Origin of the sequence: Burkholderia sp. AU30280, from assembly GCF_020420125.1 — a bacterium.
Taxonomy (GTDB): Bacteria; Pseudomonadota; Gammaproteobacteria; order Burkholderiales; family Burkholderiaceae; genus Burkholderia.
The window spans coordinates 285,753-512,013 of record NZ_JAIZRY010000002.1; the positions used below are offsets into that span (position 1 = coordinate 285,753).

The 226,261-nt window shown below is 66.6% G+C and carries 205 protein-coding genes, 3 tRNA genes, 3 pseudogenes and 1 riboswitch (1 of these 212 running past the window's edge); of the genes and pseudogenes, 106 read left to right on the forward strand and 105 right to left on the reverse strand.

Features of this window, described 5'->3' with window-relative positions; all coding sequences use genetic code 11:
• The 4 genes from LGN17_RS05355 to LGN17_RS05370 all read left to right on the forward strand — a co-directional run.
• On the forward strand, positions 1-4,094 hold the 3' portion of the coding sequence (locus LGN17_RS05355; protein WP_226195442.1) for a type I polyketide synthase. 3,544 nt of this gene lie to the left of the window's left edge; 4,094 of the gene's 7,638 nt are visible here — the last part of the coding sequence; its start codon lies beyond the left edge, outside the window; it ends in the stop codon at positions 4,092-4,094.
• Positions 4,091-5,008, forward strand: a complete 918-nt coding sequence (locus LGN17_RS05360; RefSeq protein WP_226195443.1) for a UDP-3-O-acyl N-acetylglycosamine deacetylase — start codon at positions 4,091-4,093, stop codon at positions 5,006-5,008. The genes LGN17_RS05355 and LGN17_RS05360 overlap by 4 nt, the downstream gene beginning before the upstream one ends.
• Before the next feature lie 64 nt (positions 5,009-5,072).
• Positions 5,073-6,401 (forward strand): aminotransferase class I/II-fold pyridoxal phosphate-dependent enzyme, encoded by a 1,329-nt coding sequence (locus LGN17_RS05365; protein ID WP_226195444.1) that lies wholly within the window; start codon positions 5,073-5,075, stop codon positions 6,399-6,401.
• Positions 6,398-7,072 (forward strand): GNAT family N-acetyltransferase, encoded by a 675-nt coding sequence (locus LGN17_RS05370; RefSeq protein ID WP_226195445.1) that lies wholly within the window; start codon positions 6,398-6,400, stop codon positions 7,070-7,072. The genes LGN17_RS05365 and LGN17_RS05370 overlap by 4 nt, the downstream gene beginning before the upstream one ends.
• 141 nt (positions 7,073-7,213) lie before the next feature.
• Here LGN17_RS05370 and cysC read toward each other — a convergent pair whose 3' ends face one another.
• From cysC to LGN17_RS05385, 3 genes are all read right to left on the reverse strand, one after another.
• Complete coding sequence (gene cysC, locus LGN17_RS05375; RefSeq protein WP_226195446.1) at positions 7,214-7,810, reverse strand: adenylyl-sulfate kinase; 597 nt, start codon at positions 7,808-7,810, stop codon at positions 7,214-7,216.
• A gap of 169 nt (positions 7,811-7,979) precedes the next feature.
• Positions 7,980-8,813, reverse strand: coding sequence for a class II glutamine amidotransferase (locus LGN17_RS05380; RefSeq protein WP_175957992.1), 834 nt, complete (start codon positions 8,811-8,813; stop codon positions 7,980-7,982).
• A 211-nt stretch (positions 8,814-9,024) separates the two neighbouring features.
• Positions 9,025-9,354, reverse strand: a complete 330-nt coding sequence (locus tag LGN17_RS05385) for a carboxymuconolactone decarboxylase family protein (RefSeq protein ID WP_043189451.1) — start codon at positions 9,352-9,354, stop codon at positions 9,025-9,027.
• A gap of 129 nt (positions 9,355-9,483) precedes the next feature.
• On the opposite strand from LGN17_RS05385, the gene LGN17_RS05390 reads away from it, so the two are divergent.
• The 9 genes from LGN17_RS05390 to LGN17_RS05430 all read left to right on the forward strand — a co-directional run bounded on the left by LGN17_RS05390 (position 9,484) and on the right by LGN17_RS05430 (position 17,190).
• Positions 9,484-10,431 carry a cupin domain-containing protein gene (locus LGN17_RS05390; protein WP_226195447.1) on the forward strand — a complete coding sequence of 316 codons (948 nt, stop codon included), beginning with the start codon at positions 9,484-9,486 and terminating at the stop codon, positions 10,429-10,431.
• Positions 10,432-10,534: 103 nt separating this feature from the next.
• Positions 10,535-10,978, forward strand: a complete 444-nt coding sequence (gene yiaA / locus LGN17_RS05395) for an inner membrane protein YiaA (protein ID WP_226195448.1) — start codon at positions 10,535-10,537, stop codon at positions 10,976-10,978.
• A 141-nt stretch (positions 10,979-11,119) separates the two neighbouring features.
• The gene (locus LGN17_RS05400; protein WP_226195449.1) at positions 11,120-12,184 is read left to right on the forward strand and encodes a glycosyltransferase; all 1,065 of its coding nucleotides are present in this window, start codon (positions 11,120-11,122) and stop codon (positions 12,182-12,184) included.
• A gap of 66 nt (positions 12,185-12,250) precedes the next feature.
• Positions 12,251-13,267, forward strand: a complete 1,017-nt coding sequence (locus LGN17_RS05405) for a hypothetical protein (protein WP_226195450.1) — start codon at positions 12,251-12,253, stop codon at positions 13,265-13,267.
• Positions 13,264-14,001 carry a hypothetical protein gene (locus LGN17_RS05410; protein ID WP_226195451.1) on the forward strand — a complete coding sequence of 246 codons (738 nt, stop codon included), beginning with the start codon at positions 13,264-13,266 and terminating at the stop codon, positions 13,999-14,001. The genes LGN17_RS05405 and LGN17_RS05410 overlap by 4 nt, the downstream gene beginning before the upstream one ends.
• Complete coding sequence (locus LGN17_RS05415) at positions 13,998-15,155, forward strand: hypothetical protein (protein ID WP_226195452.1); 1,158 nt, start codon at positions 13,998-14,000, stop codon at positions 15,153-15,155. Before LGN17_RS05410 ends, LGN17_RS05415 begins: the two co-directional genes overlap by 4 nt.
• A complete protein-coding gene (locus LGN17_RS05420) occupies positions 15,152-15,769 on the forward strand; it encodes a phosphatase PAP2 family protein (protein ID WP_226195453.1) in 618 nt (205 codons plus the stop codon). The genes LGN17_RS05415 and LGN17_RS05420 overlap by 4 nt, the downstream gene beginning before the upstream one ends.
• On the forward strand, positions 15,766-16,713 hold the full coding sequence (locus tag LGN17_RS05425; RefSeq protein ID WP_226195454.1) for a fatty acid desaturase family protein: 948 nt from the start codon (positions 15,766-15,768) through the stop codon (positions 16,711-16,713). The genes LGN17_RS05420 and LGN17_RS05425 overlap by 4 nt, the downstream gene beginning before the upstream one ends.
• A 69-nt stretch (positions 16,714-16,782) precedes the next feature.
• Positions 16,783-17,190 (forward strand): DUF3592 domain-containing protein, encoded by a 408-nt coding sequence (locus LGN17_RS05430; protein WP_226195455.1) that lies wholly within the window; start codon positions 16,783-16,785, stop codon positions 17,188-17,190.
• 101 nt (positions 17,191-17,291) lie between these two features.
• Here LGN17_RS05430 and LGN17_RS05435 read toward each other — a convergent pair.
• The 9 genes from LGN17_RS05435 to LGN17_RS05475 form a co-directional block, all read right to left on the reverse strand.
• Positions 17,292-17,368, reverse strand: a tRNA-Lys gene (locus LGN17_RS05435).
• Positions 17,369-17,476: 108 nt separating this feature from the next.
• A complete protein-coding gene (gene ybgF / locus LGN17_RS05440) occupies positions 17,477-18,226 on the reverse strand; it encodes a tol-pal system protein YbgF (RefSeq protein ID WP_039361280.1) in 750 nt (249 codons plus the stop codon).
• A gap of 19 nt (positions 18,227-18,245) precedes the next feature.
• On the reverse strand, positions 18,246-18,758 hold the full coding sequence (gene pal, locus LGN17_RS05445) for a peptidoglycan-associated lipoprotein Pal (RefSeq protein WP_006484980.1): 513 nt from the start codon (positions 18,756-18,758) through the stop codon (positions 18,246-18,248).
• Between the two features lie 17 nt (positions 18,759-18,775).
• Positions 18,776-20,071, reverse strand: a complete 1,296-nt coding sequence (gene tolB, locus LGN17_RS05450; protein ID WP_226195456.1) for a Tol-Pal system beta propeller repeat protein TolB — start codon at positions 20,069-20,071, stop codon at positions 18,776-18,778.
• Positions 20,072-20,180: 109 nt separating this feature from the next.
• A complete protein-coding gene (gene tolA, locus LGN17_RS05455) occupies positions 20,181-21,233 on the reverse strand; it encodes a cell envelope integrity protein TolA (RefSeq protein ID WP_226195457.1) in 1,053 nt (350 codons plus the stop codon).
• Positions 21,230-21,679, reverse strand: coding sequence for a protein TolR (gene tolR, locus LGN17_RS05460; protein WP_006484943.1), 450 nt, complete (start codon positions 21,677-21,679; stop codon positions 21,230-21,232). Before tolR ends, tolA begins: the two co-directional genes overlap by 4 nt.
• A 10-nt stretch (positions 21,680-21,689) precedes the next feature.
• Positions 21,690-22,367, reverse strand: a complete 678-nt coding sequence (gene tolQ / locus LGN17_RS05465) for a protein TolQ (protein WP_021157170.1) — start codon at positions 22,365-22,367, stop codon at positions 21,690-21,692.
• Between the two features lie 130 nt (positions 22,368-22,497).
• A complete protein-coding gene (ybgC, locus tag LGN17_RS05470) occupies positions 22,498-22,983 on the reverse strand; it encodes a tol-pal system-associated acyl-CoA thioesterase (protein WP_226195458.1) in 486 nt (161 codons plus the stop codon).
• Between the two features lie 108 nt (positions 22,984-23,091).
• Positions 23,092-23,838, reverse strand: coding sequence for an SDR family oxidoreductase (locus tag LGN17_RS05475; RefSeq protein WP_226195459.1), 747 nt, complete (start codon positions 23,836-23,838; stop codon positions 23,092-23,094).
• A gap of 181 nt (positions 23,839-24,019) precedes the next feature.
• A riboswitch (ZMP/ZTP riboswitch) is annotated at positions 24,020-24,120 on the forward strand.
• Positions 24,121-24,257: 137 nt separating this feature from the next.
• Between LGN17_RS05475 and glyA the strand changes: the two genes are divergently transcribed.
• The 7 genes from glyA (at position 24,258) to LGN17_RS05510 (ending at position 29,046) form a co-directional block, all read left to right on the forward strand.
• A complete protein-coding gene (gene glyA, locus LGN17_RS05480) occupies positions 24,258-25,505 on the forward strand; it encodes a serine hydroxymethyltransferase (protein WP_069255884.1) in 1,248 nt (415 codons plus the stop codon).
• Between the two features lie 6 nt (positions 25,506-25,511).
• Complete coding sequence (gene nrdR / locus LGN17_RS05485; RefSeq protein ID WP_006476792.1) at positions 25,512-25,991, forward strand: transcriptional regulator NrdR; 480 nt, start codon at positions 25,512-25,514, stop codon at positions 25,989-25,991.
• A 153-nt stretch (positions 25,992-26,144) separates the two neighbouring features.
• Positions 26,145-26,708: a GspH/FimT family pseudopilin gene (locus LGN17_RS05490; protein WP_226195460.1), complete on the forward strand. Its 564-nt coding sequence runs from the start codon at positions 26,145-26,147 to the stop codon at positions 26,706-26,708.
• Positions 26,709-26,713: 5 nt separating this feature from the next.
• Positions 26,714-27,115 (forward strand): hypothetical protein, encoded by a 402-nt coding sequence (locus LGN17_RS05495; protein WP_226195461.1) that lies wholly within the window; start codon positions 26,714-26,716, stop codon positions 27,113-27,115.
• Positions 27,099-27,938, forward strand: coding sequence for a PilW family protein (locus tag LGN17_RS05500; protein WP_319000807.1), 840 nt, complete (start codon positions 27,099-27,101; stop codon positions 27,936-27,938). Before LGN17_RS05495 ends, LGN17_RS05500 begins: the two co-directional genes overlap by 17 nt.
• 203 nt (positions 27,939-28,141) lie before the next feature.
• A complete protein-coding gene (locus tag LGN17_RS05505) occupies positions 28,142-28,603 on the forward strand; it encodes a pilus assembly protein (RefSeq protein ID WP_226195718.1) in 462 nt (153 codons plus the stop codon).
• Positions 28,600-29,046, forward strand: coding sequence for a type IV pilin protein (locus LGN17_RS05510; protein WP_175957949.1), 447 nt, complete (start codon positions 28,600-28,602; stop codon positions 29,044-29,046). Before LGN17_RS05505 ends, LGN17_RS05510 begins: the two co-directional genes overlap by 4 nt.
• Before the next feature lie 57 nt (positions 29,047-29,103).
• On the opposite strand, the gene LGN17_RS05515 is transcribed toward LGN17_RS05510, so the two are convergent.
• The 3 genes from LGN17_RS05515 to LGN17_RS05525 all read right to left on the reverse strand — a co-directional run bounded on the left by LGN17_RS05515 (position 29,104) and on the right by LGN17_RS05525 (position 30,406).
• Positions 29,104-29,547 (reverse strand): DUF3318 domain-containing protein, encoded by a 444-nt coding sequence (locus LGN17_RS05515; protein WP_226195463.1) that lies wholly within the window; start codon positions 29,545-29,547, stop codon positions 29,104-29,106.
• A 43-nt stretch (positions 29,548-29,590) separates the two neighbouring features.
• The gene (locus LGN17_RS05520) at positions 29,591-29,980 is read right to left on the reverse strand and encodes a phage holin family protein (RefSeq protein ID WP_226195464.1); all 390 of its coding nucleotides are present in this window, start codon (positions 29,978-29,980) and stop codon (positions 29,591-29,593) included.
• A 123-nt stretch (positions 29,981-30,103) separates the two neighbouring features.
• Positions 30,104-30,406, reverse strand: coding sequence for a DUF883 family protein (locus LGN17_RS05525; protein ID WP_006494044.1), 303 nt, complete (start codon positions 30,404-30,406; stop codon positions 30,104-30,106).
• A gap of 318 nt (positions 30,407-30,724) precedes the next feature.
• Here LGN17_RS05525 and LGN17_RS05530 point away from each other — a divergent pair, with 318 nt between their 5' ends.
• Positions 30,725-31,363: a peroxiredoxin gene (locus LGN17_RS05530; RefSeq protein ID WP_034182833.1), complete on the forward strand. Its 639-nt coding sequence runs from the start codon at positions 30,725-30,727 to the stop codon at positions 31,361-31,363.
• Between the two features lie 150 nt (positions 31,364-31,513).
• Here LGN17_RS05530 and LGN17_RS05535 read toward each other — a convergent pair whose 3' ends face one another.
• Positions 31,514-32,701: an acyl-CoA dehydrogenase gene (locus LGN17_RS05535; RefSeq protein ID WP_046545018.1), complete on the reverse strand. Its 1,188-nt coding sequence runs from the start codon at positions 32,699-32,701 to the stop codon at positions 31,514-31,516.
• A gap of 213 nt (positions 32,702-32,914) precedes the next feature.
• Here LGN17_RS05535 and LGN17_RS05540 point away from each other — a divergent pair, with 213 nt between their 5' ends.
• Together LGN17_RS05540 and LGN17_RS05545 are read left to right on the forward strand one after the other, a co-directional pair.
• Positions 32,915-33,706 carry an IclR family transcriptional regulator gene (locus LGN17_RS05540; RefSeq protein ID WP_226195465.1) on the forward strand — a complete coding sequence of 264 codons (792 nt, stop codon included), beginning with the start codon at positions 32,915-32,917 and terminating at the stop codon, positions 33,704-33,706.
• Between the two features lie 147 nt (positions 33,707-33,853).
• Entirely contained in the window at positions 33,854-34,264 is a 411-nt protein-coding gene (locus LGN17_RS05545; RefSeq protein ID WP_226195466.1) for a GFA family protein, read from the forward strand.
• 193 nt (positions 34,265-34,457) lie between these two features.
• On the opposite strand, the gene LGN17_RS05550 is transcribed toward LGN17_RS05545, so the two are convergent.
• Positions 34,458-35,261: an EAL domain-containing protein gene (locus LGN17_RS05550; RefSeq protein WP_226195467.1), complete on the reverse strand. Its 804-nt coding sequence runs from the start codon at positions 35,259-35,261 to the stop codon at positions 34,458-34,460.
• A 364-nt stretch (positions 35,262-35,625) separates the two neighbouring features.
• Here LGN17_RS05550 and LGN17_RS05555 point away from each other — a divergent pair, with 364 nt between their 5' ends.
• Genes LGN17_RS05555 through fahA form a run of 5 tightly spaced genes read left to right on the forward strand, consistent with a single transcriptional unit; the run spans position 35,626 to position 41,555 of the window.
• Positions 35,626-37,287, forward strand: a complete 1,662-nt coding sequence (locus LGN17_RS05555; protein ID WP_226195468.1) for an FAD-dependent oxidoreductase — start codon at positions 35,626-35,628, stop codon at positions 37,285-37,287.
• 28 nt (positions 37,288-37,315) lie between these two features.
• Positions 37,316-37,546 (forward strand): DUF2783 domain-containing protein, encoded by a 231-nt coding sequence (locus LGN17_RS05560; RefSeq protein ID WP_071334001.1) that lies wholly within the window; start codon positions 37,316-37,318, stop codon positions 37,544-37,546.
• Positions 37,543-38,904: an MFS transporter gene (locus LGN17_RS05565; protein WP_226195469.1), complete on the forward strand. Its 1,362-nt coding sequence runs from the start codon at positions 37,543-37,545 to the stop codon at positions 38,902-38,904. The genes LGN17_RS05560 and LGN17_RS05565 overlap by 4 nt, the downstream gene beginning before the upstream one ends.
• A gap of 15 nt (positions 38,905-38,919) precedes the next feature.
• Positions 38,920-40,254, forward strand: a complete 1,335-nt coding sequence (hmgA, locus tag LGN17_RS05570) for a homogentisate 1,2-dioxygenase (RefSeq protein ID WP_226195470.1) — start codon at positions 38,920-38,922, stop codon at positions 40,252-40,254.
• Positions 40,251-41,555, forward strand: coding sequence for a fumarylacetoacetase (gene fahA / locus LGN17_RS05575; protein ID WP_226195471.1), 1,305 nt, complete (start codon positions 40,251-40,253; stop codon positions 41,553-41,555). Before hmgA ends, fahA begins: the two co-directional genes overlap by 4 nt.
• A 151-nt stretch (positions 41,556-41,706) precedes the next feature.
• On the opposite strand, the gene LGN17_RS05580 is transcribed toward fahA, so the two are convergent.
• The 5 genes from LGN17_RS05580 to LGN17_RS05600 all read right to left on the reverse strand — a co-directional run bounded on the left by LGN17_RS05580 (position 41,707) and on the right by LGN17_RS05600 (position 47,333).
• On the reverse strand, positions 41,707-42,867 hold the full coding sequence (locus LGN17_RS05580) for an MFS transporter (RefSeq protein WP_226195472.1): 1,161 nt from the start codon (positions 42,865-42,867) through the stop codon (positions 41,707-41,709).
• Between the two features lie 93 nt (positions 42,868-42,960).
• On the reverse strand, positions 42,961-44,130 hold the full coding sequence (locus tag LGN17_RS05585) for an MFS transporter (protein ID WP_089460489.1): 1,170 nt from the start codon (positions 44,128-44,130) through the stop codon (positions 42,961-42,963).
• A 238-nt stretch (positions 44,131-44,368) separates the two neighbouring features.
• Positions 44,369-45,139, reverse strand: coding sequence for a 5,6-dimethylbenzimidazole synthase (gene bluB, locus LGN17_RS05590; RefSeq protein ID WP_226195473.1), 771 nt, complete (start codon positions 45,137-45,139; stop codon positions 44,369-44,371).
• Between the two features lie 181 nt (positions 45,140-45,320).
• Positions 45,321-46,319 carry a 2-hydroxyacid dehydrogenase gene (locus LGN17_RS05595; RefSeq protein WP_226195474.1) on the reverse strand — a complete coding sequence of 333 codons (999 nt, stop codon included), beginning with the start codon at positions 46,317-46,319 and terminating at the stop codon, positions 45,321-45,323.
• A 30-nt stretch (positions 46,320-46,349) separates the two neighbouring features.
• On the reverse strand, positions 46,350-47,333 hold the full coding sequence (locus LGN17_RS05600) for a LysR family transcriptional regulator (RefSeq protein ID WP_175957962.1): 984 nt from the start codon (positions 47,331-47,333) through the stop codon (positions 46,350-46,352).
• On the opposite strand from LGN17_RS05600, the gene LGN17_RS05605 reads away from it, so the two are divergent.
• On the forward strand, positions 47,332-47,526 hold the full coding sequence (locus tag LGN17_RS05605) for a hypothetical protein (RefSeq protein WP_226195475.1): 195 nt from the start codon (positions 47,332-47,334) through the stop codon (positions 47,524-47,526). The two genes, LGN17_RS05600 and LGN17_RS05605, sit on opposite strands and share 2 nt — an antisense overlap.
• Before the next feature lie 565 nt (positions 47,527-48,091).
• Positions 48,092-49,303 carry a pyridoxal-phosphate-dependent aminotransferase family protein gene (locus LGN17_RS05610; RefSeq protein WP_175966747.1) on the forward strand — a complete coding sequence of 404 codons (1,212 nt, stop codon included), beginning with the start codon at positions 48,092-48,094 and terminating at the stop codon, positions 49,301-49,303.
• Between the two features lie 27 nt (positions 49,304-49,330).
• On the opposite strand, the gene LGN17_RS05615 is transcribed toward LGN17_RS05610, so the two are convergent.
• The gene (locus LGN17_RS05615) at positions 49,331-50,266 is read right to left on the reverse strand and encodes an AraC family transcriptional regulator (RefSeq protein WP_175966749.1); all 936 of its coding nucleotides are present in this window, start codon (positions 50,264-50,266) and stop codon (positions 49,331-49,333) included.
• A gap of 137 nt (positions 50,267-50,403) precedes the next feature.
• Here LGN17_RS05615 and LGN17_RS05620 point away from each other — a divergent pair, with 137 nt between their 5' ends.
• Positions 50,404-51,294: a DMT family transporter gene (locus LGN17_RS05620; RefSeq protein ID WP_226195476.1), complete on the forward strand. Its 891-nt coding sequence runs from the start codon at positions 50,404-50,406 to the stop codon at positions 51,292-51,294.
• 121 nt (positions 51,295-51,415) lie between these two features.
• Here LGN17_RS05620 and LGN17_RS05625 read toward each other — a convergent pair whose 3' ends face one another.
• Positions 51,416-52,630 carry an MFS transporter gene (locus LGN17_RS05625; protein WP_226195477.1) on the reverse strand — a complete coding sequence of 405 codons (1,215 nt, stop codon included), beginning with the start codon at positions 52,628-52,630 and terminating at the stop codon, positions 51,416-51,418.
• Between the two features lie 337 nt (positions 52,631-52,967).
• Here LGN17_RS05625 and xdhA point away from each other — a divergent pair, with 337 nt between their 5' ends.
• The 4 genes from xdhA to LGN17_RS05645 all read left to right on the forward strand — a co-directional run bounded on the left by xdhA (position 52,968) and on the right by LGN17_RS05645 (position 58,216).
• Complete coding sequence (gene xdhA / locus LGN17_RS05630) at positions 52,968-54,518, forward strand: xanthine dehydrogenase small subunit (RefSeq protein ID WP_226195478.1); 1,551 nt, start codon at positions 52,968-52,970, stop codon at positions 54,516-54,518.
• An 18-nt stretch (positions 54,519-54,536) separates the two neighbouring features.
• Entirely contained in the window at positions 54,537-56,900 is a 2,364-nt protein-coding gene (gene xdhB, locus LGN17_RS05635) for a xanthine dehydrogenase molybdopterin binding subunit (RefSeq protein WP_226195479.1), read from the forward strand.
• 132 nt (positions 56,901-57,032) lie between these two features.
• On the forward strand, positions 57,033-57,650 hold the full coding sequence (xdhC, locus tag LGN17_RS05640; protein ID WP_226195480.1) for a xanthine dehydrogenase accessory protein XdhC: 618 nt from the start codon (positions 57,033-57,035) through the stop codon (positions 57,648-57,650).
• Positions 57,651-57,814: 164 nt separating this feature from the next.
• On the forward strand, positions 57,815-58,216 hold the full coding sequence (locus LGN17_RS05645; RefSeq protein ID WP_226195481.1) for a polyketide cyclase: 402 nt from the start codon (positions 57,815-57,817) through the stop codon (positions 58,214-58,216).
• Between the two features lie 28 nt (positions 58,217-58,244).
• Here LGN17_RS05645 and LGN17_RS05650 read toward each other — a convergent pair whose 3' ends face one another.
• The 3 genes from LGN17_RS05650 to LGN17_RS05660 all read right to left on the reverse strand — a co-directional run bounded on the left by LGN17_RS05650 (position 58,245) and on the right by LGN17_RS05660 (position 61,438).
• Positions 58,245-59,192: a LysR family transcriptional regulator gene (locus tag LGN17_RS05650; RefSeq protein WP_226195482.1), complete on the reverse strand. Its 948-nt coding sequence runs from the start codon at positions 59,190-59,192 to the stop codon at positions 58,245-58,247.
• Between the two features lie 67 nt (positions 59,193-59,259).
• Positions 59,260-59,898 (reverse strand): DsbA family protein, encoded by a 639-nt coding sequence (locus LGN17_RS05655; protein ID WP_226195483.1) that lies wholly within the window; start codon positions 59,896-59,898, stop codon positions 59,260-59,262.
• A 94-nt stretch (positions 59,899-59,992) separates the two neighbouring features.
• Complete coding sequence (locus tag LGN17_RS05660; RefSeq protein WP_226195484.1) at positions 59,993-61,438, reverse strand: TAXI family TRAP transporter solute-binding subunit; 1,446 nt, start codon at positions 61,436-61,438, stop codon at positions 59,993-59,995.
• Positions 61,439-61,876: 438 nt separating this feature from the next.
• Between LGN17_RS05660 and LGN17_RS05665 the strand changes: the two genes are divergently transcribed.
• From LGN17_RS05665 to LGN17_RS05675, 3 genes are all read left to right on the forward strand, one after another.
• Positions 61,877-62,242: a BON domain-containing protein gene (locus LGN17_RS05665; RefSeq protein WP_175957974.1), complete on the forward strand. Its 366-nt coding sequence runs from the start codon at positions 61,877-61,879 to the stop codon at positions 62,240-62,242.
• A gap of 136 nt (positions 62,243-62,378) precedes the next feature.
• Positions 62,379-64,469 (forward strand): D-(-)-3-hydroxybutyrate oligomer hydrolase, encoded by a 2,091-nt coding sequence (locus tag LGN17_RS05670; RefSeq protein WP_226195485.1) that lies wholly within the window; start codon positions 62,379-62,381, stop codon positions 64,467-64,469.
• A 614-nt stretch (positions 64,470-65,083) separates the two neighbouring features.
• On the forward strand, positions 65,084-66,919 hold the full coding sequence (locus tag LGN17_RS05675) for a S10 family peptidase (protein WP_226195486.1): 1,836 nt from the start codon (positions 65,084-65,086) through the stop codon (positions 66,917-66,919).
• Between the two features lie 157 nt (positions 66,920-67,076).
• Here LGN17_RS05675 and LGN17_RS05680 read toward each other — a convergent pair whose 3' ends face one another.
• The 5 genes from LGN17_RS05680 to LGN17_RS05700 all read right to left on the reverse strand — a co-directional run bounded on the left by LGN17_RS05680 (position 67,077) and on the right by LGN17_RS05700 (position 72,463).
• The gene (locus LGN17_RS05680) at positions 67,077-67,865 is read right to left on the reverse strand and encodes a sulfite exporter TauE/SafE family protein (RefSeq protein ID WP_226195487.1); all 789 of its coding nucleotides are present in this window, start codon (positions 67,863-67,865) and stop codon (positions 67,077-67,079) included.
• Positions 67,866-68,182: 317 nt separating this feature from the next.
• A complete protein-coding gene (locus LGN17_RS05685) occupies positions 68,183-69,622 on the reverse strand; it encodes a DHA2 family efflux MFS transporter permease subunit (protein ID WP_226195488.1) in 1,440 nt (479 codons plus the stop codon).
• Positions 69,623-69,758: 136 nt separating this feature from the next.
• The gene (locus tag LGN17_RS05690; RefSeq protein ID WP_226195489.1) at positions 69,759-70,490 is read right to left on the reverse strand and encodes a DsbA family oxidoreductase; all 732 of its coding nucleotides are present in this window, start codon (positions 70,488-70,490) and stop codon (positions 69,759-69,761) included.
• Positions 70,491-70,697: 207 nt separating this feature from the next.
• Positions 70,698-71,492: a transcriptional regulator gene (locus LGN17_RS05695; RefSeq protein ID WP_319000808.1), complete on the reverse strand. Its 795-nt coding sequence runs from the start codon at positions 71,490-71,492 to the stop codon at positions 70,698-70,700.
• The gene (locus LGN17_RS05700; RefSeq protein ID WP_226195490.1) at positions 71,489-72,463 is read right to left on the reverse strand and encodes an ornithine cyclodeaminase family protein; all 975 of its coding nucleotides are present in this window, start codon (positions 72,461-72,463) and stop codon (positions 71,489-71,491) included. The genes LGN17_RS05695 and LGN17_RS05700 overlap by 4 nt, the downstream gene beginning before the upstream one ends.
• Before the next feature lie 379 nt (positions 72,464-72,842).
• Here LGN17_RS05700 and LGN17_RS05705 point away from each other — a divergent pair, with 379 nt between their 5' ends.
• From LGN17_RS05705 to LGN17_RS05730, 6 genes are all read left to right on the forward strand, one after another.
• Positions 72,843-73,622 (forward strand): ABC transporter substrate-binding protein, encoded by a 780-nt coding sequence (locus tag LGN17_RS05705; RefSeq protein WP_226195491.1) that lies wholly within the window; start codon positions 72,843-72,845, stop codon positions 73,620-73,622.
• A 67-nt stretch (positions 73,623-73,689) separates the two neighbouring features.
• Positions 73,690-74,934, forward strand: a complete 1,245-nt coding sequence (locus tag LGN17_RS05710; RefSeq protein WP_226195492.1) for an NAD(P)/FAD-dependent oxidoreductase — start codon at positions 73,690-73,692, stop codon at positions 74,932-74,934.
• Positions 74,935-75,419: 485 nt separating this feature from the next.
• Complete coding sequence (locus LGN17_RS05715) at positions 75,420-78,728, forward strand: beta strand repeat-containing protein (RefSeq protein ID WP_226195493.1); 3,309 nt, start codon at positions 75,420-75,422, stop codon at positions 78,726-78,728.
• 85 nt (positions 78,729-78,813) lie between these two features.
• Entirely contained in the window at positions 78,814-79,203 is a 390-nt protein-coding gene (locus LGN17_RS05720) for a quinol oxidase (protein WP_413227004.1), read from the forward strand.
• Positions 79,200-79,832, forward strand: coding sequence for a LolA family protein (locus tag LGN17_RS05725; protein ID WP_226195494.1), 633 nt, complete (start codon positions 79,200-79,202; stop codon positions 79,830-79,832). The genes LGN17_RS05720 and LGN17_RS05725 overlap by 4 nt, the downstream gene beginning before the upstream one ends.
• A 44-nt stretch (positions 79,833-79,876) precedes the next feature.
• A complete protein-coding gene (locus LGN17_RS05730) occupies positions 79,877-80,392 on the forward strand; it encodes an SRPBCC family protein (RefSeq protein ID WP_226195495.1) in 516 nt (171 codons plus the stop codon).
• Between the two features lie 46 nt (positions 80,393-80,438).
• Here LGN17_RS05730 and LGN17_RS05735 read toward each other — a convergent pair whose 3' ends face one another.
• The 6 genes from LGN17_RS05735 to LGN17_RS05760 all read right to left on the reverse strand — a co-directional run bounded on the left by LGN17_RS05735 (position 80,439) and on the right by LGN17_RS05760 (position 88,211).
• On the reverse strand, positions 80,439-81,488 hold the full coding sequence (locus tag LGN17_RS05735) for an ABC transporter ATP-binding protein (protein WP_226195496.1): 1,050 nt from the start codon (positions 81,486-81,488) through the stop codon (positions 80,439-80,441).
• Positions 81,489-81,516: 28 nt separating this feature from the next.
• Positions 81,517-83,115, reverse strand: a complete 1,599-nt coding sequence (locus LGN17_RS05740; protein WP_226195497.1) for an ABC transporter permease — start codon at positions 83,113-83,115, stop codon at positions 81,517-81,519.
• Between the two features lie 2 nt (positions 83,116-83,117).
• On the reverse strand, positions 83,118-84,152 hold the full coding sequence (locus LGN17_RS05745; RefSeq protein ID WP_226195498.1) for an iron ABC transporter substrate-binding protein: 1,035 nt from the start codon (positions 84,150-84,152) through the stop codon (positions 83,118-83,120).
• Between the two features lie 65 nt (positions 84,153-84,217).
• Positions 84,218-85,534 (reverse strand): iron uptake transporter deferrochelatase/peroxidase subunit, encoded by a 1,317-nt coding sequence (gene efeB / locus LGN17_RS05750; RefSeq protein WP_226195499.1) that lies wholly within the window; start codon positions 85,532-85,534, stop codon positions 84,218-84,220.
• Positions 85,535-85,545: 11 nt separating this feature from the next.
• Positions 85,546-86,679 carry a hypothetical protein gene (locus tag LGN17_RS05755; RefSeq protein ID WP_226195500.1) on the reverse strand — a complete coding sequence of 378 codons (1,134 nt, stop codon included), beginning with the start codon at positions 86,677-86,679 and terminating at the stop codon, positions 85,546-85,548.
• A 65-nt stretch (positions 86,680-86,744) separates the two neighbouring features.
• Positions 86,745-88,211 (reverse strand): carbohydrate porin, encoded by a 1,467-nt coding sequence (locus tag LGN17_RS05760; protein WP_226195501.1) that lies wholly within the window; start codon positions 88,209-88,211, stop codon positions 86,745-86,747.
• 1,091 nt (positions 88,212-89,302) lie between these two features.
• Here LGN17_RS05760 and LGN17_RS05765 point away from each other — a divergent pair.
• Positions 89,303-89,440, forward strand: a complete 138-nt coding sequence (locus LGN17_RS05765; protein ID WP_226195502.1) for a hypothetical protein — start codon at positions 89,303-89,305, stop codon at positions 89,438-89,440.
• Positions 89,441-89,755: 315 nt separating this feature from the next.
• A complete protein-coding gene (locus LGN17_RS05770) occupies positions 89,756-89,905 on the forward strand; it encodes a hypothetical protein (RefSeq protein ID WP_226195503.1) in 150 nt (49 codons plus the stop codon).
• 346 nt (positions 89,906-90,251) lie between these two features.
• Here the strand turns inward: LGN17_RS05770 and LGN17_RS05775 are convergent, their stop codons facing one another.
• The gene (locus LGN17_RS05775) at positions 90,252-90,962 is read right to left on the reverse strand and encodes a response regulator transcription factor (protein WP_226195504.1); all 711 of its coding nucleotides are present in this window, start codon (positions 90,960-90,962) and stop codon (positions 90,252-90,254) included.
• 487 nt (positions 90,963-91,449) lie between these two features.
• Here LGN17_RS05775 and LGN17_RS05780 point away from each other — a divergent pair, with 487 nt between their 5' ends.
• The 4 genes and pseudogenes from LGN17_RS05780 (at position 91,450) to LGN17_RS05790 (ending at position 97,738) form a co-directional block, all read left to right on the forward strand.
• Positions 91,450-91,758, forward strand: coding sequence for an H-NS family nucleoid-associated regulatory protein (locus tag LGN17_RS05780; RefSeq protein ID WP_226195505.1), 309 nt, complete (start codon positions 91,450-91,452; stop codon positions 91,756-91,758).
• Between the two features lie 554 nt (positions 91,759-92,312).
• Positions 92,313-92,363, forward strand: a pseudogene (locus LGN17_RS36840) (ESPR-type extended signal peptide-containing protein); the annotation flags it as partial.
• 153 nt (positions 92,364-92,516) lie between these two features.
• A complete protein-coding gene (locus LGN17_RS05785) occupies positions 92,517-96,839 on the forward strand; it encodes a YadA family autotransporter adhesin (protein WP_413227010.1) in 4,323 nt (1,440 codons plus the stop codon).
• Between the two features lie 35 nt (positions 96,840-96,874).
• Positions 96,875-97,738 carry an EAL domain-containing protein gene (locus LGN17_RS05790; protein ID WP_226195506.1) on the forward strand — a complete coding sequence of 288 codons (864 nt, stop codon included), beginning with the start codon at positions 96,875-96,877 and terminating at the stop codon, positions 97,736-97,738.
• Between the two features lie 271 nt (positions 97,739-98,009).
• Here LGN17_RS05790 and LGN17_RS05795 read toward each other — a convergent pair whose 3' ends face one another.
• Positions 98,010-98,693, reverse strand: a complete 684-nt coding sequence (locus LGN17_RS05795) for a GntR family transcriptional regulator (RefSeq protein WP_226195507.1) — start codon at positions 98,691-98,693, stop codon at positions 98,010-98,012.
• A 557-nt stretch (positions 98,694-99,250) separates the two neighbouring features.
• Here LGN17_RS05795 and LGN17_RS05800 point away from each other — a divergent pair.
• The 3 genes from LGN17_RS05800 (at position 99,251) to groL (ending at position 102,490) form a co-directional block, all read left to right on the forward strand.
• The gene (locus LGN17_RS05800; RefSeq protein WP_226195508.1) at positions 99,251-100,021 is read left to right on the forward strand and encodes a response regulator transcription factor; all 771 of its coding nucleotides are present in this window, start codon (positions 99,251-99,253) and stop codon (positions 100,019-100,021) included.
• A 488-nt stretch (positions 100,022-100,509) separates the two neighbouring features.
• Positions 100,510-100,803, forward strand: coding sequence for a co-chaperone GroES (groES, locus tag LGN17_RS05805; protein WP_175951513.1), 294 nt, complete (start codon positions 100,510-100,512; stop codon positions 100,801-100,803).
• A gap of 46 nt (positions 100,804-100,849) precedes the next feature.
• Positions 100,850-102,490: a chaperonin GroEL gene (gene groL / locus LGN17_RS05810; RefSeq protein ID WP_175951514.1), complete on the forward strand. Its 1,641-nt coding sequence runs from the start codon at positions 100,850-100,852 to the stop codon at positions 102,488-102,490.
• A gap of 197 nt (positions 102,491-102,687) precedes the next feature.
• Here the strand turns inward: groL and LGN17_RS05815 are convergent, their stop codons facing one another.
• Entirely contained in the window at positions 102,688-103,554 is an 867-nt protein-coding gene (locus tag LGN17_RS05815) for a hydroxymethylpyrimidine/phosphomethylpyrimidine kinase (protein WP_226195509.1), read from the reverse strand.
• Positions 103,555-103,808: 254 nt separating this feature from the next.
• Here LGN17_RS05815 and LGN17_RS05820 point away from each other — a divergent pair, with 254 nt between their 5' ends.
• From LGN17_RS05820 to LGN17_RS05855, 8 genes are all read left to right on the forward strand, one after another.
• Positions 103,809-103,979, forward strand: a complete 171-nt coding sequence (locus tag LGN17_RS05820) for a rubredoxin (RefSeq protein ID WP_004186709.1) — start codon at positions 103,809-103,811, stop codon at positions 103,977-103,979.
• A 104-nt stretch (positions 103,980-104,083) separates the two neighbouring features.
• On the forward strand, positions 104,084-105,385 hold the full coding sequence (locus LGN17_RS05825) for a hypothetical protein (RefSeq protein ID WP_226195510.1): 1,302 nt from the start codon (positions 104,084-104,086) through the stop codon (positions 105,383-105,385).
• A 182-nt stretch (positions 105,386-105,567) separates the two neighbouring features.
• Positions 105,568-106,146, forward strand: a complete 579-nt coding sequence (locus tag LGN17_RS05830; protein WP_011351143.1) for a YqgE/AlgH family protein — start codon at positions 105,568-105,570, stop codon at positions 106,144-106,146.
• Positions 106,143-106,592 (forward strand): Holliday junction resolvase RuvX, encoded by a 450-nt coding sequence (gene ruvX, locus LGN17_RS05835; RefSeq protein WP_027788201.1) that lies wholly within the window; start codon positions 106,143-106,145, stop codon positions 106,590-106,592. The genes LGN17_RS05830 and ruvX overlap by 4 nt, the downstream gene beginning before the upstream one ends.
• On the forward strand, positions 106,579-107,091 hold the full coding sequence (pyrR, locus tag LGN17_RS05840; protein WP_175966846.1) for a bifunctional pyr operon transcriptional regulator/uracil phosphoribosyltransferase PyrR: 513 nt from the start codon (positions 106,579-106,581) through the stop codon (positions 107,089-107,091). The genes ruvX and pyrR overlap by 14 nt, the downstream gene beginning before the upstream one ends.
• A 73-nt stretch (positions 107,092-107,164) precedes the next feature.
• The gene (locus LGN17_RS05845; RefSeq protein WP_006476735.1) at positions 107,165-108,196 is read left to right on the forward strand and encodes an aspartate carbamoyltransferase catalytic subunit; all 1,032 of its coding nucleotides are present in this window, start codon (positions 107,165-107,167) and stop codon (positions 108,194-108,196) included.
• A 52-nt stretch (positions 108,197-108,248) separates the two neighbouring features.
• On the forward strand, positions 108,249-109,526 hold the full coding sequence (locus LGN17_RS05850; RefSeq protein ID WP_226195511.1) for a dihydroorotase: 1,278 nt from the start codon (positions 108,249-108,251) through the stop codon (positions 109,524-109,526).
• Between the two features lie 19 nt (positions 109,527-109,545).
• On the forward strand, positions 109,546-110,403 hold the full coding sequence (locus LGN17_RS05855) for a lysophospholipid acyltransferase family protein (RefSeq protein ID WP_226195512.1): 858 nt from the start codon (positions 109,546-109,548) through the stop codon (positions 110,401-110,403).
• Positions 110,404-110,435: 32 nt separating this feature from the next.
• On the opposite strand, the gene LGN17_RS05860 is transcribed toward LGN17_RS05855, so the two are convergent.
• A complete protein-coding gene (locus tag LGN17_RS05860) occupies positions 110,436-111,275 on the reverse strand; it encodes a symmetrical bis(5'-nucleosyl)-tetraphosphatase (RefSeq protein ID WP_226195513.1) in 840 nt (279 codons plus the stop codon).
• Positions 111,276-111,616: 341 nt separating this feature from the next.
• Here LGN17_RS05860 and rfbB point away from each other — a divergent pair, with 341 nt between their 5' ends.
• The 4 genes from rfbB to rfbD are packed head-to-tail and all read left to right on the forward strand — an operon-like array spanning position 111,617 to position 115,011.
• Positions 111,617-112,678, forward strand: coding sequence for a dTDP-glucose 4,6-dehydratase (gene rfbB / locus LGN17_RS05865; protein ID WP_226195514.1), 1,062 nt, complete (start codon positions 111,617-111,619; stop codon positions 112,676-112,678).
• Positions 112,679-112,689: 11 nt separating this feature from the next.
• Entirely contained in the window at positions 112,690-113,583 is an 894-nt protein-coding gene (rfbA, locus tag LGN17_RS05870) for a glucose-1-phosphate thymidylyltransferase RfbA (RefSeq protein WP_226195515.1), read from the forward strand.
• Positions 113,568-114,119, forward strand: coding sequence for a dTDP-4-dehydrorhamnose 3,5-epimerase (gene rfbC, locus LGN17_RS05875; protein WP_226195516.1), 552 nt, complete (start codon positions 113,568-113,570; stop codon positions 114,117-114,119). Before rfbA ends, rfbC begins: the two co-directional genes overlap by 16 nt.
• 7 nt (positions 114,120-114,126) lie before the next feature.
• Positions 114,127-115,011: a dTDP-4-dehydrorhamnose reductase gene (gene rfbD / locus LGN17_RS05880; protein ID WP_226195721.1), complete on the forward strand. Its 885-nt coding sequence runs from the start codon at positions 114,127-114,129 to the stop codon at positions 115,009-115,011.
• Between the two features lie 156 nt (positions 115,012-115,167).
• Here rfbD and LGN17_RS05885 read toward each other — a convergent pair whose 3' ends face one another.
• The 8 genes from LGN17_RS05885 to LGN17_RS05920 form a co-directional block, all read right to left on the reverse strand.
• Positions 115,168-116,286: a glycosyl transferase gene (locus LGN17_RS05885; protein WP_226195517.1), complete on the reverse strand. Its 1,119-nt coding sequence runs from the start codon at positions 116,284-116,286 to the stop codon at positions 115,168-115,170.
• Positions 116,277-117,377 (reverse strand): non-hydrolyzing UDP-N-acetylglucosamine 2-epimerase, encoded by a 1,101-nt coding sequence (gene wecB / locus LGN17_RS05890; RefSeq protein WP_226195518.1) that lies wholly within the window; start codon positions 117,375-117,377, stop codon positions 116,277-116,279. Before wecB ends, LGN17_RS05885 begins: the two co-directional genes overlap by 10 nt.
• 14 nt (positions 117,378-117,391) lie before the next feature.
• Positions 117,392-121,066, reverse strand: coding sequence for a polysaccharide pyruvyl transferase family protein (locus LGN17_RS05895; RefSeq protein WP_226195519.1), 3,675 nt, complete (start codon positions 121,064-121,066; stop codon positions 117,392-117,394).
• Positions 121,066-122,373: an ABC transporter ATP-binding protein gene (locus tag LGN17_RS05900; RefSeq protein WP_226195520.1), complete on the reverse strand. Its 1,308-nt coding sequence runs from the start codon at positions 122,371-122,373 to the stop codon at positions 121,066-121,068. Before LGN17_RS05900 ends, LGN17_RS05895 begins: the two co-directional genes overlap by 1 nt.
• 132 nt (positions 122,374-122,505) lie before the next feature.
• Positions 122,506-123,744 carry a glycosyltransferase family 4 protein gene (locus LGN17_RS05905; protein WP_226195521.1) on the reverse strand — a complete coding sequence of 413 codons (1,239 nt, stop codon included), beginning with the start codon at positions 123,742-123,744 and terminating at the stop codon, positions 122,506-122,508.
• A 1-nt stretch (position 123,745) separates the two neighbouring features.
• Positions 123,746-124,354 (reverse strand): acyltransferase, encoded by a 609-nt coding sequence (locus LGN17_RS05910; RefSeq protein ID WP_175829369.1) that lies wholly within the window; start codon positions 124,352-124,354, stop codon positions 123,746-123,748.
• A 116-nt stretch (positions 124,355-124,470) separates the two neighbouring features.
• A complete protein-coding gene (locus LGN17_RS05915) occupies positions 124,471-125,898 on the reverse strand; it encodes a mannose-1-phosphate guanylyltransferase/mannose-6-phosphate isomerase (protein ID WP_059485299.1) in 1,428 nt (475 codons plus the stop codon).
• 117 nt (positions 125,899-126,015) lie between these two features.
• Positions 126,016-126,843, reverse strand: coding sequence for an ABC transporter permease (locus LGN17_RS05920; RefSeq protein ID WP_226195722.1), 828 nt, complete (start codon positions 126,841-126,843; stop codon positions 126,016-126,018).
• 746 nt (positions 126,844-127,589) lie between these two features.
• Here LGN17_RS05920 and LGN17_RS05925 point away from each other — a divergent pair.
• From LGN17_RS05925 to LGN17_RS05940, 4 genes are read left to right on the forward strand one after another with little or no spacing between them, the layout of a single operon-like run.
• A complete protein-coding gene (locus LGN17_RS05925) occupies positions 127,590-128,444 on the forward strand; it encodes a glycosyltransferase (protein ID WP_226195522.1) in 855 nt (284 codons plus the stop codon).
• A complete protein-coding gene (locus LGN17_RS05930; RefSeq protein WP_226195523.1) occupies positions 128,441-129,403 on the forward strand; it encodes a UDP-glucose 4-epimerase family protein in 963 nt (320 codons plus the stop codon). The genes LGN17_RS05925 and LGN17_RS05930 overlap by 4 nt, the downstream gene beginning before the upstream one ends.
• Positions 129,404-129,408: 5 nt before the next feature.
• The gene (locus tag LGN17_RS05935) at positions 129,409-130,425 is read left to right on the forward strand and encodes an MraY family glycosyltransferase (RefSeq protein ID WP_226195524.1); all 1,017 of its coding nucleotides are present in this window, start codon (positions 129,409-129,411) and stop codon (positions 130,423-130,425) included.
• Between the two features lie 10 nt (positions 130,426-130,435).
• Positions 130,436-132,310, forward strand: coding sequence for a polysaccharide biosynthesis protein (locus tag LGN17_RS05940; RefSeq protein ID WP_226195525.1), 1,875 nt, complete (start codon positions 130,436-130,438; stop codon positions 132,308-132,310).
• Positions 132,311-132,402: 92 nt separating this feature from the next.
• On the opposite strand, the gene LGN17_RS05945 is transcribed toward LGN17_RS05940, so the two are convergent.
• Genes LGN17_RS05945 through LGN17_RS05965 form a run of 5 tightly spaced genes read right to left on the reverse strand, consistent with a single transcriptional unit; the run spans position 132,403 to position 137,840 of the window.
• Entirely contained in the window at positions 132,403-133,509 is a 1,107-nt protein-coding gene (locus LGN17_RS05945) for an MraY family glycosyltransferase (RefSeq protein ID WP_226195526.1), read from the reverse strand.
• A 27-nt stretch (positions 133,510-133,536) separates the two neighbouring features.
• Positions 133,537-134,559, reverse strand: coding sequence for a UDP-glucose 4-epimerase GalE (galE, locus tag LGN17_RS05950; protein WP_226195527.1), 1,023 nt, complete (start codon positions 134,557-134,559; stop codon positions 133,537-133,539).
• 15 nt (positions 134,560-134,574) lie between these two features.
• Entirely contained in the window at positions 134,575-135,711 is a 1,137-nt protein-coding gene (locus LGN17_RS05955) for a glycosyltransferase family 4 protein (protein ID WP_226195528.1), read from the reverse strand.
• A gap of 51 nt (positions 135,712-135,762) precedes the next feature.
• On the reverse strand, positions 135,763-136,587 hold the full coding sequence (locus LGN17_RS05960; protein ID WP_226195529.1) for a glycosyltransferase: 825 nt from the start codon (positions 136,585-136,587) through the stop codon (positions 135,763-135,765).
• Positions 136,584-137,840 (reverse strand): lipopolysaccharide biosynthesis protein, encoded by a 1,257-nt coding sequence (locus LGN17_RS05965; protein WP_226195530.1) that lies wholly within the window; start codon positions 137,838-137,840, stop codon positions 136,584-136,586. The genes LGN17_RS05960 and LGN17_RS05965 overlap by 4 nt, the downstream gene beginning before the upstream one ends.
• A 265-nt stretch (positions 137,841-138,105) precedes the next feature.
• On the opposite strand from LGN17_RS05965, the gene LGN17_RS05970 reads away from it, so the two are divergent.
• Entirely contained in the window at positions 138,106-139,500 is a 1,395-nt protein-coding gene (locus LGN17_RS05970) for a phosphomannomutase/phosphoglucomutase (RefSeq protein ID WP_226195531.1), read from the forward strand.
• 209 nt (positions 139,501-139,709) lie between these two features.
• Here the strand turns inward: LGN17_RS05970 and LGN17_RS05975 are convergent, their stop codons facing one another.
• The gene (locus LGN17_RS05975) at positions 139,710-139,865 is read right to left on the reverse strand and encodes a hypothetical protein (RefSeq protein ID WP_226195532.1); all 156 of its coding nucleotides are present in this window, start codon (positions 139,863-139,865) and stop codon (positions 139,710-139,712) included.
• A gap of 307 nt (positions 139,866-140,172) precedes the next feature.
• Between LGN17_RS05975 and LGN17_RS05980 the strand changes: the two genes are divergently transcribed.
• Positions 140,173-141,051: a methyltransferase domain-containing protein gene (locus LGN17_RS05980; RefSeq protein WP_226195533.1), complete on the forward strand. Its 879-nt coding sequence runs from the start codon at positions 140,173-140,175 to the stop codon at positions 141,049-141,051.
• Positions 141,052-141,305: 254 nt separating this feature from the next.
• Complete coding sequence (locus tag LGN17_RS05985) at positions 141,306-142,352, forward strand: acyltransferase family protein (RefSeq protein ID WP_226195534.1); 1,047 nt, start codon at positions 141,306-141,308, stop codon at positions 142,350-142,352.
• A 377-nt stretch (positions 142,353-142,729) separates the two neighbouring features.
• On the opposite strand, the gene LGN17_RS05990 is transcribed toward LGN17_RS05985, so the two are convergent.
• Positions 142,730-144,379, reverse strand: a complete 1,650-nt coding sequence (locus LGN17_RS05990; protein ID WP_226195535.1) for an FAD-dependent oxidoreductase — start codon at positions 144,377-144,379, stop codon at positions 142,730-142,732.
• Between the two features lie 224 nt (positions 144,380-144,603).
• Here LGN17_RS05990 and LGN17_RS05995 point away from each other — a divergent pair.
• The 4 genes and pseudogenes from LGN17_RS05995 to waaA all read left to right on the forward strand — a co-directional run.
• Positions 144,604-145,375 (forward strand): annotated as a pseudogene (locus tag LGN17_RS05995) (IS3 family transposase); the annotation flags it as partial.
• 151 nt (positions 145,376-145,526) lie between these two features.
• Complete coding sequence (gene waaC / locus LGN17_RS06000) at positions 145,527-146,522, forward strand: lipopolysaccharide heptosyltransferase I (RefSeq protein WP_226195536.1); 996 nt, start codon at positions 145,527-145,529, stop codon at positions 146,520-146,522.
• A gap of 34 nt (positions 146,523-146,556) precedes the next feature.
• Positions 146,557-147,441 (forward strand): Kdo hydroxylase family protein, encoded by an 885-nt coding sequence (locus LGN17_RS06005; protein ID WP_089483544.1) that lies wholly within the window; start codon positions 146,557-146,559, stop codon positions 147,439-147,441.
• 37 nt (positions 147,442-147,478) lie between these two features.
• Positions 147,479-148,834 carry a lipid IV(A) 3-deoxy-D-manno-octulosonic acid transferase gene (waaA, locus tag LGN17_RS06010; RefSeq protein ID WP_226195537.1) on the forward strand — a complete coding sequence of 452 codons (1,356 nt, stop codon included), beginning with the start codon at positions 147,479-147,481 and terminating at the stop codon, positions 148,832-148,834.
• Between the two features lie 63 nt (positions 148,835-148,897).
• On the opposite strand, the gene ureG is transcribed toward waaA, so the two are convergent.
• The 16 genes from ureG to hemN all read right to left on the reverse strand — a co-directional run bounded on the left by ureG (position 148,898) and on the right by hemN (position 163,534).
• Entirely contained in the window at positions 148,898-149,545 is a 648-nt protein-coding gene (gene ureG, locus LGN17_RS06015) for an urease accessory protein UreG (RefSeq protein WP_226195538.1), read from the reverse strand.
• An 18-nt stretch (positions 149,546-149,563) separates the two neighbouring features.
• The gene (locus LGN17_RS06020) at positions 149,564-150,244 is read right to left on the reverse strand and encodes an urease accessory protein UreF (RefSeq protein WP_226195539.1); all 681 of its coding nucleotides are present in this window, start codon (positions 150,242-150,244) and stop codon (positions 149,564-149,566) included.
• The gene (gene ureE, locus LGN17_RS06025; protein WP_264165844.1) at positions 150,231-150,842 is read right to left on the reverse strand and encodes an urease accessory protein UreE; all 612 of its coding nucleotides are present in this window, start codon (positions 150,840-150,842) and stop codon (positions 150,231-150,233) included. Before ureE ends, LGN17_RS06020 begins: the two co-directional genes overlap by 14 nt.
• Before the next feature lie 18 nt (positions 150,843-150,860).
• Positions 150,861-152,567 (reverse strand): urease subunit alpha, encoded by a 1,707-nt coding sequence (ureC, locus tag LGN17_RS06030; RefSeq protein WP_226195540.1) that lies wholly within the window; start codon positions 152,565-152,567, stop codon positions 150,861-150,863.
• A 35-nt stretch (positions 152,568-152,602) separates the two neighbouring features.
• Complete coding sequence (locus tag LGN17_RS06035) at positions 152,603-152,908, reverse strand: urease subunit beta (RefSeq protein ID WP_226195541.1); 306 nt, start codon at positions 152,906-152,908, stop codon at positions 152,603-152,605.
• Positions 152,909-152,918: 10 nt separating this feature from the next.
• Positions 152,919-153,221 carry an urease subunit gamma gene (gene ureA, locus LGN17_RS06040; RefSeq protein ID WP_006406310.1) on the reverse strand — a complete coding sequence of 101 codons (303 nt, stop codon included), beginning with the start codon at positions 153,219-153,221 and terminating at the stop codon, positions 152,919-152,921.
• Between the two features lie 235 nt (positions 153,222-153,456).
• Positions 153,457-154,332 (reverse strand): urease accessory protein UreD, encoded by an 876-nt coding sequence (locus LGN17_RS06045; protein WP_226195542.1) that lies wholly within the window; start codon positions 154,330-154,332, stop codon positions 153,457-153,459.
• Between the two features lie 142 nt (positions 154,333-154,474).
• On the reverse strand, positions 154,475-155,167 hold the full coding sequence (urtE, locus tag LGN17_RS06050) for an urea ABC transporter ATP-binding subunit UrtE (protein WP_226195543.1): 693 nt from the start codon (positions 155,165-155,167) through the stop codon (positions 154,475-154,477).
• Between the two features lie 4 nt (positions 155,168-155,171).
• Positions 155,172-156,029: an urea ABC transporter ATP-binding protein UrtD gene (gene urtD / locus LGN17_RS06055; protein ID WP_226195544.1), complete on the reverse strand. Its 858-nt coding sequence runs from the start codon at positions 156,027-156,029 to the stop codon at positions 155,172-155,174.
• A complete protein-coding gene (urtC, locus tag LGN17_RS06060) occupies positions 156,026-157,213 on the reverse strand; it encodes an urea ABC transporter permease subunit UrtC (protein ID WP_226195545.1) in 1,188 nt (395 codons plus the stop codon). Before urtC ends, urtD begins: the two co-directional genes overlap by 4 nt.
• A gap of 1 nt (position 157,214) precedes the next feature.
• Entirely contained in the window at positions 157,215-158,834 is a 1,620-nt protein-coding gene (gene urtB / locus LGN17_RS06065) for an urea ABC transporter permease subunit UrtB (RefSeq protein ID WP_226195546.1), read from the reverse strand.
• A 149-nt stretch (positions 158,835-158,983) separates the two neighbouring features.
• Positions 158,984-160,291: an urea ABC transporter substrate-binding protein gene (gene urtA / locus LGN17_RS06070; RefSeq protein ID WP_226195547.1), complete on the reverse strand. Its 1,308-nt coding sequence runs from the start codon at positions 160,289-160,291 to the stop codon at positions 158,984-158,986.
• 415 nt (positions 160,292-160,706) lie between these two features.
• The gene (locus tag LGN17_RS06075; protein WP_226195548.1) at positions 160,707-161,030 is read right to left on the reverse strand and encodes a rhodanese-like domain-containing protein; all 324 of its coding nucleotides are present in this window, start codon (positions 161,028-161,030) and stop codon (positions 160,707-160,709) included.
• 14 nt (positions 161,031-161,044) lie between these two features.
• Positions 161,045-161,698, reverse strand: a complete 654-nt coding sequence (locus tag LGN17_RS06080) for a protein-L-isoaspartate O-methyltransferase family protein (protein ID WP_226195549.1) — start codon at positions 161,696-161,698, stop codon at positions 161,045-161,047.
• A 104-nt stretch (positions 161,699-161,802) separates the two neighbouring features.
• On the reverse strand, positions 161,803-162,060 hold the full coding sequence (locus LGN17_RS06085; RefSeq protein WP_175951565.1) for a hypothetical protein: 258 nt from the start codon (positions 162,058-162,060) through the stop codon (positions 161,803-161,805).
• 79 nt (positions 162,061-162,139) lie between these two features.
• Complete coding sequence (gene hemN / locus LGN17_RS06090; RefSeq protein WP_226195550.1) at positions 162,140-163,534, reverse strand: oxygen-independent coproporphyrinogen III oxidase; 1,395 nt, start codon at positions 163,532-163,534, stop codon at positions 162,140-162,142.
• Positions 163,535-163,706: 172 nt separating this feature from the next.
• Here hemN and LGN17_RS06095 point away from each other — a divergent pair, with 172 nt between their 5' ends.
• From LGN17_RS06095 to LGN17_RS06105, 3 genes are all read left to right on the forward strand, one after another.
• Positions 163,707-164,024: a YkgJ family cysteine cluster protein gene (locus LGN17_RS06095; protein WP_175951826.1), complete on the forward strand. Its 318-nt coding sequence runs from the start codon at positions 163,707-163,709 to the stop codon at positions 164,022-164,024.
• Positions 164,021-164,602, forward strand: coding sequence for a DUF1439 domain-containing protein (locus LGN17_RS06100; RefSeq protein WP_175951567.1), 582 nt, complete (start codon positions 164,021-164,023; stop codon positions 164,600-164,602). The genes LGN17_RS06095 and LGN17_RS06100 overlap by 4 nt, the downstream gene beginning before the upstream one ends.
• A gap of 80 nt (positions 164,603-164,682) precedes the next feature.
• On the forward strand, positions 164,683-165,513 hold the full coding sequence (locus tag LGN17_RS06105; RefSeq protein ID WP_175951568.1) for an undecaprenyl-diphosphate phosphatase: 831 nt from the start codon (positions 164,683-164,685) through the stop codon (positions 165,511-165,513).
• 114 nt (positions 165,514-165,627) lie between these two features.
• Here LGN17_RS06105 and trmB read toward each other — a convergent pair whose 3' ends face one another.
• On the reverse strand, positions 165,628-166,395 hold the full coding sequence (trmB, locus tag LGN17_RS06110; protein ID WP_226195551.1) for a tRNA (guanosine(46)-N7)-methyltransferase TrmB: 768 nt from the start codon (positions 166,393-166,395) through the stop codon (positions 165,628-165,630).
• 134 nt (positions 166,396-166,529) lie between these two features.
• Positions 166,530-166,604: transfer RNA gene (locus LGN17_RS06115), tRNA-Gly, on the reverse strand.
• Between the two features lie 408 nt (positions 166,605-167,012).
• On the opposite strand from LGN17_RS06115, the pseudogene LGN17_RS06120 reads away from it, so the two are divergent.
• The 4 genes and pseudogenes from LGN17_RS06120 to LGN17_RS06135 all read left to right on the forward strand — a co-directional run.
• Positions 167,013-167,270, forward strand: a pseudogene (locus LGN17_RS06120) (contractile injection system protein, VgrG/Pvc8 family); the annotation flags it as partial.
• 95 nt (positions 167,271-167,365) lie between these two features.
• Positions 167,366-168,271 carry an Imm72 family immunity protein gene (locus tag LGN17_RS06125; RefSeq protein ID WP_226195552.1) on the forward strand — a complete coding sequence of 302 codons (906 nt, stop codon included), beginning with the start codon at positions 167,366-167,368 and terminating at the stop codon, positions 168,269-168,271.
• Between the two features lie 512 nt (positions 168,272-168,783).
• Positions 168,784-169,128: a cupin domain-containing protein gene (locus LGN17_RS06130; RefSeq protein ID WP_226195553.1), complete on the forward strand. Its 345-nt coding sequence runs from the start codon at positions 168,784-168,786 to the stop codon at positions 169,126-169,128.
• 499 nt (positions 169,129-169,627) lie between these two features.
• Complete coding sequence (locus tag LGN17_RS06135) at positions 169,628-170,788, forward strand: enolase C-terminal domain-like protein (RefSeq protein ID WP_226195554.1); 1,161 nt, start codon at positions 169,628-169,630, stop codon at positions 170,786-170,788.
• Here LGN17_RS06135 and LGN17_RS06140 read toward each other — a convergent pair.
• From LGN17_RS06140 to LGN17_RS06150, 3 genes are all read right to left on the reverse strand, one after another.
• Positions 170,774-171,418 (reverse strand): LysE/ArgO family amino acid transporter, encoded by a 645-nt coding sequence (locus LGN17_RS06140; protein WP_226195555.1) that lies wholly within the window; start codon positions 171,416-171,418, stop codon positions 170,774-170,776. The two genes, LGN17_RS06135 and LGN17_RS06140, sit on opposite strands and share 15 nt — an antisense overlap.
• 124 nt (positions 171,419-171,542) lie before the next feature.
• On the reverse strand, positions 171,543-171,884 hold the full coding sequence (locus tag LGN17_RS06145) for a DMT family transporter (RefSeq protein WP_226195556.1): 342 nt from the start codon (positions 171,882-171,884) through the stop codon (positions 171,543-171,545).
• Between the two features lie 130 nt (positions 171,885-172,014).
• A complete protein-coding gene (locus tag LGN17_RS06150; RefSeq protein ID WP_226195557.1) occupies positions 172,015-172,944 on the reverse strand; it encodes a LysR substrate-binding domain-containing protein in 930 nt (309 codons plus the stop codon).
• Between the two features lie 169 nt (positions 172,945-173,113).
• Here LGN17_RS06150 and LGN17_RS06155 point away from each other — a divergent pair, with 169 nt between their 5' ends.
• The 3 genes from LGN17_RS06155 to scpB all read left to right on the forward strand — a co-directional run bounded on the left by LGN17_RS06155 (position 173,114) and on the right by scpB (position 176,527).
• On the forward strand, positions 173,114-174,436 hold the full coding sequence (locus LGN17_RS06155) for an MFS transporter (RefSeq protein WP_226195558.1): 1,323 nt from the start codon (positions 173,114-173,116) through the stop codon (positions 174,434-174,436).
• 61 nt (positions 174,437-174,497) lie between these two features.
• Positions 174,498-175,721 (forward strand): CaiB/BaiF CoA transferase family protein, encoded by a 1,224-nt coding sequence (locus LGN17_RS06160; protein ID WP_226195559.1) that lies wholly within the window; start codon positions 174,498-174,500, stop codon positions 175,719-175,721.
• Positions 175,718-176,527 (forward strand): methylmalonyl-CoA decarboxylase, encoded by an 810-nt coding sequence (gene scpB / locus LGN17_RS06165; RefSeq protein ID WP_226195560.1) that lies wholly within the window; start codon positions 175,718-175,720, stop codon positions 176,525-176,527. Before LGN17_RS06160 ends, scpB begins: the two co-directional genes overlap by 4 nt.
• 118 nt (positions 176,528-176,645) lie before the next feature.
• Here the strand turns inward: scpB and LGN17_RS06170 are convergent, their stop codons facing one another.
• The 3 genes from LGN17_RS06170 to LGN17_RS06180 all read right to left on the reverse strand — a co-directional run bounded on the left by LGN17_RS06170 (position 176,646) and on the right by LGN17_RS06180 (position 178,730).
• A complete protein-coding gene (locus LGN17_RS06170; protein WP_226195561.1) occupies positions 176,646-177,185 on the reverse strand; it encodes a chromate transporter in 540 nt (179 codons plus the stop codon).
• Positions 177,182-177,793, reverse strand: a complete 612-nt coding sequence (locus LGN17_RS06175) for a chromate transporter (RefSeq protein ID WP_226195562.1) — start codon at positions 177,791-177,793, stop codon at positions 177,182-177,184. Before LGN17_RS06175 ends, LGN17_RS06170 begins: the two co-directional genes overlap by 4 nt.
• A 181-nt stretch (positions 177,794-177,974) precedes the next feature.
• Positions 177,975-178,730 (reverse strand): DeoR/GlpR family DNA-binding transcription regulator, encoded by a 756-nt coding sequence (locus LGN17_RS06180; RefSeq protein ID WP_226195563.1) that lies wholly within the window; start codon positions 178,728-178,730, stop codon positions 177,975-177,977.
• 81 nt (positions 178,731-178,811) lie between these two features.
• Here LGN17_RS06180 and LGN17_RS06185 point away from each other — a divergent pair, with 81 nt between their 5' ends.
• The 5 genes from LGN17_RS06185 to LGN17_RS06205 all read left to right on the forward strand — a co-directional run bounded on the left by LGN17_RS06185 (position 178,812) and on the right by LGN17_RS06205 (position 181,792).
• Entirely contained in the window at positions 178,812-179,411 is a 600-nt protein-coding gene (locus LGN17_RS06185) for an NUDIX domain-containing protein (protein ID WP_175951582.1), read from the forward strand.
• On the forward strand, positions 179,408-179,788 hold the full coding sequence (locus LGN17_RS06190; RefSeq protein ID WP_226195564.1) for a DUF4406 domain-containing protein: 381 nt from the start codon (positions 179,408-179,410) through the stop codon (positions 179,786-179,788). Before LGN17_RS06185 ends, LGN17_RS06190 begins: the two co-directional genes overlap by 4 nt.
• A 183-nt stretch (positions 179,789-179,971) precedes the next feature.
• On the forward strand, positions 179,972-180,838 hold the full coding sequence (locus LGN17_RS06195) for an SIR2 family NAD-dependent protein deacylase (protein WP_226195565.1): 867 nt from the start codon (positions 179,972-179,974) through the stop codon (positions 180,836-180,838).
• Between the two features lie 193 nt (positions 180,839-181,031).
• On the forward strand, positions 181,032-181,418 hold the full coding sequence (gene crcB / locus LGN17_RS06200) for a fluoride efflux transporter CrcB (RefSeq protein WP_175966961.1): 387 nt from the start codon (positions 181,032-181,034) through the stop codon (positions 181,416-181,418).
• Between the two features lie 23 nt (positions 181,419-181,441).
• Positions 181,442-181,792 carry a DUF190 domain-containing protein gene (locus tag LGN17_RS06205; protein ID WP_175951586.1) on the forward strand — a complete coding sequence of 117 codons (351 nt, stop codon included), beginning with the start codon at positions 181,442-181,444 and terminating at the stop codon, positions 181,790-181,792.
• Between the two features lie 10 nt (positions 181,793-181,802).
• Here the strand turns inward: LGN17_RS06205 and LGN17_RS06210 are convergent, their stop codons facing one another.
• Positions 181,803-182,366: a YggT family protein gene (locus LGN17_RS06210; RefSeq protein WP_226195566.1), complete on the reverse strand. Its 564-nt coding sequence runs from the start codon at positions 182,364-182,366 to the stop codon at positions 181,803-181,805.
• A 76-nt stretch (positions 182,367-182,442) separates the two neighbouring features.
• Complete coding sequence (locus LGN17_RS06215) at positions 182,443-183,372, reverse strand: Rossmann-like and DUF2520 domain-containing protein (protein WP_226195567.1); 930 nt, start codon at positions 183,370-183,372, stop codon at positions 182,443-182,445.
• Between the two features lie 516 nt (positions 183,373-183,888).
• Between LGN17_RS06215 and LGN17_RS06220 the strand changes: the two genes are divergently transcribed.
• Positions 183,889-184,185 carry a hypothetical protein gene (locus LGN17_RS06220; RefSeq protein WP_006488565.1) on the forward strand — a complete coding sequence of 99 codons (297 nt, stop codon included), beginning with the start codon at positions 183,889-183,891 and terminating at the stop codon, positions 184,183-184,185.
• A gap of 121 nt (positions 184,186-184,306) precedes the next feature.
• Here the strand turns inward: LGN17_RS06220 and LGN17_RS06225 are convergent, their stop codons facing one another.
• Positions 184,307-184,975: a LysE family translocator gene (locus LGN17_RS06225; protein ID WP_226195568.1), complete on the reverse strand. Its 669-nt coding sequence runs from the start codon at positions 184,973-184,975 to the stop codon at positions 184,307-184,309.
• 68 nt (positions 184,976-185,043) lie between these two features.
• Positions 185,044-186,600 carry a UbiD family decarboxylase gene (locus tag LGN17_RS06230; RefSeq protein WP_175966976.1) on the reverse strand — a complete coding sequence of 519 codons (1,557 nt, stop codon included), beginning with the start codon at positions 186,598-186,600 and terminating at the stop codon, positions 185,044-185,046.
• Here LGN17_RS06230 and LGN17_RS06235 point away from each other — a divergent pair.
• Positions 186,572-186,766, forward strand: a complete 195-nt coding sequence (locus LGN17_RS06235; RefSeq protein WP_226195569.1) for a hypothetical protein — start codon at positions 186,572-186,574, stop codon at positions 186,764-186,766. The two genes, LGN17_RS06230 and LGN17_RS06235, sit on opposite strands and share 29 nt — an antisense overlap.
• Positions 186,767-187,196: 430 nt before the next feature.
• On the forward strand, positions 187,197-188,306 hold the full coding sequence (locus tag LGN17_RS06240; protein WP_226195570.1) for a lytic transglycosylase domain-containing protein: 1,110 nt from the start codon (positions 187,197-187,199) through the stop codon (positions 188,304-188,306).
• A 114-nt stretch (positions 188,307-188,420) separates the two neighbouring features.
• On the opposite strand, the gene LGN17_RS06245 is transcribed toward LGN17_RS06240, so the two are convergent.
• The 9 genes from LGN17_RS06245 to LGN17_RS06285 form a co-directional block, all read right to left on the reverse strand.
• Positions 188,421-189,617, reverse strand: a complete 1,197-nt coding sequence (locus tag LGN17_RS06245; RefSeq protein WP_226195571.1) for a pyridoxal phosphate-dependent aminotransferase — start codon at positions 189,615-189,617, stop codon at positions 188,421-188,423.
• A 72-nt stretch (positions 189,618-189,689) separates the two neighbouring features.
• Positions 189,690-190,127, reverse strand: coding sequence for a transcription antitermination factor NusB (gene nusB, locus LGN17_RS06250; protein WP_021157083.1), 438 nt, complete (start codon positions 190,125-190,127; stop codon positions 189,690-189,692).
• Positions 190,124-190,642 carry a 6,7-dimethyl-8-ribityllumazine synthase gene (gene ribH, locus LGN17_RS06255; protein ID WP_226195572.1) on the reverse strand — a complete coding sequence of 173 codons (519 nt, stop codon included), beginning with the start codon at positions 190,640-190,642 and terminating at the stop codon, positions 190,124-190,126. The genes nusB and ribH overlap by 4 nt, the downstream gene beginning before the upstream one ends.
• Positions 190,643-190,695: 53 nt before the next feature.
• Positions 190,696-191,838, reverse strand: coding sequence for a bifunctional 3,4-dihydroxy-2-butanone-4-phosphate synthase/GTP cyclohydrolase II (ribBA, locus tag LGN17_RS06260; protein WP_226195573.1), 1,143 nt, complete (start codon positions 191,836-191,838; stop codon positions 190,696-190,698).
• Between the two features lie 193 nt (positions 191,839-192,031).
• The gene (locus LGN17_RS06265) at positions 192,032-192,550 is read right to left on the reverse strand and encodes a DUF1993 family protein (RefSeq protein ID WP_226195574.1); all 519 of its coding nucleotides are present in this window, start codon (positions 192,548-192,550) and stop codon (positions 192,032-192,034) included.
• A 155-nt stretch (positions 192,551-192,705) separates the two neighbouring features.
• Positions 192,706-195,054, reverse strand: coding sequence for a tetratricopeptide repeat protein (locus LGN17_RS06270; protein ID WP_226195575.1), 2,349 nt, complete (start codon positions 195,052-195,054; stop codon positions 192,706-192,708).
• On the reverse strand, positions 195,051-196,451 hold the full coding sequence (locus LGN17_RS06275) for an ATP-grasp domain-containing protein (protein ID WP_226195576.1): 1,401 nt from the start codon (positions 196,449-196,451) through the stop codon (positions 195,051-195,053). The genes LGN17_RS06270 and LGN17_RS06275 overlap by 4 nt, the downstream gene beginning before the upstream one ends.
• A gap of 29 nt (positions 196,452-196,480) precedes the next feature.
• On the reverse strand, positions 196,481-197,578 hold the full coding sequence (gene serC, locus LGN17_RS06280) for a 3-phosphoserine/phosphohydroxythreonine transaminase (RefSeq protein WP_226195577.1): 1,098 nt from the start codon (positions 197,576-197,578) through the stop codon (positions 196,481-196,483).
• A 16-nt stretch (positions 197,579-197,594) separates the two neighbouring features.
• The gene (locus LGN17_RS06285) at positions 197,595-198,563 is read right to left on the reverse strand and encodes a phosphotransferase family protein (protein ID WP_226195578.1); all 969 of its coding nucleotides are present in this window, start codon (positions 198,561-198,563) and stop codon (positions 197,595-197,597) included.
• 542 nt (positions 198,564-199,105) lie between these two features.
• Here LGN17_RS06285 and LGN17_RS06290 point away from each other — a divergent pair.
• Complete coding sequence (locus tag LGN17_RS06290) at positions 199,106-200,458, forward strand: sulfotransferase family protein (RefSeq protein WP_226195579.1); 1,353 nt, start codon at positions 199,106-199,108, stop codon at positions 200,456-200,458.
• A gap of 79 nt (positions 200,459-200,537) precedes the next feature.
• On the opposite strand, the gene LGN17_RS06295 is transcribed toward LGN17_RS06290, so the two are convergent.
• From LGN17_RS06295 to LGN17_RS06310, 4 genes are all read right to left on the reverse strand, one after another.
• Positions 200,538-201,563 (reverse strand): dienelactone hydrolase family protein, encoded by a 1,026-nt coding sequence (locus tag LGN17_RS06295; RefSeq protein ID WP_226195580.1) that lies wholly within the window; start codon positions 201,561-201,563, stop codon positions 200,538-200,540.
• A 212-nt stretch (positions 201,564-201,775) separates the two neighbouring features.
• Positions 201,776-202,897: a bifunctional diaminohydroxyphosphoribosylaminopyrimidine deaminase/5-amino-6-(5-phosphoribosylamino)uracil reductase RibD gene (gene ribD / locus LGN17_RS06300; RefSeq protein WP_226195581.1), complete on the reverse strand. Its 1,122-nt coding sequence runs from the start codon at positions 202,895-202,897 to the stop codon at positions 201,776-201,778.
• Between the two features lie 15 nt (positions 202,898-202,912).
• Positions 202,913-204,196 carry a glutamate-1-semialdehyde 2,1-aminomutase gene (gene hemL / locus LGN17_RS06305; RefSeq protein ID WP_014897811.1) on the reverse strand — a complete coding sequence of 428 codons (1,284 nt, stop codon included), beginning with the start codon at positions 204,194-204,196 and terminating at the stop codon, positions 202,913-202,915.
• Between the two features lie 177 nt (positions 204,197-204,373).
• Entirely contained in the window at positions 204,374-204,838 is a 465-nt protein-coding gene (locus LGN17_RS06310) for a hypothetical protein (RefSeq protein WP_226195582.1), read from the reverse strand.
• A 246-nt stretch (positions 204,839-205,084) separates the two neighbouring features.
• On the opposite strand from LGN17_RS06310, the gene LGN17_RS06315 reads away from it, so the two are divergent.
• The gene (locus LGN17_RS06315; protein WP_226195583.1) at positions 205,085-206,302 is read left to right on the forward strand and encodes a Bcr/CflA family multidrug efflux MFS transporter; all 1,218 of its coding nucleotides are present in this window, start codon (positions 205,085-205,087) and stop codon (positions 206,300-206,302) included.
• A gap of 95 nt (positions 206,303-206,397) precedes the next feature.
• Here the strand turns inward: LGN17_RS06315 and LGN17_RS06320 are convergent, their stop codons facing one another.
• The 3 genes from LGN17_RS06320 to zwf all read right to left on the reverse strand — a co-directional run bounded on the left by LGN17_RS06320 (position 206,398) and on the right by zwf (position 210,542).
• A complete protein-coding gene (locus LGN17_RS06320; protein WP_226195584.1) occupies positions 206,398-208,326 on the reverse strand; it encodes a bifunctional transcriptional regulator/glucokinase in 1,929 nt (642 codons plus the stop codon).
• A complete protein-coding gene (pgl, locus tag LGN17_RS06325) occupies positions 208,304-208,984 on the reverse strand; it encodes a 6-phosphogluconolactonase (protein WP_174948318.1) in 681 nt (226 codons plus the stop codon). Before pgl ends, LGN17_RS06320 begins: the two co-directional genes overlap by 23 nt.
• A gap of 88 nt (positions 208,985-209,072) precedes the next feature.
• Positions 209,073-210,542 (reverse strand): glucose-6-phosphate dehydrogenase, encoded by a 1,470-nt coding sequence (gene zwf, locus LGN17_RS06330; protein WP_175967003.1) that lies wholly within the window; start codon positions 210,540-210,542, stop codon positions 209,073-209,075.
• Between the two features lie 431 nt (positions 210,543-210,973).
• Between zwf and LGN17_RS06335 the strand changes: the two genes are divergently transcribed.
• From LGN17_RS06335 to LGN17_RS06350, 4 genes are all read left to right on the forward strand, one after another.
• Entirely contained in the window at positions 210,974-212,221 is a 1,248-nt protein-coding gene (locus LGN17_RS06335) for an ABC transporter substrate-binding protein (RefSeq protein WP_175951607.1), read from the forward strand.
• 138 nt (positions 212,222-212,359) lie between these two features.
• Complete coding sequence (locus tag LGN17_RS06340) at positions 212,360-213,298, forward strand: carbohydrate ABC transporter permease (RefSeq protein WP_226195585.1); 939 nt, start codon at positions 212,360-212,362, stop codon at positions 213,296-213,298.
• The gene (locus LGN17_RS06345; RefSeq protein WP_011544828.1) at positions 213,288-214,145 is read left to right on the forward strand and encodes a carbohydrate ABC transporter permease; all 858 of its coding nucleotides are present in this window, start codon (positions 213,288-213,290) and stop codon (positions 214,143-214,145) included. The genes LGN17_RS06340 and LGN17_RS06345 overlap by 11 nt, the downstream gene beginning before the upstream one ends.
• Positions 214,146-214,257: 112 nt before the next feature.
• Positions 214,258-215,376 carry an ABC transporter ATP-binding protein gene (locus tag LGN17_RS06350; protein WP_175951609.1) on the forward strand — a complete coding sequence of 373 codons (1,119 nt, stop codon included), beginning with the start codon at positions 214,258-214,260 and terminating at the stop codon, positions 215,374-215,376.
• 87 nt (positions 215,377-215,463) lie between these two features.
• Here LGN17_RS06350 and LGN17_RS06355 read toward each other — a convergent pair whose 3' ends face one another.
• From LGN17_RS06355 to trxB, 3 genes are all read right to left on the reverse strand, one after another.
• Positions 215,464-216,087 (reverse strand): trimeric intracellular cation channel family protein, encoded by a 624-nt coding sequence (locus tag LGN17_RS06355; protein WP_124613300.1) that lies wholly within the window; start codon positions 216,085-216,087, stop codon positions 215,464-215,466.
• The gene (locus LGN17_RS06360) at positions 216,074-216,853 is read right to left on the reverse strand and encodes a Smr/MutS family protein (RefSeq protein ID WP_226195586.1); all 780 of its coding nucleotides are present in this window, start codon (positions 216,851-216,853) and stop codon (positions 216,074-216,076) included. The genes LGN17_RS06355 and LGN17_RS06360 overlap by 14 nt, the downstream gene beginning before the upstream one ends.
• Positions 216,854-216,990: 137 nt before the next feature.
• Positions 216,991-217,953 carry a thioredoxin-disulfide reductase gene (gene trxB, locus LGN17_RS06365; protein ID WP_175951611.1) on the reverse strand — a complete coding sequence of 321 codons (963 nt, stop codon included), beginning with the start codon at positions 217,951-217,953 and terminating at the stop codon, positions 216,991-216,993.
• A 439-nt stretch (positions 217,954-218,392) separates the two neighbouring features.
• Here trxB and LGN17_RS06370 point away from each other — a divergent pair, with 439 nt between their 5' ends.
• From LGN17_RS06370 to LGN17_RS06380, 3 genes are all read left to right on the forward strand, one after another.
• Complete coding sequence (locus tag LGN17_RS06370; protein WP_175967013.1) at positions 218,393-220,702, forward strand: DNA translocase FtsK; 2,310 nt, start codon at positions 218,393-218,395, stop codon at positions 220,700-220,702.
• A 46-nt stretch (positions 220,703-220,748) separates the two neighbouring features.
• On the forward strand, positions 220,749-221,438 hold the full coding sequence (gene lolA / locus LGN17_RS06375) for an outer membrane lipoprotein chaperone LolA (protein ID WP_226195587.1): 690 nt from the start codon (positions 220,749-220,751) through the stop codon (positions 221,436-221,438).
• Between the two features lie 173 nt (positions 221,439-221,611).
• Positions 221,612-222,922, forward strand: coding sequence for a replication-associated recombination protein A (locus LGN17_RS06380; RefSeq protein WP_089445121.1), 1,311 nt, complete (start codon positions 221,612-221,614; stop codon positions 222,920-222,922).
• A 45-nt stretch (positions 222,923-222,967) separates the two neighbouring features.
• Here the strand turns inward: LGN17_RS06380 and LGN17_RS06385 are convergent, their stop codons facing one another.
• The gene (locus LGN17_RS06385) at positions 222,968-223,234 is read right to left on the reverse strand and encodes a DUF2164 domain-containing protein (RefSeq protein WP_114176381.1); all 267 of its coding nucleotides are present in this window, start codon (positions 223,232-223,234) and stop codon (positions 222,968-222,970) included.
• Positions 223,235-223,497: 263 nt separating this feature from the next.
• Here LGN17_RS06385 and serS point away from each other — a divergent pair, with 263 nt between their 5' ends.
• From serS to LGN17_RS06400, 3 genes are all read left to right on the forward strand, one after another.
• A complete protein-coding gene (gene serS, locus LGN17_RS06390; protein ID WP_226195588.1) occupies positions 223,498-224,799 on the forward strand; it encodes a serine--tRNA ligase in 1,302 nt (433 codons plus the stop codon).
• A 136-nt stretch (positions 224,800-224,935) separates the two neighbouring features.
• Positions 224,936-225,026 (forward strand) — tRNA-Ser (locus LGN17_RS06395).
• Between the two features lie 202 nt (positions 225,027-225,228).
• Positions 225,229-226,182 (forward strand): phosphatase PAP2 family protein, encoded by a 954-nt coding sequence (locus LGN17_RS06400; RefSeq protein ID WP_226195589.1) that lies wholly within the window; start codon positions 225,229-225,231, stop codon positions 226,180-226,182.
• The last annotated feature ends 79 nt before the right edge of the window (positions 226,183-226,261 follow it).

A 226,261-nucleotide genomic window follows, 5' to 3' on the forward strand; every position in this document is an offset into this window, starting at 1 on the left:
GCCGGTTCCGCCGCGTCGATCTCGTCGGCCGTCGGCAGAACCTGCCCGCGCGCTTCGTCTACCGCCTTGAAGAAGTGCCGCTGCCGGGCGACGTCGACGCGGCCGGTTTGCCGGCCCCCGATGCGCTGCTCGCGCAGGCCGTCGCGCGGCTCGAAACGACCGGGCGCGACGGCCGCCGGACGCAGCATCTGAGCGAAATCCTGCCGCTGCTCGATGTGCTGGCGAGCCTCTACGCGCTCCGCGCGTTCGATGCGCTCGGCGCATTCGCCGGCACGTGGCAGCCGGCGGCCGGGCGTGCGGCGTTGGCCACGCGTCTCGCCGACATGCTGGTCGAGGATGGGCTCGCGCATCGTGATGGCGCGCTGCTCGTGCGCGACGACGCGGCGTGCGCGGCGTTGCCGCCGCTCGACGAGCTGTGGCGCGGGCTGCTGGCCGAATCGCCGGGGCACGTGGCCGAGCTGACGCTGCTCGCGCATTGCGGCGCGGCATTGCCGGACGTACTGAACGGCGCGAAGGACGGCACCCGTCTGCTGTCGCCGACCGGGCACAGCCTGGTCGAGCAACTCCTGGCCGCATCGCCGACGTGGCAGCACGTACATGCGTTGCTGACCGCAAGCGTCGAGCAGGCGGTCGACGGATGGCAGTCGGCACGCCGGTTGCGCGTGCTCGAACTGGGCGCGACGGACGGCGACGTGCTGCAGACGCTCGGCATGCATCTCGCGACCGCGCACTGCGATCACACGATCGCCGCGCCAGCCGGCCAACTGGCCGGGTTCGACGCGGATGCGGAAGCGGCGGTGCGCACGGTTGCGCTGCAGTCGGGCGAGCGGCTGTCGCTGGCGGCCGACGAAGCCGGCCCGTACGACCTGATCGTCGCGAACCGCGCGTTGAGCGGCCGTCACGACGTGGCCGATGCGTTGAATGCGATGCGGTCATGGCTGGCGCCGGGCGGGTTGCTGCTGCTGGCCGAGTCGCGGCGCGGCCGTTTCTCCGACATCGTATTCGGCGCGCAGGCTGCGTCGACGGAAGCCGACGCGCCGGTGCCGCTGGCGCCGGCGGATCTCGATGCGGCGCTCGCACGCGCGGGCTACGTCGATGTCGTGCGGCACGTCGAGCAATCGCTCGATCTGGACGGCACGCCGACGTTCGTCATCGCGCGCAACCCCGCAAGCGCCGTGGTTGCGCAACGCGGCGACGATCCGAGCGATCTCGATACGCTGGCACGCAGCGAGCAATGGCTCGTGGTGCACGCACCGGATGCCGCCGGCAGTTTCGGCGGGCGGCTGGCCGATGCGCTGGCGCGCGCGGGCTATCCGGCCGATATCGTCGATACCACGCACGCGGCCGATGCGATTGCGTCGTTGCCGGCCGGGCAGCCGGCGCATGTCGTGTTCTGCGCGCCGGAGACGCCGCTCGCGGAATCGGCGACGGGGGATGGCTTGATGGCCGCGCAGCGTAACGGCGTGATCGCCCTTGCGGCACTCGTTCGCACGCTCGGTGCGCAGCCGAACGCGGCTACGCGGCTGACCGTCGTCACGCGTGGCGGCGCGCCATTCGCAGGGGCCGCGAATGCGCATCCGGAACAGGCCACGCTGTGGGGCCTCGGTCGCGTGCTGGCGAACGAGCATCCCGAACTCGCGTGCCGCCTGATCGACATCGACGTCGATCAGGCGGCGGACCGGATCCCCGACGCGCTGATTCGCGAGCTGACCGGCGCAGCGCTCGAGGAAGAAGTCGTCCTGGGTGCGCACGGGCGGCAGGTGCCGCGCATGCTGACCGCCGCGCAGGCCGCGGCCCGCAACGATGGCGCGATCGCGCGTGCGGCCGTGCTCGCGTTCGATGCGCCGGGCTCGTTGCGCAATCTCGAATGGTTTGCGTTGCCGGAAAGCCCGCTGGGTGACGACGAGGTGGAGATCGAGCCCGTTGCCACCGGCCTCAATTTCCGCGACGTGATGTATGCGATGGGGCTGTTGTCCGATGAGGCGGTCGAGACCGGCTTCGCGGGCGCGACGATCGGCATGGAACTGTCCGGCCGCGTCGTCCGGGTCGGCAAGGCCGTGACGGAATTCGCGCCGGGCGATGCGATGCTCGGCTTCGCGCCGGCTTCGTTCGCGACGCGCGTCAGGACGCGTGCGCAGGCGATCGCACGGAAACCCGAGCGGCTGTCGTTCGAGGAAGCGGCGACCGTGCCGACCACGTTCTTCACCGCGTACTACGCACTGGTCGAACTCGCGCGCCTGCGTCGCGGCGAGCGTGTGCTCGTGCACGGCGGCGCGGGTGGCGTCGGGATCGCCGCGATCCAGCTCGCGCGCCACTTCGGCGCGGAAGTGTTCGCGACGGCCGGCAGCGACGAGAAGCGCGAGTTCGTGCGCCTGCTCGGCGCGGACCACGTGCTCGATTCGCGCAGTCTCGCGTTCGCGGACGAGATTCGCGCGCTGACGGGCGGCCAGGGCGTCGACATCGTGCTGAATTCGCTCGCCGGTGAAGCGATGGTGCGCAGCATCGATACGCTGCGGCCGTTCGGTCGTTTCCTCGAGCTCGGCAAACGCGACTTCTACGAAAACAGCCATATCGGGCTGCGGCCGTTCCGCAACAACATCAGCTATTTCGGTATCGACGCCGACCAGTTGATGGGGGCGCTGCCCGAGCTGACCGCGCGCCTGTTCGGCGAAGTGATGGCGCTGTTCGCGGCCGGCGTGCTGCATCCGCTCCCGTACCGCGCGTTTCCAGCCGAACGGGCGGAAGATGCGTTCCGCTACATGCAGCAGGCGCGCCAGATCGGCAAGGTGCTCGTGACCTATCCGTCCGGCACGCCGGCGCCGACGCGCGGCGTCACGCGCGCGGGCTCGCTCGCGCTCGATCCGCATGGCACGTACCTGGTGGTCGGCGGCACGGGCGGGCTCGGTTTCGCGAGCGCGCGCTGGATGGTCGAGCGCGGCGCACGCCGGCTGACGCTGGCGAGCCGTTCCGGCGAGCTCGCTGCAGCCGCACGCGAGGAAGTCGAGCGCTGGCGCAAGACGCTCGGCGTCACGGTCGACGTCGTGTCGTGCGATGTGACCGACGCAGCGGCGGTCGATGCGATGATCGACGCGATCGGCCGGCGCGGCAGCCCGCTCAAGGGCGTGCTGCATTCGGCGATGTCGATCGACGACGGCCTCGTGCGCAATCTCGACGATGCGCGCATGGCCGCGGTGCTCGCACCGAAGGTGGCCGGCGCGTGGAACCTGCATCGCGCGACGCGCGCGTTGCCGCTCGACCTGTTCGTGGTCTATTCGTCGGCGACGACCTATCTCGGCAATCCGGGGCAGTCGAACTACGTCGCGGCCAACAGCTTCCTCGAGGCGCTCGTCGAACATCGTCGCGCGGCGGGCTTGCCGGGCACGTTCATGGCCTGGGGGCCGCTCGAGGACGTCGGCTTCCTCGCGCGCCACGCGGATACGCGCGAGGCGTTGCAGTCGCGGATCGGTGGTGCATCGATCACGTCCGACGAGGCGATGGTCGCGCTCGAGCGCGCGCTGGTGGCAGGCGCGGCGGGCGAAGCGGTGGTCCGGCTCGACTGGCATGCCGTGGCACGCGGGATGCCTGCCGCGAAGGCGCGCCGGTATTCGCTGCTGCAATCGCACGCGAAGGGCGGCGATGCGCGCGACGGCGGCACGCAGCTGCGGGAAGAAGTGCTGGCGTTGCCGCGCGACGAAGCGATCGCGCTGGTTGCCAGGACGCTGCAGGCACAGATCGCGCGGATCCTGCACATGACGCCCGATCGCATCGCGCTCGACAAGTCGGTGCTCGACATGGGCATGGATTCGCTGATGGGGATGGAACTCGGCCTCGCGGTCGAGGAAGCATTCGAGGTCAAGCTGTCGGTGATGGCGATTGCCGAGGGCGCGTCGGTGACGACGCTGGCCGGACGTATCGTCGATTCGATCGGCGCGTCTGCCGATGCCGACGCGGGCTCGGCGAGCGATGCGGCACAAGAGGCGGTCGCGGCACTCGCCGCGAAGCATGCGATCGAAGGTGAAGCGCGCGCGATGCTCGACAGCCGGCCGGCGCCCGTTGCGGGTCATGCGTCGCCGACGCTGGAGGTCACTCGATGAGCGCGCCGACCGGCTGGGCGACCCGTCAGGGCACGCTGGCGCGTCCGCTGGCGATCGACGGTCACGGGCTGCACACGGGGCGCCGGGTGGGCGTGCGGATCCTGCCCGCGCGTCCGGAAGAGGGCGTGACGGGCATTGTGTTCCGTCGCGTCGCGCAGGGGCGCACGCTCGCGACGCTGCCGGTCGATCCCGCGCTGCGCCGCGCGCAACCGCTGTGCACGATGCTGCGCAATGCCGACGGCGTCGGCGTTCGCACGATCGAGCATCTGCTCGCGTCGCTGCTCGCGTGCGAGATCGATCACGCGGTCGTCGAGATCGATGCCGAGGAAGTGCCGATTCTCGATGGCAGCGCCGCGCCTTGGGTGGATGCCATCCGCGCGTGCGGCCGGGTCGCGCTCGATGCGCCGAAACGCTTCATCCGCGTGCTGCGGCCCGTCGTCGTCACGGACGGCGAGGGGGGCCAGCGGCGCGAAATGCGGATCGAACCGGCGTCGCGTTACGAGCTGAGCGTGCGCAACGACCTGCGCGGTTTCGGCGACATGCACTGGGACGGCGCGCTGACGCCGGCCGCATTTGCGACCGAGATCGCGCCGTCGCGCTCGTACGGGCGCGTGAAGTGGGCGGTGCCGGCGATCGTCGCCGGCTATCTGCGCGGGGTGCCGATCCTGCGCGGCGCGCGGCCGTCGTGCACCGCGTCGATCGTCGGCAATCGCGTGCTGGGCGGGATGCGGCTGCCGGAGGAGTTCGTCCGGCACCGCGTACTCGACCTGATCGGCGATCTCGCGCTGGCCGGTGCGCCGCTGCTGGCGCGCGTGAGCGCGTTGCGGCCGAGCCACGAGATGAATTTCCGGCTGGTGGACGCGCTGCTGGCCGAACCCGATGCGTGGCAGTGGGCCGAGTTTCCCGGCGCGTGACACCACGCTTTTTCATGACGCGCGGCGTAACATAGCGCCTTTTCGAGATAAAGCGAAGGAAGCAATGGCACTGGGAGAGCATCTTCGCCAGCAACTGGCGGCGAAAGCGCTGAAACGACAACTGGAGCGCGCGACCGATGCTGCCGCGGCACCGGGCGTGCCGGGCACGCCGGCCGCGCAGACCGCCTCGGCGCGCAGTCGCTTCGAATCGATGCCGCAGTATCAGCAGGTGCGGATCATGCGCGAGATGGGCGAGAAGCTGCGCGTCGATTCGCCATTCTTTCGCGTGCATGACGGCATCGCCGGTGCGACGACGCAGATCGGCGGCCGCGAGTACCTGAACTTCGCGAACTACAACTACCTCGGCCTTGCCGGCGATCCGGCCGTGTCTTCGCGCGCGAAAGCCGCGATCGACCGCTATGGCACGTCGGCCTCCGCGAGCCGGATGGTCGCGGGCGAGCGCCCGGTGCAGCGCGACCTCGAGCGCGCGCTGGCCGCGTTCTACGAGACCGACGACTGTGTCGCGTTCGTGAGCGGCCATGCGACCAACGTGACCGTGATCGGCGCGCTGTTCGGCCCCGGCGATCTGGTCGTCCACGATGCGCTCGCACACAACAGCATCGTGCAGGGCGCGCAGCTGAGCGGCGCGAAGCGGCTGAGCTTCGCGCACAACGACTGGCAGGCGCTCGACGAACTGCTCGCGCGCGTGCGCCGCGAATACCGGCACGTGCTGATCGCGATCGAAGGGCTGTACAGCATGGACGGCGATTTCCCCGACCTGCAGCGCTTCGTCGACGTGAAGACGCGCCACGGCGCATTCCTGCTGGTCGACGAGGCGCATTCGCTCGGCGTGCTCGGCGCGACCGGCAAGGGCATCCGCGAGCACTGCGGCGTCGCGCCCGACCAGGTCGATATGTGGATGGGCACGATGAGCAAGACGCTGGCGGGCTGCGGCGGCTTCATCGCCGGCTGCCAGCCGCTGGTCGACATGCTGCGCCACCTGGCGCCGGGCTTCCTGTACAGCGTCGGGCTCGCGCCGACGCTTGCCGAAGCGTCGCTGGCCGCGCTCGAGCGCCTGCAGGCCGAGCCGGAGCGCGTCGCGCAACTGCAGGCGCGCGGGCGGCAGTTCCTGACCGAGGCGCGCGCGGCCGGGCTGAACACGGGCACGAGCGCCGGGTTCGCGGTCGTGCCGGTGATCACGGGCAGCTCGCTGAAGGCCGCGCAATGGGCCAATGCGATGTTCGACGAAGGGATCAACGTGCAGCCGATCTTCTATCCGGCCGTCGAGGAAAAGGCCGCGCGCCTGCGCTTCTTCATCTGCTCGACGCACGAGCCGGAGCAGATCAGCCGGACGGTCGCCGTGTTGTCGCGTCTCGCGGGGCGCAGCGCATGACGCTGGCCGGCGCGTTCGCGCAAGCGGTGCCGCGCGCCGGTGAACGCGTGCGGTTTCGTGCGGCCGATGCGGGCGACGCGGCGGCGTGCGCGCCGCTCATGTTTGCGTCCGGCGTGGCCGAATTCGGGTTCTTTCTCGGCGAAAGCGACACGCGCTGCATCGCCTTCCTGCGGCAGGCGTTCCGGTCGCGTCACGGGCGCTTCTCGTGGCGCCGGCATCGCGTCGCGGTCGCCGACGACGGCACCGTGCTCGCCGTGATGGCGATTCACGACGGACAGCAGACGATGTTCGACGACGTGCATGTCGTGTGGGCGCTGGCGCGCTTCTTCGGCGTGCGGCGCACGATTGGCCAATTGTTGCGCGGGCTGATCCTCGAAACGGAAATTCCGGCGCCGAAACGTTCGCAGATCCTCGTCGCGCATTGCGCAACCGACGAGCGGCAGCGCGGCACGGGCATCTTCAGTGCACTGTTTCGCGACGCGCTGGACACCGGTGCATTGCCCGCCGACGGCAGTCGCGACGTCGTGCTCGACGTGCTGACCCGCAACGTGCGGGCCCGCGCGCTGTACGAACGGCTCGGGTTCACCGCGCTGCCGCGGCCACGCGCCCGTTCGCGCCGGCTGCCCGCCGAACTCGATTCGATCCGGATGCGGTTTTCTCGCCGCGCCTGACGGCGTGCATCGTGCCTGCCGCTCTACTTGTGCCGCGGGCTGAACGGCTGGCGGTGTACATTGGCACCTTGTGCGGACGAGGTTGCCGTTCGCGCGAGTAGCGCACCGACGCGCGCGGGATGGCGTTCGGTCGCGACGGCGTCAGCCGTCCAGCGGCAGTTTCCGGATGATCGCGTCCACACACTCCGAGGGACTTGCCTCGGCCGTCCTGACGTGAACGTCGGGGGACTGCGGCGGCTCATAGGCGGAATCGATGCCGGTAAATTGGCGAATCGCGCCTTGCCTTGCCAACGCATAGAGTCCCTTCGGGTCGCGAGCCTCTGCGACTTCGAGTGCAGCGTCGACAAAGACCTCGATGAACGTACCGGCCGCAAAGCGCGCACGCGCCTTGGTGCGCGCCTCCTGGAATGGCGAGATCAACGCAGCGATGACGACGAATCCGGCATCCACCAGCAGCCTGGCCACCTCGGCGGTTCGTCGGATATTTTCATGGCGATCGGCATCGCTGAATCCGAGATCCCGGTTCAGCCCCTCGCGCAGGCGGTCGGCATCCAGCAGATAGGTGCGCAGTCCGCGGGCATCGAGTTGTTCCTGCAGCAGGGTCGCCAGCGTCGATTTGCCTGCGCCGGAGATACCGGTCAGCCACACCACGAAGGCTCGATCCTGTTTAACGCCACGATCGGCGGATTGTCGGTTCGTCAGCGTTGCGGGTGACAAATTCTTGAAATCTTGGGGCATTTCCGATGTGCGGTGCGGGCGAAAGTGCAGTTGCTTTTCTTGGGTTCGTTTACTCCTGGGGCGAATTGTAACGCGACGGAAAGTTTGTAATCCCTTCCTTTTTCAACGAATTATTTCGTGCGCATACGTTTGACATTGCCGTCCCGATGTAGTCAACGATGTCAATGCGCTACTTGTGCCGCGGCCCGAACGGCCGCTGCTGCACATCGGCGCCCTGCGCGACGATCGCCGTGCTCTCGGGCACTTCCTCCCACGCACCCCGCAGGTCGACGAGCGGCTCGGACACGATCATGAACGCGTCGTCGCCGACTTCGGCGATGCGCGGGTTGTGCGGATACAGTTCGTGCAGGTGCTTGAACGACGTGCTGTGGAACAGCGAACGCGATTGCCGTTCGCTCGAATATCGCACCGCGATGATCCGTTCGCCGTCGGTCGCGCAGATCGTCATGTTGAGCGGGTCGGCCACGCGATGCCGCGCGGCGGTTTCCTCGACCACGCCGACCATCCGCTCGAGCGCGGGCAGCGGCGTCTGCTCGAGGCCGTAGGTCAGCGCGAGGCGGAACATCAGCTCGGAGTCGGTCGAGCCTTCGAGCGTTGGGAACAGCGCGGGATCGACCGTCATCGTCAGGTCGCGGCGCAGCTTGTGGAAGTCGCGGATCAGCCCGTTGTGCGCAAACAGCCAGCGGCCGTGGCGGAACGGGTGGCAGTTGGTTTCCTGCACGGGGGTGTCGGTGGCCGAGCGGATGTGCGCGATGAACATCGGCGAGCGGATCGCGCGTGCGGCTTCGCGCAGGTTGCGGTCGTTCCACGCGGGATGCACGGAGCGGTAGCGGAACGGGAGTTCGTCGGGACGCCCGTACCAGCCGATGCCGAAGCCGTCGCCGTTGGTGGTCGTCGCCCCCAGCTCCGAATGCAGGCTCTGGTCGATCAGCGAATGCTTCGCGCGGAACAGTACGGTTTCGAGATGAATCGGATTACCCGTATAGGCGAGCCAGCGGCACATGGAGCGCTCCTTCACGATGGATCGTTCGCGCATGGTAGCCGACTTCGCGGCGCGTCCGTGCTTGTGGGCGGCCCCGCTGGTCATTCGGGCAGGTAGGCTAGCCAATCGTCATACGTCGCCTGCCTTGCCCGGATGCGCGACGCGCAACCGGGCGGCCTTGCAGCCGGGCGCCGCCATATGCCCTACAACGGCAGCGCCGCGGCCGTCGGGCTCAGTCGCCGAGCGCGTCCATCACACGCGCCGAATAGACGAGCGCCGCACCCGCGTTCAGCGCAATCGCGACGCCGAGCGCTTCCGCCACCTCCTCCTTGGTCGCGCCATGCTTGGCCGCTTCCGCTGTGTGCACGGCGATACAGCCGTCGCAGCGCGTCGTGACGGCGACCGCGAGCGCGATCAGTTCGCGCGTCTTCGCGTCGAGATGGCCTGTCTTGGCACCGGCGCCTGACAGCGCCTTGTAGCCGGCCAGCGTATCGGGCGACAGCTTGGCGATCTCGCCGATGCGCGTCGAGAGTTCCTTCCGGTATTCGTTCCAATTCAGCATGATGCGTCCTTTCGAGAAGAGGTGGGGAGGGCGGCGGGCGCCGCGATCTCGGGCGATGCAGGGCTATTCTGATCGTTCGCGCTGAGGGTTTCGATACGCTAGAGTGTCAATTTTTAGCGCGATCGTCTCATGGATGCGTTGAGTCAACTACTGTCGCTGGGCCGCAGCCATGTCGAGCTCGACGTGCGCTGCCTGCTCGACGGGCCGTTCGCGATGCCGCACGACCCGCTGCCGTCCGGCGAGGCGGCGTTTCACCTCGTGCTGGCCGGAACGTGCAGGTTGCGTACCGCGGACGGGCGCGCGCTGCAGCTTGAGGATGGCGATTTCGTGCTGCTGCCCGCAGGCGGCGCGCACGACCTGCTCGACGCAGGGGCCGGCCGGTCGCGGCCGGGTGCGGCGCTGCGCGAACCGGGCGCCGCCGTCGGCGCGGTGCTGCCGGTCAAGTCGAATCTTGATCCGGCCGAACCGGGTAGCGCGAGCGTGGACCTGCTTTGCGGACGGTTCGTCTATGCGCGCGGCGCGGGCGAACTGCTGATGCGCACGCTGCCGCAGGTGCTGCATGTCGGGTTGCGCGAGGCATCGGGGTTCGCGCCGCTGCAACTGCTGACGAGCGTGCTGCGCACCGAGGCGTCGAACGGGCAGCCGGGCGCCGGCGCGATCGTGAACGCACTCGGCCAGGCGCTGCTCGCTTACGCATTGCGCGCTTACGGTCGGGGCGCGCGCGTGCCGTCCGGTTGGCTCGCGCTTGCGGCCGACGCGCGGCTCGGCCCGTCGGTCCAGGCCGTGCTGCAGGCGCCGGAGAAACCGTGGACGGTCGAGTCACTCGGCGACGCAGCCGCGATGTCGCGAGCGACTTATGCGCGGCATTTCCGCGAGCGGGCCGGGATGAGCGTCGGCGCGTTCGTCGCGCAGATCCGGATGATGCATGCGTGCGCGCTGCTGCAGGATACGCAGCGCGGGCAGGCGGAGATCGGGCAGGCGGTCGGTTACCAGTCCGAGGCCGCCTTCGGCAAGGCGTTTCGCGCGGTGCTCGGCACGACGCCGGGGCGCTGGCGGCGGGCTCAGCGCGAATTGTAAGACTGCAAGCTCGGCTGTCTTGCCGCGTGCCGAAGCTGGTACCATGCGCGAAACGCAGTTCAACGAAAACGATTTCGAACAACAAGAAAGAGAGGGCAAAGCAATGAACCAGACCACCATCCAGCAGCCGTCGTTCGCGTTCGTGGCCGCGTCGTGGGCCGCGCTGCTCGCCGGTTTCGCGGCATTCCTGATCGGTCTCTGGAACGCGGGCATGCAGCTCAACGAGAAGGGCTACTACTTCACCGTGCTGGTGTTCGGTCTCTATGCGGCAATCTCGCTGCAGAAAAGCGTCCGCGACCGTGCGGAAGGCATTCCCGTCACCGGCATCTACTACGGCCTCAGCTGGATCGCGCTGCTGCTGTCGATCGCGCTGCTGGTCGTCGGCCTCTTCAACGCGACGCTGCAGTTGAGCGAGAAGGGCTTCTACGCGATGTCGTTCGTGCTCGCGCTGTTCGGTTCGGTGGCCGTGCAGAAGAACACGCGTGACCTGCAGAACGCGAAGCCGCGCTATACCGACGCCGAATCGGCGCCGTCCGCCCAGGAGTGACGGCCCGCGAAGCGGGCGCGCCTTCCAGGCCGCCCGTTTTGCGATGACGGTCGCGGGCGCCCCGCATGCGCCGATGCGCCGCGGGCTCCTCGCCCATTCGTTTCATCCATGCCGGTGCGCATGAGGATGGAGATATTCCGGATGCCAGACTTCACAGAAACCACGCGGCACACCCGTGCGGCTGCCCGCGCCGTGGCGGCGCAGACTGCGCTCGTGCTGGAGACGAATAACCTGCGCGGCGGCGCGGGGCTCGCGCAGGCCGTCGACAGCCTGAAGCGCCTCGTGTCGGCGCTGTCGAAGCAGACCGTACCGCCCGCGGCACTCGCACAATGGATCATCACGCATGACGGCCTGCCGGCCGATGCGTGCGCGGAGATCGCCGCGCTGGCCGGCCGCCCGATCGACTTCGTCGAGATCGGCGCAAGCACCGGCTACTACGATGCGAAGAACGACGGGTTCGACCGTGTCGACGCGGCCCGTTGCGACATCGTCGTGTTCGGCGATGCCGATTGCCGGCCGGCCGACGACTGGCTCGAGCACCTGCTCGCACCGTTCGCGCGTGAAGCCGGCGAGGCGCCCGTCGCGGTGGCGGGGCGCACCAGCTATGCGCCGAACGTGCTCGGCATCGCGCTGACGTCGATCGATTTCATGTATTTCCCGAGCCCGCTGCGCGACGGCGCGACGCGCAACTTCTACGCGAACAACGTCGCGTTCCGGCGCGAGGTGTTCGCGCGATTTCGCTACGAGCCGCTCGACGGCGTTTATCGCGCGCATTGCCAGGTGATGGGGCTGCGGATGCAGGCGGCCGGCGTGGCCGTCGAGTTCGCGCCGGCGGCCCACACCGAGCATCGGCTGCCGGACACGCATCGCGAATCGCTGAAGCTGCGCTGGATGCGCGGCGAGGATAGCGTCGGTCTGACACCGTATCTCGTGAACGCGTACCTGCCGCGCGGCTGGCAGTGGCTTGGCCGCAGCGGCCCGCTCGGCCCGTTCTGCGTGATGGCCATGCGGCTCGGCTACAGCCTGCGCGCGCTGAATCGCCAGCAGTTGCCGCAGCTTGGCGCCGTCCGCTATCTCGCGGCTGTCGGCGTCACGATCGCGGCGTCCGCCGTCGATACGCTCGGTGCGCTCGCGCGCGGTTTCGGTCTCGCGGGACGCGCATCGGCCCGGCGCGATCTCGAAGCGCTGTCCTATCACCGTCATTGAAACGGCGCCGTACATCGCGGCGCTGCCACGACACTCCGACACCTCGCATCCATCCCGACAACGACCATGTTTTCTCTCGCCGCCCGTGTTGCCTGCCTCGCCCTGTTTGCCGCCAGCGCCGGTGCCCATGCCGCGCCGGTCGATCATGCGGGGCGCGGAATCTACCACTTTGCGTCGCAAAGCGGCTGCCCGTTCGCGAACGCAGCCGCGACGGACTGCAATCGCGTCGCGCTCGATGCACCGGACGTTCACGCGAGCATCGATACCGACACGCACGCGATCGTCTTCTCGAGCGATGCGACGCGCCGCACGAAGGACGTGCTCGGCGACGTGCTGCTGCAGGGTACGGGCGTCGACGGCGACGGCCGGCGCGTGCCGTTGAGCGTGCACGTGCTGTTGCGTCGCGACGGCGCGAAATGGGACCGCGACGTGTACGTCCATGCGCCCGTGCACGGCACGTTCACCGATGTCCGGATCGATCCGTATCGCGTGCGCGTGAAGGAGGGCGATGGCGAGCGCGACGTGCTCACGCCGGACGAAACGCTGGCGCTGTTCGCGCATCCTTCGCTTGCATCGCGGCTCGCGCGGCATCTCGTGAAGGTGAGTGCGACCGATCCGAAGCAGCCGTCCGCGGACGACATCACGATCGCGCTTGGCGTGGGCGGCCTGACGAAGTCGGTCGCGCGTGCGAGCTTTACGTCGAACGCGCCGCACGATGCCGACGTCGATCGCGCACTCGCATCCGGCACGTGGACGATTCGTTTCGATGCGCTGAGCAATCACATTCCGGTGTGGGTCGCACAGCGTGAGTTGTTCCTGTTCGGCCTCGACGGCAGCGCGCTCGTGAAGGACATGCGTGCACGCGGTTTCAGGAAAAACGACCGGATCGAATTCGGCGCGCGTGACGGCAACGGCTATCTGCGCGTCAACGGCCGCGAGGAAGCGTTTGCGGGTGCGACCGCATCCGCGCACGCGTTCATGCAGGAAAGCTTCATCGGCCTGATCCTCGGATGGCGTCGCGATCCGGCCGCCGCTGCGGCGCCCGTGGCGAAATCCGCGTCCGTTCGGGGCGTGCCGGCATGACTGAGGCTGGCGAACTGCCGGCGGCGCACGATGCGCGCTTCGACTGTCTCGATGCGCCCGTGCCGCGCGGTGCGGCGCGGGTGCGCGCGTACCTCGTCGATCGCATCAAGCGGGCGGCGATCCGGCAGTTGCATCGCAGCACACATGGCGAACGCTGGGTGCTGCGCATGTACCTGATCGGCGAGGAAGCGACCGAGTGCGCGTTGCACGAGGACTGGACCGGACAGCCGCCGGACTGGCTTGCGCCGCGGATCGAGCAGCATCTCGCGGACGAGCGTCGCCACGCGGCCGCGTTCGCCGATGCGCTGCGCGAGCGTGGCGGTGCGCCGTCGGCTGCACCGCATGAGCCCGACTGGCTGAGCCGGCGCAAGATCATGCGATGGCGCCGGCTCGCGCAGCGCCACGCGTCGCGTTTCTCGCAAAGCGTGCTCGTGCCGGCTTATGCGACGGGTCTGTGCGCGGAACAGATGGCAATGCGCGTGCTCGCCCGCCATTGCGAGACGATCGGCGCCGCGCATCCGCTGTACCCATTGCTCTCGCGCGTGCTTGCCGACGAGACGCGGCATGTCCGGCTTTGCTCGGATACGCTGCGCCGTCTCGTTGCGCCGTCCGAGGCCTCGCATCTCGCCGCGTTGCTGGATGAGATCCGCGCGATCGAAGCCGGTTTCGGCGTGACGGGTGCGCTGGCGATGTTTGCGGCCGGCTGGCTCCAGTCGCTTCGTCCGCGCGCATGATGCCGCGGATCGTCTATCTCGCGACGGCCGACGCACGCGGCCACCTGATGCGCGCGCAACTGCTCGTGCATGCGTTGCGTGCGGCCGGCGCGCGGGTCGACGTGCTGACGACGTCCGATGCGGGGCAGGCGTTCCTGGCTGCGTTCGACATCGACGCGGCCGTGCTGTCCCGTCACTACGCGGTGCAGTTCGACGAACGGCAGAACATGCTGCGCGATGCGACCGATCGCAATGTCGCGCACTACGTGTTCAGGCCGACGCGCATGCTGCGCGACATCGTGCGGCTGCGAGCGATCGTCCGCGATGCCGATCTCGTGATCAACGACTCGTTTCATCCGGCGCTGCTGTTCATGGGCGCGATGCCGGGCTGGCGGCGCCGCATCGTCCATGTCTATGGCGGAAGCCTACGCTGTGCGTTGACCGCGAATTTCGATGCGCGGCTGCCGCGCGCACTGGCGCGTGCCTTTGCACGGATCGTCGACTGGCAGATCGATTCGGCGCGGTGCTGCATCGAGCACGATTTCGCATACGATGCCGCCGATGAAGTCCGGCGATCGTGCACGCATTACCGGCTGCCGACGCCGGTGCCGATCGTCGCCGGGCGGCCGGCGTCGGAACCGGCTGCAGCGGCGATCTATCTGAACCCGCACTTTCGCGATGTCGCGCTTGCCGATGCGTTGTCGGCCGGCATGCGCGACGCAGGAATCGCCACCCACCGTGTGGGCGAAGGCTATGCCGAGCACGACGGCTGGACCGGTGTCGACGCCGATTGGGTGACGCACGCCGCTCATGCACCGCTGATCGTGTCGGCGCCCGGCATGGCTGCGCTGTCGATCGCACGCGTGTATCGCCGCCCGATCCTGCTCGTGCAGTCCGATCAGCCCGAGCAGGCGAGCAACGCCGAGCGCGCCGCACGGTTGCAACTCGTGCATCGGGTCGTCACGTGGCGCGGGGACGCAGCCGCGTTTCGGCGGGAAGTCGGGCAGGCTGCAGCCGAACTGATGCGCAATCCCGGCACGCAGGCGGGGACGATCGCCGGCCGCGAGCATGCGCGTGCTCGCGTGGACGCATGGACGTCGCGCCTCCTGGCGCTGCATCCGCGTGCACAGGTGACCGATGCGCAGACTCGATGCGAGGCGCCGGCGCCACGATGAAATCGCTGTCGTTTCGTGACGATCGCCGGCCCGATATCCGGCAGATGCTGGCCGCGACGTTCGGCATGGCAGCCGGCCTCGCGATCTTCTTTTTGCTGGAGCGCAGCGTCATGCCGCGCTATGTGTTCGCCACGGCGATCGATGCGCGGATTCCGTTCATCGCGTGGTCGTGGTTCGTCTATGTCGGCTTCTTTCCGTTCGTGATTGCGCTTGCCGCGTATGCGCGGCCGCCCGCGTTCGCCGCGTTCAAGGAGGCCGTGCTGATCGCGTTCGTGCTCGGTGTCGTGTGCTTCCTGCTGTTTCCGGAGGCCGTGCCGCGGCCCGACGTCGCGGAGATCGGCAACGCGTTCGTGCGCCACCGTCTCGCGCGCATGTGGCAGCTCGATCTCGCGGCCAACGGTTTTCCGAGCCTGCATGTCGCGGTGACGTGCCTTGCCTGCCGGATGCTGGCGGACCGCCGGCGGCTCGTGACAGTGGCGGTCGGCCTGCTGATCTGCGCGTCGACGCTGACGCTCAAGCAGCATACGGTGGCCGATGTGCTGGGCGGCGTGGCGCTCGCGATGGTCAGTGCGCTGTGGGTCGAGCGGCGTGCGCTGCGCAGGAGGTTCGCATGACGGATGCCCATGTTCACCACGCCGGGCCGAATGTCGAGCTTGCGCGGTTCGTGCCCGATCCCGCGCTGTTTCGCGTGAGCGCGTTGCGAGTCGGCGCGGCGCTGGCGGGCGACTGGCTGATGATTGCCGCTGCGTTCGTGGTTGCGATCGCGTTTGCGCATCCGCTCGCGTACGCGTTGGCCGCGATCGTGATCGCCCGCAGCCAGCTTGCGCTCGCGGTCATGATGCACGAAGGCGCGCACGGGTTGCTGGCGCCGAACCGGCACGTCAATGACGTGCTGGGCCAACTGTTCGCGGCCGGCCCGTTGTGGCTGTCGCTGCGTACGTATCGTGCAGGCCATCTGAAGCACCACCGCGCACCGATGGAGCAGGACGATCCCGTCGCGCTGCTGTTCGGCGTGCACGACTATCCGGTAACGCGCGGGCGACTGATCGGCCGCCTGCTCGCATACGCGTGCGGGATCGGCTACGTGACGAGTGTCGTGAAGCTCGCCCGCGGCGCATTTGCTCATGCGTTGCCGAAGGTCGGGAAATCGCGCGCGTATGCCGCGTGGGAAATCGCATCGATGCTGGCCGGCAACGGTGTGCTGTTCGGCGCGCTCGCATGGGCCGGACATCCGTTGCTGTACGTGACGCTGTGGATCCTGCCGTCCGTCACGCTGTTGCCGCTCGCCGGGCAGGTGCGCGCGATCTTCGAGCATGCGGGGCTGCCGGCCGGTGCCGACCAGAGCCGCAACGCGCGCACCATCGCCCGGCGTTCATGGCAGACGTTCCTGTTCGGCCCGCACGCGATTCATTTTCATATCGAACATCACCTGTTCACGCGGATGCCGTTCCATAACCTGCGGGTCGTGCATCGGCAGCTCGCCGAACAACAGTTGCTGCCGGTCGGCAATCTGTACGCGGGATATGGTGGCGTGCTGCGCGACGTCAGTGTGCGCTGACGCACGGGCGGTGCATTGCCGGCCCCGTCCGGTGTGGGCGCCATGAGCGGATCGATATCGGGAAACAGGATGGCCGACGAGACCGGGAGGTGCAATTACGTGGCGCTGGCCATCGGCGTGATCCTGGCGGTGTGGAGCGCGGCATCGATCGACGAACGGTTCGCTTTCATCGAGGCGTCCGTTGCCGTGCAGGGAACGGTCGTCCGGTTGACTCACGGCGAGCATCACCCACTGATCGAGTTCGTGACGAAAGCTGGCGAGCGCGTATCGTTTCCGGGGAGCTTCGTGACGGTGGAGGTCGGCGACACGATGCCGGTTCGCTATGATCCGGCCAGGCCGCTGGCCAGCGCAAGAGTCGACACGTTCACGAACCTGTGGCTCGAGTCGATCATCTCGATCGTTTTCACGATCGCGTTTCTTTACGCCGGCTTGAAGGGAGAGACGCTTCTGTCGAGGTCGGGGAGCGGGCGTGGATGAGTATGGGACCGGCATCGTCGGGATGCCGGTCTCGATACGGATTCGCCAGACGCAAAAAAGCCTCCACTTGGGAGGCTTTAATTTGCACTATCAAAGATAGTTGGTAGGGTGGGAGGGACTCGAACCCTCGACTCTCTGATTAAAAGTCAGATACTCTAACCAACTGAGTTACCACCCCACGTCCTTGAAACCGGTTGGTTCGTTGCTTCAACAACTTTGCAAGCGACCCAAAGAGCAAAAGATTATAGCGACGGGTTGTCAGGCTGTCAACAACCCGCCGCGATAATTATTTGATCGTCTCGAGCTTGCCCTGCGCGGTCTGCGCAGCGTTCGACCCGGCATACTGCGAAACGACCTGCTCGAACGTCTTCTTCGCGGCCGCCTTCTGGCCTTGCTCGAGCTGGTTCGTGCCGATCGCCACGAGGGCATCGGCCGCGCGCGGGTGCTGCGGGAACTTGCTGACGATCCCTTGCCACGTAGCGGTCGAGCCGCGGTAGTCGCGCAGCGCGTATTGCGCATTGCCGTACCAGTACTGCGCGGTCGGCTGGTAGGGGCTCTGCGGATACTTCGCGATGAACGCGCGGAACGACGCGGCCGCCGCCTTGAAGTTGCCGTTGCGGAACTGCTGCTGCGCCGCATTGAGCGCATCCGTTTCACCCGGCTGCACGGTGCCTTCGACACCATCGATCGTCGCCTGCTGCGGCTCGAACTTCTTGAGCCGCGTGTCGAGATCCTGGTAGTACTCCTTCTGCTGCCGCTCGAGCGTCGTCAGCCGGTTCGTCAGATCCTCGTTCTCGCCGCGCAGCGTCGCGACCTGCTGGTTCAGCTGGTCGAGACGGCCGGATTGATCGAGGATCGTACGCTGGGCGGCCGACAACTGGCTCGCCAGGTTGTCGGTTTTGCTGCGCAGATCGAGCACGGCGCGGCGCGCTTCGTTGTCGTCGAACACGCCGGCGTGCGCCGGCGCGGCCGACCACGCCGCGCCGGCGACGCAGAATGCTGCGGCAACGCGCAGCAGGGATACACGGTGCGTCATACGGCGATTCTTCCGTTACTTACTGTTGGTAGACGAGGTCGGCGCGACGGTTCTGCGCCCACGATGCTTCGTCGTGACCCGTTGCCTGCGGCTTTTCCTTGCCGAGGCTCACGGCTTCCATTTGCGAATCGTTCACGCCGAGCAGTGCCATCGCACGACGGACGGCTTCCGCACGCTTCTGGCCCAGCGCGAGGTTGTACTCGCTCGTGCCGCGTTCGTCGGTGTTGCCCTGGATCAGCACGTGGCGTTGCGGGTGGCTCTTCAGGTACTGAGCGTGCTGCTGCATCAGCGGCTGGTACTCGTCCTTCACCGAATAGCTGTCGAAGTCGAAGTAGATGCTGCGCTTCGCGAGCGGGCTGTTCGGGTCGTTCAGCGGATCGACGTTCACTTGCGCGACGTTGTCGGCGCTCGGTTGCGTGCTGACTGCACCCGCGTTGTTTGCCTTGTCGTCGAGCTTCACGCCCGACTTGCACGCTGCGAGCGCGCTGATCATCATCACGGCCAGGGCCAGACGAGCTTTATTCGACATCATGTTTACTCTCCTTGTGGTCATTGCATGAAGGGCCCCCACGACGGCTCACGAACGGAGCCGCCCTGGACGGACAGGATTTGCGGCGGCGCGCTGCCGTCGGAGGGCACTGCTGCCAGAACATTGCGACCACCCGACTGGGTAGCGTACAGAAGGTACTGGCCGTTTGCCGCGAAGCTCGGCGATTCGTCGCGATTCGTATTCGTGATGGCGTTCGCCGCGCCGGTCTGCAGATCCTGAACGTACAGCTTGAAGCCCCCGCCCGTGCGGGAGATGTAAGCGAGCAGCTTGCCGTCCGGGCTGATGCGCGGACTCGTGTTGTAGCTGCCCGTGAAGGTCACGCGCTGCGCGGCACCGGCGCTTTCGCCCTGTGCGGGCATCCGGTAGATCTGCGGCGCGCCGCCGCGATCGCTCGTGAAGTAGATCCAGCGGCCATCCGGCGAGTAGAACGGCTCGGTGTCGATCGAACTGCTCTGCGTGAGGCGGCGCAGGCCGCCGCCCGTCGAGTTGACCGTATAGATTTGCGTATTGCCCGTCAGCGACAGCGCGACGGCCAGCGTGTTGCCGTCCGGCGACCAGGCCGGTGCGCTGTTGTTGCCCTTCTGGTCGGAGACGATGTAGCGGCGGCCGGTCGGCAGGTCGTGGATGTAGACGATCGGCTTCTTGCGCTCGAACGACACGTACGCGACCTTCGTGCCGCTCGGCGACCACGACGGCGAGATGATCGGCTCGGTGCTCGACAGCGCGATGCGCGGGTTCTGGCCGTCCGAATCCGAGATCTGCAGCTGGTAGCGGTTACCGGTCTTGATCACGTACGACAGGCGCGTGGCGAACACGCCGCGCACGCCGAGCAGCTTCTGGTAGATGTAGTCGGCGATCTTGTGGCCGGCCGTGCGCAGCGTGGTGTCGGTGGCCGTCAACGACAGGCCGCCGAGGCTTTGCTGCTTCACGGTGTCGTACAGGATGAAGTTGACCTTGTACTGGCCGTTCGCCTCGCGGTTCACGCTGCCGGCGACGAACGCATTGGCGCCCTTGGCCTTCCATGCGCCGAGATCAACCGAGGCGGTCTCCGGCACCGGCGTGCTGCCCGCGTCGATGTTGGTGAATTTGCCGCTGCGGGCGAGGTCGGCACGGACGATCGACGTGACCTGCTGCGGCAGGTTCGCCTCGTTCGCGAAATTCGCGGTGGCGATGGGGAACTGGGTCGACCCGACCCCGGTGATCAGCACGTTGACCTGGGCGTTAGCGGTGCTGCCCGCCGTAATCAGACACGAGGCCACGAGTGCCCTGAAACCTAGCTTTGTCATCAAACTCATGCTTCTTGCTTCCCGTATGGCTTGGATCGCTGCGCAACGGCAGAGACAGTAAAAATACCCGATTCGTTCCCGTCCGACAGCGACGCCCGGAGTGTAAGCGCATTTCCTTTCACTCCGCCGCCTTGAAGGTAATCGTAATGTCCGACGGGGTACGACCGTTAGAATCGGGCGGCAACGGGATCGATGCGTGGATCGCATTGACCACGGCTTGATCCCACCCCGAATTCCCGCTGGAGCGGGAAACCGATGCGCTCAATACGTCACCGGACGGCGTGCACCGAATCTTGACGACGGTGGTCAGGCCTGCTCGCTCGCCGCCCCAAACGATGTTCGGTTTGACGCGGCGGCGCACCTTGTCGGCATAGCCGGGCGTTGCGGCATTGCCGCCTGAGCCCGTGCCCGTGCCGCTTTTCGCGAGGCCTTCGCCGCCGCCTTCACCGGCGCCGGACAGGCCCTGCATCTGTGCCAGGCGGGCGCTGCGCTCGCGGTCGAGCTTCGCGTTCGCCGCCGCATTGGCCTTCGCGCGCGCCGCGGCTTCGGCCTTCGCCTTGGCCTGGGCTTCCGCCTTTGCCTTCGCGGCCGCGTCGGCCTTCGCCTTCGCCGCCTGCTGCGCTTCGAGCTGCGCCTGCTTCTGCTGCTGGAGTTTCTGCTGTTCGAGCTTTTGCTGCTCGGCGAGCTGCTGTTGCTTGAGCTTGTCGGCCTGCTTCTGCCTGTCGCGTTCCGCGGCCTTCTGCGCGGCGAGCGCGGCTGCCTGCGCTGCGAGCTGCGCGCGTCGGGCTTCCTCTTCCTGCTGGGCCTTCAGTTGCTGCGCGCGGCGCTGCTGTTCGAGCAGCGCTTCACGTGCGGCGGCTTCCTGCTGCCGCTTCTTCTGCTGCAGCGCGATGTCGGCCTGCTCGTCGCGCACCGGGGGAGCGGGCGGCGCGACCTTCACGGGCGGTGCGGGTGTGACAACGGGCCGCGGCGCGGGGACATCGGGCACCTCGGTCCACAGCTCGGCTTCGGCGCCGGCCGGCGTGCTGTTCTGCCATTGCACGCCGTGATAGAGGAACAGCGCGAGCAGCACGTGCATCAGCGCGGCGAGCGCGAATGCGCGCCAGGTGCCCCGCTCGCGGGGAGGCCGAGGCGGGTAGGCGGAGCTGCGCGTGGATTGCTGCCGGTTCATTGCGATTTGACGAGGAGGCCGACGCGCTTGACGCCGCGCGCCTTCAGATCGGACATCACGGTCATGACTGCATCGTACTGCACGGTCTTGTCGGCCGCGATCACGACCGGCTGGTCGGGATGGTCGGCCTGCCGGGCCGAAATGAAGCTGTCGAGCTCGGCCTTCGTCATCGTGTCTTCCTGGGTTGCGCCCGAGTCGCCCTTGTATTTGACGCTCATCGTGCGATCGGCCTTGATGTTGACGACGACGGGCGGCGTCTGCTCCTGCGGCGCGGCGTTGCCGACGGTCGGCAGATTGATGATCGACGGGGCGACGAGCGGTGCGGTGACCATGAAGATCACGAGCAGCACCAGCATCACGTCGATGTACGGCACGACGTTGATGTCGGCCATTGCGCGGCGCGAGCGGCCGCCGCGCATGCTGGATCGGATGGGACTTCCTGCCATGGCGCGCTCCTTACTGGGCTTGACGCTGCAGGATGTTCGAGAATTCTTCGATGAAGGTCTCGAAACGGATCGCGAGGCGGTCGATGTCGTGCGCGTAGCGGTTGTACGCGACCACCGCCGGAATCGCGGCGAACAGGCCGATCGCGGTGGCGACGAGCGCCTCGGCGATGCCCGGTGCGACGTTCGCGAGCGTGGCCTGCTGCACGTTCGCGAGGCCGCGGAACGAGTTCATGATCCCCCAGACCGTGCCGAACAGACCGATGTACGGGCTGACCGAGCCGACCGATGCGAGGAACGCGAGGTTCGCCTCGAGCACGTCCATTTCACGCTGGAACGACGCGCGCATCGCACGGCGTGCGCCGTCGAGCACGAGGCCCGGATCGCTGATGCGTTTTTCCTTCGCCTTCAGGAACTCGCGCATCCCCGATTCGAAGATCCGCTCGAGCGCGCCGATCGTGTGGCGGTTGTTGGCGGCGCTCTGGTACAGCGCCTGCAGGTCGCCGCCCGACCAGAAATCCTTCTCGAAGCGTTCGGTCTGCGCGCGTGCGCGGCGGATCGCGAACCACTTGCGGAAGATGAAGGTCCACGACATCAGCGACAGCAGCAGCAGCAGCCCCATCACGGCCTGGGCCAGCACGCTCGCGTTGAGGACGAGGGAAATGATCGACAGGTCTTGAGAAGTGTTCATAGAGGTTTGAGTAACGTCCCTTCGGGGCGTCCGGTATGCGTGCGGCGCGGCGCGCCGGCCATGCCTGACGCCGAACCTTGCTTAGTATCGAATCAGAAAGGCAAGTTCATGGGCTTTGTCTAAACGGGGCTCAGGCGAGCTTCGTTGACAATACAGTCTGCCCGGTTTCGATGACGGGCCCGCGCTGCAGCGCGTCGAGCACGACCGGCGGGATGGCCGCGGGCCGGATGCCGGTACGGTCGACGCAGCCGAGACGGATGTGTCCGGCCACGAGCAGCGTGTTCCCGCACCAGGCTTCCTGTGTGAATTCCACCGATGCGCGGCCGATGCGTCCGGGCTGGCTCGTGATCGCCAGTGTGTCGTCGAGTCGCGCCGGTGCGCGGTAGTCGAGCGACGTGCTGCGGACGACGAAGATCGCGTCGGAATCGTCGGCGAGCTGACGCTGGTCGATGCCGCAGGCGCGCAGCCACTCGGTGCGGGCGCGTTCGAAGAACTTCAGGTAGTTGGCATAGAAGACGATGCCGCCTGCGTCGGTATCCTCGTAGTACACGCGCACCGGCCAGATGAAGCCGGAGGGCGCTTCCGGCGAGCGGGTAGGCTGGGTCATGGCGCGCATTCTACCGGAAGGCGGAAGCCGGATTCGTAACGGTTTCGTAACGGAATGTAGTACGGCGTAGCATGCCGCGGGCCGGCCGGAGGCGGGCCCGCGGCTGCATGCGACGGCTCAGCCACGATGAATCGCGAGGCCGGCCGGTGCCTGGGCGACCGGCATCATCTCGATCGTGTTGATATTCACGTGCGCCGGGCGCGTCGCGATCCAGTAGATCGTGTCGGCGATGTCCTCGGCCGTGAGCGGCTGGACGTTCTGGTAGACGTTCGCCGCCTTCGCGTCGTCGCCGCGGAAGCGGACGTTCGAGAATTCTGTGCCGCCGCACAGGCCCGGCTCGATGTCGGTCACGCGCAACGGCGTACCGATCAGGTCGGCGCGCAGGTTCAGGCTGAATTGTCGGACAAAAGCCTTGGTCGCGCCGTATACGTTTCCGCCCGGATACGGATAGGTGCCGGCGACCGAGCCGAGATTGAAGATATGGCCGCGGCCCCGCGCGATCATGCCGGGCAGCAGCGCGTGCGTGACCGTGACGAGGCCCGTGCAGTTCGTGTCGATCATCGTGTGCCATTCGTCGAGGCTGGCCTTTTGGGCCGGCTCGACACCGAGCGCGAGGCCGGCGTTGTTGACAAGCACGTCGAGTGCTGCGAATTCGGCGGGAAGGGCGGCCGGCACGGCCTCGACGGCCGCGCGGTCGCGGACGTCGAGCTCGAGCGGCAGAAGGGCATCGCCGAGTTCGGCGGCGAGCGCATCGAGACGATCCTTGCGGCGCGCGGTCGCGACGACGCGGTGGCCTCCCTTGACGAAGGCACGGGCGATGGCGGCGCCGAAGCCGGCGGACGCGCCTGTGACGAACACGATCATTGCTGCTCCTGGTCGATGACAAAATAGCGGGTAAGTATCCCGCAAGCCTACTGAGATTGCCGCACCGCGGCAAGGCGGCAAAGCGTTCCCGCACGGGCGCGCAGAGTCTGGCCCCAATGGTTTCCGGCGCACCGCCGGGCGGTTGCCTATTCATGACGCATCCAATACACTAACGCGCTCATCACCCCTGCGTGACTGGCGATAGAACCCTTCGGGTTCAAGGTGGAGCATCCCACCGTGAAGCGCGGGGCGCCGTTCTTGCCGTTCGCCTGGGCAGCCGTTGTGCGCCGTCGCGTGCATTGCCGGTGGCTGTCCTGCCTCGCGTCATACGGATTCCTCCGCCACGTCGAGCTGGTCCCGCCAGCAGCGCACCGTACTCGGCCGCTCCGGTCAACCTGTACACACTTAACGGAAACCGTATGTTTGACAGAGCCCAAAGCACCATTGCGAACGTCGATCCCGAAATCTTTGCCGCGATCGAGCAGGAAAACCGCCGCCAGGAAGATCACATCGAGCTGATCGCGTCGGAAAACTACACGAGCCCGGCGGTGATGGCCGCGCAGGGTTCGCAACTCACGAACAAGTACGCGGAAGGGTATCCGGGCAAGCGCTACTACGGCGGCTGCGAATACGTCGATGTGGTCGAGCAACTGGCGATCGATCGCGTGAAGCAGCTGTTCGGCGCGGAAGCCGCGAACGTGCAGCCGAACTCGGGTTCGCAGGCGAACCAGGGCGTGTTCTTCGCGATGCTCAAGCCGGGCGACACGATCATGGGCATGAGCCTCGCGCACGGCGGCCACCTGACGCACGGCTCGCCGGTGAACATGTCGGGCAAGTGGTTCAACGTGGTGAGCTACGGCCTGAACGAAAACGAAGACATCGACTACGAAGCAGCCGAGAAGCTGGCGCAGGAACACAAGCCGAAGCTGATCGTCGCGGGCGCGTCGGCGTTCTCGCTGAAGATCGATTTCGAACGCCTGGCGAAGATCGCGAAGTCGGTCGGCGCGTACCTGATGGTCGACATGGCGCACTACGCCGGCCTGATCGCGGCAGGCGTGTATCCGAACCCGGTGCCGCACGCCGACTTCGTGACGACGACCACGCACAAGAGCCTGCGCGGCCCGCGCGGCGGCGTGATCCTGATGAAGGCGGAGTACGAGAAACCGATCAATTCGGCGATCTTCCCGGGGATCCAGGGCGGCCCGCTGATGCACGTGATCGCGGGGAAGGCGGTGGCGTTCAAGGAAGCGCTGTCGCCGGAGTTCAAGGCGTACCAGGAGAAGGTGGTCGAGAACGCACGGGTGCTGGCGGAAACGCTGGTGAAGCGGGGGCTGCGGATCGTGTCGGGCCGTACGGAAAGCCACGTGATGCTGGTGGACCTGCGCGCGAAGCACATCACGGGCAAGGCAGCGGAAGCGGCACTGGGCGCGGCGCACATCACGGTGAACAAGAACGCGATCCCGAACGATCCGGAAAAGCCGTTCGTGACGAGCGGTATTCGTCTGGGCTCGCCCGCGATGACGACGCGCGGCTTCGGTCCGGCGGAAGCGGAACAGGTGGGCAACCTGATCGCGGACGTGCTGGACAACCCGGAAGACGCAGCGACGATCGAGCGCGTGCGTGCGCAGGTTGCCGAGCTGACCAAGCGTTTCCCGGTCTATCGCTGATCGACGATGCGCTGCCCGTTCTGCCGGCATGACGACACGCAGGTCGTGGATTCCCGCGTGTCCGAAGATGGCGCCGCGATCCGGCGGCGCCGTCGCTGCTCGGCTTGCGACAAGCGCTTCACGACGTACGAGCGGGTCGAGTTGTCCCTGCCGTTCGTCGTGAAGAAGGACGGCAGCCGCACGGAATTCGACCGCCGCAAGATCGTCGCCAGCATGCAACTCGCGCTGCGCAAGCGGCCCGTTGCTGCCGACGCGATCGACGCGGCGGTCGCCCGCATCGAATATCAACTGCTCGCGACAGGCGAGCGCGAAGTGCGTAGCGAGAAGCTCGGCGAACTCGTGATGAACGAGTTGCGCGGCCTCGATACGATCGCTTATGTCCGTTTCGCATCGGTGTATCGCCGGTTCGAGGACGTTTCCGAATTTGCCGACGTGATCGAAGAGTTCCGTCGCGCCTCTCCCGCCAAGACTCCGCGTAAGCGCTGACGCGCTGCGTCCGTTCATCGTCTTCTCCGTTGGGTCAGTTCGCGCCGATTGTGTCGGTCGCGATCGCATGCCGCCAGTCGGCCATTCGGCAAATGGTGCGCGTCCGCACGTGCCGCTACAGTCGTCGCATCACCCTGGCGAAGGACGACTGCGATGGGACTGCACGCTCCCCCCCTGAAAAACCTGTTGCGACGCTCGAGCGGGTTCACGCTCGCCGAGCTGATGGTCGCCATCTCGCTGGCGGCCGGGCTGGTGCTCCATGCGGCGCCCGCATTCGACCAGTGGCGCATGCGTGAGCGTGTGGACGCACGCTCGCGTGCGTTGCTCGGTGCGCTGTCGTTTGCACGTACCGAGGCGACGCGTCTTGGCGTGCGCGTTACGCTGTGCCGGGCCGGGAGCGGCAGCACCTGTCTGCGCGCCGGCGAGCGGTGCGATTCGGCCGAATGGTCGTGCGACTGGATCGTCAGCGGGCAGGTCGACGGGCAGTTGCGCGTGCTGAGGCGCTATCCGCGCGATGCCGAAGTGGCCGTCGCGGGTGCCGCGCACGATCTCGCGTTCGCGCCGCCGGCCGGTCAGGCAATCGGTGGCATCCGGCGCTTCGAATTGCGTCCGCGACGCGACGTGCCGGGCGGTGACGACGCGCATGTATCGCGTTGCGTGCGGATTGCGGCCGGCGGTCGGGCACGGGTTGTCGCCGGCCGCTGCGACGCGGCGTGAGCGCCATGCGCAACGCCATGCGCGGCACGTCGCTGATCGAAGCGATGCTGGCCATTTCGCTGCTCGCGACCGTGATGCTGGCCGTGGCGGGCAGCCAGCTTGCGATGGCGCGAGCGCAGCGCGCGACGATCTGGCGCGAACGCGCGCTGTGGATGGCCGATGCGCGTATCGAGCGCTTGCGCGTGGCCGCGCAGGCCGACGATGGCCTCGCGGCGCGGGCCGCGGCGACGCTGCCCGGCGGCGCGATGTTGCGCGGTGACGGGCCCGGTGGCGTCCGCTACGCGGTTGTCGGCTGGCGCGACGGCCATGCGACTAGCGGGCCGCGATGCGACGCGGCGGGCAGGTCGGTGCAACCGCCATCGTGCGTCCGGATTCCGTATCGGGAGGCTGATGCCGATGCATGCTGATCGCCGCATGCGTGCGCATACGCTGCTTGAAGTGTTGATTGCGATGACCGTTGGTCTGCTCGTGCTTGCGGCGGCCGGTGCGCTGTACCACGCGCAGCGCGTCGCACAGCGGCGCGCGGACGACGGGTTCCGGATGCGCGATGCGGCCGGCACCGCACTGTTGCTGATTGGCCAGGAGATCCAGATGGCAGGATTCCGGCCGCTCGATGCTGAAGCGATGTCGTCGTTGCCGCCGGTGTTCGGCTGTTCGATGGCGCGCGTGAGGGGCGATGGCGCACAGGTCCGGTGCGAGCCCGTGCGCGCTGCGTCGGACGCATTGCTGATCCGCTACGTCGGCGATGCCGTGTCGACGTGGCCCACCGTCAGCGGCCAGGTGTCGGATTGCCTCGGGCAGGGTGTCGGCGTGCCCGGCGAACGTGCGCCGGTGGAGAACCGCTTCGATGTGCACACCAGCCCGTCGACCGGCGAGCCTGAGCTGTATTGCGAAGGAAACGGCCGTCCGGGTACGCCGCAGCCGGCCGTGTCGGGAATCGATCAGTTGCGGTTGCGCTATCTTCGCCACGGCGGCACGCAGTTTGTCGATGCCGATGCACTGCGCGGTGACGACTGGCGCGATGTCGTGGCCGTGCATGTCTGCGTGCGGGCGCGCGGGGAACTGGCGGGCGAGCCGGTGCGGCATGTCGATTGCGACGGCCGCACTGTCGTTGCGCAAGACGGCCGTGCGCGTCTGACGCTCGATCGCATCGTCGCGCTGAGGAATGCCGTGCGCGCATTCGACGGTACATCGCGCGATGCGATCGATGAACGCGAGGGGCTGCGATGAGCGGAGCGGGGCAGTATGCGCGGGAGGGGTCGCGATGCATCGCGACACGCAACAGGCATGAGCGAAGCGAAACAAGCGGTGACGTTCTTCGGCAGGCTGCAGGTGCGAAAGTCCTGATGGCGAGCCGGCAAGCGCCGCACATACGATCGCGGTCAGCCGTCCGCGCTCGGCGTCGCGCAGCGGGCCTTGCATTGCCCGCGGTGATCGCGGTTGGCGCGGCGATAGCGGCATTGACAGGCACATGGTTCGAAGCCGCACTGACGGAATCGCGCCGCACGCGCGCGTTGTCCGACCGGCTGGTCGCATTCCACGCGGCCGATGCCGCGCTTGCGGCGTGTACTGCGCGATTGCGCCGGGGCTCGGCGGCGTACGTAAGCGAAGGCGAGTCGCACGCGGAGCCCGACGCGTGGCGGCGTATGCCGGCGCTGGCGGCCGCCGAAGCGTTCGCACCGTTCGCCGGATGGCCGATGGCTGCGCAACCGCCTAAATGCCTGATCGAAGCGTGGCGCGGAGCAGGGCCGGCCGGCGGCCGCGCTTACGTCGTCACCGCGCGTGGCGTGGGTGCGCATGCATCGAGCGCCGTCTGGCTGCAGCATCAGGTCGCGATCCGCGACGGACACATCGTCGCGTTGCACTGGCGTCGTGTCGCGACGGCGCTTCGATGAGCGGTCGCACGTCCGTGTACCGCTCGGCGGGATTCACGTTGATCGAGCTGATGATCGTGCTCGCGATCGTCGCAGTGCTGGCCGCGTGGGGCATCCCGTCGTATCGCGAGCATGTCGTGCGCGTACATCGCGCGTCGGCGGTCAGCGCGTTGTACCGGGCGGCCCAATATCTCGAAACACTGGACGGTGTGCCGCCTTCGGCATTGCCGATGGCGCTCACGCAAGCGCCGCCGAACGGGCGCGCGATCTATCGATTGGCGCTCAGGCGGCCGGACGGCGGTGATTCGCCGGTGAGTTACGAACTGGAGGCAATCCCGGTCGACACGGGCCCGATGCACGACGATGCGTGCGGTGCATTCACGCTGCGCTCGGACGGGACGAAAGGCAACGTACGGAGCGATGGCGCCGACGGACAGGTCGCGGCGTGCTGGGGTGCGCGTTGAGTTCGGAGGGAAGGTGCGCACACGGCGCTTGGCCGTGTGCGCGCGGGACGCCGACGGTCAGTCGTCGTGCGTGTCGAGCCCGCGCTCGTCGCGCGACTGCTTCCAGATCCGGTAGACCTCCCATGCCGCGAAACCGAGGGTGCCCCACTTCAGCGCGGGCCCCGCGCTCGCGCGCAGCAGCGAGCGAACGGGTTTTGCGAGCACGAGCGATGCGAGCGAGCTCAGCATCGGATACTGGTTGACGAGCTGGCCGAGGCTCGCGTTCAGGTTCTTGGCAGACTGGCTGAACTTGTTGCTGGACAGGCCGGGGATGAACACCTTGAGCCAACTGAAGCGCGTGACGGCCTGGCGCATTTCGCCGGCGGCTTCCACGAGTTCGAGCCGCTCGACTTCGGATCGCAGGATCAGCAGTTCCTTGCGGAGCGCGCGATGCTGCGACGCGCTCCAGTTCGATCGCGACGAATGGGAGCGGGGTGAATTGCCCGTGATGTTCTGGCTCATGGCGCGTCGGCGAAGTAGGTGGGAAGGGTGAGCGCGACTGCGTTCACGGCTTGCCGCGGAACAGTTCGCGGTCTTTCTCGAGTTCGGCGAGCGTCGCCTCGAATACGGTCGGGGCGTCGCGCAGGCCGGCGCGGGCCTTCAGTGCGCACACGATCCCGCCTGCTGCATAAAGCGCGGTGATCGCCGCGAGCGACTGCCAGCGATAGGTATCCCAGAACGCGATCGCGACGAGTACGGTCAGGCTGATGAGTGCCATCGTCGCAAGCATCATCGCGATGAGCCCGAGGAACAGCACGCCCATCAGGCGCTCCTTTTCCTCGGCAAGCTCGATGCCCACCAGTTCGAGGCGCGTTTGCAGAAGTCCGATCGCGGAGCCGACGAGGCGGCGCAGCGGTCCTTGGGCGGACGGCTGCGAGGTGGTGTCTGTCGTCATGGGTGAGGTGCGTACGCGTGCAGTGTGCAGCTAGGACAAAGCCGGCCGGCGGAAACCGCCGGCTGGCTTCGACGCCCGCAGGCCGCGCGACGCGGCCAACGGGACGAAACGGCGCAGAGCGCGTTACTTGCGGTTGATCAGCAGGCCGATCAGCACGCCGACGCCGGCGGCGACGCCGATCGACGTCCACGGATGCTCGTGCACGTAATCGTCGGTCGCGCGTGCGGCCTTCTTGCCTTTCTCGACCACCACGACCTGGACGTCGGCCGCCTTTTCCTTGGCCTGCTTCAGGCGCGACATGGCTTTCTCGCGCAGCTCGGCCGCACGGTCGCCCGTGCTGCTCGCAGCTTGCTTGAGCAGGTCTTCAGCGTCCGAGAGAACGGTTTTGATATCCGACATCAGTTTCTCCTTGTTGATTTCCGACATTGCAACTCCCTTCGTGCTGTCATGCTGCAGGTTCACATCGTAACGAAACGCCTGCCTGCTGGCGAGCCGGGAAGACACACGACGGCAGTGCAAGACCGCATGGTAAACGACTTGTAATCATCAACAGAGCGGCAAACGGGGTGAAAAGTTTCCCGCGTGGCCGTCCGTCCGGCACCGGCACCGGGCAAAAATGACAAAAAAGTATGAATATCAAACGGAATAATCGTTCGCTTGCCCCATTGCTTCCCGTAAGCTGACACACTTTCCCGCGCCGACCCGGGCGCGGTTTCAACCAGCATCGTTCGAGGAGGGAACATCATGAGTCTGCGTCTTGGCGACATCGCACCGGATTTCGAGCAGGAATCGAGCCTGGGCCCGATCAAGTTTCACGAGTGGCTGGGCGACAGCTGGGGTGTCCTGTTCTCCCATCCGGCCGACTACACGCCGGTGTGCACGACCGAACTCGGGCTGACCTCGAAGCTGAAGGGCGAATTCGAGAAGCGCAACGTCAAAGTGATCGCGCTGTCGGTCGACGGTGTCGAGTCGCACAAGGGCTGGATCAACGACATCAACGAAACGCAGTCGACGGTCGTCGGTTTCCCGATCATCGCCGATGCGGACCGCAAGGTTTCGCAGTTGTACGACATGATCCACCCGAACGCGAACGAAACGCTGACGGTGCGTTCGCTGTTCGTGATCGACCCGAACAAGAAGGTGCGGCTCACCATCACGTACCCGGCCAGCACGGGGCGCAACTTCGACGAAGTGCTGCGCGTGATCGACTCGCTGCAGCTGACCGACAACTACAAGGTCGCGACGCCCGGCAACTGGAAGGATGGCGACGACGTCGTGATCGTCCCGTCGCTGCAGGATCCGGAAGAACTGAAGAAGCGCTTCCCGAAGGGCTTCAACGCGGTGCGTCCGTATCTGCGTCTCACGCCGCAGCCGAACAAGTAAGCATCGGCTGCCGATGAACGCGATACCGGGCCGGCGGCCCGGCGCGCGGATCGGATGAAAAACGGCCCGCCCGGCAGTCATGCCGGGCGGGCCGTGTCTTTTGCGCGTGCGGGGCGCGGCGTGGCTGCCGCGCACGCCGTATCCGGACGATCAGAAGAATGCCTGGATGCCCGTCTGCGCGCGGCCGAGGATCAGCGCGTGGATGTCGTGCGTGCCTTCGTACGTGTTGACCACTTCGAGGTTCACGAGGTGGCGCGCGACGCCGAATTCGTCGGAGATACCGTTGCCGCCGAGCATGTCGCGCGCGAGTCGTGCGATGTCGAGTGCCTTGCCGCACGAGTTGCGCTTCATGATCGACGTGATCTCGACGGCCGCCGTGCCTTCGTCCTTCATCCGGCCGAGGCGCAGCACGCCTTGCAGGCCGAGCGTGATTTCGGTCTGCATGTCCGCGAGCTTCTTCTGGATCAGCTGGTTCGCGGCGAGCGGCCGGCCGAACTGCTGGCGGTCGAGCACGTACTGGCGCGCGGTGTGCCAGCAGGACTCGGCGGCGCCGAGTGCGCCCCATGCGATCCCGTAGCGGGCCGAGTTCAGGCACGTGAACGGGCCGCGCAGGCCGCTCACGTTCGGCATCAGGTTCTCTTCCGGCACGAACACCTCGTCGAGGACGATCTCGCCGGTGATCGATGCGCGCAGCCCGACCTTGCCGTGGATCGCGGGCGCCGACAGGCCCTTCCAGCCTTTCTCGAGGATGAAGCCGCGGATCGCGTCCTTGCCGTTCTCTTCCAGCTTCGCCCACACGACGAACACGTCGGCGATCGGCGAGTTCGTGATCCACATCTTCGCGCCGGACAGCGAGTAGCCGCCGGGCACCTTCTTCGCGCGAGTGACCATGCTGCCCGGATCGGAGCCGTGGTTCGGCTCGGTCAGCCCGAAACAGCCGATCCATTCGCCGGTGGCGAGTTTCGGCAGGTATTTCTGCTTCTGCGCGTCGGAGCCGAATTCGTGGATCGGGACCATCACGAGCGACGACTGCACGGACATCATCGACCGGTAGCCCGAGTCGACGCGCTCGACTTCGCGCGCGATCAGCCCGTAGCTCACGTAATTGAGGCCGGGGCCGCCGTATTCCTCGGGAATGGTCGGGCCGAGCAGGCCGACTTCGCCCATCTCGCGGAAGATTTCGGCGTCGGTGCGTTCGTGGCGGAACGCTTCGGTGACGCGCGGTGCGAGCTTGTCCTGCGCGTACGCCTGCGCGGCATCGCGCACCATCCGCTCTTCTTCGGTCAGTTGCTGGTCGAGCAGCAGCGGATCGTCCCAATGAAAAGTAGCAGCACTCATCGTCTCATCTCCTGTCGACCCGAGTTAGCGCTTTAGCGCTTACTCGGGTCCCATGCTTTGCGGTCGACCCGAGTTGGCGCTTTAGCGTTTGCCCGGATCCCATCCTTTGCGGTCAGTCCCTGATTCAGCCGGGTTCCATGCCTGAGAGTTTGCTTGACTGAAGTTCCGCTGTGCGGAACAATGTTTTGCAAATCGACCTCAGTGTAGCACCAGATGACACTTTCAACCATCGACGAAACCACGATTGACGAACGCAAGTTCGTCGTCGCGCTCGCGCGCGGGCTCGACCTGCTGCGTGCATTCCGGCCCGGGGAGACGATGCTCGGCAACCGCGACTTCGCGGAGCGCACCGGGCTGCCGAAGGCGACCGTGAACCGGCTCGCCTATACGCTGACCGTGCTCGGCTACCTGCGCTACGACGAGACGCTCGGAAAGTATGCGCTCGACGCCGGCGTGCTATCGCTCGGCTACGCGCTGCTGTCGGGCTCGGGGACGATCGACCTCGCGCGGCCGCACATGCAGGCGCTCGCACGCGAGATCGGCGCGGCCGTGTCGCTCGGCTGCCGCGACGGGCTCGACATGATCTACCTGGAGACGATCCGCAGCGAGACCGCGCTGACGCTCGGGCTCGCGCCCGGCTCGCGGCTGTCGATGCTGACGAGCTCGATGGGGCGCGCGTACCTGGCCGTGCAACCGGAGGACGTGCGCCGCGCGCTTTATGCGGAGCTGCATCGAGCGGCCTGCTGCGCGGCCGACGCCGATGCGCTCGTCGCCGCCGCGCAGCAGGCGGTGGCCGAGTTCTCGGCGGGCGGCTGTTGCTATTCGTTCCGGGCGTGGCACATGGACGTCAACGCGGCGGCCGTACCGTTTCGCGAGCCGCGCGAGGGGCGCTGGCTGATCCTGAGCTGCAGCGGCCCGGCATCGTCGATGGACGAGGACGTGTTCCGCACGCAGGTCGGGCCGAAGCTGAAGGCGCTCGCGCAGCGGCTCGGGCAGACGGCCTGAGCCACGCGGCGGGCGCTACTGGCTCGGTTGCAGGTAGCAGGGGCGGGCGGTAGCGGACGAGGCGGAGGTGGCACCGCCGCCGCGGGTTGTGCCACGGGCGAACCGCGCGCATGATCGATCGCCAGCTCATTCACGCAGAGGTTGGCCATGTCTCACGCAGAACCGATGGAAGGCGGATGCGCATGTGGGGCGATCCGGTACCGGATCACCCATGTTCCGGCCGACGCCGGTTTTTGCCACTGCCGGCTCTGCCAGCGCACGACCGGCGCGTCGGTCGTCGCGTCGGCATCGGTGCCGATCGACGCGTTCGAATACCTGCAAGGCGAGCCGACGGTCTATGCGTCGAGCGCGTGGGGCGAGCGGCGTTTCTGCAATCGGTGCGGCGCGCAGCTCGAATACCGGCTCAGCGAGGCGCCCAAGACGGTCGAGATCAATTACGCGACGCTCGACGAGCCGTCGCGGCTGCGTCCGGCCTGGCACGTCTGGTATGGGGATCGCTTCCCGGGCATCGAGATCGGCGACGATCTGCCCAAGTACGACGATGACGGAACGGCTTGAGCGGTAACCGCCGGCACTGACTGTGCCGGACACGAGGAGCGCACGCTTCCGTGAAGCAGGTCTTTCGACGAGGCCGGCAACCAATCGCCGGACATCGGATGGCGGGGCCGGCCAGGCGGCCCGATTCCCCGCCACATCACCAGCGTCACCCGCGTCCCGCATTCGGCACGCGGATCACCTCATCCACTCAGGCTCAGGCCGTCACGACCTTCGCAAACACGGGCCCCTGCATGAACCGCACGTCGTGCTGGCGCAGCAGCTCGCACTGCGTTTCGTCGACGACGCCGTCGAAGATCAGCGGAATCCGCACGCGCTGCGCATAGGCGACGAGCGCCTTGACCATCCCGTCGCGCAACGCGATGCCCGCATCCATCTTGATGTAGTCCGGGCGCGCCATCTCCGATTCGACCGCGAGGATGCGGCCCGGGTCCGGCAGCTTGTCCGCGACCTTGAAACCGTGATGCTGGTAGCTGCGCGTCAGGTAGCCGAGGAAGGTCTTGTGCGCGACGGCGACCGCCGGCAGCTCGATCACGATCCGCTCGGCCGGCAGCCCGAAGCGCTGCAGCACCGACGAGAAATGCTTGCCGTGGTCGTACTTCACGCTTTTCAGCAGCCGTTCGTGCACGCGCAGGAACAGCAGCCCATGGCGCTGTGCGCCAAAGAAATTGATCGCATGCAGCGTGCGCGACAGGCGGTCGATCGCGACGAGCGTCTGGTCGTCGACGGCCGAGTCGACCGGATCGTGCGGCGCGCCCGTGACGACCGTGACGGCCTGGAAGCCGAGCTCGTCGCCGTAGCGCTCGATTGCGTCCGCGAACGACGTCGATTGCGGCGCACCGGGCATCGTCACGTCGTAGATCGGTTCGTAGGCGCTGCCGAGCGTGCGCTCGGGCAGGTTCGCGCTGGCGGTGCCGCCATCGGCGAGCGCGAGGTGATCCCGCAGATACGGCAGTTGCCCGGCACGGGCGACCAGCTCGGGAATGGTGGGCGGAATCATCGGCGTAAGAAGGAAAAACGGCGGCCGAACGGGCCGCCTCGTAGCTTGATATTAGCAGTGCCGGCCAAGCTCGGCTCGGCGTTTCGCTCATATGGTTATCCCGTCCTCGACGCGCCGCCTAGGGTTTACGTTTATTTCACTATTCGTAATTGGTTTTACTATTCGTAAATCCAGGATTTGTCGCCGATCAAGAAATGCGGCACGCGGGCGCCGCGAAACGGCGCCGTTCACGAATCAACAGGAAGCAAGGAGCGAGACGTGGCGGTTGACAGGCATTGCACGCGGGAGAGCGGCGCGGCGCGCCGGCTGGCGACGGGCGGGATGACGGGCGTGCCGGCGAGCGCCCGGCGGGGCTGAGGAGCGGATGGCGACCATGAGCATCGATTACCAGACGCTGAAGTTCGAATACCGTCCGCGTGCGCAGGACGCGACCGTTCACCCGGTGATCGTCGTCGGCGCGGGCCCGGTGGGCCTCGCGGCCGCGATCGACCTCGCGCAGCAGGGCGTGCCCGTCGTGCTGCTCGACGACGACGACACGCTGTCGACCGGCTCGCGCGCGATCTGCTTCGCGAAGCGCACGCTCGAGATCTTCGACCGGCTCGGCTGCGGCGAGCGCTTCGTCGACAAGGGCGTGAGCTGGCACGTCGGCAAGGTGTTCCTGCAGGACGAACAGCTGTACGCGTTCGACCTGCTGCCCGAGGAAGGGCATGCGCGCCCTGCGTTCATCAACCTGCAGCAGTACTACGTCGAAGGCTACCTGGCCGACCGTGCGTTCGAGCTGCCGAACATCGACATCCGCTGGAAGCACAAGGTGACGGGCATCGACCAGTCGGCCGAACACGCGGTGCTGACGATCGAAACGCCGGACGGTGTCGCGACGCTGTGCGCGCAGTACGTGATCGCGGCCGACGGCTCGCGCAGCCCGATGCGCACGATGATGGGCCTCGAAAGCCACGGCCGCACGTTCAAGGACCGCTTCCTGATCGCCGATGTGAAGATGAAGGCGGAGTTTCCGACCGAGCGCTGGTTCTGGTTCGACCCGCCGTTCCACCCCAATCAATCGGTGCTGCTGCATCGCCAGCCCGACAACGTATGGCGCATCGACTTCCAGCTCGGCTGGGATGCCGACCCCGTCGCCGAGAAGCAGCCGGAGCGCGTGATCCCGCGCGTGCGCGCGCTGCTCGGGCCGGACGTCGAGTTCGAGCTCGAATGGGTGAGCGTCTATACGTTCCGCTGCCAGCGGATGGAGTCGTTCCGTCATGGCCGCGTGCTGTTCGCGGGCGATTCCGCGCACGGCGTGTCGCCGTTCGGCGCGCGCGGCGCGAACAGCGGCGTGCAGGACGCCGACAACCTCGCATGGAAGCTGAAGCTCGTGCTCGACGGCCGTTCGACCGACCGCCTGCTCGACACGTATGCGAGCGAGCGCGAGTTCGCGGCCGACGAGAACATCCGCAACTCGACGCGCTCGACCGACTTCATCACGCCGAAGAGCCCGGTGTCGCGCGTGTTCCGCGACGCGACGCTGAAGCTTGCGCGCGACTGCGAGTTCGCGCGCAAGCTCGTGAACAGCGGCCGTCTGTCGGTACCGGCGGTGCTGGCCGATTCGCCGCTGAACACGCCGGACCGCGAAGGCGACGCATTTGCGTGCGCGATGCGGCCGGGCGCGGCGGCCGCCGATGCGCCGGTGCGTGTGCAGGGCGTGTCGGGCTGGCTGCTGCAGCACCTGGGCGGCGGCTTCATCGGCGTGCTGTTCGGGTTGCCGGGCGATGCGGCCGCGCTCGCGCAGGCCGTCGACGGCCTCGCGCCGCCGGTGCGGCCCGTGCTCGTCGTGCCGGCCGGGCACGCGCAGCCGGTGGCGGGTGTCGACGTCGTGGAGGACGTCGACGGTTTTGCCGCGCAACGCTATGACGCGAAGCCCGGCACGTTTTACCTGCTGCGTCCCGACCAGCATGTCTGCGCCCGCACGCGCACGCTCGACCGTCAGGCGCTTGCCGACGCACTGGCGCGCGCGACCTGCGAACGCTGAAAACGATCAAGACACCGGAGACACCGTCATGCCCCCACTCGACACCCGTCCGCGCCTGGCTGACCCCGACGCGTTCTACGAAGCGCTGATCGACATGCATCGCGACCTGTCCGACGCCGACAGCCAGCTCGTCAACGCGAAGCTGATCCTGCTGCTCGCGAACCAGATCGGCGACGCCGACGTGCTGCGCGAAGCGATGGCGCTCGCGCGCCAGGGCGTGACGCCGCCCGTGCATCCGGCCGCCGAGGTGGCGCAATGAGCGCGGCGCCGGCAGGCGCGCGCGTGCTCGAAGTCGAGCGCGTGATCGACGAGACCCATCGCCCGGGCTTTCACTGGATGCTACTCGCGTTGTGCGGGCTATGCCTCGTGATCGACGGTTTCGATGCGCAGGCGATGGGCTACGTCGCACCGAGCGTGATCGCCGAATGGGGCGTGCCGAAGCAGGCGCTCGGTCCGGTGTTCAGCGCGAGCCTGTTCGGGATGCTGCTCGGCGCGCTCGGGCTGTCGGTGCTGGCCGACCGGATCGGGCGGCGCCCGGTGCTGATCGGCTCGACGCTGTTCTTCGCGGTGACGATGCTCGCGACGCCGTTCGCAACCTCGATTCCCGTGCTGATGGCGCTGCGCTTCGTCACGGGCCTCGGCCTCGGCTGCATCATGCCGAATGCGATGGCGCTGGTCGGCGAGTTCAGCCCGGCCGCGCATCGCGTGAAGCGGATGATGATGGTGTCGTGCGGCTTCACGCTCGGTGCGGCGCTCGGCGGCTTCATCAGCGCCGCGCTGATTCCGGCGCTCGGCTGGCGGTCGGTGTTCTTCGTCGGCGGCGCGGTGCCGCTCGTGCTGACCGTCGCGATGGTCGCGCGGCTGCCCGAGTCGCTGCAGTTCCTGGTGCTGAAAGGGCGCGTCGCGCAGGCGCGCGACTGGCTCGCGCAGTTCGCGCCGCAGGCGGGCATCGACGCGAACACGCGGCTCGTGGTGCGCGAGCGCGCCGCGACCGGCGCGCCGGTCGCCGAGCTGTTCAGCCACGGCCGCCTGCCGGTCACGCTGCTGCTGTGGGCGATCAGCTTCATGAACCTGATCGATCTGTACTTCCTGTCGAACTGGCTGCCGACCGTGATGCGCGACGCGGGCTATTCGCCGGGCACGGCGGTGATCGTCGGCACGGTGCTGCAGACAGGCGGCGTGATCGGCACGCTGTCGCTCGGCTGGTTCATCGAACGCTACGGCTTCGTGCGCGTGCTGTTCGCCTGCTTCGCGTGCGCGGCCGTGTCGGTGGGGCTGATCGGCTCGGTCGCGCACGCGCTGCCGTGGCTGCTGGTGGTCGTGTTCGCGGGCGGGTTCTGCGTGGTCGGCGGGCAGCCGGCCGTGAACGCGCTCGCGGGCCAGTATTACCCGACGTCGCTGCGCTCGACGGGCATCGGCTGGAGCCTCGGCATCGGCCGGATCGGCTCGGTGCTCGGGCCGCTCGTCGGCGGACAACTGATTGCGCTCAACTGGTCGAACGGTGCGCTGTTCCACGCGGCCGCGGTGCCCGTGCTGTGCTCGGCGCTGTTCGTCCTGGGCTTGGCCGGAGTAACGCGGCGCAACGGCGCGCAGGCGCCGAACGCCGCGATGAATTGAGGGAGAAAGGAAACGATGACGCTTGACCTGTCGAAACCGGCGACCGCCGGCTACCAGAGCGGTTTCGCGAACGAATTCGCGACCGAGGCGCTGCCCGGCGCGCTGCCGCACGGCCGCAACTCGCCGCAGCGCGCGCCGTACGGGCTGTATGCGGAGCAACTGTCGGGTACCGCATTTACCGCGCCGCGCGGCCACAACCGCCGCTCGTGGCTGTACCGCATCCGCCCGGCGGCCGTGCACCGGCCGTTCGAGCCGTATGCGGGCCCGCAGCGCCTCGTGTCGGAATTCGGCGACTCGGTTGACGTGCCGCCGACACCGCCGAACCAGCTGCGCTGGGATCCGTTGCCGATGCCGGTCGAGCCGACCGATTTCGTCGACGGGCTGGTGACGATGGCCGGCAACGGTTCGGCCGCCGCGATGAACGGCTGCGCGATCCACCTGTACGCGGCGAACCGTTCGATGCAGGACCGCTTCTTCTACAGCGCGGACGGCGAACTGCTGATCGTGCCGCAGCAGGGGCGGCTGTTCATCGCGACCGAATTTGGCCGGGTCGACGTCGAGCCGTTCGAGATCGCGGTGATCCCGCGTGGCGTGCGGTTTGCCGTCACGCTGCCGGACGGCGACGCGCGCGGCTACATCTGCGAAAACTTCGGCGCGCAACTGCGCCTGCCGGATCTCGGCCCGATCGGCTCGAACGGACTCGCGAACCCGCGCGATTTCCTGACGCCGCAAGCCGCGTACGAGGATCGCGAAGGCGCGTTCGACCTGATCGCGAAGCTGAACGGCCGCCTGTGGCGCGCGGACATCGGCCATTCGCCGCTCGACGTCGTCGCTTGGCACGGCAACTACGCGCCCTACAAGTACGACCTGCGCCTGTTCAACACGATCGGCTCGATCAGCTACGACCATCCCGATCCGTCGATCTTCCTGGTGCTGCAGTCGCAGAGCGACACGCCGGGCGTCGACACGATCGACTTCGTGATCTTCCCGCCGCGCTGGCTCGCGGCCGAGGATACGTTCCGCCCGCCCTGGTTTCACCGCAACGTCGCGAGCGAATTCATGGGGCTCGTGCACGGCGCGTACGACGCGAAGGCCGAAGGCTTCGTGCCGGGCGGCGCGAGCCTGCACAACTGCATGTCGGGCCACGGGCCCGACGCGGACACGTTCGAGAAGGCGTCGGCGAGCGACACGACGAAGCCGCACAAGGTCGACGCGACGATGGCGTTCATGTTCGAAACCCGCACGCTGATCCGGCCGACGCGCTACGCGCTCGACACCGCGCAGCTGCAGGCGGACTACTTCGAATGCTGGCAAGGCATCAGGAAACACTTCAACCCGGAGCAACGATGAGCGATACCCAAGACTGGCGCGAGACGCTCGACCCGGCCCGCAAGAGCTGGGTCGAGACGGCGAACGATCCCGCCTGCGATTTCCCGATCCAGAACCTCCCGTTCGGGATCTTCAGCGATGCGAAGCAGGCGTCGCGCCGTGCAGGCGTGGCGCTCGGCGACCAGATCGTCGACCTCGCGGCGCTCGCCCGCGCGGGCCTCGTGACGCTGCCGGCCGGCGCCGACGTGTTCGCCGCACCGACGCTGAACGCGTTCATCGCGCTCGGCCGCGACGCATGGCGCGGCGTGCGCGTGCAACTGTCCGATCTGTTCTCGCGCGACAACGCGCGGCTGCGCGACGATGCGGCGCTGCGCGCACAGGTGCTCGTCGCGCAGCGCGACGCGACGCTGCATCTGCCGGTCGAGATTCCCGGCTACACCGATTTCTATTCGTCGAAGGAGCACGCGACCAACGTCGGTTCGATGTTCCGCGATCCGAAGAATGCGCTGCTGCCGAACTGGTCGGAGATGCCGATCGGCTACAACGGCCGCGCGTCGTCGGTGATCGTGAGCGGTACGCCGGTGCGGCGTCCGAACGGGCAACTGAAGCTGCCTGACCAGGAGCGTCCGGTGTTCGGCGCATGCCGCAAGCTCGACATCGAACTGGAGACGGGCTTCATCGTCGGCCGGGGCAACGCGCTCGGCGAGCCGATCGCGTGCGAGGACGCGGAAGCGCACATCTTCGGGATGGTGCTGCTGAACGACTGGAGCGCGCGCGACATCCAGCAATGGGAATACGTGCCGCTCGGCCCGTTCAACGCGAAGACCTTCGCGACGACGATCTCGCCGTGGATCGTCACGCTCGACGCGCTCGAACCGTTCCGCGTCGCGCAGCCGGAGCAGTCGCCGCAGCCGCTCGCGTATCTGCGGCACGCGGGCAAGCATGCGTTCGACATCGCGCTCGAAGTGACGCTGCGCGCGGAAGGGGCGGCCGAAGCAACGTCGATCTGCCGCACGAATTTCAAGTACATGTACTGGACGATGGCGCAGCAGCTCGCGCATCACACGGTCGCGGGCTGCAACACGCGCGTGGGCGACCTGATGGGTTCGGGGACGATCAGCGGGCCGACGAAGGATTCGTTCGGCAGCCTGCTCGAGCTGACGTGGAACGGCAAGGAGCCGGTTGCGCTGAACGGCGGCGGCAGCCGCGCGTTCATCGAGGACGGCGACGAGCTCACGCTCGCCGGATGGGGCCAGGGCGATGGCTATCGCGTCGGCTTCGGCGCGTGTGTCGGCAAGATCCTGCCGGCGTTGCAGGCGTAACGCGCAACGTGGCGCGTCCGTGAGCACGACGGCCCGCATTGCGCGGGCCGTCGTCGTTTTTGCAGTGTGATCGGCGTATCGGTGGCCGGGCGGCGCGTGTTCGCGCCGCCGTCGTTTGGGTGGAGCGCCATGGTGGGCTTGCGCGCCGGCATCAGACCGCGCGCTGCAGCGCAGTGCGGCGCTCCCACAGCGCGGCCGCGACGAACGCCGCGACGCAGACGACCAGCACGCCGATCAGCGCGTTGCTGCCCAGCTGCTCCATCAACGCGCCCGCGACCAGCGGGCCGCCGAAGCTCGCGGCGCTCCACGACGCCGACACGAGCGAACTCGCGGTGACGAGCGCCGCGCCGCGGAAGCGTTCGCCGCACGCGACGAGCGACAGCGTGTAGATGCTGCCGGCCGCCGCGCCGAGCACGAACAGCAGCGGCCAGCACAGCCACGGATTGGCGATCACGAGCGGCAGCAGCGGCAGGCCGGCGAGCACGATCCAGCCCGCGCCGAGGTGCACGCGTTCGCGGCCGAGCTTGTCCGCGAGCCAGCCGATCGGGAACTGCATCGCGGTATCGCCGAACAGCATGATCGACGCGAGCAGCACGGCGGTGGCGCTCGCGACGCCGTGATCCATCGCGTAGAGCGGCAGCAGCGACAGCGCGAGCGTGTCGAACAGCGCGAAGAAGCCGGTGCCGATGATCAGCGCGGGCATGCGCGGCAGTACGTCGAGCCAGCGGCCGTGCGCTTCGTGATGCGCGTCGTCGCCGGCGAGCGGCGCGCGCCGGATCGTCGCGAGCGTCGGCAGCGCGAGCAGGAACAGCGCGCCGCACAGCGCGAAGCGAATGCTCGTCGCACCGGCGATCTGGCTGACGAGCACCGGGCCCGCCATCTGGAACAGCGTGAAATTGGTCGCGTAGATCGCGACGACGCGGCCGCGCGTCGAATCGTCGGCGAGCTGGTTGACCCACGCTTCGCCGATCGTGAACAGCAACATGAGCGCGGCGCCGCACAGCACGCGCAGCGCGCCCCACAGGATCAGGTTCGACGTGAACTGCATCAGCGCGGTGGCTGCGGCAAGCAGCACGACCGACACGACGATCGCGCGGCGCGAGCCGATGTGTCGCGCGAGCGCGGTGACGAACGGGACGATCGCGAGACCGCCGAGGGCCTGCGCGGCCGTCAGCATGCCGACGACGTTGGTGCCGTGTCCGGCCTCGGTCAGCGCGAGCGCGGTGAGCGGCAGTGTGGCGCCGGTGCCGAGACCGACGACCGCGACGCTCAGGATCAGCGCAAGGAAATCACGATTGAGAATGGCTTTCATCGGCGGGGATGCTACACCGCGGACCTTGAAAGGTCCATGAAGGCCATCAGGTCCGCGTGGCGTTGTGCGCGCAACGATTCCGGCAGGGTTGCGTTACACGTACTCGGTCGGCACGGCCACCGGCCGGCGCTCGAGCGACGCCGACCACAGCGTGAGCGCGAGCGCCGCGACGGCCATCGCGACGCCGACCCACGGCAGGTTCACGAGCGACACGCCCGAGCCGATCGCCATCCCGCCGAGCCACGCACCGGTCGCGTTGCCGAGGTTGAACGCGCCCTGGTTCAGCGTCGACGCGAGGTTCGGCGCGTCGCTCGCGCGGTCGACGATCAGGATCTGCAGCGGCGGCACGATCGCGAACGCGAGGATGCCCCACACGAAGATCGTCGCGAGCGCGGCGAACGGCAGGTGCATCGTGCCCGCGAACAGCGCGAGGACGACGCCGATCAGCGCGAGCGTCGCGATCAGCGACGGCATCCGGCGCCAGTCGGCGAGCTTGCCGCCGAGCGTGCCGCCAACCGTGAGCCCGAGGCCGAACAGCAGCAGCACGTAAGTGACCTGGCGCGGCGAGAAGCCCGTGACGTCTTCGAGGATCGGCGTGATGTACGTGAACACGCTGAACAGGCTGGCCGATGCGAGCACGCTGATGCCGAGCACCATCAGCACCTGCGGATGTTTCAGCACGCTGAATTCGCGCGTGATGCTGGTGTCGGGCATCGCGAGGTTCTTCGGCAGGCAGACGGCGAGCGCGGCGGCCGCGGCGATGCCGATGCCGGTGACGGCCCAGAACGTCGCGCGCCAGCCGTACGCCTGGCCGAGCGCGGTGCCGAGCGGCACGCCGAGCACGTTCGCGAGGGTGAGGCCGGTGAACATCAGTGCGATCGCCTGCGCGCGACGGTTCGGTGCGACCAGGTTGCTCGCGACCACCGAGCCGATCCCGAAGAACGCGCCGTGGCAGAACGCGGTGACGACGCGCGCGGCCATCAGCACCGCGTAGCCCGGCGCGATCGCGCAGAACAGGTTGCCCGCGATGAACAGGCCGATCAGGCCCATCAGCGCGCGCTTGCGCGGCATCTTCGCGGTGACGATCGCGAGGATCGGCGCGCCGATCGTCACGCCGAGCGCATAGCCCGACACGAGCATGCCGGCGGCCGGGATCGACACGCCGAGGTCGCGGGCGACATTGGGCAGCAGCCCCATGATCACGAACTCGGTGGTACCGATTCCAAACGCGGCGACGGCGAGGGCGAAAAGAGGTAGGGGCATCGCGGTAGGCTCGGGAAAAGCCGCCGCTCGGGCGGGCGCAGGATGCGCGGGGCGGGCGGACGGTAAGGCGAACGACAGCCGCGATTCTACTTCAGTAAAAACCCCTATGTTTGGGGCCAAAACGGGTGTTGCCGGCGTGCGACGGGGCCGTGCGCGTGAAGCTCACAGTGTGGGATTCGGCGGGGATTGCGGCGCTGGATGGGTTGGAGGCGCAACGGTGGCGGCGGCGAGGTGCGCGTCACGCGATGCGTTCGGGCGAGCCGTCGACGCTTGTGGTCGATGCGCTTGCCGGGTCGGCGCCGGTTGCCATTGCCGTGTCCGTGTCCGCCACGTCCGCGCGCGCCGACGGCGAGCCGGCGGCATCGATCGCGGCCGGATCGTCCCAGCCGTTTTCGAACAGGCACGCGTCGATCGGCATCCGCGCCGCCCAGCGCTCCTGCTCGAGCATCGGCTTCGCGTAGAACGCGTCGACGTGCCCGACGCACAGCACGGCGATCGGCTTCGCGCCGTCGGGCATCCGCAGCAGCGCGCGCAGCGCGTCGACGTCGAACAGCGATACCCAGCCCATCCCGAGCCCTTCGGCGCGGGCCGCGAGCCACATGTTCTGGATCGCGCACGCGGCGGACGCGAGATCCATCTCCGGCAGCGTGCGACGGCCGAACACGTGGCGCTCGCGGCCGTCGGCGAGCGCGACGACCAGCAGCTCGCCGCATTCGCGCACGCCTTCGACCTTCAGCCGCATGAATTCGTCCTGGCGCTCGCCGAGCGCGTCGGCGGTCGCGCGGCGCTCGGCCTCGACCAGCGCATGGATCGCGGTGCGCAGCGCCGGATCGGTGATGCGGATGAAGCGCCACGGCTGCATGAAGCCGACGCTCGGCGCGTGATGCGCCGCGCGCAGCAGGCGTGCCAGCACGGCTGGGTCGACGGGCGCCGGCGTGAAGTGGCGCATGTCGCGCCGTTCGAAAATGGCGCGGTAGACGGCGGAGATGTCGGAGTCGTCGAAACGCATGGGCGGCACAAGCAGGGGATGACGTCGGCGCAACGATATCAGACCGCGCGCGGGCCGCGTTACATCATTCGAAACAAAATGCGGAATTGTTGACGTAAAAGATCGCGTTTTCAGCGTTGATCGAAAGCAAACGATTGCGGTCGCGCCGGCAACCATGAAATGAGCCGGTTTCGTCGATTTCTCAGCGATTCGCCGTCACGACGTTCTGCGGCGTGCCGGCATGCCACGCCTCGATGTTCAGCAGGGTGGTGTGCGCGATCTCGGCGAGCGCCTCGCGCGTGAAGAACGCCTGGTGCGACGTGACGATCACGTTCGGGAACGTCAGCAGGCGGGCGAGCACGTCGTCCTGCAGCGGCAGGTCGGAGTGATCCTCGAAGAAGAGCCCGCTTTCCTCTTCGTACACGTCGAGCCCGAGATGGCCGAGCTGGCCGCTCTTGAGCGCGTCGACCAGCGCCTGCGCATCGACGAGGCCGCCGCGCCCGGTGTTGATCAGCATCGCGCCGTGCTTCATCCGCGCGAGCGTCCGTTCGTTGATCAGATGGTGCGTCGACGGCAGCAGCGGGCAGTGCAGGCTGACGATGTCGGCGTGGTGCAGCAACGCGTCGAGCTCGACATAGCGCGCGCCGAACGCGATCAGCTCGTCGTTGTACGGCGGCACCGAGTGCGCGAGCACGTGCATCCCGAAGCCCATCATGATCTTCGCGAACACGCTGCCGATGATGCCGGTGCCGATCACGCCGACCGTCTTGCCGTGCAGGTCGAAGCCGAGCAGGCCGTTCAGCGAGAAGTCGCCTTCGCGGGTGCGCGCGACGGCGCGCGGCAGGCGGCGGTTGAGTGCGAGGATCAGCGCGACCGCGTGCTCGGCAACCGCGTGCGGCGAATAGGCGGGCACGCGCACGACCGTCATGCCGAGCCGCTCGGCGGCGGCCAGGTCGACATGGTTGAAGCCCGCCGAGCGCAGCGCGATCAGGCGCGTGCCGCCGTCCGCCAGCCGTTCGAGCACGGCCGCATCGACGGTGTCGTTGACGAACGGGCAGACGACGTCATAGCCATGCGCGAGGATCGCGGTTTCCGCGTCGAGGTGCGACGGCTGGAAGTGCAGCCGATAGCCGAACTGCCGGTTGGCGGCGGCAAACGAATCGTCGTCGTACTGCCGGCTGCTGAACAGGATCACGCGCACGCTGCACCTCCGAAGGCTGACGCGCGCAGTTTACTGCAGCCCCGTGACGATGTCGGAGCGGTCGGGCCCGCGCGGCGGCCGCAGGAAGCCGTAGTCGGTGCGTTCGCGGGGCGGCTGCGCGCTGAAGTGATCGAGCGCGTGCTCGACGAAGCTGCGCGTGCGGGCCGGCACGTACTGGCGATTCGGGTAGACGAGCGACAGCTGCGTGTCGGGATCGTCGATCCGGTAGCCGGCCATCAGCCGCACGAGCGTGCCGCTGGCGAGCGCGTTGGCGACGCACGGCTCGGGCAGCACCGCGATGCCCGCGCCGGCCACGGCGGCCGCATGGACGAGCGCGAGCTGGTTGACCGTGCAGGCCGGGCGCACCGTGACGGAATGCGCGACGCCGTCGTGGCCGACCAGTTGCCACGCGGGCGCGTGCTGGTGCGGCGCGAGCGTGACCCAGTCGTGGCCCGGCAGGTCGTCGGGCAGGCGCGGCTCGCCGCGTCGCTCGAGATAGGCCGGCGCCGCGACCGCGACGAACGGGTTCGGTGCGAGCGCGTGGCCGATCAGCGTCGGGTTGCCGTCGAGCCGGTTGCCCGTGACGATGCCGACGTCGTAGCCCGAATCGAGCACGTCGAGCGGCGCCTCGGCGACGGTCAGCTGCACGCGCAACTCCGGGTAGCGGTGCCGGAAGCTGCTGACGAGCGGCGTCAGCGCAAGCGGCGACAGCAGGCCCGACGCGACGACGCGCAGCGTGCCGGCCGGTTCGCGCACGGCATGCGCGACGGACGACTCGAGGTGGTCGAATTCCTCGAGCAGCGCCCGGCACCCGTCGAGGTAGCGCACGCCGGCCTCGGTAAGCGACAGGTTCCGCGTGGTGCGGTGGATCAGCCGGGTGTTCAGGTGGCCCTCGAGCATCGCGATCGAACGCGTGACGAGTGCATTGGACACGCCGAGATGGTGCGCCGCGCGCCGGAAGCTCTGTTGCTCGGCGACGCAGACGAATACACGCATGGTCTGAATCTGGTTCATGGCTTGCGTATTTCTGGCCCGGTTGATTGATTATGGTTGTGGTTTTACGCCGCGCACCTTCGAAAGCGCATCGCGCGGCCCCAAGTTTTTCCGTCGTATCGAAAAATCGTTTTTCTCGATTCCACAGACGATTGTTGAATACAGAAGCGATATCCGTCAACCTGTGAAAATGGGCGGGTTGCGAAAAATCTAAATCAGGGGTAACGCGCTAAACGTTGCGCTGTCTCGCATGCCTGCCGTTCAAAGACGGTGCAGTATTAGAATAAGTTTGGATGATGCGAGTATTTCCAATGGTAATCAATGGGTTGCGAACTATTCGAGCAGGCTTGTTCCGGTATTTAAGGGAAGCGTACCCCAATACATGCTGAAATAATGGATGTTTTTTGGGCGGTGCGGGAATTTTGCGTATCCGATTCCGCGCGGCGATTTTTAGGGCGGATCCGGTCTTTTTCGTTCGATACAGAAGTCGCGCTGAAGCGGCGATGTCGGCGAATCGCGGTGTTATTGACGGAGAAAATCGTGTGCTTGACGCATGAATGGAACCGTTTCACAACCTGGGCGGCAATCCTTTCTCAATCCGGATGACTGGCGTGCGACCCGCGCACGGCTGGCTGGCCCGGTCCGGCGGCCGGGCCACCATCGTGCTGTCCGGCTGCGCGTGCCTCTTGCGCGAGGCGGCGGAACACGGAATGATCGATCAGTTCGCCATGCAGCGCGGCGGGCGTCCGTGCACTTCCTTTCCTCACCTTTTACCAGCCATGTCCATCGATTACTCGCCGATTCCCTGTCCCGTCGTCGTGCCGCTCGACGCGATCCTGCCCGAAGAACCGCTGCTGATGATGGGGGCCGGCCCGGTTCCGATCCCGGCCGCCGTCGCGAAGGCGAACACGATCGTGATCAACCACCTCGGCGCGACGATGGCGAAGATCATCGAGCAGGTGAAGGAGATGGCGCGCTACGTGTTCCAGACCCGCACGAAGTGGGTGCTCGGCGTCGCGGGCCCCGGCTCGGCCGCGATGGAAATGGCCATCTCGAACCTCGCGTGGCGCGGTACGCGCGTGCTGTCGATCCGCAACGGCTTCTTCAGCGCGCGGATGGCCGAGATGGCCACGCGTGTCGGCGCCGACGTCGCGACGCTCGAAGTGGCCGACCGCGCGGTCGCGAGCCTCGACGAGATCGCGGACGCGATCGCGCGCGAGCGGCCCGAGATCGTCACGATCGTGCAGGGCGAGACGTCGAACACCGTGTGGAACCGCGACCTGCGCGACATCGCGGCGCTCGCGAAGGCGGCCGGCGCGCTGGTCGTGGTCGACGCGGTGTGCACGCTGTCGACGATGCCGCTCGAGATGGATGCGTGGGGCATCGACGCGGTGATCACCGGCGGCCAGAAGGGGCTGTCGTCGATTCCGGGCGTGTCGCTGATCGCGTTTTCCGACGCCGCGTGGGATCGCATGAAGCGGCGCCCGGAGCCGAATGCGCACTGGTGCCTCGACATGGCGCTCGCCGAGAACTTCTGGCACAACGCGGGCTATCACTACACGGCGCCCGTGTCGGGCGTGCTCGCGCTGCACGAGGCGCTGCGGCTCGTCTGCGCGGAGACGCTCGAAAGCCGCTTCGCGCGCCACCTGCGCTGCTCGCTCGCGCTGCAGGCGGGCGTCGAGTCGATGGGGCTCAAGCTCTATGCGCCGAAGGACTGCCGGCTGAATTCGGTGGTCGGGATCGAGACGCCGGAAGGACTCACGCCGGGGATGGTCTGCGGCCACATCTCGAAGCACTACCAGGTCGAGATTTCGGGCTCGTTCGGCTTGCCGATCGTACGGATCGGACAGATGGGCGAGCAGTGTCGCGAACACAACCTGTTCCGCACGCTGCACGCGTTCGGCCGCACGATGGTCGACCTGAAGGTGCCGGTCGACCTGCCGGCCGGCGTCGCGGCGCTCGAACAGGAACTGTCGGGGCGCGGCGCGTAAGCAGGAAGACGAGGAAAGGGGCCGCGTTCAGCGGCCCTGCATCGCGCGCCGGTACGTGTTCGGCGTCGTGCCGTGTGCGTCGCGAAAGCGATGGCTGAAATGGCCGGCGTTCGCATAACCGCAGTCGGCCGCGATCTGCGCGAGCGGCAGCGCCGTCGTGCGCAGCAGCTCGCGCGCCCGCGCCAGTCGTTGCTCGGCCACCCACGCGTGCGGCGCGCGGCCGAACGACAGCCGGAACATCCGCGAGAAGTGGTATTCGGACAGCGCGGCGACGTCGGCGAGTTCGCCGAGCGTCAGCGGCTGCGTCAGGTACGTGTCGATGTAGTCGCGCACGCGGCGGCGCACGGCCGGCGCGAGGCCGCCGCGGAACGTCGTGTCGGTGCGGGCCGTGCTCTGCCCGCGCAGCAGCAGGCTCAGCACCTCGTGCGCGGTCTCGTTCACGCGCAGCCGCTCGTCGGCATCGTCCCAGCCATCCAGCGCGAGCGAGCGCAGCAGCGCGGCGACGCGCGCATCCTCGAAATAGGTGCGGTCGGCAAGCTTCAGCTCGCGCGGCTCGCGGTCGAGTTCGCGGATCGCGCGCTGCGTGAAGTGCTCGGGCAGGAAATACAGGTGGATGAAGTGCATCTCGCCGCGCACCCACCAGCGCGATTCATGGTCGCCCGGCAGCGCGCACAGCAGGCTCGGTGCGCCGTAGCGCGGCACGCGCTGGCGTTCCGTCCGGTAGCCGCCGTCGAGGTAGCACGACAGCGTGTGGTGGCCGGGCTGCTCGTAGACCGTCTCGCTTTCGTCGGTGATCCGGGTCCATTCGGCGATCGCCAGATGGTCGCCGAGCCACGCGAAGCGCTCGAGCGTCGCGTTCGCGTCGGCGAGCGTGCGGCAGACCGACTGCAGGCCGAACGGCAGATCGCCGCCAGCCAGGGCGGCGGGGTGGTCGACGGGGGGCGCGGAGAGGGAGAAGCTCATGATGGGCCGAGTATAAGCGGGCGCGCGGCGCCGCGTGCGGCGGCCCGAAAAAGACCGCAATTCCGGACAATCGGCGCGCGCCGGGCGGCGGCATAGTCGGGATCCCGTTTCACCCGTTCTTTCGGATCGTTGCCGCCATGAACCTGTCGCTTTATTTCGTCACCGTGCTGATCTGGGGCACCACCTGGATCGCGATCAAGTGGCAGCTCGGCTCCGTGCCGCCGCCCGTGTCGATCGCATGGCGCTTCTGGCTCGCGGCCGCCGTGCTGTTCGCGCTGCTGCGCGTGATGCGCCGGCCGGTGCGCCCGCCGCGCGAAGCGTGGCGCTTTCTCCTGGCGCAGGGCTTCGCGCTGTTCTGCCTGAACTTCCTGTGCTTCTACTATTCGGAGCAGGTCGTGCCGAGCGGCCTCGTCGCGGTGATCTTCTCGACTGCGCCGCTGTTGAACTCGATCAACGGGCGGCTGTTCATGGGCCGTCCGCTGCGGCCGTCGGCGATCGCCGGTGCGCTGCTCGGGCTGGCCGGCATCGCGTGCCTGTTCTGGCAGCAGATGGCGGGCCACCTCGACGACCACGCGACCTGGATCGGGCTCGCGATCGCGTTCGCGGGCACGATGTGCTTCTCGGCCGGCAACCTGCTGTCGAGCCGGATGCAGTCGATGGGGCTGCACCCGCTCGTCACCAACGGCTGGGCGATGCTGATCGGCGCGACGATCCTGACCGTCGGCAGCGCCGCGGCCGGATTGCCGTTCACGCTCGACACGAGCCCGCGCTATCTCGGCGCGCTCGTCTACCTGGCCGTGCCGGGCTCGGTGATCGGCTTTACCGCGTATCTGACCCTCGTCGGCCGGATCGGGCCGGAGCGCGCCGCGTACTGCACGGTGCTGTTCCCGATCGTCGCGCTGGCCGTGTCGACGGTGTTCGAGGGCTACCAGTGGTCGCCGCTCGCGGTGGTCGGGCTGCTGCTGGTGGTCGCCGGCAACCTGGTTGCGTTCGACCTGACGCGGCGGTTGTTTCTGCGGGCCGCGTGACCGGCTGGCCCGCCGCACCGGCCGCGCCCGGATACAAAAACGCCCGCGCGATGCGGGCGTTTCTTTTGGGTGGCCGGCGGCGTGATGCCTGCGACCGGCTTGCTTGCAACGTGCCGCGCGATCAGGCCGCCGCGCCGCTCCCTGCGACCCGCGCCTGCCGCTGGTACAGCACCATCGACAGCGCGACGCCCGCGGCCGCCGCCACCGCCGCGAACAGGAACACCTGCGGATAGCCGAACGCACCCGCGACATAGCCGGCGAGCGGGCCCGTGATGCCGAGCGACAGGTCGAGGAACACCGAGTACGCGGACAGCGCCGCGCCGCGGCTCGCGGGCGGCACGAGCGCGACAGCCTCGACGCCGAGCGCCGGGAAGATCAGCGCGAAGCCGAAGCCCGTCAGGGCGGCGCCGACGAGCGCGACGTGGGGCACGGGCGCGAGCCACAGCAGCACGAGGCCCGAGCATTCGAACGCGAACGACACGATCGCGACGCGGAAGCCGCCGTAGGTCTTGATCGTGTTCGCGAACAGCAGGCGTGCACCGATGAACAGCGTGCCGAACACGGTCAGCGACAGCGCGGCGTTCGGCCAGTGGCGCGCCGCGTAGTACAGCGTGACGAAGGTCGCGATCGAGCCGAAGCCGGCCGAGCCGAGCGCGAGGCCGAGGCCGTGCGGCAGCACGCGCGTGAACACGCTCGCATACGACATCCGTTCGCCGTGCACGAGCGGCACGGAAGCGATCAGGCGCGCGAGATAGAAGCCGGTTGCGGCGAGCGCGATCACGATCACGCCGATCAGCGCCGGATTCAGCGTATGCGCGATCGCGACGCCGACCGGTGCGCCGATCGCGAGCGCGCCGTAGGTCGCGATGCCGTTCCACGAGATCACCTTCGCGTTGTGCGTGACGCCGACCCGGCCGATGCCCCACAGGATCGCGCCGGTGCCGCACAGACTTTCGCCGACGCCGAGCACGAGCCGGCTCGCGACCAGCAGCACGAGGCTCGCGACCGGCCAGTGCGCGAGCAGCAGCGCGACGAGCAGCAGCACGCCCGACACACCGCAACCGACCAGCCCGCGCAGCACCGTCTGCTTCGGCCCGAGCGTATCGGCCAGGCGCCCGGCGAGCGGACGCGACGCGAGCGTCGCGAAATACTGGACGCTGATCGCGCCGCCCGCGACGATCGCGGAAAAACCGAGGTCGTCGTGGACGAAGCCCGGCAGCACCGCGAGCGGCAGGCCGATGGTCAGGTAGCAGATGAACGTGAAGCAGACGACGGACACGATTTGCAGCGTGACCGCGAACCCGCTGCGCGGCGGTGTGGCGGAATCGGTTGACATGGGGGCGGAACGAGTGAACGAAACGAACGGAAGACGGCGAAAAAGGGAATCGGGATTTTCCCATGGAACCGGTTTTCACGCAGGTACCGTTTAGTTAATCGCGCCCTGTTTTCGACGCCGGCGGACGGTTGCGGCGGCGCAGGGAATGGGCCGGGAGCCCCGTGCGGAAAGGCCGCCGGGCGGCCCCGGCACTCATATCGCGGCAGTTATATGGGCCCCATGCGTGATGGGCTATGGGTTGAGGAATTTGATGGTGATAGCGTGCAAACTGTCAGAAAAACGTCGGTCAAGCGCACTGCGCACGCCGCCTTGCCCCCATTTGAAGAAACATCGAGACATGAGTGAGCCGATCCGCTTCTACCATCGTCACGCGATCCGCGAAGTCAGCGGCGCGGACGTTACCCGCACCGTGCTGCAATACCTGCGCGAGGACGCGCATTGCACCGGCACCAAGGAAGGCTGCGCGGAAGGCGACTGCGGCGCGTGCACGGTCGTCGTCGGCGAGCTGACCGACGCCGGCGCGGTCGAGTTCAAGGCCGTCAACGCATGCATCCAGTTCCTGCCGACGCTCGACGGCAAGGCGCTGCTGACGGTCGAGGACCTGCGTCAGCCGGACGGCGCGCTGCATCCGGTGCAGCAGGCGATGGTCGATTGCCACGGTTCGCAATGCGGGTTCTGCACGCCCGGTTTCGTGATGTCGATGTGGGCGCTGTACGAGAAGCACGGCCACGAAGGCTGCGGCAGCGCCGGCACGTGCGCGAAGGCGAAGGACGTGCCGACGCGTACCGAGATCGCCGATGCGCTGACCGGCAACCTGTGCCGCTGCACTGGCTATCGCCCGATCGTCGATGCCGCTGTGCAGATGTTCGACGCGCCGGCGCCGTCGGCGCCGGTCGACACGGCCGCGCTGGCCCGCACGCTCGCGTCGCTCAAGCGCGACGAGACGTTCGACTACACGACGCCCAACGGCGCGCGCTTTGCGGCGCCGCGCACGCTCGACGCGCTGGCCGCGCTGAAGGTCGAGCGGCCCGATGCACGCATCCTCGCGGGCAGCACCGACATCGGCCTGTGGGTCACCAAGCAGATGCGCCGGCTCGACGACCTGATCTACGTCGGCCAGATCGCCGAACTGCAGCGCATCGTGGAGCGCGGCGACTGGATCGAGATCGGCGCGGGCGTGACGGTCGAGAACGCGTATGCGGCGCTGGCCGTCACGTATCCGGAACTGACCGAGATGTGGAAGCGCTTCGCGTCGCTGCCGATCCGCAACGCGGGCACGCTCGGCGGCAACGTCGCGAACGGCTCGCCGATCGGCGATTCGATGCCGGGCCTGATCGCGCTCGGCGCGCGCGTGGTGCTGCGCGGCGGCGACACGGTGCGCGAGCTGCCGCTCGAGGCGCTGTACACGGGCTACCAGCAGAAGGACATGGCGCCGCACGAATTCGTCGTCGGGCTGAAGGTGCCGACCCGCACCGGCGCGCGCGAGAAGCTGCAGTTCCGCACGTACAAGCTGTCGAAGCGGTTCGACTCCGACATCTCGGCCGTGTGCGCGGCGTTCGCGTTCATCGCGGACGGCGACACGATCCGCGAGCCGCGCGTCGCGTTCGGCGGGATGGCCGCGACGCCGAAGCGTGCAGCGCACACGGAAGCCGTGCTCGACGGCGCGCAGTGGCATGAAGCCACCGCGCAGGCCGCGATGCAGGCGCTCGAGCGCGACTACCAGCCGCTGTCCGACATGCGCGCGACGAGCGCGTACCGCCTCGATACCGCGAAGAACCTGATGGTTCGATTCTGGCTGGAGACGCGCCCGCACGACCCGTTGCCGCCGCAAGCCCTGAATGTGCGTGAAGTGGCTGCCGAACCCGGCACCGACGCGGCGCGCGTCTGAAGACGGAGAACACCGAACATGAACCAGCAAGCAGAACCGTTCCTGAGCACCCTCGACCCGCAAGCCGACGCCGCGCAGGTCCACGTATCGCGCGCGCACGAATCCGCGCATCTGCACGTGAGCGGGCGTGCCACCTACACGGACGACATCCCGATCGTCGCGGGCACGCTGCACGCGGCGCTCGGCCTGTCGGCGAAGCCGCACGCGAAGATCGTGTCGATGAACTTCGACGCGGTGCGCGCGACGCCGGGCGTGGTCGCCGTGTTCACGGCCGACGACATCCCGGGCGTCAACGATTGCGGCCCGATCGTCCACGACGACCCGGTGCTCGCCAAGGGCATCGTGCAGTTCGTCGGCCAGCCGATGTTCATCGTCGTCGCGACGTCGCATGAAACCGCGCGGCTCGCCGCGCGCCGCGCACAGGTCGACTACGAGGAGCTGCCGGCGATCCTCACCGCGCAGGAAGCGCGCGCGGCCGAAACCTACGTGATCCCGCCGTTGAAGCTCGCCCGCGGAGACGCGGCCGCGCGGCTTGCCGTCGCTGCGCACCGCGAGTCGGGCGAAATGCTGCTCGGCGGCCAGGAGCAGTTCTACCTCGAAGGGCAGATCGCGTACGCGGTGCCGAAGGACGACGACGGGATGCACGTGTACTGCTCGACGCAGCACCCGAGCGAGATGCAGCACCTCGTCGCGCACGTGCTCGGCGTCGCGTCGCACAACGTGCTCGTCGAATGCCGCCGGATGGGCGGCGGGTTTGGCGGCAAGGAATCGCAGTCGGGCCTGTTCGCGTGCTGCGCGGCGCTCGCGGCGTGGAAGCTGCTGTGCCCGGTGAAGCTGCGTCCGGACCGTGACGACGACATGATGATCACCGGCAAGCGGCACGACTTCCATTACCGCTTCGACGTCGGCTACGACGACGACGGCCGCATCGACGGCGTGGCGCTCGAGATGACGTCGCGCTGCGGTTTCTCGGCCGACCTGTCGGGCCCGGTGATGACGCGCGCGGTATGCCACTTCGACAACGCGTACTGGCTGGGCGACGTCGATATCGCCGGCTATTGCGGCAAGACCAACACGCAGTCGAACACCGCGTTCCGCGGCTTCGGCGGCCCGCAGGGCGCGTTCGCGATCGAGTACATCCTCGACGACATCGCGCGTTCGCTCGATCGCGATCCGCTCGACGTCCGCTATGCGAACCTGTACGGCAAGACCGAACGCAACGTCACGCCATACGGGCAGACGGTCGAGGACAACGTGCTGCCCGAGCTGCTCGGCGAACTCGAAGCGACGAGCGATTACCGCGCGCGGCGTGCGGGCGTGCGCGCATTCAACGCACGCAACACGGTGCTGAAGAAGGGCATCGCGATCACGCCGGTGAAGTTCGGCATTGCGTTCAACGTCACGCACTTCAACCAGGCCGGCGCGCTGGTGCACATCTACACCGACGGCTCGGTGCTCGTGAACCACGGCGGCACGGAGATGGGGCAGGGGCTCAACACGAAGGTCGCGCAGGTCGTCGCGCACGAGCTCGGCATCCGCTTCGGCCGGATCCGCGTGACGGCGACCGACACCAGCAAGGTCGCGAACACGTCCGCGACCGCCGCGTCGACGGGCTCGGACCTGAACGGCAAGGCCGCGCAGGACGCGGCGCGGCAGTTGCGCGAGCGGCTCGCGGTGTTCGCGGCGAAGCAGTTCGGCGACGGCAAGGTCGATGCGGCCGACGTGAAGTTCGGCAACGACGTCGTGTGGGTCGGTGGCAACGGTATCCCGTTCGGCGAAGTGATCGCGAAGGCGTACCTCGCGCGTGTGCAGCTGTGGTCCGACGGCTTCTACGCGACGCCGAAGCTGTACTGGGACCAGTCGAAGCTGCAAGGCCGGCCGTTCTACTACTACTCGTACGGCGCGGCCGTGTCGGAAGTCGTGATCGACACGCTGACGGGCGAGATGCGCACGCTGCGCGTCGATGCGCTGCACGACGTGGGCGCGTCGCTGAACCCGGCGCTCGACATCGGCCAGGTCGAGGGCGCGTTCATCCAGGGGATGGGCTGGCTCACGACCGAGGAGCTGTGGTGGAACAAGGGCGGCAAGCTGATGACGCATGCGCCGTCCACGTACAAGATCCCGACGGTGAACGACACGCCGCCCGAATTCAACGTGCAACTGTTCAAGAACCGCAACGTCGAGGACAGCATCCACCGCTCGAAGGCGGTCGGCGAGCCGCCGCTGCTGCTGCCGTTCTCGGTGTTCTTCGCGGTGCGCGACGCGATCGCGGCGGTCGGCGACTACCAGGTGAACCCGCCGCTCGACGCGCCGGCCACCGGCGAGTCGATCCTGCGCGCGATCGGCGCGGTGCGAGCGGCACGCGCCGCGCAGGCTGTCTGAGATGAAACGGCCCCCACGTTCGCTTCGTTCGCTGTCGACCGGAATTGGCGCTTCAGCGCGTACTCCGGTCCCGTGCGCGGCTCCCGCCGCGGGGGCGGTCGGCCTCCTTGAGGCGGCCCGGCGGAGGCTGACATGAACGGCCCCGCACGCACGCTCCGCACCGCGTCGCCCCCGGCGTTCGCGCAGGGCACCGGCCAGCGCAACCGCGCGACCGGCACGCCGGCGCCGATGCACATCGTGCTGTTCGGCGCCGGGCACGTCGGTCACGCGCTGGTCACGCTGCTCGGCGCGCTGCCGTGCGTCGTGCAGTGGGTCGACACGCGCGACGAGCTGTTCCCGGACGAATGTCCGCCGAACGTGCAGCCGGAGCCGACCGACACGCCGGAGGCCGTCGTCGACGCCGCGCCGCCCGGCGCGTACTTCCTCGTGATGACGCACAACCACGCGCTCGACTTCTCGCTCGCCGCGCAGATCATGCGGCGGCGCGACTACGCGTACTTCGGGATGATCGGCTCGCGCACCAAGCGCGTGAAGTTCGAGCGCCGGCTTGCCGCGCGCGGCGTCGATCCGGCGCGGCTCGTGGAGATGGTGTGCCCGATCGGCGTCGCGGGCATCGTCGACAAGGCGCCGGGCGCGATCGCGGTGGCCGTGTGCGCGGAGTTGCTGCAGGCGCGCTCGGGCATGCGGGTGACCGATGCGAAGGCCGCCGCATCGGGGCGTGCGCGCGACGACGTGTCCTGCGCGCGGTAACGCGGAGTGGGCAGCGCACGTTCCCCCGTTTGGAGAAAATCATTCGTGGGGTCGGCGCAAGCCCGTGATTAGCTGGACCCGCCCCTGGGGGCACGGCCGCGCGTTTTTGCATACACTGCACGACGACGCGCGGCACCGGGCCGCGCCTTACCGTGCACACCGCCATGTCCGATCACCAGGTTTATCTCGACGCGCTGGATGCCAGCCTCGTCGCCATCGAGCGCTGGCTGTCCGGCGTCGATACCGCGCCCGAGGCGCTCGACGCACTGCTCGCCGCGTTTTCCGCTGAATTCACGATGATCCTGACCGACGGCCGTGTCGTCGATCATGACGGTACGCGCGCGCTGTTCGCGAAGCTCGCCGGCGCGAAGCCGGGACTGCGCATCTCGCTGTCGGACACCCGCGTGCTCGCGAGCGGCGCGTCGCATGCGACGCTCACCTATCTCGAAGCGCAGCACGCGGCTTCGGGCGAGCTGCCCGCGCGCCGTGCAACGGCCGTGTTCGAGCGCGACGCGGCGGGCATCGTGCGCTGGACCCATCTGCAGGAAACCTTCTGCACGGCCTGAGTGGCCGCGCCCCGTTGTGTGCCGCGGCTCAGCGCTTGCGGCTGCGGGGGACCGTCAACTCGTCGGACACGCTCTGCATCAGCGCGCACAGCCACGCGATGTCGGTCGGGCGGTCGGGCTGCGGATGCGTGAGCAGATAGCTCTTGATGCGCGGGAACGGCACGGGCGGCGCGACGACCACGAGCGGCAGCAACTGCGCATAGTGCGTCGCGAAGCGGCGCGTCGTCGTGAAGATCAGGTCCGACTGCAGCAGCACCTGCGGCACGATCCCGAAGTACGGCAGGGTCGTCACGATGCGCCGTGTGAGGCGCGCGCGCGCCAGGCCGATCTCGATCGCATTGCGCTTGTCGCCGGTGTACGGCGTCGGGGCGACGTGCGCGGCCGACGCGTACGCTTCGCGCGTGAGCGGCACGCGTGCGAGCGGGTGCGCATCGCGCATCAGGCACACGATCGTGTCGGAGAACAGGTCCTGGCGCGCGAACTGCGGATCGGGCTTCGGCCAGTTGCCGATCACGAGATCGAGCGCGCCCGATTCGAGCGCGCCCGCGTGATCGAGTGCGGGATTCAGCGAATCGATTTCCAGATGGGCATGCGGCGCCGCGTCGCGAAAGCGCTCGATCAGCGTCGGCATGAAGAAATCGTTCAGGTAATCGGGGGCGGCGACGCGGAACGTGCGCCGTGCGGACGACGGATCGAAGTCGCCGTGCGGCGTCGCGATGAAGTCGACCTCGCGCAGCGCGCGCTGCGCGGCCTCGAGCAGCGACGCGCCGTATTCGGTCGGCACCATTCCGGATTTGCCGCGCACGAGGATCGGGTCGTTCAGCGTCTCGCGCAGCTTGCGCAGCGCCGTGCTGATCGCGGGCTGGGTCTGGTTCAGCCGCAGCGCGGCCTGCGTGACGCTGCGCTCGAGCAGCAGCGTGCGCAACACGCGCACGAGCCAGATATCGAGCGAGGCGGTACGGTCGTCGTCTTCCATCGTCGGGGGGATTCGGGTGAGGCGTAACCTTACCGCAGCCGCGCGCCGGCGTGCGTGATACCGGCCATCACACACGGCCCTTCGGCAGCGTGCTGATCCGCTTGACTTCGCGCGATTCGAGCCAGTTCGGCGTGCGCGCGCAATACAGCACCATCGGCAGCGCGTCTTCGCCCCAGAACAGCTGCTGGTTCATCCAGAACGTCGGCACGCCGAACACACCGAGCGCGATCGCGTCGGCGTTGTTGCGGGCCAGTTGCGCGGTGGTCTCCTCGAATTCGATCAGCTCGTCGCCATGGCCGACGCCGACGCGCTCGCACAGCGCCGCGAAACCTTCCGGCGTCGACGGATCGTTGCCGTCGCGCCAGATGAAGCGGTACATCTCCAGCACCGTCGCGATATCGGCGCGCAGCGCGATCGCGAGGCGCAACACCTTGTCGGAATCGAACGGGTGCGCGGGCGGCATCTTGAAGCGGATGCCGAGCTGCTCCGCGCGAAACAGCGCGTGACGGTACGTGAACACGCGCTTGGCCGGCACGTCCGCGCTAGGGCGTTGCCCCCAGTGGCGCTGCAGGTCGAGCAGCGATACGGCGATGGGCTCGAATGGCACGTCCGGCCACTTGTCGTGCTGTTCGAGGAGCAGATAGGAGAACGGCGACACGAAGTCGAAGAACCAGGCAGGCTGGGCGGTGTCGAGGCCGGTTGTCATGACGATCTCCAGAGGGTGGGGCGTGCGGCGCCTGGCGGCGGCCTTCATGTTACGCGGCGGCGCGCGCATGCGGCAATGATCGCGGATCGTCCGCTCACGCGGAACCGGGAGTCGCCCGGGGGGGATCGCCGGCCGGTGTCGGTGCCGCGTCGGCGCGTGCCTGCGGCTGGCCGCCGGTGCCAGGTGGGGCCGCCGGCGTGTCCTGGTCGTGCGCGGTGAGCCGTTCGCGCACGAAGCCGATGTGCTCGCGCAGCACGTAGAACTGCCCGGCATAGGCCAGCGGCATCTTCATCCGGTTCACGGCTTCCTCGATGTCGTCGAGCTCGTCGAGCAACTGCACGCGTTCCTCGGCCGTGTGCTCGCCGAGCGCGCTGCGCTCGAGCGCGATCAGCGCGCCGTACCAGCGGTAGATGCGCGAACGCACGCGCCAGCCATACAGCGACGGCACGAGCCGCAGCCCGGGGATCAGCACGACGATCAGCGGCACGACCACGACGAGCAGCCGGTCGACGAGGCTCGCGACCCAGAACGGCAGCCGCCGGTACAGGAAGGTCTTGCCTGATTTGTAGTAGCGCGCGGCATCGTCGGACAGCGGGAACCCGCGGGTGACGGACGACGGGAATTCGCCCGCGTGCTGCAGGATCGTCGCGTGGCCGTGCACCTCGCGCGCGGCCTCGATCAGCAGGTCGGACAGCGCGGGGTGCAGCGAATCGCGCGCGACGAGTTCGATGGTCGGTGCAACCGTGTGGATGTCGGCCGGCGGCAGGTTGCGGCCGAGATCGTAGACCCCCATCGGCAGCGTGATCGCGGTCAGGTACGGAAAGCGCCGCGCGTACGCCTCGGCCTGCGTGAACGAATACACGTGCACGCCCGGCGCGCGGAACAGCTTCGCCATCACCGGGATCTGCGTCGAGTCGCCGGACAGGAAGGCCGCGTCGATCTTGCCGTCGAGCAGCGCGGTGGCCGCGTCCTCGCCGGCGGTCGGCAGCAGTTCGGTCGAGCCGCCCGGCACGATGCCGTTCATCTTCAGCAGCGCGAGGCTCAGCTCGCGCGCGCCGCTGCCTTCCGCGCCGAGCGCGAGCCGCTTGCCCTTGAAGTCGGACAGGCGCGCGACGACCGGGCCGCGATACATGATCGCGAGCGGCACGTAGCCGATGCTGCCGAGCGACACGAGGTGTTCGTCGCGCTCCTTCGGGCCGATGCCGCTCTGCACGAAGCCGACGTCGACCGGCGCGTTCGGGTTCGACAGCCGCGCGAGGTTCTGGGCGGACCCTTCGGACGACTGGACGTCGAGCGTGACGCCGTTCTTCGCGAGGATCGTCTTGTATTTCTGCGCGGCGTTCCAGTATGTGCTGCCGGGCGGCCCGGCCGAGATCACGAGCGTGGACGGCGGTGCCGGCTGGATCAGCTTGACCGCGAGCCAGACGGCCGCGACCGCGAGCAGCACGGTGGGGCCGATCGACAGCGCGAGGTCGCGCCACGACACCGCGACGAAGCGGGCGAGGATGCGGCGGGGCGGGCGATGGCGGACTGGCTTCATGGGGGCGGCGGATGACGCTGGCGTGACGTATCGGCGACGGCCGGACGGTTGTCATGGACGATGCCGATGCTCGCGGCGATGGTACCCGGTTTCGCCGTGCGTGCGCGAGTGGGGCGGCCCGGCGCGGCCCTGCGGCGACAGCGGCGGGCGGCCCCGCGTCAAAAACTTTGCGCTTCCGCGGGCGCTGGATTACATTGTGCGACGCAGCCGCGCCCGATTTGCGCGCGACCCGGCACGCAATCAGACCGGGCGCGTCCGGCCGGCGGCTGTCCGGCCCGGCCGGCCCGCTTTCGCGTGCGCCGGCCGCCAGGCCGCCTTGCCTCTCTCGTATCGCCGTGGAAAACACCGGCTGTCCCGCCCGTTCGCGCGCGGGCCGGCTGTTTTTGGGGGTATTCGGCCGTACTGTGCACGGCCGTTCCGGAGTGATAAGGAGATAGCATGAAGTCGATCGTGTTGAGAGCGTTGGGCGTCGCCGCCGTGGCGGCCTGTCTGTCGGGCAGCGTGTATGCGCAGTCGAGCGATGCCGCGGCAATGGAAGCGCCCGCGGCCGCGACCAGCGCGCCGAAGGCCGCCGCGAAAACCGCGAAGAAGGCGAACCGCAAGCTCGGCTACGCGGTGCGCAAGGCGATTTCGAAGGAATCCGGCGTGAACGTGTCGAACCTCGTCGTGCGCTCGAAGGGTGGCGCGATCACGCTGGAAGGCACGATGCCGGCCCAGGATCAGATCGACAAGGCCGAAGCTGCAGCCAAGGGCGTGAAGGGCGTGACGTCGGTCACGAACAAGCTGACGGTTCAGCAGCAGTGATGCCGGGCAGCGGCGCGTGAGCGCCGCATGCGCCCGTTTTCAGGCGGGCCCCGGTACGCCGGGGCCCGTTTGCGCTTGAGAGGCCGCAAGCCGCACGAAGCGGTGGCGGACCGATAACGATATCGAGAGGGCGGCGATGACGAGGCTCGGGTGGGGCAGGCGGATGGTTTTCGGCGCGGCGCTGGCCGCGGTCGCGATACTCGGCGCCTGCAATGGCGACGAGTCGGCCGAGCGCAACCGGTTGCCCGGTTTCGTGTCCGGCAACGTGCGCACGACGGCCTATGACGGCACGAGCGACGACCTGCTGACGGCCGGCCTCGGCAAGACGGGCCTCGGCTCGGCGAGCGCCCCCGGCTTTGCGAATGCCGCCCGGCCGACGAGCGCCGAGCTGCGCCGTCTCGCGATCTGGTCGAACTACCGCGCGCTCGTCGACATGAGCGCGAACGGCGGCTACGGTCGCTTCTGGGGGCCGAACGTCGACCTCGACGGCAACGACACGCTCGGCGAAGGCAAGATCCCCGGCACCGAATATCTCGCGTATTCCGACGATGGCAGCGGCAGCAAGAACGTCACGCTGCTCGTGCAGGTGCCCGCCAGCTTCGATCCCGCGCAGCCGTGCATCGTCACCGCGACGTCGTCCGGCTCGCGCGGCGTGTACGGCGCGATTTCCGCGGCCGGCGAATGGGCGCTCAAGCGCGGCTGCGCGGTCGCATACAACGACAAGGGCGGCGGCAACGGCGCGCACGAACTCATGTCGGACACCATCACGCTGATCGACGGCACGCTCGCCAACGCGGTGCTGGCCGGCACCGCGAGCCTGTTCACCGCGAACGTCACCAGCGGCGATCTCGCCACGTTCAATGCCCGCTTCCCGAACCGCTACGCATTCAAGCACGCGCATTCGCAGCAGAATCCCGAGCAGGACTGGGGGCGCGTGACGCTGCAGTCGGTCGAGTTCGCGTACTGGGCGCTCAACGAGCAGTTCGGACCGCTGATCGACGGCTCGCATCGCGGCGTGCGCTATCACGTGGGCGACATCACGACGATCGCCGCGTCGGTCAGCAACGGCGGCGGCGCGTCGCTCGCGGCGGCCGAGCAGGACAACCGCGGCTGGATCACCGCGGTCGTGGTCGGCGAGCCGCAGATCAACGTGCGGATGGCGCCGAACGCGGTCGTGCGCTCGGGCGGCCAGCCGGTGCCGTCGTTCGGCCGGCCGCTGGCCGACTACGCGACGCTCGCGAACCTGCTGGAGCCGTGCGCGGCGGCATCGGCGTCGCTCGCCGGCGCGCCGTACCTGAGTGCGCTGCCGGCGGCGACCACGCAGTCGATCCGCACCCAGCGCTGCGCGACGCTCGCCGCGGCCGGGCTCGTGTCGGGCGCCGATACGCAAAGCCAGGCCGCCGACGCGCTCGCGCAGCTTCACGCGGCCGGCTACCTCGCCGATTCCGACCTGCTGCAGGCGCCGATGTGGGATTCGCAGGCGATTCCGGCGATCGCGGTGACCTATGCGAACGCGTACACGCGCTCGCGCGTGACCGACAACCTGTGCAATTTCAGCTTCGCGACGACGAACCCGGCGACGGGTGCCGTGGCCGCGCCCGCCACGTCGCCGATGCCGGCCGTGTTCGGCGTCGGCAACGGCGTGCCCCCGACGGCCGGCATCGACCTCGTGTTCAACACGGGCGCGGGTGTCGACCACCGGCTCGCGACGCCCGATGCGAGCTTTGCGGGTGCGCTGTGCCTGCGCCAGCTCTGGACGAACGGGATGCTCGGAATGCCCGCGAACGTCGACGCGGTGCGCGTGAACGCGAACCTGCAGGGCAAGCCGGCGATCATCGTGCAGGGCCGCAGCGACGCGCTCGTGCCCGTGAACCACGCTTCGCGCGCGTACGTCGCGCAGAATGGCATCAGCGAAGGCGGACGCAGCCAGCTCGTGTTCTACGAGGTGACGAACGGCCAGCACTTCGACGCGTTCCTGCCGGTGCCGGGCTTCGACACGCGCTTCGTGCCGGTTCACTACTACAACCTGCAGGCGCTGAACCTGATGTGGAAGCATCTGAAGAACGGCGCGCCGTTGCCGCCGTCGCAGGTGATCCGAACGGTGCCGCGCGGCGGCACGCCGGGCGCCGCGCCCGCGCTGACGAGCGCGAACCTGCCGTCGATCTCGGCCGCGCCGGGCGCGAACGCGATCACCGTCGGCGCCGGCGCGATCGACGTGCCGCTCTGACGGCACCCGCCGCGCCGCGCTCACGAAGCCGGACAGTCGTCCGGCTTTTTCTTTTGGGCGCCGTGGAATCGGTCCCGTGGCGCCTTCTTTCCGAATGGCGAGCGCTGTAACAAATTATTACTTTACGGCGGTAAATCAGGACCCTAATATGCGCCGGTATTTTCACTTAATTTAATAAATTCCAGATACGAGATATTCCTTTCCGTTTAGTTAATCGATCCTTTCGATTTTATTAAATCGGCTCGAGTCGCGATTGATCGTCGTTTTGCGATTAATCGGCATCTCGCCGAGGGGGATTGTTCGTCTGTTCGAAGCGAGGCGCCCTGGTCGGGCGGGCCTGGCGGGGCATGTTTTTGCCGTCGATTTTGTGCATATGCAAATTCGCGCAATGAATTCGTCTGGCTGCGGATTATTGAATTGTCGTTTGCAATGGAATTGATTCCATTGTGCGGTCGCAAAAAAATATGGGTGGGGTAAATCATGCCGATCGGTATTCGCCGATTCGGTAAAAAACTCGGAGTGCGTCGCATAACGAATGCATTCCTGGTGCGGAGCGTCGGCGCAAATGATCCTTTGCGGCCGGCGGAATTTATCGTTCTGTTCGAGAGGCAATAATGACGACACGGAAGTCCTTGAAAGACGGTTTCGCGCTATTCGGAACGACACTGAGCGTGCCGCTCGCTGCAGCCGCGGCTGCAGCGCTGCTCGTCACGGGGTGCGGCGGCGACGACGGGTCGAGCCCCGCCGCTTCGGCCGCAGCCGCGGCCGCGACATCGGCCGGCGCCAGCACGTCGGCCAACACCAGTACCACGGCCGCGGCGGCCGACCAGCCGTACGTCGATACCGACGTGTACGGCACCGGGCCGAACGACGCGGTCACGGATGCCACGGAAGGGGCAGCCGTCGTGCACCGTACGGTCACGATCGGCGGCAAGACCATCAAGTACACGGCCACCACGGGCCACCTGACGACGATCGACCCGACCACGTCGGCGCCGAACGCGAAGATGTTCTACGTCGCGTACACGCAGGACAATCCGGACCCGTCGAAGCCGCGCCCGGTCACGTTCTTCTACAACGGCGGCCCCGGCTCGTCGTCGGTCTACCTGCTGCTCGGCTCGTACGGGCCGAAGCGCCTGCAGTCGTCGTTCCCGAACTTCACGCCGCCCGCGCCGTACAAGCTGCTCGACAACCCGGACAGCCTGCTCGACCGCACCGACCTCGTGTTCATCAACCCGGTCGGCACCGGTTATTCGGCGGCGATCGCCCCGGCGAAGAACAAGGACTTCTGGGGCACCGACCAGGACGCCCGCTCGATCGACCGCTTCATCCAGCGCTACCTGACCAAGTACTCGCGCTGGAATTCGCCGAAGTTCCTGTACGGCGAGTCGTACGGCACCGCGCGCAGCGCGGTCGTGTCGTGGGTGCTGCATGAGGACGGCATCGACCTCAACGGGATCACGCTGCAGTCGTCGATCCTCGACTACGCGAATGCGCTGTCCGCGCCGGGCACGTTCCCGACGCTCGCGGCCGATGCGTTCTACTGGAAGAAGACGACGCTCAACCCGACGCCGACCGATCTCGACGCGTACATGGTCCAGGCCCGCAATTACGCGGACAACACGCTCGCGCCGCTGGCGCAGAAGCCGAACCCGCAGGACGGCGGTTTCGTGAACGTGCGTCTGAACCTGAACCTGCAGACCGCGCAGCAGATGGGTTCGTACATCGGCACGGATCCGACGTCGCTGATCCAGACCTTCGGCAACCCGGCGGCGCTCGGCAACGTGCCGTCGTCGGACGACAACCCGCCGTACACGTTCTTCCTGACGCTCGTGCCGGGTACGCAGATCGGCCAGTATGACGGTCGCGCGAACTTCACGGGCAAGGGCATCGCGCCGTACATCCTGCCGAACTCGGGCAGCAACGATCCGTCGATCACGAACGTCGGCGGCGCGTACACGGTGCTGTGGAACAGCTACATCAACACCGACCTCAAGTACACGTCGACGTCGTCGTTCGTGGACCTGAACGACCAGGTCTTCAACAACTGGGACTTCAGCCACACGGACCCGACCGGCGCGAACAAGGGCGGCGGCAATACGCTGTACACGGCCGGCGACCTGGCGTCGACGATGAGCGTGAACCCGGACCTGAAGGTGTTGTCGGCAAACGGCTATTTCGACGCCGTCACGCCGTTCCACCAGACGGAGCTGACGCTCGCGCAGATGCCGCTCGACCCGACGCTCAAGGCGCAGAACCTGACGATCAAGAACTACCCGTCGGGCCACATGATCTACCTGAACGACGCGTCGCGGACCGCGCTGAAGGGCGATCTCGCCAACTTCTACGACGGCATCCTGGCCAATCGCACTGCGCTGCAGCGCGTGCTGAAGCTGCAGATGCGCACGCAGCAGCTCAAGCAGCAGAAGTTGCAGCAGCAGGGGCAGTAAGCGCCGTGGGCGGCTTGCGCCGCCCCGGATGAACGACAGCCCGATCGGCGCAGGCCGGTCGGGCTGTTTTCATGAGTGGCGGGCGATGCGCCGGCGCGTCATGCGCCGGCAGCGAAATGGCGTCAAACCGTCGAGGACGCGGCGTTCGCGTCGCGTGTTACGCGAGCACGAGCCGGATGCCGACCGCGACGAGCGTCGCGGCGAGCAGGTTGCGCAGCAGCCGCTCGGGCGCGCGCGCCGACAACAGGCTGCCGAGCACGATGCCGGGCAGCGAGCCGAGCAGCAGCGACAGCAGCATCGACCAGTCGACCGAGCCGAGCAGCCAGTGGCCCATGCCCGCGACGAGCGTGAGCGGCACCGCGTGCGCGATGTCGGAGCCGACGATGCGGGTGGTCGCGAGCGCCGGATACAGCAGCAGGAGCACGGTCACGCCGATCGCGCCGGCGCCGACCGACGTCATCGACACGAGCACGCCGAGCACGGCGCCTGTCAGCACGGTCGACCACAGCGTGCGCGCGGGACTCGGTGCGAGCGGGTTGCGCGCGGCGAACGCGGCGAGCTGCGGCCGGAAGATCAGCGCGAGCGACGTGAGCAGCAGCGCGACGCCGAGCACGAGCTGGATCATGCGCGCGGTGCCCGGCGCGTTCATCCCGTGCGTATGCAGCCACCACAGCGTGACGGCCGCGGCCGGGACGCTGCCCGCCGCGAGCCGGCCCGTGATGCGCCAGTCGATCGAACCCTTCAGGCCGTGGACGAGCGTACCGGTGGCCTTGGTCGCGGCCGCGTACAGCAGGTCGGTACCGACCGCCGTTGCGGGGTGGACGCCGAACAGCAGCACGAGGATCGGCGTCATCAACGAACCACCGCCAACGCCCGTCAGGCCGACGAGGATGCCGACGAACAGGCCGGACAACGAGTACAGCAGATCGATATGGGGAAGCGACATCGGAAGCAGGCGGTTATGCGGCGTTCGGCGGCGGCGCGCGGCCGCTGCGCGCGCGTCAAAGTCCGCCATTGTCGCAAATGTGGCGGGTGGATGTACGACTGCGTTAAAAATCGGCCGCGAAGGCCCGTGCGGCCGGCGGCCGGCCTGACGTAAAACAGGCGTTTGAGCGGAGCGGGGCGGGGTAGCAGGCCTCCTCGCGGCGATCGGGCCGACACGCCTGATGGAACGGGCGCGCGTGCCGGCCCGGCACGCGTAAAAAAGGGCGCGACGGTGCGCGCCCCGGTTCGACGGTGGCGGTGGACGCCGCCGGCTGCCCGTCAGTGCATCGCGGGGCCGACGCCTTCAACCGCATCCAGCCGCCGGATGCGCAGCGCAAGGCCGATCAGCGCGGCCGCGGCGGCGAACGCCGCGCCGAACGCGAAGGCCGCATGGTAGCCGCCGTTCAGTGCGTCGAGCGGCGCGGCGCTCGCTGCCGCGAGCGCGTCGGTGCGGGCGGCCGCGAGGCTCGCGAGCACGGCCAGGCCGAGCGCCCCGCCCATCATGAACGCGGTGTTGACGATCCCCGACGCGAGCCCGGAATCGGCCGGATCGACGTCGTTCATCGCGGCGAGCAGCACCGGGTTGAACGCGATACCCGCACCGATGCCGAGCAGCGTCATGCCGGGCAGCACGTGCCAGACGAAGCCGCCGTCCGCCGGGGCACGCGAGAACAGCGCGAGGCCGCAGGCCGCGATCAGCAGGCCGGCCGCGATCGGGCCGCGGATCCCGAAGCGCAGCACGATCCGCGCGGACAGTCCGAGCGAGAACGCGGCCATGATCAGGTTCGCCGGCAGGAACGCGAGGCCAACCTGCAACGGCCCGTAGCCGAGCACACGCTGCATGTACAGCGCGGACAGGAAAAACCACGCGAACATCGCGGCCGCCCACAGCACGGCGATCACGTTCGCGAGCGCGACGTTGCGCGAGGCGAACAGCGAGAGCGGCATCAGCGGGTGCGCGGCGCGCGCCTCGATCGTGATGAACAGCGCGAGCAACGCGACGGCCGCGCCGATCAGCGCGACGGTCTGTGTCGACAGCCAGCCGGCTTCGTTGCCGCCGACGATCCCGTAGACGGCCAGCATCAGCGACGCCGTCACGGTGACCGCGCCCGCGACGTCGAGCCGCGCGGGGCCGGCCGGCGCGCGCACGCGCGGCAGCAGCGCGACGCACATCGCATAGACCGCGATGCCGATCGGCAGGTTGACGAGGAAGATCCAGTGCCACGACAGCGAGCTTGTCAGCAGGCCGCCGAGCAGCACGCCGATGCTGCCGCCGCCCGCGCAGACGAAGCCGTAGACGCCCATCGCACGCGCGCGCTCGCCGGGCTCGGTAAACAGGTTCATGATCAGCGACAGCGAAACGGCCGACACGACCGCACCGCCGAGCCCCTGCACCGCGCGCGCGGCAATCAGCATCGTCTGCGATGGCGCGAGGCCGCACGCGAGCGACGCGAGCGTGAACACGACGAGGCCGGCGAGGAACATGCGGCGCTGGCCGTACAGGTCGCCGAGCCGGCCGCCGAGCAGCAGGCAGCCGCCGAACGTCAGCAGGTACGCATTGACGACCCATACGAGGGCCGTTTCGGTGAAGTGGAGGTCGGTGCTGATCGACGGCAGCGCCACGTTCACGATCGTGCTGTCGAGCACGATCATCAGCACGCCGAGGCAGAGCACGATCAGCGCGTACCAGCGCTTCTCGCCGTGAATCCCGTGGGTCATGGGCTTGCAGCCTTCTGATGGTGATTCGAAGGGATGCATTGTAGACCTCGTCCGCGCGGGTTTCCTGCCGGTTTGTGGCAGTAGCGAAGCGTCGTCGCGCGTACGGTCGGCACGCGCGTGATGGATGCGGCGCGCGTTACGAGCGCGCCGGCAGTTCGCAGCCGTCAGGACCGCAGGCGGCCGCGTCGCTGCCGTCGAGTTCGACGATGCCGTCGCGCCACGCCTGGTCGAGCGCCTGCGCGAACGCGTCGGCCGGTTGCGCGCCCGACACCGCGTAGCGGCCGCCGAACACGAACAGCGGCACGCCACGGCCGCCGATCTGCGCGGCGCGCGCGGCGTCGGCTTCGACTTCGTCGCGGTACAAGTCACTGCGCAGCACGGCTTCGACGGCCGAGCGCTCGAGCCCCGCTTCGACCGCGAATTCGGTCAGCTCGGCGTGATCGAACAGCGAGCCATGCTCGCAGAAATACGCGCGGTACAGCCGCTCGGTCAGTGCGTGCGCGCGGCCGGTCGATTCCGCGAGCTTCACGAGCCGGTGGCCGTCGAGCGTATCGCCGACGAGCGTGCCGGGCAGGTCGTAGCGCAGCCCGACGCTCGCGGCCGCGTCGGTCACCTGGCGCAGCATCTGGTCGACCTGCGCGGGCGACATCCGGTATTTGCCGGCGAGCATCGCCTCGACCGGCTCGACGGGCTGGCCGGGCATCAGCCGGTACGCGCGCAGCGCGACGTCGACGCGGTCGGCGTGCGCGAACGCGGCGAGCGCTTCGTCGAAGCGGCGCTTGCCGATCCAGCACCACGGGCAGATCAGGTCGGACCAGATCTCGACGGCGAGGGTCGGGCGGGCAGTCGGGGCGGGAGCGGTCGTCATGGGCGATTCCGGGCAGCAAAAAGTGTAACCGGGACTATATCACTTTATGCATCGACGCTTGGTCTTGGCCGGACCCTGGCGGAACGGGCCCGCGCCCGATGTATCACGAAGCATAGACACGGACGGCACGGACCGATAGCGATTGCCGATGCCGGACGCGGCGAAAGGGTCCGGCGAACCGGTCCGCGGGGGCACGCCGCTTACCGCTTACGCGTCACCCTGCGTTTCCTTCAGGTGCTTGAGGTGCTTGTAGACGGTCGCGCGTCCCATCCCGAGCACGTTCGCAACGTAGTTCGCCGCGCTCTTGCCACGAAACGCGCCTTCCGCGTAAAGCGCTTCGACGAGCTCGCGCCGGTGCTCGCGCGTGAGCCCGTTCAGCCCGACCTGCCGCTCGCGCAGCCAGCCGTGCAGGAACGTGTTGATGCGCTCCTGCCAGTCGTCGCGGAACAGTTCGTCCGGCTGCGCGACGACGCCCGCGCCCTTGATGAACAGGTCGAGCGTCGCGCGCACCTCGTCGAACACCGCGATGTTGAAGTTGATGCACATCATCCCGGCCGGGCGGCCTTCGTCGTCGAACAGCACGTTACTCACGCAACGCATCCGCCGGCCGTCCCAGTTCAGTTTCTCGTACGGGCCGATCACGCGCTCGCGCGCCGAATGATCGATTTCCTCGAGCGCGGAATCGTCGCCGACCTCGCGCTTCGACAGGTTGTTCGCGAGATACAGCACGGTCTGGTCGTGCAGGTCGTGGATCACGACTTCCGCGTACGGGAAGAACAGTGCGGCGATACCGTCGGCGATCGGCGCATAGCGGGTGAGCAGCAGGTCTTTGACGGGGGATTTCTTCTTGCGCATCGGGTTCGCCATCTCGGGTGGGCGGGGGCCGGGCGGCGCATCGGGCCGGCGCGCCGGCGCACCGGTGGCCGGCATGCCCGTGCGCCCGCGCGCGGCCGCCGCGGCGGTTGCGCCATTGTATCGGCCCCGCGCGCGCGTGACGCTCATACGCGCGTCAGGTGCGTGTACAGCGCGTGCGCGATCGCAATGTCCTCGAGCCCGAGGCCGATCGAACGGAAGAAGGCGTGACGCGCGTACGACGGAGCCGGACAGGTGCCGGCGACGAGCGCGGGCAGGTCGCCGACGATCCGCGCAGGGGCCCAGCCGTGCTCGGCCGCGGCGATCTGCATCTCGCCGGCGCTCGTGGGCGTCGTGTGCCGGTAGTCGCAGTACACGTCCATGTCGGGCAGCCAGGCGGGCGGGATCTCGTGTGCGCGCGCGACGTTCGTGCTGATCGACGTGACGAGCGCGGGGCGCGTGAGTATCCCGTCGCCGAGCACGGGCGTGCCCGACGACGTGCACAGCATCACCACGTCCGCGTCGCGCACGCAGGCTTCGACGCTCGCCGCGGCCCGTGCGCGCGGATCGCGCTGCGCGAGCGTCGCCTGTTGCGCCGCGTCGCCGGCGAGCGCGGGCGAGTACACGCGGATCGTCTCCCAGTCGCGCAATCCCGCCGTGTGCCGCAGGTGCGCGAGGCCGACCGCGCCCGCGCCGACGATCGCGAGACGGCGCGCGTCGCGCGGCGCGAGGCAGTCGACCGCGAGTGCGGTCGTGCCAGCCGTGCGCTCGACGGTCAGCAGGCCCGCGTCGCACCACATCAGCGGTTGCCCCGTGCACATCGACATCAGCGTGGTCCACGCGGTGACGATCGGTCTCCCGTCGGGCTTGCCGCCCGTCACGACATACGGCGACAGCTTCGCGCCGAACACCTGCGCGTCGGCGAGCGCGCCGAGATACGTGATGAAGTCGCCGGCCTGGTCGGGAAACAGCGTGAGCGTTTGCGGCGGCTGCACCGCGCGCGCCTCGGCGAGCGACGCGAACATGCTGCGCAGCGTGCCGAGCACGTCGAGCGACGGCAGGGCCGCGCGCACCGCGGCTTCGTCGACGGTCAGCGGCAGGGTCGGGGCGGTTTGCGTCATGCGGACATCTCCGGTCGGGGCCGGACAGGACAGTCTCGATCGACGGTGCCCGGCAATGTTTGTGATGGACGAAAAGTCTAATATAGACAAACTGAATCGGGATAATTTTTCTTTTCGAGACTTCGTATCGTCGCGGGGTTCGGAAAAAATGCCGGTAAATCAAGGCCATTTCTGGCACGCGGCGAATTTTTTGACGTCGCGTATCGGGCGCGATTCTCGTATCCCCTATAGTCTATAGTAGACTTTGAGTCTATATTTCGCGTGCAGGACACGACGCGTCGCCGCGTGGCGGCCGCCTGCTTCGAATGCCGATCCGGCGCGCGGCCGGGGCCGTCGTGTACCGATCTTCATCGCCTCAATCCGGAACGGAAGGACCGTCATGAACTGGAAGCTCTCCCTTTGCGCCGCTGCGGCGCTTGCCTGCGCGGCCGTCACGGCCCATGCGGAACAGACCACGTTGCGCTTCGGGATCGAAGCCGCCTATCCGCCGTTCGAGAGCAAGACGCCGGCCGGCCAGTTGCAGGGTTTCGACGTCGACATCGGCAACGCGGTGTGCGCGAAGCTGAACATGAAATGCGTGTGGGTCGAGAATGCGTTCGACGGCCTGATCCCGGCGCTGCAGGCGCGCAAGTTCGACGCGATCGACTCGGCGATGAACATCACGTCGAAGCGCCGGCAGAGCATCGATTTCACGCCGGCGATCTACGTGGTGCCGATCGTGATGATCGCGAAGCACGGCTCGCCGCTGCGGCCCGACGTCGCGAGCCTGCGCGGCAAGCACGTCGGCGTGCTGCAGGGCTCGTCGCAGGAGGATTTCCTGAAGGCGCACTGGGCCGATGCGGGCGTGGCCGTCGTGTCGTACCAGGATCAGGACCAGATCTACGCCGATCTCGTCGCGGGGCGCCTCGACGCGGCCGTGCAGGAAGCGCAGACCGCGCAGGACGGTTTCCTCGACAAGCCGGCCGGCCGCGACTATCAGATCGTCGGCGAGCCGCTGAAGGATCCGGCGACGCTCGGCGAGGGCACGGGCTTCGGGATGCGCAAGAACGACAAGGCGCTGCAGGCGAGGATCGTCGGCGCGCTCGACGCGCTGAAGAAGGACGGCACGCTCAGCGCGCTGTCGCGGAAGTACTTCAAGCGCGACATCGTCGCGAAGTAATCACCGCCGCGCGCCGGCCGCCGCGCCGGCGCGTGTCGCATCGAATCTCGACGCAGTACGGGGAACCATGGATTTCGACGTCATCGTTCTGGGGGCCGGCATCGTCGGCGTGTCGTCGGCGCTGCATCTGCAGGATCGCGGGCTGCGCGTCGCGCTCGTCGACCGGCGCGCGCCCGGCGAGGAAACGAGCCACGGCAATGCGGGGCTGATCGAGCGCTCGTCGGTCGTGCCGTACGCGTTTCCGCGCCGGCTCGGCACGCTGCTGCGCTATGCGCGCAACCGCTCGGTCGATCTCTACTGGGACTACCGCGCGCTGCCCGCCTATGCGGGCTGGCTCGCGCGCTTCTGGCGCGAATCGTCGCCGCAGCGGCTCGCGGCCGCCGCGCGCGACCTGCTGCCGCTCGTCGCGGCGAGCGTCGTGGAGCACGACGCGCTGCTCGCGCGCACCGATGCCCAGCCGCTCGTGCACGACGGCGGGTGGATCGAGGCGTTCCGTTCGCCCGCGCTGTTCGATGCGGAAACCCGCGCTCAGCAGCGCGTGGCCGACGCGCACGGGCTGCGAATGACCGTGCTCGACGCCCATGCGTTGCGGGCACGCGAGCCTGGTATCAGTGACGCGTTCTGCGGCGCATTCCACTGGCAGGACCCGAAGACCGTGTCGAGCCCGGGCGGGCTGACCAAGGCCTACGCGCGGCTGTTCGAGCGCGACGGCGGCAGGTTCGCGCTGGGCGATGCCAGGACGCTCGTGCAGGTGGATGGCGGCTGGCAGGTCGGCACCGAACACGGGCCGATTTCGGCGCGCTCGGCCGTGGTTGCGCTCGGGCCGTGGTCCGATCACGTCTTCGCGCCGCTCGGCTACCGGATTCCGCTGCGCGCGAAGCGCGGCTACCACATGCATTACCGGCCGACGCGCGCGCCGTTGAACGTGCCCGTGTGCGATACCGAGGCAGGTTTCGTCGTCGCGCCGATGGAAGGCGGCCGCCTGCGGCTCACGACCGGCGTCGAGATCGCGCTGCGCGGCGCACCGTCGACCGGCGTGCAGCTCGCGCGCGCCGAGCCGCTGGCGCGCGCTGCGTTCGGCATCGGCGAGCGGCTCGATCCCGAGCCGTGGCTCGGGATGCGGCCGTGCACGCCCGACATGCGCCCGGTGATCGGGCCCGCGCCTCGCCATCGCCACCTGTGGTTCGCATTCGGCCATTGTCATCACGGGCTCACGCTCGGCCCCGCGACCGGGCGCCTGCTCGCCGAAATGATGACGGGCGCGCCGACTTATATCGATCCGCATCCGTACCGGCCCGCGCGCTTCAGCTGATCCGGCGGCGCGCGCTGCGTCACGTGCGCCGGTTTTCACAATGTTTCAATCTGCCATCCGAATGACCGGAAATCGCGCGATCGGAAATCATCTGCGTAATCGGCAGGAAAGATAATCGCGAAATAAAGAAAATAAGCAAATCAGCGATTTATCAATGCATTTTCATATTGCTGAAATGCGTAATGGGCGGCCGCTGATGACGGTGCGGCATGCCGTCGTGGCGGGTGTTCCGGTGTTACGCGGAATGTACCGGAACACGTTACCGCGGGGCTCGCAAACGTTACGTTACATCCGCGCTCCGTCGGCGTTTTTTCGTCAGATGATTGCGGTGTCCGGGCCGTGTATTTCGTCTGAAATCGATTAAAAAAGCGTTATTGCCCGCCAATAGGCAGACGAATCAATCCTGTTTTTTGAATTGGCACACTTCGTGCAATCCGTCCCCATGCTTTATCAACGTTGTGCCAACCGAGATGGGGAAAATAAAGATGGGACACAATCTGAAATTGACGGGTGTGGCGCTGTCGGTCGCGACGGTGTTCGGGGTGCTGGCTTCGGGTTCCGCGATGGCGGGGGCACTTGATTCGCTGCCGATTCCGCAAGTGATCGTCAACCCGCCGACGAACAGCGTGTCGGTCGGTTTGGTCGCGACGGGTACGTCGCCGCTGGGCTCGGTCACCGTGGCGGCAGGCGGGGCGGGCGCGATCCAGACGTCGCTTGGCGATCCCGGCCAGGTACTGTCGGGCGCAGTGGGGGCGGTGACGGGCGCACTCGGTGGTGGCGGCGGCACGGTGCAGCCGCTCGCGCCGGTCCAGGGCGTGCTGAATCAGGTGACGGGCGCGCTGAGCGGCGGCAACGCGGCGGGTGCGTTGACCGGTGCGCTGAATACGGCGACGGGGACGCTGAGCAATGCGGTTGGCACGGTAACGGGGGCACTGGGTGGTGTCGGCGGCGGGTCGAGCCCGCTGGCGCCGGTTCAAGGTGTCGTCAATCAAGTAACGGGTGCGTTGGGGGGCGGCAACCCGGCCGGCGCATTGACGGGCGCACTCGGCACGGTGACGGGTGCACTGGGCGGTATCGGCGGCGGCTCGAACCCGCTGGCGCCGGTTCAAGGTGTCGTCAATCAAGTGACGGGTGCGCTCGGTGGCGGCAACCCGGCAGGCGCGTTGACGGGTGCAGTCGGTACGGTGACGGGCGCACTGGGTGGCATCGGCGGTGGCTCGAACCTGCTGGCGCCGGTTCAAGGTGTCGTGAATCAAGTGACGGGCGCGCTCGGTGGCGGCAACCCGGCAGGCGCACTGACCGGCGCACTCGGCACGGTGACGGGCGCACTGGGCGGCATCGGCGGTGGCTCGAACCCGCTGGCGCCGGTTCAAGGCGTCGTCAATCAAGTGACGGGCGCGCTCGGTAGCGGCAACCCGGCAGGCGCGTTGACGGGTGCAGTCGGTACGGTGACGGGCGCACTGGGCGGTATCGGCGGTGGGTCGAACCCGTTGGCGCCGGTACAAGGCGTCGTCAATCAGGTGACTGGCGCGCTTGGTAGTGGCAACCCAGCGGGCGCGTTGACCGGTGCAGTCGGCACGGTGACGGGCGCACTGGGTGGCATCGGCGGTGGTTCGTACCCGCTGGGGGCGGTTCAAGGCGTCGTCAATCAAGTCACGACGGCCCTCAACAACGGCAACCCTGCTAGTGCATTGACGGGCGCACTCGGTACGGTGGCGGGTGAACTCGGTGCGGGCAATCCGGCAGGCACGGTGACCGGTGCGATCGGCAACGTGACGGGGGCACTGGGCGCATTGGGCGCTATCGGTGGCGGCGCGGATCCGCTGGCGCCGGTGCAGGGCGTCGTGAACCAAGTGACGGGCGCCCTGAGCGACGGCAATCCGGCGGGTGCGCTGACTGGTGCGCTGAACACGGCAACCGGGACGCTAAGCAATGCACTCGGTACCGCAACGGGCGCGCTTGGCGGTATCGGCGGCGGTTCGAATCCGCTGGCACCCGTACAAGGTGTCGTGAATCAGGTCACGGGTGCGCTCGGTGGTGGTAACCCGGCTGGCGCGTTGACGGGTGCACTCGGCACGGTGACGGGCGCACTGGGCGGCATCGGTGGTGGCTCGAACCCGTTGGCGCCGGTACAAGGCGTCGTCAATCAAGTGACGGGCGCGCTTGGTGGCGGCAATCCGGCAGGCGCACTGACCGGCGCACTCGGTACGGTGACGGGCGCGTTGGGCGGCATCGGTGGTGGTTCGAACCCGCTGGCGCCGGTCCAAGGCGTCGTGAATCAGGTCACGGGCGCGCTTGGTAGCGGCAACCCGGCAGGCGCACTGACCGGCGCACTCGGTACGGTGACGGGCGCGTTGGGCGGTATCGGCGGCGGTTCGAACCCGCTGGCACCGGTCCAAGGCGTCGTGAATCAGGTCACGGGCGCGCTCGGTGGCGGCAACCCGGCAGGCGCACTGACCGGCGCACTCGGCACGGTGACGGGCGCGCTGGGCGGCATCGGCGGTGGCTCGAACCCGCTGGCGCCGGTCCAAGGCGTCGTGAATCAGGTCACCGGCGCGCTCGGCGGTGGCAACCCGGCTGGCGCGTTGACCGGCGCACTCGGCACGGTGACGGGCGCGCTGGGCGGCATCGGCGGCGGCTCGAACCCGCTGGCGCCGATCCAGAACGTCGTCGACCAAGTCACGGGTACGCTCGGCAGCGGCAACCCGGCCGGCGCGCTGAGCAATGCCGTCAACACGATCACGGGCACGCTCGGCAACGTCGGCGGCGCGGGGAGCCCGCTCGCACCGGTGCAAGGCGTCGTCACGCAACTCGCGGGCACGCTCGGCAACGATCCGGCCGGTGGGCTGACGAACGCGCTGAACTCGGTGACGGGGGCACTCGGCGGCTCGAATCCGCTGGCGCCGGTGCAAGGCGTCGTGAACCAGGTGGTCGGCACGCTGTCCGGCGCCGGTGGCGGCAGCCCGATCACGCCGATCACGAACCTCGTCAACGGCCTGCAGAACGCGCTGCCGACGGGTGGCAACGCAGCCGGCGCGCTGACCGGCGCACTCGGCTCGGTGACGGGCGCACTCGGCAACCTTGGCGGCTCGAACCCGCTGGCGCCGGTGCAAGGCGTCGTGAACCAGGTCGTCGGCACGCTCGGCAACAGCAATGCGGTCGGCACGGCCACGAACGCACTGGGTAATGCGGTCGGCTCCGTCGTGGGCGCACTCGGCAACCTTGGCGGCTCGAATCCGCTGGCACCGGTGCAGGGCGTCGTGACCCAGGTTGTCGGTACGCTCGGCAACCTCGGCGGCTCGAACCCGCTGGCGCCGGTGCAAGGCGTCGTGAACCAGGTCGTCGGCACGTTGTCGGGCGCAGCGGGCAACAACCCGATCGCACCGATCACGAACCTCGTGAGCGGCCTGACGGGCGGCAGCAACCCGGCCGGCGCACTGACCGGTGCACTCGGTTCGGTGACGGGCGCACTCGCGAATGGTCCGGTGGCCCTCGGGCAGGCGGCTGGCGCGCTGTCGGGCGCGGCCGGTTCGACGGCAGCGGCGGGCGGCAGCCTGCTCGGCTCGGGCGCGAACGCGGCCGGCGGCACGGCGGGTGCAGCCGGCTCGCTGCTGACGACGGGCGCCAACGCGACGGCAACGGTCGTCAACGCGGTCGGCACGACGGTGGGCACGGCACTCGGCTCCGCGCCGAGCCTGTCGGTCACGCCGCACTCGGGCAACAGCGCGCCGGGCAACCCGCTCGCACCGGTGTCGTCGCTGCTCCAGTCGCTGACGGGCGCACTGCCGAGGTAACCGGCCGGACACGCACGGCGGCGCCGGATTGGCCGCCGTGCGCAACGGGTCGCGCAACGCGGCATGACAGGAATGTCATGCCGCGTTGTCTTTTTGGGGGGGCGGCTTTTCTTTCGTCGCACTACCGGACGCAGCGCGATGCACTGCAGGCGCTGTTCCCGCTGCCGGGCGCCGCGCCCGCGCTGTCGGCGGCAGCTATTTCTTCCGGCCGAACCACGTGATCGTGCATGCGCACGTGCCGGTCGAGCTGACCGTGTCGGCCGAGCCCGGCCTGCTGCCGCACAGCTTCGAAATCGATGCGCCGCAGGCCGGCATCGCGGTGCACACCGAACTCGGCGCGACGCCGAAGACGTTTCGCTTCATGCCGGCACAGCCGGGCCGGTTCGCCTACTATTGCACGCATCGGCTGCTATTTTTCAGGAGCCGTCGCGAGCGCGGGGTGGAAGGCGTGATCGATGTCGAGGCGGCGCCGTGATCGCCGCGTTGCTGGCCGCGAGCCTGATAGGAGCGAGCATGACCGCCGATCCCGTGACCGTTGCGCAGGCGCATTTCGACCACGTCCGCTCGTACCGCGCGACGATCCGCTCGTCCGCGCGCAGCGGCGAACGGACGGAAATCCGTTACGCGTACCTGAAACCGGGCTTCGTCCGGATGGATTTCGTGTCGCCGCATCACGGCGCGGTGCTCGCGTACGATCCCGGCGACGGCAAGGTGCGGCTGCGCCCGTTCGGCGCGCATGCGCCGCCCGCGCTGACGCTGTCGCCGTCCAATCCGCTCGTGCGCGACCGCAGTGGCCACCGGGTCGACCGGTCGGACGTCGGCGAACTGCTGCGCAACGTCCACGCGCTGCAGGAAGGCGGCGCGACGGTGACCGAAGGCGAGGAGGCCGTCGGCGGCCGGACCGCGCTGCGCGTGTTGGTCACGGGCGCGCCTGCGCATGCGGTCGACGGCGTGCATCGCTACCGGTTGTGGCTGGATACCGAGGACGGCTTTCCGCTGAAGGTCGTCAGCTTCGCGGACGATGACGACGTGCCGCTCGAAACCGTGACGCTCGACGACATCGAGATCGACGTCGCGTTTCCCGAACGCTTCTTCGCGCCCTGAACGGTGCGCTGACTCATGCCCCTGACGGGCATGCCGGAGGCTGCATGGCGGAATACCGGTTCTCGACGATCTGGCGCGTGGACGCGCCGCTCGCGGTGGTGTGGGACGCGATCTACCAGGTCGATCGCTGGCCCGACTGGTGGAAGGGTGCCGTGCGTACCGTCGAGATCGAGCCGGGCGATGCGCGCGGCGTCGGCGCGCTGCACCGGTACACGTGGAAGGGGGCGCTGCCGTACCGGCTGACCTTCGACATGCGCGTGCGACGCGTCGAGCCGCCGCATGCGCTCGAAGGCCGCGCGAGCGGCGCGATCGAAGGTGACGGATGCTGGTCGTTCGTTGCCGACGGCGCACGTACGATCGTGCGCTACGACTGGCACATCCGCACGCACGCGCGCTGGATGAACCGGCTGGAGCCGCTCGGCCGCCCGCTGTTCCGATGGAACCACGACGTCGTGATGCGCGCAGGTGCGAAGGGGCTCGCACGGCTGCTGGGCGCGACGGTCGAGACGGAGGGCCGGACGTTCCGGCCGTTGCCGGATGCGGGCTGCGCCGATGCCTGAACGCGTGTGAACGCGAGTAAAAGCGCTGAGCGGCGGGCCGCGCCGCTCAGCGCGCGTACGCCATCACCGCGCCATCCACCACCAATGCGACGCGTTCGCCGACGGCCGGGCACCGGTGTCCCGGCACGCGTACGCGCACGAGTCCATCGAGATCGGCATCGAGGCGCACGAGCACGTCGGCGTCCTGGCCCGCGAACTGTGCGGCTTCGACGCGCGCCGTATGGCCGCGCGCCGCGTCGGCGTGCGTGACGGGCACGATGCCGATCTGCTCGGGACGCAGCATCGCATCGGCCGGCCCGTCCGGCAGCGGCGCGACGAGCGGCAGTTCACCGAGCGCGCAGGCGATGTGCGTGCCGCGCACGTGACCGGCGAGCAGCACGGCCTGCCCGACGAACGACGCGACGTCGCGCGTGACGGGCTGCCGGTACAGCGTCTGCGGTGCGGCCGTCTGCACGAGCCGACCGTGCCACATCACCGCCACTTCGTCGCCGAGCGTCATCGCCTCGGGCTGGTCGTGCGTGACGAGCACCGATGTCGCGCCCGCTGCCGCGAGCGCATCCGCGACCGCGCTGCGGGTTTCGTGGCGCAACGACGTGTCGAGCGCGGAGAACGGTTCGTCGAGGATCACGAGCGACGGCTCGGGCGCGAGCGCGCGAGCCAGCGCGACGCGCTGCTGCTGTCCGCCGGACAGTTGCTGCGGCGCACGGCTCGCATACGACGCGGGCAGCCCGACCATCTCGAGCAGTTCGTCGACGCGATGATGGCGCCGCCGCGCCGCGCGCGGCAGACCGAACGCGATGTTGTCGGCCACCGACAGATGCGGAAACAGCGCGCCTTCCTGCGGCACGTAGCCGATCCGCCGCTGTTCGGGCGGCAGGTGCACGTCGGGCGCGGCCACGCGGCGGCCATCGATTTCGACGGTGCCGCGCTCGGCGCGCTCGAAGCCGCACAGCACGCGCAGCAGGGTGGTCTTGCCGCTGCCGGACGGGCCGAGCAGCGCGAGGCGCGAGCCGCGTCGCACCGTGAGGTCGATGTCGTGCAGGACGGTATGCGATCCGAACGATTTCGACAGGCCGTGGATGCGTAGTTCGCTCATGGGCGGTTCCGGGGAAAAAGGGCGGCGCTCAGTCGCGCACCGACGCGCGGCCGAGCAGCAGGAACAGCAGTCCCGATGCGCCGAGCGACAGCGCGACGAGCAGCGCCGCATAGGGTGCCGCGGCGGCGAACGCAAGCGTCGCCGTATCGCTCCACACCTGCGTCGCGAGCGTGCGGGTGCCGATCGGCGACAGCAGCAGCGTCGCGTTGAGTTCCGTCACGACCGAGATGAACACCATCGTCGCGGCCGCGCCGAGGCCGGGCGCCGCGAGCGGCAGCACCACGCGCGTGAGCGTCGCGCGCCAGTCGAGGCCCAGCGAGCGCGCGGTTTCCTCGAGCCGGACCTGCACGTGCGACAGCGCGGCGCGCACGCTGACGACAGCGAGCGGCAGGAACAGGATCGCGTAGGCGGCGACGAGCGCCGGTGCGCTCTGGTAGAGCGGCTGCAGCAGCCGCACCGTGATCGACACGATCGCCAGCGCGACGACGATGCCAGGCACGCCCTGCACGGTCATCGCGGTGCGCTCGAGGAGTGTCGCGACGCGGCCCGGATAACGGACCAGCAGGAACGCGAGCGGCAGCGCGAGCAGCGTCGTGACGGCCGCCGCCATCAGGCCATAGCCGGACGACGCAAGCGTGGCCTGCCACAGCAGCTCGGGCGACACGTCGGCCGGCGTGACGGCGGCCGCGCCCTGTTGCGTGAGCCAGTAGCCGATCATCGCGAGCGGCACGCCGAGCGTCGCCGCTGCGAGTGCGGCGAACGCGACGGTGACGGGGCCGCGCAGAGGGCCGAGCGGATAACGCATCGCGACGCGGCGCGCGGCGCGGTGCGTATGACCGTAGCGCGCATGGCCGCGAGCGCGTGCCTCGATCGCGAGGCACAGCAGGCACAGCGCGATCAGCACGCAGCCGAGCAGCGATGCGCCGCCGCCGTCGAACGCGGTGCGGTATTCCGCATAGATCTCGGTCGTGAACGTGCGAAAGCGCAGCAGCTGGAATGCGCCGAACTCGGACAGCACGCCGAGCGCGACGAGCAGCATCCCGCCGCACAGCGCGGGGCGCAACTGCGGCAGCACGACGCGAAAGAAGGTATGCCACGGCGAGCAGCCGAGCGTGCGCGCGCTTTCCTCCAGCGCGGGGTCGAGCTCGCGCAGCGCGGCGGCCACCGGCAGGTAGACGAGCGGGAAGTACGCGGAAGTCAGCACGATCAGCGCGCCGAGGAAATCCTGCAGGTCGAGGCTCAGCGACACCCACGCGTAGCTCGTGATGAATGGCGGCACCGCGAGGGGCGCGGCCGCGAGCGCGGTCCACAGCGGCCGGGCGGGCAGGTCGGTGCGCTCGATGAACCACGCGAGCGCCGTGCCGAGCAGCGCGCACGCGAGGGTCGCGGCGAGCGTGATCGACAGCGTGTTGACCAGCAGTTCGCCGACGAGCGGGCGCCACAGCAGCTCGATCGCATCGTCGATGCCGAAGGTGGCCGCTCGGTACAGCGTGAAGCCGAGCGGCAGCAGGATCGCGAGCGGCCCGCACGCGGCTGCGGCAACGAGCGCGCGCGACGGGCGCCGCCGTGTCGCGGTGCGCTCGCCGTCGCGCGCGGTGCTCGCCGTGCGGGACACGGCGTCGCTCATGGTCAGAGCAGGCCTGCCTGGCGCAGCAGCTTGCCGGCCTGACTGTCGTCGCCGAGTTGTTCGAACGTCAGCGCCGGCGGGTTCAGTTCGTTGAACGGCTTCAGGATCGGATCGGGAGCGACGCCCGGATGCAGCGGATACTCGAAGCTGATATGGCCGCCGGCCATCAGTTTCTGCGCACGCTCGCTGACGAGATACGCGACGAACTTCTGCGCTTCCGGCTGGTGCTTCGATGCCTTCAGCACCGCGGCGCCCGATACGTTGACGGCGCCGCCGACGTCGCCCTTGCCGAAATGGTAGATCGCGCTGCGGGTCGACTTGTCGCCGAGCTCGGCGTGCAGGCGGTCCCAGTAGTAGTTGTTGATGATGCCGGTCAGCACGCCGCCGCGGTTGACGGCCGCCGTCACGCCTTCGTCGTCGTCGAAGATCTGCGCGTTGGCCTTCAGGCCCTTCAGCCATTGCAGCGTCGCGGCTTCGCCGTGCAGCGCGAGCACCGCGCTCACGAGCGGCAGGAAGTCGGCATCGCTCGGCGCGACGCCGACCTTGCCCTTCCATTCGGGCTTCGCCAGATCGAGCAGCGATGCGGGCAGTTGCTGCGGCTGGATTTTCGCGGTGTTGTAGACGAGCACGTTCTCGCGCGCGAGCACGCCGACCCAGTTGCCGTCCGCCGGATTGAAGCGCGCGGGCACCGATTGCAGCGTGGCGCCGTCGGTCTTCGCGAACAGGCCCTTGCGGTCGAGCAGCACGAGTTCCGGCGAGTTCTCGGTGAAGTACACGTCGGCCGGCGTGCGATCGCCTTCCGCGACGAGCTGCGCGGCAAGCGCGGGACCCTCGCCCGAGCGCACCTTCACGGTGATGCCGCTTTGTGCTTCGAAGTCCTTGACGAGCTGGTTGACGACCTGTTCGTGCTGCGCGTTGTACAGCGTGAGCGTCGCGGCGTGTGCGCGCGCGGCGTGCAGTGCGCCGGTCAGCATCAGCGCGGCGGCCGCCGCGGAAATCAGGTGCCGCAGCGGGCGGCTAACGGGTGAAGTATTCATGTGGTTTCTGACAGGTTGCACCCGGACGCGCCGGGAAGATATGCGTTGGCTTGCGTTGTGCGTCGTCATGCCTCGAACAGCGCGGCGCCGATGTACGAACCCGGTTGCGCGCCCGGCGGGCACGCGAAGATCGCGCTGCCGACGTGCGTGGTGAACTGGTTCATGATGTCCATTTTCGAGAGCTTCTCGTTGATCGGAATGAAGCCCTTGCGCGGGTCGCGCTGGTGCGCGACGAACATCAGCCCCGCGTCGTACTCGGTCTGCTGGCGCCACGGCGGCCAGCGCTCGATGTAGAAGTTCGTGCTGTCGTTGTACGAGTACGCGCGGCGCAGGATCTGCGCGCCGTTGTTCAACTGCGGCGACGCGAGGCGCGCGTGCGAGTTGTCGGGGATCACCGGGTTGCCGTCCTTGTCGGTCGCATCGAGATCGAGTGCCTCGAACTCGTTCTTCTGGCCGAGCGGCGCGCCGCTGTACTTGTGACGGCCGACCACCTGCTCCTGGAAGCCGAGCTCCGTGTTGTCCCAATGCTCGAGCGTGATGCGGATCCGGCGCACGACCGTGTAGGTGCCGCCGTTCATCCATGCCGGGCCTTCGCTGCCGGCCCACACGAATTCGTTCATCGCCGCCGGATCGGACATCGGCGGATTCATCGTGCCGTCCTTGAAGCCCATCAGGTTGCGCGGCGTCTCGCCGGGCTTGCCCGACGTGAAGCCGGCCTGGCCCCAGCGCATCTGCGTCGCCTTCGCGCCGAGGCGCACGAGCTGGCGCACCGCGTGGAACGCGACCTGCGCGTCGTCCGCGCACGCCTGGATGAACAGGTCGCCGCCGGTCTTCTCGGGCAACAACTGATCGCCGTTGAAACGCGGCAGGTCGACGAGCGCGGCGGGGCGATGCTTCGCGAGGCCGTAGCGGTCCTTGCCGGCGAGCGCGAACAGGCCGGGGCCGAAGCCAAACGTCAGCGTCAGGCGCGCGGGGCCGAGGCCGAGCGCGTCGCCCCCGTCGGCCGGCGCGACTTCGTCGCCGCCCGTCGCGGCGAGCGGCAACGCGGTGTCGCCGCGCGTCATCCGCGCGGCGGCTTCGGTCCAGGTCTTCAGCAGCGCGATGACGTCCGCGCGCTGGGCCGTCGTCAGGTCGAGCGCCGCGAAATATGCGTGGCGCTGCTGCGGCGTCGCGATGCCGCTCTGGTGCTGGCCGTAGAACGGCTCGACGGCGTCGTGCGCGGATGCGGGTGCGGGTGCGGGTGCGGGTGCGGTGGCGGGCGCATCCGCGGCCTTCGCGGCCGGGATCGACGCCGCCGCGAGGCCGGCGGCCATCGCGGCGCCGCCCGCCTTCAGGAAGCCGCGCCGCGCGGGGCGTGGCGGCTGCTTGGAATCGTCTGACATGGTGGCCTCCGTTACTTCGCGAGCAACAGCGTGTTCACGTCGTCCGCGACGTAGTAGAAGCCGTCGCCTTCAGGCGTCATTGCGATGCCGAACAGGTTGCCGTTGCCGGGGGGCGTCTGCGCCTTGTCGGTATTGATCCAGCGCGCGTAGATCTGCTTGCCGGCGACCGGGTCGATCTCCACGACCTGGCCGTTCTGCGCGTTGGTCGCGAGCAGGTGGCCGTTCGGTGCGGTCGCGAGCGCGAGCGGGCGGCGCAGGAAGCCGTCGGCGGTGACCTGGCGGCCGACGCCCGCGCTGGTGTCGCGCGTGAGCGGGTCGTCGATCTCGACGATGCGGTTGCCGATCGCGTCCGACACGTACAGCTTCTTCTGGTCGCCGGACAGCGCGAGGCCGGTCGGGCCGACCAGGAACACGCCCTTGTCGGCCTGCGCGCCGAGGCCGCTCGCGACGACCGTTTCCTGCTTGATCACGGGCGGCTTGCCCGCCGGCACGTCGAGGTCGAGACGCAGCACGGTCGCCTGCTTGTAGACGGGCGGATTGCCGTCCGCGCCGCCGACGCCGAAGCCGGCCATGCTGACGAACAGCGTCGCGCTGTCGCCGCGGTCGACCACGGCCATGTTGCCCCACGGGTCGTTGATGTTCGGCGTCGACCACGTCGAGGCGACCTTGCCTTGCGGATCGAGCACGATCAGGCAGCCGGCGCCCTTGGTGTTGGTCGTGCCGTCGTTGCTCGGCGTGCTGCCGACGATCACCCAGCCGGATTTCAGCATCGTCATCGCCGTCGACAGGCCGACGCCGCCCGGGCACGCCTTCAGGTCGCGCGGGATCGACGCGAACAGGCTCATCTGCTTCGTCGACGGGCGGTAGTTGACGATCGTGCTGCCGGTGCCTTGCAGGTTCGCCGAGTTGTTGAAGTTGTCGACGAGCACGTCGCCCGCCTGGATCGTGCCGGCCGACACCGGCGCGACCGCGATCGCGTACGGGTTCTGGTCGCCGTTGTCAGGCACCGTGTTGACGAGCGTGATGTGGCGATGCAGCGTTTCGAGGAAACCTTGCGGCTCGGCCAGCGCGCCGGCGGCGGCCGTCAGTGCGGCGGCGGCCAGTGCGCCCGTCGCGAGGCGGCGAAGCGGGGCGGATGGATTCATGTGAGTCTCCTGGGGAGCGCGCCGTGCTGGCGGCGCGCGAAAAATGGGCAGCGTGGGCGCGTCGCTCAGAACGTGATCGTCGTACGCGCGCCGAGCACGAACGTGTTGCGCAGCGGCTGGGTCGCGTCGCTCGGGTTCTGGCCGGCGCCGGCGTTGAACGTGTACTGCGCGTCGGCTTGGACGATCCACCACGGGTTGACCTGGTACTGGTAGGTCGCCTCGAGCGTCGTCTCGCGGGTGCGCACGCCGTACGGGCCGGTCGCGAACATCCGCGCGGCCTGGTCGAGGTCGGTCACGTGGCTGCCGACCTGGATGTACGTGACGCCGAGGCCGACGCTGTCGTTGTCGCGGCCTTCGAACGGCGCCTTCAGCACGATCCCTGCGTTGGCCGAGAAGCTCACCAGGTTGCGGTCGCCCGGCGCACCCATCACGCGTGCGAACACGCCGAGGCTTTTCGCGCCGCTCGGGTCGGGGCGCCAGATCATCTGGTCGGCCACCGCGTAGAAGCTGTAGTTGCCGTGATGCTGCTGCGCGTCGCCGTTCGATGCGGGATCCGAGAGCGACAATCCGTCGGTGCCCACGTTCTGGTCCGCGAAGCGGCCGTTGTGATACCAGACGCCGATCTTGTAGGTGCCCGGCAGCCCGTTCGAGCGGCCGGTGTCCATTTCGCCGTCGGACGGCTGGTTCAGCGCGTACTGCAGCTCGCCGATGTAGAGCGCGCCGTTGTGCAGGTTGAAGTTTGTGCCGCTCAGGTTGCTCGGGTTGTTGCCGAGCGGATCGCCGTCGAACACGCCTGCGAGCGCGGTGAGCTTCGGCGTGATCTGCGCGCGCACGCGCACGCCGAGGCCCGCGAGCGGGTACGCAGGACCGCCGTTGGGCAGGTCGTACGAAGGCAGCGCGGGCCAGCCGAACATCGTGTTGACGAACGTGTTCGCATACGTGCTGACCATGAATTCCTGGTCCAGGCTCTGCTGGCCGATCTTCACGTCGACGCGCTTGTCGAGGAACGACTGCTGGTACCACAGCTCCCACAGGCGCGTCGTGCCCTGCGCCTCGATGCCGCTCGCGGTATTGAGCGTGCCGAGGTTCCGTGCACTCAGGTTGGTGCCGTGGATCTGCAGCGCGCTGACGTTGAAGGTGCCGCCGGCCAAGCCGATCGCTTTCTGCGTGTCGACCGTCAAGGTGGCCGTCGTCAGTCCGTCGTACGCGCCGCCACGGTTCAGGCCGCCGCGCAGGTTCGCGAGGTATTCGCTGGTTTCGGTGATCTGCAGCGTCGCGCCGTACTTGCCGAGCCACGGGCGGATGCCGCCCATGTCGCCGAGCAGGTTCTGGCGGGTCCAGACGCCGGTCCACATGTTGGTCGGCTTCGCCTGGATCGCCAGGTCGGCCTCGGGTGCTTCGGGCTGCGCGTCGACCGGCACTTCGGCGAAAGCCGTGCCGCTCGCGAACGACGCGCACGCGAGGATGGCCGCACAGGCGGCGGGGCGCATCCGGGCGCGGACGCTGTCTCCCTGGGACGACGCAAACTTCATATCAAATCCGTGGTTCTATTTAGTGTGGAATCCTGCTTGTCGGTCGCTGTCCGGACGCTCGGCGCCGATTGGCCGGAGCATGAAAATGAACGCAACGCGGCGCATCGTAGGAGTGTCAAATCGGAAAGTCAATGTAAACGAGAATGATTCGCATCTAAATTACTGAATGTAATCCAAGGGCTTACGGACAGCGGGTATTCCGTGTTTAGCAGAGAAGTTAAACGTAAATATCGGCGTAATGAAAATGAATGATTTGACGCGGATCGATAGATTCGCGAGGGGCGGCGCTAGAGACATCCGGCGCGCGCCAAATGGCGCGTTCCAGAGGACGGAATCGGCGTCGCTATTGAGGTTCATTATGCGATGTCACCGGCCGCACGAACTCCGTGCTTTCCCGATGCGCAAACAGGCCGTGTGAAATTCGCGAACCGTGCGAGCCCGCCGGCTGTGCGCGCGGCCGTTCGTCAGGGTTTGCGTTGTAAGGGTTTATTTGTCTTATTCGTGCGGGGTTCCGACGGTTGATGTTGAGGCTCGTTCAGATTCGGACGGACCTTGTTGCCGAAGCGAGGCTTCCGGACGATGCGCGCTTCCGTCGTTGAGCCGATCGTTCGCTTGCTTTTGAATGGCCGGTTCTTGCAGGCCGGTGACGATGATCGCCGAAGGCCGCAAATGATCCCTCTTTCTGAATGTGACAATCGTTCAAATCTCGCCGTGTGCGGACGCGTACCATCGTCACTGCTCTGTTACCGGAGCACTTCCCCTCGGATTTGACGCCAAGCTCGCGCTTGGCTTTTTTTGAGGCAACGAGTGATGTAACTGCGGATGTGTTCAAGGTTTGTCGAAAGATCTGGCTTGTTATCGAGGCTCGAGATCTTGCGCGACTTGTACGTCCCGTAGCGTCGGCGGCAACGTGCGCGCGACCGGCAGTACCAAGGTCGATGCGCCCATGACCGACGCGCGCGGCGTAGCCGCCTGTTCGGCAATCGAATCGCCTCGAGGCTTCCAGTCACATTTCAGTTGCCCGTGGGCGCGCCCTCGCCGAGGCAGGTCGATCGGGATATCGGGACTAACGATGCAGTGGCGGCGCCGAAATGAATAAAGCGATGCTCGGCATGTGCGGTCTGGTGATCTGCGCACTTGTCGTGACACTGGTGATCGTCCTGGAAACGGCGCCGACACCGCAGGAAAAAGTCGTGCATGCCGCGGTAAAACCGGCGAAGGTGAAGTGAGGATGCGTGTTTTGTTGATGCTGTGGGGAAGTGCCGCCGCACTGGTTATTTTCGTGGCCTGGCTTGTCTATCATCCCGCACACGGCCAGCCCGTGCCACTTGATGCTCGACTGATCCAGGGCTCGACGAAGTCGATCATCGGGCAGCAGCGCGAGCGGGCTCGGTAACGCCGGCTCGTGCAGCTTCGAGTATAGGTCGCGATCGTACCGATGCCCGAAACGATGTTTCCTGTTCGGCCCGGCACCCGGTTGGATTTCGGGCAGTTGAATCTGGGGGGATGGATGCGATCCGTGGCTTCCGATGTGAGATTGAGAAATGCAATATTCCCTGGATCGAATTCTGACCGTCACGGCGCTCGCATGGCAATTGACGGTACCGGCAGAGATGGAACCCATGGTCGATGGCTCGTCGATCACTGATGTCGACAAGCAGTTGTCTCTGAAAGACGGGTATGAGCCGGAATAGGTGACGAATGCGCAGGTGAAGGCTCGCCAGGATGAACTCATCGCACGGTGGTCAGTTCGGCGCGATCGTCTGACTGCAGGAACTCATCGTTACCGTGCAACTGAACGAGCAGCGACAGCGCCGGGATCACGAAGGGCCATCGCCCGCCCTGGTTACCCGGAACCCGCGGCGGTGTTCATCGCTCGCGGGTCGCGTCTTCAACACCGGTTCGTACACCCGTCAGGCGCGCGCTATGTCACGGCTCCTGACCGGATTCGACAGTGTGCCGCTCGAAACGCCGATGTCGTTGCCGCAACGACGTCGGCGCGCACGCGGTGCCGAGTGTTGACACGAAGGCGCGCCCTGACTATTCGGCATTGTTCGAGGGATTCGAATCGATCTGCTCCAGGCGGTAGCCGTGGTTGTAGACGGCGCGAAGCCGAACACCGTTTTCGGGCCCGATACGCAGCTTGGACCGCACACGATAGATATGGGTATCGAGCGTCCGGGAAATATGGTCGCTATGGCGCCCCCATATCGACTTGATCAGCGCTTCTCGCGGCATCGCGCGGCCACAATTTTGAAACAGTGCAACGGCAACGGTGAATTCCCTGGATGTCAGTTTGATCGGCTCATCGCTTAAGAATACGGTCTCGGTCGCGAGATCCAGACGGTAACGACCAATACAGATCGATGCGGGATTTGAATCGACTGGATAGGCCCGCCGCAGAAGAGCACGGACTCTTGCGATCAATTCATTGCGACGGATGGGCTTGACCATGTAGTCGTCGGCACCTGCCTCAAGTGCGACGACAAGATGGTCCTCGCGCACTCGATTCGTCAGGAACAGCACGGGGAGATCTCTGCCGATTCGTGTGCGAATCCAGGCGAGGACTTCCAGTCCGGAGATATCCGGCAAGTTCCAGTCAAGCACGACCAGATTGACAGTGTCCGTTTCGAGGAAGCGGATGGCCTCCGCGCCCGCGGTGGAACTCCGGACATCGTATCCCTCGGCGATCAGTGTGTCGCGGAGAAGCGCCGCCTGTGCTGGTTCGTCGTCAACAGCAAGAATTTTCATTGGCACCATTTTTCATCGTGTTGCTCGAATCCGCGCATGCCTGCTTGCATTGGAGCTGATTCACTTTTTTGAATGAATTGAAAGGGAATTGCAATGGTTTGATTTGATGCCTCGTGGTCTCGTGGCCGGGGGGCAGGTCTGATTTGCGTAATAGAGTGGCATTTCTCGACAGTCTTTTTGTCAACTTTTATGAACGGATTGGATCAATTGGGGAGCGATTGATGTGTGACAAATGTTGTCAATCGTTGCTCGTCGCAGATATACGATGCGTCATAGGGATTGTTGAAGCATGAGTAGGGTGCGATCCGGTTGTTTTTGTGTCTGGGATTGTGCGTAGGGCGGGGCAGCGAATAATGATTGGCTGTCGCTAGTGTTGCGATTCATCTGCGACAAATAACAAAAAATGGAACGAGTCGCATGATGTTTTAGGGTTGTCGACTCGATCGACATTTTTCTTGATGATGAATGGCGGTTGGTAATTATCTCAATGAGAAATCTGGATTCGTATCGACAGTATCTGGATAAAAAATTGAAGCTGGAGTCTCGTATTTCTGAAGAGCGCCGAGTCGCCATGGAGGCGATTTTGCTCGAGATCAGGTATTGCGTTCGAGAGTTCGGTTTTGCTCCAGAAGATATTTTTACTGTCGATGTCCTGCGGCAGGCGACCAAACGGCGGCCGCGCTACTTTGATCCTGTCAGCGGAGCGACATGGTCAGGGGTAGGGCGTGCGCCCGAGTGGATTCGCGACAAGGATCGCAAGCAGTTCGAGATATCCAGTTTTGATCGTGAAGATTGAGGCATTTGATCTTCGCAATGGAGCGAAGATTGGGTGTTTCATGCCTCCGGGTGTCTGTTTTGCTTAAGGTGTTTCAGACGGAATTTAAATATAAATTGGTTGTCGTGTTGATCGACACGGCAATTCGGGTGCTGTGGTGATCATGACTTATGTCGTGAACTGGGTGCCTGTTTTAATTTCATTGTGGCGGTTCAAACGGCTTAAATTCTCACGGATGTTCCGATCGTGATTCGCCTGATAGGAATGATGGTGCATCGATATAAGCCCCGAGGAAGCGCGCACTCGATAAATTTCGCGGAATCATATGTGCGGCACCTGCTTGAACATCGCGTGCTTGGCGAAATTACTCGTCAAGGCGATCGCTCAACGCCAAGCGCTATCGAAACAACTGGTGTGGCTTGCGGGTAATCGAAGTGGTACGTCTGCGGTAAGAGTTTAAAAATATTTTTTGTTGATGACATTTCATTAATCTCTTTGCGATCAAAATTAAATCAATTGTTATGAAGATCGTGAGGTTAATGAGTGTCCGGGTGAATAATGAGGCGGGGTGAGCAATGAATCGGATATTTCGATCGATCTGGAATGAGTCGCTGGGCGCGTGGATTGCGACGTCCGAGCTGACGCGCACGCGCGGTAAGGCTTCAAAGAGCGCTTGTTTGCAGGAAGGTGAGAATTCGTCTGACCAGAGCGCATTTCGCCCGCAGACGATGCGGTTTGGGCCTGGCGTCTCGGGAATTCTGGCTGCAACAGGAATCTTGGTGACAGCAGCGTTACCCCTTGATGCGTGGGCGGGTTCCATTGCAAATTGTAATGGCACTGCTACGACCACCACGAATCTTTCGGGGACGAACACTTCGTTACAAACCGGTCCTTTCACTGCGGACGAGGGAAACTGCGGAACCGGGACTGGCGTAATCATAGCGGAGAGCCCGAATGCTACCGGCGGCCTCAGTGGCACTAAAGCCTATATCTGGGTCGGGCAGACCGGAAACAATGCCACGGGTGCGATTACGCTGTACGGCCCAAGCGGGATAACGTTGTCAGGCGTGACATCGCTGAACAGCAACAAGATCACGAATTTGGCGGCGGGTACGAATCCGACCGACGCGGTGAATTTTTCCCAATTGACGTCGTTGTCCACGTCGACGTCGACGGGGCTGTCCTCGGCGAACAGCTCGATTACCTCGCTGTCCACCGGCCTGAGCTCGACTAACAGCACGGTGTCGTCGCTGTCGACGTCGACGTCGACCGGTTTATCGTCGGCCAACAGCTCGATTACGTCGTTGTCCAGCTCGACGTCGACGGGCTTGTCGTCGGCCAACAGCTCGATTACCTCATTGTCGACTTCGACCTCGACCGGTTTGTCATCGACCAATAGCTCGATCACGTCGCTGTCCACCTCGGCGTCGACAGGCATCAGCTCGCTGTCGACCGGCTTGAGCTCGACTGGCAGTACGGTGTTGTCCCTGTCGACGTCGACCTCGACGGGCCTGTCGTCGGCCAACAGCTCGATCACGTCGTTGTCGACCTCGACGTCGACGGGTTTGTCGTCGGCGAACAGCTCGATTACCTCGCTGTCCACCGGTCTGAGCTCGACTAACAGCACGGTGTCGTCGCTGTCGACCTCGACGTCGACCGGCCTGTCTACGGCGAACAGTTCGATTACGTCGTTGTCCACCTCGACCTCGACGGGGCTGTCGTCGGCGAACAGCTCGATCACCTCATTGTCGACCTCGACGTCGACCGGTTTGTCGTCGGCGAATAGCTCGATCACGTCGCTGTCCACGTCGACGTCGACCGGTCTGTCGTCGGCAAACAGCTCAATCAGTTCGCTGTCCACGTCGACTTCGACTGGTTTATCTTCGGCCAATAGCTCGATCACGTCGCTGTCGACCTCGACCTCGACCGGCTTGTCGTCGGCCAACAGTTCGATCTCCTCGTTGTCCACGTCGACTTCCACAGGCATCAATTCGCTGTCGACCGGCCTGAGCTCGACCGATAGCACGGTGTCGTCGCTGTCGACCTCGACGTCGACCGGTTTGTCGTCGGCCAACAGCTCGATTTCTTCGCTGTCCACCTCGACTTCAACAGGCATCGGCTCGCTGTCGACTGGCCTGAGTTCGACCGATAGCACGGTGTCGTCGCTGTCGACCTCCACGTCGACCGGTCTGTCGTCGGCCAACAGCTCGATTTCCTCGCTGTCCACCTCGACTTCCACAGGCATCAGCTCGCTGTCGACTGGCCTGAGTTCGACCGATAGCACGGTGTCGTCGTTGTCGACTTCGACGTCGACCGGCTTGTCGTCGGCGAACAGCTCGATCTCGTCGCTGTCCACGTCGACGTCGACGGGCATCAACTCGCTGTCGACCGGCCTGAGCTCGACCGATAGCACGGTGTCGTCGCTGTCGACGTCGACGTCGACCGGTTTGTCGTCGGCCAACAGCTCGATTTCTTCGCTGTCCACGTCGACGTCGACGGGCATCAACTCGCTGTCGACCGGCCTGAGCTCGACCGATAGCACGGTGTCGTCGTTGTCGACGTCGACGTCGACCGGCTTGTCGTCGGCGAACAGCTCGATCTCCTCGTTGTCGACGTCGACTTCGACGGGCATCAGCTCGCTGTCCACCGGTCTGAGCTCGACGGATAGCACGGTGTCGTCGCTGTCGACTTCGACGTCGACGGGCTTGTCGTCGGCCAACAGCTCGATCTCTTCGCTGTCCACGTCGACTTCCACAGGCATCAACTCGCTGTCGACCGGCCTGAGCTCGACCGATAGCACGGTGTCGTCGTTGTCGACCTCGACGTCGACCGGTTTGTCGTCGGCCAACAGCTCGATTTCTTCGCTGTCCACGTCGACTTCCACCGGCATCAATTCGCTGTCGACCGGCCTGAGTTCGACCGATAGCACGGTGTCGTCGTTGTCGACCTCCACGTCGACCGGTCTGTCGTCGGCCAACAGTTCGATCACGTCGCTGTCAACGTCAACCTCGACGGGCCTGTCGTCGGCCAACAGCTCGATCACGTCGTTGTCGACCTCGACGTCGACGGGTTTGTCGTCGGCGAATAGCTCGATCACGTCACTGTCGACCTCGACGTCGACCGGTTTGTCGTTGGCGAACAGCTCGATCACGTCGCTGTCGACCTCGACCTCGACCGGCTTGTCGTCGGCCAACAGTTCGATCTCCTCGTTGTCCACGTCGACTTCCACAGGTATCAATTCGCTGTCGACCGGCCTGAGTTCGACCGACAGCACGGTGTCGTCGCTGTCGACCTCGACCTCGACCGGTCTGTCGTCGGCCAACAGTTCGATCTCCTCGTTGTCCACGTCGACCTCAACGGGCATCAGCTCGCTGTCCACCGGCCTGAGCTCGACCGACAGCACGATCCTGTCCCTGTCCACCTCGACCTCGACCGGCATCGGCTCGCTTTCCACGGGCCTGAGCTCGACCAACAGTTCGATGACGTCGCTGTCCACGTCGACCTCGACTGCGATCGAAGCCGCGAAGACGCACTACTACAGCGTCAACGATGGCGGTACGGCAGGAGCGAACTACACGAACAGCGCCGCGACGGGTATCTACTCGCTGGCCGCCGGCGTAGCCGCAACTGCCGCGGGCGCCAGCAGCGTCGCGGTCGGTAACGGCTCGAACGCACAATCGGACGGCGCGGTCGCGATCGGTCAAAGCGCTTCGGCAACCGGCGGCAAGGCCGTGTCGATCGGCTCCGGCAATACCGCGAGCGGCGACGGCGCGGTCGCGATCGGCGATCCGAGCGTCGCGACGGGCACCGGCGCAGTCGCGATGGGGGCGAACGACACGGCGACGGGCACCGGCGCAGTGGCGCTCGGCAACGCGAGCACGGCAGCCGGCAACAGCGCGCTTGCATTCGGCAACTCGAGCCAGGCCACCGCGGACAACACGATCGCTCTCGGCAACCAGGCCACGGCAAGCGCCGTCGGCGCGCAGGCCTACGGTTCGAGCGCCACGGCCAGCGCCACCAACGCGCTCGCGTTCGGTTCGAACGCCACCGCGAACGTCGCCAACTCGATCGCGCTCGGCGCGAACTCGGTCACGGGCAATGCGGTCGGGGTGTCGAGCGTCATGGTCGGCGGTGTCACGTACTCGGTCTTCGGCACCAATCCGGTGGGCGTCCTGAGCGTCGGTTCGCCGGGCGCGGAACGCCAGATCACGAACGTCGCAGCTGGCCAGGTCTCGGCCACCAGCACGGACGCGATCAACGGCAGCCAGTTGAACGCGACGAACCAGGCGGTCAACAACCTGTCGACGTCGACCGCGACGAACGTCGCGTCGCTGTCGACGGGGATCAACTCGCTGTCGACGGGCCTGAGCGCGACCAACAGCAACGTGTCCTCGCTGTCCACATCGACGTCGACTGCGATCAACGCGCTGTCGACATCGACGGCGGCCGGCATCGGCTCGCTGTCCACCGGCCTGAGCACGACGAACAACAACGTGGCCTCGCTGTCGACCGGCGTAACGAACATCAACAACCAGTTGAGTCAGCTTTCCACGTTGATGACGACGAATACGACGAACGCCGCCGGCGTCGCCGCCGACATGAACGGCACCGGCAGCGACGCGCCGAAGGTCACCGCCGGCTCGAACTCGGTGGCGATCGGCGCGAATTCGACGGACGGCGGCCGCCAGAACGTCGTGTCGGTCGGCAGCGACACGCAGCAGCGCCAGATCATCAATGTGGCTCCGGGTACGCAGGGCACCGATGCGGTCAACGTGAACCAGCTCAATGCAGTGCAGTCGACGCTGTCGACGGCACTGTCGGGCCAGCAGGCGCAGATCAACTCGCTGGGTTCGCAACTGCAGCAGACCGACCAGATGGCGAAGCAGGGTATCGCGGCCGTCGGCGCGATGGCGTCGATCCCGCAGATCGATCGCGACGCCAACTTCGGGGTGGGGTTGGGTACGTCGACCTTCCTCGGCCAGAAAGCGATGGCGGTCAACATGCAGGCGCGCATCACCGACAACCTGAAGGCGTCGCTCAACGGCGGCTTCAGCGGCGGTCAGCGGGTGATCGGCGCCGGCATGCTGTACCAGTGGAAGTAGTCGCATGTTGACGCACGGCCGACGAATAGCACGGTGTGGGAGCGACGCTGTATCGGCAGGCACTGCGATGCCGAGCGTGTGCATGGGGGATCGCTGTGGATGCTATGGCCGTGCGTTGCAGTACTGATGATCTTGTCGAAGACGCGGAGCGTGGATTGGCTCGGAGAGAGTTCTTTTTCGTCTATCAGCCAAAGCTCCGTCTTCAATCGGGATTGCTGTCCGGATTCGAGTCGTTGATACGCTGGCATCATCCGGAGCGTGGTGTGTTGATGCCGGCGGCGTTCATTGACCTTGTCGAGAATTCGCATCTGACACGCCGATTTACCGATTACGTGATCGATGAGTCTGCGCGGGTGCTTGCTGGTTGGGCTGCACTCGGTTACGACACCTTGTCTCTGTCTGCAAATTTTCCTGCTCGTGAGATTACCCGGGAGGGGTTGGCAAAACGCTTGTCTTTTGTTCTGGATTCGCATGCTGTGTGTGCCGCGAATTTCCAAATTGAACTGACGGAATCCATCGATCCGGGTCCGATCGAAGCACTCGCAGCAGCTATCGCTTCGATTCGGAGGATGGGAGCGAGCGTTGCAATCGACGATTTCGGTTCGGGATGTTGGTCGCTGAGCAAGTTGCATCGTCTCGAAGCGGATACGCTCAAGCTGGACCGGTCTTTCATGCGCGACGTCCACGAGAACGTCGAATCGAGAACCATGGTCGAAACGCTCGTCGAGCTTGGGACCCGCTTGGGAAAGCATGTTGTCGTCGAGGGCGTTGAAACCGAGGCTCAATTTTCGTGGCTGCGAGCGATGCCTCAAATTGATTGTCAGGGCTACTATATTTCGAAACCCGTCCGAGAGGCGCAGGTGGAAGGGCTGATCGAGCGGTGTGGAATCGCACGTTGATGGCACGGCGACGCAATTGCGGGTTGCGACGGGCGTAATCCCATCAATATCAGAACAGGATCGTCGTCTTCACATCGCAGTCATCGCGTTGCACGCGCCAATCGTCAGTCGTGACGTCGAGGCGCTGCCGTATGTGCGGCGTTGAGTTTGCGCGGCATACGCCAGGCGTGGCGGCCTGCTCGCTTCATCGAGCGTGTGAAATAAGAATGCGATGTAAAGATAAGAAGGCGCCGCCCAGGTCAATGCGTTGAATGGCGGCAGCGGCGCATTGTCAGACCGCGATTCGCGGATGATTCGGCTCGAAATCGCGGGTGAAGCAGTCTCGCGTAAATGCGTCTATATAGTCCATCATCAAGTCTGATGAAACCCCGGCTTGCTGCTCGTCGCCGTCGGCTATCGCGCGTGCGACCCGCGTGTGCTGCCGGCTTGCGGTCGGCAAGTCATTCAATTGTTTGTGATACATGAAGTAAAAGCGGCGCGACAACGCATGTAATGGCGCAATGGCCTCGGCGGCGAAGCGATTTCGCGAAAACTGCGCGGTAAGTTGATTGGCCACATATACGCGCCTCAAGTAGGCGACGACGTCGCGCGATTCGCCTGCCACGTCGAGTTCGTCGGCGACGTCGCGGATCTGCGCGCGCTCTTCGGGCGAGGCGCGCCGCGCAGCGCGCTGCGCGATGAGGCGTTCCAGTTCACGGCGTGTTTCGAGCACGAGCAACTGGTCGTGAATGTTCGGCACGGTAATCATGATGCCGTGACGCGGAACGACCTGAACGAGATGCGAAGCAGCCAATCGTTGTACGGCCTCGCGAACGGGTGTTCTCCCGGTATTCAGCTTCTCCGCAAGCGACGCCTCCGACCAGACACTGCCGGGCGCGAGTTCCAGCGTCACGATGAGTTCTTCCAGTTTCTGGTGAGCCTGTTCGGCAAGGGTGTTACCCGTCAGTCCGTTCATGTGCCTAAGCGATCGCCAAAAGAATATTACTAACATATTAGAGCGGGCGTCCCCTGTTTTCAACTCGAGGCTAAAAGGGTCAAGGTTAGGGAACGGGTTTACCCCCTTTGATCTCGGGCAAGTGCTTCGATATTCTACTAATATGTCAGTAACATCTGACTGACATGCTGACGCGGGATGGGTCGCGTTGCATCCAGCGACGACGAATCGGTTCGACTCATTGCCGGCTCGAGGGCGGGATTGAAGGTCGTCAACAAGGGTGCCGGAGTGCTTGGCAGTTTCGCGATGAGACGCTTGCGACGTTCTGCCAACCGGTATCGCCCGCGCCGTTCGTTGGCGCCAGGTGCATAGCAGGGAGGCGTACTTTTGAAAATAGGGTGACGGATCAGGTCGGAAGGCTGTGGACTGATCGGGTTTTGAGGTTGGTGTTGAGGTGAGGCTGGTTTCAATCGATCGGCAGTGGTTAAAAATAAGACGTCAAGTTTGTACTGGTGTATCCGTGCGATCGATTTGGTGTGCGATGTAAATCATTCGGGTCGACGAAGGCTGGGGGTGTTATGAGTATCTTGTTGGTGGAAGGGGATCCGGGTCAGGCGTCAGCCTTTGAAAGGGCGCTGCGAGGGACGAATCGGGAAATTTTCCGGGTGAGCGATAGCGCGACAGCCGTCCGGTATCTAAAAAGGGAGATGGTCGAACTCATCGTGCTCGATTGGCGAATTCCGGATGCCGACGGCCTGAATTTGTTGCACTGGATTCGGGCTAACGTCGGCGACGAACCGGCCGTCTTGTTCCTGGCTGCGAGAACGCTTGAAGCAGATGTCGCTGCCGCGCTGGACGCGGGCGCCGACGAGTACATCGGTAAGCCGTTCCGCGAGATCGAGTTGGCCGCTCGCGTCAATGCGCTGTTGCGTCGAAAGGGCCGCAACAAAAAACTCGATGGCAGGGTCGAGATCGGCGCGTATGTTCTGAATCCGCTTGCGCGTACTATCACGCTGCACGGAAAAATCGTCGATTTGACGGCAAAGGAATTTGCGCTGGCAAATTTCTTGTTCAATAACATCGGGAACGTGCTTTCCCGGGATTTGTTGTCGACGCTGGCGTGGGGGCGGGCGCTGGATGGGACATCCCGGAGTCTCGACACCCACATCTATCGACTTCGACAAAAACTGGTGCTTCGTCCGGAAAACGGGCTTCAATTGTGTGCCGTATATACGCATGGCTACCGGCTCGATACGGTCGACAAAGGTTCGACGGTGGAACGTTTTGCGGTCCCTGGCCACGTGTCGCAGCGTGCCGTTTCCGAGCGTCCGGTGCCTGCGCTACTGTAGAAAATTCAGGTGGATTCGTCGGTCCAACGGGGCGAGGGGGCTGCCGCGCGTTCGCATCGCGAGCGCAACGGAGCGTCCGCGCCCCATTTAATTTGTTGGGATGCGGCTTGTTGTACGGGATTTCCCTGGGGTACTGTGGCCACCGGGGGGATCCGTGCCGACGGCTCGGGCAAGCGGCTCAACGCGTCTTCCCAGCTCACATCGGCTCTCGGATGCGGATCTCTGTAAGTTATTGTTTTCGCTGGATATATCTCCGCTTTTCCTGCCTCGTCCCGGTCGTCCCGGGCACGCGCCCAAGTGATCAAGGCTCAAAGCCGGGCGCGCCTCGCCGGCCCGAAAAAAAACCGCCACTCCCCCTTCTTGAATTTGTCAAAACCCGTCCATATAATTAGCACTCGCTGCACGAGAGTGCTAACAATTCTCTGCCAGGCGCCAAGCCGGGCAGATTCCCTAAGCGTTCTTCAATCTCAGTCAAGAGAGGAGTGAATATGAACCTTCGTCCTTTGCACGATCGCGTGATCGTCAAGCGCCTGGATCAAGAAACCAAGACCGCCTCGGGCATCGTGATCCCCGACGCCGCTGCTGAAAAGCCGGATCAGGGCGAAGTCCTGGCCGTCGGCCCGGGCAAGCGCGACGACAAGGGCGCGGCAATCGCGCTCGACGTGAAGGTCGGCGATCGCGTTCTGTTCGGCAAGTACGCAGGCCAGACCGTGAAGGTCGACGGCAACGAACTGCTGGTCATGCGCGAAGAAGACATCATGGCCGTGGTCAACGCCAAGTAAGCGTCCGCCGACGGTACATATTCCCAAGAATTCAAGGAGTTAGAAGATGGCAGCTAAAGACGTCGTATTCGGCGATTCCGCCCGTTCGAAGATGGTCGAAGGCGTGAACATTCTCGCCAACGCAGTCAAGGTCACGCTGGGTCCGAAGGGCCGCAACGTCGTGCTCGAGCGCAGCTTCGGCGGCCCGACGGTCACCAAGGACGGTGTGTCGGTCGCGAAGGAAATCGAGCTGAAGGACAAGCTCCAGAACATGGGCGCGCAAATGGTCAAGGAAGTGGCTTCCAAGACCAGCGACAACGCAGGCGACGGCACGACGACGGCAACCGTCCTCGCGCAATCGATCGTCCGCGAAGGCATGAAGTACGTCGCATCGGGCATGAACCCGATGGACCTGAAGCGCGGCATCGACAAGGCAGTTGCAGCGGCTGTCGAAGAGCTGAAGAAGATCAGCAAGCCGTGCACGACGAACAAGGAAATCGCACAGGTCGGCTCGATCTCGGCGAACAGCGACACGTCGATCGGCGATCGCATCGCTGAAGCGATGGACAAGGTCGGCAAGGAAGGTGTCATCACCGTCGAAGACGGCAAGTCGCTGGCCGACGAACTCGACGTCGTCGAGGGCATGCAGTTCGATCGCGGCTACCTGTCGCCGTACTTCATCAACAATCCGGAAAAGCAAGTCGCCGTCCTCGACAACCCGTTCGTGCTGCTGCACGACAAGAAGGTGTCGAACATCCGTGATCTGCTGCCGGTGCTCGAGCAAGTCGCGAAGGCAGGCCGTCCGCTGCTGATCATCGCTGAAGACATCGAAGGCGAAGCGCTCGCAACGCTGGTCGTCAACAACATCCGCGGCATCCTGAAGACCGTTGCGGTCAAGGCGCCGGGCTTCGGCGATCGTCGCAAGGCGATGCTGGAAGACATCGCGATCCTGACCGGCGGCCAGGTGATCGCGGAAGAAACCGGCCTGACGCTCGAGAAGGCAACGCTGGCAGAACTGGGCCAGGCGAAGCGCATCGAAGTGGGCAAGGAAAACACGACGATCATCGACGGCGCAGGCGAAGCCGCGAACATCGAAGCACGCGTGAAGCAAGTGCGCGCGCAAATCGAAGAAGCGACGTCGGACTACGACCGTGAAAAGCTGCAAGAGCGCGTGGCCAAGCTGGCCGGCGGTGTTGCAGTGATCAAGGTCGGCGCAGCGACCGAAGTCGAAATGAAGGAAAAGAAGGCACGTGTCGAAGACGCACTGCACGCAACGCGCGCAGCTGTGGAAGAAGGCATCGTGGCAGGCGGCGGCGTTGCGCTGATCCGCGCTCGCACCGCGATCGCAGGCCTGACCGGCGCTAACGCCGACCAGAATGCCGGCATCAAGATCGTGCTGCGCGCCATGGAAGAGCCGCTCCGCCAGATCGTCACGAACGGCGGCGAAGAAGCCAGCGTCGTGGTGGCGGCAGTTGCTGCAGGCCAGGGCAACTACGGCTACAACGCGGCGACGGGCGAGTACGTCGACATGGTCGAAGCCGGTGTTGTCGACCCGACCAAGGTCACGCGTACCGCACTGCAGAACGCAGCTTCGGTTGCAGGCCTGCTGCTGACGACGGACGCAGCTGTTGCCGAACTGCCGAAGGAAGACGCACCGATGCCGGGCGGCATGCCGGGCGGCATGGGCGGCATGGGCATGGACATGTAATCGACTTCGGTCGATGGTGTCCGGAGCGCGCAGCGATGCGCGTTCCAGCCAAAAGAAAAGACCCGCAGCGATGCGGGTCTTTTTTTATGTGCGCACGGATTTCGATGCGTGCGCAGGGTGGCCGAAGATGTCGCGCCCCAAGGCCGTGACATGGGCAGCGGCGGGGCAGCGGCGGGGCATGTCCCGCCGTGCTGACCTCAATGCCGGTGCGACGTCCTCGGCACCGTGTCGGCCTTCACGGCCGGCGGCGTGTCCGAGTCTTCGTTGCCGCGCGCCCAGAAGAACCGGTCGGGCAGGTACGCACCCATGCCGGGCCGGAACGCGTCACGCACGGACTGGTACAGGTATTCCTGCGCCTCGCGAACGGCTTCGGGCGGTTCCTGGCCGTTCGCGAGCAGTGCCGCGATGGCCGCGCCCAAGGTATCGGTGATGCCCATCAGCCGGTGCGGCGAGCGATCCCACATGTCCTCGCGGAGCTGGCCCTCCTCGCCGTACAGTGTGTTGACGAGCCGGTGCGAACCCGTCTCGGACGACAGGATGTACTCGCAGCCCTGCGACAGCAGGTGCGAGACGGCCGCGTCGAGATTCGGCGCCTCGGCGTCGCCGTCGGGCTGCGCGAGCGCGATCAGCGTCGCGTAGTCGGCGACCAGCAGCGTGGTTTGCGGCGCCAGCAGGTCGGCGATCGATTCGCGCAGGTCGTCGGCTGCGAGCACGTGTTCGTCGTCGAGCGTGAAGTCCGGCGCGAGCACGAGCGGCACGCCGTCGTAGTCGGCGACGACCTCGGCGATTGCGCTCACGACTTCCGCGCGCGTCGCCGCGCCGATCTTGAACGCTGCAACCGGCATGTCTTCGAGCAGCATGCGCGCCTGGGCAGCGACCACGTCGGGATCGAGGCCGGTCACTTCGTCGCAGGCGGCCGAGTCGCGCACGGTGTAGCCCGTCAGGACGGACACGCCGTGACAGCCCATGCTCGCCAAGGTCATCAGATCGGCTTGAATGCCGGAGCCGCCGGTGGGATCGGACAGGCCGAAGGTGAGGACGATCGGAGGGGCGTTGCTGGACATGTAAAAATGGGGCAAGAGAAAAACGGGAAAGCGACGGGCATGCGGACGGCGAGGCGAAATGGGCATTTTTGGCCCTGTGTTGCCCGGCAGGCCGCACTTTTCAGTCATTATGCGGCGGAATCCGGCCTGCACGATGGATTTTTTAGCGCGGCGCAACGTAGTTGCGTTACTCCAGCGCGATTGCTAGGCAGTCCGGCCCCGACACGGTACCATCATGGCTCCCGAATTTACCGACTTTCCCGACGCGGCTTAAGATGGAATACAAGAGCTGGATGTGCCTGATTTGTGGCTGGATTTACGACGAAGAAGCCGGGCTGCCGGAAGAGGGCATTGCCCCGGGCACGCGCTGGGAAGACGTCCCCATCAACTGGACGTGTCCTGAATGCGGCGCCCGCAAGGAAGACTTCGAGATGGTCCAGATCTGACCGGACCCTTGGCCCACGGACACACCGCTCAGGCCTCGCATCGGCCCGGCGCTCGCGCGTCGAGGTTCGCGCGAGCGACTTGACGATGACAGGCGTGCGTGTGCATGAGGCCCGAACCGGCGAACGTTCCCCACCCTGACGCACTGCCCAACCCGCGCGGCGGGGCCGTGCGTGCGGCCGACGCATGGCTTGCGGCGGCCGCCGACGCTTTCGAGCATCGCGACGACGCGGCCGCGCCGCTGTCCGCTGCGGCGGCCGTGCTGGCGGAAGCCGGCTGGCTGCCGGCCGCGCGTTTCGCGGGGCAGTTGTCGGCCGCCGTGCCGCTCGTCGCCGTCGAGCCGACTTCGGCCGGCTGGCGTGCCGCGCTGCGCGATTTCCGCGCGGCCGTCGCACGCCACAACCTGCGCGAGCTCGCCTGCTCACCCGTTCTCTTCGAACATTTCCGCGCATTGCGCGCGCAAAGCGCCGCCGACCTGCGCGCCAACGCGCCGCTCGACGCGCTCGCGCTCGTCGGCCGCGCGGTGCCGCCGGCCACCCTGCGCGCGCTGCCCGATGCGTTCGCGACCCGGATTCGCGCCCGCTACGAACAGGCGCTGCTTGGCGTGCTGCGTGCGGAACATCGCACGCCCGATGCGGCACTCGACGAACTCGATGCGGTGCTGGCCGCGCTCGCCGATGACGATCCATACGATTTCTGGCGGCTCGCGGCCGCGTGCGTGCGCGCGCTGCGTGCCAGCGGCGCGCCCGAGCTGAAGCGCTTTCTCGCGCGGATGAACCTGCTGCTCGGCGAGCACGCGCAGGGCCGGCGCAGTGCGCCGCCCGAACTCGTGCGCGAGACGGTGGCGCTGCTGTGGCGCGATTTCGCGCTGTTCGGCGCCGCGGCCGAGGATGTCGCGCTCGTCGACGTGCTGCACGACTACGGGCTGACGGTCGACTGGCACGTTGCCGGCACGCCCGCGTCCGAAGCGCTGTGGGAGGCCGATGCCGCCCGGGCCGAGCACGATGCGGTCGCCGCCGCGCCGACTCGCGCGCTCGGCGTCGTGACGGTCAATGCGCATGCCTATGAGGATTTCCTGCAGACGGCTGATGCGTCGATGGCCGACCTTGCGGCCGATCCGGCCGGGGCCGACGCGGGTGCCGCATGGCATGCGTCCGGCGCGGCCTACCGGGTCGGCGCGGCAGCATGTGCGCTCGGGCTCGGTCACGCGGCGCTTCTGGCCGACACGCTCGGCCTGGCGTGGCGGCGTGCGGCGCACGGCGTGCCGCTCGCCGACGGCGGCCTCGATGCACACGGCCACGCGTCCGACATGCTGCGCGCGGCGCTGCTGAAGATTGCCGCCGGCGTTGCGCCGCCGGACCTCACCGCGGCGTCCGGCGCGCTCGGCGCGGCGCTCGGCCGGGCCTGACGAACGAGGGGGCGAACACGCGGCGGCGGCCCTTGCCGCGCGGGCCCGCAACACGCTCCCGACAGCGCCCGCGCGCGTGTTAGAGTGCCGTGTGATTCGTGCGCGCCGTTGCCAGCGCGGTGCGGCGTTGCTTGTTGATCGCGGCCCGGTCAGGCCGCGGCGTCTTTGCTAAAATTCAAACCATGTCAAAGCCTTCCGATCGCATCAATCTCACCAACCAGTTCCTGATCGCCATGCCGAACATGGCCGATCCGACGTTCTCGGGAACGGTGGTCTATCTTTGCGATCACAGCGAGCGCGGTGCGCTCGGCCTCGTCATCAATCGTCCTACCGACATCGATCTCGAATCGCTGTTCAACCGCATCGACCTGAAGCTCGACATCGAGCCGCTGTTGCACATCCCGGTGTACTTCGGCGGCCCGGTCCAGACCGAGCGCGGTTTCGTGCTGCACGAGCCGGTGGAGGGCGCGAGCTACAACTCGTCGATGTCGGTCGAGGGCGGGCTGGAGATGACCACGTCGAAGGACGTGCTCGAGGCGGTCGCGACGGGCACCGGCCCGAAGCGCTTCCTGCTGACGCTCGGCCATGCGGGCTGGGGGGCAGGGCAGCTCGAGGAAGAAATTTCCCGCAACGGCTGGCTGACCGTGGCCGCCGATCCGCGCATCGTGTTCGATACGCCGGCCGAAGAGCGCTTCGAAGCCGCACTCGGCCTGCTCGGCGTCAGCTCGTCGATGCTGTCCGGCGAAGCAGGGCACGCATGAGTGGCGCGAGCGCGCGCGATGCGACGCTCCTCGCGTTCGACTACGGCGAAAAGCGTATCGGCGTCGCGATCGGCAATGCGCTGACGCGCTCGGCCCGTGCGCTCGTCGTGATCCAGAACCTGAACCGCGAACACCGCTTCAAGGCGGTCGGCGACCTGCTGGCCGAATGGCGGCCGGACGCGCTCGTCGTCGGCCTGCCGATGCACCCTGACGGCACGCCGCACGACATGACGCAGCAGGCGAAGCGCTTCGGCAATCAGCTGAACGGCCGCTTCGGGCTGCCCGTCACGTGGGTCGACGAGCGCTATTCGTCGGTCGAGGCCGAGGCCGGGCTGCGCGAGCGCAACGTGCGCGGCCGCGCCCGGGCCGAGATGCTCGATGCCGAGGCGGCGCGCGTCATCCTTCAACAGTATCTCGATCAATTGTCCGACCATGAGCACCATTGACGCCGAGGCGCTTTACCGCGTCCTGCTCGACCAGATCCGCGCCGCGTACGGCTCGGCTTTCGCCGAACCGGGTGGCCCGCGGCTCGCCGGCATTTACAGCGGCGGCGCATGGCTCGCCGAGCGCCTCGCGCGCGATCTTGGCGCGCCGGCGTTCGGCGTCGTGAACGTCGCGCTGCATCGCGACGATTACGCGAAGAAGGGGCTGCACAGCCAGGCCAGCCCGACGTCGCTGCCGTTCGAGGTCGACGGCGCGCGCATCGTGCTCGTCGACGACGTGCTGTACACCGGGCGCACCGTGCGCGCGGCGCTCAACGAGCTGTTCGACTACGGCCGTCCGGCCGCGGTCGAGCTCGCGGTGCTCGCCGATCGTGGCGGCCGCGAGCTGCCGGTCGCCGCGCGCTTCGCCGGCGGCGCGCTCGACGTGCCGGCCGGCGCGACGCTCGTGCTCGCGCGCGACGATGCACAGTTCACGCTGCGCGTCGAGGCGCACGGCGCCTGAACGACACGCGAACCGTATCCCGGGCCGCTGGTTTGCACCGCGGCCCGTTTGCATAGTTGGAATCACGCACATCATGACCACCGACACCACTGGCCGCACCGGCAATCCCGCTGCGGCCGCGAGCCCCGACCGGTTCCGCTACGGCTTCCTGAAGGGCAACCCGCAGCTCACGAAAAACGGCGAGCTGAAGCACCTGCTGTCGATCGAAGGCCTGCCGCGCTCGATCGTCAACCACATCCTCGATACGGCCGAGCAGTTCGTCAGCGTGACGGACCGTGAAGTGAAGAAGGTGCCGCTGCTGCGCGGCAAGTCCGTGTTCAACCTGTTCTTCGAGAACTCGACGCGCACGCGCACGACCTTCGAGATCGCCGCGACGCGCCTGTCGGCCGACGTGCTGAACCTGAACATCAACGCGTCGTCGACGAGCAAGGGCGAATCGCTGCTCGACACGATCAACAACCTGTCGGCGATGCATGCCGACCTGTTCGTCGTGCGTCACGCGTCGAGCGGCGCACCGTATCTGATCGCCGAGCACTGCGCGCCGCACGTGCACGTGATCAACGCCGGCGACGGCCGCCACGCGCACCCGACGCAGGGCCTGCTCGACATGTACACGATCCGTCACTACAAGCGCGACTTCACGAAGCTGCGCGTGGCGATCGTCGGCGACATCCTGCATTCGCGGGTCGCGCGCTCCGACATTCACGCGCTCACCACGCTCGGCGTGCCGGAAGTGCGCGCGATCGGCCCGCGCACGCTGCTGCCGGGCGGGCTCGAGCAGATGGGGGTGAAGGTGTTCCACAACCTCGACGAAGGGCTGAAGGGCGTCGACGTGATCATCATGCTGCGCCTGCAGAACGAACGGATGAGCGGCGCGCTGCTGCCGTCGGCGCAGGAATATTTCAAGACCTGGGGCCTGACGCCCGAGCGCCTCGCGCTCGCCGCGCCCGACGCGATCGTGATGCACCCGGGCCCGATGAACCGCGGCGTCGAGATCGATTCGCAGGTCGCCGATGGCCCGCAGTCGGTGATCCTCAACCAGGTCACGTTCGGCATCGCCGTGCGGATGGCCGTGATGGGCATCGTCGCCGGCAACAGCGACTGAGCCCGCTTTCGCGCATCCTTATTCACGCAATCAACGCATTTACAGACAGCGCATGAAGATTCATATCAAAGGCGGCACGCTGATCGACCCGGTCGCCGGCACCGAGCAGCAGGCCGACGTATTCGTTGCGGACGGCAAGATCGCCGCGCTCGGCACGGCGCCGGCCGGTTTCAACGCGGACCGGACGATCGACGCGTCGGGCCTGATCGTCGCGCCTGGCCTCGTCGACCTGTGCGCGCGGCTGCGCGAGCCCGGCTACGAGCACAAGGCGACGCTCGCGTCCGAGATGGCCGCGGCCGTCGCGGGCGGTGTCACGACCCTCGTGTGCCCGCCGGATACCGACCCCGTGCTCGACGAGCCGGGCCTCGTCGAGATGCTCAAGTTCCGCGCGCGCAACCTGCACCAGGCGAACGTGCATCCGCTTGGCGCGCTGACGGTCGGTCTCAAGGGTGAAGTGATCACCGAGATGGTCGCGCTGACCGAGTCCGGTTGCGTCGGCTTCACGCACGCCAACGTGCCGGTGCGCGATACGCAGGTGCTGCTGCGTGCGCTGCAGTACGCGAGCACCTACGGCTACACCACGTGGCTGCGCCCGCAAGACGCATTCATCGGCCGCGGCGGTGTCGCCGCGAGCGGTGCGCTGGCGTCGCGGCTCGGGCTGTCCGGCGTGCCGGTCGCGGCCGAGACGATCGCGCTGCACACGATTTTCGAACTGATGCGCGTGACGGGCGCACGCGTGCACCTCGCGCGGCTGTCGTCGGCGGCCGGGCTCGCGCTCGTGCGCGAGGCGAAGGCCGAGGGGCTGCCCGTGACCTGCGACGTCGGCGTCAATCACGTGCACCTGATCGACGTCGACATCGGCTACTTCGATTCGCAGTTCCGGCTCGATCCGCCGCTGCGCAGCGAGCGCGATCGCGAAGCGATTCGCGTGGCACTCGCCGACGGCACGATCGACGCGATCTGCTCCGACCACACGCCGGTCGACGACGACGAGAAGCTGCTGCCGTTCGGCGAAGCGACGCCGGGTGCGACGGGGCTCGAACTGCTGCTGTCGCTGACGCTGAAGTGGGCCGATGAAACGCGTACGCCGATTGCGCAGGCGCTGCGCCGCATCACGTCCGCGCCGGCCGACGTGCTGCAGCTGCCGGCCGGCCGCCTCACCGAAGGCGGCGCGGCCGACCTGTGCGTGTTCGACCCGCGCGCGCACTGGCGCGTCGAGCCGCGTGCGCTGAAGAGCCAGGGCCACAACTCGCCGTTCCTCGGCTACGAACTGCCCGCCTGCGTGCGCACGACGCTCGTCGCCGGGCAGATCGCGTTCGAGCGCCCCTGAACCACGCCGGACTTTCGCCATGATTGCCTTTCGCAAGCTGCGTCTCGTCTTTCACCTGTTGCGCGGCATGGTGATCGTCGCGCTGCGTTTTTCGCACGTCACGCCCGCGCGGCGTGCCGAGATGACGCGCCGCTGGTCGCTCAAGCTGCTGCGGATTTGCGGGATGCGCCTCGTCGTCCATAACGACGGCGCACGGCTCGACGCGAGCGCGCTCGTGGTCGGCAATCACGTGTCCTGGCTCGACATCTACACGGTCAACGCGTGGCGGCCGACGCCGTTCGTGTCGAAGGCCGAGGTGCGGCAGTGGCCGGTCGTCGGCTGGCTCGCCGAAAAGCTCGACACCGTGTTCCTGCAGCGCGAGAAGCGCACCGAGGCGATGCGGGTCATGCACGAGATGGCGGAGCGCCTGCGCAACGGCGGGCTGATGTGCGTATTTCCGGAAGGGACGACGACCGACGGGCAGGAGCTGCTGCCGTTCCATGCGAACCTGTTCCAGGCCGCGGTATCGGCTGGCTGTGCGGTGCAGCCGATCTGCCTGATGTACGAGGATGCGCAGCGGCGGCAGTCGGTCGCGCCGGCCTACACGGGCGAGTTGGCGCTCGGCAAGTCGCTCGACATGGTGTTGCGCGGCGGCCCGATCATCGCGCACCTGTACGTGTGCGAACCGATCGCGCCGGGCGGCGACCGGCGGGCGACGTCCGCCGCGGCGCGCGATGCGATCGCGGCTGCGCTCGCGACGCTGCAGGCCAAGGTCGGCAAGCCGACGGCCGAGTCGCTTGCGGAATTGCAGAAGCATGCGTATCCGGCGACCGAGGTTGGCACCGGCGCGGCAGGCGGCGACGCGGCCGATGCGCCCGTGCCGGGGCGCGAGGGTTGACGCGCTTCCCGGCGACGCGAATCAGCCTCTAATCACTCTCCGCCCGGCGCGCGGCACGCTTCGCATTGCACCTGCGTGACCGTGCGCTGCGCCGGATCGGCCGTCAGCCGTACGGCCGACAACTGGTTTCCCCACACACATCCCGAATCGAGCGCGACGACGTTCTCGCGCACCATCAGGCCGAGCGCGGCCCAGTGCCCGAACACGACCGTCACGTCCTCCGTACGGCGCCCCGGTACATCGAACCACGGCAGGTAGCCGGGCGGCGCGCTGTCGGGGCCGCCATTCGCCTTGAATTCCATCGCACCGTCGGGCGTGCAGAAGCGCACGCGCGTGAACGCGTTGAACGCGACGCGCATCCGGTCGCGTTTCTTTAGGTTCGGGTTCCATTGGTTCGGTTCGTTGCCGTATAGGCCTTGAAGCGTGTCGCGCCAGTCGGGGGCGCGCAGCGCGCGCTGGAGTTCGTCGGCGAGTTCGAGCGCGAGCGTGGTGTCCCATTGCGGCAGTACGCCTGCATGGACGAGCAGCATGCCGTGTTCGAAGTGCGCGAACGGGCGGTGGCGGACCCAGTCGAGCAATGCATCGGCGTCGGGTGCGTCCAGGATCTCGCCGATGGTGTCGCCCGGGCGTTCGGTGCGCAGGCCGGCCGAGACCGCAAGCAGGTGGAGGTCGTGATTGCCGAGCACGACGGTCGCGCGCGGGCCGAGGTCGACGAGTGCACGCAGCGCGGCGAGGGAGTCCGGGCCGCGGTTGACGACGTCGCCGGCGATCCAAAGGGGCGTGTCGGCGGGAGCTGAAAGCTTTTCGAGCAAAGCCTGGAAAGCGGAATGACAGCCTTGGATGTCGCCGATGGCGATGGGGGAGGGAAGCATGAGGGTTGGATCGTGACGAATCTGGATGAACTGAGAAAAAATCGTTCAATTACGCCTGTGGCGCAACGGACGTTCCCCATTGGGCCGCCCCCGTGGCATACGATTCTTCGTGGCGCAAAGGGCCGGGGCGCTGTATCAAGTTGTTAGCGGCATGGAACTGGTGTGCGCTGGATTCCTATAATTGACATTTTCGCTCCGAAATTAACGTCTCGTGACTTGGCCGGTCATGGCGACCGGTTAAAATGCCGGGCCTGATTGGCCGAGACTTGGCCACTGTGACATGACAAGAAATGCGATGCGCACCTGCCAGGCGCGCCGCATATTATTACTAGAGGACTTTCATGATCTTGGTTACCGGCGGCGCGGGTTTTATCGGTGCCAACTTTGTACTCGACTGGATGGGCACCTCCGGCGAGGCCGTGCTCAATGTCGACAAACTGACCTATGCGGGTAATCTGCGTACGCTGGCGCCGCTGGACGGGAATCCGGATCATATGTTTGCGCGCGTCGATATCTGCGATCGCGCGGCGCTCGATGCCCTGTTTGCCGAGCACAAGCCGCGCGCCGTTGTCCATTTCGCCGCTGAAAGCCACGTCGACCGCTCGATCCACGGGCCGGCTGATTTCGTGCAGACCAACGTCGTCGGCACGTTTACGCTGCTCGAAGCGGCGCGCACGTACTGGAACGGTCTGAACGACGCGGACAAGGCGGCATTCCGCTTCCTGCACGTGTCGACCGACGAAGTGTTCGGGTCGTTGTCCGCGGCCGACCCGCAGTTTTCGGAGACGACGCCTTACGCGCCGAACAGCCCCTATTCGGCGACGAAGGCTGGCTCCGATCACCTGGTGCGTGCATATCACCACACGTACGGCCTGCCGACGCTCACGACGAATTGCTCGAACAACTACGGCCCTTACCAGTTCCCAGAGAAACTGATCCCGCTGATGATCGCGAATGCGCTCGCGGGCAAGCCGCTGCCGGTCTACGGCGACGGCCAGAATGTACGCGACTGGCTGTACGTCGGCGACCACTGCAGCGCGATCCGCGAAGTGCTCGCGCGCGGCGTGCCGGGCGAGACATACAACATCGGCGGCTGGAACGAGAAGAAGAACCTTGACGTCGTGCATACGCTCTGCGATCTGCTCGACGCTGCACGGCCGAAGGCAACGGGCTCGTACCGCGATCTGATCACGTACGTGACGGACCGCCCGGGCCACGACCGCCGCTACGCGATCGATGCGCGCAAGCTCGAGCGGGAGCTCGGCTGGAAGCCCGCCGAAACGTTCGAGACCGGGCTCGCGAAGACGGTGCGCTGGTATCTTGACCACCAGGCGTGGGTGGGCGATGTCGCGTCCGGCGACTACCGCAAGTGGGTCGAAACGAATTACGCGCAACGCACGTGAGGATCTGATCGATGTCACGCAAAGGCATTATTCTCGCCGGTGGCTCGGGCACGCGGCTGTATCCGGTTACGCATGTCGTATCGAAGCAGCTTCTGCCTGTGTACGACAAGCCGATGATTTACTACCCGCTGTCGACGTTGATGTTGGCGGGGATCCGCGACGTACTCGTCATTTCTACGCCGCAGGATACGCCGCGCTTCGAGGCGATGCTCGGCGACGGCGGCCAGTGGGGGATGAATATTTGCTACGCGGTGCAGCCGTCACCAGACGGGCTTGCGCAGGCGTTCATCATCGGGAGGAGTTTCGTCGGCAACGATCCGTCGGCGCTGATTCTCGGCGACAACATTTTCTATGGGCACGATCTCGCGAAGCAACTGGAGCGTGCGCACGCGAAGGAGTCGGGCGCGACGGTATTCGCGTATCACGTGAACGATCCCGAGCGTTACGGCGTCGTTGAATTCGACAAGGAGTTCCACGCGTTGTCGATCGAGGAGAAGCCAGCCGCGCCGCGCTCGAACTATGCGGTGACCGGACTGTACTTCTACGACAACCGGGTATGCGACATCGCCGCCGATATCAAGCCGTCCGTGCGCGGCGAGCTCGAGATCACCGACGTGAATTCGCGTTATCTCGCCGATGGCAAGCTCGACGTGGAGATCATGGGGCGTGGCTATGCCTGGCTCGATACCGGCACGCACGATTCGCTGATCGATGCGGCGACGTTCATCGCAACGTTACAGAAGCGGCAGGGGCTCGTCGTCGCTTGCCCCGAGGAGATCGCCTATCGAAGGCAGTGGATCGACGCGGACCAGTTACGCAAGCTTGCTGTGCCTCTGGCAAAGAACAGCTACGGGCGCTATCTTGAGCTCATTCTTTCGGATCAGGTCGCATGGCTATCCAAGTAACTGCAACGGCTCTTCCCGAAGTCAAGCTCATCGAGCCGAAGGTGTTTGGCGACGCGCGCGGGTATTTCTACGAGAGCTTCAACGCGCGCGAGTTTGCGGAGCAGGTCGCTCCGGGCATCGAGTTCGTGCAGGACAATCACTCGCGATCCGCAAAAGGCGTGCTGCGCGGGCTGCACTACCAGATCGAACACACACAGGGCAAGCTGGTACGCGTGGTCGAGGGAGAGGTGTTCGACGTCGCAGTCGATGTGCGCCGCAGTTCGCCCAATTTCGGCAAGTGGGTCGGCGTGACGCTGTCCGCCGACAACCATCGGCAGCTTTGGGTTCCGCCGGGGTTCGCGCATGGCTTCCTTGTGGTGTCCGAGTCTGCTCAGTTCCTCTACAAGACGACCGATTATTGGTTTCCCGAGCACGAACGCAGCATTGTCTGGAACGATCCGGACATCGGGATCGCGTGGCCGCTGGATGGCGAGCCGCTGCTGGCCGTCAAGGATGCCGCGGGCATGCGGTTGATGGACGCTGATCTTTTTGAGTGAGGTCGTGATGAATTCCGAGTCGACGATCCTCGTAACCGGTGTCACGGGTCAGGTAGGTTTTGAACTGCTGCGCTCGCTGCAGGGGCTCGGCCGTGTGGTGGCGTGCGACCGCTCGATGCTCGATCTGTCTGATCTCGAGCGGATCCGTGCTGTCGTGCGGGCGTTGCAGCCGGCCTTCATCGTGAATCCGGCTGCCTATACGGCCGTTGACAATGCCGAGGACGACGTCGATGCGGCAAGACGCATAAATGCCGATGTGCCGCGGGTCCTGGCGGAAGAGGCTGCGCGCAGCGGTGCGGTGCTGATTCACTACTCGACCGATTACGTGTTCGACGGAGCCAAGGCGGGCGCGTATACCGAGACCGATGCAGTGAATCCGCTGAACGTGTACGGGACGACCAAGCTCGAGGGTGAGCGTGCGATCGAGAACGCAGGGTGCGCGTACCTGACCTTGCGAACCAGCTGGGTATACGGGCGACGTGGCAGGAATTTCTTGCGCACGATGCTCAAGCTGGGCGCGGAGCGACCCGAATTGCGTGTGGTTGCCGATCAGGTCGGCGCGCCGACCTGGTCGAAAACAATTGCAGCCGCGACTGCGCACATCCTCTCCAAAGGGCTGGCCGCCCATCATGAGGCCTGGTGGCAGGCGCGCTCCGGAACCTATCATCTGAGTGCGGCCGGCGAGACGTCCTGGCACGGTTTCGCCAAAGCGATTCTCGGCATCGCGATGGGTGACGACGCACCCGCTGTGGTGCCGATCTCCGCGAGCGAGTTTCCGGTGCGCGCAAGTCGCCCGGCGAATTCGCGCTTGTCCCACGGCAAACTCGCCGAGACGTTCGGCCTGCACCTGCCCGATTGGGAATACGCGCTGGGCCTCTGCATGACCGACTGAAAGGGATCGCCGGCGATCGGACCCCTGCATCGCTAGGTAGTGACCGGGCGCGTCAGGGTAACGGGCAGTCGCGCCAGCGGCGGATCCCGTCACTGAGCTTTCCCGTCTTGTCAGCCTTGCATGCCAAGCGAACCGCGATCGAGCAGGGATGGAACACTAGCCGAGAATGCCTGTTGCCGCGAAACGGGCGGCCCAGCTGTTTGCGCTCCGGATTCGCGATACCTCGTCGTGCGTCGTCCGGTATTCGAGTGCTTCGACAACGATCGAAGACAGGTTCTCGGATCCGCTCGAGAGGAATGTACCGGGTTCGTCGCACCGCGTTGCCATTTCTCCGAAAGGGGTCGAGATGACCGGTAATCCAAGCGCTCTGTACTCGTAATACTTGATCGGATCGACACCGTCCGTGAGCGGGTTGCGCAGGAACGGAATCAGGCCGACGTCGAAGTCCGACATCGCGGCGAGAGCGGCGGCGTGCTTCAGCGGCGGAAGAATCTGCACGTTCGCGGGCAGCGCGATTTGCGGGGGATGGAATAACGGCCCGATCAATCGAATCGTGTCCGCGGGGCGGCATTGCGCAAGCGCAGCGAGCCATTGCCAGTCGAACCACGGCCCCATGGTGCCCAGGTAACCCAGTACATGCGGCCCGGTATGATCCAACGTCTTTTCGCGGAACGCCGGAAGGACGGCTGGATCGAGCCCGTTGTGGACCAGCTTGGCGTCAGGCCGAACACTGCTCCAACTCGAGCGCAAGCCCGAAGACGATACGAAAACCGTGTCGACCTCGCGCGCGACAGCGAGTTCGGTGCGTTTCATCGCCGAGCGCGAAACGCCTCGATAGAACGACGGGAAGTCGTCCATCCTGTCGTAGAGCGACCGGGCGGGACGAGCCGCTCGTAACACGTCGAGCGCGAGCGCGGACGGCTTTCCGACCGCGAGAAGCGTGTTGCGCTCGGCGCAGAATTGCGTGACGCGACGCGTGATGTCACGCCATCCGAATCGATTGATTGCGGTGCCGAGGGGCAGTGGCTCGAGCGGAAGGCTGCGAATGCGGACGACGTCGAGCCAAGGCGGCGCGGCGGTATGCGCGTCGGACTTGCCTTCGCCGGATGGACGGCGCAAGTCTTGAAGCATGGGCAGGCGGGTTGGATACGGATCGATCCAGAGCACCCGGCAATGGGTTTCTTGATGAAACCACTCGACGAACTTGTGAGGTCGCTGTGCGAAGCTGCTCCATGGCACCGGAGACAGATAGACGAGTTGTTCGATCACACGCATTGTTCCCGGATGACGTCGAAAATCCGCTGAGCTGCCCTTCCGTCACCGTAGGGCGAGACGCCGCGTGCAACCTTGCTGTATTCGTCGGCGTTGTCGAGCATCAGCTGGACCGCATCGACGATCGTATCGGTTTGAGTGCCGACGAGCTTGACGACACCGGCTTCGACAGCTTCCGGGCGCTCGGTCTCGTCGCGCAACACCAGGACCGGTTTGCCCAGAGCGGGTGCTTCTTCCTGCACGCCGCCCGAGTCGCTGAGGATGAGGTACGAGCGCTGCATGGCGGCGACGAACGGTACATAGTCGAGCGGCGGGCAGAGTCGGATCCGGGCGTGGTGCGACAGTAGTTCGCGCGTCGTACGCTGGACGTGCGGATTGGGATGGACGGGAAACAGCACCTCGACGTCGTCGTTGGCGTCGACAATCTGGCGAATGGCATGGCAGATCCGTTCGAGCGGGGCGCCGAAATTCTCCCGGCGATGCGCGGTGACTAGAATCAGCCGTTTCGTGTCGTCGATATCGACGCCGCAGGACGGATGTGTCCGCAAGACAGTGTGAAGCGCGTCGATGACGGTGTTCCCGGTCACCCAGATCTGGTCGCTGGGGATGTTTTCATGCAGGAGGTTGTCGCGCGAACTCGCTGTCGGCGCGAAATGCAGTCTTGCAAGGCGCCCCGCGAAAACGCGGTTCATCTCTTCAGGAAACGGATTGCCGAGATCGCGGGTACGCAGGCCCGCTTCAATATGACCGAACGGTATATGCCGATAGAAGCATGCAAGCGCCGTGGCCATGACCGTCGTGGTGTCGCCTTGTCCCAGTACGAGATCGGGACGCTTGTCCACGAGCACGGCATCGATACCGTCAAGCAGACGCGACGTCAGGCTGGCAAGCCCCTGATTCGGACGCATGATGTCGAGATCGACATCCGGTTTGATATCGAAACAGGTCAGGATCTGGTCGAGCAGATCGCGGTGTTGCGCGGTCGCGAGCACGTGCACCTTGAATCCCGGATCCGCTCGCAAACGCAGGATGACCGGCGCCATCTTGATGGCCTCCGGTCGCGTGCCTACGACGCACAGTATGGTTCTAGACATGCTGTCGCTTCGAATCAATCGATGTAGTCCAGATAGAAATGCGGGTAATCGCGCCACTTCTCCTTGAAGTAGTTCGCGTTTCGAAGGAATAGCTTGCGATAGGCCTCGCTGCCGCTGTCGGCGCCGGTCGTTTGATGGGGCTGATGGCGGATTCCGGACAAATCCCGGTAAGTGACCTTCATTCCGAGTGCCTTGACCTGGAAGCACAGGTCCGTATCTTCAAAGCAGGTCGGGTCGTAGAAGGTATCGAATCCTTGCGTCGCATCGAACGTGCGCCGACGCATGAAGAAGCCGCTGGTGCCGAGGAAGCCGATGTCGGCACGATAGCCGTCGCGGATTGCCGCCGCGTTCATCGCCCGATTCGGACAATAGTCGGCAATCATGCCGCCGAGATCGGTGCGCGTGGCGTCGAACCAGCCTGCATTCCATCCGATGACGCCGACACTCGCGTCGTTTTCCAGGACGTGCAGCGCTTCTTCGAAACCCGACGCGCCCACAAACCACTGATCGCTGTCGAAGAAGACGATGTACTTGCCCGTGCTGTGCTGAACGCCGAGATTGCGTCCCGACGAGCAGCCATTCTCCGGGTTGCGGACCAGCCTGACGTTGGGAAATTCGCGCTCGACGAGTTCTGCGCCACCATCGGAACTTGCATTGTCGACGACAATCACTTCCGCTATGTACGGCGCAGCGTGCTGGAGCAGGGTCTGCAGGCAGCGTGCGATGATGCCCGCGTTGTTGTGAATCAGGATAACGACGCTGACGTCATGCCGGGGCTGCGGCGGGCACAGCTGCTCGATGCGGCCGAGCCAACTGTTGCCCGCAACGAAGATGTCGTCGTTTTGTGTGACGGGTTCTGCCGCAGCGAGTGCGCCGCATTGCGCCGCGAACGACGCAAGGTCCGTGCGAACGTGCAACAGCGGGGTGGCTGTCACGCCAAGTTCCATCGAACACACGACCGGCTTGCGCTGAAGCAGCGCCGCATAAATACCTGCGGTGGAGTCGGCGCAGCGCAGGCTCCGCGCCGCAAGCGGGAAGAACATGAAATCCGCATGGGCGATGTAGGCCGGCACTTCGCTCGTGTGCCGCATGCCAAGCATGACGACGTTATCCGGCAGGCCCGGCGTCAATTGCCCATCGGCGATCACGCAGAACATGACGTTGACGTTGCGCTCCGCGGTTTCCTTGAACCACTGGTAATCCACCGAGTCGAGTCCGTCGACCGAGTAGAACAGTGCGACGCTGCGGCGCTTGGACGGCATGTCGCCCGGACGGTTGTACTGCTTGTAGACGTCGAAGACCGTATGAACCGCGGCACCGGGCAGCAGCTCGATTTTTCCCCGGGCACGCTGCGGGATGGTGTCTGCAAGTGCCGGCATGCCGACGGTGCATCGATCGGCATCGACGGCGATCGACTCGAGGATGCGCATGGCCTGGCCATCGTGGCTCCAGTCCTGTGCGACGTCGAGGATCGTTTCGAGCCCGCGATTGCGCGCGAACTCGAAAAAGGGTGTGACCCGGGAGTCGGGCACGCCGATGATCAATTTCGCGCTTTCCGATACCTGACCGAAAATGTCCTTGATCTTCGTCGGATCGATATATTCGTGAATCAATCCGGGAATGCGGGGCGTGAGCGGCGCGTGCGTCGATCCCGTATCCGGAGGCACGACCAGATAGACAACGCGATGGCCCGCGGCGAGCGCCGTCGTGGTCAGTTGTGCGTAGCGATGCCCGGAACCCGCCCAGTCGTACGCGTGAGTGGCGATGACGATGATTTCTTCGCGTTGCAGCTTGGCTGCTGCGCGGAACGAGAGGCGTTGATCTTCCGCAGTCGGACTGCTGCTTGCCACTTCGATGGCGGCCTGCTGGATCTGCTGCTGTGCTTGCTGATACCGGTAATGGCGTCGTGCAGCAGACACGAGCGCGCGTACGCCGCCATTGCGCAGAATATAGGCAGCACGGCTCATGTAGGTGAGAGGGGCGGACATGTACCGGCGAAAAAGCATAGAGGATCCCGAAGTGGAGTGAATTGCGGCTGCGGCCACATTGGGTTGCGTGAGTGCCTCGGATTCGGCGTGACCCTGCTCGAATTGCCGGATCGTTGCCTCCAGGCTTGAAATTTTATCAGCTTGATCCTCCGCGACTTTTCGAGCGGAGTCCTTGAGTGTCGTCGTTTGTGCGGCATGCATCTGTGACGCGTGCTTGACGAACGCTTCCGCCGCGAGCAGTTTATGGTTCGCCAGTTCCAGTCTGTTCTGAAGCTCGGCGACCTGTTCTTCCTGTCGCGCAAGCTGTGCGTCGCGGAAATGCAGCAAACCCACTGTTTTCCCGAGTTCCGTCTCAAGCTGGCCGACCCGTGCGTCTTTCTCGGCGAGTTGTGAATCGCGGTAGCGCAGCAGGTCGAGCGCCTTCTCGCTCATGCGAGCGGCGCCATTCTTTTGCCAGATGAGCTGCTCGAGCCATGTGCTCATCCAGTCTAGCTGCTGGCTGCTCCAGCGACGCGGGGCTCTGCCCGACGCGGAGCGAACGGCCGCAAAAGCGTCGTCCAGGACGGTTGAATGTACGCAGGCCGAAGCGTTTAGCGCGTCGAGCTTTTCCTGCGCGATGATCCAGGGCGCGCCATCCGGGTGTGTCAGCCTGCGCACTGCGGAGGTGAAGTCCGCTACGTCGTCGTTCAACTGAAGGCGCAGCGACGCCGGAAGGCCCGCCATATCGTGCGCATGCGCCATCTTGGCGTCATATTCCAGCGCCGCGACCGGGATCGATTTTCCGAGTGCGAGGATGCTTCCGTGCAGGCGCATCGAGAACGCGGCGTCGCACTCGCCGATAACCGCGAATGCCTCGTCGGGCGTGATCCGGTCAATGATGACGCTTTCGATATGGGGCGACACCGCGAGCTTGAGGTGTTCGAGAAAGGATCGATCGGTGAGACGCTCTTGGTCGCCGACGCTCCATTGAAAGCCGAGCCACACGATCGACCAGCTGTCGTCCAGCGCTTCATTCAACGCGGCGACGAGTTTTTCTTCCCAGTTCCGGTTGAACTCCCACGATCGGGCGATGACCGCCAGCTTCTTCTTTGTCCCCAACGGGGCGAGCTTGCCGGAAATGTCGACTCCGGCGGGCGGGCGGCTGACGAATGCCCAGCCCGGATCGGCGCCGACGGGAATGTTCCGACGTACGCCGATATCGTGCAGAAGCGCCTCGGAGTCCGTGTCGCGCAGCGAAACGTGATCTGCATGCGTGAACACGTCGCGCGTGATGTCGCGGCTGGCCGGGTTGACCAGCGGTCCGACACCGTGTGCCCAGATGACCGTGCGGACCCCGAACTGCCGAGCCATGTAAAAAATCCGCGCATAGCCCGCGATATCGTTTTGGGTCGGGTCGTAAAGTGCCTCGACGTTGAACGGATGATGATCCTGAAAGATGCCGCCACCGCCGAATACCAGCAGATCGGCGTCGGACAGCGCGCGGCCGACGGCACCGAGATTGAAATAGTCGACGGCGGCGATGCCGTGGGCATGCGTCGTATATTCGGGGTTGATGCTCAGTGCGACGAGCTCGCCGCCGCGCTCCCGAACCTGGCGAGCGAGCAGGCCCAGCAACAATTCGTCACCGACGTTGGGTGCGCCGTAATAGCCGACCGCGACGACCTTGATGCTGCGCACTTGCATGGTGTCGTTCTCCGTCATCATTCGAACTCGAATACCGGACACGGCGCGAGCCACCCCGATCCACTGTTGTTTTCCGGAAGCACGTCGATGTGGCCACCATAGGGCAGGCGCGCGTGCCGTTTGTATTCGCCGGAGGCGATATCGCCGACGCCGACCGCCAGCACATAGCGGTTGCCAGAGAAGCTCGCGCGCATCTTCCAGGTGAACTGGTATGTTCCCGCGGACAGGGGCGGGAGCGCAATATTCATATGCTGGGTGGTCGCGCTCCACAGCACGATATCGTCGATGCTTTTGATCTGAAGTCCGAAGCAAGGCTTCGGGTTCGGCTCGGACACGCTGATCGATACGACGACGCGGAACGCTTCATTGAACGAGAAGGTCGTGCGTTCCTTGCCGTTCGCATCCTCGATCTTCACGTCGAGAATCGACGTCCGGTCCGACAAGGCCGTCATGGCATCGCTCACCGCCGGGCTGGCGGGGGAATCGGTGTCGGTGTGCTGTGTCGGCACCTCGATGTCGATCGCGCTCCCGCCTTCTTCGTCGACGAGGTCGTTCGCATAGAGCTTGACCACGTCGCGGCACGGACCGTCCTTTACCAGCCGGCCCCGCTTCAGGTAGATGGCCCGGTCGCAGTACTCGACGAGGGTGTTGGTGGAGTGTGTTACCAGCAGGATCGTGACGCCTTCCTTCTGCATCTTCCGGATCCGCGTCAGGCATTTGGTCTGAAACGCGGTATCGCCGACCGCAAGCGCCTCGTCGACCACCAGGATATCGGGGGAGACGTGAATGGCTACCGCGAATGCGAGCCGGACGTACATGCCCGACGAGTAGGTCTTGACGGGCTGGTCGATGAATTCGCCGATGTCGGCGAACGCTTCGATTTCGTGAAAACGCGCGCGGATTTCTTCCGACGTGATGCCCATGATCCGGGCAGACAGCATCACATTCTCGCGGCCGCTGAATTCCGGATTGAACCCGGCGCCGAGTTCCAGCAGTGCGGAGATCCGGCCGTTGACCGTGACCGAGCCGTCGCTCGGCGACAGCGTGCCGGCAATGATTTGCAGCAATGTCGACTTTCCGGAACCGTTTCTGCCGATGATTCCAATGGTTTCGCCCCGCCGGACGGGGAAAGAGACGTCGTGCAGCGCCCAGAAATCGCGACCGTATTGCCGGGAATTGCTCCCAGGGAGCTTGATGCGAGTCGCGAGCGAGTGCCGCAGCCGGTCCGCCGGTTTGTCGTAGATACGGAAGCACTTGGAGAGGTGCTCGACGTTGACGAGCAGCTGTTCCGTTTGGCTTGTAGGTTCAGGCTCGCGAGTTTGCATGAGAGGGAGCGAGTTAGCTTTCACGTGTTCAGCGCAGGCGGAAAAAAGACGATCGCACAGTGGACCCAGGGGTCGGATGCCGACTTGCCTCGCGGCCACCGCGGTGGCACGGCAAGGTCAGCATTCGTTCGGTTACCGCGAATGCATCAGCCTATTGTAGAGGTCCCGTTTGGTGCGAACGCACGCATCGAGATCATACTTGTCCTTCAGGAGCTGACGGGCGTTCGTGGACAGCGTCGCCAGCATCTCGCGATTCTGGGCGAGCTCGATGATTGCGTCGGCAAATTCAGCCGGCGTATCGCAAATGACGATATCCCGACGGTTGACGGCGCCCAGTCCCTCGCAGCCCTTTGCCGTGCTGAGAACGGGAATGCCGTTGCTCATCGCTTCCAGGATCTTGACGCGCACGCCGCCGCCTGAAAGCAGCGGAACAAACAGTAGATGTGCATCCGCCAGAATCGGGTCGAGCGACGGCACGAAGCCGTGAACGAAGATGTGTCGTCCGTCGTGCAGCGCCTTGAGATCGTCCGGCGGGTTGCCTCCGGTGAAATGGAGCTTGATGTTGTGCGTATCGAGCTTGTCGCGTACCAGTGGGAGAATGTCGCGGACAAACCACGCAACGCCTTCCGCATTCGGATACCACCAGAAGCCACCCATCCAGAGCAGGTTGACCTCGTTGGTCGGCTTCGCTCGGTAGTCGGTGTCCTTGATCGGGAAGCACAGCGGCAGATAGTGCTTTTCCACGGGCGCCTTCACGCGATCCATGTCTTCGCGTGAAATGAACGTCATGGCGTTGAAGCGCCAGACGTTGTCGATTTCGACGCGTCGGGCGTTGCGGCGGCTGATCTCGGCGATGCGCGCGACCGCTGCTTTTTTCCAGCCCGTCAGCTGCGCGGGAATCCAGAACGGGAAGAGGTCGGATTCGATGTTGTGACTGACCAGGACGGCCGGCAAGGCCGGGAAGAACTTGCGGAAAAAGGCCAGATGACTGCTGTGCACCTCAAGCATGTCGATCTTCTTTTCCTTGACGATCCGGCGGGCACTGCGAATTGCCGCAGGGCTGAAGTAGCTCGCATCCATGAACGGAAGCCCATGGAAGCAGTGGACCAGTGAATGCCATGCTCGTCCGGGCGTACCCATGTCGGCAGGCATGGCCGCCCGCGGCTCCACGTGGACCGATTTGAAATGTCGTTCATATAGTGAACGATTTTCCTCGATCTTCTTCTTTTCCTCGTCTCCACCGATGGTGAACAGATGGAAATCGTACTCGTCGACCAGCGGCGCGAGCGTATTCATCACGTAGATCGGGCCACCCGCGCTGGCAGGAAGCGGCGGGGACAGCGTAAAAACGAGGATGCTCTTTTTCTGCATATTAGCCACGGGATTCGTCAAACACGTCGGTGTCGAAGAAAGGGGAAAAGTCGGTCAGATAGGCAATGTCGGGATTGCGTTGGCCGATGATTTTTGCAGGCACGCCACCGACCACGGTGAAATCCGGGACGTCCTTCGTGACGACCGCGCCGGCCGCGACGACCGCGCCTTTGCCGATCGTTACGCCTGGCAGGATAATGGCGCGCGCTCCCAGCCATGCGTGGTCGTGGATGGTCACGGTGCCGCCGATCGACATGAAACCAGGGTGGTTGTGATCGTGATGCAGGCTGAGAAGGCAGCACTGGAACGAGATGTTGACGTTGTTTCCGATCTCGATGCCCGTGCGACCGTCCAGGTAGATCTCACGATTGAGCACGCAGTTGTCGCCGATGCGCACGTTGCAGCGTGTGTGGTACCCGGTGAAGAACTGCCGCATGCTGACGTGCGTTCGTTGGCCGATGACGATACCCAGCACGCGTCGATAGTAGAAGTTGCGGACTCTTTCAATCGGCATGCGCGCAATGAAGTTGTTGCCGATGTAGTACTTGAGCGCGGCCAGAAAAAAATACGTCGACGACGCTAGCAGACGAGCCTTGATCCTGCTTTTCATGCGGCCTCGGAAGCTTGCATTGGTCATGATGTGAGGGAGCGGTTAATCAGGCAGTTGCTGTCGTCGTGCGCCGGAAAGGACGACGACTGCAACCGCCTTTGCGCGATGGCCGAGGGCTAGCTTCGACCGTAGTTGTCGTCGAAGCGGACGATGTCGTCTTCGCCGAGGTAGTCGCCGCTCTGGACTTCGATCATCACGAGATCGACGACGCCCGGATTGGTCAGACGGTGCTTGTGTCCGGCCGGGATATAGGTCGATTCATTGGTGCGCAGGTAAAACTCCTCATCGTTGTTGACGACGAGGGCCATGCCGCTCACCACGATCCAGTGTTCGCTGCGATGATGATGCAACTGCAGGCTGAGGCTTGCGCCCGGTTTGACCTCGATTCGCTTGATCTTGAAGCGGGTGCTTTCTTCGAGAACCGTATACATGCCCCACGGACGGCCTACCGTTCGATGTACCCGGAATGTCTCGTGGCCTTGCGACTTGAGGGCCGCGTAGACGTGCCGAACGTCTTGCGCGCGATTGCGATCGGCAATGAGGAGTGCGTCGGGGGTGTCGACGACCAGGAGGTCCTTGACGCCTACGGCGCCGACCAGCCGGTTGTCGCTACGGATGTAGCAATTGCTGACATCGTGGAGCAGCGCTTCGCCGTCCACACGATTGCCGTGGTCGTCCGGCTTCAACAGGTCGCCGAGCGCATTCCACGAACCGATATCGCTCCAGCCGATATCGCAGCGCACTACCGCAACCTTGTCGGAGCGCTCCATCAGCGCGTAGTCGATCGAAATATCGGGCGTGCGATTCAGCTGGTCACCATTCAGTTCGACCAATGAAACGCCACCGCCTTCCGACTGACGAGACTGCGCGATGCATGCACGCGTGGCTTCGAGCACGTCGGGGCAATGTTTTGCCATTTCCGCCAGCAGGAATGCGGCGGTAAAGCAGAACATGCCGGAGTTCCACAGGAACGATCCCGACTCAACGTATTGCCTGGCCACATCCACCGTCGGCTTTTCCACGAATCGCTTGACCCGCGTGCCGTCTGCCTCGATGTATCCGTATGCGGTTTCCGCAAACGTCGGCGTGATGCCGAAGGTGACCAGCGCACCCTTGAGCGCCAAGGCGGCAGCTTCCTGGACGGCGGTCGCGAAGGCGGCATCGTCTGTCACGAGGTGGTCCGCGGGAAGCACCAGCAGGATTGCATTTTCGCCGAGCGTTGCGGCAACACGCAGCGCGGCGGCGGCGATCGCGACGGCCGTATTGCGTCCGAACGGCTCGAGGATGAACGACGTCGACAGATGCCCGGTATTGACGGTGCTGAATTCGTCGCTTGTCTTGAAGTACAACTCGCGGTTCGTGACGGTCACGACTTCGGTGACGCCCGGAAGCTGGGCGCCGCGCTTGAATGCCTTTTGCAGCAGGCTCTCGCCATCTTCGAGGCGGATGAACGGCTTCGGATGGGATTCGCGCGAAACGGGCCACAGGCGAGAACCTGCGCCGCCACACAGGATGGTGGGAACTATTTGGGGCTGCGTCGACATGTGCAGAATATCTCCGGTGATTGCTCTATCGCGTCATGATCCGATCGGTCAGCGATCTATCCGCGTGCACGGCAACTGCCACTGATGCGAGGCGGCGTGCGAGCGCGCTGGCATGGATTACAGGACGTCTGCGAATCCCTTTCGGGTCCGCTGGAACCACCAGAATCCGAACCACGCGAGAAGCAGGGATGCGATCATGCATGTTAGCCAGTTCGTCCAGTCGGGGGTGTGCCCGAAGATCAGCGTGTTGCGTCCCTCTTCGATGATGAAAGTAAGGGGGTTGAGTTCGATCCAGGACCGATACTGTGGCGGCAGATTCGACACAGGGTAGAAAACCGGCGACAGGAACATCAGCACTGACGTTATGACACCGGTAATCTGCGAAATGTCTCGAATGTAGACGCCCAGAGCCGACAGAAACCATGCGAGCCCCAGTGAGCCGACGATCAGAGGCAGCATGACGACGGGGAACAGGATGGCGGTCCAGGGCAGCGAGTGGATAAGGATGCACTCGGCGATGATCAGGACCAGCAGGCTGATCGCGCTGTGGAACAGCGCTGACGCGAGCGCGACCACCGGCAGTATCTCGAGCGGGAAAATAACCTTCTTGACGTAGTTGACGTTTGCGAGAATCAATGTCGGCGCCCGGTTGATGCACTCTGCCAGCAGGCTGTGGAGGATCAGGCCGACGAACAGGACGATCGCGAAGCTTGCCTTGTCGTCGTTCGTGGCACCCCATCGCGACTTGAATATGACGGAGAAGAAGAAGGTGTAGACGACGAGCATCAGCACGGGATTGAAGAACGACCACGCAAGACCCATTGCTGACCCGCGATAGCGCCCGACGACCTCGCGTTGAGTCATTTGCAGAATCAGTCCGCGATTACGGTAAATGCTACGGGCGATCGCCATTGGCGATGCCGGGTGCTTCGAGTTCGGATTCATCAAGTTGCGTGTCGTTGCATTCGGATCGGTGATGGAGCCCCCAACCCCTCGCCCACGTGGCGCTGCCATTGTTGCGGGGTGTCGTGAGTCTGAAAAATGCGGCAATCCAACTGGCCGCGACGTTTCAATGTGCTCCCGACTTCAATCCCGAGCGATCGGGCAAATATCGTGCCATCGCCTGCAACGTATTCTAATGCAGGTTATCCGTCCAGCCTTGGACTGAAGCGCTCTCCGCCTTGATTGACGGTGCTAGCAGCGCTGGATGTCGACCGGATCAGTGCCGGTTGACGACTACTTGCCCATGGAAACCAAGTATCATCGCTGGAATACCGATGGCATGCAATAGATGTTAATGTTTTCACATCTTTTAACAACTAGGCGTTCGGCGGGGGATTGACATGCTCAGGCCTCCTGGTGTTTATGAGATGCGGCATTCGGCACCGCGAGAGAGGCGCCCCCTGGAAGGAGCGCGTATCTCGTGCCGGAGCCGGTCCGGCCGTGGCTCGCCTGGGTCGCCGATCAGGGCGCGAACGCGCCGGGCCGGCACGGGCTGAGGGCAACGGCATGGCACGGCGTCCCGGGACGGGCGCGTCCGGCAAGGGTGCGAGCAGTTAGAATTGCACCCGTATCGAGAGCACGCGGCAGGCATTCCCTGCACGCCTGACAAATGAGTAAGCCCGCTGTCTCCCAGACGGGCTAGCCAACCCATCGCGCTTGCTGCAGTCAAGCGCTTAGCCGAACTCCGGATGAATGTCATAAGCGCCCCACAACGTCAATCCGATGACGTCGATGGTCTCTCCATTTCCCTGGTCGTATACCGCCCCGATATCGCGCAACTGCGGCAGACGCTCGACAGCCTCGGCGCAGCGTGCGAGAACCTGCGGGTGGTTTCACCTGAATACCCCGTCGAGCTGTTCCTGGTCGACAACGGCGGACTCTGTGACATTTCGGGGGCGGTCGACCGGCTCAGCGCGCAAGGCGTGGCATGCCGAATATTGACGGGGCATGGCAACGTCGGTTACGGGCGTGGCCACAATCTGGCGATCGAGCATTCCACCGGGTCGTTGCACTTGATCCTGAATCCGGATATCGATCTGGATCCGCAAGCATTTGTGTTGGCCCGAGCGTTTTTCAATTCGCACGCCGACACGGGCTTGATCGCTCCTTGGGTCGGGGATGAAACAGGCGGGTTTCAGTATCTCTGTCGCCGGTTTCCGTCGATCGTCGATCTGCTGGTTCGCGGCTTCTTGCCGACCTGGGCCAGACGGCCATTCCGGAAGCGACTTGCCCGCTATGAAATGCGCGATACCATCGACGGCAAGTCCGTCGTCTGGGATCCCCCCATCGTCAGCGGTTGTTTCATGCTGTTTCGAACGAACGTGCTGAAGACGCTAGGGGGCTTTAACCCTCGATATTTCCTGTATTTCGAGGACTATGACCTGAGCTTGCGCACCCACGATGTCGCGCGTGTCGCCTATGTCCCGTCCATCCGCGTGATTCATCACGGCGGAGGCGCTTCGCGCAAGGGTTTCGCGCACATTCGGATGTTCGCAGTGTCCGCGCTGAAGTTCTATAGCCGGTTCGGCTGGAGGTGGTGGTGAGCCGCATTGTCATAACCGGTGCGAACGGTTTCGTTGGCCGCGCCGTGTGCCGACTTGCGCTGGCGGCGGGGCATACCGTCACGGCGCTGGTGCGCCGGCCGGGTGGGTGTGTCGAGGGCGTGCGAGAGTGGGTGCACGATGCACCTGACTTCGAGGGAGTCGCTAGTGCGTGGCCCGAAGATTTGCAGGCCGATTGCGTGATCCATCTGGCCGCGCGGGTACACGTGATGCACGACAAATCCCCCGATCCGGACGCCGCTTTCGATGCGACCAACGTAGCGGGCACGTTGCGGATTGCCGATGCAGCGCGCATGCATGATGTGCGCCGGTTCGTCTTCGCGAGCAGCATCAAGGTGGTGGGCGAGGGCGATGCGGGCGTGCCGCTCGCGGAGGATTCTGTCCCAGACCCGCAAGATGCATATGGGCGCTCGAAGCTGCGTGCCGAGCAGCAGCTCGCCCGGCTCGGTGAGGCCGGTCTGGAAGTCGTCGTCGTCCGTCCGCCGCTCGTCTACGGGCCGGGGGTACGCGCCAATTTCCTCCGGATGATGGATGCAGTATTCAGCGGTACGCCGTTGCCATTGGCCGCCATTCCTGCTCGTCGCAGCGTTGTCTATGTCGACAACCTTGCCGACGCCCTGTTGCACTGCGCAATCGATCCGCGTGCGGCAGGCGAGTGCTTCCACGTCGCTGATGACGATGCGCCCTCAGTTGCCGGATTGCTGCGGATGGTCGGTGATGCGCTCGGCAAGCCGGCAAGGCTGTTCCCGGTGCCGGTCGGTGCGTTGCGTGTGCTCGGTCAGCTGACCGGTCGAAGTGCTGTTGTCGATCGCCTGACGGGCAGCCTGCAGCTCGACACGGGGCGCATGAGGCGGGTACTGAATTGGCATCCCCCATATACGACGCGACAGGGCCTCGAGGCAACGGCCGCGTGGTATCGTTTGCGCCACATACAGAAATAGGCAACATGCACTTCACGAGTACCCTATGGTTTGCCGCAGTAGCGGTGGCAACGGGCGCGGCCGTCGTCACGACTACGATCCTGCGCGTGCTGCTCGCCACCGGCCTGGCGTGGCGACTTGCCACCGACGTCCCAAATGAACGCTCGCTGCATACGCGCCCGACGCCGCGTGTCGGTGGCTGGGGCATCGTGCCAGTCTGTGTTGTTACATTGCTGTGGCTCGCGCCGCAGATGTGGTTCATCGCCGTGGCGGCGGCGGGGCTGGCGGCCTTGTCGCAGCTCGACGACCGGCGCGGGCTACCCGCTCGCGTGCGGTTTGCGGCGCATTTGGCCGCGGTCGTGGCGCTGATCGTCATCTATCCGGCCGCCGCCCCATGGTGGCTTCTCGTGGGGATTGGTTTCGTGATGGTCTGGCTGACCAATCTCTACAATTTCATGGACGGAGCGGACGGCCTCGCCGGCGGCATGGCGCTGTTCGGCTTCGGAGCCTACACCGTTGCCGCACTGGTCGGCGCGCAACCGTCCCTGAATCTCGTCGTCGCGGGCGCGGCGATCGCGGGGGCCGCGTTCGGCTTTTTGCTGCTGAACTTTCATCCGGCGCGCCTGTTTCTTGGCGACGCAGGTTCGATCCCTCTCGGATTCATGGCCGGCGCGCTCGGCTATTGGGGCTGGCACGGCGGTATTTGGCCGATCTGGTTTCCGGCCGTGGTGTTTGCCCCGTTTATTGCCGATGCATCTGTAACGCTTCTGAGACGTTTGTTACGTGGAGAAAAGTTCTGGCAAGCGCACCGGGAGCATTATTATCAGAGGATGGTGCGTTCCGGCATGAGTCATGAGCGTACTGCCGTTTATTGGTACCTCATCATGCTCCTGGGCATCGTCATCGCATTCTGGGCGCTCGGTCGTCCTGCTCTACTGCAATGGTTGGTGTTCCTGGCGTGGTATGGCGTGCTGATGTGTATCGGTGTGGCGATCGACATGCGCTGGCGCCGGCTGCAGACGGTCATTGATAACAATTCGTGAGGTCTCGCCGATGTTGCGATCCAAAGCATCGTGGTTGTCATTCAGTGCTTTCCTGTTCGATCTGCTGGCGGTTGTCGTCGCGTGGTTGTTCGCCTATCTCGTTCGCTTCAACGGTAGCGTTCCGCCTGATTTCCTGAGGGGCTCACTGACTGCGCTTGTCTGGGTGCTTCCCGTCTATGCGCTGATGTTCCACCTGTTCGGTTTGTATCGCGGACTGTGGGTGTTCGCGAGCCTGCCGGACCTGGTGCGGATTTCGAAGGCGCTTGCGGGCGGCGGCGTGATTGTGATGATCGGCGCCGTGATGCTCCAGCCGTCGCCGATCATCCCGCGTTCCGTGCTGCTGGTCTCCCCGCTGATGCTGTTCCTGATGATGGGCGGTGCTCGTGCGTTGTATCGCGCGTTGAAGGAGTTTTACCTGTACGGCGGCCTAGTCGGGCAGGGCAAGCCTGTGCTCGTAATCGGCGCGGGCACGGCAGGCGCGAACCTGGCGCGCGAATTGTCGCGCTCGGGCGAATGGCGTCTCGTCGGCCTGCTGGATGACGACAAGACGAAGCAGGGCCGCGAGATCTACGGCTACAAGGTGCTCGGCTCGCTCGACGACGTCGTGCACTGGACCGAGGCACTGAAGATCGAATACGCGATCGTGGCGATTCCGTCCGCGTCGGTCGAGGTGCAGCGCCGGACGGCAACGCTCTGCGTGCGCGCCGGCTTGAAAGTGATGGTGCTGCCGTCGCTCACCGCATTGATGCCGGGGCAAGGCTTCTTGTCCCAGATCCGCGAGATCGATCTCGAGGACTTACTCGGTCGCGACGCTGTGACGATCGATACGCCGCACGTCGAGGCGCTGCTTCGCGGTCGTGTCGTGATGGTGACGGGTGCTGGCGGCTCGATCGGCTCCGAACTGTGCCGGCAGATCCTGCGTTTCGCACCAGCGCAACTCGTCGCATTCGACCTGTCCGAGTACGCGATGTATCGCCTCACCGAGGAACTGCGCGAGCGCTTCCCCGGCCAGCCGGTCGTGCCGATCATTGGTGACGCGAAGGATTCTCTGCTGCTCGATCAGGTGATGTCCCGCCACGTACCGCACATCGTGTTCCATGCAGCCGCCTACAAACACGTGCCGCTGATGGAGGAGCACAACGCGTGGCAGGCGCTGCGCAACAACGTGCTCGGCACGTATCGCGTCGCCCGCGCGGCGATCCGCCACGACGTGCGCCATTTCGTGCTGATCTCGACCGACAAGGCCGTCAATCCGACCAACGTGATGGGCGCGAGCAAGCGCCTCGCCGAGATGGCCTGCCAGGCGTTGCAGCAGACGAGTGGGCGCACGCAGTTCGAGACGGTGCGGTTCGGCAACGTGCTCGGCAGCGCGGGTAGCGTGATTCCGAAGTTCCAGCAGCAGATCGCGAAGGGCGGCCCGGTCACGGTCACGCACCCGGAGATCACACGATTCTTCATGACGATCCCGGAAGCGTCGCAGCTCGTGCTGCAGGCGTCGAGCATGGGACAGGGCGGCGAGATCTTCATTCTCGACATGGGCGAGCCGGTGAAGATCGTCGATCTCGCATGCGACCTGATCCGCCTGTACGGCTTCTCGGAAGAGCAGATCCGCATCGAGTTCACCGGGCTGCGGCCGGGCGAAAAGCTCTACGAGGAGTTGCTCGCGGACGACGAGGCGACGACGCGCACCCCGCATCCGAAGCTGCGGATCGCGCGGGCGCGGGAAGTGCCGGACAATTTCCTCGACGAGTTGCTGCCGTGGCTGATGCAGCATCGTGTGCTGTCCGACGACGAAGTGCGGCGCGACTTGCGGCGCTGGGTGCCCGAGTATCAGACGGCCGCCGTTCCGGCGCTGAAGAGCGTTCGGGTCGCGTCGAACCGCTGACGCCGAGGTTGTTGCGTCGCCACGCGGCGGCCAGCCGGTCCAAAAGAAAAGCGCCCCGAGGGGCGCTTTTTTCATGTGCGGCTGCGGACGGTTCAGCGACTGTGCCGATGCTTCCTCACCACCATCCACCTCGGCGCCCTGAACCGCACGATGCTGAGATACAGCCAGACGTAGGTGAACGCGAACAGCACGACGAACACGAACAGATGCACCGTGTGCCGCCAGAACAGCGTCGCGGGTATCACCGCGACGAGGCACAGCAGCCACAGGTACGGCGACGTCAGCGAATTGCGGCGCGTCAGGTCGTGCGCGTGCTTCGTGCCGACGGCCCAGCGCATCAGCCGCTTGTACACGAGCATGTGCAGGTGCACGCCGTCCGGAATGCCGGGTGACATTCCGCGGATGAATTTCTTCCGGTAGATCGAGAAGCACGTCTCGAAGATCGGGTACATGAACAGCAGCACCGGGTACCACGCGGATACCTCGCGGTTGCGCATCACGAGCATGATCGCGAGTTCGGCCAGCATGAAGCCGATGAAGTACGCGCCGCCGTCGCCGAGGAAGATCAGCCCGGCCGGGAAGTTCCACAGGAAGAAGCCGAGCACGGCGCCCATCATGATGATCGACGCGGACATCACGACCGGGTCATTGACGTGGAACGCGACATACGCAAGCGACGCGAACATCATGAAGCTGACCATCGATGCGAGCCCGTTGAACCCGTCGATGATGTTGATCGCATTCGCCAAGGCCGCCACCGCGAGCACCGTGATGAACGCCGAGATGGCCACGTAGCCGAGCAGGAAATCGAGCGGCGGCACGCTGATGCGCTTGACCGCGATCCCCATCAGCCAGAACGCCAGCGCGGCCGCGCCCATCGTGCAGAGCAGCCGCGCGCGCGGCGACACGCGCTTGGTCAGGTCCTCGACGAGGCCGGACAGGAACGCCGGCAGCCCGCAGGCGGCGATGCCGAGTATGCTGCCGGCGATCGTCGGATAGCGCCGGGACAGGATCAGCGCGGCAATGACCACGCCCGCGAGGATCCCGATGCCCCCGACCCGCGGCACGGGCCGCACGTGGAATTTCTGCACGCCGGCCAGATCGCTGTCGATCGAGAATTTCTCGTGAAGGTGCGAGTAGCGCACGATGAACAGCGTGACGAGCAGGGAGACGATAAAGCCGGACGCGAAGCTGAGCATGGGATCGCTCGAAAAATGGACAGCGGATTATACAAAACCGCGCGGGTTCCCCTCCTGCCATCGCCAGTGATCGGCACACATTTCCTCGATGCCGAGCGCGGCGCGCCAGCCGATGATGTCGGCCGCGGCCTGCGGGTTCGCGTAGCACTCGGCGATGTCGCCCGGGCGGCGTGCGACGAGCTCGTACGGCACCGGGCGGCCCGATGCCTTCTCGAACGCGCGTACGACTTCCAGCACGCTGTAGCCCTGGCCGGTGCCGAGGTTCACGACGAAACTCGCGTCGCGCTTCGCCAGCGCGTCGAGCGCAGCGATGTGGCCCTTCGCGAGATCGACGACGTGGATGTAGTCGCGCACGCCCGTGCCGTCCGGCGTCGGGTAGTCGGAGCCGAACACGCGCAGCTTTTCCAGCTTGCCGACGGCGACCTGCGCGACATACGGCATCAGGTTGTTCGGGATGCCGGCCGGGTCCTCGCCGATCAGCCCGCTCGCGTGCGCGCCGACGGGGTTGAAGTAGCGCAGCGTGGCGATTCGCCACGACGGGTCGGAAACCTCGAGATCGCGCAGGATCTGCTCGGCGATCAGCTTCGACTGGCCGTACGGGTTCGTTGCGGACAGCGGGAACGACTCGTCGATCGGTGAGCGCTCGGGCACGCCGTACACGGTCGCGGACGAGCTGAACACGAACTGCTTGACGTTGCGCTCGCGCATCACCTTGAGCACGGCAAGCAGGCCGCCGAGGTTGTTCTGGTAGTACTCGAGCGGCTTCGCGACCGATTCGCCGACGGCCTTGAGCGCCGCGAAATGGATCGTGCCGGTGATCGGGTGCGCGTCGAACACCTTCGCGAGCGCGGCTTCGTCGCACACGTCGACTTGGTGGAACGCGGGCGTCTTGCCCGTGATCCGCTCGATGCGGCGCACGGATTCGGCCTTGCTGTTGACGAGATTGTCGACGATCACGACGTCGTAGCCGTTGTCGAGCAGCTCGACGGCGGTGTGCGAGCCGATGTAGCCCGCACCGCCGGTCACGAGGATGGTGCCTTTGGCGGTCATTGTTGATGCGCTCCTTCAGAATGTGAATCCGGTCAACGAGTGGATGGTCTGCCTGTAGCGCTCGACGACCTGCTGTTCGTCGAATTCCGCCGCGACCTTGTGCCGGCCGCGTGCGCCCATCGCCGCCCGGCCTTGCGGGCCGAGCGCGATCATGCGATCCAGTTGTTCCGCGAGACTCCCGCTGTCGCGCACGCGGCACAGGAACCCCGTGTCGCCGTCGGTGACGACGTCGCGGCAGCCCGGCACGTCGGTCGCGACGATCGGGCGGCCCATCGCCGACGCTTCCATCAGCGTGCGCGGCACGCCTTCGCGGTAGGACGGCAGCACGACGCAGTCGGCCGCCGCGATATGCGGGCGCACGTCGTGCGCCTCGCCGAGATATTCGATCACGCCTTCGCCGATCCACGCATCGACGTCCGCTTGGCCGATCGCGCTCGGATTATCGACGCCGAGCGGCCCGAGCAGCTGGAAACGCGCGTTCGGGAAGCGTGTGCGCACGATGCGCGCGGCCTCCACGTATTCGCGCACGCCTTTGTCCCACAGCAGCCGGCCGATCAGGATGAAGACGGGCGCGTCGCCAGCGGGCAGCGGCACGGGCGCGAACTGTTCGAGATCGACGCCTTCGCCGTGCAGCAGCCGCGCGCGTTCGGGGTGTGCGAGCAGCCGCTCGTCGGTGAAGGTCGCGAGATCGTCGCGGTTCAGGAACCACACTTCACGCGGGAAGCGGAATGCGAACCGGTACAGGCGCTTCGCGACGCTTGCCGCGCGGCTCTTCTGGATGAAGACGTAGCCGAGCCCTGTCGTCACCGCGATCGACGGCACGCGCGCGAGCCACGCGGCGACCGAGCCGTAGATGTTCGGCTTGATCGTGTAATGGAACACGAGATCGGGCTTCAGCGCGCGGTAGTGACGCAGCAGCGCGACGAGCGTGCCGAGATCCTCGCGCGGGCTCGTGCCTTTCGACGCGACCGCGAGCGCCACGTAGCGGCAGCCCATCTGCTCGAGCAAGGGCACCGTGCGATCGTGCGGCGCAATGACGATGACCTCGGCGCCGCGCGCGACGAGCGCACGGATCAGCCCGTGGCGATACGTGTAGATCGCCCAGGCCGTGTTGCAGACGAGCGCAATGCGCAGCGGGGAGGTGGCGGCCATGAAAAAAAGAATAAATAAAGCGTCGTAAATGCCGGATACGCCGAATGGGCGTCACGCGGACGGCCGCGCGGCGAACAGCGTCTGCTTGATCCGCTGCAGCGTGCGGTACGGCGTCACGAAATGCAGCAGGTTCTTGGCGAGGCCGGCCCAGTCGTACGGGTTCAGCACGTTGAAGTGGCTCAGCAGCAGCGTGAGCGTCGACACCAGCTGGCGCCGGCGCTTGGTCGCACTGATCCCGCCCTCGTTCAACTCGTAATAGAGGCCGAGTTCCGGCAGGTTCGCGCAATCGTAGCGTTGCATTAACCGTAAAAAAAGATCGAGATCCTCGGCCGCGCGGTACTTTGCACGATAGTTGCCCACTTCGCGCACGGCGTCGATGCGCAACATCACAGAAGGATGCACGAGCGGCGAGCGCAGGAAGCGCGTGCGGCGCAACGTCTGCGGATCGGCGGGCGGCGTCAGCATGAAGCGCGGCTCGCCGGCGCGCGACACGACCTGCGTCCACATGCCGACACAGGCCACGCGCGGGTGGGCGGCGAGATACGCGCGCTCCTTCGCGAGGCGCTGCGGCGCGGCGAGATCGCCCGCGTCGATGCGCGCCGCATAGCGGAAACCGCGCGCGGCGAGCGCGTCGATGCCGGCCGCGAGCGCACGCTCGATGCCGCCGTTCACCGGCATGCGCAGCACGTCGATCGTGAGGCCGGGCAGGTCGGGCGCGACGATCGGCGGCGTGCTGCCGTCATCGACGATCAGCACGTGCACGGGCGTGTCCTCGCGAAACGATGCGAGGGTCCGAACGACGTCGTCGTGCCCGTTGTAGGCCGGCATCAGCACGGCCACGTCGTCGAGCGGGGTCGGGCAATCAGGGGACGTCATGGTCGCAGCTTGAAACGGATGTAATAAAAATTGACGGCGGCGGCGGCCAGATAGCCGGCCGCCAGCCCGACGAGCGCGCCGTACAGGCCGAGCCGCGGGATCGCGAACAGGTTGACGAGCGCGGCGATCGCGAGCGCGAGCAGCCATTTCGACAGCAACACGAATTTTGCTTGATATTTGAGAACGATAAGATTGCCTATCGCCTCGATGCCGGCGGGCACCGACAGCCAGACCGCCCAGCGGAAGATGTCGACCGACGCCTCGTAGCCGTGGCCGAACACCTTGCCGACGATCAGCGGGGCGGCGGCGTCGAGCACGAGCGCGCCGGCCGTCATCAGGCAGGCCGTCATCGCGATCAGCCGGACGATGTTGCGGCGCAGCCGCGCGACGTCCTGCACGCGGTAGACGAAGGCGGGCGCGATCGTCTGCGCGAGCATCAGCGCGAGCGTGATCCAGTTCTCGTTCAACTGCTGCGCGGCCGAGTAGCGGCCGAGATCGGCGAACGATACGTGACGCTCGAGCATCAGGCGGTCGAGCTTCAGGAACAGGTACATGCAGATGAGGCCGAGCCAGAACACGGTGCCGGCCGTCGCAAAGTGCCTGAACAGCGGTTTGTCGAACGTCCAGCCGAGCGCGCCGCCGTTACGATGCCGGTAGTACAGCAGCAGCGCGAAGCCGATTGCGGCGGCCTCGAGCGCCCATAGCCACGCGAAGCGGGCGGGGCCCGCGGCCGCGCGGACCAGCAGCCAGACGAGCAGCGCCTTCGCCAGCGCGGTGACCATGCTGGTCACGAGCTGCGGCTTGCTGTAGGTCATGCTCTGCAGCCACGCGTTGATGACGCCGACGAAAGGCTCGCGGAACACCATCGTGACCGCGAGGCCCGCGAGCATCGCGCCGACCAGCGGATCGAAGGCGCCCGCGGCGATCGCGATCCAGGTCGCGACGAGCGCGGCGGCGGAGACGGCGATGCGCAGTGCGAATGCGCTGCCGAGCACCGCGCCGAGCTGGGCGGGCGGGTGCTGGACGATGGTCGGGACGAGGATTTCCGCGCCGCACACCCAGGTGAGCGGCGCCAGTACCAGGAGGAGCGTATTCGCATACTGCCATTTGCCGAACACATCTGGCCCGAAATAACGGGCCAGCAGGCCGCTGATCGCGATCGCGACGCCGATCTGCGTGAGCCGTTCGAGCCCCAGCCAGACGAGATTCGCGACGGCCTTCGCGACATCCGGGTTGCCGAAGCGCTTCAGCATGCGCGGCAGCGGCGTGTGCGCAAGGCAGCCGGCAGGGCGCCCGGGGGCTGCAGGTTGGCGGCGGCGGGACGGCTAGGCATTAAAATGGGCGGCATGCGCGTCATCGAAACCCGCGATTATAAGTGGGATCGGGGTCGCTCCCGCCGTTGCGTACCTGCGGTTTCGCTCCGTGCCGGCCAGGCATGTATCATGCGCGGCACCGGCGAGAGGCCGCCACGCAGGCCAGACAATTTTCCATGCACGCAACTGAGAGAGAAGAGAATCGATGATCTCCCAATCCATCTTCAAGGCATATGACATTCGTGGCGTGGTCGGTAAGACGCTCGACACCGACACCGCGCGCGGGATCGGCCGGGCATTCGGCAGCGAAGTGCGCGCGCAGGGCGGCGATGCGGTCGTCGTCGCGCGCGACGGCCGCCTGTCGGGGCCGGACCTCGTCGGCGCGCTGGCCGACGGCCTGCGTGCGGCGGGCGTCGATGTCGTCGACGTCGGCATGGTGCCCACTCCGGTCGGCTATTTCGCGGCGAACGTCCCGCTCGCGCTGAAGGGCGGCGAGCGTCGCGTCGATTCGTGCATCGTCGTCACGGGCAGCCACAACCCGCCCGACTACAACGGCTTCAAGATGGTGCTGCGCGGCGCCGCGATCTACGGCGAGCAGATCCAGGCGCTGTACCAACGCATCGTCGACGAGCGTTTCGAGACGGGCAACGGCTCGTACGAACAGTTCGACGTGGCCGACCAATACATCGCGCGCATCGTCGGCGACATCAAGCCGGCCCGCCCGATGAAGCTCGTCGTCGACGCCGGCAACGGCGTGGCCGGCCCGCTCGCGACGCGCCTGTTCAAGGCGCTCGGCTGCGAGCTCGTCGAGCGCTTCACCGACATCGACGGCACGTTCCCGAACCACCACCCCGATCCCGCGCACCCGGAAAACCTGCAGGACGTGATCCAGGCGCTGAAGGACACCGACGCCGAGATCGGCTTCGCGTTCGACGGGGACGGCGACCGCCTCGGCGTCGTCACGAAGGACGGCCAGATCATCTATCCGGACCGCCAGCTGATGCTGTTCGCGGAAGAAGTGCTGTCGCGCAACCCGGGCGCGCAGATCATCTATGACGTGAAGTGCACGCGCCACCTCGCGCAATGGGTGAAGTCGAAGGGCGGCGAGCCGCTGATGTGGAAGACGGGCCACTCGCTCGTGAAGGCGAAGCTGCGTGAGACGGGTGCGCCGCTCGCCGGCGAAATGAGCGGCCACGTGTTCTTCAAGGATCGCTGGTACGGCTTCGACGACGGTCTCTACACGGGCGCGCGCCTGCTCGAGATCCTCGCGAAGACGGCCGATCCGAGCGCGCTGCTCAACGGCCTGCCGAATGCGATGAGCACGCCCGAATTGCAGCTCTGGCTCGACGAAGGCGAGAACTTCCGCCTGATCGACAAGCTGCAGAAAGAGGCGAAATTCGACGGCGCCGAGGAAGTCGTGACGATCGACGGCCTGCGCGTCGAGTACCTGGACGGCTTCGGCCTCGCGCGTTCGTCGAACACGACGCCGGTGGTCGTGATGCGATTCGAGTCGGAGACGCAGGAAGGGCTCCAGCGCATCAAGGAAGACTTCCGCCGCGTGCTGACGGCCGCGAAGCCGGACGTCAAGCTGCCGTTCTGAGTGCCGGTGGCGGCGCGGCCGCCACTGGTGCTAAACGCCCCCAGGGCCGGGTCCGAAAAGCTGCGCACGCGCATCGCGTGAGACCGCTTTTCGCACTGTGTGCGGCTAGACTGCAATTCCAGTCGCAACGGGGCGGGTTTGTCCCTGTGCCGCAAGCATTCGATGTGATTTTGAGGCCCCGGGTTCTGTCTACGACCACGCCTGCCTGATCAGATCGAGCGCGTTGCGTTGGGCGGGGTGGCAATGTCGAAGTCGAGTGCAGCTTCGCATGGACCTCGCAATTTCAACTCCTCGCGCGCGGCGGTGAACGCTTGCCCCAAACGCTGACCGAATTTCGTTTCCTCGCCTTCGCCTGCCTGATTCACACCCGAATCATCGACTTTATTTATATAGGTTCATATCGGATCCGGAATCCAGGCGGGTCAGATAGCGCGCAAATACGGGAATATCTGGGTATTCGACGAGTCTAAAGGCTCCCGGGCTGGCATTCATGGCTATTCCGAATATCTGACTCATTCGATCGATGTGGAGTATGCCGACAAGGCGGCTAACACAGAGACGGGTTTGCGCCCTGTCATCACTGCGTTGGTTGGCGCAAGTCAGAAATGGCGGAGGATGCTACACAATGTCCAGTCCGAACATCCCCACCAGCTGTCAACAGAGCATTGACATATGGAAACGATTGCCGCAGGAGCGAGGTTCGATTCACCATATATAAATCAGGAGACAATCACCGAAGCGACGAGGCGCGTCGACGAGGAGGGCCGACGTCTCGGCGTCGGCGGCGGAGGTCTTCATTTCGATACAAGGCGTTTCGCGTTGACGGTCGAATACATGAAAGCGTTCGAGCTTCACCGAGGGTATTGTGTCGAAATCGGTAGCCTCGAATACTTGAGCTCCAAAGTGATATGGTCGTTCTTTCCAGGCTCAACCGTCCACGGCACCGAAAGCGACCTGCGATATGATCCGCTTCCTTTTGCTGACAATTCAGTCGACAACATAATCTGTACCGAGGTCATTGAACATATTTCGGATATTTCTTATCGGCAGGCGACGACGCTGAACGGAATATTCTTTTTCCTCGATGAGGTCTACAGGGTTCTTCGCGTTGGGGGGCGTGCGCTAATATCAACTCCGAATGCGGCCAGCCTATGGGCAATTCAGCGGGCGATGATGCAACAAGTGCCATTGATGTATGACTGGCACTTCCGTGAGTTCACGAAACACGAAATGCGTCAGATCGTTGAATATGCCGGATTTGAGATCGTTGAACATAACGCCGAGTTTGTATGGCATTTATGGGATTTCAGTCCGGTTGAAGAGTTCATGAGGAACTCAAGCTATGAATTGTCCGACCGGGGGGATGATCAGTTCATGATCATCGAGAAGCCGGCCCGGCGAATCCGGAGGCCGCACGATCTCAATCTGCCGTCCAAGAAAATCTGGAAAGAAGGTGGCCTGCGGCGGGTCAAGAATCAAATTCGACGAAAGCTATATAACCTCGACCTTAGGCTAAAGCTTGCGGCGAGGCGATTCGCCGGGCGTAATTAATTTACGAAACCAAATGTTCCCGCGGGGAGAAATCGGCGTAAGCATCCCCGCCGCTCGCCAGTGTCTAATCCGGCCCCTTGATGCGGCCACGTCTCGAGATCCTGCACGCAACCGAGTGAGACGGTATGCTGAACCGGTTCTGCGGCCGATTGTGATCAGCGCACGATGAGTGGACCGGGGGCGATTCGTGGTGTGAGAAAATTGGCGCAACCCGCAACATGCGCTTGCGCCCCTTCCCGATTCGACCCGTCAACATGCTCGGAGCACTCCGCACCTTTCTTGCGCTGATCGTCATGGCCGCCCATCTAGGGCGATGGACTGATCTCACGGCAACATATGCCGTGTCGACGTTCTTTGTGATCAGTGGCTATCTGATGACCGCAACGCTCCATCGCAATTATGGGTTCGGATCATCGGGATTCTTTCGATTCTTCCTGAACCGATTCCTGAGGCTCTATCCGATGTACTGGATTGCAGCTGGCATGTCGGTTTTGCTGATTGCCCTTGAGCCCACGCTTGCGGAGGCATATCACCGAAATTTTCTGTTGCCCGACTCACTGCGATCGTGGGCTCGCTTGGTCATGAACTGGTACTGGCGCCCGGATTTTCCCCTGCCCGGCAAGCCGAGCGTATCGCACATCGTGCCGCCGGCATGGGCGCTAGCCGTTGAATTTGCGATGTACGTGATGCTCGCATTGGGTGCTGCGCGCAACATCAAAACCGGCGTGCTGTGCCTGCTTGTCGGCGTGTTGTTCCATGTTGCGATGGCTCATGACGTGAACGAGCGGATATATGCGATACCTGCGGCTGCACTTCCGTACGGCATCGGAATATGCCTCTATTTCGCAGTCAAGGCATGTCGGGCTTCCGTCACTACGCATGCCTCGGTTACCGCTACGCTCCTGTACGCAGGATTTATATGTGCGCTGCATTTCCTCCCGCTCGATGCTGCAGGAATCCCTTACTACATGAATCTGGCGGGATTCGCGGTGGCATTCTTCTTCATCGCGTCCGCGACGGAAGGGCGCTATTTCAGATGGATCGATCGAAATATCGGAGGCCTGTCTTACCCGATCTATCTCATCCACTATCAGGCTGCCTTCGCCATCCAGCTCATTCTTTCTACGAAGGCAACTGGCTGGACGTTGTTCTGGTTCACGCTCCCCTTGGCGGTGGCTTTATCGGCGGCGCTCGAATATTTGAACAGGCAGATAGTTGATCCTTGCAGGAATGTAGTTCGCGCAAAAGGTGGCGTCCTGTCTGGCGGCGCACCGGACATGAGCCAATCAGGCACCAGGTGAATTCAAGGTGTCTAGCGGAAACCGAGCAGCGTAAGACGTCCATCGTGGATCAGCTTGCGCAGCATCATCCGCAGGTTGTGCGTGGCGCCGTACAGCACTGCGTGGATTGCGTCACCCAGCGCGCCCTTGAGTCAGTTCCGATCGAGTTTGCCGTCGATCGCAACGTCGTTGTAGTCGCCTTGTAAAGAGTTGCAGGTTTTACGCGCCAATATGCCCGTTCCCTGCAACTCCCGTATCGTTTCGACCTTGCAGCCTGGCTGTACATGCTTTCAAGGATTGTTCAGGGTCGACTACTTTCTCGGTTGAGTCGGTGAAGGCGACCAAGAATTCCATCGGGAACCTCGGAAAGTACAAGCAGCCATGCTGTCCCGTCGGCGTCATCTGTTCGCCAACACCGCACCTTCGTTCACCAGTATCGCGGACAGCTTTGCATAGTCGATGTTTTGAACATCGCTTCGCGAATCAATGGCGAGCGCTGCGGCGGCACCGGCCGCCTGACCGGTAATCATGAAGGTCGGCTCGACGCGTATCGATGAATACGCGACGTGCGACGCGGACAGTGCAACCGGCACGAGCAAATTCCGAATCTCGCTGTACTTGGGGGTGATCGATCGATACGAGATCGGGTACGGACGCGGCAGTGGCTGCCAAATGGCGCCTTCGGTACCGACCTGTCCGTCTACCGCAATACGATTGACCGTATGCTGATCGATTGGGAACGCACCGAGACCAATGGGATCCGGGATCCTGGTTTCCGTGTACAGATCGTGCTGTGTCATCACGTAGCTACCGACCATCCGGCGACTCTCCCGTACATAAAGGCGCCATGGGAACCCGCCGTTATCCTGGAACTCGTCCTTGCAGAACCCCCACGAGCGAACGTCTTCGCGTACGTTAGGCGGAATGCGGGGATCCGTCGCGAGAAACGTCAGGAGCGCCAGCGTATAACGCTTGTGCTCCGCCTCGATTTGACGACGACCGTTCGCATTCGCATTGGCATACTCCGCGCTTCCCTCGATCTCGTCCGTAGATAGCAGGCCGAGGCTATTGACGTCGAACTTGTTGTTGGGAATCGGAACGTTGGCGATGTAGTTGAACGTCTTGACGATTTCCGGGTGAGCCACGGCGACGCGCCCCAGCAGTTCGAATTCCTTGGGATCGTAGTTGGCCGGTTTGACGACGGGAATCTGGTTTCCCTTATCCGCAGTGAGGCAAAGTCGATAGCCATATGCCTGCACGGCCGAGTCTGCCGTGCCCGGCGCGCCGAGATTGTTGGGCGCCACATGCGGAAGCAATCCGCTGTCCGGGTGACCTGGCACAACGTAGGGATCCACGCGCGCCCCGTCCTTGATGGAAATGGGGCCAACGCCGGCGAGGGGTTCGCCATATTGTGATTTCGCTTCGCGCCCGAGCGTATGGTCGACGCCGGCCTTCTCGAGCAAATCGCCTTCGTAGCTCGCATCGATGAATATCTTCGCCGCGTAACTATGTCCGTTGCTCGTCTGGACGACCTTGATCTCGTGATTATCGGTTTGAACGCTCGCCAGTTCGGCACCGTATTCGACGGAAACGGACGGGGCGTCGGCAAGCATCTTCAGCAGAATGCTCTCGGCGACATGCGGCTCGTGAAATATGCCGCCCATCGTCCAGGTCTTCCCGTAGCGCGTGTTTACCGTGTCGACGAAACGATGCGCGAAACCGCCCATTGCCCATAGACGATCCTGGGGATAAGCGTCTGTCACGCCGATCCCGCTCGTCGTCATGCCACCGACGTGTTTCGTCGGTTCCAGAATGACGACCCGCTTTTTCAATTTCGCGGCTTCCAGTGCCGCGGATATACCGCCAGGCGTCGCACCGTAGACGAGAACATCGGCAGGGTCGGATCCTGGCGCCGGAACGGGCATGGCGACGGGCGGAGCGGGCGTCCCCTGTGTTTCATCGTCGGTACCGTGGCCGCATGCCGCGAGAATGAGCACCGAACCGACCAGCAGCAATCTGCTTGCAACACTATCGAATACTACGAACATGTGACTGCGCGAGTGTTAGAGAAATAGGTTTAGATGAATCGAGCGACGAGGAGCCGGGCTCGGCGAGCGCCTTTAATATTACGACGTATTAAAAAAGTTACGATGTATTACGAAAGGTGCGCGGAGTTTATCACTTGCGGATGACACAAAACTATCGCCTGAAACCCTGCGGATCCTTGCCGCGCGAGGAGTGGTGAAACGGGGCAGGAGAGGGTGAGGGGCAGATCAAGATGCTGGCAAACCGGGGGCGGGGGGCGACGAAGGCCGGCAAGCTGAAAGATGTCGTCGACCGACACCGGAAGCCACTGACAGAAATGGAGGCCGAGCTGGCACAGGTCAAGCGTTAGCTGGTCGAGGTCAGAACGGAGCGCGATCTCCTCAAAAGGTTCGAGACGTACTTCGCGAAGGCGTCGAGGTGAGGTGCGGATTGAACAAATGCGACGAGACTACCCCGTGCCGCCAGTGTGCCGAGTGCTGGGCGTACCGGTGAGCGGCCACCATGTATGGCTCAAGCGCAAGTCGCCCGAAAGAACGTAGCAGGAACTTCGCCCTGGAAGCGGAGGTGCTCACGGTCCACCGGCGAATCCGGGAAAGTTTTAGGCCCGAGCGCCTGCGGTGACATCTGGAGGAACGTGACGTGCGAATCGGCTTGCCCCGGGTCAAGAGGCTGCGCAGAAAACCGGGACAGCGCTGCCAAGCAGAAGCGCCGGTTCAAGGCCACGACGAATTCGAAGCACGGCCTGCCTGTCGCGTCGAATCCGCTGAACCAAGATGTCTCGGTGACGATGCCCAATCAAGTCTGGTGACATCACCTCTATCGCGATCGATGAGGGTTGGTTGTGTCCTGCCGGCCTGAGGGACCCGCACCGCGGTGAAATCGCCGGTTACGCGATGAGCGAACGGGTGACGAAACATCTGGTCACGCAGGACGTGTTTCGCGCTGTCGCGACTCGCCGGCCGCCTGCAGGTCTGATTCGCCACACTGATCGCGGGTCGTAACACTGTGCGTTGACCTATCAACTGCTCGTGAACCGGGTGACCGCTACTAATTCAGTCCGACCTCAGTTTTTCGCCTGATCGGCCCCCCGGGCGCGATAAAATCGCGTCTTTCTGCCTGTCGCCGGCTGCCTGCCGGCGTTTTTTCAGCGTGCAAAAGATCCTGATCGTACGCGTGTCGTCGCTGGGCGACGTCGTGCACAACATGCCGGTGATCGCCGATATCCGGCGCCGCCACCCCGATGCGCAGATCGACTGGCTCGTCGAGGAAAGCTTCGTCGACCTGGTCAAGCTCGTCGACGGCGTGCGCAACGTGCTGCCGTTCTCGCTGCGCCGCTGGCGCAAGAAGCCGTTCTCCGGCGCCACGTGGCGCGAGATTCGCACGTTCCGCCGGCGCCTTGCGGCCGAGCAATACGACCTCGTGATCGACTGCCAGGGCCTCATCAAGACGGCCTGGGTCGCCAGCTGGGCGCGCGGCCCGCTCGTCGGGCTCGGCAATCGTACCGACGGCGCCGGCTACGAGTGGCCGGTGCGCTTCATCTATCGCAAGCGCGTGCCGATCGCGCCGCGCACGCATGTCGTCGAGCGCTCGCGGCAACTCGTCGCCGCCGCGCTGGGCGACCCGGCGCCAACGCCGGCCGATCCGGTCGACTTCGGCCTCGATACGCGCGCGGCGGCGCTCGCGGTGGCCGCGCTCGGCCTGAACCTGCCGGTGCCGTACGTGGTGTTCGTCCATGCGACGTCGCGTGCCGACAAGCAGTGGCCGGACGCCGCGTGGATCGAACTCGGCCAGGCGCTCGTACGGCGCGGCGCGTCGCTCGTGCTGCCGTGGGGCAACGACGCGGAGCGCGCGACCAGCGAGCGGCTCGCGAAGGAGTTCGGCGCGGCGGCGATCGTGCCGCCGCGGCTGTCGCTGCCGGCGGTGGTCGGGCTGATCGACGGCGCGGCCGCGACCGTCGGGGTTGATACAGGTCTGGTTCACATCGCGGCCGCGCTGAAGCGTCCGACGGTCGAACTGTACAATTTCGCGACGGCCTGGCGGACCGGCGGCTACTGGTCGCCGAACGTCGTCAATCTCGGCACGGCGGGGCAACCCCCGTCGATCGCGCAGGTGAAGTCGGCGCTCGCGGGCTTCGGTCTCCTGTAACGCTGTCACACGCGCGAACCCACGCGAACCGAACATGAGCGAATCCCAGATCATCGAAGTCCCGTCCGCCGACTGGAGCGGACACAACCTGTCGGCGCCGCGCGAGCAGCTGCTGGCCGCCGTCGAGGAAGGCAAGGTGCTGTATTTCCCGCACCTGCGCTTCGCGATCGAAGGCGGCGAGGAAGCGCTGCTCGATCCGGCGCTCGCCGACCCGAAACGCAAGAACATCAGCCTCGCGCCGAACGGCGGCGCGCTTGCCGGCGTGCTCGGCGACAGCGTCACGCAGTCGGCGGTGCGCGCGCTCGTCGCGCGTTTCCAGCAGCAGGCCGGCACGCTCGTCGACGGCCTCTTTCCCGAATACCGCGGCAAGCTGCGCGTCGCGCCGACGAGCCTGCGGCTGATGCAGGTCGAGACGCGCCAGACGTCGTGGCGCAAGGACGACAGCCGGCTGCACGTCGACGCGTTCCCGTCGCGACCGAACTACGGCGAGCGCATCCTGCGCGTGTTCACGAACGTGAACCCGGCCGGCGTGCCGCGCGTGTGGCGCGTCGGCGAGCCGTTCGAGGATGTCGCGAAGCGCTTCCTGCCGCACATCAAGCCGCAGTTGCCGGGCGCTGCGTGGCTGCTGAACCTGCTGCACGTGACGAAGTCGCCGCGCAGCGCGTACGACCACCTGATGCTGAACCTGCACGACAGCATGAAGGCCGATCTCGACTACCAGAAAACCTGCCCGCAGCAGACGATGCCGTTCCCGCCGGGCAGCGTGTGGATATGTTTCTCCGATCAGACTTCGCACGCTGTGATGTCCGGCCAGTTCATGCTCGAACAGACCTTCTTCCTGCCGGTCGACGCGATGGTCCGCCGCGAATGCGCGCCGCTCGGCATTCTCGAACGCCTGAAGGGCAGGGCGCTGGTTTGAGCGCGCATCTTCTCCGAAGCAAGACAAGGGCTGTTACATGCTGAGGGCGATCTATCGCGCGTTGTGGTGGCTCGTCGCACCGATCGCCGTGATCCGGCTTTGCGTGCGCTCGCGCAAGGAGCGCGGCTATCGCGAGCACATCGGCGAACGGTTCGGTTACGTGGCGGGCCGCTCGCGCGACGACCGCGCGCCGCTGATCTGGGTGCATGCGGTATCGGTCGGCGAGACGCGCGCGGCGCAGCCGCTGATCGACGCGCTGATGCACGCACGCCCCGATGCGCGCATCCTGCTCACGCACATGACGCCGAGCGGCCGCGCGACCGGCGAACAGATCTTCGGCGACCGCGTGCTGCGCTGCTACCTGCCGTACGACATGCCCGGCGCGGTACGGCGTTTCCTGCGCGCGTGGCGGCCGACGCTCGGCCTCGTGATGGAAACCGAGGTGTGGCCCACGCTGATCGACGAGTGCCGCCGTGCGGACGTGCCGCTGGTGCTCACCAATGCGCGCATGTCCGCGCGTTCTTTCCGGCGTGCATCGAAGTTCGGCGCGGCGACGCACGACGTGTTCGGCGGCTTCTCGCGCGTGCTCGCGCAGAGCCCGGCCGACGCGGAGCGGCTGACGTCGCTCGGCGCACGCAACGTGACCGTGCTCGGCAACCTCAAGTTCGACATGGCGACGCCGCCCGAACTCGCGGCGCGCGGCCATGCGTGGCGCGACGCGATTGGCGCGCGGCCCGTGTGGGTTGCCGCGAGCACGCGCGAGAACGAAGAAGCGCTGGTGCTCGACGCCTTCGCGGCGATGCGCACGCCCGGTGCGCTGCTGGTGCTCGTGCCGCGTCATCCGCAGCGCTTCGCGGAGGTCGAGGCGCTCGTCGAGCGCAGCGGGCCCAAGTGCGTGCGGCGCTCCGTCTGGGCGGCCGACAAGGTGGCGCTCGCATCCGGCAGGCCGGCTGCCGAGCCGCTGCCGGACGACGTGACGGTGCTGCTCGGCGATTCGATGGGCGAGCTCGGCGCGTATTACGCGGCGGCCGACATCGCGTTCATCGGCGGCAGCCTGCTGCCGCTCGGCGGCCAGAACCTGATCGAAGCATGCGCGGTCGGCGTGCCGGTGCTGATCGGGAAGCACGTGTTCAACTTCACGCAGGCGACCGCCGACGCGGTCGCCGCCGGTGCGGCGCTGCAGGTCGAGGATCCGCTCGATCTCGCGCACGTGCTCGATGCGCTGTTCGCCGACAAGGCGCGGCGCATCGCGATGGGCGCGGCCGGCGCGGCGTTCGCGTCGCGCCACCGCGGCGCGACCGCACGCACGGTCGACGTGCTCGCGGCACTGCTGCCGCCCGCCGAGCGTGGCGGGCGCGCGCTGCAGGATGCGCAGGACACGTCCGACGAGTAGGGAAAGGCGGCGCAATGCCGCCGTGGGCATGCGTGGCGGCACCGTATCGCGCCGCCGCGCTGCTCAGACCGTCAGCAGGCCTTTCTTCTCGATGAACGCGATGACGTCCGCGACGCCTTCGAGCGCTTTCAGGTTCGTCATCACGTAAGGCCGCTCGCCGCGCATCTTCTTCGTGTCGGACGCCATCACGTCGAGGTTCGCGCCGACCAGCGGCGCGAGATCCGTCTTGTTGATCACGAGCAGGTCGGACTTCGTGATGCCGGGGCCGCCCTTGCGCGGAATCTTCTCGCCGCCCGCGACGTCGATCACGTAGATCGTCAGGTCCGACAGCTCGGGGCTGAAGGTCGCCGCGAGATTGTCGCCGCCCGATTCGATGAACACGATGTCGGTATCGGGAAAGCGCGACAGCATCCGGTCGACGGCCTCGAGATTGATCGACGCATCCTCGCGGATCGCCGTGTGCGGGCAGCCGCCCGTCTCGACGCCCATGATGCGTTCCTCGGGCAGCGCGCCCGCGACCGTCAGCAGCCGCTGGTCTTCCTTCGTATAGATGTCGTTGGTGATCGCGACGAGGTCGTACTGGTCGCGCATCGCCTTGCACAGCATTTCGAGCAGCGTGGTCTTGCCGGAGCCGACGGGGCCGCCGATGCCGACGCGCAGCGGCGGCAGTTTCTTCGTGCGGCGGGCGGGGGAGGGAGCAGGTGCGTTCATGGCGTGGGGCGTCGTGGTTCAGGAGCGGAACAACCGCGAATACTGGGTTTCGTGCCGCGCGGACAGGATGCCGAGCTGCGGCGCGAACGTGTTGACGGCGTCGGGCGGCGTCGCGAGCGCGCGGCGTACGGCCGCGTCGATCGCGCCGCGCAGCGCGACGATGATGCGTTGCCCGGCGAGCTGGCCGAGCGGCACGGCCTTCAGCGCGGCGGACGTCTGGTTCTCGACCCAGCCGAATGCGTACGCGGCGAGTACCGCTTCGGCGCTCGCGTCGTGCGCGGCGGCTGCGTATGCGAATGCAGTGGGCAGCGCGATTGGCGTCATCGCGGCGAGCGTCATGCGGCGCGCGGCATCGCCCCATTCGAGCGACGCGCAGAGCTGCGCGAGCGACCAGCCCATCTGTTCGGTCTCGCGGCGCAGTTCGGACGATTCGCGGCTCGCGATGAACCACGCATTCTCGGCGACGAGCGCCGCCGCGTCGTGCGCGTGCCAGCGCGCGAGCTGGTGCGCGAGGAACGGCAGCTCGCCGTGCGCGAGCACGTCGGTCAGGCCGCTCGCGATCCAGTCGCGCGCGGTATCCGCGTCGTGGATCAGGTTTGCGTCGAGCGCCGCTTCGAGCCCCTGCGAATAGCTGAACGCGCCGATCGGCAGCGCCGGCGACGCAAGGTGCAGCAGCGCGACGAGTTCAGTGGTGGTCATGGCCGTGGCCGTGCGCGCAACCGGGACCATGTTGATGGTCGTGGTCGTGGTCGTGGTCGTGGTCGTGCGAATGCGAGTGGCCGTGATGCTCGCCGAACACTTGCTGCGCGAGCGCGTAATCCTCGGCGAACGTCGCATCGTGCCCGTGCTTGTGGCCGCCGCCGTACGCGCCGGCTTCCGGCTGGAACGGCGCAAGGATCTCCTCGACCTGCGAGCCGAGCCGGCGCAGCATGTCCGCGAGCACCGGGTCGGCTTCGAGCTTCAGGTAGCCGTCGCCGATCTCGACCGGCGTGTGACGGTTGCCGAGGTGGTACGCGGCGCGCATCAGCGTGAGCGGATCGGCCGCGCGCACGCGCAGCACGGCTTCGGGCGCCGCGGCAATGCGCACGAGCGCGCCGTCGTCGGCGACGAGCACGTCGCCGTCGCGCAGGATCGTGCCGCGCGGCAGCAGGACCGCAACGTCCTCGCCGGTGTCGAGCGTCGCCGCGAGGCGGCTCTTGCAGCGGGCGTCGTAGGCGAGCGTGAGCGTCGGCGCGCGCGCGACGAGCGACGCGGCGAGTTTCACGTTCGGGGCAATGCGTTTGTCGAGGGTGCGCATGAAACGAAAAACCGGATATCAGAACAGGAAATAACGCTGCGCCATCGGCAGTACCGTGGCCGGCTCGCAGGTGAGCAACTGGCCGTCGGCGATCACGTCGTAGGTTTCGGGATCGACGCTGATCGACGGGCGCCATGCGTTGTGGATCATGTCGGCCTTCGTCACGTTGCGGCAGTTGCGCACCGGCACGATCCGCTTCGCGAGGCCGTAGCGTTCCGCGATGCCCGCATCGGCGGCCATCTGCGACACGAAGGTCAGCGACGTGCGCGCGAGCGCCCCGCCGCGGGTGGCGAACATCTCGCGATAGTGGACCGGCTGCGGCGTGGGAATCGACGCGTTCGGGTCGCCCATCTGCGCCATCGCGATCATCCCGCCCTTGAGGATCATCGACGGCTTGATCCCGAAGAACGCCGGCTCCCACAGCACGAGGTCGGCCCACTTGCCGGGCTCGATCGAGCCGACTTCGTGCGCGATGCCGTGCGTGAGCGCCGGGTTGATCGTGTACTTCGCGACGTAGCGCTTCGCGCGGAAGTTGTCGTTGCGTGCGTTGTCTTCCGGCAGCGCGCCGCGCTGCACCTTCATCTTGTGCGCGGTCTGCCAGGTGCGGATGATCACCTCGCCGACGCGGCCCATCGCCTGCGAATCGGACGACAGCATCGACAGCGCGCCGAGATCGTGCAGGATGTCCTCGGCCGCGATCGTCTCGCGGCGGATCCGCGATTCGGCGAACGCGAGATCCTCGGCGATCGACGGATCGAGGTGATGGCACACCATCAGCATGTCGAGATGCTCGTCGAGCGTGTTGATCGTGTACGGGCGCGTCGGATTGGTCGACGACGGCAGCACGTTCGATTCGCCGCACACCTTCAGGATGTCGGGCGCATGGCCGCCGCCCGCGCCTTCGGTGTGGTACGTGTGGATCGTGCGGCCCTTGAACGCGGCGACCGTCGATTCGACGAAGCCGCCTTCGTTGAGCGTGTCGGTGTGGATCGCGACCTGCGTGTCGGTGTCGTCGGCGACGGAAAGACAGTTGTCGATCGCGGCGGGTGTCGTGCCCCAGTCCTCGTGCAGCTTCAGCCCGATCGCGCCGGCCGCGATCTGTTCGACGAGCGGCTGCGGCAGGCTCGCGTTGCCCTTGCCGAGAAAGCCGAGGTTGATCGGCCAGCCGTCGGCGGCCTGCAGCATCCGCTCCATGTGCCACGGGCCCGGCGTGCAGGTCGTCGCGTTGGTGCCGGTGGCGGGCCCCGTGCCGCCGCCGAGCATCGTCGTGACGCCCGATGCGAGCGCCTCGTCGATCTGCTGCGGGCTGATGAAGTGGATGTGCGTGTCGATGCCGCCCGCGGTCACGATCAGCCCTTCGCCGGCGATCACTTCGGTCGCGGCGCCGATCGCGATCGTCACGCCCGGTTGAATGTCCGGATTGCCGGCCTTGCCGATCGCGGCGATGCGGCCGTGCTTGATCGCGATGTCGGCCTTCACGATGCCCCAGTGATCGAGGATCACCGCGTTCGTGATGATCGTGTCGGGCACGTCGGCGGCCACGCGCTGCGACTGCCCCATCCCGTCGCGGATCACTTTCCCGCCGCCGAATTTCACTTCCTCGCCGTAGGTCGTGAAGTCGCGTTCGATCTCGATCAGCAGTTCGGTATCGGCGAGCCGGACGCGGTCGCCCGTCGTCGGCCCGAACATTTCCGCGTACGCGCGGCGGCTCAAGCGTAGTGTCATGTCGTGCTGTTCCTGAAGAGAAGCGCGGGAGCGGCTCAGAGCGGCCCCATCACCTTGCCCTGAAAACCGTAGACGGCGCGCTCGCCCGCCAGCGCAACCAGCTCGACGGTGCGCGTCTGGCCCGGCTCGAAGCGCACGGCCGTGCCGGCCGCGATGTTCAGGCGAAAGCCGCGCGCGGCCGTGCGATCGAACGACAGCGCGTCGTTGACTTCGAAGAAGTGGTAGTGCGAGCCGACCTGGACCGGGCGGTCGCCCGTGTTCGCGACCGTCAGCGTGAGCGTTTCGCGGCCCGCGTTCAGTTCGTGCTCGCCGTCGTCGGTGAGGATTTCGCCGGGGATCATGCGGGGTGCCTCACGGAATCGGATGGTGGACGGTCACGAGCTTCGTGCCGTCGGGGAAGGTCGCCTCGACCTGGATGTCGGGAATCATCTCGGGCACGCCGTCCATCACGTCGTCGCGCGTGAGCAGCGTCGTGCCGTAATGCATGACCTCGGCGACCGTCTTGCCGTCGCGCGCGGCTTCCATCAGCGCGGCGGTGATGAAGGCGACCGCCTCCGGATAGTTGAGCTTCAGGCCGCGCGCGCGACGGCGCTCTGCCAGCAGCGCCGCCGTGAAGATCAGCAGCTTGTCCTTCTCTCGGGGAGTCAGTTTCATGAAAGAAAACGTTCAGGAAAGCGTAATTTTTATCGGTGCGCACGCACCGGGTGGACGCGCGGATCATCGTAGCACCGCGCTGTTTTGCGTGCGTCGTGTATCAGTTATGTAAGGAGCAAGGCGCGTGCCATGTGCATGGAACGCAGTGCGATGCGCGTTCGTGGTGCGCGATGCATGAACAACGTGCGGCGCTCGCCGCGACGCCGCGCCGAAACGGTGCGTGGCGCGACCACGCTCAGGTTTGCCAGAGGCGCAGCGGTCGTGCGTCGACGCCGTGCACGACAGGCCGCAGATGCAGCCAGCAGTCGGTGAAGTAGCGTTGCAGCGCTTCCATCGAGGTCGACAGCGCGCGCACCAGCACGACGCCCGGCGTCACGCAGGTGGCGCCCGCGCGCAGCGTGGCGTCGAACGGCATCCGCGCGGCGAGCGATTCGGCGAGCGCGGCGTCGCACGCGGCGCCGGCGGCCCACAGCGTGCCGTATGCCGGAAAGCCGGCGAGACCCTGCAGCGCGCCGCGCAGCGGGTCGCGTGCATCGAGCAGCGCGCGTTCGGTCCATAGCAGCCGGCCGCCGGCGTCGACGAGCGCCGAAGTCGACGCGATGCGGCCCGTCGACCAGGTTTCGCCGGCCGCCTGCCGGCCGAGCTGCGACGCGTCCCAGCCGATCGCACTGGCGCCCGCACCGAGCTTGACCGTGAAGTCGAGCGACGCGTGCGCCGCGTCGAAGAACAGGTTGTTCTGCGGCAGCCAGTCGAGTTTCGCGTGTTCGCCGACCGTGATGCCGATGCGCTGTGTCGCGTCCAGCCCGTTCGACTTGTACCACTTGGTCGCGCCGGGCGTCGTCAGCACCGCATGCGTGCCGTCGCCGAGCGCGATGTCGATGTCGAGCCGGTCGCCGCCCGCGACGCCGCCCGGCGGGTGGACGATCACCGCATGGCAGATCGCGTCGCCTTCCGGGTACAGCGGCCGCTGCACGCGCAGCGGGCCGTCGTGCAGCCGGTGCGCGAGTGTCGTGCGCGCGCCGTGCCGCTCGAAGCCGAGTTCGAGGCGGCCGCGCCACGATTTGGCGACGGCGGGGCGGGACAGCGAGGCGTGGGAATCGGAGGCGGACATCGGCGGCGAGCGGGAAACGACGGAAACGGGCGCGAAGAACGTGGATGCTACCGGAACAATAATGCAGATGCCGCGTTCGTTGAAAGCGCCGCGTGCGGCCGCACCGCGAACCGGTCGCCCGTGCCCGCTGCCGTGCCGGGCGTCACACCGCGATCAACTCCCGCACGCCGTTCGTTTCCATGTCGCGCCCGTCTCCGCCCGCGACGATCTCGCCGCGGCTCATCACCCAGTAACGGTCCGCGATCGAGCGCGCGAAATCGTAATACTGCTCGACGAGCAGCACCGTCAGGTTCGATTCGTCGACGAGCTGGCGCAGCGTGCGGCCGATGTCCTGGATGATCGACGGCTGGATGCCCTCGGTCGGCTCGTCGAGGATCAGCAGCTGCGGCTCGCTCATCAGCGCGCGGCCGATCGCGAGCTGCTGCTGCTGGCCGCCCGACAGGTCGCCGCCGCGCCGCGCGCGCATGTCCTTGAGCACCGGGAACAGGTCGTAGATGCGGTCGGGCACCTTCGACGGCGCCTTGCGGCTCGCCGCGCCGACGAGCAGGTTTTCCTCGACGGTCAGACGCGGAAAGATGTCGCGGCCCTGCGGCACGTACGCGAGCCCGGCCGCGACGCGCGCATACGGCGGCAACGCGCCGAGCGCCGTGCCGCGCCACGACACGCTGCCGCTCTTCGCGGCGACGACGCCCATCACGCAGCGCAGCAGCGTGCTCTTGCCGACGCCGTTGCGGCCGAGCAGCACGGTGAGCTTGCCGTCGTCGGCGGCGAGGTTCACGTTGCGCAGGATATGGCTGCCGCCGTAGTACTGATTCAGTGCTTCGATCTTCAGCATCGCATCATCGTCCGAGATAAGACTCGATCACCGCGTCGTCGCGCTTGACCTGGTCGAGCGTGCCCTGCGCGAGCACCGCGCCTTCGGCCATCACCGTCACGCGGCCGGTGTCGCCCGCGAGCGCCGCGACGAATTCCATGTCGTGCTCGACGACCATCATCGAGCAGGTGCCGCGCAGCGTGTTCAGCAGCTCGGCGAGCTCCATCGTCTCGTGGTCGGTCATCCCGGCCGCCGGCTCGTCGAGCAGCAGCAGCGCGGGGCGCTGCATCAGCAGCATGCCGATCTCGAGCCGCTGCTTCTGCCCGTGCGACAGTTCGCCGGCCGCGCGGAATGCGTGGCTTTCGAGGCCGATCAGTACGAGCGTCTCCTCGATCTTCGCCTGCGCGGATCGGTCGAGCCGGGCCCGCAGCGACGCGAGCCAGCCCTTGTCGGTCTGCATCGCGAGCTCGAGGTTCTCCCACACCGGATGCTGCTCGAACACGGTCGGCTTCTGGAACTTGCGGCCGATGCCCGCGCGCGCGATCTCGGGCTCGTTCATCCGCGCGAGGTCGAGCGTCTGGCCGAGAAACACTTTGCCTGCGTCGGGGCGCGTCTTGCCGGTGATGACGTCCATCATCGTCGTCTTGCCGGCGCCGTTCGGGCCGATCACGCAGCGCAGCTCGCCTGCGTCGATCGCGAGCGACAGCTTCTTCAGCGCACGGAAGCCGTCGAAGCTCACCTCGATGTCCTCGAGGTAGAGGATCGTGCCGTGCGACGTGTCGATGCCGGGCGGCACCACGCGCCCCATCGATGCGGTGCCGCTGACGGCCAGCAGTTCGTCCTCGGGCGGCGGCGTGAATTGGTAGAGGGCCGTTCCGTTCATGCGCGTTTCCCCTTCGCGAGCACGGTTTCGACGAGGCCCATGATCCCGCGCGGCAGCAGCAGCGGCACGAGCACGAAGATCAGGCCGAGGAAGAACAGCCAGTATTCGGCGAAGTACGCGGTAAACAGGCTCTTCGCGCCGTTCACCGCGAACGCGCCGACGATCGGACCGATCAGCGTGCCGCGCCCGCCCACCGCGACCCAGATCGCCATCTCGATCGAGTTGCCCGGCGACATCTCGCCGGGGTTGATGATGCCGACCTGCGGCACATACAGCGCGCCCGCGATGCCGCACAGCACGGCCGACACGGTCCACACGAACAGCTTGTACGCGAGCGGGCTGTAGCCGAGGAACATCAGCCGCGTCTCACCGTCGCGCACCGCGGTGACAACACGCCCGAGCTTACTCGTGACGATCGCGCGCGCGGCGATGAACGCGAGCACCAGCGTCGCGAACGTCAGCAGCAACAGCACCGTGCGCGTGCCGGGCGACGTGATCGCGAAGCCCGCGATGCGCTTGAAGTCGGTGAAGCCGTTGTTGCCGCCGAAGCCCGTCTCGTTGCGATAGAACAGCAGCATCGCGGCGAACGTCATGGCCTGCGTGATGATCGACAGGTACACGCCCTTCACGCGCGAGCGGAACGTGAAGAAGCCGAACACCCAGGCGAGCACGGCCGGCACGAGCACGACCAGCAGCAGCGCCCATGCGAGATGCTGCGTGCCGCTCCAGTACCACGGCAACTGGTGCCAGTCGAGGAACACCATGAAGTCGGGCAGGTCGCTGCCGTACTTGCCGTCGCGGCCGATCTCGCGCATCAGGTACATGCCGATCGCATAGCCGCCGAGCGCGAAGAAGAGGCCATGGCCGAGGCTCAGGATCCCGCAGTAGCCCCACACGAGATCGAGCGCGAGCGCGGCGATCGCGTAGCACATCAGCTTGCCGGTGAGCGTCATCGCGTACGCGGACAGATGGAACGCGCTCGACTCGGGCGCGACGAGCGCGGCGAGCGGCACGCCGATGCCGATTGCGACACACAGCGCGATCAGCGCGAGCCACGCGCGCCGCGACAGCAGCGCGGGGCGGGGCGGCAAGCCGAGCGCGAAACCGTCGGCCGCGCGTGCGGCGGCAGCCGGCGTCGACGCATCAGCGGCCGGGTTCGACAACGAGTGGGTGAATGAAGTCACGTCAAGCCTCCGCGCTGCGGCCCTTCAGGGCGAACATGCCCTGAGGACGTTTCTGGATGAACAGCACGATCATCACGAGCACCGCGATCTTCGCGAGCACGGCGCCCCAGAACGGCTCGATCGCCTTGCTCGCGAGGCCGAGCCCGAAGCCGCCGAGCACGGTGCCGGCGATCTGGCCGACACCGCCGAGCACGACCGCCATGAACGAATCGATGATGTAGTTCTGGCCGAGGTCGGGGCCCACGTTGCCGATCTGCGACAGCGCGCAGCCGCCGAGGCCCGCGATGCCGGCGCCGAATGCGAACGCGTACATGTCGACGCGCGCGGTCTTCACGCCGACGCACGCGGCCATCCGGCGGTTCTGCGTGACGGCACGCACGAACAGGCCGAGCCGCGTCTTCGTCAGCACGGCCCACGCGACGAACACCACCGCGAGTGCGAACGCGAGGATCGCGAGCCGGTTGTACGGCAGGATCAGGTTCTGCATCACGGTCACGCCGCCGCTCATCCACGACGGGTTCACGACCTGCACGTTCTGCGCGCCGAACAGCATCCGCGTCGCCTGGATCAGGATCAGGCTCACGCCGAAGGTCGCGAGCAGTGTCTCGAGCGGGCGGCCGTACAGGTGTCGCAGCACGAGCCGTTCGAGCACGATGCCGACGAGCGCGGCCGCCGCGAACGACGCGGGCACCGCGACGAGCGGATACCAGTCGAACGCGCCGGGCGCGTAGCGCTGGATCAGCGTCTGCACGACATAGGTTGCGTACGCACCGATCATCAGGAATTCGCCGTGCGCCATGTTGATCACGCCGATCAGCCCGTACGTGATCGCGAGGCCGAGCGCGGCGAGCAGCAACACGCTGCCGAGCGACAGGCCGGCGAACAGGGTGCCGACGATCTCGCCGCGGCGCTGCAGCGTGTGCAGTGCATCGAGCCCTTGCTGCGCGGCGTCGCGTACGCGCGCGTCGGGCTCCGCATAGCTGCCGTCCGCGTTCTTCGCGACGAGCGGGCGGAGTTGTTCGATCATGTCGAGGTCGCGGCGCGCCGCCACCACCTGCACGGCTTCCAGGCGCTTCGCCGGATCGGCGTCGTGCAGCGCGGCGATCGCCCACAGGGCGTCGAGGCGGCGCTTCAGCGCGGGATCGGTTTCCTTTGCGCGCGCGCGATCGATCATCGGCTTGAGCGCCGGGTCGGGCGTCTTCAGCAGCGCGTCGATCGCGTCGCGCCGCGCGGCGACGTCGGGCGACGCGAGCGCGAGGCCCGACAGTGCGCCCGCGATCTTCGTGCGCAGCAGGTTGTTCAGCATCACCGGCTGCGCATCGCCGGCCGGCGTCGCGGCTTGCGTGAGCGCATCGTGCGCGGTGTCGCCGGTCTGGATCAGCAGGCGGCCGTCGCCGGTCGCGAGCGCGTCGCCGGTCGACAGCGCGTTGAGCAGCGCGACGGCGCGCGGATCGGAGTCGGCGGCGAGCCGTTCGATCGCGGCCGTCTTCGCGTCGAAATCGTCGCCGGCGAGCGCGGCGGTATCGGTAGCCGTCAGCGCGAACGCGGCGCGTGGCAGCCCGCCCGCGAGGGCGGCGCACGCGACGATTGCGACGGCGGCTCGGCGAAAGCGTGTAGGCATCGGGAAATCCTGTCGGGCGAGGGGAAGCGGATGCCGGCGGCGATGCGCGGGCGCGGGCGGTTCATCACGGCAAGCGCGACCGGTGCTTCGATATCGGCATCGGTGTGCGAGCGGCACGTCGCGCGTGAAGCGCGACGCGCCACCCTGCATCAGGCCAGCGCCGCGCGCTGCCGGCGCAGGAACGCCGGGATCGAGCTGACGACGTCCGGCTTGCCCTGGTTGCCCGCGATGTACGGGCTCCACGGCTGCGCACGCACCGCGGTCTTGGTTTTCCACACGACGTTGAACTGCCCGTCGCCGCGGATCTCGCCGATCATCACCGGCTTGTGCAGGTGATGATTGCCGTCCATCGTGAGCGTGAAGCCCGACGGCGCGGCGACGGTCTGGCCGATCATCGCGACGCGCACCTTGTCGACGTCGGTGCTCTTCGCCTTCTCGACGGCCTGCTTCCACATGTGGATACCGACATAGGTCGCTTCCATCGGGTCATTGGTTACGCGCTTCGCGCCGCCCGGCAGGTTGTTCGCCTTCACCCACGCGGCGAACTGGTCCTTGAACTTCGTGTTGGTCGGGTTCTTCACCGACATGAAGTAATTCCACGCGGCGAGGTGGCCGACGAGCGGCTTCGTGTCGATCCCGCGCAGCTCTTCCTCGCCGACCGAGAACGCGACGACCGGCACGTCGGTCGCCTTGATCCCCTGGTTGCCGAGCTCCTTGTAGAACGGCACGTTCGAGTCGCCGTTGATCGTCGAGATCACGGTCGTCTTGCCGCCTTGCGAGAAGGTCTTGATGTTCGCGACGATGGTCTGGTAGTCGCTGTGGCCGAACGGCGTGTAGACCTCCTGAATATCGGCGTCCTTCACGCCCTTCGATTTCAGGAACGCGCGCAGGATCTTGTTGGTCGTGCGCGGATACACGTAGTCCGTGCCGAGCAGGAAGAAGCGCTTCGCGCCGCCGCCTTCCGCGCTCATCAGGTACTCGACGGCCGGGATCGCCTGCTGGTTGGGTGCCGCGCCCGTGTAGAACACGTTGCGCGACATTTCCTCGCCTTCGTACTGCACCGGGTAGTAGAGGAGGCCGTTCAGTTCCTCGAACACCGGCAGCACCGACTTGCGCGACACCGACGTCCAGCAACCGAACACGCACGCGACCTTGTCCTGCGTGAGCAGCTGGCGCGCCTTCTCCGCGAACAGCGGCCAGTTCGACGCGGGATCGACCACCACCGGCTCGAGCTTGCGGCCCATCACGCCGCCGCTCTTGTTGATGTCGGCGATCGTCATCAGCGCGGTGTCCTTCAGCGACGTCTCCGAGATCGCCATCGTGCCCGACAGCGAATGCAGGATGCCGACCTTGATCGGGCCGGTGCCGGCATCGGCCGCGTGTACGAACGGGCTCTTGCCCGCGAGCGCGAGTGCGCCGGCCATCGAACCGAACTTCAACAGACTGCGACGTTTCATCGGGTTCCCCTTGACGTGTTGGATATGCGTGCGCCGTGAAGGCGTCGGCCAAGGAGTAACGCAAGGCATGTGCCAGTCGTGCGGATGCACGTCCGGCGTGCCTGCGCGGGGCGGTACGTGGCGTCGGGACGGTGCGCATGACGCGTCGTGCAGCATGCCCGGTCCGTCGCGGTGCAGGTTCGCGGGCGTAAATGGTGCACGGTCTGGGTTCCCCGTTCCGGTGCCTGCGCCTGCACGTCGTGCGGGAACGGCCGTGCACCATGACTTCGCGCCACGAGCGACGATGCCGAAGCAAACCGGAGCGGGAAAGAGAAACGGGCGCGCCATGCGCGCCCGTTCGGCGGATCAGTGTGACCGTCGGCAGGGTGCCGGCCGGTGCGGCGGCGCGTGATGCGCCGCCGGCGGGATCAGTAACTCAGTAACGCGGCACGGACGGATCGACGTCGCGCGACCACGCGTCGATCCCGCCTTGCAGGTTGTACAGCTTCGTGAAGCCGCGCGATTCGAGGAACATGGCGACCTGCGCGCTGCGCATCCCGTGATGGCACACGCAGACGATTTCCGCTTCGTCGTCGAGCTCTTCGCTGCGCGCGGGAATCTGCTGCATCGGGATCGACATGCTGCCGGCGATGTGCGCGGTCGCGATTTCCCACGGTTCGCGCACGTCGAGCACGACCGGCGCGGGGCGCGCCTTGTCGCCGAGCCATTCCGCGAGCATCGCGGCCGTCAGGATCTGCATGGTGGCTCCGTCGCTCAGAACTTGAAGCGCGACGGCTCGATCGCGTTGACGAGGTGGTCGATGTACGTTTCGAACACGTCCGCGACGCGGTACTGCTTGTCGTCGATGCGCGTGATGATCTGCGCCTTCATCACCGGACGGCCGCCGACGAATGCCGCGAGGCGGCCGCCGACCTTCAGTTGTTCGAGCATTTCCTGCGGCACGGCGGGCAGGCCGCCCGCGACGCAGATCACGTCGTACGGCGCCTTGCCGGCCCAGCCGCGCGAACCGTCGCCGAGCACGACTTCCGCGTTGGTCACGCCGTCGTTGCGCAGGTTGTCTTCCGCGAATTTCGCGTTGGTCGGATCGATCTCGACGGCCGTCACGTGCTGCGCGCGGTGCGCGAACAGCGCAGCCAGGTAGCCCGAGCCGGCGCCGATGATGAGCACGTTCTCGTGCTTCTTGACCGTCAGCTCCTGCAGCACGCGCGCTTCGACGCGCGGGAACAGCATCTTGCTGCCGCCCGGCAGCGGGAGTTCGAGGTCGGCGAACGCGAGATCGCGGTATTCGGCCGGCACATAGTTTTCACGCTTGACGATCGACAGCAGGCCCAGGACGTCGAGATCCAGCACGTCCCACGGCCGGATCTGTTGTTCGATCATGTTGAAACGCGCGTTTTCGATATTCATGGTGTGGTCACGCAGCCAGGTCGGCCATCAGCGGGGATAGAGAAACTTCGTGATTGTACCAAACGGGGCGGCCGGGGAGCCTTCGGGCGGCCTGCAACAGACCTTTACCCCTTGCTCTTCTTGATCTGCGCCTCGAACGCGAGGTCGAGCTTGCTCGCCTTGCGCGGCTTTTGGGGGCCGAATTGGTCGACGAACTTGACGAACTCGTCGAGCGGCAGCGGCTCGCAGCGCTTCTCGGAGGCGCCGCCGGAGCGGTCGACGAGATAGAACAGGCCGCCCGCCGTCGCGACGGCCGCGAATTGCGGGTTGCCGGAGCGGGTCTTCAGGCGTTCGACCGCGTGGGTCGCTTTGGTGGTGCGCATCGTGCGGATTCTGGCGGGGCGTAAGCCCCATACTGTATCAAACCGGCCGCCCGCGTGCGGCCGGCCGGGGCCGTCGAATTCAGACCGTGCGCGAATAGCGCTGCTGCGTCTGCGCCTGGCCGAGATACGCGTCGAATGCCATCGCGATGTTGCGTACGACCATCCGGCCGGCCGGATGGATCGTCAGGCGGTCGGCCGCGATCGTCAGCAGCCCGTCGCGCTCGAACGGGCGCAGTGCGTCGAGTTCGCGCGCGAAATGATCGGCGAAGCGGATGCCGTGCGCGGCCTCGACGTGCGAGAACGGCAGGTCGAGGTTGCACATCAGTTGCGTGATCACGTCGCGGCGCAGCCGGTCGTCGGGCGTGAGCCGTACGCCGCGCGCGATCGGCAGCCGGCCCGCGTCGAGCGCGGCGCCGTACGCGGGCAGGTCTTTCGCGTTCTGCGCGTAGACGTCGCCGACCTTGCCGATCGACGACACGCCGAACCCGACGAGGTCGGTATCCGCACGCGTGCTGTAGCCCTGGAAATTGCGCTGCAGCGTGCCGTTGCGCTGCGCGCGCACGAGCTCGTCGGACGGCCGCGCGAAGTGGTCCATCCCGATGTACACGTAGCCGGCCGACGTCAGCATGTCGATCGCGAGGCCGAGCAGCGCGATGCGCGTTTCCGGCGGCGGCAGCGTCGCGTCGTCGATCTGACGCTGCATCTTGAACAGGTGCGGCATGTGCGCGTAGCCGAACACCGACAGGCGGTCGGGCGCGAGTTCGATGATCGTTTCCAGCGTGCGTGCGAACACGGAGACGGTCTGGTGCGGTAGCCCGTAGATCAGGTCGACGCTCACCGAATGAAAGCCCGTCGTGCGCGCGGTGGAGAGCAGGTCGGCCGTCATCGCGAGCGGCTGGATGCGGTTGATCGCCTGCTGCACGACCGGATCGAAATCCTGCACGCCGAGGCTCAGCCGGTTGAAGCCGATGTTGCGCAGGTGGACGAGCGTCGCGGGCGTGACCGTGCGCGGGTCGATTTCGATCGAGAATTCGGCGTCGGCGTCCGGCGCGAGCGCGAAGTGCTCACGGGTGGCCGCCATCAGCTCGGCCGTTTCGTCGTCCGACAGGAAGGTCGGCGTGCCGCCGCCCCAGTGCAGTTGCGTGACCGGGCGCGCGGGATCGAACAGCGCGGCCTGCAGCGCCATCTCGCGCTTGAGCTGGTCGAGATACGGGCGCGCACGGCGGCGGTTGTTGGTCGCGATCTTGTTGCAGCCGCAGTAGAAGCACGCGGTGTTGCAGAACGGGATGTGGAAGTACAGCGACAGCTCGCTCGACGACGCGCCGGGGTCGCTGGCCGCGCGGACATAGTCGGCTGGGTCGAAATCGTCGCGGAACTGCAGCGCGGTGGGGTACGACGTATAGCGCGGCCCGTTCGCGCCGTACTTCGCGAGCAAATCGGGACGGAACATTGTGTCGGCAGAACCGGAACGCATGGTGGTCTCGCGCTTTTTAGATGCTTTCGAGTATATAAACGCGCGATTGGACTGCATTGTGTAATAACGTCGCAGCCGGCGATGGCACAATGCGGGGTGGGGCTGCCGGCACCGCGTCCGGTTGCCGCACCGTTTTTTGTTGTTCGTTCGAGAGAGCCGAGTGTCCGTCGAAATGCCTGTCCGCCCGGCGCCTGCCGATGTCCCGCCGCCGCATGCGTGTCGCGAGGGCTGCGGCGCGTGCTGCATCGCGCCGTCGATTTCCAGCCCGATACCGGGCATGCCCGACGGCAAGCCGGCCGGCGTGCGCTGCGTGCAGCTCGGCGACGACCTGCGCTGCCGGATCTTCGGCCGCCCCGAGCGGCCCGCGTGCTGTTCCGGGTTGCAGCCGGCAGCGGACATGTGCGGCGCGTCGCGCGACGACGCGCTCGCGTGGCTTACGCGTCTCGAGGCCGCGACGCGGCCGTCGCAACCAGGAGAGTGTCCAGCATGACCGTACCTTGCGCGCCCGGCCGGCGCCGTTTTCTCGCCGCAACCGTCGGTGCCATCGGCGTGACGCTCTCGCTCGCCGCGTGCGCGTCGACGTTCCCGTTCATCCCCGATCACTACACGTTCTCGCGCGGCGACGTGCAGAAAGCCGTCGCGCGCAAGTTCCCGTACCAGAAGACGGTCGCGCAGGTTGTCGACGTGTCGCTCGCGAACCCGGCCGTCAACCTGCTGCCCGACCAGAACCGCGTGGCCGTGCAGCTCGACGCGCATTTCGCGAGCCCGTTCCTGCGTGCGCCCGTCAGCGGCAAGTTCACGGTGTCGGGCCAGCTGGCTTACGACGCGCCGAGCCGCTCGGTCGTGCTGAAGTCGCCGGCCGTCGACAGCCTCGCGCTCGACGGCGACGCGCAGATGTACGCGCAACAGGTCGGCGCGGCCGCCGGCCTGCTCGCGACGCAGTTGCTGACCAACTATCCGATCTACACGTTCAAGCCCGAGCAACTGCAATTTGCCGGGGTGAACTACGAACCCGGTACAATTACGATTCTTACAAACGGCATACGCGTGGCGATCGTCGAAAAATGACGACGAACCGCGCTCGGCCGTAGGGGGTCGCGCGCGAGTGAGTGGCCCATTCATTCGACCATTTCGGAGTTGGGCCACGGATGGACTGGATCCTGATCTGCAAGGCTTTGATCCTCGGCGTCGTCGAGGGGCTGACGGAATTCCTGCCGGTGTCGAGCACCGGCCACCTGATCGTCGCGGGCAGTTTCCTGAATTTCAACGATTCACACGCGAAGACGTTCGACGTCGTGATCCAGTTCGGTGCGATCCTCGCGGTCTGCTGGGAATACCGGCAGCGGATCGCGTCCATCGTGTCCGGGCTGCCGAGCCGGCCCGACGCGCGGCGCTTCACGCTGAACGTCGTGATCGCAACGATTCCCGCGATCGCGCTCGGCCTCCTGTTCGAGAAGAAGATCAAGGCCGTGCTGTTCTCGCCGGTGCCTGTCGCGTTCGCGCTCGTCGTGGGCGGCGCGATCATCCTGTGGGCCGAGGCGCGGCAGCGCGAGCGCAGCGAACCGCCGCGCGTGGTGTCGGTCGATGCGCTGACGCCGCTCGATGCGTTGAAGGTCGGCATCGCGCAGTGTTTTGCGCTGATTCCCGGCATGTCGCGCTCGGGTTCGACGATCATCGGCGGGATGCTGTTCGGCCTCGACCGGCGCGTCGCCACCGAATTCTCGTTCTTCCTCGCGATCCCGATCATCTTCGGCGCAACGCTCTATGAAACCGTCAAGGACTGGCAGGCGTTCACCGTCGATTCGCTCGGCCTGTTCGCGCTTGGCCTCGTCGCGGCGTTCGTCAGCGCGTTCGTGTGCGTGCGCTGGTTGCTGCGCTATGTCGCGACGCACGATTTCACGGTGTTCGCGTGGTACCGGATCGGGTTCGGGCTTTTCGTGCTGCTGGTCGGGTACAGCGGCTGGCTGAACTGGGCGTGACGCGGGCGCCGGTGTCCGGCGCGCTTTCATAAGCAAACGGCCCGATCGGCAGATGCCGGTCGGGCCGTTTTGTCTTTCGGAGCGGTGCGACGTGCGCCGCCTCGGCGGAAGGGCTCAGCCTGCGCGCTTGCGGAACACCAGGTCCCACACGCCGTGGCCGAGCCGCAGCCCGCGCCGTTCGAACTTCGTCACCGGGCGGTAGTCGGGGCGCGGCGCATAGTCGGCGGCCGTGTTTTCGAGCGTCGGCTCCGCGCCGAGCACTTCGAGCATCTGTTCCGCGTAGTTCTGCCAGTCGGTCGCACAGTGGAAGTACGCGCCGGGTTTCAGGCGCGACGCGAGATGCGCGACGAGCGGCGGCTGGATCAGGCGGCGCTTGTGGTGGCGCGCCTTGTGCCACGGATCGGGGAAGAAGATGTGCACGCCGTCGAGGCTTTCCGGCGCGAGCATGTGCTCGAGCACTTCGACCGCGTCGTGCTGGATGATGCGGATGTTCGTCAGATCCTGCTCGCCGATCAGCTTCAGCAGCGCGCCGACGCCCGGCTCATGCACCTCGACGCCGAGGAAGTCGTCGCCCGGGCGGTTCGCGGCGATTTCCGCGGTCGATGCGCCCATCCCGAAGCCGATCTCGAGGATGCGCGGCGCGCTGCGGCCGAACACCGCGTTCCAGTCGGGCAACGCCGGCGAGTACGGCACCACGAAGCGCGGGCCGAGTTCGTCGAGCGCGCGGCGCTGGCCGGTCGACACGCGGCCGGCGCGCGTCACGAAGCTGCGGATGCGGCGGTGGTGCAGCGGATTGACTGCGTCGGTGCCTTCGGCGGCTTCGTCGGGAATGGCGTCGTCGTGCGGCGGCAGGCCGGCTTCGTTCGGATCGTCGTGCATCATCGGTGACAGAGAAAAGCTTTGTTGCGGGCGAGGGCCCGTTGCGCGCGGCAGTGCGCCGGGGGAACCGGCATATGGTACAAAAAAGCCGCCTTCGACGAGGCGGCTCATGCGCAGGCTGCGATGCAGCCGGAAAGTGGAGCGGGCGATGGGAATCGAACCCACGTCATCAGCTTGGGAAGCTGAGGTAATGGCCATTATACGACGCCCGCAGAACGCGCAATTCTACAGGGGTTGGGGCGGGGATGGCAAGCGGGAGGTTTCGGGCGGTGGCAGCGAGACTGGCATGGCTTGATGCTGGAGCGGTGGTGTCGCTGGCAGTGCCGGGTTTGCGGGATCGACCATCCACGCCGAGGGCACCCGCTTCGGCGCGCTGTAATCGGAGCGGAATTTCAACGGCCCAACGGATGGGTCGAATACGCGTCTCGAGCGATTCGCTTTCGAACGCCTGATTCGATATATGGCTGGCCTCGGCGGATGACATTCTCATGACTTGTCGACCCCGCTACGATTTCGGCGATATAACCGGGGAGCCGTTCCATTGAGAGCGCGAGCCACCGTGGGCTTGCAACAAATAAGAAGATGGATAACGCATGAACATGACTGAATGAGCTCAGGCAATTCGCGGTGGCCTGATCCAACAAGATCGCTTGCTCAAGACAGACATTCCGCCGCTGCCGGACAATGCGCTCATACCGTGCCGGGCCGTGACCTATTCCGAGTTCGGTCGCGACTTCAGCGTCACGCTCGACATGGTATCCACGGCAGGCAATATCGAACCCAAGACGTTGATCGCTCAAACGATGACGCTGTGGATTCAGCCGGCGAGCAAGTCTTATCTGCCAGTCAACGGATATATCCATACGGCGCTCATGCTGGCCGAGCGCAAGCGACCGGCCAAGATCAGACACGAAGGTTACGCGCGGAGAGCGCTACCCGATGGCGGCAAACAATCGACGGACGAACAGGTTCCATGATGTTGAATATTTTGACCATGACCCCCGAGCAGGAACAGGATGCGCGAGCAAAGGCGTTTTATCTGCTCAAGAAATGGACGAGTTTCACGTTCCTGGAATACGCCGTTGGACTCTATCGGGACTTTCTCGGTGCGTACGCAAAACAACTGGACACACCGAGCCCAAATCAGGTGGAGCTCGAGGAAGCCTACTCACATGATTTCTCGGGGGCACTGGTGCGCATGGATCTGGGCATCGATGCATTGCGCCGAGGTCTTGACAAACGAGCAGCATACGACGCGTTGGTTACAGGAAGCCGGCAAGGTGGTGACCTGTTGTTTGGACGGAGTGCGCTTGAAATAGGTCGTAAATACGATCCGTTTTTTCATTCACTGGGACTGAAGGACACCAACTTTTCGGATCCGGTGTACGCCACCGGGTTCGCGGAGGGCGTGTGGATCGAGAGATTGATTTGCTACGCGCTCAAGTGCACGGTCGGATTCGATTTTTCCGAATACCTCACCTATGGCAAGCGTGCCGACGGCGGCACTCGCGTGTTCACGCATTGGACGTATGAATCGTTGTTCCAGGATCCGTTATTTCCTGCCTGGCGATATTGGCCGCCCGGTCGCAGCTATCCCGCAGAGCTTCCTCCCTGTCCGCCGAAGAACGAATCCGCAAGCGGCGAGATTGACAGCGATCAGGAGATTCCTGTCGAGGGTATCTGGGAGCCGTGGTTTCCGGCCGGCAAGGTGGGCTGTCCGAGTTACTTCCTCAAAGGCAGTATTGCCCACAAGTACCTGTTGGAAGGTACCAACGACGAACATGTGGTGCGCTGGCGGCTTCTATGGGAAGACAAGCGCTACCGAGATGGCAGCATTCCGGCGGAGGAGGGAGCTTACCTCCCCAAGCCCGTCGCGTAACCGAGGCTACGGGTGCTGCCCGGAGAGCCTTGTCCGCGCACCGGTTTCCGTTGTTCATGAGGGGACAAGTCGTGTCGATCCCATCCGTGACCTCGGGCGGCTTGCGGAGGTCGAGATGGAGCCAGTTGCAGGGATGTGGAACGCTCGAACCGAGGGTTGCCTGGCCGTTGTGGGATGGCCTGTATCGCGGGGATAGTCGTCGCATGGACGGCATCACATGCCCCAACGATTTCCCACCGCTGACCATTGATCAGATTCGCGATCTGGCTACGGCAGTTCGCGAAGATTTCGGCGGCAGGTCAGGGGATGCGGATAAAAACGCGGTTAGTCAACGCAATTTTCCCGATTGGTTGAATCCGCAAACCAGGGGCCATTCCACCCGAGCCAGAGGGAAGCGCGCTTGGAGACGAGTCGGTGTCGAAAATAGACGAGTCGGTGTCGGAAGCATACAAGCCCCAGCACCGCTTCCGAACTAACGTGACGGATCACTTACCCGATCGTTTGGAGCTGACATGTCCGATTTCATCACCGTTTTGCGCGAAACCTGCCCGACGCCGGTCCTGGATGCGACCAAGTGGAAGCGCATCGGCGGCGATCCGCACACCGTGAACCTCAACGCCTACGTCTCGAAGGACGGCAGCAAGATCATGGGCACCTGGATCTGCACACCGGGCAAGTTCGAGGTGAACTACGAGAAATGGGAGTACTGCCATTTCCTCGACGGCTACTGCATCATCACGCCGGAAGGCGAGGATGCGGTGCACCTGAAGGCCGGCGACGTATTCGTGATCGAGCCCGGCATGAAAGGGACATGGGAAGTGGTGGAAACGGTGCGCAAGTACTTCGTTTTTGCCTGAGCGGGTTGATCGGTTCGGCCTGCGCAAAAGGCGCCGGTCGTTCCGGCGCATTGAACCGCACCCTTCGGCCGATACCAACGAATAGGGATTGCTGTCGGGATGACCCGCGAGGAATTTCGGCTCAATAGCACTCGTTCCGGTTCGGAAGCAACGCGTCGAGCGCGGTCGCATGCTCGGCCGGTCGGCCATCCCGCCGCTCGCGCCCTCGATCGACAGCATCGTGACGCGGCGTTGCTTGGGGCCTGTCGTCAGGCCCGTCTCGCGACCATTCAGGCTCCAGTGCCGGGCGTGCTGTTCGACGAACCGCGCGTCGCAGGCAGCGATCGCATCCGTACGCCGATACGATGCGGCGCGATTCGGACGCTGCCGGTCGGATGGCAGGACGGTCGCGAGCCTGCGTGACTTCGCGCATGCGCCTATGATGCAGCGATTCGGCAGTCGCGCCGGCCGCCATGCGAGCATGACCCGCGCACACCGAACGTTTCCCGGAACCCCGCCCATGCGCATCACCGCGATCCACGAACAAGCGATTCCCGTGTCCCGCTATGCCGATCCGGCGATCCCGTCCGGCGGGCTGACGACGAGTGTCGTCGCGGTCGTCACCGACGTCGTGCGCGATGGCCGCCCGGTGACGGGCTATGGCTACGCGTCGATCGGCCGTTTCGCGCAGGGCGGCCTGATCCGCGAACGGTTCGCGCCGCGCCTGCTGGCCGCCGCCGACACGCTCGCCGACGAAGCCGGCACGAACCTCGATCCGTTTCGCGCATGGCGCGCGATGATGGCCGGCGAGAAGCCTGGCGGACATGGCGAACGATGCGTCGCGGTTGGCACGCTCGACATGGCGATCTGGGATGCCGCCGCGAAAATCGCCGACCTGCCGCTCCATCGCTTTCTCGCCGAGCGGCTTGAACGCACGGCCGCACCACGCGTGCGCGTGTACGCGGGCGGCGGCTACAGCTATCCGCATGACGACCTCGCGCGTCTGTCGGACGAGATACGCCGCATCGCCGATCTGGGCTACACGCACGCGAAGATCAAGATCGGAGGCGCGGATCCTGATCAGGACCGCAGGCGCATCGAAGCGGCTGCCACGCAACTGGCTGGCAGTTCGCATCTCGCGGTCGACGCGATGAACACGTACGATGCGACGACCGTCGAAGCTGCCGCCGCGATGCTCGCGCCGTTCGATCTCTGGTGGTTCGAGGACATTTGCGATCCGCTCGACCTGCCGCTCCAGGCGGATCTCGCCACGCGCTACGCAGCGCCGATCGCGGCCGGCGAAGCGCTGTTCTCGCTCGCGGAAGCCAAGCTGCTCGAACGCTTCGGCGGCCTGCGTCCCGAGCGCGACGTGCTCGTGTTCGATCCGGTACATTGCTACGGGCTGCCGGGCTATCTGCAGATCGTGGATCACTTCGCATCGCGCGGCTGGCGGCGCGACGCATTCTGGCCGCACGGCGGCCACCTGTTCTCGCTGCACGTCGTCGCGGCGCTCGGGCTCGGCGGCGCGGAAGTCAGTCCGTTCGCGTTTCATCCATTCAGCGGACTGGCCGATGGCGCAAGCGTCGACGCCGGATACACACGGGTACCGCAGGCACCGGGCATCGGCTTCGAACTGCATGCCGGCGCAAACGACCTGTTTCGCAGGTTATCGAGCCGCTGATGCCTGAAGCGCGTCGATCGCGAAACGCACCGCGAAGCCGAGCATCATCGCCGCGACGAAGAAATCGAGCACGCGCCATGCGAGCGTACGGGTGAACCACGCACGGCACGCGCGTGCGCCATAGGCGAGCATCAGGAACCACACGAGCGAAGCCGCCATCGCACCGAACGCAAACGGTGCCCGTGCGGCCGGCGTGTGACTCACGATCATCGTGCCGAGCAGCAGCACGGTGTCGATCCACGCATACGGGTTGAGCAACGAGACGGCGGCGGTTGCGAGCACCGTGCGCAAGAGCGTGTGTTCATTACCCGAGTGTGGGGCATCGACGTGCCCGGGTTGTGGCCGCCAGATCGCCGAGCGCAGCGCGACCAGGCCATAGCGGGCGAGATACGCGATGCCGGCCCACAGCGCGGCCGACACCGCGCCGGGATGTCGCGACAGCAGCGATGACAACCCATGTGCGCCGAGCGCGATCAGCAACGCGTCGCTGCCTGCGCAGACGAGGGCAATGGAAAGCAGATGGGGGCTCGAGAACGAGCGCTTGATGACGAACGCGTCCTTGGGGCCGACCGACGTGAACAGTCCGGCGCCAAGCAGCAGGCCTTCGACGAAGGCAGAGGTGTCGAGCACGAGCGGGCCGACAACCTCTTAAGCTGAACCGGTGATGGTTACGATGCGAGCAACGTTAAGGGGCGCCGGGGGAGGTTGTCAATGCCCCCGGTGCCCGCGTGCCGGCAACCGGCGGTGATCGCGGTCAGCGCGTCGCCGCTTCGCCGAGGTTGAGCGCGACGAGCGCGCAAACGGTCAGCGCGATGCCGGCGAGCTTCAGCGACGACACCGATTCATCGAAGCAGACGATACCGATCACGGCCGTGGCCGCGGTGCTGGCGGCGGCCCAGCTCGCGTACGCGAGTCCCATTTCGAGCCGCTTCGTCGCGAGTGCCATCAGCCAGACCGCGCATGCGTAACAGACGATAGTGAGCGCGGAGGGGAGCGGGCGGGAAAAGCCGGCCGAATATTTCAGGCCGACGGAGCCAAGTACTTCGGCGAGGACACTGGCGCCCAGCAGAAGCCAGGCAGACTGGAACGGGGACACGAACGGCCTCCTTCCCCCGACGCTTATACCGAGCGGCGAGGAGGAGTGGAGGTGTCAGCGGTACCCAGGATGAACGGAGCTTAGTACGCGCGGCTTCGCAGCACAAGGCACAACGCACGCGGCGCTCCGGTCACGCACGGCCGGCCTGCCCGGCCGCCCACTCAGGCCGCTGCCCGAGCGTGTCGAACAGCCGGACGATCTCCGCCTTCACCTTCTGCACCGCGTTGCTGACGAGCGCCGTATCGTGCCAGCACAGCGACAGGTCGCGCGCGAACAGCCGGTGCGCGACCGTCGACAGCTTGAGCTTACGCTCCTCGATCTCGATGTGTGCAGCCGTCCACGGCAGGATCGTCACGCCGAGCTGCGCCATCACGGCCGCGAACAGCAGCCCGGTCGAGCTTGCCTCGAAGCTGATTTCGTACGACAGCCCGGCCTCGCGCATCGCCCAGTCGACGCGGTTGCGGATCGTATTCGGCGCGCTCGGCAGCACGAGCGGCATCTGCGCGATCGCGTCGAGCGGCACGGGATCGTCCGGCACCTGGAACCCGGGCCACGTGATCAGGTACAGCGTTTCCGTCAGCAGCCGGTGGATCGCGATGCCGCGCGTGTCGACCGCGTCGACGACGATCGCGAGATCGAGCCGCGCGCGTTCGAGCAGCGTGTCGAGATCGGCGCTCGGCGCCTCGATCAGTTCCAGCATGATGCCCGGGTAGCGGTCGCGCACGGCGCGGGCGAGTGGAATGGCCAGCACGCGCGCGGTGCTCGACGGCATGCCGACCGTCACGCGGCCCTGCGGCGTGTCGGCATCGCGGCGCAGCAGCTCGCGCGTGCCGTCGGCCTGGCGCAGCAGTTCGAGCGCGTGCTGATACAGCGTGCGGCCGGCGGCGGTCGGCGCGACGCCGCGCACGCTGCGTTCGAGCAGCTGCATCCCGAGATCCTGTTCGAGATTGCGCATCTGCTGGCTGACCGCCGGCTGCGCGACATGCAGCGCCTCGCTCGCATGCGTGACGTTGCCGCATTCGACGACCTTCACGAAATAGCGCAACTGCCTCAAGTCCATCGCCGCCCCTCCCGATTCGAGTCATAAGCGAATCCGATCGAGCAAGATGAATATCATATTTTTCCGCGATCGATGGTGTTTCTATACTCGTCTCACACAAGAGCCAGCGTGCCGGCCATTCCGGACCGGACGCGGCAAAAGCGCCGGTCCCGCCGGCAAGGAGACGAAGATGTTCAAGGCGATCGACGCGCCGGCGGCCGGCGCGAAGCCGCGGCGCACGCCGCTCACGCGCGAGCAGGTCAAGGGCTTCTGGGCCGTGTATGCGGGCTGGGTGCTCGACGGCGTGGATTCGGTGATCTATGCGCTGGTGCTGATTCCCGCGCTGACCGAGCTGCTGCCGGCGTCCGGCATCGCGGCGACGCCCGCGAATCTCGGGATGTACGGCTCGATCCTGTTCGCGCTGTTCCTGATCGGCTGGGGGCTGTCGTTCATCTGGGGGCCGCTCGCCGACCGCTTCGGCCGCGTCCGCACGCTCGCCGCGAGCATCCTGATCTACTCGGTGTTCACCGGCGCGGCCGCGTTCGTGCACGACGTGTGGGCGCTGGCCGCGTGCCGGCTGATCGCCGGGATCGGCGTCGGCGGCGAATGGGCGCTCGCGGGCACCTACGTCGCCGAGAGCTGGCCGGAGGACCGCCGCAAGATGGGCGCCGGCTATCTGCAGACGGGCTACTACTTCGGCTTCTTCATCGCGGCGTGCCTGAACTACACGATCGGCGCGACCTACGGCTGGCGTGCGATGTTCCTGTGCGGCCTCGCGCCGGCGCTGCTCGCGGTGTTCACCGTGATGCGGGTGAAGGAGCCCGGCCAGTGGCGCCGGCATGACGCACGCGACGGCGACGTGGCCGACGCACGGCGCGCACATCCGCTGCGCGAGATCTTCGCGCCGGCCTTCCTGCGCCGCACGCTGACGAGCGCGAGCCTCGTCGGCGTCGCGATCGTCGGGCTGTGGGCCGGCTCCGTCTACGAGGCGAGCGCGGTCAGCACGCTGGCGGCGCGTGCGGGCATCGATCACATCGGTGCAATGCGGCTCGCATCGATCGGCGCGGCGATCCTGTCGTGCGCGACGATCGCCGGCTGCCTGGTGGCGCCGTGGCTGTCCGAACGGCTCGGCCGGCGCACGGCGCTCGGCGTGTATTTCGCGGGCATGGCCGCATCGATCGTGTTCGCGTTCGGCTGGGCGTTCTACCAGCCGAACGGGCTTGCGGCGTTCATGGTGTCGCTCGTGTTCCTCGGCTTCTTCGGCGGCAATTTCGCGATCTTCTCGCTATGGCTGCCCGAGCAGTACCCGACGCGCGTGCGTGCCACCGCGTTCGCATTCAACGCGTCGGTCGGCCGCTTCATCGGCGCGGGCGTGAACTTCCTGCTCGGCGCCGCGATTCACGGTTACGGATCGCTCGGCGTGCCGGTCGCATGGACCGCGGCCGTGTTCGGGCTCGGCATCCTGATCCTGCCGTTCGCGGTCGAAACGCGCCACCAGACGCTGCCCGAATGAGCGGCACGCCGCGAACGCCCGGCAACCAGCCACACCCAGTCATCAATATCAGGAGTCCGGAATGCAGGCATTACAAGGAATCAGGGTCGTCGATCTGAGCCGCGCGCTGTCGGGGCCGTTCTGCTCGATGGTGCTCGCCGATCTCGGCGCCGACGTGATCAAGGTCGAATCGGGGCCGCACGGCGACATGAGCCGCGCATGGGGGCCGTTCGATCGCGGCGTGAGCACGTACTACCTGTCCTGCAACCGCAACAAGCGCGGCATCTGCGTGGATTTCCGGCAGCCGGCAGGACTCGACGTCGTGCGGCGGCTGATCGCGCAGGCCGACGTCGTGATCGAGAATTTCAAGGCCGGCACGATGGACGCGATGGGGCTCGGCTATTCGGCGCTGAGTGCGCGCGACCCGCGGCTCGTGATGGGCAGCGTCACCGCGTTCGGCCCGCGCGGTCCGTTGCGCGACTGGCCGGGCTTCGACCAGATCGCGCAGGGCTATGCGGGGTTGATGAGCCTCACCGGTTTTCCCGACGGCGAGCCGACTCGCACGGGCACCGCGATCGGCGATCTCAGCTCGGGGATGTGGGTCGCGACCGGCGTGATGGCCGCGTTGTATGAGCGCGAGCGCACGGGGCGCGGCCAGCATGTCGGCACGTCGCTGCTCGAAAGCCTGGTTTCGCTGCTGAGCGTGCACGGGCAACGCTACCTGAGCCTCGGCGACGTGCCGCGCCGCACCGGCAATGCGCACGCGGTGATCGCGCCGTACGGCGTGTTCGAGACGGCAGACGGGCCGCTCAACCTCGCGCCGATCACGACCGACATGTGGCTGCGGCTGTGCCAGTTGCTGGATCTGCCCGAGCTGCCGAACGATCCGCGCTTCGCGACCAACGACGCGCGCGTCGCGCACCGCGACGAACTGAAAGCGTTGCTCGAAAGCCGGTTGCGCACGCGCGGCAAGCGCGAATGGACGCGGCGTTTCGTCGACGCCGGGCTGCCGGCCGGGCCGATCAACACGCTCGATGAAGTGTTCGACGATCCGCAACTCGCGCATTGCGGGCTGGTCGAGCCGGTTGCGCATCCGACGCTCGGCACGCTGCGCCAGGTCGTCACGCCGCTCGGCGGGATGGGAGACGCCGTGCCGGCGCCGCGCACGCGCCATGCGCCGCCGCTGCTGGGTGAGCATACGATCGACGTGCTGCGCGAAGCGGGCTATGGCGACGACGCGATCGACGCGCTGCTGGCCGAGCGCGCGATCTTCCAGGCGGAAGCAGTGACGGAGGCCGTGCAATGAGCGACACGACGAAACACGACAGCGCGTCGCGCGTGACGGTCGACATGGTCGGCGAGCGGATCGCGCGGGTGCGGTTCGCGAATCCGGTGCGACGGCATGCGCTCGACGCGCCATTGCTCGATGCGCTCGTCGCGCGCCTCGACGCGCTGGCCGGACACAGTCCGCCACCCGTCGTGATCCTGTCGAACGACGGCAGCGGCGACGTGTGGAGCGCGGGGCACGACCTGCGCGAACTGGCCGACGATCGCGATCCGCTCGCGTACGGCAAGCCGCTCGAACGGGCGCTGCGGCGCGTGCGGACCTATCCGGGCGCGGTGATCGCGGCGGTGTCGGGCTCGGCATGGGGCGGGGCGGTCGATCTCGTGATGAGCTGCGACCTGGTGGTCGCGGCGCGCGACGCGCGTTTCGCGATGACGCCCGCGAACATCGGTCTGCCGTATTCGACGAGCGGCCTGCTGCGCTTCTACGACAATCTGCCGATCCACGTGCTGAAGGAGATGTTCTTCTGCGCGCAGCCGCTCGATGCGGAGCGCGCCGCGCATCACGGGCTCGTGAACCGGCTGGTTGACGCGGGTGGGGTCGACGATGCGGCGCTCGACGTCGCACGTACGATTGCCGCGAAGGCGCCGCTCGCGGTGCACGCGGTGAAGGAGCAGTTGCGCGTGCTGCAGGACGCGCGGCCATTGCCGGCCGACGCGTTCGAACGGATTGCCGAGCTGCGCCGGCAAGCGTGCGAAGGCGCGGATTTCGACGAAGGGCTGCGTGCGTTCGCGGAACGCCGCGCCCCGGTGTTTCGCGGCGTCTAGTCGATGGGGTGCACGAGCCGGGCGAACCGGCGGCGAGAAGTGCGCGGACGTGCTCGCGTCGCCGCGCGGGTATCGGAAGCTTGGTTCGCCGCCGCCTTCGCGAGCGCGTCGCCGCGTCTCACATGCCGAGCGCGTGCACGCCGACGAGCAGCAGCGCGCCGATCGCGATCAGCAGCAGCGCGTGAACGCGCGTATACATCACGCACAGCGTCGACGCGACCGCGATCGCGCGCGCGGCCCAGCCGCCGTCGAGCGCCTGCAGTAGCACCCACACCGACGCGAGGATCATGCCGGCCGCGACCGGGCGCAGGCCGGCCTCGAGCGCGATCTGCCAGCGCGCACCCTGGTGCCGCCGCCACAGATGCGCGACGCCGTAGATCAGGAACGCGGTCGGGCCGAACAGCGCGAGCGTCGCGATCACCGCCCCCCAGAAGCCGGCCACCTGCCAGCCGATCAGTGTCGCCAGCAGCGAGCCGGGGCCCGGCGCCATCCGCGCGATCGCGAAATCGTTCACGAATTGCGTGGCGGTCATCCAGTGATGCACGTCGACCACTTGCCGCTGGATGTCGGCGATGATCGCCTGTCCGCCGCCGATCGTCGCGATCGACAGCGGCGCGAACACACCGAACAGCGCGGCGTAGCGTTGCGATGCGCTCATGGCGAGTCGCTCCCGGCCGGCGTCGCGGCCGCGCGGCGATATTCGAGCGCGACGCTCAGCGTGCCGCCGGCCAGCACGGTCCACACGAGCGGCCAGTGCAGTACCGCAACCGATACGAAGGTGAGCGCCATCACTGCGAACGGCAGCGCGCGGCGCGGCAACCTGCGCACGGCGGTGATCGCCATCGAGATCGACAGCCCGATCGCCGCGGCCGCTGCGCCGGCGAGCGCGACATGCGTGAGCGGAAAGCGCGTGAGGGTCGAGAACGCGATGCCGAACAGCACGATCAGCACGGCCGGCGGCGCGATGATGCCGGTGAAGCCGGCCACCGCGCCGCGCCATCCGGCGAGCCGGTAGCCGATCCAGATCGCGAGGTTCTTCACGTTGACGCCCGGCAGCGCCTGCGACAGCGCGAGGCCGTTGAGGAACGCTTCCTCGTCGAGCCAGCGTCGCTCGTACACGAAGTCGCGCATCATCCGCCCGCTGAGCCCGCCGCCGAAGCTGGTCAGGCCGATCTGCGAGAACGCGATGAACAGCGCGAGGACGCCGGGCGGCGGTGCGTCGCCTGCTGGCGGTGCAGGTGAGGTGGCGGCGGAGGGCGGGGGCATCGGGTGGGCGGCGCGTGGCGGTTGGGCGATCGCCCATGTTAGCAAGCGGACCCTGTCAGCACGCTGACATGGGCGCGGCGGCGACGCGATGAAAGGGCGTGGCCGAGTCGACGGGCGCGTTCCGGCACATCCGGCACATCCGGCACATCCGCAAATCCCTCATGGGCGCATCCCGTCGCCGCTACGCGCGCACGACCGTCACCCCTGCCGCCTCGATCGGCTTCGTCAACGCGGCGTCGGTTTCCTTTTCGACCACCACGGTATGCGCCAGCGTGATTTCGCCGATCACGAACTGCGACGCCGCGCGCAGTTTCGACTGCGACGCGAGCACGACCGTCTCGGCCGCGCGTTCGGCCAGCGCGCGCTTGATCGCCGCTTCCTCGAAATCGCCGGTGCTGAGCCCCGCGACCGGATGCACGCCGGTGACGCCCATGAAGTACAGGTCCGCATGGATGCGCGCAATGCCTTCCATCGCCGCCGCGCCGACGGCGACGATCGAATGCTTGTAAAGCCGCCCGCCGATCAGGATCACGTCGATCGACGGATGCGCGGCGAGCGCCACCGCGACACTCGGGCTGTGCGTGACGATGGTCGCGCGCAGGTCGGCCGGCAACTGGCTGACGAGGAGTGCCGAGGTCGTGCCGCCGTCGACGATCGCCACCTGCCCGGGCGCGATCATTTCCGCGGCCCGCCGTGCGATAGGCCGTTTTTCGGCCGGCTCGAGCGCCTCGCGCTGCGCGAACGGCGCAATGGCCGGCGACGCCGGCAGCGCGCCGCCATGCACGCGCTGCAGCAGGCCTTCGGCCGCGAGCTCGCGCAGGTCGCGGCGGACCGTGTCTTCGGACACGCCGAATTGCGCGCTCAGCTCGACCGCCAGCACCTGGCCGTCGCGCGCGAGTGCGTCGAGGATCGCTTTCTTGCGTTGTGTCGTCAGCATCGTGATTGCACGAATTTTCTTGAAGTTGCACGAATATGCACGTTACCATGGGCGCCGTCTTTTGTCGAACCGGAGGCTGGGATGGCTGCAACGCGGGACCGTGTCCGCATCGTCGATACGACGGTGCTGTCCGATGACTGGTATGTGCTGAAGAAGGTGACGTTCGATTTCCTGCGCCGCGACGGAACGTGGCAGCGCCTGAGCCGCGAGACCTACGATCGCGGCAATGGCGCGACGATCCTGCTGCGCAAGGCCGGGACGGGCGATGTGCTGCTGACGCGGCAGTTCCGGATGCCGGCGTTCGTCAGCGGGCACGACGGCATGCTGATCGAGGCCGCTGCCGGCCTGCTCGACGACGCGACGCCCGAAGCGCGCATCCGCGCCGAGGCCGAGGAGGAAACCGGCTTTCGCGTGCGCGGCGTGCGCAAGGTGTTCGAGGCGTTCATGAGCCCGGGTTCGGTGACGGAGAAGCTGCATTTCTTCGTCGGCGAATACGATGCGTCGCTGCGCACCGGCGACGGCGGCGGAGTCGCGGAAGAGGGCGAGGATCTCGAGGTCGTCGAGATGCCGCTGCAGGCGGCGCTGGACGCGGTCGAGCGCGGCGAGATCGTCGATGCGAAGACGATCATGCTGCTCCAGTACGTCGCGCTGCGGGAAACCGCCGGCGTGGGCCCGGCATGACGCCGCTGCTCGTGCTGGTCGCCGGCCCCTATCGCAGCGGCACGGACGGCGACCCCGCGCGTATCGCCGCGAACCTGCGCCGGCTGGAGGAGGCGGCGCTCGCCGTGTATCGTCGCGGGCACGTGCCGATGATCGGCGAGTGGGTGTCGCTGCCGCTCGCCGTCGCGGCCGGGTCGCGACAGGTCGGCGACGCGATCAGCGAGGCGTTCCTGTACCCGGCCGCGCACCGGCTGCTGTGCCGCTGCGACGCGGTGCTGCGTATCGACGGTGCGTCGCGCGGGGCGGACGCGGATGTCGCCCTCGCGCGGCAGCTTGGCAAGGCTGTCTATTTTGCGGTCGACGACATTCCGGTCGCACAGGACGATTCGGATAGCTGAGCAGGCGGGCGGCACCCGGTCGTGGCGCCCCAGGCTGCATCCTGCATCGCCCGGCCGCCTGCATCGCTCGCGGCCGGGCGAGCATCGCGTCGTGCCGTTGCATCGCGCACGCCGCGCTGCACGCGATCCGGCGTATGATCGCGACGCCACCCGCGCACCGCTCGACACTACCGCTGCATCATCATGCCGTTTTCCGATTCCGCTGACTCCACTGCTGCTGCCGCGCAACTGCCCGACGATCTCGTCGCCTCCGCCGTTGCCGCGCTCGCGCGCGCCGACGCGTTGCTCGTGACGGCCGGCGCCGGTATCGGCGTCGATTCCGGGCTACCCGATTTTCGCGGCACGGACGGGTTCTGGCGCGCGTATCCGGCGCTGCACCACGAGCGTTTCGAATTCCACGAGATCGCATCGCCGCACGCGTTCCGTGCGCGCGCGCCGCTCGCGTGGGGCTTCTACGGGCACCGTCTCGCGCTCTACCGCGCGACGGTGCCGCATGAGGGCTTTGCGATCCTGCGCCGCTGGATCGACGCGATGCCGAACGGCGGCTTCGTCCTGACGAGCAACGTCGACGGCCAGTTCCAGAAAGCCGGCTTCGATCCGGCGCGGATCGTCGAGATCCACGGCTCGATCCACGCGATGCAGTGCCTGCGCCCCTGTTCGGACGACACGTGGGACGCGGCGCCGTTCGTGCCGGACGTCGACGAAGCCACCTGCCGCCTCGTCGGCGACATGCCGCGCTGTCCGCACTGCGGCGGCCTCGCGCGGCCGAACATCCTGATGTTCGGCGACACCGGCTGGCTCGGTGCGCGCTACGACGCGCAGGAGCGCGCGCTGGAGGACTGGATCGCGCAAGCCGGGCGGGTCGCGGTGGTCGAGATCGGCGCGGGCACCGCGATCCCGACCGTCCGCCTGCTGAGCGAACGGCTCGGCGCCGACGTGATCCGCATCAACGCGCGCGAAGCACATGCGCGCCGTGCGGACGTGATCAGCTTGAAGGGCAGCGCGCTGGCGACGCTGAGCGCACTCGACGCAGCCTGGCAACGCGCGTGAGCCCGCGGGCGGGCGAGACGACCTGAGCGAGCGGGCATCCCGCCAGCGGTCGCCGTTGCGGGGTCGCGGCGAATCCGCATACAGTTCAGCGTATGCCGCCCGCGCCCGCGCAGTAAGCGTCCGGGATCGGACATCGCCCGGGCAACCGGGGGCCGGCGGCTGACTCCAGCCGCCTCATCGACCGGGAGCGCCCTTGTTCTATTCGATCGTCGCGATCTTCGTCGGCGCCGGGCTCGGCGCGTTGCTGCGCTGGTTCCTGAGCCTCGCGCTCAACGCATTCTTTCCCGCCGTGCCGCTCGGCACGCTTGCCGCGAACCTGATCGGCGGCTACGTGATCGGCATCGCCGCCGTCGTGTTCACGACCCGCGTCGGGCTGCCGCCCGAGTGGCGGCTGTTCGTGATCACGGGCTTTCTCGGCGGCCTCACGACGTTCTCGACCTATTCGGTCGAAGTGATGACGCATGCGGTGCAGGGCGAATTCGGATGGGCGTTTGCGGTGGCTGCCCTACACTTGACTGGATCGTTCGCGCTGACGGCGCTCGGCATGTGGACCGCGCGCGTATGGCTCGCGGCGGCCTGAGCGTGCCGCCATCGGAGGGTGCGATGGACAAGATCTTCCTGCGCTTCTACGTGCACGAGAAGCATCGGCTGCACTGGAAACCGCTGTGGGAATGGCTGCTGGAGGAGGCGAACCGGATGGGCGTCGCGGGCGGTTCCGCGTTTCGCGCGATGGCCGGGTTCGGCCAGCATCGCGTGCTGCACGAGGACCGCTTCTTCGAACTGCAGGGATCGCTCGCGATCGAGATCGAATTCATCGTCACCGAGGACGAGGCGCAGCGCCTGCTCGACCGGCTGTCGCACGAGAAGGTGCGCGTGTGCTACGCGATGATGCCGGCGCGCTTCGGCGTGATCGACACGCTCGGCGCACCGCCGGCGCAAGAGCCGGCGGCGTAGGGGTGCGGCGTCAGATGCCGAATATCGTCAGCGACACGGCGGCGCGCGTGACGATCATCAGCAGCACCTGCACGATCACGAACAGCAGGATCGGCGACAGGTCGATGCCGCCGAGGTTCGGGATGACGCGGCGCAGCGGGTTCAGGAACGGCGCGGTGAGCTGGTAGAGGATCGGCATCGCCGGCGAGCGCGGGTTAAGCCACGACAGCAGCGCCATCAGGATCGTCATCCAGATCACGAGATTGAGCGCCCACTTCACGACGGTGAGCAGCGCGACCACGACGAGCGTCGCGATCACCGACGCCGGGTCGAAGCCGGCCATCACGACCATCAGCACGACATAGACGAGCGCGGTGAGCAGCGCGGCGACGACGCTGGCCCAGTCGATGCCGCGCACGCCCGAGATCACGCGGCGCAGCGGCAGCACGAGCCAGTTGGTCGCCTGCAGCACGGCCTGCGTGACGGGGTTGTACGGTGGCACGCGGACGGCCTGCATCCAGACGCGCAGGATCAGCGCGGCGCCGAACAGCGTGAAGACGGTATTGAGCAGAAAACGGGCGATCTCGCCGAACATCGTTGGCATCCTTTTTATACAGTCGAGTAGCGTGCGGCCGCCAACGCCGGATGGCGGCGCATCGGCCGACACCTTATCACGCCTCGTCTCGCGACGGGGAGGGGGGCGCGGCGGTGCGCGCGAGCGACGTTTCGACGGCTTCGGCGAGCGCCGCCAGCGACGCCGGCGGCGTGGCCCGCTGCGCCGCGAGCGCGACCGCGCGGCGCGTCAGCAGCGCGTACAGCGTCGCGTGATCGCCGCCGCGCGCTTCGAGCAGTGCCAACTGGCGTTCGACGATACCCGTATCGCCGCGCGACACCGGGCCGGAGAGCGCGTTCGCGAGCCCCTTGTCGCGTGCGGTTTCAATCGTGCCGGCCAGCATCGGCAGCAGCGCGCGCAGCGCGGCGTCCTCGTCGAAGCCGAGGCCGCGCCACAGCTCGACCGCTTCCGCCAGCCCGCACAGCGCGAAGCTCGCCGCGTAGTGCGCGGCCGCGTGATAGAGCATCCGGCCGCCGGCCGGAATCGACAGCGGATGGCAGCCGAGTGCGGCAGCAAGTCGCATCAGCGTCGCGTGCAACGCGCCTTCGGCTTCGATCGTGACCGAGCAGCCGTCGATGCGGGTAAGGTCGGCGTCAGCGCCGCCGAACAGATAGAGCGGATGGAAGCCGCCGGTGGCCGCGCCTTGCTGCTTCGCCGGATCGAGCAGTGCGACCGCCGATGCGCCGCTGCAGTGAACGACGGCCTGCCGCGCCGCGCGCGAAGCATCGAAGTGCAGCGCCGCGGCGGTCGACGCGAGATGGTCGTCGGGCACCGTCAGGAAGATCAGGTCCGCGGCGTCGGCGACCTGCTGCGGCGTGTCGACCGCCTGGCAGCCGTCGATGCGCGCGGCGAGCGCCGCGGCGGACGCGGGCGTGCGGCTCGCGATCGCGACGACCGGAAAGCCGGCCCGTGCGAAGCGCTGCGCGACGCAGCGCGCGAGACGGCCGGCGCCGATGAAGCCGAGGCGGGGTGTGTCGGGGAGGGACATGGCAGCGGGCGTAAGCGAAAACGAAGCAAGCGCCAGTATCGCAGGAATGACGGCGGGGCCGCGCAACGGCTGGTTCCGTGCCAGCAAGTGCCTGGCTTACCGGTACGCGGCGCGATATCGAGCGTGTATCGGCGCCGGGCGTCGCGGTCGATTCACGATCCTGGAATCCGACCCCGGAATATGTCGCACCCGTATCCGGCTTGAAATGTCGGCATCTTGTCTCGAATTTGTAATCGTTCATTACGGTTGCGCGCCTGCCGCGCGCGCCGTATCCGGTAAGACTGACCGGCCATGATGTTGCGACCCGACTCGTCGGACGGAATCGCGCGGCCCGCAAGGATCGCCGCAGGCGCTGCAAGCCACGCCGCACGGCGGCGCCGGCCGCGCGCAATTGCAATTTGCAACAAATGCACGACACGTGAGGGGCGGGTTTTCGCTACATTGCTTCCATGCGACGTGCATGCCCGCCGTTGCCGACAGGGGCGCATAAAATACCGCTCCAGCAGGAGAATCGAAGTGAAAAAGCTCATTCCGTTCATCGCCGCCGCCGCGCTGGGCCTGGGTGCCGCAAGCGCTGCGCAAGCTCACGTGTCGATCGGGGTCGGCATCGGTATCCCGGTCGCGCCCGCGTACCCCGTCTATGCACCGCCGCCGCCCGTGTACTACGCGCCGCCGCCTCCGCCGGTCTATTACGCACCGGCGCCGGCCTACTACGCGCCGCCGCCCGCCGTGGTCGTCGGGGGCTACTATGGCCGTCCGTACTGGCGTCATGGTTACGGCGGCTGGGGCCATCACGGCTACTGGCGTCGCTGATTCGCGCCGCGCGGCCAGATCGCGCATGGCAAAACGGCGCAACGTCCCGAATGGGGCGCTGCGCCGTTTTTCTTTTGGGGCCGCCTGACATCGTCGCGCGGCCCATGCAGGCCGGCCTCGATTACACCGCCCGCACGATCAGGTCGCGGTAGCCGCCGACGATCACGCTGTACGAGAAATACGCGAACAGCAGCGCCGACGCGATGTGACACGCGCGCATCAGCCCGGCGCCCGCGCGCTTGCGGCCCTGGCTCGCGAGCGTGCACATGAAGAGCGTCCACGCGAGGCCGCCGAGAAAAAAGCCCGACAGGAACACCGACGCGGTGGCCGGCGTGGTCGCGCCGGCTTTCGCGATCAGCGCGCCGCCGACCGCCGCGAACCACAGGATCGCGCTCGGCGACGACATCGCGAGCAACATTCCGCGCAGGAAACTGCGCCGTGCGCTGGCGCGCGGCTGCGGCGGGTCGTCGGCATCGTCGCCGGTCGCCTTGGCCGGCGTGAGCGCTTCGCGCGCCATCTTCCACGTGAGGAACAGCAGTACCGCACCGCCACCGATCCACACGACCCAGCGCACCGGCTCGAACTGCAGCAGCACGGCCATCCCCGCGAGCGCGAGCGCCGCGTAGACGAGATCGCCGACGCACGAGCCGATGCCGAGCCAGAAGCCGGGCCGGAAGCCGTGCGACAGCGTCAGCGACAGCATCGCGACGTTCACGAGGCCGATGTCGAGACACAGCGACAGCGACAGAAAGAAACCGTCGGACAGCATGGAGGCGGGCGGAAAGGTCATCTGCGTTGTTCTTGTGGCGATTTGTGGCAGTGGCATGCCATGGGCCGGCAGGCGCCGGCCGCATGGCGTCAGAGGCCGATCTCCTGCCAGAGCCGGTCGACGCGCGCTTTCACGGCCGCATCCATCTCGATCGGGCGGCCCCATTCGCGGCTGGTCTCGCCGGGCCACTTGTTGGTCGCGTCGAGCCCCATCTTCGAGCCGAGGCCGGCAACCGGCGACGCGAAGTCGAGATAGTCGATCGGCGTGCTGTCGACCATCACGGTGTCGCGCACGGGGTCGACGCGCGTCGTGATCGCCCAGATCACTTCCTTCCAGTCGCGGATGTTCACGTCCTCGTCGACGACCACGATGAACTTCGTATACATGAACTGCCGCAGGAAGCTCCACACGCCGAACATCACGCGCTTCGCGTGGCCCGCGTAGCTCTTCTTCATCTGGACGATGGCCATCCGGTAGCTGCAGCCTTCGGGCGGCAGGTAGAAGTCGGTGATCTCGGTGAACTGCTTCTGCAGCAGCGGCACGAACACCTCGTTGAGCGCGACGCCGAGCACTGCAGGTTCGTCGGGCGGCTTGCCCGTGTAGGTCGAATGGTAGATCGCGTCGCGCCGCATCGTGATGCGCTCGACGGTGAACACCGGGAACCACTCCTGCTCGTTGTAATAGCCGGTGTGGTCGCCGTACGGGCCTTCGAGCGCATGCTCGTACGCGGCCGAAGCATTGCCGGCCGGGCGCGGCGGTGCGCCGGCCGGAGCGGGGGCGGGCGCGCCTTCCTGCGGATAGATGAAGCCTTCGAGCACGATCTCCGCGCGCGCCGGCACCTGCAGCGTGTCGACGCCGGGCGTCAGGCACTTCGCGAGCTCCGTGCGGCTGCCCCGCAGCAGGCCGGCGAACTGGTACTCGGACAGCGAATCGGGCACGGGCGTCACCGCGCCGAGCGTCGTGGCCGGATCGGCGCCGAGCACGACCGCGACCGGATAAGGCTTGCCGGGGTTTTGCAGCGCGAATTCGCGGAAGTCGAGTGCGCCGCCGCGATGCGCGAGCCAGCGCATGATCAGCTTGTTGCGGCCGATCAGCTGCTGGCGGTAGATCCCGAGGTTCTGCCGCGACTTGTTCGGCCCGCGCGTGACCGTCAGGCCCCACGTGACGAGCGGCCCCGCGTCGCCGGGCCAGCAGGTCTGGATCGGCAGCCTGTTCAGGTCGACGTCGGCGCCTTCCCAGACGATCTCCTGGCACGGCGGCGACGACACCGACTTTGGCGCCATGTCCCACACGGCCTTCGCGAGCGACAGCAGCTTGCCGGCGTCCTTCAGGCTCTTCGGTGGATCGGGTTCCTTCAACGCGGACAGCAGGCGCCCGAGATCGCGCAGCGAATCGAGCGCGGCGTCGTCGCCCGCGTCGACGCCCATCCCGAGCGCGACGCGGCGCGGTGTGCCGAACAGGTTGCCGAGCACCGGGAAGTCGTAGCCGGTCGGAGCATTGAACAGCAGCGCAGGGCCGCCGGCGCGCAGCACGCGGTCGCACAGCTCGGTCATTTCGAGCACGGGCGACACGGGCTGCGTGACGCGCCGCAGTTCGCCGAGCGCCTCGAGGCGCTGGATGAAATCGCGTAAGTCTTTGTATTTCATGAAGAAGGTCCGGGCCACCCGCAAGGCGGGCAGCGATGGGCGGGCGCAGCGGCCGGCTGCGACCCCGAATCGACCGACGATTTTACCCGCGCCGCCGCATGCCCGCCCGGCGGAGAAAAAAGTCGACCGCGCGCAAACCCCTTACGGCACGGGGATTGCGATCTGAAGAGTGCTGGTAAATTACTTTTTGTTATGATTTCAATGTTTTATAGTGTTGACGATCTATAAAACCCTGCTAGAATCCGCTCACATTGGCTGCAGGGTAAAAGGCTTCGAGCCGCCAATCACCGATCTTTGACGCAGCGCGTCACCGTCCGCCGAATCCTGCACGGCGTATTCGACGGCTTTAGTCGTAGTCTCAGCCAGCGCCACCAGACGCTGGTTTTTTGCGTGGGTGCCACCGCGTATGCCCGCCTCGCCCAGTGTGCGAAGGTGCCGGCCCTCTTACACCGTGGCCTCGAACGGTACTTATACCGTTTCCCCGATGCCTGCACGCCCCAACCAAAGCGTGCAGCGTCGTGATTCCGCGGCGCGTTACCTGTCTCGCCTTCGAGCTGAGCGAGCCGCACGAGTCATGTTCATGGGAGATGATCTGAATGAACGCTTGGTTATCGTGGCGTCCTAGTGAGCAGCATGCGCAATTCATGCGCAGCATGCTGCGTCGCGGGACGCGTGTCAGTCACCATCTATTCAGCGTTGTCGGCTGTCTCGCTGTCGCAGTTGCGCTCGCACTGTGGCTGCTGCCAACCGTCCGCGGCACGCTCGCCGCGAAGCTGATGCCGGTCGTATCCGCGGCCGTGCAAGCCGGTCCGGCCCGCCTGCTGACCGGCCATCCGCTGCCGAACTTCGCGCCCGCCGGCGCGCAGCCGCAGCAGGAAGACAGCCCCGAAACGGACGCGCTTGCGGTCGGCCTCGACGTCGCACCGGAAGCCGCCGCGCAGCAGGGCGATGCGTCCGATCCGGCCCGCAACGGCCCGTCGCCCGTCGCGCTCGCCAAACTGATTCCGACCCAGCGCGTGGCGGCCGATGCGCGTGACGACCGTGCGCTCGCATCGAATCGCGAGCAGGCGCTCGTCGCGACCTACCTGTCGCGCCGTTACCGCGTCGCACAGGAGCCGCTCGGCCAGCTCGTCAAGGCTGCGTTCCAGACCGGCCGTGACGTCGGCCTCGATCCGCTGCTGCTGCTGTCCGTGATGGCGATCGAGTCGGGCTTCAACCCGTACGCCGAAAGCGGCGTCGGCGCGAAGGGCCTGATGCAGGTCATGTCGAAGGTCCATTCCGACAAGTTCGAGTATTTCGGCGGCACCGATACCGCACTGCAGCCGCTCGCGAACCTCCAGGTCGGCGCACTCGTCCTGAAGGACTGCATCGCACGTGGCGGCTCGCTGGCGAACGGCCTGCGCTTGTACAACGGCTCGACGAACCCCGACGACACCGCTTACGGTGCGAAGGTGATGGCCGAGCGCGGCCGCCTGCGCGACGTGGCGCACGGCCGCAGCGTGCCGGTCAACGCGCCGCAGGCGCCGGCGAAGCCGATCGTCACGGCTGCAGCGATGACGGCAGCCGCGGGCGGCGCAAAGCGCGTACATGCGACGCTCGAAACGTCGCCGAAATCGACGGCATCGAAGGACGCCACGTCGCAGGACGACGCGAGCGTCGATACCGCGAAGCAGTCGCACGGCGACCATTCGGAGCTTGGCGCGTAACGTGCGGCGGTAACGTACCGCACGGCTGCAGCCGGCAGGCAATGAAAAAGGCACCCAATCCGGGTGCCTTTTCGTTTTTGCCGTGCGCGGAACGGCCGCCGCACCGGCCGCGTGTCAGTGCTGCCCGAACAGTGTCGCGAGTCGGTCGACCGCCTCCTCGAGCCGGGAGTAGGCCGTCGCATAGGACAGGCGGATATAGTCACGCGGTGCATGGACGCCGAAGTCCATGCCGGGCACCAGCACGACCCCCGCGTCGTGCAGCATTGCCGTCGTGAGCGCGGCGCTGTCGCCGGCCGCCGGGTGGGCGACGCTGCCGCAGCGCGCATACACGTAGAACGCGCCGTCCGGCATCACGGGCACCGTGAAGCCGAGCCGTTCGAGCGCCGGTGCGATGAAGTCGCGGCGGCGCTTGAATTCGAGCCGGCGTGCTTCGTAGATGTCGAGCGCGGCCGGTTCGAAGCACGCGAGCGCCGCGTGCTGCGCGAGCGCGGACGGGCAGATGAACAGGTTCTGCGCCAGCTTTTCGAACGTGCCGACCAGTGCGGGCGGCACGACCAGCCAGCCGAGCCGCCAGCCCGTCATGCTGAAATACTTGGAGAAGCTGTTCACGGTGACGACGTCGTCGCCGAACGACAGCGCCGACACGGGCGCCGCGTCGTAGCTGAGCCCCTGGTAGATCTCGTCGACGATCGTGAAGCCGCCGCGTGCGCGCACGGCCTCGACGATCCGCTTCAGCTCGTCGGGTTCGAGCGACGTGCCGGTCGGGTTCGACGGCGACGCGAGCAGCACGCCGCGGGTGCGATCGCCCCAGCGCGTGCGGACGTCGTCCTCGGTGAGCTGGAAGCGCGCGTCCGGGCCGCTCGGCACGAGCACCGGGCGGCCCTCGGCCGCCGCGACGAAGTGCCGGTTGCACGGATACGACGGGTCGGGCATCAGCACCTCGTCGTCACGCCCGACGAGCGCGAGGCACGCGAGCAGCAGCGCCGCCGATGCGCCGGCTGTCACGACGATCCGTTCCGGACTGATCGTGAGGCCGTAGGCGCGCGCGTAGTGCGCGGCGATCGCCTCGCGCAGCGGTGCAATGCCGAGCGCGCTCGTATATTGCGTGACGCCGCGGCGCAGCGCGGCCGCGGCCGCTTCGACGACCGGCTCCGGCGCAGTGAAATCCGGCTCGCCGATGCCCATGTGGATAACGTCGCGCCCGGACGACTCGAGACGCTGTGCCTCCTTCATCAGTTCCATCACGTAGAAGGGCTGGATCGCATCGACGCGTGCGGCGAGTCTGACGAGCGAATCGGTGGCAGTATTCATCGGGCGGGCAGGGCGAGGGGGCGGGGCAAAAGAAAAAACGGGCGCATGCGCGCCCGTTCCGGATCAACGGTATCAGCCGTTGCGGCGCGCCTGCGTTTCGGCGGGGCGCAGCTTCGCGGCGAGCTTGTCGAGCACGCCGTTCACGTACTTGTAGCCGTCGGAGCCGCCGAACGTCTTCGCGAGTTCGACAGCTTCGTTGATGATCACGCGGTACGGCGTTTCGACGTGGTGCGTGAGCTCGAACGTCGCGATCAGCAGCACGGCGCGTTCGACCGGCGACAACTGGTCGATCGGACGGTCGAGCGACGGCGTCAGCGCTTCGACGAGCGTGGCGTGCTCGCGGATCACACCGTGCAGGATCGCGTCGAGCAGCTCCTTGTCAGCCTTGTCGTAACCGAGCGCGCCGCGCAGTTGCGCGTCGATCTCGCCGGAGGACGCGTTCGACAGCAGCCACTGGTACAGCCCCTGCGTCGCCAGCTCGCGCGATTGTCGGCGGGCGCTCTTCTTCATGCGCGCTCCTCTTCGCCGTCTTCGTCTTCCTCTTCGTCCTCGTCGTCATCGCCGAGCTGGTCGAGGGCCATCGTCAGGTTGGCCATCTCGACGGCGACGCGCGCGGCGTCACGACCCTTTTCGGTCATGCGCGCGACGGCCTGCTCGTCGTTTTCGGTCGTCAGGACCGCGTTCGCGATCGGCAGGTTGAAGTCGAGGCCGATGCGGGTGATGCCCGCGCCGCTTTCGTTCGACACGAGTTCGAAGTGGTAGGTCTCGCCGCGGATCACCGCGCCGAGTGCGATCAGCGCGTCGAACTGGCCGCTTTCCGCGAGCTTCTGCAGCGCGAGCGGGATTTCCAGCGCGCCGGGCACCGACACGAGCAGCACGTCTTCACCGGTGACGCCGAGGCGTTCCAGTTCCTCGACGCACGCGTCGGCGAGGCCGTTGCACACCGGCTCGTTGAAGCGCGATTGCACGATGCCGATACGCAGGCCGTCGCCTTCGAGATTCGGTTGGTATTGTCCGATTTCCATGATCTTGTCCGTGGTGTGGATGAACGGTTATAGGGCGAAAGCGCCGTGGCGGGTTACGCGTGGGACGCCGGGCAGGACTTGGCTTCGGCGCCGGGCATCGGGACGAAGCCCGTGACTTCCAGGCCGTAGCCGGACATGCTGCCCAGCTTGCGCGGGTTCGACAGCACCTGCATCTTGCCGACGCCGACATCGCGCAGGATCTGTGCGCCGATGCCGAACGTCTTGAAATCAACCGGCCGGCGCTTGAGCGCAGCGGCCTTTTCTTCCTCGTCGAACGCCTTGAAGACGTCGATCAGGTGTTCCTTCGTGTCGCCGCAGTTGAGCAGCACGATCACGCCGAGGTCGCGCTCCGCGATCTCGCGCATCGCGGCGTCGAGCGTCCACGAGTGCGTCGACACGCCCGTTTCGAGCAGGTCGAGCACCGACAGCGGCTCGTGCACGCGCACCGGCGTATCGACGTCGGGCGACGGCGCACCGCGCACCAGCGCGATGTGCGGCGAGCCGCTCGGCTGGTCGCGGTACAGCACCGCGCGGAACGTGCCGTGCGCGGTCTGCATCGTGCGCTCGGCGATCCGCTCGATGATCGATTCGGTGCGGCTGCGGTACTGGATCAGGTCGGCGATCGTGCCGATCTTCAGGTTGTGTTCCTGCGCGAACTCGATCAGGTCGGGCAGGCGCGCCATCGTGCCGTCGTCCTTGATGATCTCGCAGATCACCGCGGCCGGCGTGAGGCCCGCGAGCGCGGTGAAGTCGCAACCGGCCTCGGTATGGCCGGCACGCACGAGCACGCCGCCCGGCTGCGCCATGATCGGGAACACGTGACCCGGCTGCACGATGTGCTCGGGGCGTACGTCGTGCGCGACGGCCGTGGCGATCGTGTGCGCACGGTCGGCAGCCGAGATGCCGGTCGTCACGCCTTCTGCCGCTTCGATGCTGACCGTGAAGGCGGTGCCGTACTGCGTGCCGTTGCGGTAGGTCATCAGCGGCAGGTGCAACTGCTTGCAGCGTTCCTGCGTCAACGTCAGGCAAACCAGGCCGCGGCCGTACTTGGCCATGAAGTTGATCGCTTCCGGCGTGACGAATTCGGCGGCGATCACGAGGTCGCCCTCGTTTTCGCGGTCTTCTTCGTCGACCAGGATCACCATCCGGCCGGCTTTCAGCTCGGCGATGATGTCGAGCGTGGAGGCGAGCGTCATAAGGGGGCGAGAAAGAGGAAAGTGCGTATTTTACGCCAGCCGGACGGCGTTTCGGCTGGCATGGGGCGCGCGCCGCCGGCAAGCGCTCCGGAAAGCGCTGCGGCCGGCTTGCGCGGCAGGCCTGGCGCCGGCGCCGTGCGTTGCCTGCACGCGGGTGCCGGCGGCGGCGGGCCGGGCATTGCCCGGCCGCGCGTCAGGCGTGCTGGTCGCGCCCGCCCAGGTAGTCGAGCTTGCCGAGCTCGACGCCGCTGTGGCGCAGGATGTCGTACGCGGTCGTCACATGGAAGAAGAAATTGGGCAGCACGAAATTCAGCAGGTACGACTGGCCGCTGAACTCGATCGGGCCGACGCGCATCTTCAGCACGATCTGGCGCGCCTCGCTGCCGTCGATCTGCGCGGCGTCGAAGCTTTTCAGGTAGTCGATCGTCTTCTGGATGCGTGCGTGCAGTTCGTCGAAGGTCTGCTCGACGTCCGGGAAGCTCGGGATCTCGACATCGGCGAGGCGCGCGGCGCAGCCCTTGGCCGTGTCCGTCGCGATGTAGACCTGGCGGACGAGCGGCAGCATGTCCGGGTACAGGCGGGCGCCGACGAACACCGACGGATCGATTTGCTTTTCGGCCGCGTGCGCCTGAGCCTTGCCGAGGATGTGCTGCAGGTTGGTCAGGCCACGGATCAGGACAGGCACCGAGGCCTGGTACATCGAAATGGACATGGGTTGCTTCCTCGAAAGGGGACAGTGTGCACGACGGCGCGTGCGGCAATGGCGCGGCGTGATCGCCGTTGCAACATCATAGCGCGGGCGCGTCGCGCGGTGCGCGACCGGCGGCTATACCGTTCGGCCAGTCCCCGGCCGGGCGCGTGGGCCGGTCAGGCGCTGCACCACATGTGCCGGTACGCCGCCTCCATCTCGCGTGCGAAACGCGCGCCGTCCATCAGCGGCGAGCGCGCGACGCGCGCACGCAGTTCGCCGCGCAGTGCGGCCAGCGCGGGCAGGTCGCGGGCGAGGCCGGCGGCAATGTCGACGAACGCGGCGTCGCTGCCGGCGGCAAGCGCCTGGAGCCCGAGGTTCGCGAGCTGGGACAGCCCGCCCCGGCCGACGGCGGTGCGCCCGACGCGCGACACGACCGGCACGCCCATCCACAGTGCATCGAGCGTCGTCGTGTGGCCGTTGTAAGGGAACGTGTCGAGTGCGATGTCGATGCCGCGATAGGTGGCGAGATAGTCGGCGCGTGGCCGGTACGGCACGCAGTCGACGCGTGCCGGCTCGATGCCGTGCGCGCGCAGCCGCTCGACCAGCCGGACCTGCCCCGCGCCCTGTGGCGCCATCACGACCAGCCGTGCATCTGGCAGACGTGCGAACAGCCCGGCCCACAGGCGCAGCGTGCGGTCGGTCAGCTTGCACGGATTGTTCAGGCAGCCGAACGTCACGTGGCCGGTGGCGAGCGCGGGCGGCGGCCCGACCGGCGGCGTGTCGGTCAGCGGGTCGTAGCACCAGAAGGTATCCGCGAGCCGGATCGAGCGTTCGCGATAGAAATCGTCATGCCCGGGAGGATCGAGATGGGGATCGGTCAGCCGGAAGTCGATCGACGCCAGGCCGCTCGTGCCCGGGTACGCGAGCCAGATCGCCTGGATCGGCGCGGGCCGGTGCGCGAACAGGCCCGGCCGGCCTTCCGCCATGTGCATGGTCAGGTCGACGAGGATGTCGATGCCGTCGTCGCGGATGCGCTGCGCGAGGGCGTCGTCGTCGAGCCCAGGCACGTCGCGCCAGCGATCCGCGTAGCCGGCGAGCCGTGCGGTGAGCGCGTCCGGCCGCGCGACGCTCGCGTAGCAGGTGATCTCGAACGAGCGGCGGTCGTGATGCGACAGCAGCGGCACGAGGAACAGCGCCTGGCAGTGCTCGCGGAAATCCGCGCCGACATAACCGATCCGCAGCCGCGCGTCCGGCGCCCGTGCGCGCTCCGGGGGTGTCGCAACCGCGCCGCGGGGCGTCTCGTGCCGTGCAGACCAGTTCAGCGCTTCCGCGAGCACCGCCTCCGGGTGTTCCGACTGGAAATTCAGTGCATAGACGAGGTTGCTGTGCGCGACTGCGTTGCCCGGATCGTCGGCAAGCGCGCGCCGGTAGCTGTCGACGGCGGCGTCGAGCGCACCGTCGTCCTTCAGCACGTTGCCGAGGTGGTTGTGTGTGGCCGAGTGGCCGGGGACGCTGGCCAGTGCGGCGCGCAGGTGCGCGATCGCGTCGTCGTGCCGGCCGAGCCGCCGCAGCAGGTTCGCGGCGTTGTTGTGCGCCGAGACGAAGCCGGGCCGCGCGTGCAGTGCGGCGTCGAACGCGCGGGCGGCCGCCGCGGTATCGCCGAGGCGCTCGCACACGGTGCCGAGATTGTTCAGCGCGTCGGCGTGACCGGGCCGCAGCGCAATCGCGCGCCGGTACTGGTCGGCGGCCTGCGCGTGGCGGCCGAGCCCCAGCAGCGCGTTGCCGAGGTTGTAGGCCGCGTCGGCGTCGTGCGGCGCGAGCGCCGCCGCGTGCGCGAGATGCGTGGCCGCCGCGGCGAACGCACGCTGGGCGCACAGCGCCGCGCCGAGGTTGATCAGGCCGGCGGGTGCGTCCGGCGCGGCGCGTACGGCTTCGTGCAGCAGCATGAGCGCGTCGTCGTGCAGGCCGCGCGCGTCAAGCAGCGTGCCGAGGTTGGTCAGCGCGAGCGCGTGGGCGGGCTGCGCGGCGAGCGCGGTGCGGTACGCGCGTTCGGCCGCGTCGGTCGCGCCGAGCTGCCGGTGGCTGTTGCCGAGGTTGTTCGCGACATCCGCGTTCGACGCGTCGAGCGCGAGCGTGTGACCGTATGCATCGATCGCACCCGCGTGATCGCCGAGCGCCTGCAGCGCGTTGCCGAGCGCGGCGTACGTGTCCGCGTTCAGGGGATCGATCGCGAGCGCGGCGCGCAGCGCATCCGCCGCGCCGGCATGCCGGCCGAGCGTGTGCAGGACGTGACCGCGCGCCACATGGTGGCGGGCGTCGTGCGGTGCAAGCGCGACCGCGCGGTCGAGCTGTGCGAGCGCACCGGCGGCGTTGCCGCATTGCAGTTCGAGGATGCCGAGCCGCATCCGAAGTTCGTCGTTGCCGGGATCGTCGGCGAGCAGCGCTTCGTAGAGCGTGCGGGCGCCGGACAGGTTGCCGGCGAGATGCTGCTCCCTGGCGTGTGCGAGCGTCGGGGCGGGTGTCATGGCTGGTCGGGTGCCGGATGGGAAGGGGGCGTGCCACAGCGCGCGTCGAGCATGCGCACGAATGCGTGCGCGATCCGCTCGATGTGCGGGTTCTTGTGCGCGAGCGGCCCGTCGGCCGCTTCGCGGTGGACGAGCATCGTCGCGTTCGCTTCGAAGACGACCACGCGGCCGTCGTCGGTCAGTGCGAAGTCGACGCCGCCGTAGTCGAGATCCAGACGCCGGCCGATCGCGGCGAGCGCGCGCAGTGCCGTATCGCCGAGCGCCGCACGCGGATCGTCGAGGAAGCGGCGCTCCTCGTCGAGCTTCCACCGCGCCGAGGTCATGTCGGCCGAGAAGTAGTGGACGAGCCAGTGCGAAGAAATCGCGAGGTGGTACGGGTAAGGCACGCGATCGACGAAGATCGCGCGGTACTTGCGGAAGTAGCCGTCGGGGTTGCGGGTGTCGCGGTAGGCGGTCGCGTAGGCCGGGCCGTCAAGCCGCGCGAGCGCGGCGGCGAGCGTGTCGGGCGCCACGTGCCGCGTCACGCCGTCGCCGCCATGCGCGCCGGCGGGCCGCAGCAGCAGCGGAAACGCGACGCCTTCCCGCGCGAGGCGGCGCAGCAGCACGTCGAGCGGCGCGCGTGGGTCCGCGATGCGCACGCACGGCGGCACCCGCACGTTCGGCAACGCCGCGAGGCGTGCGGCGATGCGGTCGCGATGCGTGTGCGCGATCGCGCCGGGCGGGTTCAGCACGGGCACCGCGCTGCGGCTCGCGAAACGGGCGAGACGAGCGGCGAGCGGCGCGGCGATGTCCGGATCGCCGATCGCGTTGAATGCGAGATCGTGGGGCGGCAACAGCGCATCCTCGGCGTCGGCCGCATAGTCGATCGCGTACTTGATGCGGGTCGTCGTGCGGAACGGCAGCAGCGCATCGAGCGGGACGTTGCCCGTGCCGCCGCCGACGCCGACGATCAGCAACCGCCGCGTGTCGCCATCGCCGTCGAGCGCCGGTTCGACGAACACGCGCTGCAGCCGGTACGCCTGTTCGCGATGCGCGCGTGCTTCGGTCGCGCGCCCGAGCGTCGCGTACAGCGCGGCGAGGTTCTGGTGCGCGCTCGCGAGTGCCGGGTTCACGGCGAGCGTGTGCCGGTACCAGCGCACCGCGTCGTCGTGGCGGCCTTTCATCGCATAGACGGTCGCGAGGTTGTACAGCGCAAGCGCCCGGGTGGCGGGCGGCGTGCCGTCGAGCACATCGAACGCGGCGACCGCTAGCTGGTGCGCGGTGAAGCCGTCATGGTCGCCGGCCGTCTGCAGCGCGTCGCGCATCCGCGCGTGCAGCGCGACGTCGAGCGGCGCCGCGTCGAGTGCGCGTGCCAGCGGCGCCAGCCGGATCGGCACGCCGGGAAAGGGCGATGACATCGGCGTGGCGGGGCGGCCGGCAGCGCGGTTCATGCGTGCGCGACGGCGAATTCGGTCAGCGCGTCGCACAGCGTGTCCACGGCGGCGGGCGTGACGGCGTTGTAAAGCGACGCGCGCAGCCCGCCGAGCGAGCGATGGCCGTCGAGCCCGATGATTCCGCGCTGCGCGGCAGCGGTGGCGAACGCATGGTCGAGCCGTGCATCGCCGAACGTGAACGCGGCGTTCATCCGCGAGCGCCACGGCCGCTCCGCGTGCACGGTGACGGCATCGCCCAGCGCGTCGAGCGTGCCGTACAGGCGCCGTGCCTTGCGATCGTTGATGCGCTGCATCGCCGCGAGCCCGCCGATCTCGTCGCGCAGCCAGCGCGTGACCAGCGTCAGCACGTAGATCGCGAACACCGGCGGCGTGTTGTAGTTCGAGCCGTGCGCGACGTGCGTGCGGAAGTCGAGGATGCCGGGCAGGTTGTCCGGAATCCGCTCGAGCAGCGCGCGGTCGATCAGTGCAACCGTGACGCCGGCTGGCCCGAGGTTCTTCTGCGCGTGCGCGTAGATCATCGCGAAACGGCTCGCATCGAGCGGCCGCGACAGGAAATCGGACGACATGTCGACGACGAGCGGCACATCGTGCGGCGCGGCCGCCGGCGGGTCGAACTGCAGCCCCTCGACGGTTTCGTTAGACACATAGTGCAGGTACGCGGCGTCGGGCGCGAGGGCGAGCTGCTCGAGCGCGGGCAGCCGGCGAAAGCCGCCGTTCTGTCCGCTCCATGCCACGCGCGCGGCGCCGACGCGGGCCGCCTCGGCGCTTGCGCGACTGCTCCAGTAGCCGGAATTCACATACTCGGGCGGCGCATGGCGGCGCGTCGCGAAGTTCATCGGGATCGTCGCGAACAGCAGGCTGCTGCCACCCTGCAGGAAGATCAGCGCATGGCGATCCGACACGCCGAGCAACGCGCGCAGGTTGCGCTCGGCTTCGTCGAGCAGCGCCTGGAACCAGTCGGAGCGATGGCTCATGCCGAGCACCGACACGCCGGTTTCCGGCAACGCGACGATCGCTTCATGCGCGTGGCGCAGCACGGCCTCGGGCAGGGCGCCCGGGCCGCCCGAGAAGTTCAGGGCATTGGGTGTCATCGATGGCATTCCGTTGTCAGCAGGTTTCGGCGGCGTCCAGCAAGGCCCGCGCCGCCGGTTCGAGCGTGCGGATCCGCCATGCGTCGCCGGCGGTTTCGGCCGCGGCGAGGAAACCCGTCGCCCACAGGCCCGCATAGAAGTACATCGCGCGGCGCGCATCGCCGGACGGCGACCAGCAGTCGACCAGCGCATCTCCGTACGCGCGGCCTGCGTCGCCGACATCGGCAGCCAGGTACGCGAGCGTCGTGCCGACCTGCAGCAGCGGATCGCCGTAGCAGACGAAATCGAGGTCGATGAAGCCGCTCAATGCGCCGTTGTCGACGATCACGTTGCGGGTCGTGAGGTCGTCGAGAAAGCACACCGGCGTGCGGGCTGCGAAGTAGGGCTCGAGTGTCGCCCGCATCGCGCGCAACCGCGCACGCAGGTGATTCAGCGGGGTGGCCTCGAAGGCGGCGGGCGCACTGGCCGGTGCGCCGAACAGGTCGGTCCAGCGCGCATGCGCTGCATCCCGGCCGATCGGCGCCCAGCCGAAGCCGCGGCTCGCAGGCAGGCCGGCGACGCGTTGCTGGCAGTCGGTCACGCGCTCGGCGACGGCGGCCATCTGATCCGGGCGCATGGCCGGCAGCGCGAACTTCAGGTCGAACCCGTCGAGCCAGTTCAGGATCACGAACGTTTGGCCCGGCGCGGCGGGGCCGGCTGCCAGCACCTGCTGGACCGGCAGGCCCAGCACGCGCAGCGCGTCGAGGTTGGACGCGGTGTGCGCGAACGCGGCGGGCTGCGGGCTGACGCGCAGCACCACCGTTCGACCGTCCGCGAGTTCGACACGATGAATCGTGTTGCCGCTTTGCGTCAGCAGTTGCGGCACGAGGGCGACGGGTTCGATTTGCAGTGCGCGCCAGACCAGCGCCGCGGCGGTGTCGGCGCCGTCGGCGCGCATGTGTGGCGACGCGTCGTCGCGCGCCGTCGTTGCTGTCTGAATGGCCATGCCCCGATTTCCCCGTGCGTTTCAAGTGTCGCACCCGCCCGGCATCGCACCGGCGAGTGGCGCTGCATCGTGACAGCGCGTGGCGTCGGACTATAGGTCGCGCGGCTTTGGATCACCTTTCTGCCTGAATTACACGTATTACCGGCGATGACACGATGCGGGCCGGCGCGGTCGTCCGCATGCACGGCGTGACGGTGCATCACGCCTGACGACGAGGTGTCCGTGAAGGGCGCTCGGGCCCGCCGGATCTGGCTGGCCGGGTCGGGTACGCGTGCGTGCCGCCGGGCTCGCAGGGTGCCGGCCCCGGTCGTGCCCGCCGGCCGTGCGTGTTACGTCGGTAATACGTCCGTATCGGTTCGTTACGCAGCGCGCGGGGAATTTCCCGATACTGCGGCCCTTTGACGGCCCGCCGTCGTCGCAGCGAATGACGACGCGGCCGCGTACCGGATTGAAAGGGGATCCCACATGAACGCAACCACAGTCTGGCGCGCCGGCGCACACGATGGCCCGCGCGCGCGGGCGATGCGCAAGCGCGGCCGCGCATGAGCGCGCCGGCCGATTCGCGCGATGCCGTGCGTGCCGCTGCGCTCGCGAGTGCGCAGGCGGCGCTTGCGCAGACGCCGGATGATGCGCAGGCGTGGCATCGGCTCGGGATGGCGTGGGAAGAAGACCACGCGTTCGCCGAGGCCGTGGATTGCTACCGCCGCGCGACCGAGCTCGATCCCCACGCCGACGGTTCGTACAACAATCTCGGCAACTGCCTGAACGTGCTCGGCGAGCTCGGCGGCGCGCTGGCCGCGTGGCGCACCGCGATCGAACTGATGCCGGACAGCGCGGCGTACTACCGCAATCTGGTCCAGTTCACGACGCTCGCGGCCGACGATCCCTGTTTCGTGCTGCTCGAGCAGCAGGTCGCGCAGTCGGAGCAATGGCCGGCCGCCCGGCAGGCCGACCTGCATTTTGCATACGGGCAAGCGCTCACGGGAATCGGCGAGCCGGTGCGCGGCTTTACGTTCCTGTCGCGCGCGAATGCGCTCTACCGGTCGCTGACCCACTACGACGAAGCGGCGATGCTCGGCCTGCTCAAGCAGGTGAGCGGCGCGTTTGGTGCGGAACTGTTGCGTGCGAAAGGCGGCCTGGGCGATCCATCGGCGTCGCCGGTGTTCGTGTTCGGCATGCCGCGTTCGGGCACGACACTGGTCGAGCAGATTCTCGCGAGCCATCCGCGCGTATTCGGCGCGGGCGAAAGCGACGCGTTCGCGCAATGTCTCGTGCAGGCGGTGACGTCGGGCGCGGGCGCGCTGGCGCTCGATGCGCTCGACGCTGCGACGCCGGCGTCACTGCGCGCGCTCGGCGCGGCGTATCTGCAGCGTGTCGCGCGCAACGCGCAGGGTGGCCCGTATGCGCGGATCGTCGACAAGTATCTGTTCAACTTCATCAGCGCCGGCTACATTCATCTCGCGCTGCCGAACGCGCGCCTCATCCATGTGCGGCGCGACCCGGTCGACACCTGCCTGTCGGTCTTCGCGCGGCGTTTTCACGACGTGCCGTTCAGCTATGACCTCGGCGAGCTCGGCCGTTTCTATCGCGCCTATGACGCCCTGGTCGCGCACTGGCGCGCGGTATTGCCGCCAGGGGTGTTGCTGGAGGTTCGGTACGAGGATCTGGTCGAGGATTTCGACGTCCAGGTGCGGCGGATGCTCGCGCATTGCGGGCTGGACTGGAGCGACCGGTGCATGGCGTTTCACGAGACCCGGCGACAGGTGACGACGGCGAGTGCTGCCCAGGTGCGCCGGCCGCTCTACCGTGACGCGCTGCACCCCTGGCGTCCCGATGCGGATACGTTGCGGCCGCTGCTCGACGCGTTGGGGCCGGCGCTGGCCGGCGGCGGCTGACCGGACGCGCCGTGCGCCGGCGAGCCTGCGGTGCATCGGCCGTGACGCCGGGTCGGCCGCACCGGGTCCGGTCAGAAGTCTATTGGAAAGCGGCTTTGAGAAACGCCGCGACCTCGGCCGGGGATTTCGCCTGCGCGTCGGGATCGCCGCCGAGCGTGACGCCCGTGGACAGGCAACGCTTCGACTCCGCCACGGCTGAAGCGCCCGAGAGCGTCTGGCCATTTTGAATCATCGTGAACGTCCGGCTGTCGAGATCATACGAGCCGTGACAATCTCGCGCGCTCGTCGCAAGCGGTATCGTGTGCACCCGTGTCGGTCGGTCGAATCCGTGCCAGGCATCCGGATATTCCTTCACGGCGACCCGGGCGCCTTCCGACCGGAGCTTGTCGGCATAGGCAATGCAGGGGGCTGCCGGCGTATAGTCGTCCTTGCCGCCTACCAGCATCAGGATGGGAGAACCGTCGAGATGCGCCGACTCGTAGGAGATGCCGCAGGACGGATAGAAAGCGACATGGGCGGCGAAGCGCAGGTTGCCTTCCATTGCGGCCAGGCGGAACGGCTCCAACACCGAGTACAGCGCCGCGACGCCGCCGCGCGAGAAGCCCATGACCGCGATTCGGTTCTGGTCGATACGCGGATCGGTCGCCAGCAAACGCAAGGCGGCGTACGCATCGGCGATATCGGCGGTCATCGCAAGCTGCGTCTGATCCTTTTCGGTGTTCCTGATACCGCGTCCGGTAAAGCTGTCCACGACGAAGCTCGCATAACCGAGCGCATTCATGCGCCGGGCCCAGACCCGTTCACCCTGATTCACGCCGCTGCTTCCGTGCAGGATGATCACGGCGGGCACGATGTGCGGCCCGTCGGCGGGCATGCTCAGCTCTCCGGTGACGACGGCCTTTTCACTCGTGGCATGGTGCGAGAGATAGTCGCCGGTACTTCTGGGCGTGACCGACGCGAACGTGACGAGGCCGCTGCGACCGTCATCGAGGGACGTCGTGATCGCGGAGTCGACCGTAGCAGGCGAACTGCACGCCGCCATCATGCCCGCGGCGAAAGCGGGCAACAGACGTAGCGCGGCGCGGTGAACAGTCGTTGTATGCATGCGTGGCGCGTTGGCCGCAGATAGGGTTGGCGGGACGACAGTCGATAGTCGAGTCGTGAAAATAGCGCTATTTCAACGGCTTGTGGTCGTCCCTGGGCGAAGTGGTCATCCGCTCCACATACCGCGCAATCATGTCGACTTCGAGATTGACCTTGTCGACTCGATGCAGCCGCCGGCCGCGACAATCCCGGCAAACATCGTGACGATCCCGTTCAGTGAGCGACGTCGGGCGGCATGAAGCGCGCGAGGATCCGCAGATCGTCGCCGACCCGCTCGAACCCGTGGAACGACAGCCGCGTACGTGCCGCGAGGTTCGCCGGCGCGGCGAGGTCGAACATGCCGGCCGCATCGGCGCCCAGCAGGCTCGGCGCGAGGTAGACGAGCAATTCGTCGACGCACTGCTCGCGCAGCAGCGAGCCGTTCAGCTTGTGGCCGGCCTCGACGTGCAGCTCGTTGACACCGCGCGCGCCGAGCGCCGCCAGCATCGCGGGCAGGTCGACCTTGCCTTGCGCATTCGCGATCGGCACGATTTCCGCGCCACGCGCCTTCAGCACGTTCGCGCGCATTTCGCCGGCGGCGTCGAGCCGGCCGCAGAAGATCAGCAGCGGCGCGCCTTCGAGCAGCCGTGCGTCGAGCGGCAGGTCGAGGCGGCTGTCCACCAGGATGCGCTGCGGCTGGCGCGGCGTGTCGATGCCGCGCACGGTCAGCAGCGGATTGTCTTCGCGTACGGTGCCGATGCCGGTCAGTATCGCGCAGGCGCGTGCACGCCACGCGTGCCCGTCGAGGCGCGCGGCCTCGCCGGTGATCCACTGGCTTTCGCCGGACGGCAGCGCGGTGCGGCCGTCGAGCGACGCGGCGGTCTTCATCCGCACCCACGGGCGGCCGCGCGTCATCCGCGACACGAAGCCGATGTTCAGTTCGCCCGCTTCATGCGCGAGCAGCCCGCAGCGCACGTCGATGCCCGCATCGCGCAGCATGCCGAGGCCGCGCCCCGACACCTGCGGGTTCGGGTCTTCCATCGCGGCGACGACCTTCGCGACGCGCGCGTCGATCAGCGCGTTCGCGCACGGCGGCGTGCGGCCGAAATGGCTGCACGGTTCGAGCGTCACGTAGACGGTCGAGCCCGCGACGTCGTAGCCGCGCGAGCGCGCGTCCTTCAGCGCCTGCACTTCCGCGTGATCCTGGCCGGCCGGCTGCGTGAAGCCTTCGCCGATCACGTCGCCGTCCTTGACGATCACGCAACCGACACGCGGGTTCGGTGCCGTCGTATACATGCCGCGCGCGGCGAGCGCGAGCGCACGCTGCATGTGGGCGAAATCGATATCGGAAAACATGCGCGCGGACCCGGGTCAGGCGGCGAGTGCCGCGAATGCGCGGCGCGCGGCCGCGAGCGTCGCGTCGATCACCGCGTCGTCGTGCGTGCTCGACACGAAGCCGGCCTCGTACGCGGACGGCGCGAAGTACACGCCTTCGTCGAGCATCAGGTGGAAGAAGCGGTTGAAGCGCTCGGTGTCGCTCTTCGTGACTTCCGCGAAGCTGGTCGGCACGCGTTCGGCGAAGTAGAGGCCGAACATCGCACCGATCGAGTCGGCCGCGAACGGCACGCCGGCCGCGCGCGCTTCGGCCGCGAGGCCGTCGGCGAGGCGCTTGGTCTGCGCGGTGAGCGCGTCGTAGAAGCCGGGCGCCTGGATCAGTTGCAGCGTCTTCAGACCCGCGGCGACCGCGATCGGGTTGCCCGACAGCGTGCCGGCCTGGTAGACGCCGCCGAGCGGCGCGAGGTGGGCCATGATGTCGCGGCGGCCGCCGAACGCGGCAGCCGGCATCCCGCCGCCGATCACCTTGCCGAGGCAGGTGAGGTCGGCCGTGATCCCGTAGTAAGCCTGCGCGCCGCCGAGCGCGACGCGGAACCCGCACATCACTTCGTCGAAGATCAGCACGGCGCCGTGCTTCGTGCACAGCGCGCGCAGCGCGTTCAGGAATTCGGGCGTGCCGCGCACGAGGTTCATGTTGCCCGCGACCGGCTCGACGATCACGGCGGCGATCTCGTCGCCGAACGCGCCGAACGCTTCTTCGAGCGCGGCGACGTTGTTGTATTCGAGGACGGTCGTGTGCTTCGCGATGTCGGCAGGCACGCCGGCCGACGTCGGGTTGCCGAACGTCAGCAGGCCCGAGCCGGCCTTCACGAGCAGGCTGTCCGCGTGGCCGTGGTAGCAGCCTTCGAACTTGACGATGCGGCTGCGGCCCGTGAAGCCGCGCGCGAGACGCAGCGCGCTCATCGTGGCCTCGGTGCCGCTCGACACCATCCGCACCTGCTCGATCGACGGCACGAGCTTGCAGATTTCCTCGGCGATCTCGATCTCGGCTTCGGTCGGCGCGCCGAACGAGAAGCCGTCGGCGAGCACGTTCTGCACGGCCGACAGGACTTCCGGATGGACGTGGCCGACGATCATCGGGCCCCACGAGCCGATGTAGTCGATGTACTGCTTGCCGTCGGCATCCCAGAAATACGGGCCTTGCGCGCGCGCGACGAAGCGCGGCGTGCCGCCGACCGAACGGAATGCGCGCACCGGCGAGTTGACGCCGCCGGGAATGGTCTTCTGGGCGCGTTCGAAGAGGATCTGATTGTTGGACATGGACGAAACCTGCGAGAGAAGGGCGCGGGGGCCTGTGCACGGGCCGCGGCGCCTGGGCGGAACGATCCGTCCGATTGTACCGGAGACGCGCGCGGCGGGCCCGCGGCGCGGTCTGCGGCCTTTCGGCGCGTGAGGGAGCGCGCAGACCGGGACGGAAGGCGGCGTGATTCGGCCCCGTTATCGACCCGGCAGGGGTGGCGGCTTGCGCTTGCCGGTCAGCTCGGCCCAGCGCTTCTCGAGCGGGCCTTCGACCATCGGCTTGATCACCGTGCCGGAACTCTGCGCATCCCAGGTCTGCACCGAGTACGGATGGACGCGCAGCGCGTCGCGCGCGATCACCACGTCCTGGTGCGCATCGACCAGCCAGTCGTACACGAAGTCGATGCACAGCCGGTAGCCGCGCTTCGTCGACGGATCGGGCACCTCGTACGGCGCGCGCGTCACGTAGCCGGAGCCGAATACGCCCTTGGGCGCTTTCGCGACGCGATGCAGGAACACGCGGTCGCCGGCCAGGATGCCGCGCGCGAAGCCGCAGCCCCACACGTCATGCACGGCCTCGCCGGCCTTCACGCGCGCGGCGACGTCGGGCAGCTCGGGCCATGGCCATTTCTTGGGGCTCCAGATCAACAGGAAAGCGGTCATCGGTTCGGTCGTGCGTCGAATGGGTCAGACAAGAGGGGGAGGCGCTGCAAGCTTAATCGAATCCCGGCGCGCGATCCCGCGCGGCGGGCGTCGCGTCGGGGTTTTCCCGCCAGCCGCGCACTGGGCCGCCAGCGCGTAAAAAAGTTGCGCGTACAATCATGGGCCTGGGCGCGCCGTTCGCGGCGCGGCTTGCCGTCTTCACCGCCACGCGCGCCCTGATGCGCGCGGGCTCCAATCCGGATACCCATGTCTCACGTCATCCGACGCCGGCCCGATGCCCGGCTGATCCTGTTGCTCGGCGCGCTCGCCGCCTGCGGGCCGATCGCTACCGACATGTACCTGCCGAGCCTGCCGTCGATCGCCGACGGCTTCTCCGTCAGCCCCGGCGCCGCGCAGCGCACGCTGACGAGCTTCATGGCCGGTTTCTCGGTCGGCATGCTGCTGTACGGCCCGCTGTCCGACACGTGGGGCCGACGCCCCGTGCTGCTCGGCGGCATCGCGTTGTTCACGCTTGCGAGCATCGGCTGCTTCGTGTCGACTTCGATCGACATGCTGATCCTCGTGCGTTTCCTGCAGGCGCTCGGCGCCGGCGCGGCGTCGGTGCTGTCGCGTGCGATCGCGCGTGATGCGCACGAGCCGACCGATGCGGCAAAGGTGCTGTCGATGGTCGCGATCGTCACAGCGGTCGGGCCGTTGCTCGCGCCGCTGATCGGCGGGCAGATCCTGCGCTTCTCCGGTTGGCGCGGCGTATTCGTCGTGCTGGCCGTGTTCGGCGCGGTGTGCGCGGCGACCGCGTACCTGCGCGTGCCCGAAACCTGGCCGAAGGAGCGGCGCAAGAGCGCGGCCGTGCTCGCGTCGTTTGCGTCGTACGGGCGCATCCTGTCCGATCCCGTCGCCTGGGGACACATGCTGTGCGGCGGGATGGCGTTCGCGTCGATGTTCTCGTACATCACCGCCACACCATTCGTGTACATCGAGTATTTCCACGTGTCGCCGCAGCATTATGGGCTGCTGTTCGGCCTGAATGTCGTCGGGATCATGATCGGCAACTTCACGAACACGCGGCTCGTCGGCCGCATCGGTTCACTGCGCATCATTGCGGCCGCGTCGCTCGTGAGCTGCATCGCGTCGCTCGCGGTCGCGCTCGTCGCGCTGACCGGGTGGGGCGGGCTGTGGTCGATCGTCGTGTGCCTGTTCTTCGTGGTCGGCGTGGTCGGGATCCTGTCCGCGAACTGCACGACCGACCTCATGCATCGCTATCCGCACAACGCGGGCGCGTCGGCCGCCGTGTTCGGCGCGATGCAGCTCGCGCTCGGCGCGCTTGCGAGCGTCGCAATCGGCGCACTCGCGGACGGCACGCCGTTCGCGATGGGCGTGACGATCGGCGTCACGGGCGTGCTGTGTTTCGCCGGCCGATACCTCGTGTTGCGCTGGCACGGGCGGCCCGTCAAAGCGGGCGCGTGAACCGCGGCCTGACGGCAGAATGAAAAACGCCACCGCGCGCTTGAGCCGGTGGCGTTTTTGTTTCGAGCGTGGAAAGCGGCTGCCGCCGCGCGGTGTCAGTCGCGCGCGACGTCCTTCGCCGCCGGCGATGCGCCGTGGCTCAGCCAGTCGAGCACGTCGGCCGTATCGTCGTCGCTCGCGCGTGCCTTCGCCTGCGCGACGGCCTCGGGCAGTTCGCCGTTCGTCGACGCACGGCGGATCGCGACGCCGACCGCGAGGATGTCGATCATCAGCAGGTGCAGGATCCGCGAGATCATCGACAGCTGCGATTCACGCATCTCGATGTGGTCGGTTTCGAGCGCGACGGTCGCGCGCTTCGCGAGCGGCGTGTTGCTCGACGTGATCGCGATCACCTTCGCGCCGGCCTGCATCGCGACGTCGAGCACGCGCAGCAGCTCGGGCGCGCGCCCCGACTTCGACACCGCGACGATCACGTCGCCCTTGCCGAGCAGCGCGGCCGACGCGGCCTGCATGTACAGGTCGCCGTACGCGATCGTCGGGATCCCGAAGCGGAAGAACTTGTAATGCGCGTCCTGCGCGACGATGTTCGAGTTGCCGAGCCCGTAGAACTCGATGCGCCGCGCGCCGTTCAGGATCTCGATCGCGTTCTCGACGTGCTCGAAGTTCAGGTGCTCGCGCAACTGCAGGATCGCCGACACCGTGTTGTCGAGCACCTTCGCGCCGAAGTCGGTGGCCGTGTCGCCGAGATGCACCTGGCTGTGGCTCATCGGGATCGTGCCGGTGAGGCCGGTGGCGAGTTTCAGCTTGAAGTCGGACAGCCCCTGGCAGCCGAGCGAGCGGCAGAAGCGGATTACCGTCGGCTGGCTTACGTCGGCCTTGCGCGCGATGTCGACGATCGGATCGTTGATGATCGAGCGCGGATGGTTCAGCGCGAGATCGGCGACGCGGCGCTCGGCCGGGGTCAATGCGTCACGCATCTGGCGGATCCGCTCGAACACGGCCGACGACGCACCGCCCGAGCGGTTCGACAGCTGCTCCGCGAGGATTGCCGACACGCCGAGGAACGCCGGGTATTCGGCGGTGATCAGGTAGGTCGGGATGTTCTCGAGGTAGTGCGTGAAACGGCCCTTCGCCTCGAAGCGTGCGCGAAACGACGAGCGCGTGAACAGTTCGCCGAGCTTCAGCGCGACACCGCCGCCGATGTATACGCCACCGAGTGCGCCGAGCGTCAGCGCGACGCTGCCCGCGAACGCGCCGAGAATCCCGCAGAAGCATTCGACCGTCTCGAGCGCGAGTGCGTCGCCCGCATGCGCGCGTTCGACGATCTCGACCGTGTCGACGGTCGCGGCGACGCGCTTCTTGTCGCGCGCGGCGAGCGCGCGATAGATGATCTCCATGCCGGGGCCCGCACAAACGCGTTCGAACGACACGTGCGGAAACTTCTTGCGCGCGTACTGCAGCACCAGGTCCTCGCGCTCATCCTGCGGCGCGAACGATGCGTGGCCGCCTTCGCTGCCGAGCGCGATCCAGCGGTCGTCGGCCGGAATCAGTCCCGACACGCCGAGCCCGGTGCCGGGCCCGAGCAGCCCGATCACACTGTTCTGGCGGCGCGTGCCGCCGCCGACCTGCACGCGCTGCGCGTCGGTCAGGCCCGGCAGCGCCATGGCCAGCGCGGTGAAATCGTTGACGACGAGCAGCGTGTCGAAGCCGAGCGCGCGGCGCGTCGCCTCGATCGAGAAGCTCCAGTCGTGGTTGGTCATCGTGACCTGGTCGCCGTCGACCGGATTGGCGATCGCGATCGCCGCGTGGTTCACGCGGCTGATCTTCACGTCCTTCAGGTACTTGCGGATCGCGTCGGTGATCGTCGGATAGTCGGCGCCGGGATACACGCGAATCTGCGTGATCTCGCCCGGGCCGGTTTCCAGCGCGAAGCGCGCGTTGGTGCCGCCGACGTCCGCGAGCAGGCGCGGGCCGTCGGCATGCTGACCCGCGACGACCGCCTTACTTTGCGCACCAGTAGACATCGAGCTGGGTCCCCTTGTCGTTGGCCAGTTGGGAAATCGCGTTCTTCTGCAGCGACGCGGCCGCGGCGTCGAGCACCGCGCGCTTGCGTTCGCCCGCGATCAGCAGGAACAGGCGGTCGACGCGCTTGAGCGCATCGAGCGAGAAGCTCACGCGCGCATGCGGCGCGGCGCCCGGATGCACGGCGACGAAACGCTCGGGCGTCGTGATCGCATGATCCCATTCGGGCGCATCGGCGAAGATCGACGCGGTATGGCCGTCTTCGCCCATACCGAGCACCGCGACGCTCGGCACGCGGTAGTCGGCGTTCGCGTTCAGCGCGGCGACGTGCGCATCGAGCGCGGCGCGCGTGTCGACGAGCGGCAGGAAGCGGGCGGGGGCGGCTGCATGCTGCAGCAGCGTGTCGCGCACGAGGTGCGCGTTGCTGGCTGCGTCGTCCTCCGGCACCCAGCGGTCGTCGACCAGCGTCACGTCGACGCCGGCCCAGTCGAGCGCCGCGTGCGACAGCGTTTGCAGGAACGGGCGCGGGCTCGTGCCGCCGGACACCGCGAGCGTCGGGCGCGCGGGGCCGGCGAGCGCGGCGCGCAGCGCATCGCCGACGGCGCGCGCGAGCGCTTCGCTTTGCGCTTCCTGGGTGTCGAAAGCGTGGATCTCGATCACATCTCCTCCGGACTGCTTTGTCTGTTCAAATCGTACGAATCGTGGGGCACGTTGCCGCGTACGGTGGCGTGCGCGGCAACGGCTTGCATCAGTTTTCTTCTTCGAGCCAGCAGGTGTCGTGCTGCGCGAGCATCGCGCTCGCCGCGGCCGGCCCCCAGGTGCCCGCCGCGTACGGCTTCGGCGGTTTCAGCGAGCGCGCCCATTCGTTCAGGATCGGCTCGACCCAGCGCCATGCGGCTTCCTGTTCGTCGCGACGCACGAACAGCGCGAGCCGGCCGTTGATCACGTCGAGCAGCAGGCGCTGGTACGCCTCCATCTGGCCTTCCTTGAAGAACCGGTCGAACGCGAGGTCGAGGTGCACGCTCGCGAGGTTCATCCCTTCGCCGGGCTGCTTCGCGAGGCAATACAGGCGGATCGTCTCGTTCGGCTGCAGCCGGATCACGAGGCGGTTCGAGCCGGGACGCAGCGCGGTGGGGCCGAGTGCCGAATGCGGCACCGGGCGGAAATTGACGACGATCTCCGCGACGCGGTCGGCAAGCCGCTTGCCGGTGCGCAGGAAGAACGGCACGCCGGCCCAGCGCCAGTTCTCGATCTCGACCTTCAGCGCGACGAAGGTTTCGGTCTGGCTGTCGGGTTTCACGCCCGGCTCGGTCGCATAGGCCGGCACCTGCGCGCCCTTGATCACGCCGGCATGATACTGGCCGCGCACGGCAACCTTGCCGATGTCGCGCGGATCGACCGGCTTCAGCGCGCGCAGCACGCGCAGCTTCTCGTCGCGCACCGAATCCGAATCCATCGAATGCGGCGGCTCCATCGCGACGATCGACAGCAGTTGCAGCAGGTGGTTCTGCACCATGTCGCGCAGTGCGCCGGTATTGTCGTAGAAATCGCCGCGCGCCTCGACGCCGAGCTCCTCGGCGATCGTGATCTGGATGCTCTCGACCCATTCGCGGCGCCACAGCGGCTCGAACAGCGCATTGCCGAAGCGCAGCGCGAGCAGGTTCTGCACGGGTTCCTTGCCGAGGTAGTGGTCGATCCGGTAGATCTGGCCTTCCGCGAAGATCTCGCCGACCGCGTCGTTGATCGCGTTCGACGACTTCAGGTCGTAGCCGAGCGGCTTCTCGAGCACGATGCGCGAGCCTTCGCTCAGGCCGACCGACGCGAGCGCATTGCAGATCGGCACGAACAGCGACGGGCCCGTCGCGAGATAGAACACGCGGATGCCGGGCAGCGATGCGATCGCGTCGCGCAGCACGGCGTAGTCTTCCGCGCGGCCGAGGTCGAGCTTCACATACTCGATGCGCTGGAGAAAGGACTTCCACGCGGCTTCGTCGAAGGCCTTGCCGGCCGCCTTGACCGCGTGCGGCTTCACATGCGTGTCGACCCACTCGAGATAACCCGCCTGATCCGATTCGTGCCGCGCCACGGCGACGATCCGGCCGCTCTCCGCCAGCATGTTCGCACGGTGCGCCTCGAACAGCGCGGGCAGGATCTTGCGCATCGACAGATCGCCGGTGCCGCCGAAAAGTACGAAGGTAAAGCTGGAATCGGTATGCATGTGTCTCCGCCGGTTTTGGGGTGCTGGGAAGCGATCCGTAGTGCGATAAAAATATTTTTGACACTGAATTGTAGTTTAACTACAATCCGCCGCAAGGGGTAGCACCTGGGTGAAGAAAAAAAGAAGTGCGGTCGACGAACTGCGCGAGCTTCGCCTTCGGGAACGCCATGTGCCGAATGTTATCGGACATTGACGGCGCGCATCGTCAGCGCGACGTCTACCCCGGGCTCGCGCCGCATCATCGCGGCGGGCCAGAAACACAAAGAGGAGACACGCCGTTGAATCTCGATTCACGCTTTCTGTAAGAGCCCGGCCGGTCATCGGCCCCGTACGCTGCATGCGTCCCGCGGCTCGATTTCCCCGTCGTTATCAAGAAGCCGGTTCCCGGTCAGGGAACCTCACGAGTTGATTCAGTCTGGAGGAGATAAGTAATGAAAGTTCGCTCGATCATGGGCGCGCTCTGCGCCGCAGGCCTGATGGCTGGCGCCGTGGCGGCGCAGGCAGCCGAGAATGTGACGGTGCTGCACTGGTGGACCTCGGGCGGCGAGTCGAAGGCCGTCGGCGTGCTGAAGGACGACTTGCAGAAGCAGGGCTACGTGTGGAAGGATTTCGCGGTCGCGGGCGGCGCCGGCGCCGCGGCGATGACCGCACTGAAGACCAAGGTGATCAGCGGCGACGCACCGTCGGCCGCGCAGATCAAGGGTCCGCTGATCCAGGACTGGGCCGACCAGGGCGTGCTCGTCAACATCGATTCCGCTGCCGGCGACTGGAAGCAGAACCTGCCGCCGGAAATCGACAAGATCATCAAGTACAAGGGCCACACCGTCGCGGCGCCGTTCTCGGTGCACCGCGTGAACTGGCTGTACATCAACAAGGCCGCGCTCGACAAGGTCGGCGCGAAGGTGCCGACCACCTGGCCTGAATTCTTCGCGGTGGCCGACAAGCTGAAGGCCGCGGGCATCCAGCCGGTCGCGATGGGCGGCCAGCCGTGGCAGGACCTGACGCTGTGGGAAGACGTCGTGCTGTCGCAGGGCCCGGCGTTCTACAAGAAGGCGCTGGTCGACCTCGACCAGGCGACGCTGACGTCGCCGCAGATGCTGTCCGTGTTCGACACGGTGCGCAAGATCCAGGGTTACTTCGATACCGGCCGTAACGGCCGCGACTGGAACCTCGCGACCGCGATGGTGATCAACGGCAAGGCCGGCATGCAGTTCATGGGCGACTGGGCGAAGGGCGAGTTCGAGAACGCCGGCAAGAAGGCGGGCAAGGACTACATCTGCGCGGCGGTGCCGGGCACGGCGAATTCGTACACGTTCAACGTCGATTCGTTCGTGTTCTTCCAGCAGAAGGGCCAGAAGGCCGCGACGCCGGGTCAGCTCGCGCTCGCGAAGACGATCATGACGCCGGACTTCCAGGAGCAGTTCAGCCTGCTGAAGGGGTCGGTGCCGGTACGTCTCGGCGTGAAGATGGACAAGTTCGACGACTGCGCGAAGAAGTCGTATGCCGACGAGCAGACCGCGATCAAGTCGGGCGGGTTCGTGCCGTCGCTCGCGCACGGGATGGCGCAGAGCGATGCGACCGCCGGCGCGATCACGGACGTCGTGACGAAGTTCATGAACTCGCAGCAGGATTCGAAGAGCGCGGTCGCCGCGCTCGCGAAGGCCGCGAAGGTCAAGTAACGCGCGGCAGGCGCCCGGCCGGACACGCTTCATCGGCCGGGCGTTTTCGCATGTGCAGCAAACGGGCTCGCCCGCGGGCTCGTGCCGTACCCGGCGCCGGCCCGGCCTGCGTCGCCCTCGTTCCAGGAGTCGAATCAAGTGGCTGCCCCTCTTAGCGGAAACGGATCCGGCGCTGCCGCCGCACGGCGTACGTCGCCGATGTCGGCCTTCGCCGATCGCTGGATCCCGAAGCTCGTGCTTGCGCCGAGCGTCGCGATCGCCGTGGTGTTCATCTACGGCTTCATCCTGATTACCGGCTATCTGTCGCTGACCAATTCGCGACTGCTGCCGAACTACGAATTCGACGGCTTCGGCCGTTACACGGACCTGTTCCAGAACGACGTGTGGTGGACCTCCGCCGCGAACCTCGGCTGGTTCGGGATTCCGTTCATCGCGATCTGCGTCGCGCTCGGGCTGTTCCTCGCGATCCTGCTCGACCAGCGGATCCGCAACGAAGGCGCACTGCGCGCGATCTTCCTGTACCCGATGGCGCTGTCGTTCATCGTGACCGGCACCGCGTGGCAGTGGATCCTGAACCCGGGCCTCGGCCTCGAGAAGGTGATGCACGACTGGGGCTGGACGAGCTTCTCGTTCGGCTGGCTCGACGATCCGGACAAGGCGATCTTCTGCGTGGTGATCGCGGCCGTGTGGCAGTCGACCGGCTTCGTGATGGCGCTGTTCCTGGCAGGGCTGCGCGGTGTCGACGCCGAGATCTTCAAGGCCGCGCAGGTGGACGGCGCGACGCTGCCGACCATCTACCGCAAGATCGTGATCCCGAGCATGCGCCCGGTGTTCTTCTCGGTGCTGCTGATCCTCTGCCACATCACGATCAAGACCTTCGACCTCGTCGTCGCGCTGACGGCAGGCGGCCCGGGCACGTCGTCGTCGCTGCCGGCCATGTTCATGTACACGTTTTCGTTCAACCGCGGCCAGCTCGGGCTCGGCGCGGCGTCGTCGGTGATGATGCTCGCGACCGTGGTCGCGGTGCTGGTGCCGCTGATGTATATGGAATCGAGGAGCACCCGCAATGCAGCCTAAGATGACGATCAGCCGGGCAGTGATCTACGCGGCGCTGATCCTGTTCGCGCTGTATTTCCTGTTCCCGATCTACGTGATGCTGTCGACATCGTTCAAGGATCTCGACCAGTTGCGCACCGGCAACCTGCTGACGCCGCCCACCACGTGGACCGTCGACCCGTGGGTGAAGGCCTGGAGCGGGGCGTGCACCGGCGTGCGCTGCGACGGCATGAAGCCGTTCTTCCTGAACTCGCTGCAGATGGTGATCCCGGCCGTGCTGATCTCGTCGCTGATCGGCGCGTTCAACGGCTACGTGCTCACGCACTGGCGCTTTCGCGGCGCCGACGCGCTGTTCACGATGATGCTGGTCGGCTGCTTCATCCCGTTCCAGGTGATCCTGCTGCCGATGGCGCGCCTGCAGGGGATGCTCGGCCTCGCCAATACGATTCCGGGCCTCGTGTTCGTGCACGTCGTGTACGGCATCGCGTTCACGACGATGTTCTTCCGCAACTTCTACGTGAGCGTGCCGGCCGAACTGGTGAAGGCCGCGCGCATCGACGGCGCGGGCTTCTTCACGATCTTCACGAAGATCCTGCTGCCGGTGTCGCTGCCGATCTTCATGGTGTGCCTGATCTGGCAGTTCACGCAGATCTGGAACGACTTCCTGTTCGGGATCGTGTTCTCCGGCGTCGACTCGATGCCGATCACGGTTGCGCTGAACAACCTCGTCAACACGTCGACGGGCGTGAAGGAATACAACGTCGACATGGCCGGCGCGATCATCGCCGCGCTGCCGACGCTGCTCGTCTACATCGTCGCCGGCCGCTACTTCGTGCGCGGGCTGACGGCGGGCGCGGTGAAGGGGTAAGCGCGGCTTCATCCGATACGACGAACCGGCCGCGCTTCGCGCGCGGCGCATCGAAACGAACCCGACGCGGCGCCGGAGTGCGCCGCGCGAGACGAGACAGAGGATTCACAGCATGGCAAGCCTTTCCATCCGTGACGTGTACAAGACCTACCCGAACGGGGTGCCGGTCCTGAAGGGTGTCGACATCGAGATCGAGGACGGACAGTTCCTGATCCTGGTCGGCGGGTCGGGCTGCGGGAAGTCGACGCTGCTCAACATGATTGCCGGGCTCGAAACCGTGACGAGCGGCGAGATCTGCATCGACGGCAAGGTCGTCAACGACCTGTCGCCGAAGGATCGCGACATCGCGATGGTGTTCCAGTCGTACGCGCTGTATCCGTCGATGACGGTGCGCGAGAACATCTCGTTCGGCCTGAACATCCGCAAGGTGCCGAAGAGCGAACAGCAGCAGATCGTCGACCGCGTGTCGCAGATGCTGCAGATCCAGCACCTGCTCGACCGCAAGCCGGGCCAGCTGTCGGGCGGCCAGCGCCAGCGTGTCGCGATGGGCCGTGCGCTCGCGCGCGATCCGTCGCTGTTCCTGTTCGACGAGCCGTTGTCGAACCTCGACGCGAAGCTGCGCATCGAGATGCGCGCGGAAATCAAGCTGCTGCACCAGCGCCTCGGCACGACGATCGTCTACGTGACGCACGACCAGATCGAGGCAATGACGCTCGGCGACCGGATCGCGGTGATGAAGGACGGCGTGGTTCAGCAGTTCGGCGCGCCGCAGGACATCTACGATTCGCCGTCGAACCTGTTCGTCGCGGGCTTCATCGGCGCGCCGCCGATGAACTTCATCAACGGCAAGCTGGTCGAGCAGGGCAGCGGGATCGCGCTCGAAGTCGACACGGGCGTCAAGCGCGGTGCGCTGAACCTGCCGTTCGATGCGGCGAAGCTGAAGTCGCACGTCGGCCGCGAGGTGATCCTCGGCCTGCGTCCGGAGCGCATCACCGACGTGCGCCACGCGCACAACGGCGACGCGTCGCACCTGCAGCCGTTCGACGTGCGCGTCGACGTGACCGAGCCGACCGGGCCGGACACGCACGTGTTCGCGCAGGTGAACGGCAAGCGGATCGTGAGCCGCGTGCATCCGGCCGCGAACCCGCAGCCCGAACAGACGCTGTCGCTGCTGTTCGACGTATCGAAGGCGGTGCTGTTCGATCCGGCGTCGGAAGAGCGGATCGCGTAACGGTGCGCGCGCGCTGAATGAAGCAAGGAGGGGCCGTCTTCGGACGGCCCCTTTGTTTTTGCGCTGCGACTGTCGCTGGGTTGGCCGTCAGTGCGGCAGCCGCACGTCGAACTTGAACGTCGCGAGCCGTGCGACGAGGATGAAGCCGGTCGCGAGCAGCACGCTGTACACCGAGTCGAACTGCAGCCACGCGAGCAGCAGGTAGAACCAGCAGCCGACGAACGCGCAGGTCGCGTACGGCCGCGAATCGCGCAGGATCAGCGGGATGTCGTTGCACAGCACGTCGCGGACGATCCCGCCGACCACGCCCGTGATCACGCCCATCATCACCGCGATGAAGCGCGGCATCTCGGCATCGAGCGCGATCGCCGTACCCGAAATGCTGAAGATCCCGAGCCCGATCGCATCGGCGACGAGCAGCAACCGTTCGGCCGACAGCCGCGACAACATTCGCAGCACGAACGGCGCGAACAGCGCGAGCACGAAGATCGCGATCACGTAGTCGTCGTGCACGACCCAGTAGAACGGCCGGCGCTCGAGCAGGATGTCGCGCAGCGTGCCGCCGCCGAACGCGGTGGCGAGCGCGACGACGAACGTGCCGACCGAGTCGAGGCGGTTCTTGCGCGCCTCGATGAAGCCCGAGATCGCAAAGGCCAGCGTGGCGATCGCCTCCAGTATCGCGATCGCGAGCGTCAGCCTAGGATGCGGCACGCGGCCCCCGGTCGCCAGGCGCCGCGAACGGCTGCAGCAGCACCAGCACCGCGCCCGCGCCGCCGTCGTGGCCGCGCGCCTCGCAGAATGCGATCACTTCTTCCTTCTGCACGAGCCACGCGCGCACCTTGCCTTTCAGCACGGGTTCCTTGCCGATCGAGCCGAGCCCCTTGCCGTGGATCACGCGCAGGCAGCGCAGCCCTTTCTTGCCGGCTTCGCGGATGAATTCGGCGAGCGCATCGCGCGCCTCGTCGCGCCGCATCCCGTGCAGGTCGATCTGGGCCTGCACGATCCAGGCGCCGCTGCGCAGCTTGCGCACGACGTCGCGGCTGATGCCGGGACGGTGGTAGTACAGCGAATCGTCGCTGTCGAGCAGCGTCTCGGGATCGAATTCGTCGGACAGCGTCGCGTTCAGCACGGCTTCCTCGTCGCGCTGCGTCTGCTTCGGCACCGGGTCGGGCGGCGTGCGGCCGGCCGCCGCGCGCGGCGGCGCCTTCAGCGGCTGGATCGCGCCGATCTCGTTGCGGAACAGGTTCGCGTCGGCTTCCGCCTTGCGCTCGGCCTTGGCCGTTTCGATGCGCTCGCGGTCGCGGCGATCGGCTGCGCCTTGCAGCGACTTGCGCAGCGCGCCGAGGCCGGCGAGCCCCTGGCCGCGCAACGCGGCGGGATCGGGCGCGGGCACCGGTGCAGCGGGTGCGGGGTTTGCGGGACGGGCGGCGATCTGCCGCTTCGCGGGATCGCTCGGATGGGGCTGGTTCTTCGCCATGATTCGGTACGCAGGGCAGGCGCGTTCGGGCGCGCGGGCAAAAAAAAGCCGCTGCACGGCGGCAGCGGCTTGTCCGGCCAGACCCGCTTCGCGGCAGCGGACGCCATTGTAGCGCCCGGCGCGACAGGTCTCGCGGCTTACTTCTTGTCGTGCAGGCTTTCGAGGTAGCGCTGCGCGTCGAGCGCGGCCATGCAGCCCGTGCCGGCGCTGGTGATCGCCTGGCGATACACGTTGTCCTGCACGTCGCCCGCGGCGAACACGCCCGCGACGCTCGTCGACGTCGCGTTGCCGTGCAGGCCGCTCTTCGTCAGGATGTAGCCGTCCTTCATCTCGAGCTGGCCCTGGAACAGGTCGGTGTTCGGCTTGTGGCCGATCGCGACGAACACGCCCTGCACGTTGAGGTCTTCCGTTGCGCCGGTCTTCACGTTCTTGATGCGCAGGCCGGTGACGCCCGAATCCTCGCCGGTCACTTCGTCGAGCACGTGATCCCACTTGATCACGACGGCGCCTTCCTTTTCCTTCTCCAGCAGGCGGTCGATCAGGATCGGTTCCGCGCGGAACTTGTCGCGGCGGTGGATCACCGTGACCTTCTTCGCGATGCCCGTCAGGTAGAGCGCTTCCTCGACGGCCGTGTTGCCGCCGCCGATCACCGCGACTTCCTGGCCGCGATAGAAGAAGCCGTCGCAGGTCGCGCAGGCCGAGACGCCCTTGCCCATGAACGCTTCTTCGGACGGCAGGCCGAGATACTGCGCGGACGCGCCGGTCGCGATGATCAGCGAATCACACGTGTATTCGCCCGAGTCGCCGATCAGGCGGATCGGCTTTTCGTGCAGTTTCGCGGTGTGGATGTGGTCGAACACGATTTCGGTGTTGAAGCGCTCGGCGTGCTCGAGGAAGCGCGCCATCAGCTCCGGACCCTGCACGCCTTTCGCGTCTGCCGGCCAGTTTTCGACGTCGGTCGTGGTCATCAGTTGGCCGCCCTGCGCGATGCCGGTGATCAGCACCGGGGACAGGTTGGCGCGTGCCGCGTAGACGGCAGCCGTGTAGCCGGCGGGGCCGGAACCGAGAATCAGGACTTTGGCGTGTTTGGGCGTGGACATGTGCGAATCCGTAAAAGGCGGCCGCGGCGGGCGGGGTAGGGCTCGCCGTACGATCCGGGTTGACCGGGATGCCGTCATAGATGGGTATCAGACGCGCATTATAAAGGTCCCGTTGCTGCGTTGCCGAACGAGAGTTTCAATCGACGCGATAGTGTCGCGCGGCGCAACGGCCGCGCACGCGGGGCGGGCGGGGCGCGCGGCGGTGCGTTGTCGCACGGGGGCTGCGGGGCGGGACGCCGGCTCGAGGCGGCGCGGCAGCGGTGCCCGGCGGGGAGCCGGACCGGCGCAAAAGGGCCGCTGAGGCGCACTTGCGCCGGGCCGGCCGTACCCCAGCCCCGTTATGTAACCGTCATTTACACTTGGCGGCCCGGTGCAGCGTTTACAATACGCGGGATCGAACGACAGGCGGGCGCACGGCCCGTCCTCTTTATACGGATTCATGGCAAAAGCTCCTTATTCCGCCCAGGCACAGGCGTTGCCGCACCGGATGTCGAAGCTCCTCACGGAGATCCGCTGGATTCTCCAGGTCGCGCTCTGCGCATTTCTGGTGATGGCCCTGCTGAGCTACAGCCGGCGCGATCCGAGCTGGACGCACGCGGCCCAGGTGGACCACATCACGAACTGGGCCGGCCGCGTCGGCGCCTGGACGGCCGACATCATCCTGCTGCTGTTCGGCCTGTCGGCCTACTGGCTGATCGTGCCGCTCGCGCGACGCATTGCCGTCAACTATCGCCGCATCACGCGCCACGAGGCGGTCTCGGAGGAATCCGAGCGGCCGATCGGCTGGCTTACCGAAATCCTTGCGTTCATGCTCGTCGTGCTGGCGTGCGACGGCATCGAGGCGCTGCGCATGTGGTCGCTGAAGGTGCAGTTGCCGCGTGCGCCCGGCGGCGTCGTCGGCGAGGCCGTGGCGGGCGCGATGTCGCATGCGTTCGGCTTCACGGGCGGCACGCTGCTGCTGCTGATCGCGCTGGCGATCGGCCTGTCGCTGTATTTCCGCTTCTCGTGGCTGTCGGTGGCCGAGCGTGTCGGCGGCGCGATCCTGTCCGCCGTCAACGTCGCGAAGCTGCGCCGCGAGGCCGAGCGCGACCGCAAGCTCGGCGAGGCCGCGGCGGTGCGCCGCGAAGGCAAGGTCGAAGAGGAGCGCGTGCGCATCGAGGATCACGAGCCGGTGACCATCGTGCCGCCGGTCGTGACGCCCGTGAAGTCCGAGCGCGTCGAGCGCGAGCGTCAGGTGCCGCTGTTCACCGACCTGCCGGGCGATTCGACGCTGCCGGCGGTGTCGCTGCTCGATCCCGCGCCGAAGGCCCAGGAGGCGATCTCCGCGGACACGCTGGAATTCACGTCGCGCCTGATCGAGAAGAAGCTGAAGGACTTCGGCGTCGAGGCGAGCGTCGTCGCCGCGTATCCGGGCCCGGTCGTCACGCGCTACGAGATCGAGCCGGCCACCGGCGTGAAGGGCAGCCAGATCGTCAACCTCGCGAAGGATCTCGCGCGCTCGCTGTCGCTCGTGTCGATCCGCGTCGTCGAGACGATTCCCGGCAAGAACTACATGGCGCTCGAGCTGCCGAACCAGCGCCGCCAGACGGTGCACCTGTCCGAGATCATCGGTTCCGAGGTGTACGCGGCCGCATCGTCGGCGCTGACGCTGAGCCTCGGCAAGGACATCGGCGGCAAGCCGGTGTGCGCGGATCTCGCGAAGATGCCGCACCTGCTGGTCGCCGGCACGACTGGTTCCGGCAAGTCGGTCGGGATCAACGCGATGATCCTGTCGCTGCTGTACAAGGCGACGGCTGACCAGGTGCGCCTGATCCTGATCGATCCGAAGATGCTCGAAATGAGCGTCTACGAAGGCATTCCGCACCTGCTGTGCCCGGTCGTCACCGACATGCGCCAGGCCGGTCACGCGCTGAACTGGACGGTCGCGGAAATGGAGCGCCGCTACAAGCTGATGAGCAAGCTCGGCGTGCGCAACCTCGCGGGCTACAACAACAAGATCGACGAGGCCGCGAAGCGCGAGGAGAAGCTGCCGAATCCGTTCAGCCTGACGCCGGAGGATCCGGAGCCGCTCGGCCGCCTGCCGAACATCGTCGTGGTGATCGACGAATTGGCCGACCTGATGATGGTCGTCGGCAAGAAGGTCGAGGAACTGATTGCACGGATCGCGCAGAAGGCGCGCGCGGCCGGCATCCACCTGATCCTCGCGACGCAGCGTCCGTCGGTCGACGTGATCACGGGCCTCATCAAGGCCAACGTGCCGACCCGGATCGCGTTCCAGGTGTCGTCGAAGATCGACTCGCGCACGATCCTCGACCAGATGGGCGCCGAATCGCTGCTCGGGATGGGAGACATGCTGTACCTGCCGCCGGGCTCCGGGCTGCCGGTGCGCGTGCACGGCGCGTTCGTTGGCGACGATGAAGTCCATCGCGTCGTCGAGAAGCTCAAGGAGCACGGCGAGCCGAACTACGTCGAGGGCCTGCTCGAAGGCGGCACCGCCGACGGCGACGAGGGCTCGGCCGGCGCGGGAACCGGTGAGGGCGGCGGCGAGTCTGATCCGCTGTACGACCAGGCGGTCGAGATCGTCATCAAGAACCGCCGCGCGTCGATCTCGCTCGTGCAGCGCCATCTGCGCATCGGCTACAACCGCGCGGCGCGCCTGCTCGAGCAGATGGAGCAGTCGGGGCTCGTGTCGGCGATGTCGTCGAGCGGCAACCGCGAAATTCTTGTGCCGGCGCGCGACGCGGAATGAGTCCGCGGCGTTCGCAGCGCCGGCCACCCAGGGAGAAAACCGCAATATGCAGCAACATTCGTTCGCAATGTCCCTTCGTTTGACGCGGCGCTGGCTCGGCGCGGCGCTTGCCGGCGCATCGCTGATGCTCGCGGCGACGCACGCGTTCGCGGGCGGCACCGAGCAACTGAAGGCGTTCGTGTCGCAGGTGCGTTCGGCGAAGGGCGACTTCACGCAGCAGATCGTCAAGGCCCCGGCCAAGGGGGCCAGCGCCGCGCAAGCCGTGCCGAAGCCCACCGACAATTCCAGCGGCACGTTCGTGTTCGCGCGCCCGGGCAAGTTCATCTGGACGTACCAGAAGCCTTACCAGCAGGTGCTGCAGGCCGACGGCGAGAAGCTCTACGTGTACGACCGCGACCTGAACCAGGTCACCGAGCGCAAGCTGAACGGCGCGCTGGGCGCGAGCCCGGCCGCGATCCTGTTCGGCAGCAACGATCTCGACAAGAACTACACGCTGCGCGATGCCGGCGAGAAGGGCGGCATCGAGTGGCTCGAGATGCTGCCGAAGGCGCAGGACACGCAGTTCCAGCGGATCGGCATCGGCTTCAAGAACGGCACGCTCGCCGCGATGGAACTGCACGACGTGTTCGGCAACGTCACGCTGCTGACGTTTACGAACATCCAGACGAATCCGCCGCTGAAGGGTGATACGTTCAAGTTCGTCGTGCCGAAGGGCGCCGACGTGATTACCGGCTGACCGGCGCCGCGCGCTGCTGTTTCCCCGACGGGCCTGCCGGTGACGGCAGGCCCGTGTCGTTTCCGGGGTTTGCGGGCACGGGCGCCCGGTGCGGCGGTGCTTTCGCGCGGCTGTCATAATGGCGGGTCCGGCGGCCGGTTCGGCCGCCATTGTTTGATGTGGAGCGAGGGTTCATGTCCGACCTGTTTCAAGTCGAGCCGCGCCGCCCGCTTGCCGAGGCGCTGCGGCCGAAGACGCTCGCCGAGGTGATCGGCCAGACGCATTTGCTGGGCGAAGGCAAGCCGCTGCGGCTCGCGTTCGAATCGGGCAAGCCGCATTCGATGATCCTGTGGGGGCCGCCCGGCGTCGGCAAGACGACGCTCGCACGGCTTACCGCGCTCGCGTTCGACTGCGAGTTCATCGCGCTGTCCGCGGTGCTCGGCGGCGTGAAGGACATCCGCGAGTCGATGGAGCAGGCCAAGGACACGCTGAACCGCACCGGCCGCCACACGATCCTGTTCGTCGACGAGATCCACCGCTTCAACAAGGGGCAGCAGGACGCGTTGCTGCCGTTCGTCGAGTCGGGGCTCGTGACCTTCATTGGCGCGACGACCGAGAATCCGAGCTTCGAGGTCAACTCGGCCTTGCTGTCGCGTGCGCAGGTGTACGTGCTGAAGTCGCTGGACGACGACGAGATGCGCCAGTTGCTGAAGCGCGCGCAGGAAATCGCGCTCGACGGCCTTTCGTTCGACGACAAGGCGATCGACACGCTGGTCGGCTATGCGGACGGCGACGCGCGGCGCTTCCTGAACCTGCTCGAGCAGGCGCAGACGGCGGCCACCTCGGCCGGCACCGCGACGATCGACGCCGAGTTCGTCAGCAGCGCGATGACGCTGAACGCGCGGCGCTTCGACAAGGGCGGCGACAACTTCTACGACCAGATCTCGGCGCTGCACAAGTCGGTGCGCGGTTCGAGCCCGGACGGCGCGCTGTACTGGTTCTGCCGGATGATCGACGGCGGCGCGGATCCGAAGTATCTCGCGCGGCGGATCGTGCGGATGGCGTGGGAAGACATCGGCCTCGCCGATCCGCGCGCGCTGCAGATGGCGAACGACGCGGCCGAAACCTACGAGCGGCTCGGCTCGCCTGAAGGCGAGCTTGCGCTCGGGCAGGCGGTGATCTATCTCGCGTGCGCGGCGAAGAGCAATGCGGGCTACAACGCATTCAACCAGGCGATGGCGTTCGTGAAGCAGGACAAGTCTCGCGAGGTGCCCGTGCATCTGCGCAACGCGCCGACCAAGCTGATGAAGGAACTCGGCTACGGTCACGCTTATCGTTACGCTCACGACGAGCCGAATGCGTATGCGGCCGGCGAGACGTACCTGCCGGACGGGATGCGCGAACCGCGCTGGTACAAGCCGGTGCCGCGCGGGCTCGAATCGAAGATCGCCGACAAGCTCGCGTGGCTGCGCGAACTCGACCGCGAGGCCGGCAAGAAGGACTGACGGGCCGGCGCGCGGTGCGGTCCGGCCGGCGCCGTTGCGAACGCGTCAGCGCTTGCGGCCCGGCTGCTTCTTCCAGTAGTCGAACGGCTCCTCGTGGCATTCGATGTCGAGCTCGGCGACCCGCGCATGCAGGCGCTCCTGCGCATCGGCGATCGCGAGGTTGTAGATCGCGGGTGCGATCTCCTCGACGAAGAAGTGCAGCAGCGCGCCGGCCTGGATATTGCCGATCGGCTCGTCCATGTTTTCTGTGAAATAGCGTTGCAGCGACGCGATCGCGCGGTCGCGTACGTCCTTGTCCAGTTCGATGGCCATCGGGTTCCTTGAGTAGCGGTGACGTGTGGCGGGTGTCTCGTTCGATGCGCTGCCGCAGGCGCGCACGGGTGTTTCGCGATCCGCGGCGCGCCGATGCCGCGCGATTTCGCGGGGGCTGGCGGGCGGACCGGCAATGCGATACTGCCATGGCCGTCGCGCCACGGTCATCGCTCGTTTGCAGCATTGTCCGTTCGGCCAGTGCCGTGGCGGCCCCGCGGTGCGTTAGAATTCCCGTCTTACACAACGATTCTCCAAGTCCTCCCATGCTCGACATCCAGTTGCTGCGCAAAGACCTCGACGGCGTCGCCCAGCGCCTCGCCGATCGCGGCTACACCCTCGACATCGCCGCGTTCTCCGCCCTCGAAGCGGAACGCCGCGCGATCCAGACCCGTACCGAAGAGCTCCAGGCGCGCCGCAACAGCCTGTCGAAGCAGATCGGCGCGATGAAGGGGAAGGGCGAGGACACGTCGGCCGTGATGGCCGAGGTCGGCGGGATCGGCGACGAAATGAAGGCGTCGGAAGCCAAGCTCGGCGAGATCCAGGCGCGCCTGTCCGACCTGATGCTGGGCATGCCGAACATCGCGCATGAAAGCGTGCCGGTCGGCAAGGACGAAGCCGACAACGTCGAGGTGCGCCGCTGGGGCACGCCGCGCCAGTTCGATTTCGAGGTGAAGGATCACGTCGACGTCGGCACGCCGCTCGGCCTCGATTTCGAGACCGGCGCGAAGCTCGCCGGCGCACGCTTCACGATGCTGCGCGGCTCGATCGCGCGCCTGCACCGCGCGCTCGCGCAGTTCATGATCGACACGCACACGCAGCAGCACGGCTACACCGAGACGTATACGCCGTACATCGTGAACCCCGAGATCCTGTACGGCACGGGCCAGCTGCCGAAGTTCGCGGACGACATGTTCCGCGTCGAGAAGGGCGGCGAGGAGAACAAGGTCACGCAATACCTGATCTCCACGTCGGAAATTTCGCTGACGAACACCGTGCGCGAGTCGATCGTCGACGCGTCCGCACTGCCGATCAAGCTGACCGCGCATTCCCCGTGCTTCCGCTCGGAAGCCGGTTCGTACGGCCGCGACACGCGCGGGATGATCCGCCAGCACCAGTTCGACAAGGTCGAGATGGTGCAGGTCGTCGCGCCGGAAGCGTCGTACGCGGCGCTCGACGAGATGGTCGGTCATGCGGAAGCGATCCTGCAGAAGCTCGGCCTGCCGTACCGCGTAATCACGCTGTGCACGGGCGACATGGGCTTCTCGGCCGCGAAGACGTTCGACCTCGAGGTGTGGCTGCCCGCGCAGAACACCTATCGCGAGATCTCGAGCTGCTCGAACACCGAAGCGTTCCAGGCGCGCCGGATGCAGGCGCGTTTCCGCAACGCGCAGGGCAAGCCGGAGCTCGTGCATACGCTGAACGGTTCGGGTCTCGCGGTCGGCCGCACGCTCGTCGCGGTGCTGGAGAACTACCAGAACGCGGACGGCTCGGTCACCGTGCCGGAAGTGCTGCGTCCGTACATGGGCGGCATCGAGCGCATCGACGCGCCGGCACAGGCGTCGTAAGCGCGCGCTTCGGCAAGCGCTTGGAGTCCTCGCAAGAAATTTTGCAAAAAGGGCTTGTGCGTTTCGAAGAGATCGTTCTATAATCTTTTCTTTCGCGGAAACGACCAAACGCGAAATGCAGTAAAGCAGCAAGGAAGGAGAGGTGGCAGAGTGGTCGAATGTACCTGACTCGAAATCAGGCGTACGGTTTCCCCGTACCGTGGGTTCGAATCCCACCCTCTCCGCCAAAATACGAAGCCCCTTGATCCGGAAGGATCAAGGGGTTTTTCGTTTGGGGCTTGCGGTGCGTGTGTCGTATCGCAAGCCATTGCAGTGGCAACGGCTCGACCGTCGGCACATCGGATCGTGCTGATACGATGCGCTTCACTGCGTGCATGATCGTGCCGCGTCCTCGATACAGTTGCGCTGAACGGCAACCACCCCAATCCGATGACGAACCGAGTGTCGAAAGTCCTGACGGGCATAACGCTGCTGACTGCCGTCATTGCCGTCGTGGACATCCTCGGCGCGCACGGCATCGGCATGGCGCTGGCGCTCGGTAACGCGGCGTATTTCGCGGGGCTGGCAGGATGCGTGGCCATCGCAGTTGCGGCGGTATTGATCGTGCTGTCGCACACGTCGCGCTACCGCGAGCGCGCGCTGGCCTGGCGATGGCGTGAGTTGGCGCTCGCGTTGCTTTGCATCGTGACGATCGCCGCCTTCAGCCAGGCGATCGTGGTACTCGACTACTTGTGCGTGGCGCTCGCCCCGCCGTCGATCGAAGCCGATCTCGTCCGGTTCGATGCGTTGCTCGGGTTTCACTGGCCCGACCTGTATCGCTGGGTGAGGGCCCATGCCGAGTGGCAGAGCGTGCTGGCGTTCGCGTATCACGGCAGCATCGTGCAGCTGATCGCCGTCCCGTTCATTCTCTCGACCGCACGGCGACATGACGACCTTGCCGAATTCATGGCGCTGTTCGCATTTGCGTTGCTCGTCGTTGTCGTCGTCTCGACGCCGTTTCCCGCGCAAAGCGCATTCGTCCATTTCGGTATCGCGGATGCCAACACCGCGTCGACCGTGTCTCACTACGACCTGCTGCGCGGCGGGCAGCTTCGGCAGTTCAGCCTGACCGAATCGCAGGGGCTCGTGTCGTTGCCGTCGTTCCACGTGATGCTGGCGCTGCTGTTCGCGTATGCGCTCCGACACGTCCGCTACGTGTTTCCCGTATCGATCGTGCTGAATGCCGCGATGATCGTGTCGACGCCGACGCAGGGCGGCCATTACCTGGCCGACGTGATCGCCGGGATCGCATTCGGCGTGCTGTCGATCGTTGTCGTGCGCCGCTGGATGGCGGGCCCGCGCAGGGCCGCGACCACCGGGCCGCGCGCGACGCATCCGACCTGATGACCGGATGCGCGGCCGGCCTTTTCGCACGCGTCCGGTCTTTACCGATTTCTTCAGCTTTAAGCGCGCGCTTCCGGCG

Excerpts from the sequence above, each read along its gene's own strand:
- zwf (WP_175967003.1), bottom strand. The coding sequence starts at position 210,542 with ATGCATACCGATTCCAGCTTTACCTTCGTACTTTTCGGCGGCACCGGC.
- LGN17_RS05605 (WP_226195475.1), top strand. The coding sequence starts at position 47,332 with ATGGCTTGCGTATTTCTGGCCCGGTTGATTGATTATGGTTGTGGTTTT.
- LGN17_RS05615 (WP_175966749.1), bottom strand. The coding sequence starts at position 50,266 with ATGAGCTTCTCCCTCTCCGCGCCCCCCGTCGACCACCCCGCCGCCCTG.
- galE (WP_226195527.1), bottom strand. The coding sequence starts at position 134,559 with ATGACCGCCAAAGGCACCATCCTCGTGACCGGCGGTGCGGGCTACATC.
- LGN17_RS06155 (WP_226195558.1), top strand. The coding sequence starts at position 173,114 with ATGTTCAAGGCGATCGACGCGCCGGCGGCCGGCGCGAAGCCGCGGCGC.
- LGN17_RS05895 (WP_226195519.1), bottom strand. The coding sequence starts at position 121,066 with ATGACGGAGAACGACACCATGCAAGTGCGCAGCATCAAGGTCGTCGCG.
- LGN17_RS06005 (WP_089483544.1), top strand. The coding sequence starts at position 146,557 with ATGAGCGAATCCCAGATCATCGAAGTCCCGTCCGCCGACTGGAGCGGA.
- LGN17_RS05425 (WP_226195454.1), top strand. The coding sequence starts at position 15,766 with ATGACGGATGCCCATGTTCACCACGCCGGGCCGAATGTCGAGCTTGCG.
- LGN17_RS06380 (WP_089445121.1), top strand. The coding sequence starts at position 221,612 with ATGTCCGACCTGTTTCAAGTCGAGCCGCGCCGCCCGCTTGCCGAGGCG.
- LGN17_RS05780 (WP_226195505.1), top strand. The coding sequence starts at position 91,450 with ATGAGAAATCTGGATTCGTATCGACAGTATCTGGATAAAAAATTGAAG.
- LGN17_RS06135 (WP_226195554.1), top strand. The coding sequence starts at position 169,628 with ATGCGCATCACCGCGATCCACGAACAAGCGATTCCCGTGTCCCGCTAT.
- LGN17_RS05585 (WP_089460489.1), bottom strand. The coding sequence starts at position 44,130 with ATGCCCCTACCTCTTTTCGCCCTCGCCGTCGCCGCGTTTGGAATCGGT.
- rfbD (WP_226195721.1), top strand. The coding sequence starts at position 114,127 with ATGAATTCCGAGTCGACGATCCTCGTAACCGGTGTCACGGGTCAGGTA.
- LGN17_RS06170 (WP_226195561.1), bottom strand. The coding sequence starts at position 177,185 with ATGAGCGCATCGCAACGCTACGCCGCGCTGTTCGGTGTGTTCGCGCCG.
- LGN17_RS05380 (WP_175957992.1), bottom strand. The coding sequence starts at position 8,813 with ATGTGCCGCTGGCTCGCCTATACGGGTAATCCGATTCATCTCGAAACC.
- LGN17_RS05490 (WP_226195460.1), top strand. The coding sequence starts at position 26,145 with ATGGGACTGCACGCTCCCCCCCTGAAAAACCTGTTGCGACGCTCGAGC.
- urtD (WP_226195544.1), bottom strand. The coding sequence starts at position 156,029 with ATGAACGGAACGGCCCTCTACCAATTCACGCCGCCGCCCGAGGACGAA.
- pyrR (WP_175966846.1), top strand. The coding sequence starts at position 106,579 with ATGAGCACCATTGACGCCGAGGCGCTTTACCGCGTCCTGCTCGACCAG.
- LGN17_RS06185 (WP_175951582.1), top strand. The coding sequence starts at position 178,812 with ATGGCTGCAACGCGGGACCGTGTCCGCATCGTCGATACGACGGTGCTG.
- yiaA (WP_226195448.1), top strand. The coding sequence starts at position 10,535 with ATGAACCAGACCACCATCCAGCAGCCGTCGTTCGCGTTCGTGGCCGCG.
- LGN17_RS06035 (WP_226195541.1), bottom strand. The coding sequence starts at position 152,908 with ATGATCCCCGGCGAAATCCTCACCGACGACGGCGAGCACGAACTGAAC.
- LGN17_RS06075 (WP_226195548.1), bottom strand. The coding sequence starts at position 161,030 with ATGCAGATCCTGACGGCCGCGATGCTCGCGGAATGGCTCGGCGACAAG.
- LGN17_RS05400 (WP_226195449.1), top strand. The coding sequence starts at position 11,120 with ATGCCAGACTTCACAGAAACCACGCGGCACACCCGTGCGGCTGCCCGC.
- ureG (WP_226195538.1), bottom strand. The coding sequence starts at position 149,545 with ATGAACGCACCTGCTCCCTCCCCCGCCCGCCGCACGAAGAAACTGCCG.
- LGN17_RS05990 (WP_226195535.1), bottom strand. The coding sequence starts at position 144,379 with ATGTTCGTAGTATTCGATAGTGTTGCAAGCAGATTGCTGCTGGTCGGT.
- LGN17_RS06205 (WP_175951586.1), top strand. The coding sequence starts at position 181,442 with ATGGACAAGATCTTCCTGCGCTTCTACGTGCACGAGAAGCATCGGCTG.
- nrdR (WP_006476792.1), top strand. The coding sequence starts at position 25,512 with ATGCGCTGCCCGTTCTGCCGGCATGACGACACGCAGGTCGTGGATTCC.
- LGN17_RS05515 (WP_226195463.1), bottom strand. The coding sequence starts at position 29,547 with ATGAGCCAGAACATCACGGGCAATTCACCCCGCTCCCATTCGTCGCGA.
- LGN17_RS05410 (WP_226195451.1), top strand. The coding sequence starts at position 13,264 with ATGACTGAGGCTGGCGAACTGCCGGCGGCGCACGATGCGCGCTTCGAC.
- LGN17_RS06350 (WP_175951609.1), top strand. The coding sequence starts at position 214,258 with ATGGCAAGCCTTTCCATCCGTGACGTGTACAAGACCTACCCGAACGGG.
- LGN17_RS05940 (WP_226195525.1), top strand. The coding sequence starts at position 130,436 with ATGTTGCGATCCAAAGCATCGTGGTTGTCATTCAGTGCTTTCCTGTTC.
- groL (WP_175951514.1), top strand. The coding sequence starts at position 100,850 with ATGGCAGCTAAAGACGTCGTATTCGGCGATTCCGCCCGTTCGAAGATG.
- LGN17_RS05690 (WP_226195489.1), bottom strand. The coding sequence starts at position 70,490 with ATGACGACCGCTCCCGCCCCGACTGCCCGCCCGACCCTCGCCGTCGAG.
- urtE (WP_226195543.1), bottom strand. The coding sequence starts at position 155,167 with ATGCTGAAGATCGAAGCACTGAATCAGTACTACGGCGGCAGCCATATC.
- bluB (WP_226195473.1), bottom strand. The coding sequence starts at position 45,139 with ATGCGTTTCGACGACTCCGACATCTCCGCCGTCTACCGCGCCATTTTC.
- LGN17_RS06080 (WP_226195549.1), bottom strand. The coding sequence starts at position 161,698 with ATGAATATCGAAAACGCGCGTTTCAACATGATCGAACAACAGATCCGG.
- rfbB (WP_226195514.1), top strand. The coding sequence starts at position 111,617 with ATGATCTTGGTTACCGGCGGCGCGGGTTTTATCGGTGCCAACTTTGTA.
- waaA (WP_226195537.1), top strand. The coding sequence starts at position 147,479 with ATGCTGAGGGCGATCTATCGCGCGTTGTGGTGGCTCGTCGCACCGATC.
- LGN17_RS06385 (WP_114176381.1), bottom strand. The coding sequence starts at position 223,234 with ATGGCCATCGAACTGGACAAGGACGTACGCGACCGCGCGATCGCGTCG.
- LGN17_RS06270 (WP_226195575.1), bottom strand. The coding sequence starts at position 195,054 with ATGACACCCGCCCCGACGCTCGCACACGCCAGGGAGCAGCATCTCGCC.
- LGN17_RS05680 (WP_226195487.1), bottom strand. The coding sequence starts at position 67,865 with ATGTCGCTTCCCCATATCGATCTGCTGTACTCGTTGTCCGGCCTGTTC.
- LGN17_RS06285 (WP_226195578.1), bottom strand. The coding sequence starts at position 198,563 with ATGGCCATTCAGACAGCAACGACGGCGCGCGACGACGCGTCGCCACAC.
- LGN17_RS06045 (WP_226195542.1), bottom strand. The coding sequence starts at position 154,332 with ATGTCCGCCTCCGATTCCCACGCCTCGCTGTCCCGCCCCGCCGTCGCC.
- LGN17_RS05565 (WP_226195469.1), top strand. The coding sequence starts at position 37,543 with ATGAGCGCGGCGCCGGCAGGCGCGCGCGTGCTCGAAGTCGAGCGCGTG.
- wecB (WP_226195518.1), bottom strand. The coding sequence starts at position 117,377 with ATGTCTAGAACCATACTGTGCGTCGTAGGCACGCGACCGGAGGCCATC.
- LGN17_RS05665 (WP_175957974.1), top strand. The coding sequence starts at position 61,877 with ATGAAGTCGATCGTGTTGAGAGCGTTGGGCGTCGCCGCCGTGGCGGCC.
- LGN17_RS05365 (WP_226195444.1), top strand. The coding sequence starts at position 5,073 with ATGGCACTGGGAGAGCATCTTCGCCAGCAACTGGCGGCGAAAGCGCTG.
- LGN17_RS05905 (WP_226195521.1), bottom strand. The coding sequence starts at position 123,744 with ATGCAGAAAAAGAGCATCCTCGTTTTTACGCTGTCCCCGCCGCTTCCT.
- LGN17_RS05830 (WP_011351143.1), top strand. The coding sequence starts at position 105,568 with ATGTCAAAGCCTTCCGATCGCATCAATCTCACCAACCAGTTCCTGATC.
- LGN17_RS05660 (WP_226195484.1), bottom strand. The coding sequence starts at position 61,438 with ATGAAGCCAGTCCGCCATCGCCCGCCCCGCCGCATCCTCGCCCGCTTC.
- LGN17_RS06230 (WP_175966976.1), bottom strand. The coding sequence starts at position 186,600 with ATGAAATACAAAGACTTACGCGATTTCATCCAGCGCCTCGAGGCGCTC.
- LGN17_RS05765 (WP_226195502.1), top strand. The coding sequence starts at position 89,303 with ATGAATAAAGCGATGCTCGGCATGTGCGGTCTGGTGATCTGCGCACTT.
- urtA (WP_226195547.1), bottom strand. The coding sequence starts at position 160,291 with ATGAAACGTCGCAGTCTGTTGAAGTTCGGTTCGATGGCCGGCGCACTC.
- LGN17_RS05540 (WP_226195465.1), top strand. The coding sequence starts at position 32,915 with ATGACACTTTCAACCATCGACGAAACCACGATTGACGAACGCAAGTTC.
- LGN17_RS06370 (WP_175967013.1), top strand. The coding sequence starts at position 218,393 with ATGGCAAAAGCTCCTTATTCCGCCCAGGCACAGGCGTTGCCGCACCGG.
- LGN17_RS05710 (WP_226195492.1), top strand. The coding sequence starts at position 73,690 with ATGGATTTCGACGTCATCGTTCTGGGGGCCGGCATCGTCGGCGTGTCG.
- cysC (WP_226195446.1), bottom strand. The coding sequence starts at position 7,810 with ATGCCCCAAGATTTCAAGAATTTGTCACCCGCAACGCTGACGAACCGA.
- LGN17_RS05420 (WP_226195453.1), top strand. The coding sequence starts at position 15,152 with ATGAAATCGCTGTCGTTTCGTGACGATCGCCGGCCCGATATCCGGCAG.
- LGN17_RS06265 (WP_226195574.1), bottom strand. The coding sequence starts at position 192,550 with ATGTCCATTTCGATGTACCAGGCCTCGGTGCCTGTCCTGATCCGTGGC.
- LGN17_RS05360 (WP_226195443.1), top strand. The coding sequence starts at position 4,091 with ATGAGCGCGCCGACCGGCTGGGCGACCCGTCAGGGCACGCTGGCGCGT.
- LGN17_RS05535 (WP_046545018.1), bottom strand. The coding sequence starts at position 32,701 with ATGAGTGCTGCTACTTTTCATTGGGACGATCCGCTGCTGCTCGACCAG.
- LGN17_RS05735 (WP_226195496.1), bottom strand. The coding sequence starts at position 81,488 with ATGAGCGAACTACGCATCCACGGCCTGTCGAAATCGTTCGGATCGCAT.
- LGN17_RS06295 (WP_226195580.1), bottom strand. The coding sequence starts at position 201,563 with ATGCATACAACGACTGTTCACCGCGCCGCGCTACGTCTGTTGCCCGCT.
- LGN17_RS06310 (WP_226195582.1), bottom strand. The coding sequence starts at position 204,838 with ATGACCGCTTTCCTGTTGATCTGGAGCCCCAAGAAATGGCCATGGCCC.
- LGN17_RS06235 (WP_226195569.1), top strand. The coding sequence starts at position 186,572 with ATGAAATCGCGTAAGTCTTTGTATTTCATGAAGAAGGTCCGGGCCACC.
- LGN17_RS06320 (WP_226195584.1), bottom strand. The coding sequence starts at position 208,326 with ATGTCTACTGGTGCGCAAAGTAAGGCGGTCGTCGCGGGTCAGCATGCC.
- LGN17_RS06195 (WP_226195565.1), top strand. The coding sequence starts at position 179,972 with ATGCCGTTTTCCGATTCCGCTGACTCCACTGCTGCTGCCGCGCAACTG.
- LGN17_RS05980 (WP_226195533.1), top strand. The coding sequence starts at position 140,173 with ATGGAAACGATTGCCGCAGGAGCGAGGTTCGATTCACCATATATAAAT.
- fahA (WP_226195471.1), top strand. The coding sequence starts at position 40,251 with ATGAGCGATACCCAAGACTGGCGCGAGACGCTCGACCCGGCCCGCAAG.
- LGN17_RS06130 (WP_226195553.1), top strand. The coding sequence starts at position 168,784 with ATGTCCGATTTCATCACCGTTTTGCGCGAAACCTGCCCGACGCCGGTC.
- LGN17_RS05745 (WP_226195498.1), bottom strand. The coding sequence starts at position 84,152 with ATGAATACTTCACCCGTTAGCCGCCCGCTGCGGCACCTGATTTCCGCG.
- LGN17_RS05670 (WP_226195485.1), top strand. The coding sequence starts at position 62,379 with ATGACGAGGCTCGGGTGGGGCAGGCGGATGGTTTTCGGCGCGGCGCTG.
- rfbA (WP_226195515.1), top strand. The coding sequence starts at position 112,690 with ATGTCACGCAAAGGCATTATTCTCGCCGGTGGCTCGGGCACGCGGCTG.
- LGN17_RS05740 (WP_226195497.1), bottom strand. The coding sequence starts at position 83,115 with ATGAGCGACGCCGTGTCCCGCACGGCGAGCACCGCGCGCGACGGCGAG.
- LGN17_RS05955 (WP_226195528.1), bottom strand. The coding sequence starts at position 135,711 with ATGGCCGCCACCTCCCCGCTGCGCATTGCGCTCGTCTGCAACACGGCC.
- LGN17_RS06190 (WP_226195564.1), top strand. The coding sequence starts at position 179,408 with ATGACGCCGCTGCTCGTGCTGGTCGCCGGCCCCTATCGCAGCGGCACG.
- LGN17_RS06245 (WP_226195571.1), bottom strand. The coding sequence starts at position 189,617 with ATGAATACTGCCACCGATTCGCTCGTCAGACTCGCCGCACGCGTCGAT.
- LGN17_RS05675 (WP_226195486.1), top strand. The coding sequence starts at position 65,084 with ATGACGACACGGAAGTCCTTGAAAGACGGTTTCGCGCTATTCGGAACG.
- hemN (WP_226195550.1), bottom strand. The coding sequence starts at position 163,534 with ATGCGTTCCGGTTCTGCCGACACAATGTTCCGTCCCGATTTGCTCGCG.
- LGN17_RS06225 (WP_226195568.1), bottom strand. The coding sequence starts at position 184,975 with ATGACCTTTCCGCCCGCCTCCATGCTGTCCGACGGTTTCTTTCTGTCG.
- ybgF (WP_039361280.1), bottom strand. The coding sequence starts at position 18,226 with ATGACGCACCGTGTATCCCTGCTGCGCGTTGCCGCAGCATTCTGCGTC.
- LGN17_RS06290 (WP_226195579.1), top strand. The coding sequence starts at position 199,106 with ATGAGCGCGCCGGCCGATTCGCGCGATGCCGTGCGTGCCGCTGCGCTC.
- LGN17_RS06180 (WP_226195563.1), bottom strand. The coding sequence starts at position 178,730 with ATGCTGACGACACAACGCAAGAAAGCGATCCTCGACGCACTCGCGCGC.
- ruvX (WP_027788201.1), top strand. The coding sequence starts at position 106,143 with ATGAGTGGCGCGAGCGCGCGCGATGCGACGCTCCTCGCGTTCGACTAC.
- LGN17_RS05910 (WP_175829369.1), bottom strand. The coding sequence starts at position 124,354 with ATGAAAAGCAGGATCAAGGCTCGTCTGCTAGCGTCGTCGACGTATTTT.
- LGN17_RS06085 (WP_175951565.1), bottom strand. The coding sequence starts at position 162,060 with ATGCGCACCACCAAAGCGACCCACGCGGTCGAACGCCTGAAGACCCGC.
- LGN17_RS05430 (WP_226195455.1), top strand. The coding sequence starts at position 16,783 with ATGGCCGACGAGACCGGGAGGTGCAATTACGTGGCGCTGGCCATCGGC.
- LGN17_RS05770 (WP_226195503.1), top strand. The coding sequence starts at position 89,756 with ATGCAATATTCCCTGGATCGAATTCTGACCGTCACGGCGCTCGCATGG.
- LGN17_RS05655 (WP_226195483.1), bottom strand. The coding sequence starts at position 59,898 with ATGACAACCGGCCTCGACACCGCCCAGCCTGCCTGGTTCTTCGACTTC.
- LGN17_RS05985 (WP_226195534.1), top strand. The coding sequence starts at position 141,306 with ATGCTCGGAGCACTCCGCACCTTTCTTGCGCTGATCGTCATGGCCGCC.
- LGN17_RS05525 (WP_006494044.1), bottom strand. The coding sequence starts at position 30,406 with ATGTCGGAAATCAACAAGGAGAAACTGATGTCGGATATCAAAACCGTT.
- groES (WP_175951513.1), top strand. The coding sequence starts at position 100,510 with ATGAACCTTCGTCCTTTGCACGATCGCGTGATCGTCAAGCGCCTGGAT.
- LGN17_RS05935 (WP_226195524.1), top strand. The coding sequence starts at position 129,409 with ATGCACTTCACGAGTACCCTATGGTTTGCCGCAGTAGCGGTGGCAACG.
- LGN17_RS05825 (WP_226195510.1), top strand. The coding sequence starts at position 104,084 with ATGAGGCCCGAACCGGCGAACGTTCCCCACCCTGACGCACTGCCCAAC.
- LGN17_RS05800 (WP_226195508.1), top strand. The coding sequence starts at position 99,251 with ATGAGTATCTTGTTGGTGGAAGGGGATCCGGGTCAGGCGTCAGCCTTT.
- serS (WP_226195588.1), top strand. The coding sequence starts at position 223,498 with ATGCTCGACATCCAGTTGCTGCGCAAAGACCTCGACGGCGTCGCCCAG.
- LGN17_RS05620 (WP_226195476.1), top strand. The coding sequence starts at position 50,404 with ATGAACCTGTCGCTTTATTTCGTCACCGTGCTGATCTGGGGCACCACC.
- ribH (WP_226195572.1), bottom strand. The coding sequence starts at position 190,642 with ATGGAAATCGGACAATACCAACCGAATCTCGAAGGCGACGGCCTGCGT.
- xdhA (WP_226195478.1), top strand. The coding sequence starts at position 52,968 with ATGAGTGAGCCGATCCGCTTCTACCATCGTCACGCGATCCGCGAAGTC.
- LGN17_RS05610 (WP_175966747.1), top strand. The coding sequence starts at position 48,092 with ATGTCCATCGATTACTCGCCGATTCCCTGTCCCGTCGTCGTGCCGCTC.
- LGN17_RS05370 (WP_226195445.1), top strand. The coding sequence starts at position 6,398 with ATGACGCTGGCCGGCGCGTTCGCGCAAGCGGTGCCGCGCGCCGGTGAA.
- LGN17_RS06240 (WP_226195570.1), top strand. The coding sequence starts at position 187,197 with ATGAACGCTTGGTTATCGTGGCGTCCTAGTGAGCAGCATGCGCAATTC.
- LGN17_RS05560 (WP_071334001.1), top strand. The coding sequence starts at position 37,316 with ATGCCCCCACTCGACACCCGTCCGCGCCTGGCTGACCCCGACGCGTTC.
- nusB (WP_021157083.1), bottom strand. The coding sequence starts at position 190,127 with ATGAAGAAGAGCGCCCGCCGACAATCGCGCGAGCTGGCGACGCAGGGG.
- LGN17_RS05555 (WP_226195468.1), top strand. The coding sequence starts at position 35,626 with ATGGCGACCATGAGCATCGATTACCAGACGCTGAAGTTCGAATACCGT.
- LGN17_RS05850 (WP_226195511.1), top strand. The coding sequence starts at position 108,249 with ATGAAGATTCATATCAAAGGCGGCACGCTGATCGACCCGGTCGCCGGC.
- LGN17_RS05730 (WP_226195495.1), top strand. The coding sequence starts at position 79,877 with ATGGCGGAATACCGGTTCTCGACGATCTGGCGCGTGGACGCGCCGCTC.
- LGN17_RS05550 (WP_226195467.1), bottom strand. The coding sequence starts at position 35,261 with ATGATTCCGCCCACCATTCCCGAGCTGGTCGCCCGTGCCGGGCAACTG.
- scpB (WP_226195560.1), top strand. The coding sequence starts at position 175,718 with ATGAGCGACACGACGAAACACGACAGCGCGTCGCGCGTGACGGTCGAC.
- LGN17_RS05415 (WP_226195452.1), top strand. The coding sequence starts at position 13,998 with ATGATGCCGCGGATCGTCTATCTCGCGACGGCCGACGCACGCGGCCAC.
- LGN17_RS06210 (WP_226195566.1), bottom strand. The coding sequence starts at position 182,366 with ATGTTCGGCGAGATCGCCCGTTTTCTGCTCAATACCGTCTTCACGCTG.
- ribBA (WP_226195573.1), bottom strand. The coding sequence starts at position 191,838 with ATGACGCTCGCCTCCACGCTCGACATCATCGCCGAGCTGAAAGCCGGC.
- LGN17_RS05885 (WP_226195517.1), bottom strand. The coding sequence starts at position 116,286 with ATGCGTGTGATCGAACAACTCGTCTATCTGTCTCCGGTGCCATGGAGC.
- LGN17_RS05520 (WP_226195464.1), bottom strand. The coding sequence starts at position 29,980 with ATGACGACAGACACCACCTCGCAGCCGTCCGCCCAAGGACCGCTGCGC.
- LGN17_RS05965 (WP_226195530.1), bottom strand. The coding sequence starts at position 137,840 with ATGCTGAAGCGCTTCGGCAACCCGGATGTCGCGAAGGCCGTCGCGAAT.
- LGN17_RS06105 (WP_175951568.1), top strand. The coding sequence starts at position 164,683 with ATGGACTGGATCCTGATCTGCAAGGCTTTGATCCTCGGCGTCGTCGAG.
- serC (WP_226195577.1), bottom strand. The coding sequence starts at position 197,578 with ATGACACCCAATGCCCTGAACTTCTCGGGCGGCCCGGGCGCCCTGCCC.
- LGN17_RS05755 (WP_226195500.1), bottom strand. The coding sequence starts at position 86,679 with ATGAATCCATCCGCCCCGCTTCGCCGCCTCGCGACGGGCGCACTGGCC.
- LGN17_RS05845 (WP_006476735.1), top strand. The coding sequence starts at position 107,165 with ATGACCACCGACACCACTGGCCGCACCGGCAATCCCGCTGCGGCCGCG.
- LGN17_RS05815 (WP_226195509.1), bottom strand. The coding sequence starts at position 103,554 with ATGTCCAGCAACGCCCCTCCGATCGTCCTCACCTTCGGCCTGTCCGAT.
- LGN17_RS05855 (WP_226195512.1), top strand. The coding sequence starts at position 109,546 with ATGATTGCCTTTCGCAAGCTGCGTCTCGTCTTTCACCTGTTGCGCGGC.
- hmgA (WP_226195470.1), top strand. The coding sequence starts at position 38,920 with ATGACGCTTGACCTGTCGAAACCGGCGACCGCCGGCTACCAGAGCGGT.
- LGN17_RS05580 (WP_226195472.1), bottom strand. The coding sequence starts at position 42,867 with ATGAAAGCCATTCTCAATCGTGATTTCCTTGCGCTGATCCTGAGCGTC.
- LGN17_RS06125 (WP_226195552.1), top strand. The coding sequence starts at position 167,366 with ATGATGTTGAATATTTTGACCATGACCCCCGAGCAGGAACAGGATGCG.
- hemL (WP_014897811.1), bottom strand. The coding sequence starts at position 204,196 with ATGTCCAACAATCAGATCCTCTTCGAACGCGCCCAGAAGACCATTCCC.
- ybgC (WP_226195458.1), bottom strand. The coding sequence starts at position 22,983 with ATGCGCGCCATGACCCAGCCTACCCGCTCGCCGGAAGCGCCCTCCGGC.
- efeB (WP_226195499.1), bottom strand. The coding sequence starts at position 85,534 with ATGTCAGACGATTCCAAGCAGCCGCCACGCCCCGCGCGGCGCGGCTTC.
- LGN17_RS05645 (WP_226195481.1), top strand. The coding sequence starts at position 57,815 with ATGTCCGATCACCAGGTTTATCTCGACGCGCTGGATGCCAGCCTCGTC.
- LGN17_RS05650 (WP_226195482.1), bottom strand. The coding sequence starts at position 59,192 with ATGGAAGACGACGACCGTACCGCCTCGCTCGATATCTGGCTCGTGCGC.
- LGN17_RS05705 (WP_226195491.1), top strand. The coding sequence starts at position 72,843 with ATGAACTGGAAGCTCTCCCTTTGCGCCGCTGCGGCGCTTGCCTGCGCG.
- urtB (WP_226195546.1), bottom strand. The coding sequence starts at position 158,834 with ATGCCTACACGCTTTCGCCGAGCCGCCGTCGCAATCGTCGCGTGCGCC.
- LGN17_RS06100 (WP_175951567.1), top strand. The coding sequence starts at position 164,021 with ATGACCGTACCTTGCGCGCCCGGCCGGCGCCGTTTTCTCGCCGCAACC.
- LGN17_RS05795 (WP_226195507.1), bottom strand. The coding sequence starts at position 98,693 with ATGAACGGACTGACGGGTAACACCCTTGCCGAACAGGCTCACCAGAAA.
- LGN17_RS06175 (WP_226195562.1), bottom strand. The coding sequence starts at position 177,793 with ATGCCCCCGCCCTCCGCCGCCACCTCACCTGCACCGCCAGCAGGCGAC.
- LGN17_RS05960 (WP_226195529.1), bottom strand. The coding sequence starts at position 136,587 with ATGACGTCCCCTGATTGCCCGACCCCGCTCGACGACGTGGCCGTGCTG.
- LGN17_RS05530 (WP_034182833.1), top strand. The coding sequence starts at position 30,725 with ATGAGTCTGCGTCTTGGCGACATCGCACCGGATTTCGAGCAGGAATCG.
- ribD (WP_226195581.1), bottom strand. The coding sequence starts at position 202,897 with ATGTTTTCCGATATCGATTTCGCCCACATGCAGCGTGCGCTCGCGCTC.
- LGN17_RS05945 (WP_226195526.1), bottom strand. The coding sequence starts at position 133,509 with ATGCTCAGCTTCGCGTCCGGCTTTATCGTCTCCCTGCTCGTCACGCTG.
- LGN17_RS06345 (WP_011544828.1), top strand. The coding sequence starts at position 213,288 with ATGCAGCCTAAGATGACGATCAGCCGGGCAGTGATCTACGCGGCGCTG.
- xdhB (WP_226195479.1), top strand. The coding sequence starts at position 54,537 with ATGAACCAGCAAGCAGAACCGTTCCTGAGCACCCTCGACCCGCAAGCC.
- LGN17_RS05920 (WP_226195722.1), bottom strand. The coding sequence starts at position 126,843 with ATGAATCCGAACTCGAAGCACCCGGCATCGCCAATGGCGATCGCCCGT.
- tolB (WP_226195456.1), bottom strand. The coding sequence starts at position 20,071 with ATGAGTTTGATGACAAAGCTAGGTTTCAGGGCACTCGTGGCCTCGTGT.
- glyA (WP_069255884.1), top strand. The coding sequence starts at position 24,258 with ATGTTTGACAGAGCCCAAAGCACCATTGCGAACGTCGATCCCGAAATC.
- LGN17_RS05510 (WP_175957949.1), top strand. The coding sequence starts at position 28,600 with ATGAGCGGTCGCACGTCCGTGTACCGCTCGGCGGGATTCACGTTGATC.
- ureA (WP_006406310.1), bottom strand. The coding sequence starts at position 153,221 with ATGAAACTGACTCCCCGAGAGAAGGACAAGCTGCTGATCTTCACGGCG.
- lolA (WP_226195587.1), top strand. The coding sequence starts at position 220,749 with ATGCAGCAACATTCGTTCGCAATGTCCCTTCGTTTGACGCGGCGCTGG.
- LGN17_RS06095 (WP_175951826.1), top strand. The coding sequence starts at position 163,707 with ATGCCTGTCCGCCCGGCGCCTGCCGATGTCCCGCCGCCGCATGCGTGT.
- LGN17_RS05405 (WP_226195450.1), top strand. The coding sequence starts at position 12,251 with ATGTTTTCTCTCGCCGCCCGTGTTGCCTGCCTCGCCCTGTTTGCCGCC.
- LGN17_RS06400 (WP_226195589.1), top strand. The coding sequence starts at position 225,229 with ATGACGAACCGAGTGTCGAAAGTCCTGACGGGCATAACGCTGCTGACT.
- LGN17_RS05625 (WP_226195477.1), bottom strand. The coding sequence starts at position 52,630 with ATGTCAACCGATTCCGCCACACCGCCGCGCAGCGGGTTCGCGGTCACG.
- LGN17_RS06275 (WP_226195576.1), bottom strand. The coding sequence starts at position 196,451 with ATGTCATCGCCCTTTCCCGGCGTGCCGATCCGGCTGGCGCCGCTGGCA.
- LGN17_RS06020 (WP_226195539.1), bottom strand. The coding sequence starts at position 150,244 with ATGACCACCACTGAACTCGTCGCGCTGCTGCACCTTGCGTCGCCGGCG.
- LGN17_RS05775 (WP_226195504.1), bottom strand. The coding sequence starts at position 90,962 with ATGAAAATTCTTGCTGTTGACGACGAACCAGCACAGGCGGCGCTTCTC.
- LGN17_RS05500 (WP_319000807.1), top strand. The coding sequence starts at position 27,099 with ATGCCGATGCATGCTGATCGCCGCATGCGTGCGCATACGCTGCTTGAA.
- LGN17_RS05970 (WP_226195531.1), top strand. The coding sequence starts at position 138,106 with ATGATCTCCCAATCCATCTTCAAGGCATATGACATTCGTGGCGTGGTC.
- LGN17_RS05495 (WP_226195461.1), top strand. The coding sequence starts at position 26,714 with ATGCGCAACGCCATGCGCGGCACGTCGCTGATCGAAGCGATGCTGGCC.
- LGN17_RS05925 (WP_226195522.1), top strand. The coding sequence starts at position 127,590 with ATGAATGTCATAAGCGCCCCACAACGTCAATCCGATGACGTCGATGGT.
- LGN17_RS06335 (WP_175951607.1), top strand. The coding sequence starts at position 210,974 with ATGAAAGTTCGCTCGATCATGGGCGCGCTCTGCGCCGCAGGCCTGATG.
- trmB (WP_226195551.1), bottom strand. The coding sequence starts at position 166,395 with ATGATGCACGACGATCCGAACGAAGCCGGCCTGCCGCCGCACGACGAC.
- LGN17_RS05860 (WP_226195513.1), bottom strand. The coding sequence starts at position 111,275 with ATGCTTCCCTCCCCCATCGCCATCGGCGACATCCAAGGCTGTCATTCC.
- LGN17_RS05475 (WP_226195459.1), bottom strand. The coding sequence starts at position 23,838 with ATGATCGTGTTCGTCACAGGCGCGTCCGCCGGCTTCGGCGCCGCCATC.
- LGN17_RS05685 (WP_226195488.1), bottom strand. The coding sequence starts at position 69,622 with ATGACCCACGGGATTCACGGCGAGAAGCGCTGGTACGCGCTGATCGTG.
- LGN17_RS05760 (WP_226195501.1), bottom strand. The coding sequence starts at position 88,211 with ATGAAGTTTGCGTCGTCCCAGGGAGACAGCGTCCGCGCCCGGATGCGC.
- LGN17_RS05385 (WP_043189451.1), bottom strand. The coding sequence starts at position 9,354 with ATGCTGAATTGGAACGAATACCGGAAGGAACTCTCGACGCGCATCGGC.
- trxB (WP_175951611.1), bottom strand. The coding sequence starts at position 217,953 with ATGTCCACGCCCAAACACGCCAAAGTCCTGATTCTCGGTTCCGGCCCC.
- LGN17_RS05695 (WP_319000808.1), bottom strand. The coding sequence starts at position 71,492 with ATGAGCGTCACGCGCGCGCGGGGCCGATACAATGGCGCAACCGCCGCG.
- LGN17_RS06160 (WP_226195559.1), top strand. The coding sequence starts at position 174,498 with ATGCAGGCATTACAAGGAATCAGGGTCGTCGATCTGAGCCGCGCGCTG.
- LGN17_RS05715 (WP_226195493.1), top strand. The coding sequence starts at position 75,420 with ATGGGACACAATCTGAAATTGACGGGTGTGGCGCTGTCGGTCGCGACG.
- LGN17_RS06150 (WP_226195557.1), bottom strand. The coding sequence starts at position 172,944 with ATGGACTTGAGGCAGTTGCGCTATTTCGTGAAGGTCGTCGAATGCGGC.
- rfbC (WP_226195516.1), top strand. The coding sequence starts at position 113,568 with ATGGCTATCCAAGTAACTGCAACGGCTCTTCCCGAAGTCAAGCTCATC.
- ureC (WP_226195540.1), bottom strand. The coding sequence starts at position 152,567 with ATGACACTACGCTTGAGCCGCCGCGCGTACGCGGAAATGTTCGGGCCG.
- tolR (WP_006484943.1), bottom strand. The coding sequence starts at position 21,679 with ATGGCAGGAAGTCCCATCCGATCCAGCATGCGCGGCGGCCGCTCGCGC.
- LGN17_RS05900 (WP_226195520.1), bottom strand. The coding sequence starts at position 122,373 with ATGCAAACTCGCGAGCCTGAACCTACAAGCCAAACGGAACAGCTGCTC.
- LGN17_RS06360 (WP_226195586.1), bottom strand. The coding sequence starts at position 216,853 with ATGGCGAAGAACCAGCCCCATCCGAGCGATCCCGCGAAGCGGCAGATC.
- tolQ (WP_021157170.1), bottom strand. The coding sequence starts at position 22,367 with ATGAACACTTCTCAAGACCTGTCGATCATTTCCCTCGTCCTCAACGCG.
- LGN17_RS05700 (WP_226195490.1), bottom strand. The coding sequence starts at position 72,463 with ATGACGCAAACCGCCCCGACCCTGCCGCTGACCGTCGACGAAGCCGCG.
- LGN17_RS05600 (WP_175957962.1), bottom strand. The coding sequence starts at position 47,333 with ATGAACCAGATTCAGACCATGCGTGTATTCGTCTGCGTCGCCGAGCAA.
- xdhC (WP_226195480.1), top strand. The coding sequence starts at position 57,033 with ATGAACGGCCCCGCACGCACGCTCCGCACCGCGTCGCCCCCGGCGTTC.
- LGN17_RS06215 (WP_226195567.1), bottom strand. The coding sequence starts at position 183,372 with ATGTCCCTCCCCGACACACCCCGCCTCGGCTTCATCGGCGCCGGCCGT.
- LGN17_RS05390 (WP_226195447.1), top strand. The coding sequence starts at position 9,484 with ATGGATGCGTTGAGTCAACTACTGTCGCTGGGCCGCAGCCATGTCGAG.
- tolA (WP_226195457.1), bottom strand. The coding sequence starts at position 21,233 with ATGAACCGGCAGCAATCCACGCGCAGCTCCGCCTACCCGCCTCGGCCT.
- ureE (WP_264165844.1), bottom strand. The coding sequence starts at position 150,842 with ATGCGCACCCTCGACAAACGCATTGCCCCGAACGTGAAACTCGCCGCG.
- LGN17_RS05545 (WP_226195466.1), top strand. The coding sequence starts at position 33,854 with ATGTCTCACGCAGAACCGATGGAAGGCGGATGCGCATGTGGGGCGATC.
- pal (WP_006484980.1), bottom strand. The coding sequence starts at position 18,758 with ATGATGTCGAATAAAGCTCGTCTGGCCCTGGCCGTGATGATGATCAGC.
- LGN17_RS05915 (WP_059485299.1), bottom strand. The coding sequence starts at position 125,898 with ATGTCGACGCAGCCCCAAATAGTTCCCACCATCCTGTGTGGCGGCGCA.
- LGN17_RS06315 (WP_226195583.1), top strand. The coding sequence starts at position 205,085 with ATGTCTCACGTCATCCGACGCCGGCCCGATGCCCGGCTGATCCTGTTG.
- LGN17_RS05820 (WP_004186709.1), top strand. The coding sequence starts at position 103,809 with ATGGAATACAAGAGCTGGATGTGCCTGATTTGTGGCTGGATTTACGAC.